Source organism: Streptomyces sp. NPDC059201 (assembly GCF_042754585.1).
Lineage (GTDB): Bacteria > Actinomycetota > Actinomycetes > Streptomycetales > Streptomycetaceae > Streptomyces.
Window position 1 is genome coordinate 745611 of the sequence record NZ_JBHZBB010000002.1, and the last position, 228837, is coordinate 974447.

Annotated in this window: 198 protein-coding genes and 1 tRNA gene; 126 read left to right on the top strand and 73 right to left on the bottom strand. The window is 73.1% G+C overall.

Features of this window, described 5'->3' with window-relative positions; translation table 11 throughout:
• The first annotated feature begins 106 nt into the window (after window positions 1-106).
• Window positions 107-517: a DUF3040 domain-containing protein gene (locus ACFXMG_RS09210; protein ID WP_383830319.1), complete on the top strand. Its 411-nt coding sequence runs from the start codon at window positions 107-109 to the stop codon at window positions 515-517.
• A gap of 714 nt (window positions 518-1231) precedes the next feature.
• On the opposite strand, the gene ACFXMG_RS09215 is transcribed toward ACFXMG_RS09210, so the two are convergent.
• From ACFXMG_RS09215 to ACFXMG_RS09225, 3 genes are read right to left on the bottom strand one after another with little or no spacing between them, the layout of a single operon-like run.
• Window positions 1232-3592 (bottom strand): transglutaminaseTgpA domain-containing protein, encoded by a 2361-nt coding sequence (locus ACFXMG_RS09215; RefSeq protein WP_383830316.1) that lies wholly within the window; start codon window positions 3590-3592, stop codon window positions 1232-1234.
• Window positions 3589-4968 carry a DUF58 domain-containing protein gene (locus tag ACFXMG_RS09220; protein WP_383830313.1) on the bottom strand — a complete coding sequence of 460 codons (1380 nt, stop codon included), beginning with the start codon at window positions 4966-4968 and terminating at the stop codon, window positions 3589-3591. Before ACFXMG_RS09220 ends, ACFXMG_RS09215 begins: the two co-directional genes overlap by 4 nt.
• Window positions 4968-5984 (bottom strand): AAA family ATPase, encoded by a 1017-nt coding sequence (locus tag ACFXMG_RS09225; RefSeq protein WP_383830310.1) that lies wholly within the window; start codon window positions 5982-5984, stop codon window positions 4968-4970. Before ACFXMG_RS09225 ends, ACFXMG_RS09220 begins: the two co-directional genes overlap by 1 nt.
• Window positions 5985-6520: 536 nt before the next feature.
• On the opposite strand from ACFXMG_RS09225, the gene rsmH reads away from it, so the two are divergent.
• The 16 genes from rsmH (at window position 6521) to ACFXMG_RS09305 (ending at window position 24062) form a co-directional block, all read left to right on the top strand.
• The gene (gene rsmH, locus ACFXMG_RS09230; RefSeq protein ID WP_376603664.1) at window positions 6521-7477 is read left to right on the top strand and encodes a 16S rRNA (cytosine(1402)-N(4))-methyltransferase RsmH; all 957 of its coding nucleotides are present in this window, start codon (window positions 6521-6523) and stop codon (window positions 7475-7477) included.
• Entirely contained in the window at window positions 7474-7941 is a 468-nt protein-coding gene (locus ACFXMG_RS09235) for a septum formation initiator family protein (protein WP_383830307.1), read from the top strand. The genes rsmH and ACFXMG_RS09235 overlap by 4 nt, the downstream gene beginning before the upstream one ends.
• Window positions 7942-7948: 7 nt before the next feature.
• Window positions 7949-9955: a peptidoglycan D,D-transpeptidase FtsI family protein gene (locus tag ACFXMG_RS09240; protein WP_384119974.1), complete on the top strand. Its 2007-nt coding sequence runs from the start codon at window positions 7949-7951 to the stop codon at window positions 9953-9955.
• An 18-nt stretch (window positions 9956-9973) separates the two neighbouring features.
• On the top strand, window positions 9974-11632 hold the full coding sequence (locus ACFXMG_RS09245; protein WP_383822488.1) for a UDP-N-acetylmuramoyl-L-alanyl-D-glutamate--2,6-diaminopimelate ligase: 1659 nt from the start codon (window positions 9974-9976) through the stop codon (window positions 11630-11632).
• 4 nt (window positions 11633-11636) lie between these two features.
• Window positions 11637-13061 carry a UDP-N-acetylmuramoyl-tripeptide--D-alanyl-D-alanine ligase gene (gene murF, locus ACFXMG_RS09250; RefSeq protein ID WP_383822486.1) on the top strand — a complete coding sequence of 475 codons (1425 nt, stop codon included), beginning with the start codon at window positions 11637-11639 and terminating at the stop codon, window positions 13059-13061.
• The gene (mraY, locus tag ACFXMG_RS09255) at window positions 13058-14128 is read left to right on the top strand and encodes a phospho-N-acetylmuramoyl-pentapeptide-transferase (RefSeq protein ID WP_376600954.1); all 1071 of its coding nucleotides are present in this window, start codon (window positions 13058-13060) and stop codon (window positions 14126-14128) included. The genes murF and mraY overlap by 4 nt, the downstream gene beginning before the upstream one ends.
• Window positions 14110-15549 (top strand): UDP-N-acetylmuramoyl-L-alanine--D-glutamate ligase, encoded by a 1440-nt coding sequence (murD, locus tag ACFXMG_RS09260; RefSeq protein WP_383822483.1) that lies wholly within the window; start codon window positions 14110-14112, stop codon window positions 15547-15549. The genes mraY and murD overlap by 19 nt, the downstream gene beginning before the upstream one ends.
• A gap of 55 nt (window positions 15550-15604) precedes the next feature.
• On the top strand, window positions 15605-16945 hold the full coding sequence (gene ftsW / locus ACFXMG_RS09265; RefSeq protein WP_383822481.1) for a putative lipid II flippase FtsW: 1341 nt from the start codon (window positions 15605-15607) through the stop codon (window positions 16943-16945).
• Between the two features lie 6 nt (window positions 16946-16951).
• Window positions 16952-18046 (top strand): undecaprenyldiphospho-muramoylpentapeptide beta-N-acetylglucosaminyltransferase, encoded by a 1095-nt coding sequence (murG, locus tag ACFXMG_RS09270; RefSeq protein WP_362174313.1) that lies wholly within the window; start codon window positions 16952-16954, stop codon window positions 18044-18046.
• 25 nt (window positions 18047-18071) lie between these two features.
• Window positions 18072-18875 carry a cell division protein FtsQ/DivIB gene (locus ACFXMG_RS09275; protein ID WP_383822478.1) on the top strand — a complete coding sequence of 268 codons (804 nt, stop codon included), beginning with the start codon at window positions 18072-18074 and terminating at the stop codon, window positions 18873-18875.
• A gap of 277 nt (window positions 18876-19152) precedes the next feature.
• A complete protein-coding gene (ftsZ, locus tag ACFXMG_RS09280) occupies window positions 19153-20364 on the top strand; it encodes a cell division protein FtsZ (RefSeq protein WP_383822475.1) in 1212 nt (403 codons plus the stop codon).
• A complete protein-coding gene (gene pgeF, locus ACFXMG_RS09285) occupies window positions 20361-21104 on the top strand; it encodes a peptidoglycan editing factor PgeF (protein ID WP_383822472.1) in 744 nt (247 codons plus the stop codon). Before ftsZ ends, pgeF begins: the two co-directional genes overlap by 4 nt.
• Window positions 21101-21820: a YggS family pyridoxal phosphate-dependent enzyme gene (locus ACFXMG_RS09290; protein WP_383822470.1), complete on the top strand. Its 720-nt coding sequence runs from the start codon at window positions 21101-21103 to the stop codon at window positions 21818-21820. The genes pgeF and ACFXMG_RS09290 overlap by 4 nt, the downstream gene beginning before the upstream one ends.
• Window positions 21821-21941: 121 nt before the next feature.
• On the top strand, window positions 21942-22562 hold the full coding sequence (locus tag ACFXMG_RS09295; protein WP_031007130.1) for a cell division protein SepF: 621 nt from the start codon (window positions 21942-21944) through the stop codon (window positions 22560-22562).
• An 80-nt stretch (window positions 22563-22642) separates the two neighbouring features.
• Window positions 22643-22933: a YggT family protein gene (locus tag ACFXMG_RS09300; RefSeq protein ID WP_031007132.1), complete on the top strand. Its 291-nt coding sequence runs from the start codon at window positions 22643-22645 to the stop codon at window positions 22931-22933.
• A gap of 55 nt (window positions 22934-22988) precedes the next feature.
• Window positions 22989-24062: a DivIVA domain-containing protein gene (locus ACFXMG_RS09305; RefSeq protein ID WP_150227728.1), complete on the top strand. Its 1074-nt coding sequence runs from the start codon at window positions 22989-22991 to the stop codon at window positions 24060-24062.
• 168 nt (window positions 24063-24230) lie between these two features.
• Here ACFXMG_RS09305 and ileS read toward each other — a convergent pair whose 3' ends face one another.
• Window positions 24231-27374: an isoleucine--tRNA ligase gene (gene ileS, locus ACFXMG_RS09310; RefSeq protein ID WP_383822465.1), complete on the bottom strand. Its 3144-nt coding sequence runs from the start codon at window positions 27372-27374 to the stop codon at window positions 24231-24233.
• A 561-nt stretch (window positions 27375-27935) separates the two neighbouring features.
• Between ileS and ACFXMG_RS09315 the strand changes: the two genes are divergently transcribed.
• The 6 genes from ACFXMG_RS09315 (at window position 27936) to ACFXMG_RS09340 (ending at window position 33382) form a co-directional block, all read left to right on the top strand.
• Window positions 27936-28886 carry a TraR/DksA family transcriptional regulator gene (locus tag ACFXMG_RS09315; RefSeq protein ID WP_383822462.1) on the top strand — a complete coding sequence of 317 codons (951 nt, stop codon included), beginning with the start codon at window positions 27936-27938 and terminating at the stop codon, window positions 28884-28886.
• Window positions 28887-28999: 113 nt separating this feature from the next.
• The gene (gene lspA, locus ACFXMG_RS09320) at window positions 29000-29578 is read left to right on the top strand and encodes a signal peptidase II (protein ID WP_383822460.1); all 579 of its coding nucleotides are present in this window, start codon (window positions 29000-29002) and stop codon (window positions 29576-29578) included.
• Window positions 29579-29630: 52 nt separating this feature from the next.
• Complete coding sequence (locus ACFXMG_RS09325) at window positions 29631-30572, top strand: RluA family pseudouridine synthase (protein ID WP_383822457.1); 942 nt, start codon at window positions 29631-29633, stop codon at window positions 30570-30572.
• Window positions 30569-31036: a GNAT family N-acetyltransferase gene (locus ACFXMG_RS09330; protein ID WP_383822454.1), complete on the top strand. Its 468-nt coding sequence runs from the start codon at window positions 30569-30571 to the stop codon at window positions 31034-31036. The genes ACFXMG_RS09325 and ACFXMG_RS09330 overlap by 4 nt, the downstream gene beginning before the upstream one ends.
• A 120-nt stretch (window positions 31037-31156) precedes the next feature.
• Entirely contained in the window at window positions 31157-32743 is a 1587-nt protein-coding gene (locus ACFXMG_RS09335; RefSeq protein ID WP_383822451.1) for a Na+/H+ antiporter, read from the top strand.
• A 57-nt stretch (window positions 32744-32800) separates the two neighbouring features.
• Window positions 32801-33382 (top strand): dienelactone hydrolase family protein, encoded by a 582-nt coding sequence (locus ACFXMG_RS09340; RefSeq protein ID WP_383822448.1) that lies wholly within the window; start codon window positions 32801-32803, stop codon window positions 33380-33382.
• 60 nt (window positions 33383-33442) lie between these two features.
• On the opposite strand, the gene ACFXMG_RS09345 is transcribed toward ACFXMG_RS09340, so the two are convergent.
• The 5 genes from ACFXMG_RS09345 to ACFXMG_RS09365 form a co-directional block, all read right to left on the bottom strand.
• Complete coding sequence (locus tag ACFXMG_RS09345; RefSeq protein ID WP_383822445.1) at window positions 33443-34444, bottom strand: zinc metalloprotease; 1002 nt, start codon at window positions 34442-34444, stop codon at window positions 33443-33445.
• Between the two features lie 320 nt (window positions 34445-34764).
• Entirely contained in the window at window positions 34765-36417 is a 1653-nt protein-coding gene (locus tag ACFXMG_RS09350; RefSeq protein ID WP_383822442.1) for an alkaline phosphatase D family protein, read from the bottom strand.
• Window positions 36418-36616: 199 nt separating this feature from the next.
• Entirely contained in the window at window positions 36617-37432 is an 816-nt protein-coding gene (locus ACFXMG_RS09355; protein ID WP_383822440.1) for a thioredoxin domain-containing protein, read from the bottom strand.
• A gap of 50 nt (window positions 37433-37482) precedes the next feature.
• Window positions 37483-38166 (bottom strand): hypothetical protein, encoded by a 684-nt coding sequence (locus ACFXMG_RS09360; RefSeq protein WP_383822437.1) that lies wholly within the window; start codon window positions 38164-38166, stop codon window positions 37483-37485.
• A gap of 94 nt (window positions 38167-38260) precedes the next feature.
• Window positions 38261-39595, bottom strand: coding sequence for a DUF2252 domain-containing protein (locus ACFXMG_RS09365; protein ID WP_383822434.1), 1335 nt, complete (start codon window positions 39593-39595; stop codon window positions 38261-38263).
• A 177-nt stretch (window positions 39596-39772) separates the two neighbouring features.
• Here ACFXMG_RS09365 and dnaE point away from each other — a divergent pair, with 177 nt between their 5' ends.
• The gene (gene dnaE / locus ACFXMG_RS09370; RefSeq protein WP_383822431.1) at window positions 39773-43315 is read left to right on the top strand and encodes a DNA polymerase III subunit alpha; all 3543 of its coding nucleotides are present in this window, start codon (window positions 39773-39775) and stop codon (window positions 43313-43315) included.
• A 101-nt stretch (window positions 43316-43416) separates the two neighbouring features.
• On the opposite strand, the gene ACFXMG_RS09375 is transcribed toward dnaE, so the two are convergent.
• On the bottom strand, window positions 43417-43590 hold the full coding sequence (locus ACFXMG_RS09375) for a hypothetical protein (RefSeq protein WP_383822428.1): 174 nt from the start codon (window positions 43588-43590) through the stop codon (window positions 43417-43419).
• A gap of 235 nt (window positions 43591-43825) precedes the next feature.
• Between ACFXMG_RS09375 and ACFXMG_RS09380 the strand changes: the two genes are divergently transcribed.
• From ACFXMG_RS09380 to ACFXMG_RS09395, 4 genes are all read left to right on the top strand, one after another.
• Window positions 43826-45115: an NYN domain-containing protein gene (locus tag ACFXMG_RS09380; RefSeq protein WP_383822425.1), complete on the top strand. Its 1290-nt coding sequence runs from the start codon at window positions 43826-43828 to the stop codon at window positions 45113-45115.
• An 11-nt stretch (window positions 45116-45126) separates the two neighbouring features.
• On the top strand, window positions 45127-46110 hold the full coding sequence (locus tag ACFXMG_RS09385) for an ABC transporter ATP-binding protein (protein WP_383822422.1): 984 nt from the start codon (window positions 45127-45129) through the stop codon (window positions 46108-46110).
• A 100-nt stretch (window positions 46111-46210) separates the two neighbouring features.
• Window positions 46211-47035: an ABC transporter permease gene (locus ACFXMG_RS09390; protein ID WP_383822420.1), complete on the top strand. Its 825-nt coding sequence runs from the start codon at window positions 46211-46213 to the stop codon at window positions 47033-47035.
• 34 nt (window positions 47036-47069) lie between these two features.
• Window positions 47070-47684: a DUF2567 domain-containing protein gene (locus ACFXMG_RS09395; protein WP_383822417.1), complete on the top strand. Its 615-nt coding sequence runs from the start codon at window positions 47070-47072 to the stop codon at window positions 47682-47684.
• A gap of 21 nt (window positions 47685-47705) precedes the next feature.
• On the opposite strand, the gene ybaK is transcribed toward ACFXMG_RS09395, so the two are convergent.
• The 4 genes from ybaK to ACFXMG_RS09415 form a co-directional block, all read right to left on the bottom strand.
• A complete protein-coding gene (gene ybaK, locus ACFXMG_RS09400; protein ID WP_383822414.1) occupies window positions 47706-48203 on the bottom strand; it encodes a Cys-tRNA(Pro) deacylase in 498 nt (165 codons plus the stop codon).
• A gap of 26 nt (window positions 48204-48229) precedes the next feature.
• Window positions 48230-48967, bottom strand: a complete 738-nt coding sequence (locus ACFXMG_RS09405; protein WP_383822411.1) for an LON peptidase substrate-binding domain-containing protein — start codon at window positions 48965-48967, stop codon at window positions 48230-48232.
• 11 nt (window positions 48968-48978) lie between these two features.
• On the bottom strand, window positions 48979-50046 hold the full coding sequence (locus tag ACFXMG_RS09410) for a hypothetical protein (protein WP_383822408.1): 1068 nt from the start codon (window positions 50044-50046) through the stop codon (window positions 48979-48981).
• A 301-nt stretch (window positions 50047-50347) separates the two neighbouring features.
• The gene (locus ACFXMG_RS09415) at window positions 50348-51943 is read right to left on the bottom strand and encodes an oxidoreductase (protein WP_383822405.1); all 1596 of its coding nucleotides are present in this window, start codon (window positions 51941-51943) and stop codon (window positions 50348-50350) included.
• Window positions 51944-52137: 194 nt separating this feature from the next.
• Between ACFXMG_RS09415 and hisD the strand changes: the two genes are divergently transcribed.
• From hisD to ACFXMG_RS09465, 10 genes are all read left to right on the top strand, one after another.
• On the top strand, window positions 52138-53484 hold the full coding sequence (gene hisD / locus ACFXMG_RS09420) for a histidinol dehydrogenase (RefSeq protein ID WP_383822402.1): 1347 nt from the start codon (window positions 52138-52140) through the stop codon (window positions 53482-53484).
• Window positions 53481-54617 carry a histidinol-phosphate transaminase gene (locus ACFXMG_RS09425; protein ID WP_383822399.1) on the top strand — a complete coding sequence of 379 codons (1137 nt, stop codon included), beginning with the start codon at window positions 53481-53483 and terminating at the stop codon, window positions 54615-54617. The genes hisD and ACFXMG_RS09425 overlap by 4 nt, the downstream gene beginning before the upstream one ends.
• Entirely contained in the window at window positions 54614-55207 is a 594-nt protein-coding gene (gene hisB, locus ACFXMG_RS09430; RefSeq protein ID WP_046907028.1) for an imidazoleglycerol-phosphate dehydratase HisB, read from the top strand. Before ACFXMG_RS09425 ends, hisB begins: the two co-directional genes overlap by 4 nt.
• A gap of 2 nt (window positions 55208-55209) precedes the next feature.
• Window positions 55210-55374: a hypothetical protein gene (locus ACFXMG_RS09435; protein WP_383822396.1), complete on the top strand. Its 165-nt coding sequence runs from the start codon at window positions 55210-55212 to the stop codon at window positions 55372-55374.
• A complete protein-coding gene (gene hisH / locus ACFXMG_RS09440; RefSeq protein ID WP_383822393.1) occupies window positions 55371-56018 on the top strand; it encodes an imidazole glycerol phosphate synthase subunit HisH in 648 nt (215 codons plus the stop codon). The genes ACFXMG_RS09435 and hisH overlap by 4 nt, the downstream gene beginning before the upstream one ends.
• A gap of 2 nt (window positions 56019-56020) precedes the next feature.
• Window positions 56021-56758 carry a bifunctional 1-(5-phosphoribosyl)-5-((5-phosphoribosylamino)methylideneamino)imidazole-4-carboxamide isomerase/phosphoribosylanthranilate isomerase PriA gene (priA, locus tag ACFXMG_RS09445; protein ID WP_383822390.1) on the top strand — a complete coding sequence of 246 codons (738 nt, stop codon included), beginning with the start codon at window positions 56021-56023 and terminating at the stop codon, window positions 56756-56758.
• Window positions 56755-57138, top strand: a complete 384-nt coding sequence (locus ACFXMG_RS09450; RefSeq protein ID WP_383822387.1) for a RidA family protein — start codon at window positions 56755-56757, stop codon at window positions 57136-57138. The genes priA and ACFXMG_RS09450 overlap by 4 nt, the downstream gene beginning before the upstream one ends.
• A complete protein-coding gene (hisF, locus tag ACFXMG_RS09455; RefSeq protein ID WP_383822385.1) occupies window positions 57138-57893 on the top strand; it encodes an imidazole glycerol phosphate synthase subunit HisF in 756 nt (251 codons plus the stop codon). Before ACFXMG_RS09450 ends, hisF begins: the two co-directional genes overlap by 1 nt.
• A gap of 118 nt (window positions 57894-58011) precedes the next feature.
• Window positions 58012-58599 carry a winged helix-turn-helix domain-containing protein gene (locus ACFXMG_RS09460; protein ID WP_383822383.1) on the top strand — a complete coding sequence of 196 codons (588 nt, stop codon included), beginning with the start codon at window positions 58012-58014 and terminating at the stop codon, window positions 58597-58599.
• A complete protein-coding gene (locus ACFXMG_RS09465) occupies window positions 58596-59849 on the top strand; it encodes an MFS transporter (protein WP_383822381.1) in 1254 nt (417 codons plus the stop codon). The genes ACFXMG_RS09460 and ACFXMG_RS09465 overlap by 4 nt, the downstream gene beginning before the upstream one ends.
• Here the strand turns inward: ACFXMG_RS09465 and ACFXMG_RS09470 are convergent.
• Window positions 59846-60481, bottom strand: coding sequence for a TIGR03085 family metal-binding protein (locus ACFXMG_RS09470; protein WP_383822378.1), 636 nt, complete (start codon window positions 60479-60481; stop codon window positions 59846-59848). The genes ACFXMG_RS09465 and ACFXMG_RS09470 overlap by 4 nt on opposite strands.
• A gap of 84 nt (window positions 60482-60565) precedes the next feature.
• Between ACFXMG_RS09470 and hisI the strand changes: the two genes are divergently transcribed.
• From hisI to lgt, 11 genes are all read left to right on the top strand, one after another.
• Window positions 60566-60934: a phosphoribosyl-AMP cyclohydrolase gene (hisI, locus tag ACFXMG_RS09475; RefSeq protein WP_383822376.1), complete on the top strand. Its 369-nt coding sequence runs from the start codon at window positions 60566-60568 to the stop codon at window positions 60932-60934.
• 11 nt (window positions 60935-60945) lie between these two features.
• Window positions 60946-62445 (top strand): anthranilate synthase component I, encoded by a 1500-nt coding sequence (locus ACFXMG_RS09480; protein ID WP_383822373.1) that lies wholly within the window; start codon window positions 60946-60948, stop codon window positions 62443-62445.
• Window positions 62446-62451: 6 nt separating this feature from the next.
• A complete protein-coding gene (locus ACFXMG_RS09485) occupies window positions 62452-63102 on the top strand; it encodes a TIGR02234 family membrane protein (RefSeq protein ID WP_383822371.1) in 651 nt (216 codons plus the stop codon).
• A gap of 118 nt (window positions 63103-63220) precedes the next feature.
• The gene (locus ACFXMG_RS09490; protein WP_383822369.1) at window positions 63221-63475 is read left to right on the top strand and encodes an HGxxPAAW family protein; all 255 of its coding nucleotides are present in this window, start codon (window positions 63221-63223) and stop codon (window positions 63473-63475) included.
• 137 nt (window positions 63476-63612) lie between these two features.
• On the top strand, window positions 63613-64095 hold the full coding sequence (locus ACFXMG_RS09495) for a DUF2752 domain-containing protein (protein ID WP_383822366.1): 483 nt from the start codon (window positions 63613-63615) through the stop codon (window positions 64093-64095).
• A 130-nt stretch (window positions 64096-64225) separates the two neighbouring features.
• The gene (gene trpC, locus ACFXMG_RS09500; protein ID WP_383822364.1) at window positions 64226-65035 is read left to right on the top strand and encodes an indole-3-glycerol phosphate synthase TrpC; all 810 of its coding nucleotides are present in this window, start codon (window positions 64226-64228) and stop codon (window positions 65033-65035) included.
• A 7-nt stretch (window positions 65036-65042) separates the two neighbouring features.
• Complete coding sequence (gene trpM, locus ACFXMG_RS09505) at window positions 65043-65273, top strand: tryptophan biosynthesis modulator TrpM (RefSeq protein ID WP_383822361.1); 231 nt, start codon at window positions 65043-65045, stop codon at window positions 65271-65273.
• A 302-nt stretch (window positions 65274-65575) separates the two neighbouring features.
• Window positions 65576-66814: a tryptophan synthase subunit beta gene (gene trpB, locus ACFXMG_RS09510; RefSeq protein WP_383822358.1), complete on the top strand. Its 1239-nt coding sequence runs from the start codon at window positions 65576-65578 to the stop codon at window positions 66812-66814.
• Complete coding sequence (gene trpA / locus ACFXMG_RS09515; protein WP_383822355.1) at window positions 66811-67632, top strand: tryptophan synthase subunit alpha; 822 nt, start codon at window positions 66811-66813, stop codon at window positions 67630-67632. The genes trpB and trpA overlap by 4 nt, the downstream gene beginning before the upstream one ends.
• Before the next feature lie 73 nt (window positions 67633-67705).
• Window positions 67706-68527, top strand: a complete 822-nt coding sequence (locus tag ACFXMG_RS09520) for a DsbA family protein (RefSeq protein WP_383822353.1) — start codon at window positions 67706-67708, stop codon at window positions 68525-68527.
• A 78-nt stretch (window positions 68528-68605) separates the two neighbouring features.
• On the top strand, window positions 68606-69598 hold the full coding sequence (lgt, locus tag ACFXMG_RS09525) for a prolipoprotein diacylglyceryl transferase (protein WP_383822349.1): 993 nt from the start codon (window positions 68606-68608) through the stop codon (window positions 69596-69598).
• 77 nt (window positions 69599-69675) lie between these two features.
• Here lgt and ACFXMG_RS09530 read toward each other — a convergent pair whose 3' ends face one another.
• The 7 genes from ACFXMG_RS09530 to ACFXMG_RS09560 all read right to left on the bottom strand — a co-directional run bounded on the left by ACFXMG_RS09530 (window position 69676) and on the right by ACFXMG_RS09560 (window position 77690).
• Window positions 69676-70527 carry an HpcH/HpaI aldolase/citrate lyase family protein gene (locus ACFXMG_RS09530; protein ID WP_383822346.1) on the bottom strand — a complete coding sequence of 284 codons (852 nt, stop codon included), beginning with the start codon at window positions 70525-70527 and terminating at the stop codon, window positions 69676-69678.
• A complete protein-coding gene (locus tag ACFXMG_RS09535; RefSeq protein ID WP_383822344.1) occupies window positions 70524-71747 on the bottom strand; it encodes a CaiB/BaiF CoA transferase family protein in 1224 nt (407 codons plus the stop codon). The genes ACFXMG_RS09530 and ACFXMG_RS09535 overlap by 4 nt, the downstream gene beginning before the upstream one ends.
• Window positions 71744-72664, bottom strand: coding sequence for a ribokinase (gene rbsK / locus ACFXMG_RS09540; RefSeq protein WP_383822341.1), 921 nt, complete (start codon window positions 72662-72664; stop codon window positions 71744-71746). Before rbsK ends, ACFXMG_RS09535 begins: the two co-directional genes overlap by 4 nt.
• On the bottom strand, window positions 72661-74118 hold the full coding sequence (locus tag ACFXMG_RS09545; protein WP_383822339.1) for an ADP-ribosylglycohydrolase family protein: 1458 nt from the start codon (window positions 74116-74118) through the stop codon (window positions 72661-72663). The genes rbsK and ACFXMG_RS09545 overlap by 4 nt, the downstream gene beginning before the upstream one ends.
• Window positions 74115-75266 (bottom strand): ADP-ribosylglycohydrolase family protein, encoded by a 1152-nt coding sequence (locus ACFXMG_RS09550; RefSeq protein WP_383822336.1) that lies wholly within the window; start codon window positions 75264-75266, stop codon window positions 74115-74117. The genes ACFXMG_RS09545 and ACFXMG_RS09550 overlap by 4 nt, the downstream gene beginning before the upstream one ends.
• A complete protein-coding gene (locus tag ACFXMG_RS09555; RefSeq protein ID WP_384338751.1) occupies window positions 75247-76500 on the bottom strand; it encodes an ADP-ribosylglycohydrolase family protein in 1254 nt (417 codons plus the stop codon). Before ACFXMG_RS09555 ends, ACFXMG_RS09550 begins: the two co-directional genes overlap by 20 nt.
• A gap of 197 nt (window positions 76501-76697) precedes the next feature.
• On the bottom strand, window positions 76698-77690 hold the full coding sequence (locus ACFXMG_RS09560) for an ADP-ribosylglycohydrolase family protein (RefSeq protein WP_383819430.1): 993 nt from the start codon (window positions 77688-77690) through the stop codon (window positions 76698-76700).
• Between the two features lie 281 nt (window positions 77691-77971).
• On the opposite strand from ACFXMG_RS09560, the gene ACFXMG_RS09565 reads away from it, so the two are divergent.
• The 3 genes from ACFXMG_RS09565 (at window position 77972) to ACFXMG_RS09575 (ending at window position 85274) form a co-directional block, all read left to right on the top strand.
• Window positions 77972-78700, top strand: coding sequence for a VIT1/CCC1 transporter family protein (locus ACFXMG_RS09565; RefSeq protein ID WP_383819429.1), 729 nt, complete (start codon window positions 77972-77974; stop codon window positions 78698-78700).
• Between the two features lie 549 nt (window positions 78701-79249).
• A complete protein-coding gene (gene gltB / locus ACFXMG_RS09570; RefSeq protein WP_383819427.1) occupies window positions 79250-83821 on the top strand; it encodes a glutamate synthase large subunit in 4572 nt (1523 codons plus the stop codon).
• A complete protein-coding gene (locus ACFXMG_RS09575) occupies window positions 83814-85274 on the top strand; it encodes a glutamate synthase subunit beta (protein WP_383819426.1) in 1461 nt (486 codons plus the stop codon). The genes gltB and ACFXMG_RS09575 overlap by 8 nt, the downstream gene beginning before the upstream one ends.
• 163 nt (window positions 85275-85437) lie before the next feature.
• Here the strand turns inward: ACFXMG_RS09575 and ACFXMG_RS09580 are convergent, their stop codons facing one another.
• Entirely contained in the window at window positions 85438-86565 is a 1128-nt protein-coding gene (locus tag ACFXMG_RS09580; RefSeq protein WP_383819424.1) for an LLM class flavin-dependent oxidoreductase, read from the bottom strand.
• Window positions 86566-86744: 179 nt separating this feature from the next.
• On the opposite strand from ACFXMG_RS09580, the gene ACFXMG_RS09585 reads away from it, so the two are divergent.
• Entirely contained in the window at window positions 86745-87365 is a 621-nt protein-coding gene (locus ACFXMG_RS09585) for a PadR family transcriptional regulator (RefSeq protein WP_383819423.1), read from the top strand.
• A 1-nt stretch (window position 87366) separates the two neighbouring features.
• Window positions 87367-88089 (top strand): VWA domain-containing protein, encoded by a 723-nt coding sequence (locus ACFXMG_RS09590; RefSeq protein WP_383819422.1) that lies wholly within the window; start codon window positions 87367-87369, stop codon window positions 88087-88089.
• Here ACFXMG_RS09590 and ACFXMG_RS09595 read toward each other — a convergent pair.
• Entirely contained in the window at window positions 88084-88977 is an 894-nt protein-coding gene (locus ACFXMG_RS09595) for an aldo/keto reductase (protein WP_383819420.1), read from the bottom strand. The genes ACFXMG_RS09590 and ACFXMG_RS09595 overlap by 6 nt on opposite strands.
• A gap of 70 nt (window positions 88978-89047) precedes the next feature.
• On the opposite strand from ACFXMG_RS09595, the gene ACFXMG_RS09600 reads away from it, so the two are divergent.
• The 4 genes from ACFXMG_RS09600 (at window position 89048) to ACFXMG_RS09615 (ending at window position 91107) form a co-directional block, all read left to right on the top strand.
• Window positions 89048-89428, top strand: a complete 381-nt coding sequence (locus ACFXMG_RS09600) for a MerR family transcriptional regulator (protein WP_383819419.1) — start codon at window positions 89048-89050, stop codon at window positions 89426-89428.
• Between the two features lie 33 nt (window positions 89429-89461).
• The gene (locus ACFXMG_RS09605) at window positions 89462-89851 is read left to right on the top strand and encodes a VOC family protein (protein WP_383819418.1); all 390 of its coding nucleotides are present in this window, start codon (window positions 89462-89464) and stop codon (window positions 89849-89851) included.
• Window positions 89852-89945: 94 nt separating this feature from the next.
• Entirely contained in the window at window positions 89946-90467 is a 522-nt protein-coding gene (locus ACFXMG_RS09610; RefSeq protein ID WP_383819417.1) for a pyridoxamine 5'-phosphate oxidase family protein, read from the top strand.
• A gap of 22 nt (window positions 90468-90489) precedes the next feature.
• Window positions 90490-91107 carry a TetR/AcrR family transcriptional regulator gene (locus ACFXMG_RS09615; protein ID WP_383819415.1) on the top strand — a complete coding sequence of 206 codons (618 nt, stop codon included), beginning with the start codon at window positions 90490-90492 and terminating at the stop codon, window positions 91105-91107.
• A gap of 100 nt (window positions 91108-91207) precedes the next feature.
• Here ACFXMG_RS09615 and ACFXMG_RS09620 read toward each other — a convergent pair whose 3' ends face one another.
• The 3 genes from ACFXMG_RS09620 to ACFXMG_RS09630 form a co-directional block, all read right to left on the bottom strand.
• A complete protein-coding gene (locus tag ACFXMG_RS09620; RefSeq protein ID WP_383819413.1) occupies window positions 91208-92098 on the bottom strand; it encodes a tyrosine-protein phosphatase in 891 nt (296 codons plus the stop codon).
• A gap of 264 nt (window positions 92099-92362) precedes the next feature.
• A complete protein-coding gene (locus tag ACFXMG_RS09625) occupies window positions 92363-93832 on the bottom strand; it encodes an ankyrin repeat domain-containing protein (protein ID WP_383819411.1) in 1470 nt (489 codons plus the stop codon).
• A 607-nt stretch (window positions 93833-94439) separates the two neighbouring features.
• Window positions 94440-95345 carry a hypothetical protein gene (locus tag ACFXMG_RS09630; protein ID WP_383819410.1) on the bottom strand — a complete coding sequence of 302 codons (906 nt, stop codon included), beginning with the start codon at window positions 95343-95345 and terminating at the stop codon, window positions 94440-94442.
• Between the two features lie 207 nt (window positions 95346-95552).
• Between ACFXMG_RS09630 and ACFXMG_RS09635 the strand changes: the two genes are divergently transcribed.
• Entirely contained in the window at window positions 95553-96338 is a 786-nt protein-coding gene (locus ACFXMG_RS09635; RefSeq protein WP_383819409.1) for a S1 family peptidase, read from the top strand.
• A 381-nt stretch (window positions 96339-96719) separates the two neighbouring features.
• Here ACFXMG_RS09635 and ACFXMG_RS09640 read toward each other — a convergent pair whose 3' ends face one another.
• A complete protein-coding gene (locus ACFXMG_RS09640; protein ID WP_383819407.1) occupies window positions 96720-98552 on the bottom strand; it encodes a beta-galactosidase family protein in 1833 nt (610 codons plus the stop codon).
• 154 nt (window positions 98553-98706) lie between these two features.
• Between ACFXMG_RS09640 and ACFXMG_RS09645 the strand changes: the two genes are divergently transcribed.
• The 6 genes from ACFXMG_RS09645 (at window position 98707) to ACFXMG_RS09670 (ending at window position 106775) form a co-directional block, all read left to right on the top strand.
• Window positions 98707-99594, top strand: coding sequence for a helix-turn-helix domain-containing protein (locus ACFXMG_RS09645; protein WP_383819432.1), 888 nt, complete (start codon window positions 98707-98709; stop codon window positions 99592-99594).
• An 11-nt stretch (window positions 99595-99605) separates the two neighbouring features.
• Window positions 99606-99932 carry a chorismate mutase gene (locus tag ACFXMG_RS09650; protein WP_383819406.1) on the top strand — a complete coding sequence of 109 codons (327 nt, stop codon included), beginning with the start codon at window positions 99606-99608 and terminating at the stop codon, window positions 99930-99932.
• Complete coding sequence (locus ACFXMG_RS09655; protein WP_383819404.1) at window positions 99932-100921, top strand: asparaginase domain-containing protein; 990 nt, start codon at window positions 99932-99934, stop codon at window positions 100919-100921. Before ACFXMG_RS09650 ends, ACFXMG_RS09655 begins: the two co-directional genes overlap by 1 nt.
• 115 nt (window positions 100922-101036) lie before the next feature.
• Entirely contained in the window at window positions 101037-103523 is a 2487-nt protein-coding gene (gene pepN, locus ACFXMG_RS09660; protein ID WP_383819403.1) for an aminopeptidase N, read from the top strand.
• A gap of 466 nt (window positions 103524-103989) precedes the next feature.
• Window positions 103990-105366 (top strand): pyridoxal phosphate-dependent decarboxylase family protein, encoded by a 1377-nt coding sequence (locus ACFXMG_RS09665; RefSeq protein WP_383819401.1) that lies wholly within the window; start codon window positions 103990-103992, stop codon window positions 105364-105366.
• Window positions 105363-106775 (top strand): lysine N(6)-hydroxylase/L-ornithine N(5)-oxygenase family protein, encoded by a 1413-nt coding sequence (locus ACFXMG_RS09670; RefSeq protein WP_383819400.1) that lies wholly within the window; start codon window positions 105363-105365, stop codon window positions 106773-106775. The genes ACFXMG_RS09665 and ACFXMG_RS09670 overlap by 4 nt, the downstream gene beginning before the upstream one ends.
• Before the next feature lie 2 nt (window positions 106776-106777).
• Here ACFXMG_RS09670 and ACFXMG_RS09675 read toward each other — a convergent pair whose 3' ends face one another.
• Window positions 106778-108574, bottom strand: a complete 1797-nt coding sequence (locus ACFXMG_RS09675) for a bifunctional metallophosphatase/5'-nucleotidase (RefSeq protein WP_383819398.1) — start codon at window positions 108572-108574, stop codon at window positions 106778-106780.
• Between the two features lie 114 nt (window positions 108575-108688).
• Between ACFXMG_RS09675 and ACFXMG_RS09680 the strand changes: the two genes are divergently transcribed.
• Together ACFXMG_RS09680 and pyk are read left to right on the top strand one after the other, a co-directional pair.
• On the top strand, window positions 108689-109405 hold the full coding sequence (locus ACFXMG_RS09680; protein ID WP_383819396.1) for an SIMPL domain-containing protein: 717 nt from the start codon (window positions 108689-108691) through the stop codon (window positions 109403-109405).
• A 147-nt stretch (window positions 109406-109552) separates the two neighbouring features.
• A complete protein-coding gene (gene pyk, locus ACFXMG_RS09685; RefSeq protein ID WP_383819395.1) occupies window positions 109553-110980 on the top strand; it encodes a pyruvate kinase in 1428 nt (475 codons plus the stop codon).
• 166 nt (window positions 110981-111146) lie between these two features.
• Here pyk and ACFXMG_RS09690 read toward each other — a convergent pair.
• Window positions 111147-111219 (bottom strand) — tRNA-Leu (locus ACFXMG_RS09690).
• Between the two features lie 115 nt (window positions 111220-111334).
• Here ACFXMG_RS09690 and ACFXMG_RS09695 point away from each other — a divergent pair.
• Window positions 111335-111988, top strand: a complete 654-nt coding sequence (locus ACFXMG_RS09695; RefSeq protein WP_383819394.1) for an ANTAR domain-containing response regulator — start codon at window positions 111335-111337, stop codon at window positions 111986-111988.
• Between the two features lie 71 nt (window positions 111989-112059).
• On the opposite strand, the gene ACFXMG_RS09700 is transcribed toward ACFXMG_RS09695, so the two are convergent.
• The 7 genes from ACFXMG_RS09700 to ACFXMG_RS09730 all read right to left on the bottom strand — a co-directional run bounded on the left by ACFXMG_RS09700 (window position 112060) and on the right by ACFXMG_RS09730 (window position 121455).
• Window positions 112060-112776 carry an ABC transporter ATP-binding protein gene (locus ACFXMG_RS09700; RefSeq protein WP_383819392.1) on the bottom strand — a complete coding sequence of 239 codons (717 nt, stop codon included), beginning with the start codon at window positions 112774-112776 and terminating at the stop codon, window positions 112060-112062.
• The gene (locus tag ACFXMG_RS09705) at window positions 112773-113744 is read right to left on the bottom strand and encodes an ABC transporter ATP-binding protein (RefSeq protein WP_383819391.1); all 972 of its coding nucleotides are present in this window, start codon (window positions 113742-113744) and stop codon (window positions 112773-112775) included. The genes ACFXMG_RS09700 and ACFXMG_RS09705 overlap by 4 nt, the downstream gene beginning before the upstream one ends.
• A 3-nt stretch (window positions 113745-113747) precedes the next feature.
• A complete protein-coding gene (locus ACFXMG_RS09710; protein ID WP_383819389.1) occupies window positions 113748-115604 on the bottom strand; it encodes a branched-chain amino acid ABC transporter permease in 1857 nt (618 codons plus the stop codon).
• Window positions 115601-116530 (bottom strand): branched-chain amino acid ABC transporter permease, encoded by a 930-nt coding sequence (locus tag ACFXMG_RS09715; protein ID WP_043219283.1) that lies wholly within the window; start codon window positions 116528-116530, stop codon window positions 115601-115603. The genes ACFXMG_RS09710 and ACFXMG_RS09715 overlap by 4 nt, the downstream gene beginning before the upstream one ends.
• A 107-nt stretch (window positions 116531-116637) precedes the next feature.
• The gene (locus ACFXMG_RS09720; RefSeq protein WP_383819387.1) at window positions 116638-117876 is read right to left on the bottom strand and encodes a branched-chain amino acid ABC transporter substrate-binding protein; all 1239 of its coding nucleotides are present in this window, start codon (window positions 117874-117876) and stop codon (window positions 116638-116640) included.
• Window positions 117877-118597: 721 nt separating this feature from the next.
• A complete protein-coding gene (locus tag ACFXMG_RS09725) occupies window positions 118598-119101 on the bottom strand; it encodes a PaaI family thioesterase (RefSeq protein WP_383819385.1) in 504 nt (167 codons plus the stop codon).
• A 65-nt stretch (window positions 119102-119166) separates the two neighbouring features.
• On the bottom strand, window positions 119167-121455 hold the full coding sequence (locus tag ACFXMG_RS09730; RefSeq protein WP_383819384.1) for an FdhF/YdeP family oxidoreductase: 2289 nt from the start codon (window positions 121453-121455) through the stop codon (window positions 119167-119169).
• 122 nt (window positions 121456-121577) lie between these two features.
• Between ACFXMG_RS09730 and polA the strand changes: the two genes are divergently transcribed.
• The gene (gene polA, locus ACFXMG_RS09735) at window positions 121578-124289 is read left to right on the top strand and encodes a DNA polymerase I (RefSeq protein ID WP_383819382.1); all 2712 of its coding nucleotides are present in this window, start codon (window positions 121578-121580) and stop codon (window positions 124287-124289) included.
• A 78-nt stretch (window positions 124290-124367) separates the two neighbouring features.
• On the opposite strand, the gene ACFXMG_RS09740 is transcribed toward polA, so the two are convergent.
• Window positions 124368-125267, bottom strand: a complete 900-nt coding sequence (locus ACFXMG_RS09740; protein ID WP_383819380.1) for a DUF4184 family protein — start codon at window positions 125265-125267, stop codon at window positions 124368-124370.
• Window positions 125268-125518: 251 nt separating this feature from the next.
• On the opposite strand from ACFXMG_RS09740, the gene ACFXMG_RS09745 reads away from it, so the two are divergent.
• From ACFXMG_RS09745 to ACFXMG_RS09755, 3 genes are all read left to right on the top strand, one after another.
• A complete protein-coding gene (locus tag ACFXMG_RS09745; protein ID WP_383819378.1) occupies window positions 125519-127402 on the top strand; it encodes a lytic murein transglycosylase in 1884 nt (627 codons plus the stop codon).
• Window positions 127403-127563: 161 nt separating this feature from the next.
• On the top strand, window positions 127564-127704 hold the full coding sequence (locus tag ACFXMG_RS09750) for an SPW_0924 family protein (RefSeq protein ID WP_107063131.1): 141 nt from the start codon (window positions 127564-127566) through the stop codon (window positions 127702-127704).
• 10 nt (window positions 127705-127714) lie between these two features.
• Window positions 127715-128710: a DUF3068 domain-containing protein gene (locus tag ACFXMG_RS09755; protein ID WP_383819377.1), complete on the top strand. Its 996-nt coding sequence runs from the start codon at window positions 127715-127717 to the stop codon at window positions 128708-128710.
• On the opposite strand, the gene hrpB is transcribed toward ACFXMG_RS09755, so the two are convergent.
• Window positions 128694-131261 (bottom strand): ATP-dependent helicase HrpB, encoded by a 2568-nt coding sequence (hrpB, locus tag ACFXMG_RS09760; protein ID WP_383819376.1) that lies wholly within the window; start codon window positions 131259-131261, stop codon window positions 128694-128696. The two genes, ACFXMG_RS09755 and hrpB, sit on opposite strands and share 17 nt — an antisense overlap.
• A gap of 82 nt (window positions 131262-131343) precedes the next feature.
• The gene (locus ACFXMG_RS09765; RefSeq protein WP_383819374.1) at window positions 131344-132183 is read right to left on the bottom strand and encodes a class I SAM-dependent methyltransferase; all 840 of its coding nucleotides are present in this window, start codon (window positions 132181-132183) and stop codon (window positions 131344-131346) included.
• 345 nt (window positions 132184-132528) lie between these two features.
• On the opposite strand from ACFXMG_RS09765, the gene rpsA reads away from it, so the two are divergent.
• From rpsA to ACFXMG_RS09785, 4 genes are all read left to right on the top strand, one after another.
• Window positions 132529-134034 carry a 30S ribosomal protein S1 gene (gene rpsA, locus ACFXMG_RS09770; protein ID WP_031002689.1) on the top strand — a complete coding sequence of 502 codons (1506 nt, stop codon included), beginning with the start codon at window positions 132529-132531 and terminating at the stop codon, window positions 134032-134034.
• A 179-nt stretch (window positions 134035-134213) separates the two neighbouring features.
• Window positions 134214-135152, top strand: a complete 939-nt coding sequence (locus tag ACFXMG_RS09775; protein ID WP_383819372.1) for a PAC2 family protein — start codon at window positions 134214-134216, stop codon at window positions 135150-135152.
• A gap of 125 nt (window positions 135153-135277) precedes the next feature.
• On the top strand, window positions 135278-135883 hold the full coding sequence (gene coaE / locus ACFXMG_RS09780; protein WP_383819370.1) for a dephospho-CoA kinase: 606 nt from the start codon (window positions 135278-135280) through the stop codon (window positions 135881-135883).
• A gap of 55 nt (window positions 135884-135938) precedes the next feature.
• Window positions 135939-136310 (top strand): tetratricopeptide repeat protein, encoded by a 372-nt coding sequence (locus ACFXMG_RS09785; protein ID WP_383819368.1) that lies wholly within the window; start codon window positions 135939-135941, stop codon window positions 136308-136310.
• Window positions 136311-136366: 56 nt separating this feature from the next.
• Here ACFXMG_RS09785 and ACFXMG_RS09790 read toward each other — a convergent pair whose 3' ends face one another.
• Window positions 136367-136729, bottom strand: coding sequence for a DUF6343 family protein (locus ACFXMG_RS09790; RefSeq protein ID WP_383819366.1), 363 nt, complete (start codon window positions 136727-136729; stop codon window positions 136367-136369).
• A 95-nt stretch (window positions 136730-136824) separates the two neighbouring features.
• Complete coding sequence (locus ACFXMG_RS09795; RefSeq protein ID WP_383819364.1) at window positions 136825-137157, bottom strand: hypothetical protein; 333 nt, start codon at window positions 137155-137157, stop codon at window positions 136825-136827.
• A gap of 227 nt (window positions 137158-137384) precedes the next feature.
• On the opposite strand from ACFXMG_RS09795, the gene ACFXMG_RS09800 reads away from it, so the two are divergent.
• From ACFXMG_RS09800 to ACFXMG_RS09810, 3 genes are all read left to right on the top strand, one after another.
• A complete protein-coding gene (locus ACFXMG_RS09800; protein ID WP_383819362.1) occupies window positions 137385-140228 on the top strand; it encodes a DEAD/DEAH box helicase in 2844 nt (947 codons plus the stop codon).
• Entirely contained in the window at window positions 140225-141505 is a 1281-nt protein-coding gene (locus tag ACFXMG_RS09805) for an SWIM zinc finger family protein (RefSeq protein ID WP_383819360.1), read from the top strand. Before ACFXMG_RS09800 ends, ACFXMG_RS09805 begins: the two co-directional genes overlap by 4 nt.
• A gap of 137 nt (window positions 141506-141642) precedes the next feature.
• A complete protein-coding gene (locus ACFXMG_RS09810) occupies window positions 141643-142473 on the top strand; it encodes a chaplin (protein ID WP_383819359.1) in 831 nt (276 codons plus the stop codon).
• 94 nt (window positions 142474-142567) lie between these two features.
• On the opposite strand, the gene ACFXMG_RS09815 is transcribed toward ACFXMG_RS09810, so the two are convergent.
• From ACFXMG_RS09815 to ACFXMG_RS09830, 4 genes are read right to left on the bottom strand one after another with little or no spacing between them, the layout of a single operon-like run.
• Window positions 142568-143278 carry a DUF2293 domain-containing protein gene (locus ACFXMG_RS09815; protein ID WP_383819357.1) on the bottom strand — a complete coding sequence of 237 codons (711 nt, stop codon included), beginning with the start codon at window positions 143276-143278 and terminating at the stop codon, window positions 142568-142570.
• An 11-nt stretch (window positions 143279-143289) separates the two neighbouring features.
• Window positions 143290-143487 (bottom strand): hypothetical protein, encoded by a 198-nt coding sequence (locus ACFXMG_RS09820; RefSeq protein WP_383819356.1) that lies wholly within the window; start codon window positions 143485-143487, stop codon window positions 143290-143292.
• A gap of 60 nt (window positions 143488-143547) precedes the next feature.
• On the bottom strand, window positions 143548-143925 hold the full coding sequence (locus ACFXMG_RS09825) for a MerR family transcriptional regulator (RefSeq protein WP_383819354.1): 378 nt from the start codon (window positions 143923-143925) through the stop codon (window positions 143548-143550).
• Window positions 143926-143965: 40 nt separating this feature from the next.
• On the bottom strand, window positions 143966-144742 hold the full coding sequence (locus tag ACFXMG_RS09830; protein WP_383819352.1) for an SDR family NAD(P)-dependent oxidoreductase: 777 nt from the start codon (window positions 144740-144742) through the stop codon (window positions 143966-143968).
• A 125-nt stretch (window positions 144743-144867) separates the two neighbouring features.
• On the opposite strand from ACFXMG_RS09830, the gene ACFXMG_RS09835 reads away from it, so the two are divergent.
• A complete protein-coding gene (locus tag ACFXMG_RS09835; RefSeq protein ID WP_383819351.1) occupies window positions 144868-145515 on the top strand; it encodes a uridine kinase in 648 nt (215 codons plus the stop codon).
• Here ACFXMG_RS09835 and ACFXMG_RS09840 read toward each other — a convergent pair.
• Window positions 145507-146415: a carbohydrate kinase family protein gene (locus ACFXMG_RS09840; RefSeq protein WP_383819350.1), complete on the bottom strand. Its 909-nt coding sequence runs from the start codon at window positions 146413-146415 to the stop codon at window positions 145507-145509. The two genes, ACFXMG_RS09835 and ACFXMG_RS09840, sit on opposite strands and share 9 nt — an antisense overlap.
• A 58-nt stretch (window positions 146416-146473) precedes the next feature.
• A complete protein-coding gene (locus ACFXMG_RS09845; protein ID WP_383819349.1) occupies window positions 146474-147388 on the bottom strand; it encodes a pseudouridine-5'-phosphate glycosidase in 915 nt (304 codons plus the stop codon).
• 287 nt (window positions 147389-147675) lie between these two features.
• Between ACFXMG_RS09845 and ACFXMG_RS09850 the strand changes: the two genes are divergently transcribed.
• Window positions 147676-148035 carry a cupin domain-containing protein gene (locus ACFXMG_RS09850; protein WP_383819348.1) on the top strand — a complete coding sequence of 120 codons (360 nt, stop codon included), beginning with the start codon at window positions 147676-147678 and terminating at the stop codon, window positions 148033-148035.
• An 11-nt stretch (window positions 148036-148046) separates the two neighbouring features.
• Here the strand turns inward: ACFXMG_RS09850 and ACFXMG_RS09855 are convergent, their stop codons facing one another.
• Entirely contained in the window at window positions 148047-149345 is a 1299-nt protein-coding gene (locus ACFXMG_RS09855; RefSeq protein WP_383819346.1) for an MFS transporter, read from the bottom strand.
• Between the two features lie 114 nt (window positions 149346-149459).
• Window positions 149460-150014, bottom strand: coding sequence for a methylated-DNA--[protein]-cysteine S-methyltransferase (locus tag ACFXMG_RS09860; RefSeq protein WP_383819344.1), 555 nt, complete (start codon window positions 150012-150014; stop codon window positions 149460-149462).
• Window positions 150015-150309: 295 nt separating this feature from the next.
• Here ACFXMG_RS09860 and ACFXMG_RS09865 point away from each other — a divergent pair, with 295 nt between their 5' ends.
• The 5 genes from ACFXMG_RS09865 to ACFXMG_RS09885 all read left to right on the top strand — a co-directional run bounded on the left by ACFXMG_RS09865 (window position 150310) and on the right by ACFXMG_RS09885 (window position 157423).
• The gene (locus ACFXMG_RS09865) at window positions 150310-151206 is read left to right on the top strand and encodes an MHYT domain-containing protein (protein WP_383819342.1); all 897 of its coding nucleotides are present in this window, start codon (window positions 150310-150312) and stop codon (window positions 151204-151206) included.
• Window positions 151207-151277: 71 nt separating this feature from the next.
• Complete coding sequence (gene uvrB, locus ACFXMG_RS09870) at window positions 151278-153425, top strand: excinuclease ABC subunit UvrB (RefSeq protein ID WP_383819341.1); 2148 nt, start codon at window positions 151278-151280, stop codon at window positions 153423-153425.
• Window positions 153426-153533: 108 nt separating this feature from the next.
• Entirely contained in the window at window positions 153534-154112 is a 579-nt protein-coding gene (locus tag ACFXMG_RS09875; protein ID WP_383819339.1) for a TerD family protein, read from the top strand.
• A 119-nt stretch (window positions 154113-154231) separates the two neighbouring features.
• Window positions 154232-156151 (top strand): TerD family protein, encoded by a 1920-nt coding sequence (locus ACFXMG_RS09880; RefSeq protein WP_383819337.1) that lies wholly within the window; start codon window positions 154232-154234, stop codon window positions 156149-156151.
• A 243-nt stretch (window positions 156152-156394) separates the two neighbouring features.
• Window positions 156395-157423, top strand: a complete 1029-nt coding sequence (locus ACFXMG_RS09885; RefSeq protein ID WP_383819335.1) for a TerC family protein — start codon at window positions 156395-156397, stop codon at window positions 157421-157423.
• An 83-nt stretch (window positions 157424-157506) separates the two neighbouring features.
• On the opposite strand, the gene ACFXMG_RS09890 is transcribed toward ACFXMG_RS09885, so the two are convergent.
• The 3 genes from ACFXMG_RS09890 to ACFXMG_RS09900 all read right to left on the bottom strand — a co-directional run bounded on the left by ACFXMG_RS09890 (window position 157507) and on the right by ACFXMG_RS09900 (window position 160327).
• Window positions 157507-158793: an MFS transporter gene (locus ACFXMG_RS09890; protein WP_383830880.1), complete on the bottom strand. Its 1287-nt coding sequence runs from the start codon at window positions 158791-158793 to the stop codon at window positions 157507-157509.
• Between the two features lie 140 nt (window positions 158794-158933).
• Complete coding sequence (locus ACFXMG_RS09895; RefSeq protein WP_383830877.1) at window positions 158934-159590, bottom strand: MBL fold metallo-hydrolase; 657 nt, start codon at window positions 159588-159590, stop codon at window positions 158934-158936.
• 47 nt (window positions 159591-159637) lie between these two features.
• Entirely contained in the window at window positions 159638-160327 is a 690-nt protein-coding gene (locus tag ACFXMG_RS09900) for a maleylpyruvate isomerase family mycothiol-dependent enzyme (RefSeq protein WP_383830875.1), read from the bottom strand.
• A gap of 270 nt (window positions 160328-160597) precedes the next feature.
• On the opposite strand from ACFXMG_RS09900, the gene uvrA reads away from it, so the two are divergent.
• Both uvrA and ACFXMG_RS09910 read left to right on the top strand, forming a co-directional pair.
• The gene (gene uvrA / locus ACFXMG_RS09905) at window positions 160598-163639 is read left to right on the top strand and encodes an excinuclease ABC subunit UvrA (RefSeq protein WP_384119772.1); all 3042 of its coding nucleotides are present in this window, start codon (window positions 160598-160600) and stop codon (window positions 163637-163639) included.
• A gap of 449 nt (window positions 163640-164088) precedes the next feature.
• On the top strand, window positions 164089-164526 hold the full coding sequence (locus ACFXMG_RS09910; protein WP_383827348.1) for a Rieske (2Fe-2S) protein: 438 nt from the start codon (window positions 164089-164091) through the stop codon (window positions 164524-164526).
• A gap of 15 nt (window positions 164527-164541) precedes the next feature.
• Here the strand turns inward: ACFXMG_RS09910 and ACFXMG_RS09915 are convergent, their stop codons facing one another.
• On the bottom strand, window positions 164542-165471 hold the full coding sequence (locus ACFXMG_RS09915; protein ID WP_383827351.1) for a hypothetical protein: 930 nt from the start codon (window positions 165469-165471) through the stop codon (window positions 164542-164544).
• 234 nt (window positions 165472-165705) lie between these two features.
• On the opposite strand from ACFXMG_RS09915, the gene ACFXMG_RS09920 reads away from it, so the two are divergent.
• From ACFXMG_RS09920 to ACFXMG_RS09990, 15 genes are all read left to right on the top strand, one after another.
• Window positions 165706-166332, top strand: coding sequence for a papain-like cysteine protease family protein (locus tag ACFXMG_RS09920; RefSeq protein ID WP_383827353.1), 627 nt, complete (start codon window positions 165706-165708; stop codon window positions 166330-166332).
• A 2-nt stretch (window positions 166333-166334) separates the two neighbouring features.
• Window positions 166335-167165, top strand: a complete 831-nt coding sequence (locus tag ACFXMG_RS09925; RefSeq protein ID WP_383827355.1) for a hypothetical protein — start codon at window positions 166335-166337, stop codon at window positions 167163-167165.
• A 304-nt stretch (window positions 167166-167469) separates the two neighbouring features.
• Window positions 167470-169452 carry an excinuclease ABC subunit UvrC gene (gene uvrC, locus ACFXMG_RS09930; protein ID WP_383827357.1) on the top strand — a complete coding sequence of 661 codons (1983 nt, stop codon included), beginning with the start codon at window positions 167470-167472 and terminating at the stop codon, window positions 169450-169452.
• The gene (gene rapZ, locus ACFXMG_RS09935) at window positions 169449-170420 is read left to right on the top strand and encodes an RNase adapter RapZ (protein ID WP_383827359.1); all 972 of its coding nucleotides are present in this window, start codon (window positions 169449-169451) and stop codon (window positions 170418-170420) included. The genes uvrC and rapZ overlap by 4 nt, the downstream gene beginning before the upstream one ends.
• The gene (gene yvcK / locus ACFXMG_RS09940) at window positions 170417-171457 is read left to right on the top strand and encodes a uridine diphosphate-N-acetylglucosamine-binding protein YvcK (protein WP_383827361.1); all 1041 of its coding nucleotides are present in this window, start codon (window positions 170417-170419) and stop codon (window positions 171455-171457) included. Before rapZ ends, yvcK begins: the two co-directional genes overlap by 4 nt.
• The gene (gene whiA, locus ACFXMG_RS09945) at window positions 171448-172437 is read left to right on the top strand and encodes a DNA-binding protein WhiA (protein WP_031002759.1); all 990 of its coding nucleotides are present in this window, start codon (window positions 171448-171450) and stop codon (window positions 172435-172437) included. The genes yvcK and whiA overlap by 10 nt, the downstream gene beginning before the upstream one ends.
• A gap of 319 nt (window positions 172438-172756) precedes the next feature.
• Window positions 172757-175711, top strand: coding sequence for a M14 family zinc carboxypeptidase (locus tag ACFXMG_RS09950; RefSeq protein WP_383827363.1), 2955 nt, complete (start codon window positions 172757-172759; stop codon window positions 175709-175711).
• Between the two features lie 223 nt (window positions 175712-175934).
• Window positions 175935-176945, top strand: coding sequence for a type I glyceraldehyde-3-phosphate dehydrogenase (gene gap, locus ACFXMG_RS09955; protein WP_383827365.1), 1011 nt, complete (start codon window positions 175935-175937; stop codon window positions 176943-176945).
• A 118-nt stretch (window positions 176946-177063) separates the two neighbouring features.
• Window positions 177064-178275 carry a phosphoglycerate kinase gene (locus ACFXMG_RS09960; RefSeq protein WP_383827367.1) on the top strand — a complete coding sequence of 404 codons (1212 nt, stop codon included), beginning with the start codon at window positions 177064-177066 and terminating at the stop codon, window positions 178273-178275.
• 6 nt (window positions 178276-178281) lie between these two features.
• A complete protein-coding gene (gene tpiA / locus ACFXMG_RS09965; RefSeq protein WP_383827369.1) occupies window positions 178282-179058 on the top strand; it encodes a triose-phosphate isomerase in 777 nt (258 codons plus the stop codon).
• A gap of 105 nt (window positions 179059-179163) precedes the next feature.
• A complete protein-coding gene (gene secG, locus ACFXMG_RS09970; RefSeq protein WP_017238647.1) occupies window positions 179164-179394 on the top strand; it encodes a preprotein translocase subunit SecG in 231 nt (76 codons plus the stop codon).
• A 77-nt stretch (window positions 179395-179471) separates the two neighbouring features.
• On the top strand, window positions 179472-179807 hold the full coding sequence (locus ACFXMG_RS09975) for an RNA polymerase-binding protein RbpA (RefSeq protein WP_003957010.1): 336 nt from the start codon (window positions 179472-179474) through the stop codon (window positions 179805-179807).
• A 154-nt stretch (window positions 179808-179961) separates the two neighbouring features.
• On the top strand, window positions 179962-181626 hold the full coding sequence (pgi, locus tag ACFXMG_RS09980; protein WP_383827371.1) for a glucose-6-phosphate isomerase: 1665 nt from the start codon (window positions 179962-179964) through the stop codon (window positions 181624-181626).
• A 3-nt stretch (window positions 181627-181629) separates the two neighbouring features.
• The gene (locus ACFXMG_RS09985) at window positions 181630-182130 is read left to right on the top strand and encodes a PH domain-containing protein (protein WP_383827373.1); all 501 of its coding nucleotides are present in this window, start codon (window positions 181630-181632) and stop codon (window positions 182128-182130) included.
• A complete protein-coding gene (locus ACFXMG_RS09990; protein WP_383827375.1) occupies window positions 182127-183662 on the top strand; it encodes a PH domain-containing protein in 1536 nt (511 codons plus the stop codon). Before ACFXMG_RS09985 ends, ACFXMG_RS09990 begins: the two co-directional genes overlap by 4 nt.
• Before the next feature lie 33 nt (window positions 183663-183695).
• Here ACFXMG_RS09990 and pgl read toward each other — a convergent pair whose 3' ends face one another.
• The 5 genes from pgl to tkt are packed head-to-tail and all read right to left on the bottom strand — an operon-like array spanning window position 183696 to window position 190334.
• Window positions 183696-184478, bottom strand: a complete 783-nt coding sequence (gene pgl, locus ACFXMG_RS09995) for a 6-phosphogluconolactonase (protein WP_383827377.1) — start codon at window positions 184476-184478, stop codon at window positions 183696-183698.
• Complete coding sequence (opcA, locus tag ACFXMG_RS10000; protein WP_383827379.1) at window positions 184475-185551, bottom strand: glucose-6-phosphate dehydrogenase assembly protein OpcA; 1077 nt, start codon at window positions 185549-185551, stop codon at window positions 184475-184477. The genes pgl and opcA overlap by 4 nt, the downstream gene beginning before the upstream one ends.
• Window positions 185548-187089 (bottom strand): glucose-6-phosphate dehydrogenase, encoded by a 1542-nt coding sequence (gene zwf / locus ACFXMG_RS10005; RefSeq protein WP_383827381.1) that lies wholly within the window; start codon window positions 187087-187089, stop codon window positions 185548-185550. Before zwf ends, opcA begins: the two co-directional genes overlap by 4 nt.
• Window positions 187086-188210, bottom strand: a complete 1125-nt coding sequence (gene tal, locus ACFXMG_RS10010) for a transaldolase (RefSeq protein ID WP_383827383.1) — start codon at window positions 188208-188210, stop codon at window positions 187086-187088. The genes zwf and tal overlap by 4 nt, the downstream gene beginning before the upstream one ends.
• Before the next feature lie 36 nt (window positions 188211-188246).
• A complete protein-coding gene (gene tkt, locus ACFXMG_RS10015) occupies window positions 188247-190334 on the bottom strand; it encodes a transketolase (protein WP_383827385.1) in 2088 nt (695 codons plus the stop codon).
• A gap of 331 nt (window positions 190335-190665) precedes the next feature.
• On the opposite strand from tkt, the gene ACFXMG_RS10020 reads away from it, so the two are divergent.
• From ACFXMG_RS10020 to ACFXMG_RS10030, 3 genes are all read left to right on the top strand, one after another.
• Entirely contained in the window at window positions 190666-191619 is a 954-nt protein-coding gene (locus tag ACFXMG_RS10020) for a heme o synthase (RefSeq protein ID WP_383827387.1), read from the top strand.
• A gap of 90 nt (window positions 191620-191709) precedes the next feature.
• Window positions 191710-192054 carry a hypothetical protein gene (locus ACFXMG_RS10025; protein WP_383827389.1) on the top strand — a complete coding sequence of 115 codons (345 nt, stop codon included), beginning with the start codon at window positions 191710-191712 and terminating at the stop codon, window positions 192052-192054.
• A 117-nt stretch (window positions 192055-192171) separates the two neighbouring features.
• Window positions 192172-193251: an amidohydrolase family protein gene (locus ACFXMG_RS10030; RefSeq protein WP_383827391.1), complete on the top strand. Its 1080-nt coding sequence runs from the start codon at window positions 192172-192174 to the stop codon at window positions 193249-193251.
• A 10-nt stretch (window positions 193252-193261) separates the two neighbouring features.
• Here ACFXMG_RS10030 and ACFXMG_RS10035 read toward each other — a convergent pair whose 3' ends face one another.
• The 3 genes from ACFXMG_RS10035 to ACFXMG_RS10045 form a co-directional block, all read right to left on the bottom strand.
• Window positions 193262-194230, bottom strand: a complete 969-nt coding sequence (locus tag ACFXMG_RS10035) for a heme A synthase (RefSeq protein WP_383827427.1) — start codon at window positions 194228-194230, stop codon at window positions 193262-193264.
• Between the two features lie 73 nt (window positions 194231-194303).
• A complete protein-coding gene (locus tag ACFXMG_RS10040; RefSeq protein ID WP_383827393.1) occupies window positions 194304-195068 on the bottom strand; it encodes an ABC transporter permease in 765 nt (254 codons plus the stop codon).
• Entirely contained in the window at window positions 195065-196009 is a 945-nt protein-coding gene (locus ACFXMG_RS10045) for an ABC transporter ATP-binding protein (RefSeq protein ID WP_383827395.1), read from the bottom strand. Before ACFXMG_RS10045 ends, ACFXMG_RS10040 begins: the two co-directional genes overlap by 4 nt.
• A gap of 113 nt (window positions 196010-196122) precedes the next feature.
• Between ACFXMG_RS10045 and ACFXMG_RS10050 the strand changes: the two genes are divergently transcribed.
• From ACFXMG_RS10050 to ACFXMG_RS10090, 9 genes are all read left to right on the top strand, one after another.
• The gene (locus ACFXMG_RS10050; RefSeq protein WP_383827397.1) at window positions 196123-196911 is read left to right on the top strand and encodes a formate/nitrite transporter family protein; all 789 of its coding nucleotides are present in this window, start codon (window positions 196123-196125) and stop codon (window positions 196909-196911) included.
• A 103-nt stretch (window positions 196912-197014) separates the two neighbouring features.
• The gene (locus tag ACFXMG_RS10055; protein ID WP_383827399.1) at window positions 197015-197740 is read left to right on the top strand and encodes a helix-turn-helix transcriptional regulator; all 726 of its coding nucleotides are present in this window, start codon (window positions 197015-197017) and stop codon (window positions 197738-197740) included.
• Window positions 197737-199152: a Fe-S cluster assembly protein SufB gene (sufB, locus tag ACFXMG_RS10060; RefSeq protein ID WP_383827401.1), complete on the top strand. Its 1416-nt coding sequence runs from the start codon at window positions 197737-197739 to the stop codon at window positions 199150-199152. Before ACFXMG_RS10055 ends, sufB begins: the two co-directional genes overlap by 4 nt.
• Before the next feature lie 65 nt (window positions 199153-199217).
• On the top strand, window positions 199218-200399 hold the full coding sequence (gene sufD / locus ACFXMG_RS10065) for a Fe-S cluster assembly protein SufD (RefSeq protein ID WP_383827403.1): 1182 nt from the start codon (window positions 199218-199220) through the stop codon (window positions 200397-200399).
• The gene (locus ACFXMG_RS10070; protein ID WP_030322524.1) at window positions 200399-200716 is read left to right on the top strand and encodes a bifunctional 3-phenylpropionate/cinnamic acid dioxygenase ferredoxin subunit; all 318 of its coding nucleotides are present in this window, start codon (window positions 200399-200401) and stop codon (window positions 200714-200716) included. Before sufD ends, ACFXMG_RS10070 begins: the two co-directional genes overlap by 1 nt.
• A 7-nt stretch (window positions 200717-200723) precedes the next feature.
• A complete protein-coding gene (gene sufC / locus ACFXMG_RS10075; RefSeq protein ID WP_383827405.1) occupies window positions 200724-201488 on the top strand; it encodes a Fe-S cluster assembly ATPase SufC in 765 nt (254 codons plus the stop codon).
• A complete protein-coding gene (locus tag ACFXMG_RS10080; RefSeq protein WP_383827407.1) occupies window positions 201485-202753 on the top strand; it encodes a cysteine desulfurase in 1269 nt (422 codons plus the stop codon). The genes sufC and ACFXMG_RS10080 overlap by 4 nt, the downstream gene beginning before the upstream one ends.
• Window positions 202754-202765: 12 nt before the next feature.
• Complete coding sequence (gene sufU / locus ACFXMG_RS10085; RefSeq protein WP_383827409.1) at window positions 202766-203239, top strand: Fe-S cluster assembly sulfur transfer protein SufU; 474 nt, start codon at window positions 202766-202768, stop codon at window positions 203237-203239.
• Entirely contained in the window at window positions 203236-203574 is a 339-nt protein-coding gene (locus ACFXMG_RS10090) for a metal-sulfur cluster assembly factor (RefSeq protein ID WP_383827411.1), read from the top strand. Before sufU ends, ACFXMG_RS10090 begins: the two co-directional genes overlap by 4 nt.
• 76 nt (window positions 203575-203650) lie before the next feature.
• Here ACFXMG_RS10090 and ACFXMG_RS10095 read toward each other — a convergent pair whose 3' ends face one another.
• A complete protein-coding gene (locus tag ACFXMG_RS10095) occupies window positions 203651-204715 on the bottom strand; it encodes an oxidoreductase (RefSeq protein ID WP_383827413.1) in 1065 nt (354 codons plus the stop codon).
• A 63-nt stretch (window positions 204716-204778) separates the two neighbouring features.
• Here ACFXMG_RS10095 and ACFXMG_RS10100 point away from each other — a divergent pair, with 63 nt between their 5' ends.
• From ACFXMG_RS10100 to ACFXMG_RS10115, 4 genes are all read left to right on the top strand, one after another.
• Window positions 204779-205099 carry a DMT family transporter gene (locus tag ACFXMG_RS10100; RefSeq protein ID WP_383827415.1) on the top strand — a complete coding sequence of 107 codons (321 nt, stop codon included), beginning with the start codon at window positions 204779-204781 and terminating at the stop codon, window positions 205097-205099.
• Window positions 205099-205695 carry a TetR/AcrR family transcriptional regulator gene (locus tag ACFXMG_RS10105; protein WP_383827417.1) on the top strand — a complete coding sequence of 199 codons (597 nt, stop codon included), beginning with the start codon at window positions 205099-205101 and terminating at the stop codon, window positions 205693-205695. The genes ACFXMG_RS10100 and ACFXMG_RS10105 overlap by 1 nt, the downstream gene beginning before the upstream one ends.
• A gap of 44 nt (window positions 205696-205739) precedes the next feature.
• Window positions 205740-206726, top strand: coding sequence for a 2,3,4,5-tetrahydropyridine-2,6-dicarboxylate N-succinyltransferase (gene dapD / locus ACFXMG_RS10110; protein ID WP_383827418.1), 987 nt, complete (start codon window positions 205740-205742; stop codon window positions 206724-206726).
• A gap of 70 nt (window positions 206727-206796) precedes the next feature.
• Complete coding sequence (locus ACFXMG_RS10115) at window positions 206797-207015, top strand: hypothetical protein (RefSeq protein WP_383827420.1); 219 nt, start codon at window positions 206797-206799, stop codon at window positions 207013-207015.
• Here the strand turns inward: ACFXMG_RS10115 and dapA are convergent.
• Window positions 206937-207887: a 4-hydroxy-tetrahydrodipicolinate synthase gene (gene dapA / locus ACFXMG_RS10120; RefSeq protein WP_383827422.1), complete on the bottom strand. Its 951-nt coding sequence runs from the start codon at window positions 207885-207887 to the stop codon at window positions 206937-206939. The genes ACFXMG_RS10115 and dapA overlap by 79 nt on opposite strands.
• A 98-nt stretch (window positions 207888-207985) precedes the next feature.
• A complete protein-coding gene (locus ACFXMG_RS10125; protein ID WP_383827424.1) occupies window positions 207986-208432 on the bottom strand; it encodes a GNAT family N-acetyltransferase in 447 nt (148 codons plus the stop codon).
• A gap of 93 nt (window positions 208433-208525) precedes the next feature.
• On the opposite strand from ACFXMG_RS10125, the gene ACFXMG_RS10130 reads away from it, so the two are divergent.
• Window positions 208526-209239, top strand: a complete 714-nt coding sequence (locus ACFXMG_RS10130) for an antibiotic biosynthesis monooxygenase (protein WP_384119775.1) — start codon at window positions 208526-208528, stop codon at window positions 209237-209239.
• 14 nt (window positions 209240-209253) lie between these two features.
• Here ACFXMG_RS10130 and ACFXMG_RS10135 read toward each other — a convergent pair whose 3' ends face one another.
• Window positions 209254-211092, bottom strand: coding sequence for an endonuclease/exonuclease/phosphatase family protein (locus tag ACFXMG_RS10135; RefSeq protein ID WP_383828321.1), 1839 nt, complete (start codon window positions 211090-211092; stop codon window positions 209254-209256).
• A 228-nt stretch (window positions 211093-211320) separates the two neighbouring features.
• On the opposite strand from ACFXMG_RS10135, the gene ACFXMG_RS10140 reads away from it, so the two are divergent.
• The 4 genes from ACFXMG_RS10140 to ACFXMG_RS10155 all read left to right on the top strand — a co-directional run bounded on the left by ACFXMG_RS10140 (window position 211321) and on the right by ACFXMG_RS10155 (window position 216324).
• Window positions 211321-212769, top strand: coding sequence for a hypothetical protein (locus tag ACFXMG_RS10140; RefSeq protein WP_383828323.1), 1449 nt, complete (start codon window positions 211321-211323; stop codon window positions 212767-212769).
• Window positions 212770-212932: 163 nt separating this feature from the next.
• Window positions 212933-214378, top strand: a complete 1446-nt coding sequence (locus tag ACFXMG_RS10145; RefSeq protein WP_383828325.1) for an alkaline phosphatase PhoX — start codon at window positions 212933-212935, stop codon at window positions 214376-214378.
• A gap of 131 nt (window positions 214379-214509) precedes the next feature.
• Window positions 214510-215205: a GntR family transcriptional regulator gene (locus ACFXMG_RS10150; RefSeq protein ID WP_383828327.1), complete on the top strand. Its 696-nt coding sequence runs from the start codon at window positions 214510-214512 to the stop codon at window positions 215203-215205.
• A gap of 99 nt (window positions 215206-215304) precedes the next feature.
• Window positions 215305-216324 (top strand): 1-aminocyclopropane-1-carboxylate deaminase, encoded by a 1020-nt coding sequence (locus ACFXMG_RS10155; protein WP_383828329.1) that lies wholly within the window; start codon window positions 215305-215307, stop codon window positions 216322-216324.
• A gap of 22 nt (window positions 216325-216346) precedes the next feature.
• On the opposite strand, the gene ACFXMG_RS10160 is transcribed toward ACFXMG_RS10155, so the two are convergent.
• A complete protein-coding gene (locus ACFXMG_RS10160) occupies window positions 216347-217609 on the bottom strand; it encodes a TerD family protein (protein ID WP_383828331.1) in 1263 nt (420 codons plus the stop codon).
• A 36-nt stretch (window positions 217610-217645) separates the two neighbouring features.
• Window positions 217646-217885, bottom strand: coding sequence for a hypothetical protein (locus ACFXMG_RS10165; RefSeq protein ID WP_383828333.1), 240 nt, complete (start codon window positions 217883-217885; stop codon window positions 217646-217648).
• A gap of 56 nt (window positions 217886-217941) precedes the next feature.
• On the opposite strand from ACFXMG_RS10165, the gene ACFXMG_RS10170 reads away from it, so the two are divergent.
• Window positions 217942-218919 carry an AraC family transcriptional regulator gene (locus ACFXMG_RS10170; RefSeq protein WP_383828335.1) on the top strand — a complete coding sequence of 326 codons (978 nt, stop codon included), beginning with the start codon at window positions 217942-217944 and terminating at the stop codon, window positions 218917-218919.
• 217 nt (window positions 218920-219136) lie between these two features.
• On the opposite strand, the gene ACFXMG_RS10175 is transcribed toward ACFXMG_RS10170, so the two are convergent.
• Complete coding sequence (locus ACFXMG_RS10175; RefSeq protein ID WP_383828337.1) at window positions 219137-219955, bottom strand: NAD-dependent epimerase/dehydratase family protein; 819 nt, start codon at window positions 219953-219955, stop codon at window positions 219137-219139.
• 200 nt (window positions 219956-220155) lie between these two features.
• Between ACFXMG_RS10175 and ACFXMG_RS10180 the strand changes: the two genes are divergently transcribed.
• On the top strand, window positions 220156-221316 hold the full coding sequence (locus tag ACFXMG_RS10180) for a hypothetical protein (RefSeq protein ID WP_383828339.1): 1161 nt from the start codon (window positions 220156-220158) through the stop codon (window positions 221314-221316).
• 21 nt (window positions 221317-221337) lie between these two features.
• Here the strand turns inward: ACFXMG_RS10180 and ACFXMG_RS10185 are convergent, their stop codons facing one another.
• From ACFXMG_RS10185 to ACFXMG_RS10200, 4 genes are all read right to left on the bottom strand, one after another.
• On the bottom strand, window positions 221338-222567 hold the full coding sequence (locus ACFXMG_RS10185) for an amidohydrolase (RefSeq protein ID WP_383828341.1): 1230 nt from the start codon (window positions 222565-222567) through the stop codon (window positions 221338-221340).
• A 67-nt stretch (window positions 222568-222634) separates the two neighbouring features.
• Window positions 222635-225412 (bottom strand): SpoIIE family protein phosphatase, encoded by a 2778-nt coding sequence (locus ACFXMG_RS10190; RefSeq protein WP_383828343.1) that lies wholly within the window; start codon window positions 225410-225412, stop codon window positions 222635-222637.
• Window positions 225409-227562: a SpoIIE family protein phosphatase gene (locus ACFXMG_RS10195; RefSeq protein ID WP_383828345.1), complete on the bottom strand. Its 2154-nt coding sequence runs from the start codon at window positions 227560-227562 to the stop codon at window positions 225409-225411. The genes ACFXMG_RS10190 and ACFXMG_RS10195 overlap by 4 nt, the downstream gene beginning before the upstream one ends.
• Before the next feature lie 84 nt (window positions 227563-227646).
• Window positions 227647-228807: an MFS transporter gene (locus ACFXMG_RS10200; protein WP_383828347.1), complete on the bottom strand. Its 1161-nt coding sequence runs from the start codon at window positions 228805-228807 to the stop codon at window positions 227647-227649.
• Window positions 228808-228837 lie beyond the last annotated feature (30 nt).

The window sequence follows — 228837 nt, forward strand, 5'->3', positions numbered from 1 at the left end:
GACTGGCAGATCGGCATTGAGGGCGGGTTTCACGGGGGCGATTCCCTGCCTATCCTGAAAGGGCCGCAAACCGGTCGCCCCCGCGACCGACGACTAGGAGGACTCCGTGCCGCTCTCGGAGCACGAGCAGCGAATGCTCGAGCAGATGGAGCGAGCGCTGTACGCCGAAGACCCCAAGTTCGCGACAGCGCTCGAGGGAAGCGGGCTGCGCACGTACACCCGGCGACGGGTGTATCAGGCAGTCGCCGGCTTCCTGGTGGGTATCGCGCTCCTCATGGCCGGAATGGTCGCACAGCAGATCTGGATCAGCGTGGTGGGATTCCTCGTCATGCTGGGCTGCGCGGTCCTGGCGGTCACCGGTTGGCGCAAGGCGCCGAAGCCGGGCGAGCAGCCGCAGCAGGCGAGGGGTGGGACGGCGGCAGGTGGCCGTCAGGCCCGGGCGCGACGCTCCATGATGGACCGGATCGAGGCGCGGTGGCAGCGACGCCGCGACGAGCAGCAGGGCGGCGGCCACTGACGCCCCCCTGAGCGGAGACCCCGCACCCCCGTGACCCCGCCCCGCCGGCCCCGAGCCCCGGCGGGGCGCAGTCATACCCGAACCCGCCGTTTCATTGCGGCCAGTCACGCCCCAGGGCGGTGCCGCCCCCCGCTCCGCCGCGCCCTTGTGGACTGCCGCGCCCCGCTGCCGCTCCGTTGCGGGCAATCGTCCCGCTGGCGCGGTGCCCACCCCCGCGCCCGAGCCCGCGCGGCCGCCGCCGTTTCGCTGCGGGCAGCCGCGCCGCCGCTCCGTTGTGGGCATACGTTCCGCTGGTGCGGTGCCCACCCCCGCGCCTGGACCCGCCGCCGCACCGTTTCGTTGTGGGCAATCGTTCCGCTGGGGCGGAACGGGTGGGCACAACGGAACGGCACCCTTCGCGGGTGCCTCCGCACACGTTCCTGACCCGCACCACTTGTGCACCGCGCTAGGGGTGCGGGTTCAGGCGCGGGAAGCCTTGGCCCGGCAGGGGGCGCCGTCCCGTGTGCCCACCCGTCCCGCCCCTAGCGGGACGCATGCCCACACGGGGGTGCAGGGGAAGGGCGCCGTCCCGCAGGCGCGGGCCCGCACGGGGGTGCAGCGGAGGGCGCCGACCTGCGGGCGCGGGCCCGCACGGGGGTGGGTGCGGCACGGGCGCGGGCCCGCACGGGGGTGCAGCCGTCCGAGGCGCCGGCCGCCCGCGCTGGGCGCCCCGGGTCAGTGGTTGCGGCGGCGGAAGCGGGGGGGCGTTTGGGATTTTAGGGTGGTCCAGTGGGTGGAGGCGGACCAGTGGAGGCGGGCTGCTGAGCGGGGGGCGAGGAGGGCGCGGAGACGGGCGCCGCGCTTGGCTTGGGCGTGGAATCCGGCCCGTATACGCTCCGCGTCCTCTCCCAGGCCCGGCGCCGCCCGCGGTGACGGCGCGTACAGAGCCTCCTCCACCGCTCGTGCCACCCGCCGCACCGACTCCGCCGCCGCACCGGACAGCTCGCCCGCCCGGACGATCCGCTCGGCCGTCCGCCGCGGCGTCTGCGCGTCGTCGGGTTCGAGGCCGTAGTCCCAGGCCGTGTCGCCGATCTCCCGCCACACGGCCAGCGGCCCGGACGACGGGGCGAGCCGGCGGGCGCGGACCCGGGTCCGCCACAGCAGCGGGACGAAGGGGAGGGCCAGCACCAGCAGGGCCGCGAGGGTCCAACCCGCCACCTTCAGCAGGTCCGTACCGCCACCGGAGGACGCATCGTCCGCCGCCGCCGGGGTCTGCCCGCACTCGCCGAGGCGCCGCATCTCCGGCGGGCAGCTCTCCGAGGCGCTCGGCGCCGCCGAGGGCTGCGCGGAGGCCGACTGCGAGGGCTGTGCCGGACCCGTCGGACCACCGGTCGGGGGCACCTGACGGGTGTACGCCGGGGTGGAGCCGCGCGACGGCGTCGGCTCGAAACGGGTCCAGCCCGCGCCCTCGAAGTACAGCTCCGGCCAGGCGTGCGCGTCACGGATGCCGACCGACACCGAGCCGTCGGACTGGTTGGTGCCCGGCATGAAGCCGACCGCGACCCGCGCCGGGATGCCCAGCGTGCGGGCCATCGCCGCCATCGAGAAGGAGAAGTGGATGCAGAACCCCTCCTTGTCCTTCAGGAAGCGGGAGATCGCCTGCGTGCCCGTCCCGGACGTCACGTCGACGTCGTACCGGAAGCCGCCGTCCTCGGCGAACCAGTCCTGGAGCAGGACCGCCCGCTCGTAGTCGTTGGACGCGTCCTTGGTGACCTCCAGGGCCGTCGCCCGCACGTCGGCGGGAAGACTCCCCGGCACCTTGGTGTACTCGCGGCGCAGCTGCTCCGGCACCGGGCCCGCCTCGGCGAGCTGCTCGCGCGTGGGCTGCACGTCGAGGCTGGTCACCTGGTAGCGGACGCCCTTGGTGGTCTGCTTGTCGTCGCCGACGAGCATCCGGCCGGCCGGCTCGAACCGCCAGCGGCCCTCGATGTCGACCCGGGCGGCCGGGAACGGCATCGGCAGCCACTTCTGGTCGTACCCCTCCGAGGCGACGAAGTTGCTGGTCACCTCGGAGGTGCTGACGGACTGCGCGAGGCCGTCGGGCCAGGGCAGCACCTTCGGCACGGCCTCGATCGGGCGCACCGAGGACTTCCACGAGGTGCCGTCGAACTGGTCGAGGGAGACCAGCCGCAGATACAGCCCGCTGTTGTCCTGGGCGTTGGTCCGGTAGCGCAGGACCTCGAAGTCCTCCGGCTGGCGCAGGTTGTCCTGGAGGGAGACCAGCGGGTTCACGGCCGCGATGGTGCCGCCGCTCCCGCCGCCCTCGCCGGGACCCGAGCCGCCGCCGTTGCCGAGCAGCCCGCCGGAGAAGCCGGGCAGGACCAGCGGCACCACCAGGGCGGTGCCCATGGCGACGGCGCCGATCCGGCGGCCGGTGCGGACCGGCGCGAAGGCCGACCCGCCGGTGCCCACGGGCGCGCCGGACCGGCCGGTGCGCTGGGCGCCGCCGAAGACCCGGCCCCAGGCCGAGAGCCGGTCGCGGCCCTCGGCGAGCAGCAGCAGGAGGTAGCCGGTGGCGGCGAGCACGAACCAGAGCCGCCCGGCGCCGCCCCCGGAGAGCCCGGCGGCCACCGAGTACAGCGCGAGCAGGGGCAGACCGGCCGGGGCGGCGCGGCGGAAGGTGACCGCCAGGACGTCCACCAGCAGCCCGATCGCCAGCACGCCGGCGACCAGCATGAGCCGGATGCCGTCGGTGTCCGGGGCGGGGATCGCGTAGGTGCCGACGTCCTCGGCTCCGAGCCGGAACAGCTCGGCGATCCGCTGGATCGCGAGCGGCCCCGGCAGGAAGCCCAGGAGGGCCTGCTCCCGGGCGAAGACCACGGTCAGCGCGAGGACGCCGACCAGCAGCTGCGCGCCGACCGTCAGCGGCCGGGCCAGCGGCACCCGCCGGCACAGCAGGCCGGTGGCGCTCTGGAGGGCGAGCAGGAAGGCGGCGGTGAAGATCCAGGTGGCCGGCTGGACCAGCGGCAGCAGCGCCCCGGCGGCCATCAGGGAGGCCGCCCAGGCGGCCAGTGTCAGGCGGGTGCGCCCGCTCATGCCCATCCTCCGTAGCTGTCTGCGGCGGCGGAGTCCCGCAGCGCCCCGGCGGCCTGCTGCCAGACGTCGGCCATCCGGGCCCCGGGCGGGACGGAGACGACGGTCCAGCCGGCCTCGCGCAACTGCCGGACCCGGGCCTCGACGGCCCCGGCCACGGCGCCGCCGGTGAGCCAGCCGCCGGAGTCCAGGACGAAGGCGACGGCCTGTCCGGCCCGGCCGCGCATCCGGCCGGCCAGGGCTCCCTGCTCCTCGTCGAGGTCGCCGAGGAAGGCGACGAGCAGCCCGTCGCTCCCGGTGCGCAGCACGTCCGAGGCGCGGGAGAGCCCGGCGCCGTCGGAGTGGTCGACGATCGCGAGGGTGTCCATCATCAGTCCGGCCGTCTCCACGGAGTCCGCGCCGGACGTGCCGGCGTAGCCGTCGGAGCCCTCGCCGGGGACCGAGGAGCCGGTGTCGGTGAGCAGCCGGACCGCGTAGCCGCGCTCCAGCATGTGGGTGAGGACGGAGGCGGCGCCGGAGACGGCCCACTCGAAGGCCGAGTCGGGGCCGGAGCCCTGGTAGCCGACCCGGCGGGTGTCGAGGAGGACCGTGCAGTGGGAGCGCTGCGGCTGCTCCTCGCGGCGGACCATCAGCTCGCCGTACCGGGCGGTGGAGCGCCAGTGGACCCGGCGCAGGTCGTCGCCGTGCCGGTAGGCGCGCGGGATGACGTCGTCGTCGCCGGCGAGGGCCAGCGTGCGCTGCCTGCCCTCTCCGTATCCGGCCGCCTCGCCGCCGAGGCCGACCGGCGGCAGCGCCGTGGTGCGCGGGACGACGGTCAGGGTGTCGTACGCGTGGAAGGAGCGGGTGAGCTCGCACATGCCGAAGGGGTCGCTCAGCCGGAGCTGGAGCGGCCCGAGCGGGAAGCGGCCGCGCAGGTCGGAGCGGACCCGGTAGGAGACCTCGCGCCGGCCGCCGGCCTCGACCCGGTCGAGGACGAAGCGGGGGCGGGGTCCCAGCATGTACGGCACGTGGTCCTGGAGCATGAGCAGCCCGGTGGGGAGCTTGGAGACGTTCTCCATCCGGAGCTGGACCCGGGCCTCGGTGCCCGCCTCCACCCGCTGCGGGGTGAGCCGGCGGGAGGTGGCGACCCGGTAGCGGGTGCGGTGCAGGACGAAGGCGCAGATCAGCGGCAGGGCGGCGAGCAGCAGGCCGACCCGGAGCAGGTCGGCCTGGCCGAGCACGTAGGCGCAGACGGCGGCGGCCGCCCCGGCGGCCAGGAAGGACCGGCCGCGGGTGGTGAGACCGCCGAGGGCGGCCCGCAGGCCGCCCCGTCCGTCCTCCGCCCGGGGGCCGGCGCGGTCGTCGGCCCGCGGCCCCTCGGGTGCGGCGGGGGTCGCCATCACAGCTGCCGGCCCCCGGGCTGCCGGCCGTAGGGCGGGCCGGCGGGCGGGGCCGCGGACGGGACGGGCGTGCGCTGGAGGATGTCGAGGACGACCTGCTCGGCGTTGCGCCGGTTGAGCTGGGCCTGCGCGGTGGGCAGCAGCCGGTGCGCGAGCACCGGCACGGCCAGCGCCTGGAGGTCGTCGGGCAGCACGTACTCGCGCCCGGCGAGGGCGGCGGAGGCGCGGGCGGCCCGCAGCAGGTGGAGCGTGGCGCGCGGGGACGCGCCCAGCCGCAGGTCGGGGTGGTTGCGGGTGGCGGCGACGACGTCGACCGCGTACCGCCGGACGGCGTCGGCGACGTGCACCGAGCGGACCGCCTCGATCAGCTTGAGGATCTCGTGGGCGTGGGCGACCGGCTGGAGGTCGTCCAGCGGGTTGACCGCCCCGTGCACGTCGAGCATCTGGAACTCGGCCTCGGCGCTCGGGTACCCGATGGAGACGCGGGCCATGAAGCGGTCGCGCTGGGCCTCGGGCAGCGGGTAGGTGCCCTCCATCTCGACCGGGTTCTGGGTGGCCACGACCATGAACGGGCTGGGCAGCTCGTAGGTGTGCCCGTCGATCGTGACCTGGCGCTCCTCCATGGACTCCAGGAGCGCGGACTGCGTCTTGGGCGAGGCCCGGTTGATCTCGTCGCCGATGACGATCTGGGCGAAGATCGCGCCCGGCTTGAACTCGAACTCCCGCCGCTGCTGGTCGAAGATCGACACGCCGGTGACATCCGACGGCAGCAGGTCGGGCGTGAACTGGATGCGGCGCACCGAGCAGTCGATGGACCGCGCGAGCGTCTTGGCGAGCATGGTCTTGCCGACACCGGGTACGTCCTCGATGAGGAGATGCCCCTCGGCGAGCAGCACCGTCAGCGCGAGACGTACGACCTCGGGCTTGCCCTCGATCACGCTCTCCACCGAACCGCGGACCCGCTCCGCGGTGGTGGTCAGATCTGTGAGGCTCGCTCGGTCGTCATAGGTCGTCACCCCGGCCCTCCTCGGCCTTGCAGGAACACGGACACCTGCCCCCGGTGGGATGTACGGGGGGTGTCACCCGAGCATTCTTGTTGGGATTGCCGGGCCGTGTCACTCGCCTGTGGACAACTGCGGGCGAAATGCCGGTGTTTGTCGTCTTACGTGGTGGCGGAAGTTGTGCTCGGCCCGGTGCCGGAACCATTCTCCACAGGGTCGATCGCCCGCGGTGCCCGGGTGCCCGGTGCCGCCGATCGGGTGAAGCGCCCGGAATGTCCGCGCCCGTGTGCGGCGCCGCGCGGCGCGCCAGCCGGTTGATTGACCGGCCCCGTCCGTGGACTAGAGTGACGCGGAGTCCATGGAGACAATCGAGCGATTCGCGGCGGTTTCTCCCCCGTGTGCGCGGCGGTACCCACGGCTCGCCCCTCCCGCTCGCCGGTCGGCCGACGCGCCCCTCCGGGCGCCCGACGACCGCGTGTCGACCGCGTGTCGACCCCAGAGCGGTCGGGAGCCCGGCCCCCGTACCCCCGCGTCCGTTCTGAGAGGGTGCGTTGAGCAACGACCGACACGTCCCGGTGATGCTCCAGCGGTGCCTGGACATGTTGGCCCCTGCCCTCCAGAACCCCGGTGCGGTCGTCGTCGACTGCACCCTGGGCCTCGGCGGACACAGCGAGGCCCTGCTCCGCGCCTTCCCCGAGGCCCGGCTCGTCGCCCTCGACCGCGACAAGGAGGCCCTGCGCCTCTCCGGCGAGCGGCTCGCCCCCTACGGGGACCGCGCCACCCTCGTCCACGCGGTCTACGACGAACTGCCCGAGGTCCTCGACCGGCTCGGCATCGACAAGGCCGACGGCGTCCTCTTCGACCTCGGCGTCTCCTCCATGCAGCTCGACGAGGCCGACCGCGGCTTCGCCTACGCGCAGGACGCCCCGCTCGACATGCGCATGGACCAGACGACCGGCATGAGCGCCGCCGAGGTCCTCAACACCTACCCGGCCGGCGAACTCGTCCGCATCCTGCGCGCGTACGGCGAGGAGAAGCAGGCCAAGCGGATCGTCTCCGCCGTCGTCCGCGAGCGCGACAAGGAGCCCTTCACCAACAGCGCCCGGCTCGTCGAACTCATCCGCGACGCCCTCCCGCAGGCGGCCAAGCGCACCGGCGGCAACCCCGCCAAGCGCACCTTCCAGGCCCTGCGCATCGAGGTCAACGGCGAGCTGAGCGTCCTGGAACGGGCCATCCCGGCCGCCGTGAAGGCCCTCGCCGTCGGCGGCCGCGTCGCCGTCCTCTCGTACCACTCCCTGGAGGACCGGCTGGTGAAACAGGTCTTCGCGGCGGGCGCGGCCACCACCGCCCCGCCCGGCCTCCCGGTCGTCCCCGAGAAGTACCAGCCCCGCCTCAAGCTCCTCACGCGCGGCGCCGAACTCCCCACCGAGGAGGAGGTGGCCGAGAACCGCCGGGCCGCCCCCGCCCGGCTCCGGGGCGTCGAGCGCATCCGGGAGGACGTGCTGTGAGCACGGCGAGGGGGCCGCTCAAAGGCCGGGCCGCGCGGCTCGGACGGCTGATGCCGTCCGGACCCAGCACGGCCGCCCGCACCCCCTTCGTCCTGCTCGTCGTCCTCCTCCTCGGCGGCGGCCTCATCACGCTGCTGCTGCTGAACTCCGCCCTCAACCAGGGCTCCTTCGAGCTGCGCGAGCTCAAGGACCGCACCACCGAGCTCACCGACGAGGAACAGGCCCTCCAGCGCGACGTCGACGCCAACGCCGCCCCCGACGCCCTGGAGCGCCGCGCCCGCGAGCTCGGCATGGTCCCCGGCGGCAGCCCCGCCTTCCTCGGCCCCGACGGCAAGGTCCTCGGCGAGCCCACCGTCGCCGCCTCGCCCAAGCCGTCCCCCAAGCCCTCCCGCACGCCGTCCCGCGCCCCGAAGCCGACCGCCACCGGAACCACCCAGACCGCTCCCACGACCTCCGGCAGGTGACCGAGCAGTGCCCTCGAAGGAGCCCCCGCGCCGCCGCGTCCCCGGACCCGCCCGCCCGGCCCGCCCCCGGCCCGCCGCACCGGCGGGATCCGGCGCCCGGGCAGGTGCCGGCGGCCGCACCCCCCGGCCCGCCGCCCGCCCGGCCGCCCGCCGCCCCGCGCCCCGGCCGCCCGCCCGCAGGCCCCGCACCATCACGCTCGGCAGCCCCCGGCCCCGGCTGCGCCTGATCTCCCTCGGCCTCACCCTCGTCATGCTGGTCTTCGTGGTGCGGCTGCTCCAGGTCCAGGCCGTCGACGCCAGCGCGTACGCGGCCAAGGCCGACAAGTACCGCTTCCAGGAGTACACGCTCTCCGCCGAGCGCGGCGAGATCACCGACCGCAACGGCATCGCCCTCGCCACCAGCGTCGACGCCTACGACATCACCGCCGACCCGAAGCTCTTCACCCCCGAGGAGTCCAAGGTCCGCGACGCGCCCGAACAGGCGGCCGCCCTCCTCGCCCCGATCCTGGGCCGGGAACCCGCGGACCTGGCCGAGAAGCTCCGTACCCCCAAGTCCCGCTACACCCTGCTCGCCCGCAAGCAGACCCCCCAGGTCTGGAACCAGATCAAGGACCTGAAGAAGGTCTACGCGCAGAAGGCCCAGGCCACCGGCGGCACCGGCGTCAACCTGCTCGGCGGCGTCCTCAGCGAGCCCAGCACCAAGCGGGTCTACCCCAACGGCGGACTCGGCGCCGGGATACTGGGCTACGTCAACGCCGAGGGCCGCGGCGCCGGCGGCGTGGAGTCCATGCTCGACCCCGAACTCGCCGGCCGGGACGGGAAGATCCGCTTCACCGCCTCCGGCGGCCGGCAGGTCCCCACCGCCGGCTCCCAGGGCACCCCCGCCGTCCCCGGCTCCGACATCGAGCTCACCATCGACCGGGACATCCAGTGGGCCGCCCAGCAGGCCATCAGCGAACAGGTCGAGAAGTCCAGGGCCGACCGCGGCTACGTCATCGTCCAGGACACCCGCACCGGCGAGGTCCTCGCCATGGCCAACGCCCCCGGCTTCGACCCCAACGACCTCTCCGCCGCCGACGCCGCCGACATGGGCAACGCCTCCCTCCAGGACGCCTACGAGCCCGGCTCCACCAGCAAGGTCATGTCCATGGCCGCCGTCCTGGAGGAGGGCAAGGCCACCCCCGACACCCACGTCACCGTCCCCAACCGGCTCCACCGCGGCGACCGGCTCTTCAAGGACGACATCGACCACAAGACCTGGTACCTGACGCTCAACGGCGTCCTCGCCAAGTCCAGCAACATCGGCACCATCCTCGCCACCGGCCAGCTCGGCAAGGACCAGGCCGAGTCCAACCGGATCCTCGACGGCTACCTCCGCCGCTTCGGCATCGGCAGCCCCACCGGCCTCGGCTTCCCCGGCGAGACCCCCGGCATCCTCGCCAAGCCCGAGGACTGGTCCACCTCGCAGCAGTACACGATCCCCTTCGGCCAGGGCCTCTCCGTCAACGCCCTCCAGGCCGCCTCCGTCTACTCGACCATCGCCAACGGAGGCGTACGGATCGAACCCACCCTCGTCCGCGGCACCAAGGGCCCCGACGGGCGCTTCACCCCCGCCGCCGCGCCCGAACAGAACCGGGTCGTCAGCGAGAAGACCGCCAAGACCCTCGCCCAGATGCTCGAATCCGTCGTCGACGACCGGGAGGGCACCGGCACCAGGGCCGCCATCCCCGGCTACCGCGTCGCCGGCAAGACCGGCACCGCCAACCGCGTCGACCCCGAACTCGGCCGCTACAAGGGCTACACCGCCTCCTTCGCCGGCTTCGCCCCCGCCGACGAACCCCGCGTCACCGTCTACTGCGCCATCCAGAACCCCACCAAGGGCAGCTACTTCGGCGGCCAGATCTGCGGGCCCATCTACAAGAAGGTCATGGAGTTCGCGCTCAAGACCCTCCACGTGGCCCCCACCGGCAGCGCGCCCCCCCGCCTGCCGGTCACCTTCGAACCCACCCCGTGACCCCCGGGAGCACCACCAGTGACGACGATCACCCCCCACTCCGGGAACCGGAAATCGAACTCCGGCGACGCCCGCGGCTCGTTTGGTCCCCCGCAGGGTGAGCCCGGTACGCTCACCGCCGTGCCCCACGCTGACCAGTCCCGAACCACCCCGCCCCGCCCGGAGCGGGCCCGCCCGACACCCCTGGGCGAGCTCGCGCGGCGGCTGGGCACCGAGACCCCCGACGCCGCACAGGACGTCGCGGTCTCGGGCATCACCCACGACTCCCGGGCGGTACGGCCCGGGGACGTGTACGCGGCCCTGGCCGGCGCCCGCCTGCACGGCGCCGACTACGTCGCCCAGGCGGCCGGACTCGGCGCCGTCGCGGTCCTCACCGACCCGGCCGGAGCCGACCGCGCCGCCGCCACCGGCCTGCCCGTCCTCGTCGTCGAGGACCCGCGCGGCCGGATGGGCGAACTCGCCGCCGAGATCTACGGCCGCCCCGGCGCGGACCTCCTCCAGATCGGCATCACCGGCACCTCCGGCAAGACCACCACCGCCTACCTCGTCGAGGGCGGACTGCGCGGCGCCGGGAAGCACACCGGCCTCGTCGGCACCGTCGAGATGCGCATCGGCGACGAGCGCATCAAGTCGGAGCGCACCACCCCCGAGGCCACCGACCTCCAGGCCCTCTTCGCCGTCATGCGCGAGCGGGGCGTCGAGGCCGTCGCCATGGAGGTCTCCAGCCACGCCCTCGTGCTCGGCCGGGTCGACGGCTGCGTCTTCGACGTCGCCGTCTTCAACAACCTCAGCCCGGAGCACATGGAGTTCCACTCCGACATGGAGGACTACTTCCGGGCCAAGGCGATCCTCTTCACCCCGGAGCGCTGCCGCGTCGGCGTCGTCAACGCCGACGACGAGTACGGCCGCCGGCTCGCGAAGGAGGCGCCCGTCCCGGTCGTCACCTTCTCCGCCGGGGGCCGCGCCGACGCCGACTGGCGCGCCGAGGACGTCGTCCTGGGCGCCGCCGAATCCACCTTCACGGCCGTCGGCCCCGGAGGCGTACGGATCCCCGCCACCGCCCCGCTGCCCGGCCCCTTCAACGTCGCCAACACCCTCGGCGCCCTCGCGACCCTCGCCACCGCCGGGCTCGACCCGCGGACCGCCGCCGACGGCATCGCCGCCGTCCCCGGCGTCCCCGGCCGCCTGGAGCGCGTCGACGCCGGCCAGCCGTACCTCGCCGTCGTCGACTACGCGCACAAGACCGACGCCGTCGAATCGGTCCTGCGCTCGCTGCGCGAGGTCACCGAGGGCCGGCTGCACGTGGTCATCGGCTGCGGCGGCGACCGGGACACCACCAAGCGCGGCCCCATGGGCGCCGCCGCGGCCCGGCTCGCCGACACCGCCGTACTGACCTCCGACAACCCCCGCTCCGAGGACCCGCTCGCGATCCTCACCGCGATGCTCGCGGGCGCCGCCGAGGTGCCCGCCGAGGAGCGCGGCGACGTCCTGGTCGAACCCGACCGGGCCGCCGCCGTCGCGGCCGCCGTCGCCCGCGCCAGGCCGGGCGACACCGTCCTGATCGCCGGCAAGGGCCACGAACAGGGCCAGGAGATCGCCGGGCAGGTCCGTCCGTTCGACGACCGCCAGGTCCTCCGCGCCGCGATCGAACACCGTCACCAGAACAGTCAGGGATGAAGCAGTGATCGCCCTCTCCCTCGCCGAGATCGCCGAAATCGTCGGCGGGCAGGCGCACGACATACCGGATCCGGGCGCCCGGATCACCGGGCCCGTCGTCATCGACTCCCGTGAGGTGAAGCCCGGCAGCCTCTTCGCCGCCTTCGCCGGGGAGCGCGTCGACGGCCACGACTACGCGGAGCGCGCCGTCGGCGCGGGCGCGACGGCCGTGCTCGCCGCCCGCCCCGTCGGCGTCCCCGCGATCGTCGTGGACGACGTGCAGGCCGCGCTGGGCGCCCTCGCCCGCGCGGTCGTCGAGCGGCTCGGCACCGATGTCGTCGCCCTCACCGGCTCGGCAGGCAAGACCTCCACCAAGGACCTGATCGCCCAGGTCCTGGACAGCCACGCGCCCACCGTCTGGACGCCCGGCTCCCTCAACAACGAGATCGGCCTGCCGCTCACCGCGCTCAAGGCCACCGGGGAGACCCGGCACCTCGTCCTGGAGATGGGCGCCCGCGGCATCGGCCACATCCGCTACCTGACCGGGCTCACCCCGCCCCGGATCGGGCTCGTCCTCAACGTGGGCACCGCCCACATCGGCGAGTTCGGCGGACGCGAGCAGATCGCCCAGGCCAAGGGCGAGCTGGTCGAGTCGCTGCCGTCCGCCGAGGACGGGGGAGTGGCGGTCCTCAACGCCGACGACCCGCTCGTCCGCGCGATGGCGAGCCGCACCAAGGCCCGCGTGATCCTCTTCGGCGAAGCGGACGAAGCGGCCGTACGTGCCGAGAACGTCCACCTCACCGACGCCGGGCGGCCTTCTTTCCGGCTTCACACACCCACCGGGTGCAGCGACGTGACCTTGCGCCTGTACGGTGAGCACCACGTGTCGAACGCGCTCGCAGCGGCCGCCGTCGCGCACGAGCTGGGCATGCCTGTCCAGGAGATCGCCACCGCGCTCTCCGAGGCCGGCTCCCTTTCGCGCTGGCGCATGGAGGTCACCGAGCGTCCGGACGGCGTGACGATCGTCAACGATGCCTACAACGCGAACCCCGAGTCCATGCGAGCCGCCCTGCGCGCGCTCGCGGCCATGGGCAGGGCCGGACAGGCCCGCGGGGCCCGCACGTGGGCGGTGCTCGGCAAGATGGCCGAGCTCGGTGACGCGTCGCTCGCCGAGCACGACGCGGTCGGACGGCTCGCCGTCCGGCTCAACGTCAGCAAGCTCGTCGCGGTCGGGGACAGGGAAGCGTCCTGGCTGCAACTGGGCGCCTATAACGAGGGTTCGTGGGGTGAGGAGTCGGTGCACGTGTCCGACGCGCAGGCGGCTGTCGACCTGTTGCGCAGGGAGCTGCGCCCGGGGGACGTGGTCCTGGTGAAGGCGTCCCGCTCGGTCGGTCTGGAGCAGGTCGCCCTGGCGCTGCTCGACGGTGAGGGCGAGGTATCGGGCCGATGAGGCAGATCCTCTTCGCGGGGGCCATCGGCCTCTTCCTGACCCTGATCGGCACCCCGCTGCTCATCAAGCTGCTCGCCCGCAAGGGATACGGGCAGTTCATCCGGGACGACGGCCCGCGCGGTCACGCCGGGAAGAAGGGCACGCCCACCATGGGCGGCATCTCCTTCATCCTGGCCACGCTCATCGCGTACGCGCTTGCCAAGGTCATCACCGGCGAGGACCCGACGTACTCGGGCGTCCTGGTGCTGTTCCTGATGACCGGCATGGGCCTGGTCGGCTTCCTCGACGACTACATCAAGATCGTCAAGCAGCGTTCGCTGGGCCTGCGGGCCAAGGCGAAGATGGCCGGCCAGCTCATCGTCGGCATCGCCTTCGCGGTGCTCTCGCTCCAGTTCGCGGACCTGCGCGGGCTCACCCCGGCCTCCGAGCGGCTCTCCTTCATCACCGACTTCGGCTGGTCGATCGGCCCGGTCCTCTTCGTGGTCTGGGCGCTCTTCATGATCCTGGCCATGTCCAACGGCGTGAACCTGACGGACGGTCTGGACGGCCTGGCCACCGGCGCGTCCGTGATGGTCTTCGGCGCCTACACCTTCATCGGGCTGTGGCAGTTCCAGGAGTCCTGCGCCAACGCGCTGACCCTCACCAACCCGAGCGCCTGCTTCGAGGTCCGCGACCCGCTGGACCTCGCGGTCGTGGCCTCCGCGCTCATGGGCGCCTGTTTCGGCTTCCTGTGGTGGAACACCTCGCCCGCCAAGATCTTCATGGGTGACACCGGCTCCCTCGCGCTCGGCGGCGCGCTCGCCGGTCTCGCCATCTGCTCCCGCACGGAGCTGCTGCTCGCGCTGCTCGGCGGCCTGTTCGTGCTGATCACGATGTCCGTGGTCATCCAGGTCGGCTCGTTCAAGATGACCGGCAAGCGCGTCTTCCGGATGGCCCCCCTCCAGCACCACTTCGAACTCAAGGGGTGGTCCGAGGTCCTGGTCGTCGTCCGGTTCTGGATCATCCAGGGCATGTGCGTCATCGTGGGCCTGGGCCTCTTCTACGCCGGATGGGCAGCCGACAAGTGAGCGAAGAGCTGGACTGGCAGGGCAAGCACGTCACGGTCGCGGGTCTCGGGGTGTCCGGCATCCCGGCCGCCCGCGCCCTGGCCGCCCGGGGCGCCGTGGTGACCGTCGTCAACGACGGCGACGACGAGCGCTCCCGGACGCAGGCCGCCGCGCTGGAGGCGGAGGGCATCACCGTCCGCCTCGGTGACGGGGCGACCCTGCCGGCCGGCACCGAGCTGGTCGTCACCACCCCCGGCTGGCAGCCGGACAAGCCGCTCTTCAGGGCCGCCGCCGAGGCGGGCGTGGAGATCTGGGGCGACGTCGAACTGGCCTGGCGACTCCGGGGTCCCGACGCGGCCCCGTGGCTGGCGATCACCGGCACCAACGGCAAGACCACCACGACCCGGATGCTCGCCTCCATCCTGGAGGCCGCCGGGCTGCGGACCGCCGCCGTCGGCAACATCGGCGTCTCGCTCCTCGACGCCGTCCTCGGCGAGGAGACGTACGACGTGCTCGCCGTGGAGCTCTCCAGCTACCAGCTGCACTGGGCTCCCTCGGTACGCGCCCACTCCGCCGCGGTGCTCAACCTGGCGCCCGACCACCTCGACTGGCACGGCTCGATGGAGGCGTACGCCGCCGACAAGGGCCGGATCTACGAGGGCAACCAGGTCGCCTGCGTCTACAACGTCGCGGACAGGCTCACCGAGGACCTGGTCCGCGAGGCCGACGTCGAGGAGGGCTGCCGCGCGATCGGCTTCACCCTCGGCACCCCCGGCCCCTCCCAGCTCGGCGTCGTCGAGGGCATCCTCGTCGACCGGGCCTTCGTCGAGAACCGGCAGAAGAACGCCCAGGAGCTCGCCGAGGTCGCCGACGTGCAGCCGCCGGCCCCGCACAACATCGCCAACGCGCTCGCCGCGGCCGCCCTCGCCCGCGCCTTCGGCGTCGAGCCGGGGGCCGTACGCGACGGGCTGAGGGCCTTCCGCCCCGACCCGCACCGGATCGAACTGGTCGAGGAGGTCGAGGGCGTGACGTACGTCGACGACTCCAAGGCCACCAACACCCACGCCGCCGAAGCCTCGTTGGCCGCCTACGACCCGATCGTCTGGATCGCCGGCGGACTCGCCAAGGGCGCCACCTTCGACGAGCTGGTGGAGAAGTCCGCGAAGCGGCTGCGCGGGGCCGTCCTGATCGGCGCGGACCGCGCGCTGATCCGCGAAGCCCTGGCGCGACACGCCCCGGAGGTACCCGTGGTGGACCTCGACCGGACCGACACTGGGGCGATGTCCGAGGCGGTCCGCGAGGCGGCCCGGCTCGCCCGCCCGGGGGACACCGTCCTCCTGGCCCCGGCCTGCGCCTCGATGGACATGTTCACCAACTACAACAAGCGGGGCGAGGCGTTCGCGGACGCGGTCCGCGCCCTCGCCGCCACCGGGGACGCCTGACCCGACCAGAGTGAGGGTCCGGCCGTACCGGGCCTGACCGGAGGGGGCAGCGACCATGCCGAGCAAGATCGCCGGGACACGCAGACCCTCCGCCCGACCGGGCGGAGGGCGGGCGCCGGCGACCCCGAGGGGGGCGCGCGGCGGCGGCGTGCGCGGGCTCTTCACGCGGGCGCAACGGGCCTGGGACCGGCCACTGACGGCGTATTACGTGATCATCGGCGCGGGGCTGCTCATCACCACCCTCGGCCTGGTGATGGTCTACTCGGCCTCGATGATCACGGCGCTCCGCTACGAGCTGGTGCCGTCCTACTTCTTCCGCAAGCAGTTCTTCGCCGCCCTCCTGGGCACCGGACTGCTCCTCGTCGCCTCGCGGATGCCGGTCAAGCTGCACCGGGCGCTCGCCTACCCGATCCTGGTGGGCGCGGTCTTCCTCATGGTGCTCGTCCAGATCCCGGGGATAGGGCACTCCGTCGGCGGCAACCAGAACTGGATCTCGCTGGGCGGCCCGTTCATGCTCCAGCCCAGCGAGTTCGGCAAGCTGGGGCTGATCCTGTGGGGCGCCGACCTGCTCGCCCGCAAGCAGGACATGAAACTCCTCACCCAGTGGAAGCACATGCTCGTGCCGCTGGTGCCGGGGGCGTTCATGCTGCTCGGGCTGATCATGCTCGGCGGCGACATGGGCACCGCGATCATCCTCACCGCGATCCTCTTCGGACTGCTGTGGACGGCCGGCGCCCCCACCCGCCTCTTCGTGGGCGTGCTGGCGGTGGCCGGGTCGATCGGCGTGCTGCTCATCAGGACCAGCGACAACCGGATGCGTCGATTCCAGTGCATCGGCGCCACCGATCCGGGTGGTGAGGGGGCCCCGTGCCTCCAGGCCGCGCACGGAATCTATGCTCTGGCATCGGGCGGATGGTTCGGTTCCGGGCTCGGTGCGAGTGTGGAAAAATGGGGCCAACTGCCCGAAGCGCACACCGACTTCATCTTCGCGGTGACCGGTGAGGAACTGGGCCTCGCGGGGACGCTGTCGGTGCTCGCCCTGTTCGCGGCCCTAGGCTATGCGGGTATCCGCGTGGCCGGAGGCACGGAGACCCCCTTCGTGAGATTCGCCGCGGGAGGCGTGACCACCTGGATCACGGCGCAGGCCGTGGTCAACATCGGTGCGGTGCTCGGTCTGCTGCCGATCGCCGGCGTCCCGCTCCCGCTGTTCTCGTACGGGGGGTCGGCCCTGCTGCCGACCATGTTCGCCGTCGGGCTCCTGATCGCCTTCGCGCGACAGGAACCCGCCGCGAAAGCGGCCCTGGCCATGCGCCGCCCCGGCTGGGGCAAGCGGGCCGGGGTGAGATGGAAGTCGATGCGACGGCGCGTCAAGAAGCGCCCGTCCGGAGAGCGGTGAATTTCGGTGCATGTCGTACTCGCCGGCGGGGGGACCGCCGGTCACATCGAGCCGGCGCTCGCCCTCGCGGACGCCCTGCGCAGGCAGGACCCGAGCGTGGGCATCACGGCGCTGGGCACGGAGAAGGGCCTGGAGACCCGGCTCGTGCCCGAGCGGGGCTACGAGTTGGCGCTCATCCCCGCCGTACCGCTGCCCCGCAAGCCCACCCCGGAGCTGATCACCGTCCCCGGACGCCTGCGCGGCACCATCAAGGCCGCCGAGCAGATCCTGGAGCGCACCAAGGCGGACTGCGTGGTCGGCTTCGGCGGTTACGTGGCGCTGCCCGGCTACCTCGCCGCCAAGCGCCTCGGCGTCCCGATCGTGGTCCACGAGGCCAACGCCCGGCCCGGCCTGGCCAACAAGATCGGCTCCCGGTACGCGGCCGGGGTCGGCGTCGCCACCCCGGACTCCAAGCTCCGCAACGCCCGTTACATCGGGATCCCGCTGCGGCACACCATCGCCACCCTCGACCGGGCCCGGGTCAGGCCCGAGGCGCGCGCCGCCTTCGGCCTCGACCCCAACCTGCCGACGCTGCTGGTCTCCGGCGGCTCCCAGGGCGCCCGCAGGCTCAACGAGGTCATCCAGCAGATCGCCCCGGTGCTCCAGCGCTCCGGCATCCAGATCCTGCACGCGGTCGGCCCGAAGAACGAGGTGCCGCGCGTCGACAACATGCCCGGAATGCCGCCGTACGTGCCGGTACCGTACGTGGACCGGATGGATCTCGCGTACGCCGCGGCCGACATGATGCTCTGCCGCGCCGGCGCCATGACCGTCGCCGAGCTCTCCGCCGTCGGACTGCCCGCCGCCTACGTCCCGCTGCCCATCGGCAACGGCGAACAGCGGCTCAACGCGCAGCCGGTGGTGAAGGCCGGCGGCGGACTCCTCGTCGACGACGCGGAACTGTCGCCGCAGTGGGTGCAGGCCAACGTCCTGCCCGTACTGGCCGATCCGCACCGGCTGTACGAGATGTCCCGCGCCGCCTCGGAGTTCGGCCGGCGCGACGCCGACGACCTGCTCGTCGGCATGGTGTACGAGGCGATCGCCGCCCGCCGACAGGCGTAGCGGGGGACCGAGGGAAGAGGCGCGCGTGGCAGCCGGACCGACGACCGCGGAGAAGAGCGGCACCGAGAAGCGGCAGGGATCGTCGGACCGGCAGCCCCGGCCGGAGGGCGCGGGCGGACGCTTCCGCCCGACCGGACTGCGCCTCGCCCTGATCGCCGTCGGCGTGCTCCTGCTCGCCGGCGGCACGGTCTGGGCCCTCTACGGCTCCACCTGGTTCCGTGTGGAACGTGTGAAGACTTCGGGCACGGCGGTGCTCACCACGGCCCAGGTCGAGGCCGTCGCCGCCGTCCCGGTCGGCGCCCCGCTGGTCACCGTCGACACCGACGCGATCGAGGCCCGCCTCCGGGAGGAACTGCCCCGCATCGGCTCGGTCGACGTGTTCCGGTCCTGGTCGCACGGAATCGGGATCGAGGTGACCGAACGGAAACCCGTGCTCCTTCTGGAGAAAAACGGATCATTCACCGAAGTGGACTCCGCCGCCGTCCCGTTCGCGACCGTCACCACCCCGCCGCGCGGAGTGCCGCGCCTCGTCCTCGACGCGGCGGCTTCGCCCAGCCTGCGGCGCTTCGACGCGGACCGTCTGCTGGCCGAGGCGGTGCGCGTACGGAGTGAACTCCCGGACGCGATCGCGAAGGACACTCGTGTCGTACGCCTCTCCTCGTACGACTCCGTCACTCTGGAGCTGACCCGGGATCGCACCGTCTTCTGGGGCAGCGCCGAACACGGGCCCGCCAAGGCCCGGGTGCTCGTCGCTCTCATGAAGGCGACCCCCAAAGCGGGGCACTTCGACGTAAGTGCCCCCAGCGCGCCCGCCTCGTCGGGGAGTTGACGCGCATCGGCGCTGGCCAGCACCCTGGTTGGCCAGCGCTACGGGTGATCACATAGGGTGAAAAGAAAAACGGGAGGTTCGGCGTGTTCGTTGAACGCGCGCCACTCGTCGACTTAGTGTCCTGTTCGGAGAGTCCAGCGAACAGAGACACTGGTAACCCTAAACTTCAACGTTAGGGTTGGGGTCGGCGTCCGGACCACCCCATCGGCATCCGTCGTCGCGGCGCGCCAACCACCGCGCAATGACGACACGTAACTCGAGGCGAGAGGCCTTCGACGTGGCAGCACCGCAGAACTACCTCGCAGTCATCAAGGTCATCGGTGTCGGCGGCGGTGGTGTCAATGCCATCAACCGAATGATCGAGGTCGGTCTCAAGGGCGTCGAGTTCATCGCCATCAACACCGACGCACAGGCACTGTTGATGAGCGACGCCGACGTCAAGCTCGACGTCGGCCGTGAACTGACCCGCGGCCTCGGGGCCGGGGCCAACCCTGCCGTCGGCCGCAAGGCGGCCGAGGACCACCGCGAGGAGATCGAGGAGGTCCTCAAGGGGGCCGACATGGTCTTCGTCACCGCCGGCGAGGGCGGCGGCACCGGCACCGGCGGCGCACCCGTCGTCGCCAACATCGCGCGCTCGCTCGGCGCCCTGACGATCGGCGTGGTCACCCGCCCGTTCACCTTCGAGGGCCGCCGGCGCGCCAACCAGGCGGAGGACGGCATCGCCGAGCTCCGCGAAGAGGTCGACACCCTCATCGTCATCCCGAACGACCGCCTGCTGTCCATCTCGGACCGCCAGGTCTCGGTCCTCGACGCCTTCAAGTCGGCCGACCAGGTGCTGCTCAGCGGTGTCCAGGGCATCACCGACCTCATCACCACCCCGGGTCTGATCAACCTCGACTTCGCCGACGTCAAGTCGGTCATGTCCGAGGCGGGTTCCGCCCTCATGGGCATCGGTTCCGCCCGCGGCGACGACCGCGCGGTGGCCGCCGCGGAGATGGCGATCTCCTCGCCGCTCCTGGAGGCGTCCATCGACGGCGCCCGCGGCGTGCTCCTCTCCATCTCCGGCGGCAGCGACCTCGGTCTCTTCGAGATCAACGAGGCCGCCCAGCTGGTCAGCGAGGCGGCCCACCCGGAGGCCAACATCATCTTCGGCGCCGTCATCGACGACGCCCTCGGCGACGAGGTCCGGGTCACCGTCATCGCGGCGGGCTTCGACGGCGGCCAGCCGCCCGCCCGCCGGGACAACATCATCGGCGCGGTCTCGGCCAAGCGCGAGGAGCCGGCCCCGGCCCCCCGCGCCGCCGAGACCTCCCGCCCGCTCGGCGGACTCGGCACGGTGACCCCCCGCGAGGAGCCCGCCGCCCCCGCCGAGCCCGCCCCGGCCGTCAGCGAGACCCCGCTGCCGCCCGCCCCGCCGGTGGTTCCGCCGGCCCGCCCGTACGCGGACAGCCCGGCCGAGGAGCTGGACGTCCCGGACTTCCTGAAGTGATAGGGCGACGCCTCACCACGAACGGCGCGCACTTCGCCTTCACCGACAGGTGGGGCGGGGTGAGCGCCGTTCCGTACGAGGAGCTCAACCTCGGCGGCGCCGTCGGCGACGACCCGGAGGCCGTACGGGCCAACCGGGCCCGCGCCGCCGAGGCGCTGGGGCTCGACCCCGGCCTGGTCGTCTGGATGAACCAGGTCCACGGCGCCGACGTCGCCGTGGTCGACGGCCCCTGGGAGGACGGCGGGGCCGTCCCCGCCGTCGACGCGATCGTCACCACCCGCCGCGGACTCGGCCTCGCCGTCCTCACCGCGGACTGCGTCCCCGTCCTCCTCGCCGACCCGGTCGCCGGGGTCGCCGCCGCCGCCCACGCCGGGCGGCCCGGCATGACCGCCGGGATCGTCCCCGCCGCCGTCGCGGCGATGGTGGAACTGGGCGCCGAGCCCGCGCGGATCACCGCCCGCACCGGACCCGCCGTCTGCGGACGCTGTTACGAGGTCCCCGAGGCGATGCGCGCCGAGGTCGCCGCCGTCGAACCCGACGCGTACGCCGAGACCTCCTGGGGCACCCCGGCCGTCGACGTCGCCGCCGGGGTCCGCGCGCAGCTGGCCCGGCTCGGGGTCACCGACGTCGAGGACGCCGGGGTCTGCACCCTGGAGTCCGGCGACCACTACTCGTACCGACGCGACCGCACCACGGGGCGACTCGCGGGATATGTCTGGTTGGGCAGGGAAGAGGCATGACGGACCGCAAGGCCGAACTCGCGGAGAACCTGGCGCTGGTGGAGGAGCGGATCGCCGCCGCCTGCGCCGCGGCGGGACGCCCCCGCGAGGAGGTGACCCTCATCGTCGTCACCAAGACCTACCCGGCGAGCGACGTGCGGATCCTGCACGGGCTCGGGGTGCGGCACGTGGCGGAGAACCGCGACCAGGACGCCGCGCCCAAGGCGGCCGCCTGCGCCGACCTCGATCTCACCTGGCACTTCGTCGGTCAGTTGCAGACCAACAAGGTCAGATCCGTGGTGGGTTATGCCGATGTGGTGCAGTCCGTCGACCGGCTCAAGCTCGTCTCCTCCCTCTCCGCGGCCGCGGAGAGGGCCGGGCGCGAGCTCGGCTGTCTGATCCAGGTCGCCCTCGACGCCGAGGCCGGGGCGCGCGGCGACCGCGGCGGCGTCTCGCCGGACGGGGCCGAGGAGTTGGCCGCCGCCCTCGACGGGGCTCCCGGGCTGCGGCTCGACGGCCTGATGACGGTCGCCCCGCTCGTCGGGGAGTACGCCGGACGGCAACGCGCCGCCTTCGACCGCCTGATGGATTTGTCGACTGCCCTGCGCGCGACCCGTCCTGCTGCGAACATGGTGTCAGCGGGAATGAGCGCGGACCTCGAGGACGCCGTCGCCGCCGGGGCGACACACGTACGCGTCGGTACGGCGGTACTCGGAGTCCGCCCGAAGCTCGGGTAACGTCGCGAAGCAGGTCGGACCACAGCAGAAAATATGGTCATTCCGCGAACGGCGGGGTGACCCGTGGATCGCGGGCACTTGGTGACGATGCCGATCCACCACAGAGCGGAGGAATCGGAGCATGGCCGGCGCGATGCGCAAGATGGCGGTCTACCTCGGTCTCGTGGAGGACGATGGGTACGACGGCCGGGGCTTCGACCCCGACGACGACTTCGAGCCCGAGCTGGAGCCGGAGCCCGAGAGGGAACGGCGCCACACCCCTCCCCGCCAGATCGAGCGCGAGGAACCCGTGCGCGTGGTGCAGCCCCCCGCCCCCCGGGAACCCGTCGCCCACTCTGCCCCGGTACTCGCCGAAAGCGGACGTCCGGCCCGAATTGCCCCCGTGGCATCCATCACACCCGAACGCCCGAGCCTGGAGAAGAACGCACCGGTGATCATGCCCAAGGTCGTGTCCGAGCGGGAGCCGTACCGCATCACCACGCTCCACCCCCGGACCTACAACGAGGCCCGTACCATCGGGGAACACTTCCGTGAGGGCACCCCGGTGATCATGAACCTCACGGAGATGGACGACACGGACGCGAAGCGACTTGTCGACTTTGCCGCCGGACTCGTCTTCGGGCTCCATGGCAGCATTGAGCGAGTGACGCAGAAGGTGTTCCTGTTGTCGCCTGCTAACGTCGATGTCACGGCGGAGGACAAGGCCCGTATCGCAGAGGGCGGATTCTTCAACCAGAGCTGAGAACGAGACCGGACGGACCGGCCGCGAGGGCGGCCGGAGCAAGCTGAGAAAACGAGAGCCAGGGGAGAGGGAACCGCGGGATGGGCGTCGCACTACAGGTGGTCTACATCGCGCTGATGTGCTTCCTCGTCTTCCTGATCTTCCGGCTGGTCATGGACTACGTCTTCCAGTTCGCCCGTTCATGGCAGCCCGGCAAGGCGATGGTGGTCGTTCTGGAGGCCACCTACACTGTCACCGATCCACCGCTCAAGCTTCTGCGGCGGCTCATCCCGCCGCTGCGTCTCGGGGGCGTGGCACTCGACCTGTCCTTCTTCGTTCTGATGATCATCGTCTACATCCTCATCTCCGTCGTGAACTCCCTCGCGAGGTGAGTGTGGACGATACGGTCCTGCCGACTGCCGACGACTACGTAGAGGTGAAGAAGAGATGCCGCTGACCCCCGAGGACGTGCGGAACAAGCAGTTCACGACCGTCCGCCTTCGAGAAGGCTATGACGAGGACGAGGTCGATGCCTTCCTCGACGAGGTCGAGGCCGAGCTGACCCGCCTGCTCCGCGAGAACGAGGACCTGCGCGCCAAGCTGGCCGCGGCGACCCGTGCGGCCGCGCAGAACCAGCAGCAGGCCATGCGCAAGCCCCCGGAGCCGCAGGACAACCGTCCCGTCGGTCCCGGCGCGCCCGTGCCCGCCGCCATATCCGGTCCGCCGGTACAGCAGCAGCCGCCGCAGATGGGCCCGCCGCAGCTGCCTTCCGGCGCCCCTCAGCTTCCCGCCGGCCCCATGCAGGGCGGACCCATGGGTCCGGGCCCGATGCAGGGTGGTCCGATGGGCCCCGGCCCGATGCAGGGCGGCCCCATGGGTCACCCGCAGCAGCAGCAGATGCAGCCGCAGCCGCCGCAGCAGCCCGGTGGCGACAGCGCGGCCCGTGTCCTCTCGCTGGCCCAGCAGACCGCCGACCAGGCGATCGCCGAGGCCCGCTCCGAGGCCAACAAGATCGTCGGCGAGGCGCGCTCGCGCGCCGAGGGCCTGGAGCGGGACGCCCGCGCCAAGGCGGACGCCCTTGAGCGGGACGCGCAGGAGAAGCACCGCGTCGCGATGGGCTCCCTCGAGTCCGCTCGCGCCACGCTGGAGCGCAAGGTCGAGGACCTGCGCGGCTTCGAGCGCGAGTACCGGACCCGTCTGAAGTCCTACCTGGAGTCCCAGCTGCGTCAGCTGGAGACCCAGGCGGACGACTCGCTGGCTCCGCCGCGGACCCCGGCGACGGCCTCGCTGCCGCCGGCCCCGTCCATGGCGTCGGCCGGTGCGGGTGCGCCGTCCTACGGTGGCAACGGCCCGATGGGCGGGGGTCCGTCCATGGGCGGTGCTCCGTCCTACGGCGGCCAGCAGCAGATGTCGCCCGCGATGACCCAGCCGATGGCTCCGGTCCGCCCGCAGGCGCCGCAGCCGATGCAGCAGGCGCCCGCGCCGATGCGCGGCTTCCTGATCGACGAGGACGACAACTGAGGCGGCGCCCGGACGTGCCTTAGCACGTAGCCGTCGGCAGCCGAAGGGCCAGGACCTGGAGTCACTCCAGCCCCTGGCCCTTCGCCGTGCCCGGGCCCGGCTCACGCCCCCGTGGCATGCGGAAGGGCCCCGCACTCCCCAGGGAGTGCGGGGCCCTTCGGCTGTGGGTCAGGCCTTGCGGAGGTGGAAGGTGAGCGCGAGGGGCTCGTCCGTGAACGCGGGGCCGTAACCCTCGGAGGGGGCGCCCTCCGCGTACTCCGTCGCCAGGACCTCGTCCGCGATCAGGCCCGCGTGGGCCGTCAGCGCTTCCGTCGTCTCCGGGGACGTCGAGACCCAGCGCAGTGCGATGCGGTCGGCGACGTCGAGGCCGCTGTTCTTGCGGGCCTCCTGGATCAGGCGGATCGCGTCGCGGGCGAGGCCCGCCTTGCGGAGCTCCGGGGTGATCTCCAGGTCCAGTGCGACCGTCGCGCCGGAGTCGGAGGCCACCGACCAGCCCTCACGGGGGGTCTCCGTGATGATGATCTCCTCGGGGGTGACGGTGATCGTCTCGCCGTTCACCTCCAGCGGCGCCTCACCGTCCCGCAGCGCCAGCGCCAGCGCCGCCGCGTCGGCCGCGGCCACCGCCTTGGCGACGTCCTGGACGCCCTTGCCGAAGCGCTTGCCGAGGGCCCGGAAGTTCGCCTTGGCGGTCGTGTCGACCAGCGAGCCGCCGACCTCGGAGAGCGAGGCGAGGGAGGAGACGTTCAGCTCCTCCGTGATCTGGGCCTGGAGCTCGGGCGAGAGGGCCGCGAAGCCGTTCGCCGCGACCAGCGCGCGGGAGAGCGGCTGGCGGGTCTTCACGCCGGACTCGGCGCGCGTCGCCCGGCCCAGCTCGACGAGACGGCGGACGAGCAGCATCTGCTCGGAGAGCGTGCCGTCGATCAGCGCCGCGTCCGCCTCCGGCCAGGTGGCCAGGTGGACGGACTCGGGGGCGTCCGGGGAGACCGGGACGACCAGGTCCTGCCAGACCCGCTCGGTGATGAACGGGGTCAGCGGCGCCATCAGCCGGGTGACCGTCTCGACGACCTCGTGCAGGGTCCGCAGGGCCGCCTTGTCGCCCTGCCAGAAGCGGCGGCGGGAGCGGCGCACGTACCAGTTGGAGAGGTCGTCGACGAAGGCCGACAGGAGCTTGCCGGTGCGCTGGGTGTCGTACGCCTCCATCGCCTCGGTGGCCTCGGCGACGAGCGTGTTCAGCTCGGAGAGCAGCCAGCGGTCGAGGACCGGGCGGTCGGCCGGGGCCGGGTCGGCGGCGGACGGCGCCCAGCCGGACGTACGGGCGTACAGGGCCTGGAAGGCGACCGTGTTCCAGTACGTGAGGAGGGTCTTGCGGACGACCTCCTGGATGGTGCCGTGGCCGACGCGGCGGGCCGCCCAGGGCGAGCCGCCGGCCGCCATGAACCAGCGGACGGCGTCGGCGCCGTGCTGGTCCATGAGCGGGATCGGCTGGAGGATGTTGCCGAGGTGCTTGGACATCTTGCGGCCGTCCTCGGCGAGGATGTGGCCGAGGCAGACCACGTTCTCGTACGAGGACTTGTCGAAGACGAGCGTGCCGACGGCCATCAGCGTGTAGAACCAGCCACGCGTCTGGTCGATGGCCTCGGAGATGAACTGCGCCGGGTAGCGGCTCTCGAACAGCTCCTTGTTCTGGTACGGGTAGCCGTACTGCGCGAACGGCATGGAGCCCGAGTCGTACCAGGCGTCGATGACCTCGGGGACGCGGACGGCTTCGAGGGAGCAGCCCTCGGCCGGGCACCCGAAGGTGACGTCGTCGATGTAGGGGCGGTGCGGGTCGAGCGAGGACTGGTCGGTGCCGGTCAGCTCCGAGAGCTCGTCGCGCGAGCCGACGCAGGTGAGGTGGTTCTCCTCGCAGCGCCAGATCGGCAGCGGGGTGCCCCAGTAGCGGTTGCGGGAGAGCGCCCAGTCGATGTTGTTGTTCAGCCAGTCGCCGAAGCGGCCGTGCTTGACCGAGTCCGGGAACCAGTTGGTGTTCTCGTTCTCTTCGAGCAGGCGGTCCTTGACGGCGGTCGTCCGGATGTACCAGGACGGCTGCGCGTAGTAGAGCAGGGCCGTGTGGCAGCGCCAGCAGTGCGGGTAGCTGTGCTCGTACGGGATGTGCCGGTAGAGCAGGCCGCGCGCGTCGAGGTCGGCGGTGAGCGCCTCGTCGGCCTTCTTGAAGAAGACGCCGCCGACCAGCGGCACGTCCTCCTCGAAGGTGCCGTCGGGGCGGACCGGGTTCACGACCGGCAGGCCGTAGGCGCGGCAGACCTTGAGGTCGTCCTCGCCGAAGGCGGGGGACTGGTGGACCAGACCCGTGCCGTCCTCGGTGGTCACGTAGTCGGCGTTGACGACGTAGTGGGCCGGGGCGTCGAAGGGGATCAGCTCGAAGGGGCGCTGGTAGGTCCAGCGCTCCATCTCGGCGCCGGTGAAGGACTCGCCGGTGGTGACCCAGCCCTCGCCGAGGGCCTTGTCGAGCAGCGGCTCGGCGACGACGATGCGCTCGTCGCCGTCGGTGGCGACGACGTAGGTGACCTCGGGGTGGGCGGCGACGGCGGTGTTGGACACCAGGGTCCAGGGGGTCGTCGTCCAGACCAGGAGGGCGGCCTTGCCGGCGAGCGGGCCGGAGGTCAGCGGGAAGCGGACGAAGACCGAGGGGTCGACGACCGTCTCGTAGCCCTGCGCCAGCTCGTGGTCGGAGAGGCCGGTGCCGCAGCGGGGGCACCAGGGAGCGACGCGGTGGTCCTGGACGAGCAGGCCCTTGTCGAAGATCTGCTTGAGGGACCACCAGACCGACTCGATGTACGAGGGGTCCATCGTCCGGTAGGCGTCGTCGAGGTCGACCCAGTAGCCCATGCGGGTCGTGAGCTCGGCGAAGGCGTCGGTGTGGCGGGTCACCGAGTCGCGGCACTTCGCGTTGAACTCCGCGATGCCGTACTCCTCGATGTCCTTCTTGCCGGAGAAGCCGAGCTCCTTCTCGACGGCGAGCTCGACGGGGAGGCCGTGGCAGTCCCAGCCGGCCTTGCGGGCCACGTGGTAGCCGCGCATGGTGCGGAAGCGCGGGAAGACGTCCTTGAAGACGCGGGCCTCGATGTGGTGGGCGCCCGGCATGCCGTTGGCGGTCGGGGGGCCCTCGTAGAAGACCCACTCGGGGCGGCCCTCGGACTGCTCCAGGGTCTTGGCGAAGACCTTGTTCTCCTGCCAGAAGTCGAGCACGGCGTGCTCGAGCGCGGGCAGGTCGACCTGGGCGGGCACCTGGCGGTACTGGGGCGGTGTCATGCGGCGGACTCTCCTCCGGACGGACAATTCCTGCTTCCGTCGGAGGGACGAGAGCTGCGCTCCCGCGGTACCACCCTCCTTGGCTCCGGGCGTGACCGTCCGAAGCCCCCTCATTGGGGTCGCGACACCGGGTCTAGTGACCGCGCTTCGTGGTGTGTGTCCACGCGGCTTTCTTCCGGCAGCTCCGGGGTGATGCTTCGCATCGGGCTCGCCCCCGGGCTCTCACCGTCCCCGGGTCGCTCATGGCTCGCGTCCGACGCTACTGGTCCCCATCGACGCCTCTCGCTGAGGCCAGTGTACGGGGCGCGGGGGCGGCGGGCCGACCGGATTCCGGGTGACCCGAATGGGCACACGGGGCGGCGCGGGGTTCCCGGGGGCCATGTGGGGGAGCGGCCGGGCGGATAACCCGGCGGGGAGTTGGGCACCACTTCCCACGGGTCCGCCCCGAGGGCCGCGGGGTGGGCGGAAGGGGCGGCGTGCCCCGTTGCCGCGGGCCGTGGGCCGATTTATCGTCCCAGCACGATGCGCGAGCAAGATCACAAAATGTGAAGGGGCCGCGACATGGTGGCGAAGAAGACCGCCGCGAAGCAGTCCCCGGCCGCCGCCGGGGACCCCGGGGCCGCCGGTTCACCGGCCGGCTCCGGGAAGAAGCCGGCGAAGGCCCCGGCACGGAAGACGGCGGGAAAGGCGGCGGCCTCCTCCCGCGCGCCCACGCCCGAGGAGGCGGAGGAGGCCGGGGCGGCCGGGGAGGCCGGTACGGCTCCTGACGCGGCTCCCGCGGCGGAGAAGCCGGCGAAGAAAGCGGCCGCGAAGAAGACGGCCGCCGAGAGCACCGCGAAGAAGGCGAGCGCGAAGAAGACGGCCGCCAAGAGCGCCACGAAGAAGACCGCCACGAAGAAGGCGGCCGCGCAGAAGGCCGGTGCCGGGGCGGATCCCGGTGAGCCGGACGGGTCCGGGGCCGAGGCGGCGCCGGACGGCGGGAAGTCCGTGAAGAAGGCCGTCGGCCGGAAGGCCGCCGCGAAGAAGCAGACAGGAGCCAGGACGGTGGCAGCGAAGAAGACCGCGGGTGGCGTCACGACCGCCGGGGACGAGGCGGCGGTGCCCCCCGCGCGTACCGGGGAGCTCGCGGTACGGCCCGGCGAGGACCCCTGGACGCCGGACGAGGTCGCCGAGGCCCGCAGCGTGCTCCAGTCCGAGGTGCTGCGGCTGCGCAGCGAGCTGGTCCACTCCCAGGAGGAGCTGACCGGCCTGATGCGGGACTCGGGCGACGGCGCCGGCGACGACCAGGCCGACACCGGCACCAAGAACATCACCCGCGAGCACGAGCTGGCCCTGGCGGCGAACGCGCGGGAGATGCTGGAGCAGAGCGAGCACGCCCTGGAGCGGCTCGACGCGGGCACGTACGGCCTCTGCGAGGTCTGCGGCAAGCCGATCGGCAAGGCCCGCATGCAGGCGTTCCCGCGCGCGACCCTCTGCGTGGAGGACAAGCAGAAGCAGGAGCGGCGCGGCTAGCGGCCCCCGGCCCCCCGGCGTGCGGGGACCGGTGGCACGGGCTGCCGGTCTCGCACGTCTGTGCCGTACTCTCGGTGCACGGTCAGGCATCGAGGTACGAGGGACTCACTCACGTGGCAGAGGCGGAGAGCGTCATCGGTACGCCGGATTCATCAGGGGCCGAGGACTCGGCCGCCCCGGAGGAGCGGCCCGAGGGGCAGCCCAGGGGCAAGCGGCGGATCGTCGCGCTCTTCGTGGTGGCCGTGCTCGCCTACCTCCTCGACCTCGGCAGCAAGATCGTCGTGGTGGAGAAGCTGGAGGGCCGTGAGCCGATCAAGGTGATCGGCGACCTGCTCCGCTTCGAGGCGATCCGGAACCCGGGCGCCGCCTTCGGCATGGGCGAGGCGTTCACGATCGTCTTCACCTGTATCGCGGCGGCCGTGATCGTGGTGATCATCCGGCTGGCCCGCAAGCTCTACAGCCTGCCCTGGGCGATCGCGCTGGGCCTGCTGCTCGGCGGCGCGCTCGGCAACCTCACCGACCGGCTGTTCCGCTCGCCGGGCGTCTTCGAGGGCGCGGTCGTGGACTTCATCGCCCCGGCCCACTTCGCCGTCTTCAACCTCGCCGACTCGGCGATCGTCTGCGGCGGCATCCTCATCGTGATCCTGTCCTTCCGGGGTCTGGACCCCGACGGCACGATCCACAAGGACTGAGCCCGACCCGTGCGGAGGACGCGTCGTCCTCCGCACAAGGCATACTCGACGGGTGAGCACGAGTCCCGAGATCCGCACCCTGCCCGTTCCCGATGGCCTGGAAGGCGAGCGCGTCGACGCCGCCATCGCCCGTATGTTCGGGTTTTCCCGTACGAAGGCGGCCGAGCTCGCCGCGGCGGGGAAGGTCCAGGTCGACGGCTCCGTCGTCGGCAAGTCCGAGCGGGTCAGCGGCGGCGCGTGGCTGGAGGTCGAGATGCCGGGCGCCCCCGCGCCCGTACAGATCGTCGCCGAGCCCGTCGACGGCATGGAGATCGTCCACGACGACGACGACATCGTGGTGATCACCAAGCCGGTCGGGGTCGCCGCCCACCCCAGCCCCGGCTGGACCGGCACCACCGTGATCGGCGGCCTCGCCGCCGCCGGCTACCGGATCTCCACCTCCGGCGCCGCCGAGCGCCAGGGCATCGTGCACCGCCTCGACGTCGGCACCTCCGGTCTGATGGTGGTCGCCAAGTCGGAGTACGCGTACACCTCGCTCAAGCGCCAGTTCAAGGAGCGCACGGTCGAGAAGCGCTACCACGCGCTGGTCCAGGGGCACCCGGACCCGCTGAGCGGCACCATCGACGCGCCGATCGGCCGGCACCCGAACCACGACTACAAGTGGGCCGTGACCGCCGAGGGCAAGCCGTCCGTCACGCACTACGACCTCATCGAGGCGTACCGGGCGGCCTCGCTGCTCGACATCAAGCTGGAGACCGGCCGCACCCACCAGATCCGGGTGCACATGTCGGCCCACCGCCACCCCTGCGTCGGCGACCTCACCTACGGCGCCGACCCGACCATGGCCAAGCGGCTGGGCCTGACCCGCCAGTGGCTGCACGCGGTCCGGCTGGGCTTCGAGCACCCCGGCGACGGCGGCTGGGTCGAGTTCGAGTCCACCTACCCGGCCGACCTGAGCACCGCCCTCGACCGCATCGAGGCGGAGAGCCGGTGAGCGGGGCGTACGCGGTCCGCGAGGCCCTCGGCGAGGGCGACCTGGAGGCGTGCTTCGAGGTCCGCCGCGAGGTCTTCGTCGTCGAGCAGGGCGTCCCGCGGGAGATCGAGTACGACCCGTACGACGCCACCGCCGTGCACGTCCTCGCGGTCGGCGCGGACGGGGTCCCGCTGGGCACCGGGCGGCTGCTCCACGGGGCCGACGCGACCGGCAAGACCGGGGCGGACGCCTCCGTCGGCTCGCTCGGCCGGCTCGCGGTCTCCGGGGCGGCGCGCGGCCTCGGGGTCGGCGCGGCGCTGGTCCGGGCCATCGAGGACGCGGCCCGCGAGCGCGGTCTGACCGCCGTCGACCTGCACGCCCAGACGCACGCCCTCGGCTTCTACGAGCGGCTCGGATACGTCGCGTACGGCGGCGAGTTCCCCGACGCGGGCATCCCGCACCGGGCCATGCGGCGCGAGCTCTAGCCGCGGGAGCCCCGTAACCGCGCAGTCCGTAGCCGCGCGAGCTTCGTAGCACGCCGGACATGAGCCCCCATCAAGGGGGTAATCATGGCCAAAACGGACGTACGTGACAGGGTGGGGGCCGTGGATCAATTGGCCCTGCTGTTCCTGCTGCTCCTCGGCGCTCTGCTCACCGTCCCCCTGGGGGACCGGCTGGGGCTGCCCGCGCCCGTCCTCATGACGCTCCTCGGGATCGTGCTGGCCTTCCTGCCGTTCGTGCCGAACGTCGACATCCCGCCCGAGTTCATCCTGCCGCTGGTCCTGCCGCCGCTGCTCTACGCCTCGGTGCAGCGGACCTCCTGGCGCCAGTTCGCGGCGAACCGGCGGCCGATCTTCCTGCTGGCCGTCGCCCTGGTCTTCGTCACCACGGCGGCCGTCGGCACGGTCGCCAACGCGCTGGTGCCCGGCATCCCGCTGGCCGCCGCGCTCGCGCTCGGCGCGCTGGTCGCCCCGCCCGACCCGGTCGCGGCGACCGCCGTGGCCGGCTCGCTCGGGCTGCCCCGGCGGCTGGTGTCGATCCTGGAGGGCGAGGGGCTCTTCAACGACGTGACCGCGATCGTGCTCTACCACGTGGCCATCGCGGCGGTCGTGAGCGGCGAGTTCTCCTGGCCGCGGGCGCTGGGCGAGCTGGTCCTGTCGGCGGTCGTGGCGGTCGCGGTCGGTCTCGCCCTCGGCTGGGTGAGCAACAAGCTGATGGGCTTCCTCGGCGACGTCACCCTCCAGACCGGCCTCACCCTCCTCGTCCCCTTCGTCTCCTACGTCCTCGCCGAGGAGCTGCACGGCTCCGGCGTGCTCGCCGTCCTCGTCACCGCGCTCTTCCTCGCCGAGTACGCGGTCGACGCCGACGACGTGATGGGCCGGCTCGCCGGGCAGACCTTCTGGGAGGTCGTCGACACCCTCGTCACCGGCATCGCCTTCGGTCTCATCGGCCTGGAGCTGATCCACGTCTTCGGCGTCGCGGAGGGGCAGACCGGCCGGATGCTCGGCTGGGGCGCCGCGATCGTCGCCGTGGTCGTCGGGGTCCGGCTGCTGTGGCTGCTGCCGGCCACCTGGCTGGCCAAACGGATGCACGACCGGCGGGACGTCGACGAGGAGATCCCGACGAGCTGGCGGGAGACCGTCGTCATGTGGTGGTCCGGGATGCGCGGGGTGGCCTCGGTCGCGCTGGCCCTCGCCATCCCGCTCACCACCGACGACGGCTCGCCCTTCCCCGGCCGCGACGAGCTGGTCTTCCTCGCCTTCTGCGTGATCCTCGCGACCCTCGTCGTCCAGGGGCTCACCCTGCCCTGGCTGGTGCGCAGGCTCGGGGTGCGGGCCGACGCCGACGCCGAGCGGGCCTTCGAGCGGGAGCTGGCCGTACGGGCGGCCAAGGCCGCCAAGCGGCGCCTCAAGGAGATCGAGGAGGTCCAGGAGCTGCCCGAGGAGGTGGCCGAGCGGCTCCAGCGCGGGGCCTTCGACATCGGGGCGCGGATCAGCCCGGACATGGTCGACGAGGAGCGGCGGGCCGCCTTCACCGAGCGGGTCGAGCGGGTGAAGCAGCTCCAGTCGATCCAGCGGGAGATGATGTCCGCCGCGCGGCACGCCGTGCTCTCGGCGCGCAGCGAGCCGGGCGCCGACCCCGAGGTGGTGGACCGGGTGCTGCGGCAGCTCGACGTCCGCTCGATGCGCTGAGCGCGCGCCGCCGGGGGCTCCGGGGTGTCGTCGGCCCCGGGTGGCAGGATGGCGCGTATGGACATCATGCTTTTCCACTCGGTGCACGGGGTGCGCCCGGCCGTCGAGGCCGCCGCCGAACGGCTCCGGGCCGCCGGTCACCAGGTGTGGGTGCCGGACCTCTTCGACGGCTGGACCACCGAATCGGTGGAGGAGGGCATGGCGAAGAAGGACGAGATCGGCTCCGACGAGCTGCTGAAGCGCGCGGTCATGGCCGCCGCCCCCTACTCCGAGCGCGGCCTCGTCTACGCGGGCTTCTCCTTCGGCGCCTCGGTCGCGCAGACCCTGGCGCTCGGCGACGAGAAGGCGCGCGGGCTGCTGCTGCTCCACGGCACCTCGGACCTCGCGCCGAACGCCTCGGTGGACGAGCTGCCCGTCCAGCTGCACGTGGCCGAGCCCGACCCGTTCGAGACGGACGACTGGCTGTCCGCCTGGTACCTCCAGATGCGCAAGGCGGGGGCGGAGGTGGAGGTCTACCGGTACCGGGGGGCCGGGCACGTGTACACGGACCCGGAGCTGCCGGACTGGGACCCCGAGGCCGCCGAGCGGACCTGGGCGATCGCCCTCGACTTCCTCGACGGGCTGGACGAGGAGAAGTGACGGGGACGGCCCCCGGGGGAGGGTTCCCCCGGGGGCCGTTCACTCTGCGCGGACGGGCCGTCAGGCGCGGTACGCGGTCCAGTGGTCGTTCATCCGGGTCACCTGGCCCGAGGTGAACTGGTACATGCAGGCGTCGTACGTGTAGTCCATGAAGTTGTGGATCGGGTCCACACCGGACTTGTTGGCGCAGGAGTCGCGGCCGGTCGGGCACTCGTAGGCCGGGGACTTCTCGGCCGGGGTGTCGCCGACGTAGTCGCCGCTGCCGTTACAGCCGCCCTGGAAGGTGTGGTACAGGCCCATCCAGTGGCCGACCTCGTGGGTGGCGGTGTCGCCCTCGTCGTAGTTGGCCGCCGAGCCGCCCGGCAGGGAGGCGTCGAGGACGACCACGCCGTCCATCGACGGGTTGGAGCTGTACGAGGTCGGGAAGGTCGCCCAGCCGAGCAGCCCGCCGCCGAGCTTGGCGGTGTAGAAGTTCAGCGCGCCGGCGCCGCCCTTGCGGAGGGTCTGCTTCATCTGGCGCTCGGCGGTGGAGCCGGAGGACAGGTTGTACCAGGAGGCGTTGTCCGTGTAGTCGGTCCCGGCCAGCGAGAACTGGAAGCCGGTGTTGACGTTGCCGGAGCCCTGGCCGCCGTAGGCCGAATTGAGCACGGCCATCTGGCTGTTGATCTGAGCGGCGGTCAGCTTGCCGGTCGCACCGCTGTGGACGACGTGGAAGTACACCGGGATGGTGACCACGGCGGCGGCGTCGGCCTGAGCGCTCACCCGGCCGTTGGCCTTGGCGGCGGCGAGCTTCTTGCGCAGGTCCTCGTCCATGGCCTTGGCCTTGGACGCGCTGACCTCGTTGGGCTCGGCGGCGTGGTCGTGGGCGCCGCGCTCCTTGCGCGCTCCGGACAGGGCGGCCGTGTCGTCGGCGCACTCCTCGGCGGAGGCGCCGGCCAGGGTGGGGGATGCCTGGGCGACGACGGGGGCGGAGAAGGGTGCCAGGGCCAGGGTTCCGGCCAGGACGGCGGTGCCGAGTACACGACGTGAGGTACGCGGCGATATACGGACAAGAGCACGCACAGGTGACTCCTCGCGGGGGGTGTGTGGAGAGGTACTTCCTCGCCACGGCGGGGAGATTACGCGTTCATGTCAGACGTCGTTGAGCGGTGATCAGGCCCAATCATTCGTGGGGCAATTCGGTGCATCGGGAAGAAATTCTTCTGCCGCTTCCGGAGTTTGAGACGGCGACGTAACGAAAGGTGCGCCGAAGGCGGGTGGTGTGTCCGGATTCGAGTGCGCGGATCCACCACCCGCCGTAGCCATGTGATCTTCCGTTAACACAGAGGATCATGGCCGAAAATCGACGGTCGAGTGTCGGTCGGGTGTCGGGCGGCGGTCGGTCAGACGACCGGCTGGTGCACCCGCTCGACGCGCTGCGTTCCGCTGAGCGTCCGGTAGGAGCGGGCCCAGGCCGCGCTCGCGGCCGGATCGCGCTTGTCGGAGACCGTGTAGTAGTCCATCTGCGAGCGCTCGGCGGTCACGTCGAGCACGCCGTAGCCGTGGTGGTCCATGTCCACCCACTTCACGTGCCGGTTGGCCGCCCTCACCGCGCCCGTGGCCACCACCGAGAGGGTGCCGGGGGCGACGTTCAGCAGGTCGTCCAGGTTGTCCGAGGTCACCGAGGTGACCACGAACTCCGTGGCCACCGAGGCGGAGAACGGGTACGTGGCGGCCTTGGCCGGCACGTCGTTGGCCCAGGCCATGTGGATGTCGCCGGTCAGGAAGACGGTGTTCCTGATCGCCCGGGAGCTCAGGTGGCCCAGCAGCTCCTTGCGGTCGTCGGTGTAGCCGTCCCACTGGTCGACGTTGACCGCGATCCCCTCCACCGGCAGCCCCATCAGCTCGGCGAGCGGCTCCAGGAGGTGCGCGGGCAGTGAGCCGAAGGCGACCGGCGAGACCATCACCGAGGTGCCGACCAGCTGCCAGGCGGCGTCCGAACCGGCCAGGCCGGACTTCAGCCAGTCGAGCTGCGCGCGGCCCGTGATCGTACGCGCCGGGTCGTCGACCGCGCCGGAGCCCGTCTTCGCCTGGGCGGAGCGGAAGGAGCGCAGGTCGAGCAGGTGCAGATCGGCCAGCCTGCCGAAGCGGATCCGGCGGAAGACCGTGCCCTCGGTGGAGGCGCGGACCGGCATCCACTCGAAGTAGGCCCGCTTGGCGGCGGCGACCCGGGCGGCCCAGTCGCCCTCGGCGCCGGGGGTGTGGTTCTCGGCCCCGCCGGTCCAGGCGTCGTTGGCGAACTCGTGGTCGTCCCAGATCGCCACCACCGGATGGGCCGCGTGCAGCGCCTGGAGGTCCGGGTCCGTCTTGTACCGGCCGTGCCGGGTCCGGTAGTCGGCGAGCGACACGATCTCGTGCCGCGGCTCGTGCGGACGGACGGTGTCCTTCGCCGCCGGGTAGACCCCGCTGGCGTACTCGTAGAGGTAGTCGCCCAGGTGCAGGACCGCGTCCAGGTCGGCGCGGGCGGCGAGGTGGCGGTACGCGGAGAAGTGGCCGGCCTCGTAGTTGGCGCAGGACACCACGCCGAAGCGGACGCCCGGGGCGGCGGCGTCCGCGGCCGGGGCCGTGCGGGTCCGGCCGGTGGCCGAGACGGCCGCGCCCGCGGTGAAGCGGAAGAAGTAGGCGGTGGCCGGGCGCAGTCCGCGGACGTCGGCCTTGACGGTGTGGTCGGCGGCGGCGCCCGCCGTGGCCGAACCGGCGGCGACGACCCGGGCGAAGGAGCGGTCCTCGGCCACCTCCCAGTCGACGCGGACGTCCGCGCCGAGCCCGGAGCCGGGCACGGCCTCGGGGGAGGGGGTGACGCGCGTCCAGAGCAGGACGCCGTCGGGCAGCGGGTCGCCCGAGGCGACACCGTGCAGGAAGGCGGGCGCCGGGGCGTCCGCGAGGGCCGGCGCGGCCGCCGCGCCGAGCAGCGCGGGGGTGGCGACGGCGGTGACGGCGGCGGCCTTGACGACCGTGCGCCGCGTGGGGGCAGGGGATATGGAGTGACTGGTCACGGCCAGTCAGATTACTGACGGGTACGAATGGTTGACAGACGGAATCCGGAAAGTTCTCCGGGCATTCGCCCGCCGCTCACGATCTTTTCCGGACACCGCTCGCGATCTTTCCGGGCGCCCGCTCGCGGCGGGTTCCCGGTGATCCCCTCCGCTCCCCGGCCCGTGTGGGCCGGGGGCGGCGGTGGCCGAAAGGGAGGGGTCAGCCGGCCAGGGCCGGGGTGAGGGCGGCGTTGAACTGCTCGACCGTCAGCGGCGGGTTCTGCGAGCCCTCGGCCGTCAGCGTCTTGCCGTCCATCTTCAGCGTCGGCGTGCCCGTCACACCGCTCTCGGTGAAGGTCTTCGACATCTTCATCGCCCAGGCGTCGAAGGTGCCGTCTTCCACGTGCTTCTTGAAGGCGGCGTTCCCCTTCAGCGCCGGGACCGTGTCCGCGACCTCCAGCAGGTAGGAGTCCTTCGCGAACTTGTCCTCGCTCTCCTCCGGGTGCCACTTCGCGGAGTAGAGCGCCGCCTTGTACGTCAGGAACGCCTCCGGGCTGACGTCGAGCGCCGCGCCCAGCGCCGACAGGGCGTTCTTCGAGCCCTCGCCCTGGTCCATGTTGTCGATGAAGGTCGCGCCCACGTACTTGATCTTGTACTTGCCGGCCTCGACGTCCTTCTCGATGGTGGAGCCGATCGACTGCTCGAAGGTCGCGCAGACCGGGCAGCGCGAGTCCTCGTACAGCTCCAGGGTCTTCTTCGCGGACGCCTTGCCGACGACGACGGTCGTGCCGTCCGTGCCCTCGGTGTTCTTCGGGGCGGTGACCGTCTTCGCGTCGGCCGCGGTCTCCCAGGCGGTCGGCTGGTTGGCCTGGACGACCGCGTAGCCGATGCCGCCGGCGGCGGCGAGCACGGCCACCGCCGAGACGCCGACGATCAGCTGCCGGCGGGCCCGGTCCTTCTTCGCCTGGGCCGCGCGCTCGGCGCGCAGACGCTCGCGGGCGGCAGCCTTGTTGGCCTGGTTGTTGCGTGCACTCATGATCGTGAATCTCCGGAGGGGAAAAGGGGGGACGGCAGGGGAGCGTGCGCTCAGACGAGAGCGAGCGATCCCCGCGGCGGCCCCCGTCGCCCCACGGAGTGCACGAGAAGACGCGTACGGGACGCGCGCGGCCGGGGCTCCGGACGCGCCGGACCCGGCACCGCCGGACGGTCCGCGCCCACCAGGGCCGCGAGCAGCTCCAGCGGCCGGAACGCCGAGGCCGCCGCCGCGACGAGCAGCCGCGCCAGCGCCCGTTCCCCGCCGCGCAGCCACCAGGCCGCCGACAGGCCGACCAGCACATGGGCGCCGAGCAGCAGCCACGGCAGCGCCGGATCGGGGGAGGAGAGCACCGCGGCGGCCCCGCCGCCGGGCGCCGCGACCCCGGGCAGCGGCGCGCCCACGGCCCCGCCGCACAGCACCTCCACCCCGAAGGACCGCAGCGCGCCGGCGACCGGCCCGCCGGCGGGCCCGTAACAGACGGCCTGGCCGGAGGTGAAGAGCGTGTCGGCGGCGAGCTCCAGCGGGACGAGCAGCCCCGCGATGGGGCCGAAGCCGCGCTCGCGGCCGGCCAGCGCGTACGCCACGGCGAAGACGCCGACGGCGACCGGCACGACCGTGCCCAGCGGCAGCGGCACCCGGGAGAGCAGCACATGGGAAGCCACGGACAGCGTCACGACCAGTACCGTGAAGACCGCCGCCCGCAGCGCCCTCAGCCGCGTCCCCGTCATGTCCATTGTTGAACGAGTGTGCCATGGCGGGTCATAAGGGGTCCCTAAGGAGAAGCTGTGACTCCGCCTACAGGCAGCCCTCGCCCGCCGGGCGGACCCGTCAGAGGCCCGGTATCCGCCCGTTCCGGAAGAGGTCCACGAAGATCTGGTGGTCCGCACGCGCGCGTGCCCCGTACGCGTGCGCGAACTCGACCAGGAGCTCCGTGAAGCCCTCCTCGTCGGCCGCGATCACCGTGTCGATGGCCAGCTCCGTGGAGAACGGCACCAGCGAGTGGCCGCTGGACTCGTCCGCCGCCGCGTGCATGGTCGCCGTCGCCCGCCCCAGGTCGTCCACGGTCGCCGCGATGTCCTGCGGGTCGTCCATGTCCGACCAGTCCAGGTCCACCGCGTACGGCGACACCTCGGCCACCAGCTGCCCGGCGCCGTCCAGCTCCGTCCACCCCAGCCACGGGTCCGCGTGCGCCTGGAGCGCCCGCTGCGAGATCACCGTGCGGTGCCCCTCGTGCCGGAAGTAGCCCCGCACCGCCGGATCCGTCACGTGCCGCGAGACCGCCGGGGTCTGCGCCTGCTTCATGTAGATCACGACGTCGTTCTCCAGGGCGTCGCTGTGCCCCTCAAGGAGGATGTTGTACGAGGGGAGGCCGGCCGAGCCGATGCCGATCCCGCGCCGCCCGACCACGTCCTTCACCCGGTACGAGTCGGGGCGCACCAGCGAGGACTCCGGCAGGGTCTCCAGATAGCCGTCGAAGGCCGCCAGCACCTTGTAGCGGGTCGCCGCGTCCAGCTCGATCGCCCCGCCGCCGGACGCGAAGCGGCGCTCGTACTCCCGGATCTCGGTCATCGAGTCCAGCAGCCCGAAGCGGGTCATCGCGCGGGCCTGGCGCAGCGCCCCGAGCAGCGCGCCGTCGGCGGTCTCCAGGGTGAAGCCGGGCCGCCCCGGGGCGGAGGGCTCCTTGTCTCCGGTGGCCAGGGCGTGGATCCGCTCCCGGTAGGACGCCGCGTAGATCCGGACCAGGTGGCTGATCTGCTCGTCGCTCAGCGCCTTGGCGTACCCGATCAGGGCGAGCGAGGCGGCGAGCCGCTTGAGGTCCCAGGTGAAGGGGCCGACGTACGCCTCGTCGAAGTCGTTGACGTTGAAGATCAGCCGCCCGTTGGCATCCATGTAGGTGCCGAAGTTCTCCGCGTGCAGATCGCCGTGGATCCACACCCGGCCGGTCCGCTCGTCCAGGAACGGGCCCCCGTCGGCCTCCCCCTCCAGGTCCTTGTAGAAGAGGCAGGCGGTGCCCCGGTAGAAGGCGAAGGCGGAGCCGGCCATCTTCCGGAACTTGACCCTGAAGGCGGCCGGGTCGGCGGCGAGCAGCTCGCCGAAGGCGGTGTCGAAGACGGTGAGGATCTGCTCACCGCGCTCGGCGGCGGTGGGCTGGGGGACCGACATCGAGGGTGCCTCCTGGTGGCGGACGTACGGCGGGAATGTTCACGACAATGTGGACACGCGTTCCACGCTCCCCAACGAACGGCACGGAGCCCGAGTGCCCGCCGACAGTCGGTCCGGCGACGTAGACTTCCACGGTCCCCCCAGCCACCCCTGTGACCGCTACGGAGACCCCGCGCCGTGACCAAGCCGCCCTTCACGCACCTCCACGTCCACACCCAGTACTCCCTGCTGGACGGTGCCGCGCGGCTGAAGGACATGTTCAACGCGTGCAACGAGATGGGCATGACCCATATCGCCATGTCCGACCACGGCAACCTGCACGGCGCGTACGACTTCTTCCACACCGCGAAGAAGGCGGACGTGACGCCGATCATCGGCATCGAGGCGTACGTCGCCCCCGAGTCCCGGCGCAACAAGCGCAAGATCCAGTGGGGTCAGCCGCACCAGAAGCGGGACGACGTCTCCGGCTCCGGCGGCTACACCCACAAGACGATCTGGGCGGCGAACTCCACCGGACTCCACAACCTCTTCAAGCTCTCCTCCGACGCCTACGCCGAGGGCTGGCTCCAGAAGTGGCCCCGGATGGACAAGGAGACCATCGCGCAGTGGTCGGAGGGCCTGATCGCCTCCACCGGCTGCCCCTCCGGCGAGCTCCAGACCCGGCTGCGCCTCGGCCAGTTCGACGAGGCCCTGAAGTCGGCCTCCGAGTACCAGGACATCTTCGGCAAGGACCGCTACTTCCTGGAGCTGATGGACCACGGCATCGAGATCGAGCGCCGGGTCCGCGACGGCCTCCTGGAGATCGGCAAGAAGCTCGGCATCCCGCCGCTGGTCACCAACGACTCGCACTACACGTACGCGCACGAGTCGACCGCCCACGACGCCCTGCTCTGCATCCAGACCGGCAAGAACCTCTCCGACCCGGACCGCTTCCGCTTCGACGGCACCGGCTACTACCTCAAGTCCACGGACGAGATGTACGCCATCGACTCCTCGGACGCCTGGCAGGAGGGCTGCCGCAACACCCTCCTGGTCGCCGAGCAGATCGACACCGCCGGCATGTTCGAGCCGCGCGACCTCATGCCGAAGTTCGACATCCCGGAAGAGGGCTACACCAACGTCACCTGGTTCAAGGAGGAGGTGCGGCGCGGCATGGCCCGCCGCTACCCCGGAGGCGTCCCCGAGGACCGGCAGCGGCAGGCCGAGTACGAGATGGACGTCATCATCCAGATGGGGTTCCCCGGCTACTTCCTCGTCGTCGCCGACTTCATCATGTGGGCGAAGAAGCAGGGCATCGCCGTCGGTCCCGGCCGAGGCTCCGCGGCCGGCTCGATCGTCGCGTACGCCATGGGCATCACCGACCTCGACCCCATCCCGCACGGCCTGATCTTCGAGCGCTTCCTCAACCCCGAGCGCGTCTCCATGCCCGATGTCGACATCGACTTCGACGAGCGCAGGCGCGTCGAGGTGATCCGGTACGTGACCGAGAAGTACGGCGCCGACAAGGTCGCCATGATCGGCACCTACGGCAAGATCAAGGCGAAGAACGCCATCAAGGACTCCGCGCGCGTCCTCGGCTACCCCTACGCCATGGGCGACCGGCTCACCAAGGCCATGCCCGCCGACGTCCTCGGCAAGGGCATCGACCTCAACGGCATCACCGACCCCTCGCACCCGCGCTACAGCGAGGCGGGCGAGATCCGGGCGATGTACGAGAACGAGCCCGACGTGAAGAAGGTCATCGACACCGCCAAGGGCGTCGAGGGCCTGGTCCGCCAGATGGGCGTGCACGCGGCCGGCGTGATCATGTCCAGCGAGCCGATCGTCGAGCACGCCCCGATCTGGGTGCGGCACACCGACAACGTCACCATCACGCAGTGGGACTACCCCCAGTGCGAGTCGCTCGGCCTGATCAAGATGGACTTCCTGGGCCTCAGGAACCTCACGATCATGGACGACGCCGTCAAGATGGTGAAGGCCAACAAGGGGATCGACCTCGACCTCCTGGCCCTGCCGCTCGACGACCCGAAGACCTTCGAACTGCTCCAGCGCGGCGACACCCTCGGCGTCTTCCAGTTCGACGGCGGCCCCATGCGGTCCCTGCTCCGGCTGATGAAGCCCGACAACTTCGAAGACATCTCCGCCGTGTCCGCCCTGTACCGGCCGGGCCCGATGGGCATGAACTCGCACACGAACTACGCCCTGCGCAAGAACCTCCAGCAGGAGATCACCCCGATCCACCCCGAGCTGGAGAAGCCGCTCGAAGAGGTGCTCGCGGTCACCTACGGCCTGATCGTCTACCAGGAGCAGGTGCAGAAGGCCGCCCAGATCATCGCCGGCTACTCGCTCGGCGAGGCCGACATCCTCCGCCGCGTCATGGGCAAGAAGAAGCCCGAGGAGCTGGCGAAGAACTTCACCATCTTCCAGGCGGGCGCCAAGGAGAAGGGCTACAGCGACGAGGCCATCCAGGCGCTCTGGGACGTCCTGGTCCCCTTCGCCGGCTACGCCTTCAACAAGGCCCACTCGGCCGCGTACGGCCTGGTCTCCTACTGGACCGCCTACCTCAAGGCGAACTACCCCGCCGAGTACATGGCCGGCCTGCTGACCTCGGTCAAGGACGACAAGGACAAGTCCGCGGTCTACCTCAACGAGTGCCGCCGCATGGGCATCAAGGTCCTCCCGCCGAACGTGAACGAGTCGGAGTCGAACTTCGCCGCCCAGGGCGACGACGTCATCCTCTTCGGCCTCACCGCCGTGCGGAACGTCGGCTCCAACGTCGTCGAGTCGATCATCAAGAGCCGCAAGGCCAAGGGGAAGTACGCCACCTTCCCCGACTTCCTCGACAAGGTCGAGGCCGTGGTCTGCAACAAGCGCACCATCGAGTCGCTCATCAAGGCCGGCGCCTTCGACACCATGGGCCACACCCGCAAGGGCCTCGTCGCCCAGCACGAACCCATGATCGACAACGTGGTGGCGGTCAAGCGCAAGGAGGCCGAGGGCCAGTTCGACCTCTTCGGCGGCATGGGCGAGGAGACGAGCGACGAGCCCGGCTTCGGCCTCGACGTCACCTTCACCGAGGACGAGTGGGACAAGACCTACCTCCTCGCGCAGGAGCGCGAGATGCTCGGTCTGTACGTCTCCGACCACCCGCTCTTCGGCCTGGAGCACGTCCTCTCCGACAAGACCGACGCGGGCATCTCCCAGCTCACCGGCGGCGAGCACTCCGACGGCGCGGTCGTCACCATCGGCGGCATCATCTCCGGCCTCCAGCGGAAGATGACCAAGCAGGGCAACGCCTGGGCGATCGCCACCGTCGAGGACCTCGCCGGCTCCATCGAGTGCATGTTCTTCCCCGCCACCTATCAGCTGGTCTCCACCCAGCTCGTCGAGGACGCCGTCGTCTTCGTCAAGGGCCGGCTCGACAAGCGCGAGGACATCCCCCGTCTGGTCGCCATGGAGCTGATGGTCCCCGACCTCTCCAACGCCGGGACCAACGCCCCCGTGATCCTCACCATCCCCGCCCTCAAGGTCACCCCTCCGATGGTGAGCCGACTGGACGAGATCCTCCGCCACCACAAGGGCAACACCGAGGTGCGGATCAAGCTCCAGGGCCCCCGCTCCACCACCGTGCTCCGCCTCGACCGGCACCGGGTGACGGCCGACCCCGCCCTCTTCGGCGACCTCAAGGTGCTGCTCGGCCCGTCCTGCCTGGCCGGATAGCCGCCCGGCCGCGCACCGCCCGGCCGTCGACCGCCCGGCCGCGCACACGCGCAAGGGGCGCGCCCGTCGTCACGGGCGCGCCCCTTTGCCGTGTACGGGCGTCAGTTGTGGCCGAAGCGCTTCTGACGGCCCTTCCGCGCCATGTCACCGGGGGTGACCTGGGAGGCGCGGCTCTCGGCCTGTGACTCCATCGACGACTGCTGCGCCTGCTGGGCACCGCGCTCGGCCGGCGACGACTGCTGCTTCTGACGGTTCTGGTTGCGGTTCTTGGCCATGGGGGTGATGCCTCCTCGAAGGGATCTAGGGGCCAAAGCCGCTGTCAGACTCACACACGGGACAAACCGCCGCATGTTGGATCATTACGGTGCGTGAGGACGCCCCTCGCGAAGGCGGGCCGGCACTCCGCCACGCCGATGATCCAGTTCCGGCCGTCAACCCCCTGGCCTTCGGGCAGACTCGAAGGAACCCGGAACACCTGAGATCCCGAGTCCGGCCGAGATCCGAAAGAGGGTGGAGCACGTGGACCGATGCGTCGTACTGGTGGACGCCGGCTATCTGCTGGGGGCCGCCGCCAGCCTGCTCGCCGGGGAACCGGCCCGCTCCCGCATCAGCGTGGACCACGCGGGTCTCATCCAGCAGCTGAGGGAACGCGCCGAGACCGAGACCGGCCTCCCGCTCCTGCGGATCTACTGGTTCGACGGCGCGCCCGACCGGGTGCCCCAGCCCGAGCACCGCCGGCTGCGCGTGATGCCCCGGGTCACCGTCCGGCTCGGCGCCCTGACCCGCAGCGACGGCCGCTGGGCCCAGAAGGGCGTCGACGCGGCCATGCACACCGAGCTCACCGAGCTCGCCCGCAACCGCGCCTGCACCGACATCGTCCTCGTCACCGGCGACGGCGACCTGCTCCCCGGCCTCATGTCCGCCAAGGAACACGGCGTCGCCGTCCACCTCTGGGCCGTCCAGGCCGCCGACGGCGACTACAACCAGTCCGAGGACCTGGTCGCCGAGGCCGACGAACGCCGGGTCCTCGACCGGACCTGGATCACCCGGGCCGTCCGCGCCAAGGACCTCACCGGCATCTGCGCCCCGCCGCCGGTGCCCCGCCCCGAGATCGCCGCCATCCTCTCCGCCCCGCTGCCCGAGGCCGCCCTCGCCTCCGCCGAACGGGCCGCCGAGGCCGCCGCGGCCGCCGCCGTACGGAACGGGCGGCCGGCCCCCGGCGGAAGCCCCGTACCCTCCGCCGACGGGCACGGGCCCGCCGTCCCCGCCCCCACCGCCGGCAAGACCGTCCCCACCCCCAAGGACCTCGCCGGACTGCGCCCCGCCGCCGCCCCGCACCCCACCGCACCCCAGACCGCCAGCGCCCTGCGCTGGTCCTCCGACCGGGGCTGGGTCGAACGGCCCGCGACCGCCCTCGGCGAACCGCCCGAGACCGCCTCGCTGCCCACCCTCGCCCAGCTCACCAGCGCCGAGCAGCGCTGGGCCGACCGCGAGGAGGACATCACCACCGTCGGCGGCGACCCCTTCGAGGTCGGCCAGGTGTTCGCCCGGCGCTGGCTGGAGCGGCTCCCCGAGCAGAGCCACGTCCAGGGCCTCTCCGTCCTCTACCCCCGCATCCCGCACCGCATCGACGGCGAACTGCTCCGCTACGCCGCCCGCTTCGGCCTCCTCGCCCACAAGGACGACCAGATCGACGAGCACGACCGCTACGCCATCCGCGCCGGCTTCTGGCGCGAGATCGACGTCCGCGCCGCCACCGAACACGCCCCCGCGCCCGGACCCGGACCGGCGACCCCGTAGGCTCTTCCCCCGTGAGTACGGTGTGCGTGGTGCGGGAACTGGTCAAGACGTACCCCGCCACGCGCGGCAGGCGGGGCGCTCCCGCGACCCCCGAGGTGCGGGCCACCGACGGGATCGACCTGGACGTGCGCGGCGGCGAGATCTTCGGCCTGCTCGGGCCCAACGGAGCGGGCAAGTCGACCCTGGTGCGCCAGCTGACCGGGCTGATGCGCCCCGACTCCGGCACGGTCGAGCTCCTCGGCCACGACCTGGTCCGCCACCCCGAGCGCGCCGCCCGCCTCCTCGCCTACCTCGGCCAGGAGTCCACCGCCCTCGACGAGCTGACCGTCGCCCTCGCCGCCGAGACCACCGGCCGGCTGCGCGGCCTCACCGCCGCCGACGCGCGCGCCGAGCGGGACGCCGTCCTCGACGAGCTGGGCCTCGGCGAGCTGGCCGGCCGGCCGCTCAAGAAGCTCTCCGGCGGCCAGCGCCGGCTCGCCTGCTTCGCCACCGCCCTCGTCGGCCACCGCCCCGTGCTCGTCCTCGACGAGCCCACCACCGGCATGGACCCGATCGCCCGCCGCGCGGTCTGGGCCGCCGTCGACCGCCGCCGCGCCGAGCACGGCACCACCGTCCTGCTCGTCACCCACAACGTCATCGAGGCCGAGACCGTCCTCGACCGGGTCGCCGTCCTCGACCGCGGCCGGGTGATCGCCTGCGACACCCCCGCCGGGCTGAAGGAACGTGTCGCCGACGAGGTCCGCGTCGAGCTGCTGTGGCGCGAGTCCGCCCCGCTCGACCTCCCCGAGGTCGCCGCCCTGCGCGAGCTCGCCCAGGAGTCCGGCCGCCGCTGGATCCTCCGCCTCGCCCCCGACGCGGCCCGCGCCGCCGTCGCCGCGGTCACCGGCGGCGCGGCCTTCGCCGCCCTCGACGACTTCACCCTCGCCACGCCCAGCCTGGAGGACGTCTACCTCGCCCTCGGCGGCGCCGCCCGCGAAGGGCTGGTGAAGGCGTGAACCTCTTCGGCTCGTCCAGCCCCTCCGTCCGTTCGAACGCCTCCCGCACCACCGGCGTGACCCCCCACGTACCGCACGTCACCCCCAGGAGCTGTCCGCGTTGAGCACCCTGCCCGCCGAGGCCCTGCCGGCCGGCGTGCCGGCCACCGGGGCCCGGGACGCCGAGGAGGCCGCGCCCCTCGCCCCGCCCGCCCGGCTGCTGCCCTCCCTCGCCGCCGTCTACAAGGCGCAGCTCAGCCGGGCCCGGGTGGCCCGCATCCCGCTGCTCTTCGTCGCCACCTTCCAGTCCATCGGGATCATGATCCTGATGCGCGGGGTCGTCGACGGCGGCTCCGAGGCCCGCGCGGTCGTCGCCGGCTCGACCGTCCTCGTCGTCGCCTTCGTCGCCCTCAACCTGCTCGCCCAGTACTTCGGGCAGCTCCGGGCCACCGGCGGCCTCGACCACTACGCCACCCTGCCCGTGCCGCCCGCCGCCGTGGTGCTCGGCGCCGCCGGCGCGTACGCCTCCTTCACCGTGCCCGGCACGCTCGTCACCGCCGTCACCGGCGCCGTCCTCTTCGGGCTGCCGCTCGGCCACCTGTGGCTGCTCGCCGCCGTCGTCCCGCTCTCCGGCGCCGCCCTCGCCGGGCTCGGCGCCGCCCTCGGCCTGCTCGCCCCCCGCCAGGAACTGGCCACCCTCCTCGGCCAGCTCGGCATGTCCGCCGCGCTCCTCCTCGGCGTGCTCCCCGGCGAGCGGATGCCGGAGCCGATCGGCTGGGCGCGGGACCTGCTGCCGTCCACGTACGGCGTCGAGGCGCTGGCCCGCGCCTTCGACCCGCACCCCGACTGGGCGGCCGTCGCCCTCGACCTGGCCGTCTGCGGCGCCGTCGGCGTCCTGTCGCTGGCCGTCGCCACCTGGGCCTACCGCAGGGCCGCGGTCCGCTGAGGCGGGCCACAGGCACACCTGGCACGATGGCGGGGTGACCGCACCCCTGACGCCCTCCCAGCAGCCGCCGCACGATCCCGCATGGCCCCCGCCGCCCCCGCCGTACGAGGGACCGGCCGGTGACCCGATCACCGCGGCCGAGGTCCTCCAGGGCCTCGTGGTGACGGCCGCCTCCGCGGTCGCGGGCGCCGTGCTCGGCGCGCTCTGGGTGTGGCTCGCCCCGACGGTCCAGCTGATCTCCGACGGGAAGGGCGTCTACCTGCGGGACTCCGAGGGGGAGGCCGCGATCGGCGCCGACGGCACCTTCGTCCTCCTCGCCCTCGCCTTCGGCGCGGTCGCCGGACTCGCCGTCTTCCTGGCCCGCCGCAAGGGCGGCGTCCCGCTGGTCATCGGGCTCGCCGTCGGCGGCGTCCTCGGCTCGCTGCTCGCCTGGTGGCTGGGGACCAAGCTGGGGCCGACCGCGGACGTCATCGCGCACGCCAAGGCCGTCGGTCCCGAGGTCGTCTTCGACGCCCCGCTGAAGCTCCAGATGGGCGCCGCGGCGATGCTGGCCTGGCCGCTCGCCGCGATGGTCGTCCACCTGGTCCTGACCGGCGTCTTCGGCCCCCGCGACCCGGAGCCGGACCCCTGGGGCGCCCCCAGGCACTGACGCCCCCGGGCGGACCCGGTCCTAGCCGCGGCCGATCGGGGCAAGGACCGCCGAGGTGAGGGCGGCCAGGTCGGCGGGGGCCAGCTCGACCTCCAGGCCCCGGCGGCCCGCCGAGACGCAGATCGTGCCGTGCGCCGAGGCCGAGGAGTCCAGCACGGTACGCAGCCGCTTGCGCTGCCCCAGCGGCGAGATCCCGCCCCGGACGTAGCCGGTCGTCCGCTCGGCCGCCGCCGGGTCCGCCATCGCCGCCCGCTTGCCGCCGACCGCCGAGGCCAGCGCCTTCAGGTCCAGCTGCCCCGCGACCGGCACCACCGCCACCGTCAGCTCCCCGTCGACGTCCGCCACCAGCGTCTTGAAGACCCGGTCGGGCGTGACGCCCAGCGCCTCCGCCGCCTCCTCGCCGTACGACGGCGTCGCCGGGTCGTGGTCGTAGGCGTGCAGGGTGTACGGCGTGCCGGCCGCGGCCAGGGCCACCGTCGCCGGGGTGCCTCCGCCGTTCTTCTGCTTCTTCTTCGCCACGGGGCGTCCTCGGTTCCCTCGGTCGGTCAGTTCGGGTGGGTGGGCGCCTGGGTCAGCTCCACCGCCGGCAGCGACGGAAGGTGCCGCAGCACCGCCGTCTCCGCGCGCAGCAGCGCCAGCTCCTCGCGCAGCCGGACCGTCGTGTCCGGCGCCTCCAGGAGCCGCTGCTTCGTCGGTACGTCCACCATGGCCGCCGCCGCCACCAGATACGACACCACCGAGGGGTCGTCGGGCAGCTCCGAGGTGGTCAGCGACCGCTCCCGCGCCCCCGCCAGCCGCTTCTGGTAGGCGCGGAAGGCCCGCAGCACGCCCTCGGCCAGCGCCTCCGCCTCCTCGCCCGGCTCCTCGGGAAGCTCCTCGGTCTCGGCCGTCAGGAACGGGCCGCTCGCGTCCACGGCACGCAGCCGCACCCGCGTGGTGCCGGTGATCATCACCTCGTACGAGCCGTCCCCCCGCTGCCGGATGCTCGCCGCGTCCGCGACGCACGCCACCGGGTGGAAGCTCCTGATCGGGTCCGGGCCGAAGCCCGCGGCCGGGCCCTTCTCCGGCAGCGCGGTCGGGTCCGGCATCCCGGGCGCGGTCGGCGCGACCTCGTGCCCGTCCCGGATCGCGACCACGGCGAAGCGCCGCGGCTCGGAGGCGTCGATGTCGAGCAGGGCGCGCATCATGGCGCGATACCGCTCCTCGAAGACGTTGAGCGGCAGCACGAGGCCCGGGAACAGCACCGCGTTGAGCGGAAAGAGGGGCAGGCGAGCGGAGGTCACAGCGGCCAAGCCTAATGGCCGGGCGGACCGCTCCGTCCGGGGATTCCCCCAGCCCGTCCCCACAGCGGAGTCCGGCGTGCCAGCTCCGCCCTCGTCCGGTCCCGGGTGGCCAGGAACCGGCGCAGCGGATCGTGGCCGCCGACCGCCCACGGGAAGGAGGTGGCGTACGGCCCCGTCCGGCCGAACTCGGCCAGCGCCTCCTCCCACCGCTCGCGCTCCACCAGCACGTGCGCCAGCAGGTTCCGCACCTCCGCGGGCCACGGATCGCCCGCCGTGAACGCCGCCGACAGCGCCAGGCCCCGGTCCGCCGCCCGGTCGATCCGCGCCCCGTCCGCCGCGGGGTGCTCCGCCGCCGTCGCCGCTGCCGCTGCCGCTGTCCGTCCGGGGCCCGGCAGCGGGCGCAGCGCCTCGTAGGCGGCGCGTACCGGCAGGGCGCGTACCAGGGAGTCCGGCGCCGCGTCGTCGGCCGCCTGCTCCGCGAAGTCGAACGCCGCCCGCTGCGAGCCGTACCACTGCGCCGACAGGTACTTCAGCGCGGCGACGTGGCAGCCGTAGTGGTGCGGGGAGCGGAGCAGGGCCTGTTCCCACAGCCCCTCGAAGACCGCGTGCCCGGCGTGCGCCCCGCGCGCGTGGTCCAGCGCGAGCCGCCACGGCACCGGGTCGCGCCCGGCCTCCTCCGTGAGCGGCCGCAGCAGCGGGTCCAGCTCGCGCAGCCGCTCCGCCCGGGCCGGCGACTCCCAGGCCCGGCGCACCGCGAGCTGCGCGGTCACCAGCAGCGCGTCGGGGTCGTGCGGGGCGGCCTCCCGCCACCGGTCCAGCCAGCCGCCCCTGCTGTACGCGAAGGTGGCGAGCCGTGTCACGTAGCGGTCCCGGTCCTCCCACTCCCCGGTGTCCCGGGTGGTGGCGAGCAGCTTCGCCGCGGGCTCCGGGTCGCCGAGCGCGGCGGCCACGAGCGCGGGGGAGAGCCGGGCGTCCGGGGCGTCCAGCAACACGTCGTCGTCCGGCGTGAGCCCGGCGGCGAGACGCGGGGCGTGCCGGGCCGAACGGGCGGTGCCGACCAGGGCGCGGAAGAAGGACATGGCAGGACGTATCTTCCCACCGAGCGCCCTTCCGAGGCCGCTCCACTACCCTCCCTTCACCCGGACCTCACCCCCTCTCCCCCCGCCCGTCACGCACCCGGGCCCGCGGGCGGGGCGGGTGGGGTGGGCCGGGCAGGCGGCCGGGCCCTGTACGCCGGGCGCGGGAGGGGAGGCCCGCCCCCTCAGCCCCTGCGCAGCGGCCGGGCCCCGTACGCCGGGCGTGGGAGGGGAGGCCCGCCCCCTCAGCCCCTGCGCAGCGGCCGGGCCCCGCACGCCGGGCGCGGGAGGGGAGGCCCGCCCCTCAGCCCCTGCGCAGCAGCCGGGAGGCGCCCGCCGCCACCGTCGTGGCGAGGATCCAGCCGAGGAGGATCAGGGCCGCGGCCGTCCACTGCCAGCCGCCCTCCAGGCGCCAGTAGCCGTCCTGGCCCAGGGTGATCACCGGGAGCAGCAGGTCGAGGGCGTACAGCGTGCCGTTCCACGCGGGGCCCTCGCCCGCCTTGATCGGGACCGGGTCGTACCGGGAGAAGGCCAGGGTGCCCGCCGCCCACAGGACCGCCATCCACAGCGCCGCCCGGCCGGGGCGGTAGCCGTACGCCACCGTCCAGTCCTGGACGTACCCCCACAGCTTCCCCGCGACCGGCAGCGTCTCGCGTCTGCGCCGCTGCTTGGCGAGCAGCACCTCCCGGGCGTCCGCGTCCTCCCCGCTGGTGCGGAGCACGGCGGCCAGCCGCTCGTACGGCTCCGGCGCGTACTCGGGGGTCGCCGCCGCCACCCACTCCAGCCGCCGGGCCAGCGGGAAGTGTCCGTACGGCACCAGGTTCTCGTAGACGAAGCCGCTCATCGCCAGCCCGCCCGGGCCCGGCCAGCTGGTGGAGAGGTCGATCAGCGTCACCACCTTCGCGCCGTTCAGCACCACCCGGCCCTCCTCCGGCCGCTCCCCGTTGAACCTCAGCTCCGGGGTGACGATCCGGCGCAGCGACAGCTCCTCCCGGCGCGCCCCGCTCAGCAGGAAGCGGGCGTGGTGCAGGTCCACCGCGTCCCCGAACCGCCCGTCGTCCAGCCGCACCCCGCCGTGGAACTCGGCCGGCTTGCGCCGGGCGTCCCGCACCGGCGCCACCCCGTAGGGCGGGGTCGCCGTGGACCGGCCGTCGCCCTCGTACACCCACGCCGTGTTCAGATACAGCGTCCGCTCCACCGTCAGCTGCGGGGCGTTCAGCGCGCGCCGGCGCTCGGCTGCGCGCAGCACGCTGCCCCGCAGGCTGAGCGAGACCCCGACCTTCGCCCCGCGCAGACTGAACTCGCCGTACGTCTCGATCAGCTCGGCCTGGAGGTCCTGCGCCACCACCATGCCGTCCGCCGTGATCGCCCGCCCGCGGGCGTCCGGCCACACCTGGATCTGGTTGATCAGCAGGTCCGTGCCGATCTGCGCGTCCGTCAGCCGGATGCCCCGCCGCACCCGGCAGCGCGGCAGGTGCAGATCGCCCTCCGTGTGCAGCCGGGCCGCCTCCAGGCGGGGGAGCGCGCAGCCGACCATCCGCAACGTGCCGAACCGCGCCTCGGGCACCACCACCTCGCCGTCGAAGCGGCAGCCGTGCAGCTCCACATAGGGCGCTATGGACCCGCCCGCCAGGTCCAGCACGCCGGTGATCCGCACCCCGCGCAGCTTCAGCGCGGCCACCCGGCCCGACCGCGCCTGCGGTCCGTCGAGCAGCAGCGCCGCCACCACGTCGGCGCGCACGCTCCGCTCCGGCCCCCACGGCAGCTCCCCGAACGGGTCGTCCCGCTCCTGCACCCCCTCCGTCAGATCGCAGGTCCTGCCGATCCGGAACGCCTGCCACACGGCCCGCTCCGGGCCCGTGAGATCCGCCGGCATCCCGTCCTCGTGCGGCTCGGTCACTGCCGCCCCCTCGCTCTCCCCGATGCGCTCCCACCACTCCGCTTTCCGGGAGTCGTGGATTCGTACAGTCGTTCTTCCCGCACTGTGACGGGCTGAACGCTAACGGTCAGGAGTGGCGAGGAGACGCCGGCGTGGCGTGTATCAGCCAGTGATACGGGCGTCCGGGCCCGATTCCCGTCTGAGAGAATTGACCCGTGATCTCTCGAATCGATCTGCGCGGCGAGGCCCTCCCCGAGGGTTCCGCCCTGCGCGACCTGCTGCCCCGTGCCGAGTTCGACGTGGAAGCCGCCCTGGAGACGGTGCGGCCGATCTGCGAGGACGTACGGCATCATGGCGCGGCCGCGGTGATCGACTACGGGGAGAAATTCGACGGCGTCCGCGTCCAGGGCCTGCGGGTCCCCGCCGAGGCCGTCGCCCGCGCCCTCGCCGAGCTCGACCCGGCCGTCCGCGCGGCCCTGGAGGAGTCGATCCGGCGCACCCGCAAGGTCCACCGCGACCAGCGCCGTACCACCCACACCACCCAGGTCGTGCCCGGCGGCACGGTCACCGAGAAGTGGATCCCGGTCGACCGCGTCGGCCTGTACGTGCCGGGCGGCCGCGCCGTCTACCCGTCCTCCGTCGTGATGAACGTCGTCCCGGCCCAGGAGGCGGGCGTCGAGGGCGTCGCCGTCTCCTCCCCGCCGCAGAAGGAGTTCGGCGGCCTGCCGCACCCGACGATCCTCGCCGCCTGCGCCCTCCTCGGCGTCGACGAGGTCTACGCCGCCGGCGGCGCCCAGGCCATCGCCATGTTCGCGTACGGCACCGAAGGCGGGACCGACGGCGAGCCCGGCTGCGCCCCCGTCGACCTGGTCACCGGCCCCGGCAACATCTACGTCGCCGCCGCCAAGCGCCTCCTCAAGGGCCGCATCGGCATCGACGCCGAGGCCGGCCCCACCGAGATCGCGGTCCTCGCGGACTCCACCGCCGACCCGGTGCACGTCGCCGCCGACCTGATCAGCCAGGCCGAGCACGACCCGATGGCCGCCTCCGTCCTCGTCACCGACTCCGAGGCGCTCGCCGAGGCCGTCGAGGCCGAGCTGAAGACGCAGGTCGCCGCCTCCAAGCACGTCGAGGACCGGATCGCCCCGGCGCTCGCCGGCCGGCAGTCCGCGATCGTCCTCGTCACCGACCTGGAGGACGGCCTCAAGGTCGTCGACGCCTACGGCGCCGAGCACCTGGAGGTCCAGACGGCCGACGCCGCCGCCCTCGCCGACCGGGTCCGCAACGCGGGCGCGATCTTCGTGGGCCCCTGGGCGCCGGTCTCCCTCGGCGACTACTGCGCCGGTTCCAACCACGTCCTGCCCACCGGCGGCTGCGCCTGCCACTCCTCGGGCCTCTCCGTGCAGTCCTTCCTGCGCGGAGTGCACATCGTGGACTACACGCGCGACGCGCTCGCCGACGTGGCCCATCACGTGGTCACCCTCGCCGAGGCCGAGGACCTCCCGGCCCACGGCGCCGCGATCAAGGCCAGGTTCGGCTGGAAGGTGCCCGAGAGCAAGTGAGCGACACGAACGACGACACCATCGGGATCGACGACCTGCCGATCCGCGAGGAGCTGAAGGGCCAGTCGCCCTACGGCGCCCCCCAGCTCGACGTCCCCGTCCAGCTGAACACCAACGAGAACCCCTACCCGCTGCCCGAGCCCCTGGTGGCCCGGATCGCGGAGCGGGTCGCCGAGGCCGCCCGCGGCCTCAACCGCTACCCCGACCGGGACGCGGTGGAGCTCCGCACCGAGCTGGCCCGCTACCTCACCCGTACCGGGAAGCACCCGCTGGGCGTGGCGAACGTGTGGGCCGCCAACGGCTCCAACGAGGTCCTCCAGCAGCTGCTCCAGACCTTCGGCGGCCCGGGCCGCACCGCGATCGGCTTCGAGCCCTCGTACTCGATGCACGCCCTGATCGCCCGCGGCACCGGCACCGGCTGGATCTCCGGGCCGCGCAACGAGGACTTCACCATCGACGTCGAGGCCGCCGAGGCGGCCGTCGCCGCGCACCGGCCCGACGTCGTCTTCATCACCTCGCCCAACAACCCCACCGGCACCGCCGTCGAGGCGGAGGTCGTGGAGCGGCTGTACGAGGCCGCCCAGGCCGCGAAGCCCTCGCTGGTCGTGCTGGACGAGGCGTACGTGGAGTTCAGCCACCGCGACTCGCTGCTGCCCCTCCTGGAGGGCCGGCCGCACCTGGTGGTCTCCCGCACCATGTCCAAGGCGTTCGGCGCCGCCGGGCTCCGCCTCGGCTACCTGGCCGCCCACCCGGCCGTGGTCGACGCCGTCCAGCTGGTCCGCCTGCCGTACCACCTCTCCGCCGTCACCCAGGCCACCGCGCTCGCCGCCCTGGAGCACACCGACACCCTCCTCGGGTACGTCGAACAGCTCAAGGCCGAGCGCGACCGCCTCGTCGCCGAGCTGCGCGCGACCGGCTACGAGGTCACCGATTCCGACGCCAACTTCGTCCAGTTCGGCCGCTTCGAGGGAGCCGAGGGCTCCCACGCGGCCTGGCGGAGGATCCTCGACCGGGGCGTCCTGGTCAGGGACAACGGCGTACCGGGGTGGCTGCGGGTCACCGCCGGCACCCCCGAAGAGAACGACGCGTTCCTCGACGCGGTTCGTGAGCTGAAGAAGGAGCAGGACGCATGAGCCGCGTAGGCCGCGTTGAGCGCACCACCAAGGAGACCTCCGTCGTCGTCGAGATCGACCTCGACGGCACCGGAAAGGTCGATGTGTCGACCGGGGTCGGGTTCTACGACCACATGCTCGACCAGCTCGGCCGGCACGGTCTGTTCGACCTGACCGTGAAGACCGACGGCGACCTCCACATCGACTCGCACCACACCATCGAGGACACCGCCCTCGCCCTCGGCGCCGCCTTCAAGCAGGCGCTCGGCGACAAGGTCGGCATCTACCGCTTCGGCAACTGCACGGTCCCGCTGGACGAGTCCCTCGCCCAGGTCACCGTCGACCTCTCCGGCCGCCCCTACCTCGTGCACACCGAGCCCGAGAACATGGCGCCGATGATCGGCTCGTACGACACCACCATGACGCGCCACATCATGGAGTCCTTCGTGGCCCAGGCGCAGATCGCGCTGCACGTCCACGTGCCGTACGGGCGCAACGCCCACCACATCGTGGAATGCCAGTTCAAGGCGCTCGCCCGCGCCCTGCGCTACGCCTCCGAGCGCGACCCGCGCGCCGCCGGAATCCTCCCCTCCACGAAGGGCGCGCTGTAACCGTGACCGGTCTGTCCACCATCCTGATCGTCGTCGGGCTCTTCCTGCTCGGCGGCATCTACTCCTTCGTCAAACAGCAGATGCCCAAGGGCCTCATCGTGCTGCTCTCCCTCGGCGCGGTGATGTGCCTCTCCGCCGGCGTGCTGCGGCTGGACGTGTGGTCATGACGACGAGCACCCCCAAGAAGGTCGTCGTCTTCGACTACGGCTTCGGCAACGTCCGCTCCGCCGAGCGCGCGCTCGCCCGGGTCGGCGCCGACGTCGAGATCACCCGCGACTACGAGAAGGCGATGAACGCCGACGGGCTCCTCGTCCCCGGCGTCGGCGCCTTCTCCGCCTGCATGCGGGGGCTCAAGGAGGCCCGCGGCGACTGGATCGTCGGCCGCCGGCTCTCCGGCGGCCGCCCCGTCATGGGCATCTGCGTCGGCATGCAGATCCTCTTCGAGCGCGGCATCGAGCACGGCGTGGAGACCGAGGGCCTCGACGAGTGGCCCGGCACGGTCGGGCCGCTGAACGCCCCCGTCGTCCCCCACATGGGCTGGAACACGGTCGACGCGCCCGCCGACACCGAGCTCTTCGCCGGCCTGGACGCCGACGCCCGGTTCTACTTCGTGCACTCCTACGCGGCGCGCGAGTGGACCCTGGAGGTCGGCAACAAGAACATCCGCGCCCCCAAGGTCACCTGGGCCACGCACGGCGAGCCCTTCGTCGCCGCCGTCGAGAACGGCGCCCTGTGGGCCACCCAGTTCCACCCCGAGAAGTCCGGCGACGCCGGCGCCCAGCTCCTCACCAACTGGATCGGAACCCTGTGACTGTGCCGTCGAGAAGCGTGCTCGAACTCCTCCCCGCCGTCGACGTCCGCGACGGCCAGGCCGTCCGGCTCGTCCACGGCGAGTCCGGCTCCGAGACCTCCTACGGCTCCCCGCTGGAGGCGGCCCTCTCCTGGCAGGGCTCCGGTGCCGAGTGGCTCCACCTCGTCGACCTGGACGCCGCCTTCGGCACCGGCGACAACCGCGACCTGGTCCGCCGGATCACCGAGGCCATGGACATCAAGGTCGAGCTCTCCGGCGGCATCCGCGACGACGCCTCGCTCGCCGCGGCGCTCGCCACCGGCTGCACCCGGGTCAACCTCGGCACCGCCGCCCTGGAGACCCCCGAGTGGGTCGCCAAGGTCATCGCCGAGCACGGCGACAAGATCGCCGTCGGCCTCGACGTGCGCGGCACCACCCTCAAGGGCCGCGGCTGGACCAGCGAGGGAGGCGACCTCTACGAGACGCTCGCCCGCCTCGACTCCGAGGGCTGCGCCCGGTACGTCGTCACCGACATCGGCCGCGACGGCACCCTCACCGGCCCCAACGTCGAGCTGCTGAAGAACGTCTGCGCGGCCACCGACAAGCCCGTCGTCGCCTCCGGCGGCGTCTCCTCCCTGGACGACCTGCGCGTCCTGGCCGGGCTCACGGAGCTGGGCGTCGAGGGCGCGATCGTCGGCAAGGCGCTCTACGCCCGGGCGTTCACCCTGGAGGAGGCCCTTCAGGCGGTGGCGACCGCATGAGCGCCGACGTCACCCGCATCTCCTCCGGCGGCCCCTACGAGGACGTCGTCGGCTACTCCCGCGCGGTCCGGCTGTCCAACGGCCTGGTCCTCGTCTCCGGCTGCACCGCCGCCGACGCCGGCGGCCCGTACGAGCAGGCCACGGCCGCCTTCGGCGTCGCCTTCAAGGCGCTGGAGCAGGCCGGTCTCGGCCCCGAGCACGTGGTCCGCACCCGCATGTACCTCACCCACGCCGGTGACGTGGACGAGGTGGGCCGCGCCCACAAGGCCCTCTTCGACGCCGTCCGGCCCGCCGCCACGATGCTGATCGTCTCCGGCTTCGTCGACCCCGCCATGGTCGTCGAGGTCGAGGTCGAGGCGTACCGGGGGGAGGGAGCCTGATGGGTCTCGCCGTACGGGTCATCCCCTGCCTGGACGTGGACAACGGCCGGGTCGTCAAGGGCGTCAACTTCCAGAACCTGCGGGACGCCGGCGACCCCGTCGAGATGGCCAAGCTGTACGACGCCGAGGGCGCCGACGAGCTGACTTTCCTCGACATCACCGCCTCCTCCGGCAACCGGGAGACCACCTACGACGTGGTGCGCCGGACCGCCGAGCAGGTCTTCATCCCGCTCACCGTCGGCGGCGGCGTGCGTGCCGCCGAGGACGTCGACCGGCTGCTGCGGGCCGGGGCGGACAAGGTGGGCGTCAACACCGCCGCCATCGCCCGCCCGGAGCTGATCCAGGAGATCGCCGAGCGCTTCGGCCGGCAGGTCCTCGTACTGTCGGTGGACGCGCGCCGCACGGCCTCCGGCTCCTTCGAGGTGACGACGCACGGCGGCCGCAGGGGCACCGGCATCGACGCCGTCGAGTGGGCGCACCGGGCCGCCGAGCTGGGCGCGGGGGAGATCCTGCTCAACTCGATGGACGCGGACGGCACCAAGGACGGCTACGACACCGAGATGATCGCGGCGGTGCGCAAGCACGTGACCGTGCCGGTGATCGCCTCCGGCGGCGCCGGCAAGCTCGCCGACTTCGCGCCGGCCGTCGCGGCGGGAGCGGACGCGGTGCTCGCCGCCTCCGTCTTCCACTTCGGCGACCTGCGGATCGGCGAGGTCAAGGGCGCGCTGCGGGACGCGGGCCACGAGGTCCGCTGAGGCATCGTTCCGTTTATGGGAAGGGCCCCCTCGGGGGCCCTTTTCGTCACCCAGATGCACAGGATTATTTGTGCAAAATTTATTGCGCAACTTTTCCTTCCTGCCTACGGTCGTGGGCATGACCTCCTCCGAGACCCGCCGGATCACCGAGCTCGGCACCCTCAAGGCCATCTCGCACCCGCTGCGCATGCGCCTCTACCGGGCCCTCTTCGTGGCCCGCACCGCGACCGCCTCGCAGCTCGCCGACCAGGTCGACGAGGCCGTCTCCCTGGTCAGCTACCACCTGCGCAAGCTCGCCGACGGCGGGCTCATCGAGGAGGCCGAGACGCAGTCCGCCGACGGGCGCGAACGCTGGTGGCAGCCCAGCTCCTACGGCTTCCGCATCAACGAGGCGGACGTCAAGGACGCCCCCGAACTCGCCGCGGCCAGCGCCGCCTTCGGCCGTACCGTCAGCGAGCAGCGGGCCGAGATGCACGCCCGCTTCCTGGACGAGCGCCTCACCTGGTCCGAGACCTGGCGCTCCGCCTCGATCAGCTCCGAATGGCTGCCCCGCCTCACCGCTGCCGAACTCGCCGCCCTCGGCGCCGAGCTGGAGGCCGTCCTCCAGAAGTACGACCAGGCCGCCCGCGCCGCCGAGGCCGCCGGGGACACCGAGGGCCGCGAGAACGTCGCCGTCCACCTCCACGGCTTCCCCTACCGCCCGTGACCGCGCTCACCGAGGCCCCCGCCCGGCCCGCCCACCGCAGCCCCCAGGTCCTGCGCTGGCTCGGCGCCTACACCGCCTCCACCCTCGGCGACAGCGTCTTCTACCTCGCCCTCTCCTGGTCCGCCGTCACCAGCGGCACCCCCGCCCAGGCCGGGCTCGTCATGGCCGTCGCCGCCGTGCCCCGCGCGCTGCTCATGCTCTTCGGGGGAGTGATCGCCGACCGGCTCGGACCGCGCCGCGTCGTCATCGCCTCCGACGCCGTCCGCTGCCTCGTCACCCTCGGCCTCGCCGCGCTCCTGTTCCTCGCCGCGCCGGGCCTGTGGGCGCTCGCCGCCGTCGCCCTCGTCTTCGGCGCCGTCGACGCCGTCTTCCTGCCGGCCGTCGGCGCCCTGCCGCCCCGGATCGCCGAGCGCGACCAGCTCGCCCGCGTCCAGGGCATGCGCGGCCTCGCCTCCCGCATGGGCTCGATCCTCGGCGCCCCGCTCGGCGGCCTCGCCGTCGCCGTCGGCGGCACCGAGAGCGCCTTCGGCGTCGCCGGCGTCCTCTTCGCGCTCTCCCTGCCCCTGCTCGCCGCGCTCAGGCTCCGCCCGCTGCCGCGGGAGGACCAGGCGCCGGGCGGCACCGCGCTGCGCGACCTCGCCGACGGCCTGCGCTACGTCCGCGGCCACCCGGTGCTCGGCCCGCTGATGATCGTCGTGCTCCTCAGCGACCTCGGCTTCACCGGCCCCCTCAACGTCGGTCTCGCCATCCTCGCCGAGCAGCGCGGCTGGGGCGCCTCCGGCATCGGCTGGGTCCTCGCCGGCTTCGGCGTCGGCGCGGGCGGCGCCTCCCTGCTCCTCACCGTCAAGGGCCACATCGCCAGGGCGGGCGTCGTCATGGGCTGGACCATGGTGCTCGGAGCCGTATCCATCGGGGCGCTCGCCTACGTCCCCCAGCTCGCCGTCGCCTTCCTCGCGGGCCTCTCCATCGGCCTGCTCGCCGGATTCTCCGGGGCGCTGTGCAACGCCCTGATCCAGACCGAGTGCGACCCCGCGTACCTCGGCCGGGTGAGCGCCGTCGCCGGTCTCGGGAGCCTCGGCATCGCCCCGCTCTGCTACCCGGTCACCGGCGCCGCCATCGGCGCCTGGGGCCCCGGCCCGGTCTTCGTCGTCAGCGCCGCGGTCTGCGCCCTCTCCGGCGTCTACGCCCTCGCGGTCCGCGCGGTGCGCCGCGCCGAACTCCCCCAGGGCCGACCGGCCGGGGCGGGCTAGAGCCCCAGCTGCTTCGTCGCGTTCAGCAGCTCGATCGCGTCCGGCTCGCCCTCCAGGCCCACCTTCGCGACGTCGGTTCGCCCGTACAGGTACATCGTCAGCTCGCCCGGCTCCCCGGAGACCGTCACCACCGGGGTGCCGCGGTGGGCGACGACCGTCTGCCCGTTCGGCCGGCGCAGCACCAGGCCGACCGGCGCCTTCCGGCCCAGCAGCCGGGCGGCCTTCTCCAGGCGGGACCACAGGGCGTCCGCGAAGACCGGGTCCAGCTCCCGCGCCGACCAGCCGGCCTGGGCCCGCCGGACGTCCTCCGCGTGGACGTAGAACTCGACCACGTTCGCGCCCTCGTCCACCTGCTTGATCGTGAACGGGGAGAAGCGCGGGGGACCCGTACGGACGAGCTGGATCAGCTCCTCGTACGGCTTCCCGGCGAACTCGTCCTGCACCCGCTGGAGCCGCTCCTTCAGCGCCGGTACGACCGTCCCGGCCGCCGCGTCCGGCCGCCGCTCCCGCACCACCACATGCGCCGCCAGGTCCCGGGTGCGCCACCCCTCGCACAGGGTCGGGGCGTCCGGACCGGCGGCCTCCAACAGATCAGCGAGCAGAAGCCGTTCACGCTTGGCATGGGTCGACATGCCCGCCAGCGTACGACCGCGCCGCGCCGTCCGCCCAGTGGACACCGCGCCGGACACCCCGCCGCGTCACGGCACAATGAGCCCATGAGCAGCACGCCCCGGACCCCCAGCGACCTCGATCCGGCCCTCGCCGCCCGCCTCAAGCGCAGCCCCGACGGCCTGGTCCCCGCCATCGCCCAGCAGTACGACACCGGCGAGGTGCTCATGCTCGGCTGGATGGACGACGAGGCCCTGCACCGCACCCTCACCACCGGCCGCTGCACCTACTGGTCCCGCAGCCGGAACGAGTACTGGGTCAAGGGCGACACCTCCGGGCACGTCCAGCACGTCAAGTCGGTCGCCCTCGACTGCGACGCCGACACCCTCCTCGTCAAGGTCGACCAGGTCGGCGCCGCCTGCCACACCGGCGCCCGCACCTGCTTCGACGCCGACGTGCTCCCGCTCTCCCAGTAAGGTCTGGCGCCATGGATCTCGAGACCTTCCGCAAGCTGGCGGCCGACCGCCGCGTCATCCCCGTCAGCCGCAGGCTCCTCGCGGACGGCGACACCCCGGTCGGGCTCTACCGCAAGCTCGCCGGCGAACGCCCCGGCACCTTCCTCCTCGAATCCGCGGAGAACGGGCGCAGCTGGTCCCGCTACTCCTTCATCGGCGTCCGCAGCGACGCCACGCTCACGGTGAAGGACGGCGAGGCCCACTGGCTCGGCACCCCGCCCGTGGGCGTCCCCACGGACGGCGACCCGCTCGCCGCCCTCCGCGCCACCGTCGAGACCCTCCACACCCCCCGGAACCTGGCGGGCGGGCTGCCCCCCTTCACCGGCGGCATGGTCGGCTACCTCGGCTACGACATCGTCCGGCGCCTGGAGCGCATCGGCGAGCACGGCCGCGACGACCTGGAGCTCCCCGAGCTCACCATGCTCCTCACCAGCGACCTCGCCGTCCTCGACCACTGGGACGGCTCGGTCCTGCTGATCGCCAACGCGATCAACCACAACGACCTGGAGACCGGCATCGACGAGGCGTACGCGCACGCCGTCGCCCGCCTCGACGCGATGCAGGCCGACCTGGCCCGCCCCGTCGCCACCACCCCCGTCGCCCTCCCGGCCTCCGAGCTCCCCGAGTACTCCGCGCTCTGGGGCGGCCCCGCCTACCAGGACGCCGTCGACGACATCAAGGAGCGGATCCGGTCCGGCGAGGCGTTCCAGGTCGTCCCCTCGCAGCGCTTCGAGACCCCCTGCGCCGCCTCCGCCCTCGACGTCTACCGGGTCCTGCGGGCCACCAACCCGTCCCCGTACATGTACCTCTTCCGCTTCGAGAACGGCTTCGACGTCGTCGGCTCCAGCCCCGAGGCCCTCGTCAAGGTCGAGGACGGACAGGCGATGCTCCACCCCATCGCCGGCACCCGGCACCGGGGCGCCACCCCGCAGGAGGACCACGACCTCGCCGAGGAACTGCTCGCCGACCCCAAGGAGCGCGCCGAGCACCTCATGCTCGTCGACCTCGGGCGCAACGACCTCGGCCGGGTCTGCGCCCCCGGCTCCGTCGAGGTCGTCGACTTCATGTCGATCGAGCGGTACTCCCACGTCATGCACATCGTCTCCACCGTCACCGGCCGGGTCGCCGAGGGGAAGACCGCCTTCGACGTCCTCACCGCCTGCTTCCCCGCCGGCACCCTCTCCGGCGCGCCCAAGCCCCGCGCCATGCAGATCATCGAGGAGCTGGAGCCCTCCCGCCGCGGCCTGTACGGCGGCTGCGTCGGCTACCTCGACTTCGCCGGAGACTCCGACACCGCCATCGCGATCCGCACCGCGCTGCTCCGCGACGGCACGGCGTACGTCCAGGCCGGAGCCGGTGTCGTCGCCGACTCGGACCCGGCCGCCGAGGACGCCGAGTGCCGCAACAAGGCCGCCGCGGTGCTCCGCGCCGTACACACCGCCAACCGGATGACGGGTTCGCCGAAGCCGTAGGGGATAGTGGGGTACGTGAGTGCCGTACCCGTACCCCAGCCCCGAGCCGCCCGCGCGGCCGTCACCTCCGGCGGCCGGCGGAGCCTCGCCCTCGCCCTCCTCCTCGGTGCCCTCGGGGCCACCGTCGTACTGCTCTCCGCCGGCCAGATCTGGGCCGAGGGCACCGCGTCGGTCGCCGGGGGCACCGTCCCCGTCGAGGCCGACGGCGGCACCGTCACCGGCGTCCCGACCGCCCTGGCGATCGTCGGCCTCGCCGCCCTCGTCGCCGTCTTCGCCGTCCGCAGGGCCGGCCGCACCCTCGTCGCCGGGCTCCTCGCCCTGAGTGGCGCCGGCGCCGCCCTCGCGGCCTTCCTGGGCGCCTCCGACAGCGCCGCGCTCGACGCCGAGGCCGCCCGGATCAGCGGAGACACCGCCGCGGCCGTCGCCGGCCTCACCCATACGGCGTGGCCGTATGTGGCCGCCGCCGGCGCCGTCCTCATCCTCGTCGCCGGCCTCTTCGCCCTCCGCTACGGCAAGAGCTGGCCCGCGATGGGCGGCCGCTACGAGCGCTCCGGCGCCCCCCGTCCGGCCCGCCGCCCCGCCGCCGGCGACCCCGACCGCCCCGAGGACCTGTGGAAGGCGCTCGACCGCGGCGAGGACCCCACACACGACGCGTGATCGTCCGGGACCCCCCGAGTCACCTCCGCGGGGTCATGTGCGGAAGAATGACGCCGTCATCACATGACAGCCGTCATCTTCGACGTCACCACCGAGCAACATCTACGAGGAGCAACTCATGGCGGGCAGCGCCCACGGACACACCCCGGCCGCCTGGACCGGTGTCATCATCTCCTTCATCGGCTTCTGCATCGCCGGAGTCTTCATGGTGGCGGCGAACATCCCCGGCTTCTGGGCCGGGTGCGGCGTCATCCTCCTCGGCGGTGTCGTCGGCCTCGCGATGAAGGTCGCCGGCCTCGGCATGCCGAAGGAGTCCCAGGCGGTCGCCGCGGCCCGCGAGACCGCGAGCGCCGCGGCCCGCGCCCGCGCCTGACCCCAGGGCCCGGTCCCCCAGGTCCGCCGCGCGACGCGCGCGGACCCCGGAACCTCAGGTTCACTCGAACGGCGCAGTCCGGCACGTCCGGACTGCGCCGTCGTGCGTCCCGGGGCGTCCCGGGCGAGAATCACCGCGTGACCGCCGAGCCGACACCGCAGACCGCCCCGCCCGCAGAGCCGTACGCCCCCGGCCTCCCGGCGGCCGAGGAGTTCCGCCGCCGCCCGCTCGGACGCCGGCTGCTCGCCCCGCTCGCCACCCTCGCCGGCACCGCCGCCGCCTTCGGGTACGTCGCCGCCGTCGACCCCAACGAACCCGGCCACTACCCCGTCTGCCCGCTGCTCCGCTTCACCGGCCTGTACTGCCCCGGCTGCGGCGGCCTGCGCAGCGCCCACGCCGTCGCCCACGGCGACCTCGCGACCGCCCTCGGTGCCAACGCGCTCGCCGTCGCCGGTTACGCCGTCTGCGCGGTCCTCCTCGTGGTGTGGCTGGTTCACGCCGTCCGCGGGGTCCCGACCCGGATCGCCCTGAAGCCCGCCTGGTGGTGGGCGATCGGCGCCCTGACCACCCTTTTCGCCGTGATCCGGAACCTTCCTTCCGGCTCCGCGCTGGCACCCTGAAGTCCCAGCAATTGGGACGCCGCGCCGATCGATGCGAACGAGAAGGCCACCTGCGGATACCATCGACATGGCTGAACCGTGTTCATCAGGTTCCGTAGAACCGACACCGTCCCGGAAGGGGGCCTCTCGCGTGAGTGTGCTCGACGAGATCATCGAAGGCGTGCGCGCCGACCTCGCAGAGCGGCAGGCGCGGGTCTCCCTCGACGAGCTCAAGGAGCGGGCCGCCAAGGCCCCGCAGGCCAAGGACGGGGTCGCCGCGCTGCGCGGCGAAGGCGTCACGGTGATCTGCGAGGTCAAGCGCTCCAGCCCGTCCAAGGGAGCCCTCGCGGCCATCGCCGACCCGGCCGGCCTCGCTGCCGACTACGAGGCGGGCGGCGCCGCCGTCATCTCCGTCCTCACCGAGCAGCGCCGCTTCGGCGGCTCGCTCGCCGACCTGGAGGCCGTGCGCGCCCGGGTCGACATCCCCGTCCTGCGCAAGGACTTCATCGTCACCGCCTACCAGCTCTGGGAGGCCCGGGCGTACGGAGCGGATCTCGCGCTCCTCATCGTCGCCGCCCTGGAGCAGGAGGCCCTCGTCTCCCTCATCGAGCGCGCCGAGTCCATCGGGCTCACCCCGCTCGTCGAGGTCCACGACGAGGAGGAGGTGGAGCGCGCGGTCGAGGCCGGCGCCCGCATCATCGGCGTCAACGCCCGCGACCTCAAGACCCTCCAGGTCGACCGCTCCACCTTCGAGCGCGTCGCCCCCGAGATCCCGGCGCACATCGTGAAGGTCGCCGAGTCCGGCGTCCGGGGCCCGCACGACCTGATCGCGTACGCCAACGCCGGCGCCGACGCGGTCCTGGTCGGCGAGTCCCTGGTCACCGGCCGCGACCCGAAGACGGCCGTCGCCGACCTCGTCGCCGCCGGCGCGCACCCTGCCCTGCGGCACGGCCGGAGCTGACCCGGCCATGACCCCTCGCCGCGCCGTGCCGACGACCCCGGGCTCCGCAGCCCGCGGGCCCGTCGGCCTGCGCGCGGTCGCCGTCCCGGCGCACGCCCGGCTGGCCCGCGGCTGCCGGCCCCGGGGATGCAGGGCGCCGGCCCGCCGTGTCCACGGCCGCCGGGTCCGCCACTGCATCGGCTCCGAACCGGGCACGGTCCCCGGCATGCGATGGCGCCCCGCCGCACACGCGCGCTGACCATCGCCGTCCCCCCGTTGTGGGCAATCGTTCCGCTGGGGCGGAACGGGTGGGCACAACGGAACGGCACCCTTCGCGGGTGCCTCCGCTGCTGCGCCTGAACCCGCACCCGTACGGAGCCGTACACCGGGTGCGGGTCCAGGCCCGGAAAGCCTTGGCCCGGCAGGGGGCGCCGTCCCTGTGCCCACCCGTCCCGCCCTGCGGGACGCCTGCCCACAGGGCCGGCGGGAGCGGCATGCGCGCGTGTGTACGAAGCGAGTCACGTCCATCGATCGCATCGCCCCGCGAGGAGCAGCATCCGCATGACCAGTGAGTTCTTCATCCCGGACCCGGAGGGTCAGGTCCCGTCGCCCGAGGGCTACTTCGGCGCCTTCGGCGGCAAGTTCATCCCCGAGGCCCTCGTCGCCGCCGTCGACGAGGTCGCCGTCGAGTACGAGAAGGCCAAGAACGACCCCGAGTTCGCCCGCGAGCTCGGCGACCTCATGGCCAACTACACCGGCCGCCCCAGCGCCCTCACCGAGGTCCCCCGGTTCGCCGAGCACGCCGGCGGCGCCCGGATCTACCTCAAGCGCGAGGACCTCAACCACACCGGCTCGCACAAGATCAACAACGTGCTCGGCCAGGCCCTGCTCACCAAGCGCATGGGCAAGACCCGCGTCATCGCCGAGACCGGCGCCGGCCAGCACGGCGTCGCCACCGCCACCGCCTGCGCCCTCTTCGGCCTCGAATGCACCATCTACATGGGCGAGGTCGACACCCAGCGCCAGGCCCTGAACGTGGCCCGGATGCGGATGCTCGGCGCCGAGGTCATCGCGGTCAAGTCCGGCAGCCGCACCCTCAAGGACGCCATCAACGAGGCGTTCCGCGACTGGGTCGCCAACGTCGACCGCACCCACTACCTCTTCGGCACGGTCGCGGGACCGCACCCCTTCCCCGCGATGGTCCGCGACTTCCACCGGGTCATCGGCGTCGAGGCCCGCCGCCAGCTCCTGGAGCGCGCCGGCCGCCTCCCCGACGCGGCCATCGCCTGCGTCGGCGGCGGCTCCAACGCCATCGGCCTCTTCCACGCCTTCCTGCCCGACACCGGCGTCCGGCTCATCGGCTGCGAGCCGGCCGGCCACGGCGTCGAGACCGGCGAGCACGCGGCCACCCTCACCGCCGGCGAGCCCGGCATCCTGCACGGCTCCCGGTCGTACGTCCTCCAGGACGACGAGGGCCAGATCACCGAGCCGTACTCGATCTCGGCGGGCCTCGACTACCCCGGCATCGGCCCGGAGCACGCGTACCTCAAGGACACCGGCCGCGGCGAGTACCGCGCGGTCACCGACGACGCCGCCATGCAGGCGCTGCGGCTGCTCTCCCGTACCGAGGGCATCATCCCGGCCATCGAGTCGGCGCACGCCCTCGCCGGGGCGCTGGAGGTCGGCAAGGAGCTCGGCAAGGACGCGCTCCTCCTCGTCAACCTCTCCGGCCGCGGCGACAAGGACATGGACACGGCCGCCCGCTACTTCGGCCTGTACGACGGGGAGGGGTCGAAGTGACGACCGGGAACATCCAGCTGCTCAGCGACACCCTGGAGCGGGCGAAGACCGAGGACCGGGCCGCGCTCATCGCGTACCTCCCGGCGGGCTTCCCGACCGTGGACGGCGGCATCAAGGCGATCAAGGCCGTCTTCGACGGCGGCGCCGACATCGTCGAGGTCGGCCTCCCGCACAGCGACCCGGTCCTGGACGGCCCCGTCATCCAGACCGCCGACGACATCGCCCTGCGCGGTGGCGTCCGGATCGCCGACGTCATGCGGACGGTCAAGGAGGCCCACGAGGCCACCGGCAAGCCCGTCCTCGTCATGACCTACTGGAACCCGATCGACCGGTACGGCGTCGAGCGCTTCGTCCGGGAGCTCGCCGAGGCCGGCGGCGCGGGCTGCATCCTGCCCGACCTCCCGGTCCAGGAGTCCGCGCTCTGGCGGAAGCACGCCGACGAGCACGGCCTCGCCACCGTCTTCGTCGTCGCCCCCAGCAGCAAGGACGAGCGGCTCGCCACCATCACCGCGGCCGGCTCCGGCTTCGTCTACGCCGCCTCCCTCATGGGCGTCACCGGCACCCGCGCGTCGGTCGGCGAGCAGGCCGCCGACCTGGTCCGCCGCACCCGGGTCACCTCCACGATCCCGGTCTGCGTCGGCCTCGGCGTCTCCAACGCCGACCAGGCCCGCGAGGTCGCCGCCTTCGCCGACGGCGTCATCGTCGGCTCGGCCTTCGTCCAGCGGATCCTCGACGCCGACGGCGACGAGGCCGCCGGACTCGCCGCCGTAAAGGAACTGGCGGCCGAACTCGCCGAGGGCGTGCGCCGCACCGCATGACGGATGTAGTCCATTCGGGTGGATATCGGACCGGGGAGGCGCGGACGCGCCTCCCCTGTTCGTTGCTGTGGGCGTGACCGAGAAGAACCGTGACGGTAGTAACAAGAGCGCGCGGGAGCGCCTCCAGCAGCAGCGCGAGCGAGAGAAGGCCCGTGAGAGGCAGCGGCGGGTCCTGATCGTGACGGCGGGAGTGGTCGGCGTCCTCGGCCTCGCCGCCGTCGTCGGAGTGATCGCCGCCAACAGCGGCAAGGACGGCGACTCGGGCAAGGCCGGCCCCGTCGTCGCCCCCACCGGCGCGATCGAGGGCGACAAGCCGGCCATCCTCACCGGCAAGGCGGACGCCCCCTCCACCCTCCAGGTCTGGGAGGACTTCCGCTGCCCCGCCTGCGCCCAGTTCGAGAACGTCATGCGGGACTCCATCCACGAGCTGGAAGCCGCCGGCGCCCTCAAGGTCGAGTACCACCTCGCCACCCTCATCGACGGCAACATGGGCGGCAGCGGCTCGCTCCGGGCGGCGAACGCGGCGGCCTGCGCCCAGGACGCCGGCAAGTTCACCGCGTACCACGACACGCTCTTCATCAACCAGCCGCAGGAGACCGACGACGCCTTCGGCAAGAACGACAAGCTGATCGAGCTGGCCGCCAAGGTCCCCGGCCTCGACACGCCGGCGTTCCGCTCCTGCGTCCAGGACGGCACGCACGACGGCTGGGTCGAGAAGTCCAACGAGGCGTTCCAGAAGGGCGGCTTCCGCGGCACCCCGTCCGTCCTGCTCAACGGAGAATCGATCTTCCCGACCAAGGGCGACGAGCAGATCTCGCCGGAGAACCTGAAGAAGTGGGTCGCCGAGGCCAACAAGGGCAAGAAGCCGGGCACGGCCTCCCCCTCGGCGGGGTAGCGCCGGCGGGTTAGTTATTCAGACGTTGCCGGGTGGGCTGCCGGTCCGCCCGCCCGGCAGGGTAGCGTCGGACCTGCCATGGACCTTGCCTACATTCCCAGCCCGTCGACCGGTGTCATCCACCTCGGACCGATCCCGCTGCGCGGCTATGCCTTCTGCATCATCCTCGGTGTCTTCGTCGCCGTCTGGCTCGGCAACAAGCGCTGGATCGCCCGGGGCGGCACCGCCGGCACCGTGGCCGACATCGCCGTCTGGGCGGTGCCCTTCGGCCTCGTCGGCGGACGCCTCTACCACGTGATCACCGACTACCAGCTGTACTTCAGCGAGGGTGAGAACTGGGTCGACGCCTTCAAGATCTGGGAGGGCGGCCTCGGCATCTGGGGCGCCATCGCCTTCGGCGCCGTCGGCGCCTGGATCGGCTGCCGCCGCCGGGGCATCCCGCTCCCGGCGTACGCGGACGCCATCGCGCCCGGCATCGCCCTCGCCCAGGCCATCGGCCGCTGGGGCAACTGGTTCAACCAGGAGCTGTACGGCAAGCCGACCGACCTGCCGTGGGCGCTGAAGATCACCGAGAGCGCCAACCGCGAGGCCGGGCTCTACCACCCGACCTTCCTCTACGAGTCGCTCTGGTGCATCGGCGTCGCCGTCCTCGTCATCTGGGCCGACCGCCGCTTCAAGCTCGGCCACGGCCGCGCCTTCGCCCTGTACGTGGCCGCCTACTGCGCCGGCCGCGGCTGGATCGAGTACATGCGCGTCGACGAGGCCCACCACATCCTGGGCCTGCGCCTCAACGTGTGGACCGCGATCATCGTCTTCCTGCTCGCCGTCGTCTACATGGTCGTCTCGGCCCGGGTCCGCCCCGGCCGCGAGGAGCTCGTGGAGCCGCGCTCGCGGAAGGCGGTCGGCTCCGAGGACGCCGGAGACGCCGACAAGGCCGACGACGCCGAGGGCTCCGAGGGCTCCGGTGACTCCGACCAGGCCGAGAACGCCGTGGACTCCGAGGACTCGGCGGACTCCGAGGACGCGGAGAACGGGGCCGGGAACGGCGCCGGGTCGGCCGCCAAGGGCTGACACCCCCTTCCGTACGGACACGAGGGCCGCCGGGACCGAGAAGGTCGCGGCGGCCCTCGCGCGTGCCCGGGTACGGGTCAGCCGGCGCGGTCCGCGAGGGCGAGGACCCGGTGGGCGCCCGCCACCACCGCCGCGTCCACGAACCGGCCGTCCGCCAGGGCCAGCGCGCCCCGGTCGGTCCCGGCCGCCGCCACCACCGCGCGGGCCGCGTCCACCTCCTGCGGGGTCGGGAGGTAGACCCGCTCGATCACCGGGAGCTGCCGGGGGTGGATGGCCGCCCGGCCGAGGAAGCCGAGGGCCCGGCCCCGGGCGCAGCCGGCGGCGAGCGCGTCGAGGTCGCCGATGTCGGGGTGGACCGACTGCACCGGCGGCGGCAGCGCGGCCGCCCGGGCGGCGACCACGATCCGGCTGCGCGGCCAGTCGAGCCCGCTGTCCTCCCGTACCCCCAGATCGGCGCGGAGGTCGGCCTCGCCGAGGGAGAGGCCGCGGACGGCCGGATGGGCGGTGGCGATGGCGTACGCCTGCTCCACGGCCAGCGCGTTCTCCAGGAGCGGGTAGAGCGGGAGGCCCGGGGCGAGCTCGCTGATCCGGTGGATGTCAGAGGCGTGTGTCACCTTGGGGACACGGAGACCGCCGAGGCCGGGGAGGGAGGCCAGGACGGGGATGTCGCGCGGGGTGTGGATGCGGACGTGCACCGGGACCGGGTGCGGGTCGGAGAGCAGTTCGACGGTGGCGGAGAGGGCGTACGCCTTGCGGTCCGGGGCGACCGCGTCCTCCAGGTCCACGATGACCACGTCGGCGCCGGAGACGAGCGCCTTGCGGACCACGTCGGGCCGGTCGCCGGGGGCGTACAGCCAGGTGAGAGGGGGACGGCGGGCGTGGCGGCGGCCGGTCACGGCGCCGGGGACGTTCGCGCCGGGGATGCTCATACCGCCCCCCGCGCGCGCAGGGCGCTGATCTCGGCCGGGGCGAAGCCGGCGGCCGTGAGGACCTCGTCGGTGTCGGCGCCGTGCGGGCGGCCGGCCCAGCGGATGCCGCCCGGGGTGTCGGAGAGCCGGAAGAGGACGTTCTGCATGCGGATCGGGCCCAGCTCCGGGTCCGGGACCTCGGTGACCGTGCCGAGCGCCTGGTACTGGGGGTCGGCGAGGACGTCGCGGATGTCGTAGACCGGGGCGATCGCCGCCTCCGCCTTCTCGAACGCGGCCATGGCGTCGTCGCGGGTGTGCCGGGCGATCCAGGAGCCGACCGCCTCGTCGAGGACGTCGGCGTGCGCGGCGCGGCCCGCGCCGTCGGCGAACCACGGCTCGTCGATCAGCTCGGGGCGGCCGACCAGGCGCAGGACCCGCTCGGCGATGGACTGCGCCGAGGTGGAGACGGCCACCCAGGAGCCGTCGGAGGTCCGGTAGGTGTTGCGGGGGGCGTTGTTGCGGGAGCGGTTGCCGGTGCGCGGCTGGACGTAGCCGAGCTGGTCGTACCAGAGGGGGTGGGGGCCGATGACGGAGAGCATCGGTTCGATGATGGCCATGTCGACGACCTGGCCCTGGCCGGTGGTCGTCCTCGCGGTGAGCGCGGTCATCACCGCGTACGCGGTGGCGAGGGCGGCGATCGAGTCGGCGAGGCCGAAGGGGGGCAGGGTCGGCGGGCCGTCCGGCTCGCCGGTGATCGCGGCGAAGCCGCTCATGGCCTCGGCGAGGGTGCCGAAGCCGGGGCGGTGGGCGTACGGGCCGAACTGGCCGAAGCCGGTGACCCGGGTCAGCACCAGGCGGGGGTTGACCGTGGACAGCTCCTCCCAGCCCAGACCCCAGCGTTCCAGGGTGCCGGGGCGGAAGTTCTCCACGATCACGTCGGCGTCGGCGGCCAGCCGGAGCAGGGCGTCCCGGCCGCCGGAGGTGGAGAGATCGAGGGTGATGGTCCGCTTGTTGCGGCCGAGGACCTTCCACCACAGGCCGACCCCGTCCTTGGCGGGGCCGTGGCCCCGGGAGGGGTCCGGCTTGCGGGGGTGCTCGACCTTGACGACGTCGGCGCCGAAGTCGCCGAGCATCGTGGCGGCCAGCGGCCCGGCGAAGAGCGTCGCCAGATCGAGGACGCGCAGCCCGTGGAGCGGAGGGAGCGGCGGGGCGGGCGTGGTGGTCGGGGGCGGGGTGGTCATGTGGGATCGGCCTCCAGGGACTCGGGGGTGCCGAGGGCCGCTTCGATCTCGGCGCGGTACGGCATCGAGGTCGAGGCGCCCTCGCGCCGGACGGAGATCGCGGCGGCCGTGCCCGCCCAGGCCAGGGCCGCCGGCATGGGACGGCCCTCGCCGAGGGCGACCGCGAGGGCGCCGACGAAGGTGTCGCCGGCCGCCGTGGTGTCGACGGCCCGCACCCGGGGGGCGGGCACGGTGAGCAGGTCCGCGCCGCGCGCCGCGTAGAGGCAGCCGGCCGCGCCGAGGGTGACGACCACCTCGGGGACGGCTTCGAGGAGGGCGAGCGCGGCGGCGTGCGGGTCGGCGCGGCCGGTGAGCGCGGTCGCCTCGTGCTCGTTGGGCACCAACAGGTCGGTGGCGTCGAAGAGTTCGGGCGGGAGGGGCTGGGCGGGGGCCGGGGTGAGGACGGTGCGCACCCCGCGCCTGCGGGCGTGCTCCGCGCCCTCGACGACGACGGAGAGGGGGAGTTCGAGCTGGAGGAGGAGCAGGTCGGCGCCGGCGATCAGGGCCTCGTCGCCGGAGGTGAGGTGGGTGACGGTGCCGTTGGCGCCGGGGACCACGACGATCGCGTTGCCGCCCTCGTCGTCCACGACGATGTGCGCGGTGCCGGAGGAGCCGTCGACGGTGCGCATCAGGTCGGTGTCGACGGAGCAGTGCTCCAGGACGTCGCGGAGGCGGTGGCCGAAGTCGTCGGCGCCGACCGCGCCGATCATGGCGACCTCGCCGCCCGCGCGGGCGGCGGCGACCGCCTGGTTGGCGCCCTTGCCGCCGGGGATCGTGCGGAAGGCGCGGCCGGTGACGGTCTCGCCGCGGGCCGGGGCCTTCGCCACGTAGGCCACGAGGTCCATGTTGGTGCTCCCGAGTACCACGATGCTGGTCATGGGCGTACGGCCTCCAGGTGGGTCAGGTCGGCGAGGGTGTCGAAGCCGATGCCGTCGAAGGACGGCACCGAGGTCGCGAGGCGGTTCTTCAGGGGCGAGGTCCAGCGGTCGGGGAGCCGGTCCGGGTGGCCGGCGAGGAGACCGGCGACCGAGCCGGCGGTGGCGCCGTTGGAGTCGGTGTCCCAGCCGCCGGAGACGGCCGCGCAGACGGAGCGGGTGAAGTCGCCGCCGGCGTGGGTGAGGGCGGCGGCGAGCAACGCGGTGTTCGGCACGGCATGGACCCAGTGGTACCCGCCGTACCGGGCGTGCAGCCGGTCGACGAGCGTGTCGAGGTCGGGGGTGGCGCGGGCGGTGGTGATGCCGTACCGGACGGCCTCGGCGAGCCGGGAGCGGGGCGGGACGACGGAGAGGCCGGCGGCCAGCGCCCGGTGGACGTCGGCGGTGCCGCCCGCGGCGGCGGCCACGGTCGCGGCGACGAACATCGCGCCGTGGACGCCGTTCCCGGTGTGGCTGAGGACGGCGTCGCGGTGGGCCTGGGCGGCGGCCGCGGCCGGGTCGCCGGGGTGGGTCCAGCCGTGGACGTCGGCCCGGATCTGGGCGCCGATCCACTCCCGGAAGGGGTTGCGGCGGGCGGCGGTCAGCGGGGGTTCGACGCCGTCCAGGAGGTTGCGGTAGGCGATCCGCTCGGCGGTGAAGGCGCGGCCGGCGGGGAGTTCGTCCAGCCAGAGGCGGGCCACGTCGGCGGTGGTGAAGCCGCGGCCGTGGCGGCGGAGGAGGAGCAGGGCGAGGAGGGGGTAGTTGAGGTCGTCGTCCTCGGGCATCCCGTCGATGGTCTCGGCGAGCGAGGTGGCGGCGGAGCGGCGGTTCCAGGGGTGGGCGGCGAGCAGCGGCTCCGGTACTCCGCGCGCGGTGAACCAGTCGTCGAGCGGCCAGTTCCCGGCGGCCCGGGCGAGCGCCCGGATCGCGTCGAGCGGCAGCTTCTCGACGGGCTTCCCGAGCAGGCAGCCGGCGGCCCGGCCGAGCCAGGCGGCGTGCAGCCGGTCGCGGAGGGCGGGGTCACGGGTGGGGTCGCCGGTGGGATCGCCGGTGGGGGTGCGGTGCGGTGTGGCGACGGGTGGGGCGGGCCAGTCGGGGCAGGCGGCGACGATCGCGTCGAGCGCGGTGGGCTCGTCGGCGGCGAGCGGGGAGGGGAGGGCGGCGAGCGCGTCGAGCAGTTCCTCGGCGAGCGGCCGGAGTTCGGGCCGGGCCCCGGGCGAGGCGCCGGCCAGGGGCGGTGCGGGGTGCCCGCCGGCCGCGTACCAGCGCTCCGCGATGCCCCCGGTGTCCCGTCCGTCCTCGGCGGCCTGCCGCAGCTCGTGCCCGACGAGGTCCTCGGGCTGCACCCAGGTGAGGCGCACGGCGTCGGGCGCGTCCCGGCCGGGGCGCGGGGTGGGGTGGGGGGTGGGGTGGGTCACCGGGGCGCGTCCGTCAGGGCGGCGCGGGCCGACTCGTGGGCGCGGCGGCGGGCGGTGTCGCGGGCGAAGACCTCGTGGGCGACGGCGGTGAGGGCCGCCGCCGGGGCGTGCAGGTCGAGGCGGCTGGCCTCCGCGACCTGCTTCGCCCAGTCCGCGGGGACCGCCGCCTCGCCGTGCAGGGCTCCGGCGATGGCGCCCGCCATGGTGGCGATGGAGTCGCAGTCGCGGCCGTAGTTGACCGTGCCGAGGACCGTACGGCGGTAGTCGCCCTCGCCGACCAGGAGCATGCCGAGGGCGATCGGCAGCTCCTCGATGGCGTGGAGACGGGAGGGGCGGCGGGCGTCGAGACCGGGGTCGCGGTAGTCGGGGCCGACGGAGTCGTACGGGGCGACCGCCCGGCGCAGCGGGGCCAGGGCGGACTCGAAGTCGCGGTGCAGGCAGGCGACTTCGGCGACCGCCTCGATCGCGGCGCGGGTGCCGTCCTTGGCGAGGGCGAGGGCGGTGTCGACGACGGTGCGCGGGGTGGCGCCGGGGACGCAGGCCGCCGCGACGGCCGCCGCGAAGACGCCGGCGGCCTCGCGGCCGTACGAGGACTGGTGGGCGCCCGCGACGTCGAGGGCCTCGGCGTAGGCGCCGTGCGGGTCGGCGGCGTTCACCAGGCCGACCGGGGCCATGTACATCGCGGCGCCGCAGTTGACGATGTTTCCGGCGCCGGCCTCGCGCGGGTCGTTGTGGCCGTAGTGGAGGCGGGCGACGAGCCACTTCTCGGCGAGGAAGATCCGCTGGAGGGGGAGGGCCTCCGCCTCCAGCTCGGGGATCCACACGGGGGTGCCCATGAGTTCGGGGACGAGGTGGTCGGCGACCGCGTACGCGTCGAGGTGGTCGCGTACCTTCTCGTACACCCGGATCAGGGCGTGGGTCATCAAAGTGTCGTCGGTGACGTGTCCGTCGCCCTTGTGGTACGGGGCGATGGGGCGGGCGGTGCGCCAGGAGTCGCCGTTCCAGGGGCCGACGATGCCGGTGACGCGGCCGCCGTGGCGCTCGGCGATCTGCTCGGGGGTGTACCCCTCCACGGGGCCGCCGAGGGCGTCGCCCACGGCGGCACCGAGGAGACTTCCGGTGATCCGGTCATCCAGTGTGGGTGTCATGTCTGAATTGTCCACCTGGGGGTGCCGGTTCCGTGGCTCCCAGGAGCCCGGCGAGTTCCACCAGGTCCGTGCCGGCGAGGCGGGGGAGCGCGCAGCCGGAGAGCGTCCGGCAGGCGTCCCGCCAGCTCGCCGGGACGGAACGGCCGCCGCCCAGCGCGCCGGTGAGCGCGCCGGCGAGGGCGGGCGCGGAGTCGGCGACCCGGGAGAGGCAGGCCGCCGCCGGGACCGCGGCCGTCATCGCGCCGCGCGCGGCGACGGTCAGGGCGAGCGCGACGGGGACGGTCTCGGCGGCGGCGATGCCGTAGCTGTAGACGTGGTCGACGATCTGGTGCTCCAGGAGGGGGACCAGGGCGAAGGCGGAGTCGGCGGTACGGGCCAGCTTCACGGCGTGGCGGGCGTTGCGGCCGATCTCGGTGGCGGGCGGGAGTTCGGCGAGGGCGGCGTCGACGGCGGTGCCGGGGTCCGCGCCGGCGAGGGCCGCGGCGACCGCCGCCGCGGTGGCGCGGGCGCCGTGGACGCCGTCGCCGTCCTGGGTGTACCGGGCGTCGAACTCGGCGAGTTCGGCGGCGGCGCGCGGGTCGCCGGGGTGGACGACCGCGAGGACGGCGGCGCGGACGCAGGCGGCGTCGTCGAAGTAGTGGGGGTTGTCGTGGCCGGTCGCGGGCGGGCGCAGACCGGTCGCGAGGTTGCCGAGGCCGGCGCGGACGGAGATGCGGGCGCGGAGGGGGAGGACGGCGGACTCGATCTCGGGGGCGCGGTCGGCGGCGGCGGCGACCTGGCCCGCGAGGTGGTTCCAGGCGAGGTCGACGGCGGCGCGGAGGCGGCGCTCGTCGGGGAAGCGGGCGAAGAGGGGGCCGGTCGAGGCGAGGATCGCCTCGGCGGTGAAGGCGGCCCACTCGGCGTCGTCGGAGGGGCCGAGGCGGAGGGGCTCGGGGGGCTGGTTGAGGGCGATGGGGACGGGGAGGGTGGTCGTCGCGTTCTGCTCGGCGAAGGTGTCGAGTTCGCGGGTGAGGCGGCGGGTCCATTCGGGCATGCGGGCGGCGCGGTGCCGTGCGGCGGGCCAGCCGGCGGCGTCGCCTGCGGCGAGGCCCAGGAGGAGGCCCTCGATCTTGTCGCGCTCCGCGCGGGCCTGGGTGGCGGGCCTGGGGGTCTCCTGGGCGGGGGCCCGGGTTGCGGTGCCCGGCATCGGGGGCGGGTCCGGCGGGGCGGGGGTCGCCGGGGCGGTGCCCGGCATCGGGGGCTGTGCCCACCCGTTCCGCCCTGCGGAACGCCTGCCCACAGCGGGGGCAGGGGGTGGGGCGGGGGTGGCGGGGGCAGCCGGGACGGCTGAGGTGGCGGGGGTGGCGGGGGCAGCCGGGACGGCTGGGGTGGCGGGGGCTGCCGGGGTGGCTGGGGTTGTGGGGGTGGTGGGGACGGGTGGGGTGGGGGGCATCAGGGGGTTTCCTGTTCGGTGAGGAGGTCGGCGATGTCCTGGACGTGGTAGCCGCGCATGGTGGGGAGGCAGCTGCCGGTCACGGGGGTGATGGCGGAGGCCCACTCCCCGGGGATCGCGTCGACTCCGCCGGCCGCGCCCGCGAGCGCGCCCGCCACCGCGGCGGTGGTGTCCGCGTCGCGGCCCATGTTCACGGCCGTCAGGACCGCCGTGCGGAAGTCGCCGCGGGCCGCCGCGAAGGCGCCGAAGGCGAGGCCGACCGCTTCCGGGGCCAGGTCGGTCCAGGGGTAGCCGCCGATGACGACCGCCGAGCGGACCTGGCGTTCGCGGGTGAGCGGGTCCGGCTGGACGCGCTGCGCCGCGACCACCGCGCGGCGCAGCGAGCGGGCCGTCCAGGAGTCCATCGGGATGACGGAGAGGGCCGCCGCGATGACGGACGTGACCGTGGCGCCCGACATGGCCGCCGCGACGCCCGCGGCCACCGCCTGCCCGCCGTAGATGCCCTCGCCCTCGTGGCTGACGCTGCCGTCGATGGCGACGAGCCGGGCCGCCTCCGCCGGGCGTCCGGCCGCGAAGACGCCGAAGGGCGCGGCCCGCATGGCCAGTCCGTCCGACCACGCGTGCCGGTGCTGCGCGGAGATCGGCGCCGCCAGACCGCGCCGGAGGTTCTCCAGGGTGCCGCGCTCGGAGAAGCCGGCGCCGCGGAAGGGGCCCTCGTCGAGATCGGCGATCCAGTGGTGCCACGCCCGCTCGACGTGGGCGACGGTGAGGGCCGAGCCGTGCCGGGCGAGGAGCAGCGCGGAGAAGATCGCGTACTCGGTGTCGTCGGTGCCCGCCGGACGGTCCGTCAGGAAGCCCTCGATCCGGCCCCAGCGGCGGCGGATCTCCGAGGGCTTCATGTTCTCGGCGGGGGCGCCCAGCGCGTCGCCGACGGCCAGACCGAGGAGCGCCCCTCTCGCCCGGTCTCGTGTCTCGCATGCCGTGGTCACCATGGCGCGGCCCCTTTCCTCGACGCGGTCCGCACCTCTTCGGCGGTACCCCTTCGCCTGGATCTGTGCCACGAGGGGCGGACGACTCGCGGGTGAGCGGCTTCTGTCACCCGTCTGTCAGTGGGACGCGTGAGTTTGATGGGGCGTCAAGGAAGGGTCACCACACTGAGGCGGGCCTTACTAAGTACGGCCTGCCTTGCTGGCGCGCCCCTTACATCGAGCGTATTTTCGAGGGTGTTGGGGGCGGCGGGTGCGACCCGGCCCGCCGGAACGAGGGGAGAACCATGTCCATCATCGAGGCCCAGGCACCACTGCACGAGGCGCACCGCGACAACCACACCCACCGTGACGTGAACGGCGGTTGGCTGCGGCCCGCGGTCTTCGGGGCGATGGACGGGCTCGTCTCCAACCTGGCCCTGATGACCGGCGTCGCCGGCGGCGCGGTCTCCTCGGGGACCATCGTCGTCACCGGTCTCGCCGGACTCGCGGCGGGCGCCTTCTCCATGGCGGCCGGCGAGTACACCTCCGTCGCCTCGCAGCGCGAGCTCGTCCAGGCGGAACTGGACGTCGAGCGCCGACAGTTGCGCAAGCACCCGGTCGACGAGATGGAGGAGCTCGCCGCCCTCTACGTCTCCCGGGGCGTGGAGCCCGCGCTCGCCCGCGAGGTCGCGATGCAGCTGTCGAAGGACCCCGAGCAGGCGCTGGAGATCCACGCCCGCGAGGAGCTCGGCATCGACCCGGACGACCTGCCGTCGCCGCTCGTCGCCGCCGTCTCGTCCTTCGGCTCCTTCGCGCTCGGCGCGCTGCTGCCGCTGCTGCCGTACCTGCTCGGCGCGAGCGCGCTCTGGCCCGCTGTGCTGCTCGCCCTCGTCGGCCTCTTCGCCTGCGGCGCGCTGGTCGCCCGGGTGACCGCGCGCGGCTGGTTCTTCAGCGGCATGCGCCAGCTGGTGCTCGGCGGTGCCGCCGCGGCCGTCACGTACGGCCTCGGCATGCTCTTCGGCGCCGCGCTCTAGCCGCCCCGGAGGGGTCCGCACCCGCCCGTTCCCCCGCGAGTCCGGCGGAACGGAATCCGTACCACCGCAGAAGCCCGAGAGGATCCCACAAGGGACCTTTCGGGCTTTTCGGGGTGACTTTTCGGGACCTAAGCCGCATCCTCGCTGTGACGAATATCCCTGGTCGGAACCCTCGCGGCGGTGAGACACTATGCAGGACGCCACATATGTAGCCGGTTACCCGGCGGTTTCGAACCCGTGACCAACGGGAAAGAGGCAGAAGCGTCGTTGGGCAATGAGGCCCTTCAGTGACGGGCCGGTCCGGTTCCGTCCCCGCGGAGCAGTCACGGTGCAGTCACTGCCCCCGCACCCAGAGAGAACAGGTGAACGCGCACCACCGCTCCGTATCGGTGGTGTCCGCATGCTGGAACGCGCTATCCACTAGGCGAGAATCGCTCCATCATGTAACCTGCACGAAATTTCGCGGAGGGCCAACGTCGTCCCTCGGCAGCAGCTCCCCCAGACGTGGTCTGGGAGATGCCCCCAGCCACGACGACGACGGGAGAGCCGATGCGTTCCGACGCCTGGTCGCCCATGGACGGTCGCCCCGCCCCCCAGGGCATGTACGACCCCCGTAACGAGCACGACGCCTGCGGTGTCGGGTTCGTGGCCACCCTCACCGGTGTGGCCAGCCACGCGCTGGTCGAGCAGGCGCTGACCGTACTGCGCAATCTCGAACACCGCGGTGCCACCGGCTCCGAGCCGGACTCCGGCGACGGCGCCGGCATCCTGTTCCAGGTCCCGGACGCCTTCTTCCGCGAGGTCACCGACTTCGCGCTGCCCGAGGCCGGCGCGTACGCGGTGGGCACCGCGTTCCTCCCCGTCGACACCGCCGACGAGAGCGCCGCCGCGATCGAGGCCATCGCCGCCGACGAGGGCCTCACCGTCCTCGGCTGGCGCGAGGTCCCCGTCGCCCCCGCCCTGCTCGGCGCCACCGCCCGCTCCACCATGCCGGTCTTCCGCCAGCTCTTCGTCACCGACGCAGAGACCACCGGCATCGTGCTGGACCGCAAGGCGTTCGTGCTGCGCAAGCGCGCCGAGCGCGAGGCCGCGACGTACTTCCCGTCGCTCTCCGCCCGCACCATCGTCTACAAGGGCATGCTGACCACCGGCCAGCTGGAGCCCTTCTTCCCGGACCTGTCGGACCGGCGCCTGGCCTCCGCCATCGCCCTCGTCCACTCCCGGTTCTCCACCAACACCTTCCCGAGCTGGCCGCTCGCCCACCCGTACCGCTTCGTCGCCCACAACGGCGAGATCAACACGGTCAAGGGCAACCGCAACTGGATGACCGCCCGCGAGGCACAGCTCGCCGGCGACGTCTTCGGCCAGAGCCGCGACGGCAAGGGCCTGGACCGGATCTTCCCGATCTGCACCCCGGACGCCTCCGACTCCGCCTCCTTCGACGAGGTCCTGGAGCTGCTCCACCTCGGCGGCCGCTCGCTGCCCCACTCGGTCCTGATGATGGTTCCCGAGGCGTGGGAGAACCACGACTCCATGGACCCGGCCCGCCGCGCCTTCTACCAGTACCACTCCACGATGATGGAGCCCTGGGACGGCCCGGCCTGCGTCACCTTCACCGACGGCGTCCAGGTCGGCGCGGTCCTCGACCGCAACGGTCTGCGCCCCGGCCGCTACTGGGTCACCGACGAGGGCCTCGTCGTCCTCTCCTCCGAGGTCGGCGTCCTCGACATCGACCCCGCCAAGGTCGTCCGCAAGGGCCGCCTCCAGCCCGGCAAGATGTTCCTCGTCGACACCGCCGAGCACCGCATCGTCGAGGACGACGAGATCAAGGCCGGCCTCGCCGCCGAGCAGCCGTACGCGGAGTGGCTGGAGACCGGCGAGATCGAGCTCTCCGACCTCCCCGAGCGCGAGCACATCGTGCACACCCACGCCTCGGTCACCCGCCGCCAGCAGACCTTCGGCTACACCGAGGAAGAGCTCCGCGTCATCCTCGCCCCGATGGCCCGCACCGGCCTGGAGCCGATCGGCTCCATGGGCACCGACTCGCCGATCGCGGCCCTCTCCGAGCGCCCCCGGCTGCTCTTCGACTACTTCACCCAGCTGTTCGCGCAGGTCACCAACCCGCCGCTGGACGCCATCCGTGAAGAGCTCGTCACCTCGCTGCTCTCCTCCCTCGGTCCCCAGGGCAACCTGCTCGACCCGACCGCGGCCTCCTGCCGCAGCGTCACCCTGCCCTTCCCGGTGATCGACAACGACGAGCTCGCCAAGCTCATCCACATCAACCACGACGGCGACATGCCGGGCATGAAGGCCGCCACGCTCTCCGGCCTCTACCGGGTCTCCGGCGGCGGCGAGGCCCTCGCCGCCCGCATCGAGGCCATCTGCGCCGAGGCCGACGCGGCCATCGAGGGCGGCGCCCGCCTGATCGTCCTCTCCGACCGGCACTCCGACGCCGAGCACGCGCCGATCCCGTCGCTGCTGCTCACCGCCGCCGTCCACCACCACCTCATCCGCACCAAGCAGCGCACCATGGTGGGTCTGCTGGTCGAGGCCGGTGACGTCCGCGAGGTCCACCACGTCGCCCTGCTCATCGGCTACGGCGCCGCGGCGGTCAACCCGTACCTCGCCATGGAGTCCGTCGAGGACCTGCTCCGCGCCGGCACCTTCCTCAGCGACATCGAGCCCGAGCAGGCCATCCGCAACCTGATCTACGCCCTCGGCAAGGGCGTCCTCAAGGTCATGTCGAAGATGGGCATCTCCACCGTCGCCTCCTACCGCGGCGCCCAGGTCTTCGAGGCCGTCGGCCTCGAAGCGGCCTTCGTCGGCCGGTACTTCAACGGCACCGCCACCAAGATCGGCGGCGCCGGCCTGGACGTCGTCGCCAAGGAGGTCGCGGCCCGCCACGCCAAGGCGTACCCGGCCACCGGCATCGCCTCCGCGCACCGCGCGCTGGAGATCGGCGGCGAGTACCAGTGGCGCCGCGAGGGCGAGCCGCACCTCTTCGACCCGGAGACCGTCTTCCGCCTCCAGCACGCCACGCGGAACAAGCGGTACGACATCTTCAAGCAGTACACGGACCGGGTGAACGAGCAGTCCGAGCGCCTGATGACGCTCCGCGGCCTGTTCGGCTTCTCCTCCGACCGCCCGTCGATCTCCGTCGACGAGGTCGAGCCGGTCTCCGAGATCGTCAAGCGCTTCTCCACCGGCGCCATGTCGTACGGCTCCATCTCCCAGGAGGCGCACGAGACCCTCGCCATCGCCATGAACCAGCTCGGCGGCAAGTCGAACACCGGTGAGGGCGGCGAGGACCCGGACCGCCTGTACGACCCGGCGCGCCGCTCCGCGATCAAGCAGGTCGCCTCCGGCCGCTTCGGCGTCACCTCCGAGTACCTGGTCAACGCCGACGACATCCAGATCAAGATGGCCCAGGGCGCCAAGCCCGGCGAGGGCGGCCAGCTGCCCGGCCACAAGGTCTACCCGTGGGTCGCCAGGACGCGTCACTCGACGCCCGGCGTCGGCCTCATCTCGCCGCCGCCGCACCACGACATCTACTCCATCGAGGATCTGGCCCAGCTGATCCACGACCTCAAGAACGCCAACCCGTCGGCCCGCATCCACGTGAAGCTGGTCTCCGAGGTCGGCGTCGGCACGGTCGCGGCCGGCGTGTCCAAGGCCCACGCGGACGTCGTCCTCATCTCCGGCCACGACGGCGGCACCGGCGCCTCCCCGCTGACCTCGCTCAAGCACGCGGGCGGCCCCTGGGAGCTCGGCCTCGCCGAGACCCAGCAGACGCTGCTGCTCAACGGCCTGCGCGACCGGATCGTCGTCCAGACCGACGGCCAGCTGAAGACCGGCCGCGACGTCGTCATCGCCGCGCTGCTCGGCGCCGAGGAGTTCGGTTTCGCGACCGCGCCGCTCGTCGTCTCCGGCTGCGTCATGATGCGCGTCTGTCACCTCGACACCTGCCCGGTCGGCATCGCCACCCAGAACCCGGTCCTCCGCGACCGCTTCTCCGGCAAGGCCGAGTACGTCGTCAACTTCTTCGAGTTCATCGCGCAGGAGGTCCGCGAGCTCCTCGCCGAGCTGGGCTTCCGTACGATCGAGGAGGCCGTCGGCCACGCCGAGCTGCTCGACACCAGCCGCGCCGTCACCCACTGGAAGGCGCAGGGCCTGGAGCTGGAGCCGCTCTTCCACGTGCCCGAGCTCGCCGAGGGCGCGGTCCGCCACGCCCAGATCGAGCAGGACCACGGCCTGGAGAAGGCGCTCGACAACGAGCTGATCCAGCTCGCCGCCGAGGCGCTGAACGCCGCCTCCGCCGAGGAGGCCCAGCCGGTCCGCGCCCAGATCGCGATCCGCAACATCAACCGCACGGTCGGCACCATGCTCGGCCACGAGGTGACGAAGAAGTTCGGCGGCGCCGGCCTCCCGGCCGACACCATCGACCTCACCTTCACCGGCTCCGCCGGCCAGTCCTTCGGCGCCTTCCTGCCGGCCGGTGTCACCCTCCGCCTGGAGGGCGACGCCAACGACTACGTCGGCAAGGGCCTCTCCGGCGGCCGCGTGATCGTCCGCCCCGACCGGGGCGCCGACCACCTGGCCGAGTACTCCACCATCGCGGGCAACACCATCGCGTACGGGGCCACCGGCGGCGAGCTCTTCCTGCGCGGCCGCACCGGCGAGCGCTTCTGCGTCCGCAACTCCGGCGCCCTGGTCGTCTCCGAGGGCGTGGGCGACCACGGCTGCGAGTACATGACCGGCGGCACGGCGGTCGTCCTCGGCGAGACCGGCCGCAACTTCGCGGCGGGCATGTCCGGTGGCGTCGCGTACGTCATCGACCTCGACCGGAGCAACGTCAACTCCGGCAACCAGGGCGCGGTCGAGACCCTTTCGGAGACCGACGAGGCGTGGCTGCACGACGTCGTGCGCCGCCACCACGAGGAGACCGGCTCCACCGTGGCCGAGAAGCTCCTGGCCGACTGGGACGCGGCGGTGAGCCGCTTCAGCAAGATCATCCCGACCACGTACAAGGCAGTGCTCGCCGCCAAGGACGCCGCTGAGCTCGCCGGTCTCTCCGAGCGGGAGACCACCGAGAAGATGATGGAGGCGGCGACCCATGGCTGACCCGAAGGGCTTCCTCACCACCGGCCGCGAGGTCGCCGAGACCCGCCCCGTCGCGGAGCGCGTCCGCGACTGGAACGAGGTCTACGTCCCCGGCTCCCTGCTGCCGATCATCAGCAAGCAGGCCGGCCGCTGCATGGACTGCGGCATCCCGTTCTGCCACAACGGCTGCCCGCTCGGGAACCTGATCCCCGAGTGGAACGACTACGCCTACCGCGAGGACTGGGCGGCGGCGTCCGAGCGCCTCCACGCCACCAACAACTTCCCGGAGTTCACCGGCCGCCTGTGCCCGGCTCCGTGCGAGTCGGCGTGCGTGCTCGGCATCAACCAGCCGGCCGTCACCATCAAGAACGTCGAAGTCTCCATCATCGACAAGGCGTGGGACGCCAACGACGTCACGCCGCAGGCGCCCGAGCGCCTCTCCGGTAAGACCGTCGCCGTCATCGGCTCCGGCCCGGCGGGCCTCGCCGCCGCCCAGCAGCTGACCCGGGCCGGCCACACCGTGGTCGTGTACGAGCGCGCCGACCGCATCGGCGGCCTGCTGCGCTACGGCATCCCCGAGTTCAAGATGGAGAAGCGCCACATCAACCGCCGCATCGAGCAGATGCGCGCGGAGGGCACCAAGTTCCGCACCGGCGTCGAGGTCGGCCGCGACGTCACCGCCACCGACCTGCGCAAGCGGTTCGACGCGGTCGTGGTCGCCGCCGGCGCCACCACCGCCCGCGACCTGCCCGTGCCCGGCCGCGAGCTGGCCGGCATCCACCAGGCGATGGAGTACCTGCCGCTCGCCAACAAGGTCGTCGAGGGCGACTTCGTGGCCGCGCCGATCACCGCCGAGGGCAAGCACGTCGTCGTCATCGGCGGCGGCGACACCGGCGCCGACTGCGTCGGCACCGCCCACCGCCAGGGCGCGGCCTCCGTCACCCAGCTGGAGATCATGCCGAAGCCGGGCGAGGACCGGAACGCCAACCAGCCCTGGCCGACCTTCCCCATGCTCTACAAGGTCACCTCCGCGCACGCGGAGGGCGGCGAGCGGGTCTACTCCGTCTCCACCACCCGCTTCGAGGGCGACGCGGACGGCAACGTCCAGTTCCTCCACCTCATCGAGGTCGAGTTCGTCGACGGCAAGCTGACCCAGAAGCCGGGCACCGAGCGGAAGATCCCCGCGCAGCTGGTCACCCTCGCCATGGGCTTCACCGGCACGGACGTCGAGAACGGCCTGGTCACGCAGTTCGGCGTCGCCCTGGACGAGCGGGGCAACATCGCCCGCGACGCCGACTTCGCCACCAACGTCGACGGCGTGTACGTCGCCGGCGACGCCGGCCGCGGCCAGTCGCTGATCGTCTGGGCCATCGCCGAGGGCCGCTCCGCCGCCCGCGGAGTCGACCGCTACCTCACCGGCGCCAGCTCCCTGCCGGCCCCGATCCGCCCGACGGACCGGTCCCTGCTGGTCTGACGCGCCCCTGGATGTCCCGTACAACGACGTACGGAACTGCACGACGCCCGCCCTGTCCCCGACCAAGGACTCAGGGGTGGGCGTCGTGGTGTGTTCGCTGCGCGGTCGGTGTGTGTCGGCTACGCGGTCGGTGTGTGTCGGCTACGCGGTCGGTGTGTGTCGGCTATGAGGTCGGTGTCCGGGCCCGGAAGTGGGGGATGACCTTCTCGCCCCACTGGCGGATCGTCTCCAGGCAGACCTCCTGCGGGACCGTGCCCATCTGGATCAGGCACATCACCTCGTCGACGCCGATCCGGCGGAGCCGGTCCACGTAGGCGACCGCCGTGTCCGCGTCGCCGTAGGCGTGGTCGGTGTTGTACGTGCCCGTGTCGACCGGCCGGGCCGGGATGGCCGCCTCGTGCAGCCGGGCCACCAGCTTCTCCCGCTGCTCGGCGAGCGCCCCGGTGTGGTCCTCGTCCTCCGCGTACCCGGTGGGCGCCGGCCCGCCGCCGTACCAGTGGGCGATCGACTCGGCGAAGAAGCGCTGGCCACGGGTGCCGAGCCGCAGCGCGCGGGCCGCGTCGTCCAGGACGATCGTCGGACAGAGCGCCGAGAAGTGGTCGTTGACCTCGGTGGAGACGAACCGGGAACCGTCGCGGGCGGCGATGGCGGCGTCGTACACCTGTCGCATCGCCCGCACATCCTCGGCCCCGGAGAAGCCCATCACCAGCGCCCCGATGCCCAGTTCGGCCGCCTGCCGGAGCGAGTCGTGCTGCGAGCAGGCCATGAAGAGGGGCGGGTGCGGGGTCTGCACCGGGCGCGGCAGGACCGCGCCGGGGCCGATGTCGAGCGTGCCGTGCCACTCGAACTCCTCCTCCCGCCAGGCCGCCGCGAGGATCCGCAGCGCCTCCTCCGTCTGCGGACGGGTGTCCTCGGGACGCACCCCGAACATCCGCATCTCCTGGCGCGTCGCGCCCCGCCCGGCGCCGATGTCGACCCGGCCGCCCGAGAGGACGTCGAGCATCGCGGTCCGCTCGGCCACCCGGACCGGATGCTGGTAGCCGAAGGGCATCGTGACCACGCCGTGGCCGATGCGGAGGGTGGTGGTGCGGGCCGCCACCCAGGTCAGGAAGATCTCGGACGCGCTCATGTGCGCGTACTGGCTGAGGGAGTGGTGCTCAACCGCCCAGATCCGGTCGAAGCCCATCTCCTCGGCGAGGACGGCCTGTTCGACGCAGTCGCGGATCACCTGGTGCTCGCGGGCGGGGGTCGGGTCGACGAGCTGTGCTTCGAAGATCATGGAGAACTTCACGGGCTGCTCCTCCCGTTCGATGGCACGTATGTAGGGCTGTGTAGGGCCATGTAGGCCATGTAGGGCCATGTATGCCTAGTCGAAATACTTCTAGCAGGCATAGGGGGGAGGGGGAAGAGCCGTAGACTGCGGCCCGTGGTGGACGGGGGGACGGGGGGACGGGGGACGGGGTGGACGGGGTGGACGGCGAAGCGACCAGGGCGGGGCTTCCCGCGACGAGCTGGGCCGTGCTCGGACTGCTCTCCTTCGGGCGGGAGTTGTCCGGTTACGACCTCAAGAAGTGGGCCGACCGCTCGCTCGGACTCTTCTACTGGAGCCCTTCCTTCAGCCAGATCTACAGCGAGCTGCGCCGCCTGGAGACCGCCGGTTACGCCACCTCCCGCCTGGTCGCCCCCGAGTCCGGCAGCCGCGACAAGCGGATCTACCGCATCACCGAAGAGGGCCTGGCCGCCGTCCGCGCCTGGGCCGGAACCGCCCCCGTCGATCCCCCCGTCCTCAAGCACGGGCCGCTGCTGCGGCTCTGGCTCGGCCACCTCCTCGAACCCGACCGGGTCCGGGAGATCCTGGCCGGCCACCGCGACCGCTCCGAGACCATGCGCCGGCGCGCCGCCGCCGACGCGGCGGAGGCCGGTGCCGACGAGGCGTGGGCGTACCCGCTGCTCACCCTGACCTGGGCCGAGCGGTACTACGCGGCCGAACGCGACCTGGCGGACGCCATGCTCGCGGACATCGAGAGAGCCGAGAGAGCCGAGAAGGCCGAGAGAGCCGAGAGGGCTCAGACAGCTGAGGGGGAGCGCTGACATGGCACTGAGCCTGCGGAAGGTGGAGGAGGCCGCGCCCGCGCTGGTCAGCCTCTACAAGTCGGCGGGGGAGTCGCTGCGACGGCACGGCTTCGACGGACAGCGCGTCGCCGTCTACCTGGTGATCGACTACTCCGGCTCGATGAAGCCGTACTACAACGACGGCAGCGTCCAGGCCCTCGCCGACCGGGTCCTCGGGCTCTCCGCCCAGCTCGACGACGACGGGCGCGTGCCGGTCGTCTTCTTCTCCACCGACGTCGACGCCGAGACCGAGATCCGCCTCGACGACCACCAGGGGAGGGTGGAGCGGATCGTCGCCGGTCTCGGCCACATGGGGAAGACGAGCTACCACCTCGCCATGGACGCGGTCATCGACCACTACCTCGACAGCGGGGCGACCGCCCCCGCGCTCGTCGTCTTCCAGACCGACGGCGGCCCGATCAACCGGCTCGCCGCCGAGCGGTACGTCTGCAAGGCGGCCCGGCTGCCGCTCTTCTGGCAGTTCGTCGGCTTCGGCGACCCCGGCAGCAAGCAGTTCGACTTCCTGCGCCGGCTCGACGAACTCGCCGTCCCCGAGCGGCGGTGCGTCGACAACTCCGGCTTCTTCCACGCCGGGAGGGAGCCCGGCCGGGTCGCGGACGCGGAGCTGTACGACCGGCTGGTCGCCGAGTTCCCCCGCTGGCTCACCGCCGCCCGCGCCCAGGGCATCGTCACCACCTCATGAGGCCGAGAGCCGGGCGAACTGCTCGTCCGTGAGCCGGACGTCCAGCGCGCCCAGGTTCTCCCGCAGATGGCGTTCGGAGGAGGTCCCGGGGATCGGCAGGACGTGCGGCGCCCGGTGCAGCAGCCAGGCCAGCGCCGTCTGCGACGGGGTGGCGCCGATCTCGCGGGCGACCTCCGCGACCGGCCCGTCCGGACGCGCGTGCCCGCCCATCGCGATCGGGAAGAAGGGGACGAAGGCGATCCCGCGCCCCGCGGTGTGCTCCAGGACCGCCTCGTGGTCGCGGGCCTCCAGGTTGTACAGGTTCTGCACCGCCGCGATCGGGGCCACCGCCTCGGCCTCCTCCAGCTGGGCCACGGTCACCTCGGAGAGCCCGATGTGCCGTACCTTCCCCTCCTCCTGGAGCCGCCGCAGCGCGCCGACCTGCTCGGCCACCGGCACGTTCTCGTCCAGCCGGTGCAGATGGAGGAGGTCGATCCGCTCGGTACGCAGCCGGCGCAGGCTCAGCTCGGCCTGCTGGCGCAGATAGGCGGGGTGGCCCAGCGGCACCCACTCGGTGGGGGAGGGGCGCACGACGCCCACCTTGGTCGCGACGGCGACCTCGTCCCCGTACGGGGCGAGCGCCTCGGCCAGCAGCTCCTCACCGGCCCCCAGCGCGTAGGCGTCGGCCGTGTCGAAGAGCGTCACCCCCGCCTCGGCGGCCGTCCGCAGCAGCCGCAGCGCCGCCGCCCGGTCCGCGGGCGCCGTCCAGATCCGCGCCTCGGGCCCGGCCGGGTCGCCGGGCCCGTCGGCGAGCCGCATGGTGCCGTACCCGATGCGGCGGACGGGGAGATCGCCACCGATCCGGAATACGGTGGCGGAGTCAGCGTTCGTGTCCGTGTTCGTTGTCATGGGGGAGACGCTAGGAGCTCACATGGATGTGAGCTTCAAGCGCGGGCCAGGGTGTTGTGAGGGGGATCACATGAAGATCGGTGAGCTGTCGAGGGAGACGGGCGTGGCCGTCCGGCTGCTCCGCTACTACGAGGAGCAGGGCCTGCTGGTCCCGGCGCGCACTCCGGGCGGTCAGCGCGTCTACGGCTCCGATGCCCCGGCCGTCGTCCGCCGCATCCGCGCCCTCCTGGGCGCCGGCCTCCCGACCCGCGTCATCGCCGAGGTCCTGGACTGCGTCTGCGGCAGCGAGTCCGAGATCGAGCCCTGCCTCAGCCCCCTCCTGGTGGCCCGGCTCGACGCGATCGACGAACAGATCCACGACCTCCAGGGCGCCCGCTCCTCCCTGGCGGCCCTGGTCGCCGCGACGGAGGGCAAGGGGCCGGCGGGCGGGCGGGGCGCCGAAATCGGATGACCGCCGCAGGGCCCCGGGTGGATCATGGGCCGTATGAGTTCTCTCGTACGCCACGTGACCATCGACTGCGCCGATGCCTACGCCCTCGCCGAGTTCTGGGCGAAGGTGCTGGACTCCAAGGTCTCCGACGACGACGCCCCCGGCGACCCCGAGGCCCTCGTCGAATCGGAAGGCGCCGGCCTCCTCTTCATCCGGGTCCCGGAGCCGAAGTCCGTCAAGAACCGCGTCCACCTGGACCTCCAGCCCCAGGACCGCACCCGCGACGAGGAGATCGCCCGCCTCCTGGCCCTGGGCGCCACCCTGGTGGCCGACCACCGCAACCCCGACGGCACGGGCTGGGCGACGATGGCCGACCCGGAGGGCAACGAGTTCTGCGTGGAACGCAGCAAGGCGGAGCGAAGGGACACCGAGGTCTCGCCCTGACCGACGGGCCCAGGGGCCACGGCGGCCCCGGCCCCCCGTGGCGTCCGGAGCAATCCGGACAGTAGGTGTCGGGTATCCGGTGTTTCCTGAAGCCATGCGAGACACCGGAACCAACGCCACCACCACCTGGGCGGCCTTCGAGGCAGCCGAGCCCGCGTTCGCCGCCACCGTGCGGGAGCGCTTCGGGCAGTTCACCCACCACGCGCTCGCGACCCTCCGGAAGGACGGCTCGCCGCGGCTCAGCGGCATCGAGGCCGACTTCCGGGGTGGTGAGCTGTGGCTCGGCATGATGCCGAACTCGCGGAAGGCGCTCGACCTGCGCCGGGACCCGCGCTTCTCGCTGCTCGCCAACCCCGGCGCGGGCACGGACATGGGCGGCGGGGACGTGCGGATCTCGGGACGGGCCGTCGAGGTGACCGACCCGGACGAGGTCGCGCGGTACGCCTCCGAGGCCGGGGCGCCGCTCCCCTTCCACCTCTTCCGGGTGGCGCCCGCCGAGGTGGTGCGGACCTGGGTGGAGGGCGAGGAGATCTGCTTCACCACCTGGCGGCCCGGCCGCGCCCCCCGCACCCTGCGCCGCGGCAACGACGACGCCCCGCCGCGCGAGGACGCGTGACGGGAGCGACGACAATGGGCGGGTGTCAGCGACCAAGAAGAAGAACCAGGTGAACGTCGCCGCGCCCGAGCGGCGCCGCGAACTCCTCGACACCGCCGCCGAGGTGTTCGCCGCCCAGGGGTACAACGCCACCACCGTCCGCAAGATCGCGGACGCCGCCGGCATGCTCGCCGGCAGCCTCTACTACCACTTCGACTCCAAGGAGTCGATGCTCGACGAGATCCTCTCGACCTTCCTCGCCGAGCTCTGGGAGGGGTACGACGCCGTCCTCGCCGCCGGTCTCGGCCCCCGGGAGACCATCGAGGCCCTCGTCACCGAGTCCTTCCGCGAGATCGACCGGCACCGCGCCGCCGTCGCCATCTACCAGAAGGAGTCCCGCCACCTCACCGACCTCCCCCGCTTCCACTACCTCGCCGACTCGCAGCGCAGGTTCGAGAAGGCGTGGCTCGGCACCCTGGAGCGCGGCGTGGCGGACGGAACCTTCCGCGCGGACCTCGACATCCGCCTCACCTACCGCTTCGTCCGCGACACCGTCTGGGTAGCCGCCTCCTGGTACCGCCCCGGCGGAGGCCACAGCCCCGAGGAGATCGCCCGCCAGTACCTCTCGATGGTCCTGGACGGCATCGCCACGGGCGCCTGACCCCGGGGCGGTACCGGGGCCGTACCGGTGTCGGTGCCGTGCGCGGTGGGGGGTGGGGGCGGTGCGGCGCGGCCCCCGCACGGGTCGCGCCGCGGCCGCTTCAGCCGACCAGTCGGTGGCGCAGGCCCGCCAGGGTGCGCGGGTCCAGGCCCAGGCCGGCCGTCACATAGCGGTACAGGGTGCCGTAGCCGGCGCGGACCTCGGCGAGGGCCGTGTCCAGGTACTCCAGGCGGACCTCCTGGAGCGGGATGATCAGGTCGGGGTTCTGCATGAGGCCCGCTTGTCGCAGGCCCTCGCGGACGCGGGCGTCGTGGGCGGCGCGGATGGTGTTGGAGGCCAGGTAGTCCTCGGTGGCGAAGCGTTCCGGCACGCCGACGAGCCGGAGGATCAGCCAGCTCGTCCAGCCGGTGCGGTCCTTGCCGGAGGTGCAGTGGTAGAGCACCGGGCCCGAGCCCGGCGCGGCGATCTCGCGCAGGGTCCGCCCGAAGGCCGCCCGGTTCGCCGGGTCGGTGACGAAGGTCCGGTACACGTCCGACATGAAGGCCGCACCCCGCCCTCCGCCGAGCATCTCCTCCTGTAGCACCGGGTCGCGCGAGCCGATCGCGGCGTGCAGCCGCCCGTAGAGGCCGTTGTCGGTGATCGGCCGGGCGACGGCCGTCACCCCGGCGGGCAGCCGGTCGGCGCCGTCGGATCCGACCTCCATCGGGATCCGGAAGTCGACGGCGCGGGCGAGCCCGAGCCCGCCGAGGGTGATCAGGTCGGCGTCGGTGAGCTTCCCGAGGTGGTCGCCGCGGAAGACGAGGCCGTGGCGGACCCGCTCGCCGTCGAGGGTCGGCCGGCCGCCCAGGTCGCGGACGTTCACCGCGCCCTGGAGCGGGATCTGGCGGATCGGGGTGGTCCGGGGCCGACGGGCGGCGGCCGGAGGGGCGACCGCGGCCAGAACGGCCCCGGCGCCGGCGGTGCTCAGCAGTACGCGTCTCGAAAGAGACATGGCTGACTTCCTTTCCACCAAACATTAGTTAGGTGACTCCGAGGGGGAAGGTAGCAGCCGGTGGGGGCCGTGCGGGAGGGTCGTGCGGGAGGGTCGTGCCGACTGGTCGGTTCCCGAGATTCCGCGGATCGCGGCCCGGTGGTGCTCGGTGGTGCCGGTGAGCGGCGCGGGAGTCGGGCCTCCGCGGCCGAACTCGCCGGCGGGGCCTCCGGGGTCGCGGCCTCGGGCTCCCGCGTACGGCGGCGGAGGCCGGGTGACGTGCTGTCAGCGGCGGCGTGGGGGGATCCACTCCAGGCGGGTCCTGACCCGGGTGTCTCGGACGAACTCCAGGGCGGCCAGTGCCGTCTCCCGGGGGGCGCCGTCCGGGTCGCCGTCCGCCAGGACCGACGCCAACGCGTCGACCGCGCGCGGGTCCTGACGGATCGCCAGGCCGCGGGCCGCCTCCGCCGCCGTCTCCGGGTCGGGGTCGGCGAGCCGCTCCGCCAGTGCCTCCCGTACGAGCGGGGTGTCGTCCGGGAGTTCGGCGAGGGCCAGCACCGCCCAGTCCCGCACCCGCGCGTCCCCGTCCCGGCTCAGCCCGAGCAGCACGCCCAGCGCCTCCATGTCCCCGGCGGGTACGAGCCCCGCCAGCGCGCCCGCCGCCGCGCGCCGTACGTCCGGGTCCGGATGGGCGGCCGCGCCCAGCAGTTCCGGCACGGCCGTGGGGTCCGCGCACGCCCCGAGCGCCGTCACCACGGACAGGACGGGTTCGCGCTCCGGGCCCGTCACCTCGGCGGCCAGGCGCCGCAGGACCGGTACCGCGCTCGCCGCGAACCCCGGCAGCGCGCCGAGGATCTGCGCGCCGAGCGCGCGGCGCAGGGGATCGCGGTAGGCGCACCAGGAGGCCGCCGCCACGAAGGTCTCCTCGTCGGCCCGTCCGGCCAGTTCGGCCACCGCCGTCGTCCAGTCGTCGAGCTCCGGGTCGCCGCGCCGCAGCGCCCGCGCGGCCAGCTCCTCGTGCGGGGTGCGCCGGCCGAGGGCCGCCTCCAGGAGGGTGGCGACGGCGGCGTGCCCGGTCTGCCGTTCGTCACCGCGACCGGGGCGGCCGTCCTCGCGCAGCAGCTCGACGACGACGGTCACCCCGCCGTCCTCGCGGACCCGGCGCACGACCGCCTCGTACGTGTCCCCGCCGCCGTTCCCGGCGACCAGGCCGCGTCGCAGCTCCGCCGCGATGTCGACGCCGATCCACCGCCGCGCCTCCCGCAGCGCCGGCGCGGCGCCCCGCGCGTCGTGGTCGAGCAGCGCCCGTACGCAGGCGGTCGAGCCGCGCCGGGCCGCGGCGGCCAGCGGGGCGAGGCCGTCGGGGCCGGGACGGTCGGGGTCGGCGCCGTGCTCCAGCAGGGCGCGTACGGTCTCCGCGTGGCCGAGCCGGACCGCCCAGGCGAGTGCCGTGAACCCGAACTCCTCCTGCTGGTCCGGGTCCGCGCCGGCGGCGAGCAGCGCGCGTACCGTCCCCGCGTGGCCGCCGCAGGCCGCGCCGCACAGGGGGAGGTCGCCGCGGTCCGCTCCGCTGGGGCGGGCGGGGTCGGCGCCGGCGGCGAGGAGGAGGCGGACGATGGCGGGTTCGTCGGCGAGGGCGGCGCGGTAGAGGGCGGTCTCGTGGTCCTCCACGGCCTCCGGGTCGTCTCCTGCGCGGAGGGCGCGGACGACCGCGTCCTCGTCCCCGTCACGGATGCCATCGAACAACGTCCTCATCCCCCGACCCTGACCCCCCACCCCCTCCCCAAGCAAATCCCCCCTCCGGCCGGCCCTGTTGCGGTTGCGCCGGAGCACCCCGCGCGGGCCCGCGCCGGCCCGCGCCCACGGGCCCACGGGCCCGCACCCCCGCGTGCGGCGAGCCCGCACCCTCCTGGACGGCGCCCTCCGCTGCACCCCCGCGCCCATGGGCCGGTGCCCTTCGCTGCACCTCCGTGTGGGCATGCGTCCCGCTAGGGGCGGGACGGGTGGGCACACGGGACGGCGCCCCTTGCCGGGCCTAGGCTTTCCGCGCCTGAACCCGCACCTGCTGTACGGCGCAGTACTGGTGCGGGTCAAGGCACCGGTGCGGAGGCACCCGCGAAGGGTGCCGTTCCGTTGTGCCCACCCGTTCCGCCCCAGCGGAACGTATGCCCACAACGAAACGACGGCGGCCGCCCGGCGCGGGCCCGGGCGCCGGGGTGGGCACCGTCCCAGCGGAACGATTGCCCACAACGAAACGGCGGCGGCGGGCCCGCGCCCGCGCAGGCTGAGGCGCGGGGGGTGGGCACCGGACCAGCGGAACGATTGCCCGCAACGGAGCGGCGGTGGCGCGGAGCCGGGGGGTTCAGGGGGTGCAGGTGTGGGTGGTGGTGCAGAGGCGGCAGCGGGCTTTTAGGGGGTGGCCTGTGGGGACGCGGAGGCGCTGGCGGCAGACGGGGCAGGCGAAGGTGACCGAGACGGGCGGCGGACCGCCCGAGAAGGCGTACGGGGCGCCGGGGGCCGATCGGCCCAGGCGACGGTCGAGGGCGTAGCGGCGACGGTCCGCCCACGCCGCCCCGGCCAGCGGCGGCAGCCTCCGTTCCCGCGCCGCCTCGGCCCGCCCCCGCCGCCACGCCTCGTACGCGACCGCGCTGGTGAACCACGCCGAGGGGTCCTCGCCGAAGAGCTCGGCCCGCTGCGCCAGCACCCAGCCGAACTCCTCCGGCGTCAGATACCCGAGCTTCTGGCTCTCGGCCCCGTCCTGACGGAAGGCGTCGAGAAGCAGCCAGCCCGCCCCGAGGTAGGCGGTCGTCACGTCCGTGAGGATCTCGTTCCGTCCGGTGTCGGGGAAACCGAGGCCGAGGCGGTGGAGGAATACGTGGGCGGTCTCGTGCGCCAGCGCGGCGCCGATGTCCCGGGGGCGCGCCCGGAAGCGTTCGTTCAGCTCGACGAAGTACTCCGGTCCCGCCGCGAGTTCGACCGTCGCGGCGTGCTCCATCGTCCGGAACGACACCACCATCCGCGCCTCCGGGAGGCGAAGGTGGCGCACCAGGACCCCGGCCACCCGGGTGGCGCCGAGGAGCGGGTCCTCGCCGGGGGAGAGGGCCACGTCGGCGGCGGCCACGCTGGCCGTGTACCGCCCGACACCCGTGGGCCCGAGGCGCCGGTAGAGCGCCGTGAGCGAAGCCCGTACGGCCTCCCGGTGGGGGAAGCCGTGCTCCACCCCGTGGGCGTCCTCACCGACCCGTTCGGCCCTGAAGCGGTCCGTCATCCGCGATCCCCCCTCGCCCGCCACTGTACGGTCCGGTGCGGGTGTCTGGCCGAAAAGGCTTCCTTGTGGCGGCAGTTGGAGACTGTCCATAATCTGGACACGCCTTGACGGGCGCATGTCAGCACGGCGTGCGTGACCCACCGTCAGGGCAGCACTCCCGTGAGACAACCCCCCATGTGACACCCCCCCCACGAGAGAAGGCAGACCGTGCAGAAGAACCGACTCGTCCGCACCCTGCAGAAACTCGCCGCCGCCGGCGCCGTCGCCCTCGCCGCACTCAGCCTCCAGCCCGTCTCCAGCGCCACCGCGGCCCCCGCGCCGGTCGTCGGCGGCACCCGCGCCGCCCAGGGCGAGTTCCCCTGGATGATCCGGCTCTCCATGGGCTGCGGCGGCTCGCTGATCAGCCCGCAGGTCGTCCTCACCGCGGCCCACTGCGTCAGCGGCTCCGGCAACAACACCTCCATCACCGCCACCGCCGGCGTCGTGGACCTCCAGTCGAGCAGCGCCGTCAAGGTCCGCTCCACCAAGGTCCTCCAGGCGCCCGGCTACAACGGCAAGGGCAAGGACTGGGCCCTCGTCAAGCTCGCCAGCCCCATCACCTCGGTGCCCACCCTGAAGATCGCCGAGACCACCGCGTACAACAGCGGCACCTTCACCGTGGCCGGCTGGGGCGCGGCCCGCGAGGGCGGCGGGCAGCAGCGCTACCTGCTCAAGGCGAACGTCCCCTTCGTCTCGGACGCCTCCTGCCAGTCCTCCTACGGCAGCGACCTCGTCCCGTCCGAGGAGATCTGCGCCGGCTACAGCCAGGGCGGCGTCGACACCTGCCAGGGCGACTCCGGCGGCCCGATGTTCCGCAAGGACAACGCCGGCGCCTGGATCCAGGTCGGCATCGTGAGCTGGGGCGAAGGCTGCGCCCGCGCCGGCTACCCCGGCGTCTACACAGAGGTCTCCACCTTCGCCGCCGCCATCAAGTCGGCTGCGGCCACGCTGTAACCCGACGGCCCACACCCCCGAGGGCCGGCCCTGACGGTCCGGGCCCGAGGGTCCGGGCCTGGCGGTCCGGGCCTGGTGGTCCGGGCCTGATGGTCCGGCCCCTGCGGTCCGGCCGCTAAGGCCCGACCTCCACGGACCGGACCGTCACCCCGCACGGCCTGCGCCCCCCCCACGGACCACGATCCCCCCACGGACGGAGGGGCCCCAGGACGGCACAGCGTCCCGGGGCCCCTTCCCGCGTTCCCGGGCGGTCCCATGCGGCCCCGCTGGTCCTCGGCGGTCACCGGTGGTCCCGGTGGTCCCGCTGGTCCCCGGTGGCCCCGCCGGCCCCGGGCGGTCCCGCCGGTCTCTGCGCCCCCGCCGGTCCCTCCGGCCCGCACCTCAGCCGAGCTCCACCCCCACCGCCCCCTCGCCCCAGACCCCCGGCCCCGGCGCCAGCCCCGGCTCCACCTCCACCTTCAGCCCCGCCCCCGGCTCCACCTCCAGCCCCGGCTCCACCTCCAGCACCCACACCTCGTTCGCCCCCTCCCGCAGCACCGGCCCCGGGACGAACAACCCCTCCTGCGGGCCGGCCGAAGGCCAGTAGCGGCCCAGGCAGAAGCCGTTCACCCAGACGAAGCCCCGGCCCGCGCCCGGCAGCCGCAGCTCCGCGTCCCCGGCGCCCGCTACTTCCACCGACGCCCGGTACAGGCCCCGCCCGTCCTCCCGCTCCGTCGTCACCGCGCGGAACGGGACCCTGCTCACCGCCTCCGGTGTGAACGCGTCCAGGCGCAGGCCCTGGGCTCGTACCCCGTGGACGTACTGGCGTTCGTGGAGCAGGCCGCCGGTGATGCCCTTCTGCTCGGCCAGTCTCGGGCCGTAGTTCACTCGGCCCAGGGACTCCACCCACAGGTCCACCACCGCCGGGCCCGCCACCGGGGTCGGCAGTGTCGCGTTCTCCTCCGTGAGGACTCCGGCGAAGGTGCCGTCCACCCACACCTGGGCCCGGTCCCGCAGGCCCGTGACCGTGAGCGGGTAGGGCTGCCGGGGGCCCGGTACCGTGAAGCGGTAGTGGGCCAGGCCGCGGTCCACGTTCAGGTCTTCGAGGGTCGGCGGCGCGCCGGTCTCGATCTCCGGGCCGCCCAGTTCCGTCAGGACCGCGCCCAGCGGGGCCCACTCCGTGAGGTCCGCGCGGACCGGGGCGGCCAGCCGGGGCGGGGGCTCCGGCAGCTCGGGCAGGGGGCCCGTCGCGTACTCCTCCAGGACCTCGCGGAAGCGGTGGAACTTCTCCGTGGGGCGGCCCCACTCGTCGACCGGCGCGTCGTAGTCGTACGAGGTCACCGTCGGCAGCAGCCGGCCATCGTGCAGGTCGCCCGCGCGGTTCGCGCCCGCCCAGCCGCCGAAGTTGCTGCCCCCGTGCGCCATGTAGACGTTCACCGACGCCCCGCACTCCAGGATCTCCCGCAGCGCCTCCGCCGCGTCCCGCGCGTCCCGCCCCACGTGCTCCGTGCCCCAGTGGTCGAACCAGCCGCACCAGAACTCCATGCACATCAGCGGACCCGACGGGCGGTGCCGGCGCAGCGTCGCGAAGCCCTCCTTCGCGCCCGAGCCGAAGTTCGCCGTCGCCAGCACCCCCGGCACCGAACCGCCCGTCAGCATGTGGTCCTCGGGCCCGTCCGACGTGAAGAGCGGCACCGTCACCCCGCACTCCCGCAACAGCCCGGCCAGCCACTCCAGATAGCGGGCGTCACTCCCGTAACTCCCGTACTCGTTCTCCACCTGGACCATCACCACCGGCCCGCCCCGGTGCGCCTGCCGCGCCACCACCTGCGGCAGCAGCCGCCGGAACCACGTCTCGACCCGCTCCCGGAACTCCGGGTCCCGGGTCCGCACCCGCCGCCCCAGCGGGCCCGTCACCCAGTGCGGCAGCCCGCCGTTCTCCCACTCGGCGCAGATGTACGGCCCCGGGCGCACGATCGCCCGCATCCCGGCCGCCGCCACCGCGTCCAGGAAGCGGCCCAGCGCCTCCGGATCCGCCCACCGGCCCGGCTCCGGCTCGTGCAGGTTCCACGGCACATAGGTCTCGACGCAGTCCAGGCCCATCGCCCGCAGCATCCCGAGCCGGTGCTCCCAGTGCCCCTCGTGCACCCGGAAGTAGTGCAGCGCCCCCGACAGCAGCCGCACCGGCCGCCCGTCGACCAGAAAGTCCTCGTCACCCACAGCGAACGTGCTCATGGCCTCACCCTCACCCTCTGGCGGCGGGCCGGTCCATGGACAAAGATCGTCGCAGTTTGGACGTTAGAAGTCCGGAGGTGAGAGTCCGGATGTGAGAAGTCCGGACGTGAGAAGTCCGGACGTGAGAAGCACGCGTGGAAGGACCGCCCGGCGGATGTACCACACCTGGATGCGCTACTTCACGCCCGGCCCCGTCCACCACCGCCTCGGCCTCGTCTGCCTCGGCGTCGGACTCCAGCACGGGCGGCTGCCCGTCGTCGGCCCCCGCACCCTCGACCACCACGTCGCCGTCCTCGTCTCCGCCGGCGGCGGCTGGTACCGCTCCGCCGACGGCCGCCGCACCCCCGTCGCCGCGCCCGCCCTCCTCTGGCTCACCCCCGGCGTCCCCCACCACTACGGCGCCGACCCCGCCACCGGCTGGGACGAGTCCTTCGTCGACTTCACCGGGCCCGCCGCCGCCACGTACACCGAACTCGGCTACATCGAGCCCGACCGGCCCGTCGTCCCCCTCGCCGACGCCGCCCCCGCCCGCGCCGCGATCGGGCGCATCGCCCGCGCCGCCCGGCCCGGCAACCCGCTCCTGGAGGTCGAGACCGCCGCCGCCGTCCACGAACTCCTCGTCGCCCTGCGCCGCGCCCGCGCCGACACCGACGCCGACGGCGACCCCGTCCTCACCGGACTCGCCCGCGACGCCTTCCAGCCGCTCTCCGTCGCCGAGCACGCCGCCCGGCACGGCATGTCGCCCGCCGAACTCCGCGCCGCCGTCCGCCGCGCCGCCGGATGCAGCCCCAAGGACTACCTGCTCACCGTCCGCCTCGGCCGCGCCAAGGAACTCCTCGCCGCCACCGAACTGCCCGTCGCCTCCGTCGCCCGCCGCGTCGGCTACGACGACCCCGCCTACTTCTCCCGGCTCTTCACCCGAAGGGTCGGACTCGCCCCGGTCCGCTTCCGCGAGCAGCAGGGCCGGGCCGTCCACGGCGGCTGGAGCGACCGCGTACCGGATCCCGAACACCCGCCCACCCTCACCGGGGACTCCGTCTAAGCTCGCTGACCATGAGCGACACCAGGAACGACTCCAGCGACATCGACCCCGCCGTCAGCGCCGAGCTGACCCGGCTGCGCGAGTCGATCGACAACATCGACGCCGCCGTCGTCCACATGCTCGCCGAACGCTTCAAGTGCACCCAGCAGGTCGGCGTCCTCAAGGCGCGGCACCAGCTGCCGCCCGCCGACCCGGCCCGCGAGGCCCGTCAGATCGCCCGGCTGCGCGAACTCGCCGAGAGCGCCAGACTGGACCCGGCCTTCGCGGAGAAGCTCCTCAACTTCATCATCGCCGAGGTCATCCGCCACCACGAGACGATCGCGGACGAAGCACGCTGATGGCCCGCGTCACGGTCTTCACCCTCGGAGGGACCATCTCCGCGCGAGGCGGTGACGCGACCCGCATGACCGGCCCCGAGGTGCTCGCCGCACTCGGCGCCCCCGAGGACGTCGAACTGCGCGACTTCCGCCGGCTGCCCTCCTCCTCCCTCGCCCCCGAGGACCTCGCCGCGCTCGCCGCGGAGGTGGGCGAGGCCGTCGACGGCGGCTCCGGCGTCGTCGTGGTCCAGGGCACCGACACCCTGGAGGAGACGGCCTTCCTCCTCGACCTGCTCTGCCCCACCGAGCGGGCGCCCGTCGTCGTCACCGGCGCCATGCGCCGCCCCGACCTGCCCGGCGCCGACGGCCCCGCCAACCTCGCGGCCGCGCTCGCCGTCGCCGCCGACCCCGCCTGCCGGGGCCTCGGCGTCCTCGTCGTCCTCGCCGACGAGATCCACGCCGCCCGGCACGCCCGCAAGACCCACACCACCTCGGTCGCCACCTTCGCCTCGCCCGGCGCGGGCCCCCTCGGCACGGTCGTCGAGGGCACCCCGCGGATCCTGCTGCGCCCCGCCGTGCCCACCGCGCCCCGCCGGCTCTCGTACGACCCCGGGGTCCGGATCGCCCTGCTTACCCTGACCCTCGGCGACCGCGGCGAACTCCTCTCCGCCGTCGACGACCGCTTCCAGGGCCTCGTCGTCGCCGCCTTCGGCGCCGGGCACGCGCCCGCGTGGCTCGTCGAACCCCTCGCGGAGCTCGCCCGCCGCATCCCGATCGTCCTCGCCTCCCGTACGGGATCGGGCACCGGCCTCAGCGACACGTACCGCGGCCCCGGCTCCGAGTACGACCTCCTCCACCACGGCCTGATCCCCGCCGGCCCACTGGACCCCGCCAAGGCCCGCCTGCTCCTGGCCGCCCTGGTCTCCTCCGGCGCCGCGGGCCCCGCCGGCTACGACCGCCCCCGCATCACCGCCGCCTTCACCCACCTGGACGGCACCTCCCGCGCCTGACCCCCCGGAGGCCCGCGGAACGGCCCCGACCCGCACCGGGCCCCCGACCCGCACCGGGCCGCCCGATCCGCACCACCTCTGCCCGCCGACCGGTCGATCGGGCAGCATAGGGCGCATGTCCGTACTGACGCGCGACGAAGCGCAGACCCGTGCCCAGCTGCTCGACGTCCACCGCTACACGGTGGAACTCGACCTCACCACCGGCGACGAGACCTTCGGGTCCACCAGCCTCATCCGGTTCACCGCCCGCGCCGCCGGGGACACCTTCGTCGACGTCAAGCCGGACATCCTGCACTCCGTCACCCTCGACGGAAAGCCCCTCGACCCCGCCGCCCTCGTCGAGAACCGGCTCCCGCTCCGCCTCACCGAGGGCGAGCACGAGCTGAGCCTCACCGCCACCATGCGCTACTCGCACACCGGCGAGGGCATGCACCGCTTCCTCGACCCCACCGACGGCGAGTCCTACGTCTACACCCAGCTCTTCATGGAGGACGTCCAGCGCGTCTTCGCCGCCTTCGACCAGCCCGACCTCAAGGCCGTCTTCGAGCTGACCGCCACCGTCCCCGAGGGCTGGACCTTCCTCTCCAACGGCATCACCGAGCGGCAGGACGACGGCCGCTGGAAGGCCGCCGCCACCCAGCCGCTCTCCACCTACTTCGTCTGCGTCGCCGCCGGCCCCTGGCACTCGGTCCGCACCGAGCACGCCGGACTGCCCTTCGGCCTCCACTGCCGCCGCTCGCTCGCGCCCTACCTCGACGCCGACGCCGACGAGATCCTCGCCGTCACCAAGGCGTGCTTCGACCGCTTCCACGAGAAGTTCGACGAGCCCTACCCCTTCGACTCCTACGACCAGGCGTTCGTCCCCGAGTTCAACTCCGGCGCCATGGAGAACCCCGGACTCGTCACCTTCCGCGACGAGTTCGTCTTCCGCTCCGCCGTCACCGACACCGAGCGGATGACCCGCGCCATGGTCATCGCCCACGAGATGGCCCACATGTGGTTCGGCGACCTCGTCACCCTCCGCTGGTGGGACGACATCTGGCTGAACGAGTCCTTCGCCGAGTACATGGGCTACCAGACCATCAACGAGGCGTGCTCCGACCTCTTCGCCGACACCTGGATCGACTTCGGCGTCGCCCGCAAGTCCTGGGGGTACGACGCCGACCAGCGCCCCTCCACCCACCCCGTCGCCCCCGACCCCGAGGCCGTCCCCGACACCGCCTCCGCCCTCCTCAACTTCGACGGCATCTCCTACGCCAAGGGCGCCTCCGCGCTGCGTCAGCTCGTCGCCTGGCTCGGCGAGGAGGACTTCCTCGCCGGCATCAACATCCACTTCAAGCGGCACCGGTTCGGCAACGCCACCCTCGCCGACTTCATCGACAACCTCGCCGCCGCCACCGACCGCGACGTCCACGCCTGGGCCGAGCAGTGGCTCCGCACCACCGGCGTCGACACCCTCACCCCCCGCCTCACCGGCGAGGGCAGCCGCTGGGAACTCACCGTCGACCGCGCGGGCAGCCGCCCCCACCGCATCGAGGCCGGCCTCTACGACCGCCGCCCCGACGGCGAACTCGCCCTCCGCGCGCGCGTCGCCCTCGACGTGCCGCAGACCGAGCCCACCCGGCTCACCGGCCCCCGCCCCGCCCTCGTCGTCCTCAACGAAGGCGACCTCAGCTACGCCAAGCTCCGCTTCGACGAGGTCTCCGAGGAGTCCGCCCTCCGCGGCCTCTCCCGCATCCCCGACCCGCTCGCCCGCGCCGTCGTCTGGAACAGCCTGCGGGACATGGTCCGCGACGGCGAACTCGACCCCGCCGCCTACCTGGAGACCGCCCTCGCCCACCTCCCCGAGGAGAGCGAACTCGGCATCGTCCAGGGCGTCCTGGCCTTCGCCAGGCAGCAGATCGCCGACCGTTACGTCTCCGAGGCGCGCCGCCCCGACGCCCTCGCCACCCTCCGCCAGATCGCCCGCGCGCTGCTCCGCCGCACTGAGGACGGCGAGGAGCCCGGACTGCGCCTCACCGCCGTCCGCGCCCTCGTCGACAGCGCCACCACCCCCGACCAGATCGCCACCTGGCTCGACGAGGGCACCGTCCACGGCGGCCCCGAGCTCGACCCGGAGCTGCGCTGGCGCATCCTCGCCCGGCTCGCCGTCCTCGGCGCCACCGACGAGGCCGCCATCGCCGCCGAGCTGGCGCGCGACCCCAGCGCCACCGGCCAGGAGGGCGCGGCCCGCTGCCGCGCCGCGCTCCCGGACCCGGCGGCCAAGGCGGCGGCCTGGGCGGCCATGTTCGACTCCGACGACCTGTCGAACTACCTGTTCACCGCCACCGCCCTCGGCTTCTGGCAGCCCGAACAGTCCGAACTGGTCAGCGGTTACGTAGACCGCTTCTACGCCGCGGCCATCGCCCTGGGCGACCGCCGCGGCCCCGTCATGGCCGAGGCCGCCGGCCGCCACGCCTTCCCCGCGTACGCCATCGACCCCGCGTCCCTGGCCCTAGGCGAACGCCACCTCACCGACGACACCATGCTCCCCGCCCTCCACCGCAAACTGGCCGACCAACTGGACGACCTGTCCCGAGCGCTCCGCGTCCGCGAGTCCTGACGGGGACAGGGGACGACCCGCCCGCGCCCGCAGGCCCCGGCTCCCACCGGGACGGCACCCCCGTCCTTCCGCGTCCGCGAGGGCTGACGGCGACCGCTCCGGCACGCCGCCCGAAGCCCTCCGCGTCCGCAGAGGCTCGCGCCCACCGGTACGGCGCCCCGCGCCCTCCGCGCCCGCGAGGGCTGCGGGCGTGCGCGGCCCTTAGCGCCCGCGGAGGCTGACGCCCACCGGGACGACCCGCCCGCGGCCTTCCACGTCGCGGGGGCTGACGGCGACCGCTCCGGCACGCCCGAAGCCCTCCGCGTCCGCGGGGGCTCGCCCACCGGTACGGCGCCCCGCGCACCCCGCCCCCGCCCGCCCCCGCTCCCACCCAGCCGCCCCCCCCCGCCAAGGTGCCGTCCCTCGTTCGGGTCACGTGACAGCGGTCGCCGGACAGGGCGGGGGCGGCACCGGCACCCTGTCGTCCATGCGTGTCGCACCTCCGGCAGCTCTTGCTGCTCAGCCCACTTCGCTCAGCCGGCTTCTCGGGATCGCGCTGGACGCGCTGCGTACCGGCGCGGAGGAACGGGGTGGTCCGCTGCCCGCCGGCGGGCCGGAGGCGGTCGGCGCGCGGGTGCGGGCCGCGCTCGGAGACGTACTCCCCGAGACCGGTACGGGACAGGACGAGGCGCTGCGCACCCTCGTCCACCTGGTGGCCGCGGGCGCGGCCGACCCCGCGCACCCGCTGTGCGCCGCCCATCTGCACACCCCGCCGCTCGCGGTCGCCGCCGCCGCCGACCTGGCCGCCGCCGCGCTCAACCCCTCGATGGACTCCTGGGACCAGGCCCCGGCCGCCTCCGCCCTGGAGGCCGAGGTCACCGCCGCGCTCGCCGCCGAGGTCTTCCCCGGGGCCGCCCGCCCCGACGCCCTCGTCACCACCGGCGGCACCGAGTCCAACCAACTGGCCCTCCTCCTCGCCCGGGAGCGGCACGGCCCCGGCCTCACCACCGTCGTCGGCGCCCAGGCCCACCACTCCGTCCGCCGCGCCGCCTGGCTCCTCGGCCTGCCCGAGCCGGTCACCGTCCCCACCCCCAGCGGCCTGCTCGACCCGGCCGCCGTGGCCCGTACCCTCGCCGCCCAGCAGGGGCCCGTCCTCCTCGCCGCCACCGCGGGCACCACCGACGAGGGCCTGATCGACCCGCTGCCGGAGCTCGCCGACGCCTGCGCCGCGCACGGCGCCGAGCTGCACGTCGACGCGGCCTACGGCGGCCCGCTCCTCCTCAGCCGCACCCACCGCCGCCTCCTGGCGGGCCTGGACCGGGCCCGTACCGTCACCCTCGACCTGCACAAGCTCGGCTGGCAGCCGGTCGCCGCCGGACTCCTCGCCGTCCGCGAGTCCACCGACCTCGCCGCCCTCTCCCACACCGCCGACTACCTCAACGCCGGCGACGACACCGAGGCCGGCCTCCCCGACCTGCTCGGCCGCTCCCTGCGCACCACCCGCCGCCCCGACGTCCTCAAGGCCGCCGTCACCCTGCGCGCCCTCGGCAGGACCGGGCTCGGCGCCCTGGTGGACCTCTGCCTGGAGCGCGCCCAGGACCTGGCCGACCTGGTGGAGAAGGCCCCCGACCTGGAGCTGCGGGCCCGCCCCGCCCTGACCACCGTCCTCTTCCGCCCGGCCGGCGCCGAGGACGCGGAGGTGGCCGCGGTCCGCCGCCGGCTGCTCGCCGAAGGCCGGGCCGTCCTCGGCCGCGCCGAGGCGGACGGCCGGCTGTGGCTCAAGGCCACCCTCCTCAACCCCCACACCACCCCCGACGACCTGGCCCAGCTCATCACCCTCGTGGAAGGCGGCACCGACCGATGACCGGCAGCACCCCTCAGCAGGACCTCGACCGCCCGCACGATCTGGTGGGCGTCGGCATCGGCCCGTTCAACCTCTCGCTCGCCGCCCTCGCCGACGGCGTCCCCGGCGGCATCGCCGCCACCTTCTTCGAGCAGCGCCCCGCCTTCCACTGGCACCCCGGCCTCCTCCTCGACGGCGCCACCCTCCAGGTCCCCTTCCTCGCCGACCTGGTGACCCTCGCCGACCCGGCCAGCCCCTGGTCCTTCCTCAACTACCTGAAGGGCCGCGAGCGCCTCTTCCCCTTCTACTTCGCGGAGAAGTTCCACATCCAGCGCGCCGAGTACGACGCCTACTGCCGCTGGGTCAGCGAGCGGCTGACCGGCCTCCACTTCGGCCACCAGGTCGACTCCGTCCGCTGGAACCCCGAACGGAAGCTCTTCGAGGTCGACTTCACCCAGCTCGACCAGGACGGCGAGGCCGCCGCCCTCGGCCGCGCCTACACCCGGAACGTGGTCCTCGGCGTCGGCACCGAGCCGTACGTCCCCGAGCCGCTGCGCCCGCTCGCCGACGCCCCCGGCGTGCCCGTGGTGCACGCCGCCGACTACCTCGCCCACCGCGACGCGCTGCTCGCCGCCCGGCACGTCACCGTGATCGGCTCCGGCCAGTCCGGCGCCGAGGTCTTCCTCGACCTGCTCCGGGCCCGCCCGGCGGGCGCCGAGCGCCTCACCTGGCTCTCCCGCACCGAGGCGTTCGCGCCCATGGAGTACTCGAAGCTGGGCCTCGAACACTTCACCCCCGACTACACCCGCTACTTCCACGCCCTGCCCGAGCCCGTCCGGGGCGAACTCGTGCCCCGCCAGTGGCAGTTGCACAAGGGCATCGACGCGGACACCATCGCCGCCATCCACGACGAGCTGTACCGCCGTACCCTGCACGGCGGCTGGCCGGACGCCGTCCTCACCCCCGGGGTCCGGGTCCGCACGGCGGGCCGGGTCGCCACCACCCAGGTCGAGCTGCACCTGGAGCACGTCCAGCAGGGCTCCCGCTCCCGCCTCACCACCGACGCCGTCGTCCTCGCCACCGGCTACCGGGAGCGCCCGGTCGGCCGCATGCTCGCCGGTCTCGACCCGTATCTGCGGCACGACGCGGCGGGCCGGGCGCGGATCGACGAGCGGTACCGGCTGGTCCTCGACCCCTCGGTGACCGGCTCGGTGTACGTGCAGAACGCGGAGCGCCACACGCACGGCGTCGGCGCCCCCGACCTGGGCCTGGCCGCCTGGCGCAGCGCGGTCATCCTCAACGCGGTCACGGGCAAGGAGCCGTACCCGCTGCCGCGCCGGACCGCCTTCACCAGTTTCGGCCTGGACGCGCGGGAGGCGCCGAGCATCCCGTCCCAGGACCGGAAGCTGACGCCTCTCGTACAGCAGTAGGACTAGAACACCGGCACGCCGTCCCGGGTCAGCGTCCAGTCCACCGACGCGAACTGCCCCGGGTCGACCGTGCCCTTGGCCCGCACCCACTGGATGATCGTGTTGCGGATCTCGTCCGAGTCCGCCCACAGCTGCGGGGCCCCGGCGACGTGCGGGAAGGCGCCGCCGCCGCCGGCGCGGTAGTTGTTGACCGCGAGGACGAACCGCGCGGCCGGGTCGAGGGGCTTGCCCTCGAAGGAGAGGCCGGTGATCCGCTGCCCGACCGGCTGGGCGATGTCGATGGCGTACGTCAGCCCGGACACGGCGTCGTAGTTGTAGTCCGGGGTGCCGTCCGCGTTGGTGAGCTTCGCGGTGTCGACGGGGGCGCCCGCCGGGGTCCGGACGTAGTACTTCGCCGAGTACTCCAGGTACTCCTTCAGCTGGGCGCCCGTCAGCAGACGGGCCTCCAGGGTGTTCTCGAAGGGGTAGAGCCCGGCGGCGTCCTTGATGGTGATCTGCCCGGCCGGGATGCGGGCCGTGCGGGAGAAGCAGGACGCCTGCGAGAGCACCGGCAGGGCCGCGTACGCGCCGCCGGCCAGCGCCGCCTTCACGGTCTCGGCCTGGACGACGTTGATCAGGTCGATGATCGGCTCGTCCTTCCACGGCGCGTCGGCCGTGGTCATGGCGGCGGTGGAGGTGCCGATGACCGTGTTGACGTAGGCGACGACCTTCTGGTGCTCGTCGGCGAGCAGCCCGGTGATCTCCGGGTCCTCCTCGACGGTGTTGGAGTTGAGGACCCGCGCGGCGACCTTCTCCACCGTCCAGCGGCCCTTCGCCCACACGAGGTCGAAGTCGAAGAGGGTGAGGCGCTGGCCCCACTTCAGCGGCTCGGAGAGGACGACCTCCTTGCCGGTCTCCTTGTTGGTGATCCGGTACTCGGGGATCTCGGTGTGGGCGTGCCCGACGAGGATCGCGTCGATGCCGGGGACCTGCTCGGCGACGAGCCCGGCCGCGTTCTCGACGTGGGGGAGCTGGTCGCCGTACGAGGAGGTGCCGCTGGAGCCGGAGTGCGCGGAGACGACCACGACGTCGGCGCCCATGGAGCGCAGCCGCGGCACCCACTTCGCGGCCTGCTCCTCCAGACCGGGGAAGACCATCTTCCCGCTGACGTTGGCCTTGTCCCAGATCGCGATGCCGGGGTTGGTCAGGCCGAGCACCGCGACCTTGACGTCCCTGCCGTGCGGGGTGCGCAGCCGGTGGAAGCTGTACGGGGGGAAGGCCGGGCGCAGCGTCTTCGCGTCGAGCGCGTTGGCGCCGAGCAGCGGGAAGTCGCACTGCTCCTCGAACTTCCGCAGCACCGGGATGCCGTAGTTGAACTCGTGGTTGCCGAGCGCGGCGGCGTCGTAGCCGATGGCGTTCATGGCCTGGGCCATCGGGTGGACGGGGCCGCCCTTGCGGGTGATGGGGTCGATCTTGGCGTAGTAGTACGAGAGCTGGGTGCCCTGGATGGTGTCGCCGGCGTCGATGAGGAGGGTGTTGCGGCGGCCCTTGGCGGCGCGGACCTGGTCGACCAGGGTGGAGATCTTGGCGAGGCCGACGTCGTTGTGTGCCTTGTCGTCGAACTCCTTGTCCGTGAAGTAGTCCCAGTTCAGGACGTTTCCGTGCAGGTCGGTGGTGCCCATGACGGTGAAGGAGTACCGCTTGGCCGGCCTGTGGCGGGTTCCGTGGGCCTCGGCGGTGGCGGCGGCCCCGGCGGTGAGGGCGGCCCCGGCTCCGAGGGCGGCGGAGCTCTCAAGGAAGGTCCGGCGGTTCAGCGGCATGTGCGTACTCCTCGGTGTCCGTGGCGCTGTCCAGGTGCACAACGCGCGTAGATTCTGGCTCAGACGCCTCCCGGGCAACAGCCCTTTCGGGTTACGGAGTGGGAAAGTGTTCGTATGCCACCGATCCCCGGCCCGGAGGAGTCCGCCGTGACGCACGCCCACCCCACCCCGCAGGCCCCGCAGGTGACGGTCCGTGGCGAGGGCCGTCTCGAAGTCGATCCGGAACTGGCCCGGTTCTGGCTGACCGTCTCCGCGCGGGGCACCGACCGGTCCGCCGTCCTCGCGGACCTCACCCGCCGCAACGCCGAGGTGCTCGAACGGGTCAGGGCGCGCGGGGCGGCGGTGGGGAAGCTGGAGACCGGCAGCTTCTCGATCTTCCCGGAGCCGTCCCGCCGGGGGAGGGGCGAGCAGGTACGGGCCTACCGGGGGCTGGTGCGGATCGCCGTCGAGCTCACCGACTTCACCGTCCTCGGCGAGCTGGTGCCGGAGCTCGCCGACCGGGAGCAGACCGAGGTGGAGGGCCCCTGGTGGGAACTGCGCCCGGACTCGGAGGCGTACGCGGAGGCGCGCCGGCTCGCGGTGGCGGAGGCGGTGCGGCGGGCGCGGGCCTACGCGGAGGCGCTGGGCACCGCGCTGGGCTCACTCCTCGAACTGTCGGACGCGGGGCTGCCGGAGCAGGGCATGCCGAGGGGCGGCGGCTTCCAGCCGATGATGGCCTCCTTCGCGGAGGAGGGCGCCGGCGCGGCCCCCTCCCTCGACCTCGCGCCGCAGCGGCGGACGGTGACCGCCGAGGTCGTCGCGCGGTTCACGATGCTGCCGCCCGCACTCTGAGACGAGGGCCTCCGGGGCGCGGAAATCGCTCATCGGAGCAGGGCTCTGCACAGATTCAAGTCTTGTCAACAACGTTTCACGGAAAGGTTGTTGAGTAGTCATGCGGGACCCTGCGGCTACTGATGGGTAAGGCCCTAGGCTCGACTCATGCGCCGAGCGAAAATCGTTTGTACCCTTGGGCCCGCCACCGAAACATACGACCAGATCAAGGCGTTGATCGAGGCCGGGATGGACGTGGCCCGCTTCAACCTCAGCCACGGCTCCTACGCCGAGCACGAGGAGCGTTACCAGCGGGTCCGCAAGGCGGCCGACGAGACGGGCCGCAGTGTGGGCGTCCTCGCCGACCTTCAAGGCCCGAAGATCCGGCTCGGCCGCTTCCGCGAGGGTCCCGTACTGCTTGAACGCGGTGACGACTTCACCATCACCGTCGAGCCGACGGAGGGCGACCGCCACTGCTGCGGCACCACCTACTCCGGCCTCGCCGAGGACGTCACCGCCGGTGAGCGGATCCTCGTCGACGACGGCCGGGTCACCCTGGAGGTCACCTCCGTCGACGGCCCCCGGGTGCGCACCCGGGTCGTCGAGGGCGGCATGGTCTCCGACCACAAGGGCCTCAACCTGCCGGGCGTCGCCGTCTCCGTCCCGGCGCTCTCCGAGAAGGACGTCGAGGACCTCCGCTGGGCGCTGCGCATCGGTGCCGACGTCATCGCGCTCTCCTTCGTCCGCTCCGCCCGGGACATCGAGGACGTCCACCGGATCATGGACGAGGAGGGCCGCCGCCTCCCGGTCATCGCCAAGATCGAGAAGCCGCAGGCGGTCGAGAACATCGACGAGATCGTCGCCGCCTTCGACGGCATCATGGTCGCCCGCGGCGACCTCGGCGTGGAGATGCCGCTGGAGCAGGTGCCGATCGTCCAGAAGCGCGCGGTCAAGCTCGCCAAGCGGAACGCGAAGCCGGTCATCGTCGCGACGCAGATGCTCGACTCGATGATCGACAACTCCCGGCCCACCCGCGCCGAGGCGTCCGACGTGGCCAACGCCGTCATCGACGGCACCGACGCCGTGATGCTCTCCGGCGAGACCAGCGTCGGCCGGCACCCGATCGAGACGGTCCGCACCATGAGCCGGATCGTGGAGGCCGCCGAGGAGGACGTCCTCGCCAAGGGCCTCCCGCCGCTGACCGAGCGGAACAAGCCGCGCACCCAGGGCGGCGCGGTGGCCCGAGCCGCCGCCGAGATGGGCGACTTCCTCGGTGCGAAGTTCCTGGTCGCCTTCACCCAGTCCGGCGACACCGTGCGGCGGCTCTCCCGCTACCGCTCGCCGATCCCCCTGCTCGCCTTCACCCCGGACCCGGCGACCCGCTCCCAGCTCAACCTCACCTGGGGCGTCGAGACCTTCCTCGGCCCCCACGTCGACTCCACGGACGCGATGGTCGCCCAGGTCGACGAGGAACTGCTGCGCATCGGCCGCTGCAAGAAGGGTGACGTAGTCGTCATCACGGCCGGCTCCCCCCCCGGCGTCTCCGGCTCGACCAACCTGGTCCGAGTCCACCACATCGGAGACCCCCTCTCCTAGCCCCCGGCCCCCGCACGCGCCGCCACAAGAAGAACCCCGCCACCGTCTTCCCGGTGGCGGGGTTCTCGCGTTCTGCGTCTTGCGTCCCGTAGTCCTAGACGAGCCCCTCGGCCGTCTCCCGGTCCGGAACGCCTGAAAGTCTCATTCCTAGGAATCAAAGGTAATGTGCCCCGGGTGGGATTCGAACCCACGCTGGATGGTGTTTGAGACCACTGCCTCTACCGCTGGGCTACCGGGGCTTCCTTTGAAACAAAGGCCGATGATCACCCGCCGTGCCCCTACCTTACAGGAGGTGGGTAGGCTCATGGGGAGCTGTATCCGCCTCGGAACGAGGCCATCGAACGAGGAGCCCGCGTGACCGCCCCCGAGTCGCCCCAGCCCGCCGACGACGCCGACGTTTCGCACGTCCCGCCGCTGACCACCCGCGTCGTCATCGCCGAGGACGAGGCCCTGATCCGCCTCGATCTCAAGGAGATGCTGGAGGAGGAGGGCTACACGGTCGTCGGCGAGGCGGGCGACGGAGCCACCGCCGTCGAGCTGGCCCGCGAGCACCGCCCCGACCTGGTGATCCTGGACGTGAAGATGCCCGTCCTCGACGGCATCTCCGCCGCCGAGAAGATCGCCGGCGAGTCCATCGCCCCGGTCCTCATGCTCACCGCCTTCTCCCAGCGCGACCTCGTCGAGCGCGCCCGCGACGCCGGCGCCATGGCCTACCTGGTCAAGCCGTTCAGCAAGAGCGACGTCGTCCCCGCCATCGAGATGGCCGTCTCCCGCTTCGCCGAGCTGCGCGCCCTGGAGCAGGAGGTCGCCGACCTCAGCCAGCGCCTGGAGACCCGCAAGCTGGTCGACCGCGCCAAGTCGATCCTCCAGACCCAGTACGGCCTGTCCGAGCCGGCCGCCTTCCGCTGGATCCAGAAGACCTCCATGGACCGCCGCCTGTCCATGCAGCAGGTCGCCGAGGCCGTCATCGAGGACGCCGAGGAGAAGAAGGCCGCGAAGGGGCAGTAGCCCCCGCCCGTACGACGAGAAGGCCCGCCCCGCGCGATGCGGGGCGGGCCTCCTCGTATCCGTACCGGCTGTCAGTCCTCGCCGAGGTACGCCTTGCGCACCGACTCGTCGTGCAGCAGGTCCCGGCCCGTGCCCGAGAGCACGACCTTGCCGATCTCCATCACGTGACCGTGGTCCGCCAGCGCGAGCGCCGCCTGGGCGTTCTGCTCGACGAGCAGGATCGTGGTGCCCTGCGACTTCAGCTCCGCGATGGTCGCCATGATCTTCTGCATCATGATCGGCGAGAGACCCATCGAGGGCTCGTCGAGCATCAGCAGCTTCGGCTGGGACATCAGCGCCCGGCCCATCGCGAGCATCTGCTGCTCACCGCCGGAGAGCGTGCCGGCCGCCTGCTTGCGACGCTCGCCCAGGATCGGGAAGAGGTCGTAGGCGCGCTGCACGTCCTTGGCGATGCCGGCGCTGTCCTTCCGGAGGAAGGCGCCGAGGAGCAGGTTCTCCTCGATCGTCATGCGCGGGAAGATGTGCCGGCCCTCGGGGGAGTGGGCCAGACCCAGCGAGACGATCTTGTGCGCGGGGATCTTGCGGAGGGACTTGCCCTCGAACTTGATCTGCCCGCCGACCGGCTTGAGGAGCCCGGAGAGGGTCCGCAGGGTGGTGGTCTTCCCGGCGCCGTTGGTGCCGATGAGGGTGACGACCTCGCCCGCCTCCACGGAGAAGGAGATGCCCTTGACGGCCTCGATCTTTCCGTAGGCGACGCGTAGGTCCTCGACTTCGAGCAGTGCGGTCATGCGTCGTTCTCCTTGCCCGGAGCGGCGTCCTTCGCGGCGTCCGCCGCGTCCGCCGGGGTGTCGTCCTCGGCCGGGGTCTCCTCCGCCGGGGCCTCGTCGTCCGCCGGCGCCTCGTCCGCGGGAGCCTCGTCCGCGGGGGCCTCGGCCTTCGGGGACTCGTCGATCGGCTCGCCGAGGTACGCGGCGATGACCCGCTCGTCGCTCTGGACGGTCTGGCTGTCGCCCTCGATCAGCTTCTGGCCCTGCACGAGCACGGCGACCCGGTCGCACAGGTTGAAGATGAAGCGCATGTCGTGCTCGATGACGAGCACGGCGATGCCCATGTCCCGGATGGCGAAGATGAGTTCCTCGGCCGCCCGGGTCTCCTGCGGGTTCATGCCGGCGGTCGGCTCGTCCAGCAGGATCAGGCCCGGGTCGCTCGCCAGCGCGCGGGCGATCTCCAGCTTGCGCTGCTCGCCGTACGGCAGGTTCTTGGCGAGGTGCTGCGCCTTGTCCGCGAGGCCGATGAACTCCAGGAGCTCCATCGCGCGCTTCTCGGAGGCCGCCTCGGCCCGCTTGAAGCCCGGGCCGCGCAGCAGGGCGGACCAGAGGCCCTCCTTGGTGCGGGTGTGCCGGCCGACGAGCACGTTCTCCAGGACCGTCATGTTGTTGAAGAGACGGATGTTCTGGAAGGTACGGGCGATGCCGGCCGCGGTGACCTTGAAGGACTTCGGCGGCAGGACCTGGCCCTTGTAGCGGACCTCGCCCTCGGTGGGCACGTACAGACCGGTCAGGCAGTTGAAGAAGGTGGTCTTGCCGGCGCCGTTCGGGCCGATCAGACCGACGATCTCGCCGCTGTTGACCGTGAGGTTCACGTCGCGGACGGCGGTCAGGCCGCCGAAGCGCATGGTGACCCCGCGTGCGTCGAGCACGGTCTCGCGGGCGGCCGGCTCCGGGGTGGCGTCGGCCTTGGTGGTGGTCGTCGTCATGGTTCAGGCACCTGCCTTGGCGGGCGTAGCGGCCGGCGCACGCTCTTCGTCGTGCTCGTGGAACTCCAGCTGACGGCGCTTGTCCGCGATGATGCCCTCCGGACGGAAGCGCATGATCAGCACCAGCGCGACACCGAAGGCGAAGAGCTGGTACTCGCCCATGAACTGGAGCTTGTTCGGGATGAGGAACAGCAGCGCCGCGCCGACCAGCGGACCGCTCATCGTGCCCATGCCGCCGAGGACGACGGCCGCGAGCAGGAAGGCGGAGTTGGGCGGGATGGGACCGGCGAAGAGGTACTGCTCCGGGGTCACCGTGTAGGTGACGTGGGCCTGCACCGTACCGGCCAGACCGGCCAGACCGGCGCCGAGCGCGAACGCGATCAGCTTCACCCGGAAGCCGTTGATGCCCATCGCCAGCGCCGCGGTCTCGTCCTCGCGGATCGCGACCCAGGCGCGGCCGATGCGGGAGTTGCCGGAGCGCCGGAAGACCAGCACCACGACCGCCGTGATCAGCAGCATCAGGAAGAAGTAGTTGGCGAAGCGGCCGATGGTGAAGCCGGCGATGGTGTGCGCCTGGCCGAAGTCGAACCCGAAGAAGTTCAGGTTCGGGATGGACGCGATGCCGTTGGAGCCGTTGGTGATGTCCGGGCCCGAGGTGCCGTCGGTGTTCATCACCGTGATGCGGAAGATCTCACCGAAGCCCAGGGTCACGATGGCGAGGTAGTCGCCGCGCAGCCGCAGGGTCGGGGCGCCGATCAGGACACCGAAGACCACCGAGGCCGCGGCGCCGACCAGGATCGCCGCCCAGAAGGGAAGGTGCACGCCGAACGGCGAGGTCGGGGCGCCCGAGACGAGGGCCGCCGCGTAGGCGCCGACGCCGAGGAAGGCGACGTAACCGAGGTCGAGCAGACCGGCCAGGCCGACGACGATGTTCAGGCCCAGGGCGACCGTGGCGAAGATCAGGATGTAGACGCCGAGCGTCGCGTACTGGTCGTCGGTCTGGGTGAAGGGGAACAGCGCCGCGGCGATGAACGCGCCCGCGATCGACAGGTTCTGGTGCTTCGAGGTGAGCTGCGTGGCCTGCTTGAGGAGACCGGAGGCGCCGATGGCGGCGAAGCCGAGGCCGGCCGTGATCAGGAAGCCGAGGAACAGCTCGTCGTACTCGGTGCCGATGCCGTAGGTGAAGACGCTGAGCGCGAGGCCGAGGACGACCGCGATGATCAGGATCTCGACGGCGGAGTTCAGCGCCGGGAGCTTCTTCACCGGGTTCGGGGCGGCGAAGGCGGCCTTGAAGGACGTCCAGCCGTTGCCGGTCCGGTGCTTGAACTGGTCCCAGCCGGTGTCCTCCGGGTCGACCGGGTGGACGGCCGGGCGCCTGAAGGGCAGGCAGAACGCGGCGAGCAGGGTGACCAGGGAGGTGACCGCGACGATCGCGCCGCCGGGCTCCAGGTTGACCAGGCCGCCGAGTTCGAGGCTGATCGCGCCGACCGTGAACCAGGTGGTGGCGAAGGTGGCGAGCGCGCCGAAGCGGATCGCGGCGTCGGCGCCGGCCGGGGTCAGCGCGCGGAGGCCCTTGATCCCGTACGAGGAGAGGACGAAGAGGACGGTCAGGACGCCGGTCACCAGGACCTGGAGCTGGAGTCCGGCCGGGTAGCCGTACACGGTGAGGTCGCCCGGGAAGCTGCGGTCCCAGGTCCAGGCGAGGAAACAGCCCGCCACGGTCAGGACGGCGCCGGCGAGGACGACGGCGCGGGCGGTCCGCTCCGGGAGGAGGCCGATCAGACCGCGGTCGGCGGTCTTCGCGGTCGCCGCGGCGGCGGGTGCCTGGGGGTTCTCGGAGATGGTGGTCATGGTGCTCACGCCCTGTCCGCGACGCGCTCGCCGAGCAGACCCTGGGGCCTGGCGAGGAGGACGACGATGAGGAGTACGAAGGCCCAGACGTTGGCCCAGGACTGGCCGCCGAGCTGCTCCATACCGGGGATCTGGTCGACGTAGGCGGTCGCCATGGTCTCGGCGACGCCGAGGACGAGGCCGCCGATCATGGCGCCGTAGATGTTGCCGATGCCGCCGAGGACGGCGGCGGTGAACGCCTTGAGTCCGAGGAGGAAGCCCATCTTGTAGTCGACGACGCCGTACTTGAGGCCGTACGCGACGGCACCGACGGCGGCGAAGATGGCGCCGAGGGCGAACGCGATCACGATGATCCGGTCGGTGTTGACGCCCATGAGCTTCGCGGTGTCCGGGTCCTGCGCCGTGGCCTGCATGCCGCGCCCGGTCCGGGTGCGCATGACGAAGAAGGCGAGGAAGGCCATGCAGACGGGGGCCGCGATCACGAGGAAGACGTCACCGGTCTGGATGGTGACCGGGCCCAGCTCGATCGGGCCGCCGGGGATCTGCGGGAAGGTCCGGGCGGACTTGGCCTCCGGGTACCAGACCCAGACGGCGTACTGGAGGGCGAGCGAGAGACCGATGGCCGTGATGAGGGGGGCCAGACGTGGCCCGCCACGGAGCGGACGGTAGGCGAAACGTTCCGCTCCGACGGCTATGGTCGTCGCGACGATCACGGCACCGATGATCATGAGGGGCAGAGCGACCCACATGCTGGTGCCGCCGGGCAGGATGAGCCAGACCGTCAGGGCCCCGAAGCCGCCGGTCATGAAGATCTCGCCGTGGGCGAAGTTGATGAGCTGGACGATGCCGTAGACCATCGTGTAGCCGACGGCGACCAGCCCGTACATGGATCCCAGTAGCAGGCCGTTGACCAGCTGCTGCGGCAGTTCGTTCACCGCATTGTCCTCCGAGACTTTCGACGGATATGACACCGCGCGGGGTGCCGGTTGTGTGCGGCCCCCCGCGCGGTGAAAGGTGGTGCTGAGTGGGGTGGAGCTGAGGATCAGCCGCCGAAGGTGCCGGACTTGACCGGAGCGAAGGCGCCGCCCTTGACCTGGTACACGGTCAGCTGCTTGTTGGTGGTGTCACCGAACTCGTCGAAGGCGACCGTGCCGGTCACGCCCTCGAAGGAGACGCCCTGGAGGGCCTCGACGACCTTGGAGCGGGCGTCGTCGGGGAGCTTGCCGCTGTTGCCGTCGACGACCTTCTTGACGGCCTCGATGATCGACCAGGTCGAGTCGTAGGAGTAGCCGCCGTACGCCTCGAACGCCTCCTTGTAGTTCTCGGCCTTGTAGTTGGCCAGGAACTCCTTGGCGGAGTCGAGGGACTCGATCGGGGCGCCGACGGAGGTGGCGAAGTCGCCCTCGGCCGCGGCGGCACCCGCCAGCTTGACGTACTCGGGGCTGAAGAGCGCGTCACCGCCGACGACGGTGACCTTGGCGCCGGCCTCCTTGATCTGCTTGGCCAGCGGGCCGGCGGCCGGGTACTCGCCACCGTAGTAGACGACGTCGGCGCCGGAGCTCTTGACCTGGGTGGCGACCGCGGAGAAGTCCTTGGTGTCCGGGTCGATGTGCTGGGTGCCGACGACCTTGCCGCCGAGCTTCTCCCACTCGCCCTTGAAGGTGCCCGCGAGGCCGGCGCCGTAGGTCTTCTTGTCGTCGATGATGAACGCCTTGGTCTTCTTGGCGTCCTTGAAGACGTACTGGGCCGCGAACGGGCCCTGGATGGCGTCCGTGGTGGCGGTGCGGAAGTACGACTTGTAGCCGCGCTTCTTGTCGCCGGCGGCCCAGTTCGGGCCCTGGGACAGCGACGGGTTGGTGTTGGCCGGGGAGACCTGCGCCAGCTTCGCGTCGTCGAAGACCTTCTGCATGGACTCGGCGACGCCGGAGTTCAGCGGGCCGACCACGCCGAGGACGGTCTTGTCGGCGACCAGCTTGGTGGCGTTCTGCTGGCCGGCGGAGGGCTGGGCCTGGTCGTCCAGGGGGACCAGCTTGAAGGTGACGCCCTTGACGTACTCCTTCTTGTTGGCCGTCTTGACCGCGAGGTCGGCCGAGTTCTTGATGCCGAGGCCGAGGGCCGAGAGCTCGCCGGTGAGCGGAGCGTCGAGACCGATGGTGACGGTGATGCCGCCGCCCTGGCCGGCGCTGTCGCCGCCCTTGTCGTCGCGCGAACCGCAGGCGGTGAGAGTGAGTGCTCCCGCGGTGACCGCGGTGGTGAGTATGAGCAACGAACGGTTTCGCACGAAGGGTCCTTTCCCTGGCGCGGCCCCCTCTGCCGAGGCGGTGCCGTGGAGCTGCGGAGCAAGAGGTGCCGTTGGTGAATGCCGGGCCGTACTGAGTGCTGATACGAGGCCGTGCAGTAGGTCGCGCCGAGTGGCGCGGTGACTGGCGGTGACTCTAAGCGCAGGTGGGGAGGGTCGGGGAGCGGCGAGTGAAGGATGTGACTGTCTTGTTATGCCGACGGGGTGAGTCGGGCTGAGAGGTCCGGGTAAATCCGGGCATAGCGCCCTGTAACACGGTGTTCACATAGTGAGAACGTGCAGTTCCGCTAAGGGGCTTGAGGGAATCTTGGTACTGACGGGGAACTTTGGCGACTCTCCGGATAGCGGACAGGGCGCCCGAACTGAGCGGACGGATGTCAAGCCGCGGACCCCCGTGACCACCCCCGCTCCACCGTCACGGAGCGTGACGAAAATGGCCTACCGAACGGCATGCCGAAACGCCCGGCGGACCCCCGTCCGGTCGGCCGGAACCCACCACTTTCGAACGTACCTCCGAGGCCCGTGAGTTGGGAGGGGGTGGCGTGAAAACGACCAACACAGGCGGGAGTTGGGGCGCGCACGGTGACCGCCCGAGGAGCGGACGGAGCGGGCGGCCTCCCCGGCCCCGCTCCGGGTACGCCGAAGGGGGCGGTACGCCTCCGCGTACCGCCCCCTTCGGCAGGTCGGGCCGACCGGCCCCGGCTCAGGCGCCGTTGACCCCGCCCCCGTGGGGCAGGTCCGCCGCGTCCCGCGGCCCGAGCTCCCGCAGCATGCAGGTCAGCCGCGCCGAGCAGACCCGGCGCCCCTGCTCGTCGCTGATGACGATGTCGTACGTCGCCGTGGACCGCCCCCGGTGTACCGGGGTCGCCACGCCGGTCACCAGGCCGCTGCGCGCGGCGCGGTGATGGGTGCAGTTCAGGTCGACGCCCACCGCCATCTTCGAGGAGCCGCCGTGCAGCATCGAGCCCACCGAGCCCAGGGTCTCCGCCAGCACCGCCGAGGCGCCGCCGTGCAGCAGCCCGTACGGCTGGGTGTTGCCCTCCACCGGCATCGTGCCGACGACCCGCTCGGCCGACGCCTCAAGGATCTGGACGCCCATCCGGTTCCCCAGATGTCCCGCCGAGAAGAGCGCCGGCAGGTCCACGCCGAGCGCGGCGTACTCGTCGAGGACCTCCTGCGGGAACTTCACGTGCTGCTGCTCACCCATGGCCCGGCTCCGTTTCGTCGTCGTGCGGATCATCCTTCCCGTCGCCCCGCTGACTGAGCAAGCGCTTAGGCGGACGGCTGCGGTGATTCTTCCAGACGCACGACGACGGACTTGCTCGCGGGGGTGTTGCTGATGTCCGCCGTCGACTCCAGCGGGACCAGCACGTTCGTCTCCGGGTAGTACGCCGCCGCGCAGCCCCGGGCCGTCGGGTAGTGGACCACCCGGAAACCGGGCGCGCGCCGCTCGCTGCCGTCCGTCCACTCGCTCACCAGGTCCGCGTAGGACCCGTCCGCGAAGCCCAGCGCCGCCGCGTCCGACGGATGCACCAGCACCACCCGGCGGCCGCCCCGGATCCCCCGGTAGCGGTCGTCCAGACCGTAGATCGTGGTGTTGTACTGGTCGTGCGAGCGGAGTGTCTGGAGCAGCAGCCGCCCCTCCGGAACCTTGGGGTACTCCACCGGCGCCGCCGTGAAGTTGGCCTTCCCGGTCCTCGTCGGGAAGCGGCGCTCGTCCCGCGGCGCGTGCGGCAGCGCGAAGCCGCCCGGGTCCGCCGCCAGGCGCGCGTTGAAGTCCTGGAAGCCGGGCACCACGCGCGCGATGCGGTCCCGCACGGCCGCGTAGTCCGCCTCGAAGTCCTCCCACGGCGTCGCCGACCCGGCGCCGAGCACCGCGCGCGCCATCCGGGCCACGATCGCCGGCTCGGAGAGCAGGTGCGGGCTCGCGGGCGCCAGGTTGCCGCGCGAGGCGTGCACCTGGCCCATCGAGTCCTCGACCGTCACGAACTGGCGGCCGCTCCTCTGCACGTCCTTGTCCGTGCGGCCCAGCGTCGGCAGGATCAGCGCCCGCAGGCCGGTCACCGCGTGCGAGCGGTTCAGCTTCGTCGACACGTGCACGGTCAGCCGGGCGTTGCGCATCGCCGCCTCGGTGACCTCGGTGTCCGGAGTCGCGCCGACGAAGTTCCCGCCCATCGCGAAGAAGACCTTCGCCTCGCCGTCCCGCAGCGCCTGGATCGACCGCACCACGTCGAAGCCGTGGTGGCGCGGCGAGACGATCCCGAACTCCTTGTCCAGCGCGTCCAGGAAGGCCGGCGCCGGGCGCTCGAAGATGCCCATCGTCCGGTCGCCCTGCACGTTCGAATGCCCGCGCACCGGGCACACGCCCGCGCCCGGCCGCCCGATGTTGCCCCGGAGCAGCAGCAGGTTGACCACCTCGCGGATGGTCGGCACGGAGTGCTTGTGCTGGGTCAGGCCCATCGCCCAGCAGACGATCGTCCGCTCCGAGGCCAGCACCATCGCCAGGGCCCGCTCGATCTCCTCGCGGGACAGCCCCGTCGCCGCCAGGGTCTCCGCCCAGTCGGCCTCCCCGGCCGCCGCCGCGAACTCCTCGAAGCCGTGGGTGTGCTCCCGTACGAACTCCTCGTCGACCGCCCCGGGCGCGTCGAGGACCAGCTTGTTCAGCAGCCGGAAGAGGGCCTGGTCGCCGCCGATCCGGATCTGGAGGAAGAGGTCGGTGAGCGCCGCGCCCCGCAGCATGCCCTGCGGGGTCTGCGGGTTCTTGAACCGCTCCAGACCCGCCTCCGGCAGCGGGTTCACCGAGATGATCCGCGCCCCGGCCGCCTTCGCCTTCTCCAGCGCCGACAGCATCCGCGGATGGTTCGTCCCCGGGTTCTGCCCGGCCACGATGATCAGGTCCGCCCGGTGCAGGTCCTCCAGGGAGACGCTGCCCTTGCCGATGCCGATCGTCTCGGTCAGCGCCGAGCCCGAGGACTCGTGGCACATGTTCGAGCAGTCCGGCAGGTTGTTGGTGCCGAACTCGCGCGCGAAGAGCTGGAGCAGGAACGCCGCCTCGTTGCTCGTCCGGCCCGAGGTGTAGAAGAGCGCCTCGTCGGGCGAGGAGAGCGCGGTCAGCTCCTCCGCGATGATCGCGAAGGCCCGCTCCCAGCTCACCGGCTCGTAGCGGTCGGCGCCCTCCGGCAGGTACATGGGCCGGGTGATCCGGCCCTGCTGCCCCAGCCAGTAGCCGCTGCGCTCCGCCAGTTCCGCCACCGGGTGCGCGGCGAAGAACTCGGGCGTCACCCGCCGCAGCGTCGCCTCCTCGGCGACCGCCTTCGCGCCGTTCTCGCAGAACTCCGCCAGGTGCCGCTTGTCGCCCTCGGGCCAGGCGCAGCCGGGACAGTCGAAGCCGTCCTTCTGGTTGACCTTGAGCAGCGTCCTGGCCGTCCGCACGGCGCCCATCTGCTCCTGTGCGATCCGCAGGGTGTGCCCGATGGCGGGCAGGCCCGCGGCGGCGTGCTGCGGCGGTGTGACCTGCGGTGCGTCCTGGACCGGGTCACCGGCCGGCGGCTTGCTGACCATCGCGCTCTCCCTTGAGCGATCAATCTGTGGCGTACGTCTCCGATCCTGTCACGCGGCGCCGACAGCCCGGCACCCCGACCGGTGGGGAGGGGATTGTCGGTGGTCCGTGGCAGGATCGTCCCGTGGCCGAGACAGCATCGAAGAACCCCGCAGACACCCGCCCCCGCCTGCTCCTCATGGACGGGCACTCGCTCGCGTACCGGGCGTTCTTCGCGCTGCCCGCGGAGAACTTCACCACCGTGACCGGGCAGCCGACGAACGCGATCTACGGCTTCGCGTCGATGCTGGCGAACACCCTGCGCGACGAGGCGCCCACGCATTTCGCCGTCGCCTTCGACGTGTCCCGCAAGACCTGGCGGTCGACGGAGTTCCCCGAGTACAAGGCGAACCGCTCCAAGACCCCCGACGAGTTCAAGGGGCAGGTCGAGCTGATCGGCGAGCTCCTCGACGCCATGCACGCGCCGCGCTTCGCGGTCGACGGCTTCGAGGCCGACGACATCATCGCCACCCTCGTCACCCAGGCCGAGGCCGCGGGCTTCGAGGTCCTCATCGTCACCGGCGACCGGGACTCCTTCCAGCTGGTCTCCGACCACACCACCGTGCTCTACCCCACCAAGGGCGTCTCCGAGCTGACCCGCTTCACCCCGGAGAAGGTCCAGGAGAGGTACGGCCTCACCCCCTCCCAATACCCGGACTTCGCGGCCCTGCGCGGCGACCCGTCGGACAACCTCCCTGGCATCCCCGGCGTCGGCGAGAAGACCGCCGCCAAGTGGATCAACCAGTTCGGCTCCTTCGCCGAGCTGGTCGAGCGCGCCGAGGAGGTCAAGGGCAAGGCGGGGCAGAACTTCCGGGACCACCTGGAGTCGGTCAAGCTCAACCGCGTCCTCACCGAGATGGTCCGGGACGTCGAGCTGCCGAAGACCGTCGCCGACCTGGCGCGCGAGCCGTACGACCGCAAGGCCGTCGCCCTGCTCCTCGACACGCTGGAGATCCGCAACCCCTCGCTGCGCGAGCGGCTCCTCGCCGTCGACCCCGGCTCCGCCGAGGAGGCCGAGCCGGCCCCCGCCCCCGGCGTCGAGCTCGACTTCACCGTCCTCGGCTCCGGCGAGCTCGCCCCCTGGCTGGCCGCCCACGGCGAGCAGCCCCTCGGCGTCGCCACCGTCGACAGCTGGGGCCTCGGCACCGGCAGCGTCTCCGAGGTCGCCCTGGCCGGCTCCGGCGGCGAGGCCGCCTGGTTCGACCCCAGCGAGCTGGACGAGGCCGACGAGCGGGCCTGGGCCGGCTGGATCGCCGACCCGGACCGCCCCAAGATCCTGCACAACGCCAAGGGCGCGATGCGGGTCTTCCCCGAGCACGGCTGGAGCGTCGCCGGCGTCACCATGGACACCGCGCTCGCCGCCTACCTGGTCAAGCCGGGCCGCCGCTCCTTCGCCTTGGACGCCCTCTCCCTGGAGTACCTCGGCCGCGAGCTGGCGCCCGCCGCCGCCACCGAGGGCCAGCTCGCCTTCGGCGCCGAGGACCACGCCGAGGCCGAGGCCCTGATGACCCAGGCCCGCGCCGTCCTCGACCTGGGGGCCGCCTTCGAGTCCAAGCTCGACGAGGTCGGCGCCCGCGACCTGCTGTACGACGTGGAGCTGCCCACCTCGATCCTCCTCGCCCGCCTGGAGCGGCACGGCATCGCCGCCGACCGCGACCACCTGGAGGCGATGGAGCAGCAGTTCGCCGGGGCCGTGCAGCAGGCCGTCAAGGAGGCCCACGCCTCCGTCGGCCACGAGTTCAACCTCGGCTCGCCCAAGCAGCTTCAGGAGGTCTTCTTCGGCGAGCTGAACCTCCCGAAGACCAAGAAGACCAAGACGGGCTACACCACCGACGCCGACGCGCTCGCCTGGCTGGCCGGCCAGACCGAGCACGAGCTGCCGGTGATCATGCTCCGCCACCGCGAGCAGGCCCGGCTGCGCTCCACCGTCGAGGGCCTGATCAAGACCGTCGCCGCCGACGGCCGGATCCACACCACCTTCAGCCAGACCGTCGCCGCCACCGGCCGCCTCTCCTCCACCGACCCCAACCTCCAGAACGTGCCGGTGCGGACGGACGAGGGCCGCGCGATCCGGCACGGCTTCGTCGTCGGCGAGGGCTTCGAGTCCCTCATGACCGCCGACTACAGCCAGATCGAACTGCGCGTCATGGCGCACCTCTCCGAGGACGAGGGCCTGATCGAGGCGTTCACCTCCGGCGAGGACCTGCACACCACCGTCGCCTCCCAGGTGTTCGGCGTCGAGCGGTCCGCCGTCGACGCCGAGATGCGCCGCAAGATCAAGGCCATGTCGTACGGCCTCGCCTACGGGCTCTCCGCCTTCGGCCTCTCGCAGCAGCTGAACATCGACCCGGGCGAGGCCCGCGGCCTGATGGACACCTACTTCGAGCGCTTCGGCGGGGTGCGGGACTACCTGCGCCGGGTCGTCGACGAGGCCCGCGCCACCGGCTACACCGAGACCATGCTCGGCCGCCGCCGCTACCTGCCGGACCTCAACAGCGACAACCGCCAGCGCCGCGAGGCCGCCGAGCGGATGGCGCTCAACGCCCCGATCCAGGGCACCGCCGCCGACATCGTCAAGGTCGCCATGCTCAAGGTCGACCAGGCCCTGGCCGAGGCCGGCCTCTCCTCCCGGATGCTCCTCCAGGTCCACGACGAAATCGTCCTGGAGATCGCCCCCGGCGAGCGCGAGCGGGTCGAGGCCCTCGTCCGCGAGCAGATGTCCGCCGCCGCCGAGCTCCGCGCCCCGCTCGACGTCTCCGTCGGAGTGGGCCCGGACTGGGACTCCGCCGCGCACTGACCCGGGCACCCGCCCACCGGTGGCCGCACCCCCGCGCCGGGGTGCGGCCACCGGCATGGGGGGCCGGTGGGCGGGGGATCAGCCGACGCCCGGACCGGAGCCCGTCGTACGGCCTGCCGGCTCTCCTTCCGGGGACGCCTCCGGAGCGGGGGCGGGGCGGACCGGGGCCGCTGCCCGCCCGCGCAGCCGGGCGGCCGTCCCGTACAGCACGAGCCCGGCGAAGAGCCCCGCGCCGGCCCCGAAACAGGCGGTCGGGACGATGTCGAGCGGGTTCTCGATGCGGTCCCAGCCCCAGTACGCCGCCCAGCGCAGCACCCGGTGCGCGATCCCGGCGAGGACGCACGCCCCGATCAGCAGCAGCGCCGCCCGCCGCCCCCGCGGGCCCGGCACCGGCACCGAGGCGGGCACCTCCGTCCCGGCCGGCACGGACCGCAGCGCCCGGACCCCGAACCAGCCGAGCAGACCGAGCGCCAGCGCCGAACCGCCGTACTGCGCGTACTGGTAGACGGGGAACCCGGCCACCACCTCCGCCAGGAACGGGATCGACCGCGTCCCCCAGCGGTCGATGTGCGTGAAGGTGTCCCAGACGACGTGCGTGGTCGCGCCCAGCGCCGCCGAGACGGCGAACCAGACCACCAGTCCGGCCGGCCGCCGCTCCCGCCAGGGCCGGCCGCGCACCACTCCGTACACCCGCCCGCGCCACCGCCCGGGCAGCAGCACCACCAGCGGCTCACGGACCGTCAGCCAGAGCCCCACCAGGGCGGCGGCGATGAGCACGTCGACCGTGACGAGCCCGACGGGGGAGTGGGTGACGTCCCCGAACGCCATCGCCTCGGGCACCGCCGTCGCCGCGAAGTAGGTGAGGTCGGGGGAGAAGCTGCCGGCGACGAGGGCGGAGGCGACGAGCGGGCCGCGCGCGGTCCCGTCCCGCCGCAGTCCCGGCAGGACGGCGGCGGCGTGACTCAGGGTGAAGGGCAAGGAAGGAACCTCCCGGTCGTACGGATGATCGGCCCGCATGGCAAGAGGTACCGCACGGCCGGGACGGTTCCCGGAAACCCCCGCACTCCGGAGTGCGGACCTCCGTGTCCGGCCGCCGGGAGACCAAGGGGTGACGAAAGCGTGAAACCCGGTCAGGTCGTGGTGTCCTGTGATACGGACATCGCATAGGGTCGCCTGAGGCCACGCGCGGGGAGCGTGCGGCTCCAGTCGAATGGGGAGGGAGCACCGGTATGGCAGCGCAATTCGGCCGCCGTCTGCGCAGGGGCGCCACGAGCGGAGCGATCGTGGCCGCCGCCGTCGCGGCGCTGGCCGCCTCGCAGGGCCCAGGAGCGATCCCGCCGCCGACCGACAACCTCAGCGGTGACCGCGCCATCGGCACCGGCGACGCCACGACCCCGCACGGCGGCGGGGACGCCGGCTCGGCGACCGGCGACTCGCCGTACTACACCGACCTCCCGCCGCTGAAGACGCCGAACGCGCCCGGGATGCCCACCGCACCCCAGGTGCCGGTCGTCACCGGCCCCGCCGAGGCCGGCATACCCGCGACCGTCCTCGCCGCCTACCGCCGCGCCGAGGCGTCGGTCCGCGCCTCCGACCCCACGTGCAACCTGCCGTGGCAACTCCTCGCCGGCATAGGCAAGGTCGAGTCGGGACAGGCCCGCGGCGGCCGCGTCGACGGCAACGGCACCACGCTCTCCCCGATCCTCGGCCCGGTCCTCAACGGTGTCGGCTTCGCCAACATCTCGGACACCGACGACGGCGCCTTCGACGGCGACACCACCCACGACCGCGCCGTCGGCCCCATGCAGTTCATCCCGTCCACCTGGGCCGTCTGGGGCCAGGACGCCAACGGCGACGGGAAGAAGGACCCCAACAACATCTACGACGCCGCCCAGGCCGCGGGCATGTACCTGTGCGCCGACGGCCGGAACCTGGCGATCAAGGCCGACCTCGACCGGGCGATCCTCAGCTACAACCGTTCCACCGAGTATCTGACCACCGTCCTCTCCTGGTTCGAGTACTACGGGCGCGGCGCCCACACCGTCCCGGACGGCACGGGCCTGCTCCCGGTCGACCGCAGCGACGTGACCGGTCCCGGCAGGACGATCCGTCCGACGTCGCCCGGCCCTTCGACCTCGCCCTCGCCGGCCCCGAGCACCACCCCGCCGCTGGTGAAGCCGTCGCAGAAGCCCACCGAGCCGACCTCCCCGTCGAAGCCCGCCCCGCCGACGAAGCCGCCGACCGCGAAGCCGACCCCGCCGAGCGTCGGTGACCCCGTCGTGGTCCCGCCGACCGTCAGGGTCGCGCGCCTCAAGGCCGGTACGGCCGTGCTGACCGCGCTCACCGAGAGCACCTTCGCCGAGGCCGCGACCGTCACCGCCGTGGACGCCAAGGGCAACCCGGTCGCCGGCGTCAGCGTCCGCTTCGCGCTCCCCGGCACCACCGACGCCCGCTTCCCCGCCGGCGCCACCACGGTCACCGTCACCTCGGACGCGAAGGGCGTCGCCAAGGCCCCCGCCCTGCGCGCGGGGGAGAAGGCCGAGCCCTTCACCGTCCGCGCCACCGTCCCCGGCCGCTCCCTGCCGGCCGCCGAACTGAAGGCGACCGTCGAGGTCCGCAAGGCCGACGCCCTCGCCCGCGTCGGCGACGCGGCCCTCACCGCCGAGACCGGCGCCGACTACGCCGACGTCACGGTCGAGGCCCGCCTCGGCGGCGAACTCGCCCCCGGCGTGACCGTCACCGCGGTCGTCACCGACTCGGCGGACTCCACCGCGCAGAGCGCCGACGGCCCGTCCTTCGGCAAGGACGCCGCGGGCAACCCCATCCGCACCAAGGTCCTGAAGACCGGCCCCGACGGCCAGGTGTCGATCAAGGACCTCGTCGCGGGCGAGAAGGCCGGCGACTACGTCCTGTGGCTCACCACGCCCGGCAACGGCACCGTGAAGCTGCCGCTCACCGTCACCACCCCGGCCACCACGCCGCCGGACCCGACCACGGACCCGACCACGGACCCGACCCCCGACCCGGCACCGACCGCGTCCGCCTCCGCGTCCGACTCCCCGGCCGGCACCGCCTCGGCCTCGCCCTCCACGAGCCCGTCGCCCTCCGCCTGACCCGCTCCTCCTTCCTCCGCGCCGCCCCCGCCGTCCCCTCCGGGACGCCGGGGGCGGCGCGCGTTTCGGTTCGGCCCCCGCGATCTGTTCTCATCTCACGGCCGCGTTGCTACGGTGCCTCCGCCCTGACGACCCATCAGATCACCTGCCGGGAGGCCGACATGCGTGCCCTCGTCGCCGCCGCGATCGGACTCGTACCCGTCCTGCTCTTCGTCCTGCTCGTCTCCCTGGTCGATCTGCCGCCGGACGGCCCCACCTCGCCCAGACCCCTGCTCACCGCCGACCCCGGCCCCAAGAAGTAGGGAGCCCCCTGTGCGCCGCCGAGCCAGTCTCGTCCTCCTCTCCTTCGCCGTGTTCCTCGCCGCCATGGCCCCCACCCTGCGTTGGTACGCCTTCCCCCGGCTGGCCAAGATCCCGCCGAACCAGTACCAGGAGATGGTCCTGGAGGCCCGCCCCGCGATCCTCCTGGACTACGGCACGCTCAAGTCCCGCGAGGTCGAGAAGATCACGATCATCCAGACCCTCAAGGGCAACGTGGAGGAGTCGAAGCGGATCGAGCGCGGCACCGACCGCGACGTCGTGGTCTGGGACGGCCTCTCCTACGTCATGGGCCCCGACGGCAAGATGGTGTCCAAGATCCCCGAGCGGTACATCTTCGACGCCCACACCCAGGACCCCGTGAACGTCCCCGGCGAGATGGTCGACGGCGACCCGGTCAAGCGCGAGGGCATCGAGTTCAAATGGCCCTTCCTCACAGAGAAGCGCGACTACCTCTACTTCGACGCCCAGACCCGCACCTCGTCCCCCATCCACTACGCGGGGACCCGCACCTTCCGCGGCCTGGAGGTCTACTACTACGAGCAGACCATCCCCTGGACCAAGGTGCCCATGCCCAAGGCCATGCCGGTCGAGGGCATCACCCCCGAGCTCATCGCCAGTACCGGCCTCACCCGCTGGTACACCACGAAGCGGATGTTCTGGGTCGAGCCCGTCACCGGGGCGCCCGTCAACGGCGAGGAGATCCACAAGGAGGAGCTCCGCGGCGCCAAGGCCCTGATGGGCACCGACACCCTCACCGTCTTCGAGGGCCACGTGAAGATGCGCGAGGACTACATCGTCGACACCGTCGAGCTGGTCTCCTCCAACCGCACCACCGTCCTCCTCCTCGTCTCCTGGCTCCCGTGGAGCTTCACCGTCCTCGCCCTCCTCCTCTTCGGCCTCGCGCTCCACCTGGAGCTCCGCTCCCGCCGCCCCGCCCCCGAGGCCGTCCCGAAGGCCGTTCCCGAGCCGGTCACCCCTCCCGTCTGAGCCGCGCGCTCGTGTGCCGGGTCGGCTCCGCGGAGGAGGGGTCCTCCGGCCACGGGTGCTTCGGATACCGCCCCCGCAGCTCCGCCCGCACCGCCCGGTAGCCGTCCTTCCAGAACGACGCCAGATCGGCGGTCACGGCGGCCGGGCGCCCGGCGGGGGAGAGCAGGTGCACCAGCACCGGCACCCCCGCCACCCTCGGCGTCCCCTCCAGCCCGAACAGCTCCTGGAGCTTCACCGCCAGCACCGGCCGCCCCTCCCCGTACGCCACCCGGATCCGCGAACCGCTCGGCACCTCGATCCGCTCCGGCGCCAGCTCGTCCAGCCGCCCCGCCTCGCCCGAGGCCCACGGCAGCAGCCGCCGCAGCGCCGCCCCCGCGTCGATCCGCCCCAGGTCCGCCCGCCGCGCCGCCCGCGACAGCTCCGGCTCCAGCCACTCCTCGGCCCGCCCCACCAGCGCCTCCTCCGCCACGTCCGGCCACGCCCCGCCGACCGCCCCGCGCAGGAACGCCAGCCGCTCCCGCAGCTCCACCGCCTCCCGCCCCCACCGCAGCAGCCCCGTCCCCTCTCTCCGCAACCCGTCCAGCAGCGCCTCCCGCACCAGCGCCGGATCCGCCTTCGTCCCCAGCGGGCGGACGGTCAGCTCCACCACCCCCAGCCGCTCCACGGACCGCGCGACCACATCGCCGTCCTCCCAGCGCACCTCCTCACCCGCACGGAACAGATGCCCCGCCGCCCGCCGCGCCACGGCCTCGTCCACCACCGCCGCCAGCCGCACCCGCGCCGTCGCGTCCCGGGCCGTCCGGTCCGCCACCGCCACCGCCAGCCACGGCGCCGACCGCAGCCCCGAGCCCTCCGCCAGCCGTGCCCCGCTCCCCGACACCATCAGATGCCCGCCCTGCTCCCGCAGCCGCGCCACCCGCTCCGGGAACGCCAGCGCCGTCACCACCCCCGCCACCACGTCGTCCCCGCCGCCGGCCGAGGACCTCCCGGCCGCGCCCCCTCCCTCCGAGCCCCCGGCACCGTCCGAGGCCGCCGCCCGCTCCAGCCGCCGGACCTCCGCCCGCCACCGCGCCCCGTACGCGTCCCCGCCCCGACGGGCCGCGCGCCACGCCGCCGCCAGATCGTCGCCGTACTCCCGGGGCGGCTCCTCGCTCAGCAGCGCCACCACCTCGGCCGCCCGCCGCGCCCCCACCTCGGCCGCCCCGTCCAGCAGCGCCCGCCCGAGCCTCGGGTGCACCCCGAGCCGGGCCATCCGCACCCCCCGTCCGGTCGCCTTCCCGGCCTCGTCCACCGCCCCGATCGCCGCCAGCACCGACCGGGCCGCCGCCAGCGCACCGGCCGGCGGCGCGTCGAGCAGCGCCAGCCCCTCCGCCGTCGGGTCGCCCCAGCAGGCGGCCCGCAGCGCGAAGCCCGCCAGGTCCGCGATCCGGATCTCCGGCGCCGGGAACCGCGCCCGGCCGCTCTCCTCCGCCTCCGACCAGCACCGGTACACCGTCCCCGGTGCCTCCCGCCCGGAGCGCCCCGCCCGCTGCGTCGCCGCCGCGGCCGACACCGGCACCGTCGCCAGCGACCCCAGCCCCCGCGCGTGGTCCATCCGCGGCTCCCGGGCCAGCCCCGCGTCCACCACGACCCGCACCCCGGGCACGGTGAGGCTCGACTCCGTCACCGACGTCGACAGCACCACCCGCCGCCGCCCACCCGGCCCCGCGCCCCGCAGCACCGCGTCCTGCACCGCGGCCGGAGCCCGCCCGTGCAGCTGGAGCACCTCGGCGTCCACCCCGTCCAGCAGCCCCGCCGTCCGCGCGATCTCCCCGGTCCCGGGCAGGAAGCAGAGGACATCGCCCTCGTGCCGAGCCAGCGCCTCCCGGACCGTCGCCGCCACGTGCCGCAGCAGCGCCGGATCCACCCAGGTGCCGTGCGCCGGCCTGATCCCCGCGGGCGGCGGCGCGTGGACCACCGCGAACCCGTGCCCCTCGCCCTCGCTGCGCACGACCGGCGCGGGCCCACCGCCCTCCTGCACGGTCAGCAGCCGCGCCCACGCCTCCGCGTCACTGGTCGCCGAGGCCGCGACGACCCCCAGCTCCGGCCGCAGCGCGGCCCGTACGTCCACCAGGAACGCGAGGGCCGTGTCGGCGTCCAGATGCCGCTCGTGACACTCGTCGAGGAGCACCACGTCCACCCCCGCGAGCTCCGGATCCCGCTGGAGCCGCTGGAGGAGGAGGCCCGTCGTCACCACCTCGACCCGGGTCGCGGGACCGGACCGCCGCTCCCCGCGCACCGCGAAGCCGACCGTCCGCCCGACGTCCTCGCCCAGCAGCCACGCCATCCGCCCGGCCGCCGCCCGCACCGCCATCCGGCGCGGCTCGGCCACCAGCACCCGCCGCTCCGGCCCGTCCCCTATAAGACCCGCGAGGGCCAGCGGCACCAGCGTGGTCTTGCCGGTGCCGGGCGGCGCGTGCAGCACCGCCGTGCCGCGCCCGTCGAGCGCGGCCAGCAGCTCGGGAACGGCATGCCGGACGGGAAGCAGATCGAGTACGTCGTTTCGGATCACGCACTCAGTCTCGTACGCGGACGAAAAAAGGCGGGCCCGGTTATCCACAGGCCCGCCCATTAATACGACTACTGGAGTCGGATCAGTCCCCGCGTTCGCACACGAAGATCGCCGTGCCCGGGATCAGGTTCCCCCGCAGCGGGGACCAGCCGCCCCACTCCTGGCTGTTCCACGCCGGCCACTCCGGCTCGACCAGGTCCACCAGCCGGAAGCCGCCCGCCACCACGTCCCGCACCCGGTCACCGAGCGTCCGGTGGTGCTCCACGTACACCGCCCGCCCCGCCTCGTCCTGCTCGACGTACGGCGTGCGGTCGAAATAGGAGGCGGCCACCGACAGGCCCTCCGGCCCCGGCTCGTCCGGGAAGGCCCAGCGGATCGGGTGCGTCACCGAGAACACCCAGCGCCCGCCCGGCCGCAGCACCCGGCGCACCTCGCGGAAGACCCGCACCGGGTCGGCCACGAACGGAACCGCCCCGTAGGCCGAGCACGCCAGGTCGAAGGAGCCGTCCCGGAAGGGCAGCGCCCCCGCGTCCGCCTCCACCAGCGGCACCTCCCCGCCGATCCGCAGGGCGTGCTGGAGCTGCCGGTGCGACAGGTCGAGCGCCACCGGCCGGGAGCCCCGCGCCGCCAGCCAGCGCGAGCACTGCGCGGCGCCGGCGCCGATCTCCAGGACGTCGAGCCCCTTCAGCTCCTCCGCGGGCCCGAGCAGTCCGGCCTCGGCCTCGTCCAGGCCCTCCGGACCCCAGACGAACCGGTCGTCGCCGAGGAAGGCGCCGTGGTCGCTCTGGTACTCGTCGGCGTTCCGGTCCCACCAGCCCCGGCTGGCCCGGCTGCTCTCCGCGTCCCCCGCGTCACGCCGGGTCGCCTCCGCCTCGTCGCCGTCCGTCTCGAAGCGGTCGTCCTGTTCGTACTCTTGGTTCATCTCGCCCGTCGATGTAGTTTGCGCTCAGTGCCGCGGAACGGCGGATGCCCGCCGTTGGCCCGCGGGTGGACACGATTTGTGCCGGGTTTATGGGCTTCTGCCCCGGGTGCGCGCTTCGCGCATTGACCCTGTCCGGCCGCCCCCGTATGCTAAAGGTTGCGCTGCGGGCCTGCGCGCCTCAGACGGAGCAGGCCGCGCTCGCACCTGTTGCAGTCCCCTCGGTTTTCGAGGCGCCCCCGTTGTCGGGATGGCGCTTCATCAGCTGTCTGGCTTCTTCAGTGCGATACGGGCTCTCGGCGTAGCAGTACCTACGACTTTCTGTCCGTAACCGGAGCCCTTTCCCACATGACGAGCAGCACCGAGACCACCGCCACCACCCCGCAGGTTGCGGTCAACGACATCGGTAACGAGGAAGCCTTCCTCGCCGCGATCGACGAGACGATCAAGTACTTCAACGACGGCGACATCGTCGACGGCGTCATCGTGAAGGTCGACCGGGACGAGGTCCTGCTCGACATCGGTTACAAGACCGAAGGTGTCATCCCGAGCCGCGAGCTCTCGATCAAGCACGACGTCGACCCGAACGAGGTCGTCAAGGTCGGCGACGAGATCGAGGCCCTGGTTCTCCAGAAGGAGGACAAGGAAGGCCGCCTGATCCTCTCGAAGAAGCGCGCCCAGTACGAGCGCGCCTGGGGCACCATCGAGAAGATCAAGGAAGAGGACGGCATCGTCACCGGTACCGTCATCGAGGTCGTCAAGGGTGGTCTCATCCTCGACATCGGCCTCCGCGGCTTCCTCCCGGCCTCCCTGGTCGAGATGCGTCGCGTCCGCGACCTCCAGCCCTACGTGGGCAAGGAGCTCGAGGCGAAGATCATCGAGCTGGACAAGAACCGCAACAACGTGGTCCTGTCCCGCCGCGCCTGGCTCGAGCAGACCCAGTCCGAGGTCCGCCAGACCTTCCTCACGACCCTCCAGAAGGGTCAGGTCCGCTCCGGCGTCGTGTCCTCGATCGTCAACTTCGGTGCCTTCGTGGACCTGGGTGGCGTCGACGGCCTCGTGCACGTCTCCGAGCTGTCCTGGAAGCACATCGACCACCCGTCCGAGGTTGTCGAGGTCGGCCAGGAGGTCACCGTCGAGGTTCTCGACGTGGACATGGACCGCGAGCGTGTCTCCCTGTCGCTGAAGGCGACGCAGGAGGACCCGTGGCAGCAGTTCGCCCGTACGCACCAGATCGGCCAGGTCGTCCCCGGCAAGGTCACCAAGCTGGTTCCGTTCGGTGCGTTCGTCCGCGTCGACGAGGGCATCGAGGGTCTGGTCCACATCTCCGAGCTGGCCGAGCGCCACGTGGAGATCCCGGAGCAGGTCGTCCAGGTCAACGACGAGATCTTCGTCAAGGTCATCGACATCGACCTCGAGCGTCGCCGGATCTCGCTGTCCCTGAAGCAGGCCAACGAGTCCTTCGGTGCCGACCCGGCGTCGGTCGAGTTCGACCCGACCCTGTACGGCATGGCCGCGTCCTACGACGACCAGGGCAACTACATCTACCCCGAGGGCTTCGACCCCGAGACCAACGACTGGCTCGAGGGCTACGAGACCCAGCGCGAGGCGTGGGAGGCCCAGTACGCCGAGGCGCAGGCTCGCTTCGAGCAGCACCAGGCGCAGGTCATCAAGTCCCGCGAGGCCGACGAGGCCGCCGCTGCCGAGGGCGCTGCCGCCCCGGCCGCCGGCAACGCCGGTGCGGGCATCTCGGGCGGTTCGTACTCCTCGGAGTCGGACGACAGCGCCGGCGCCCTGGCGTCGGACGAGGCTCTCGCCGCCCTGCGCGAGAAGCTGGCCGGCGGCCAGAGCTGAACAGGCTCTCCGCTGAGCAGCGCTAGCCGCTAGCACCACACCGGGGCCCGCTCCCTCCCGGGGGAGCGGGCCCTCGGTTGTTCTCCGGCGTCGTTCTCCGGCACGGCCGAAGGCCGTCACCGGGAATGACCTTGCGCCCCCGGGTGTTCTTCCGGGAGACGCGAGGAGGAGCGGTAACCGTGCTTGATCCCCAGGATTTGTACGAGTGGGACGCCAAGGGCCTGTCCGTGGTCGACCTGGCCCTGGCACAGGAGTCGACCGGGCTGGTCATGCTGTACCACTTCGACGGCTACATCGACGCGGGAGAGGCCGGCGAGCAGATCGTCGAGGGCGTGCTCGACACCCTGCCGAACCAGGTGGTCGCCCGCTTCGACCACGACCGGCTGGTGGACTACCGCGCCCGCCGCCCCCTGCTGACCTTCCGGCGCGACCGCTGGACCGAGTACGAGACGCCGACCATCGAGGTCCGCCTCGTCCAGGACGCCACCGGCGCCCCCTTCCTCGTCCTCTCCGGCCCTGAGCCGGACGTCGAGTGGGAGCGGTTCGCCGCCGCCGTCGCCCAGATCGTCGAACGGCTCGGCGTACGGCTCGCGGTCAACTTCCACGGCATCCCCATGGGCGTGCCCCACACCCGGCCCGTCGGCCTCACCCCGCACGGCAACCGCACCGACCTCATGCCCGGCCACCGCAGCCCCTTCGACGAGGCCCAGGTGCCCGGCAGCGCCGAGGCCCTCATCGAGTTCCGGCTCTCCGAGGCCGGTTTCGACACCCTCGGCGTCGCCGCCCACGTGCCGCACTACGTGGCCCGGTCCCCCTACCCCGACGCGGCGCTCACCGCCCTGGAGGCCGTCACCGCCGCCACCGGGCTCGTCCTCCCCGGCGTCGCCCACGCGCTGCGCACCGAGGCCCGCCGCACCCAGACCGAGATCGACCGCCAGATCGGCGCCGGCGACGAGGAGCTGGTCGCGCTCGTCCAGGGCCTTGAGCACCAGTACGACGCGATGGCCGGCGCGGAGACCCGCGGCAGCCTGGTCGCCGAGCCCGTCGACCTGCCCTCGGCCGACGAACTGGGCCGAGAGTTCGAGCGCTTCCTCGCCGAGCGGGAGGGCGACTCCTGATCCGCTAGCCTGGCTGCGGGTGCCTGCCGTTATGCTCCCCGGGCGGGGATGGTCCAGTGGGACTGACTGGCGGAATCGGCGCCGGTACGTGCTCCCCGCTCACGCGGGGATCGGGAGGCTTGGTCGTGCTGACTGTCGGTCTGACAGGTGGAATCGGCGCCGGCAAGAGTGAGGTGTCGCGACTGCTCGTCTCGTACGGGGCCGTTCTGATCGACGCGGACCGGATCGCCCGGGAGGTCGTCGAACCGGGCACCCCGGGTCTCGCGGCGATCGTCGCCGCCTTCGGGGAGGGCGTCCTCACCGGGGACGGCACCCTGGACCGGCCCGGACTCGGCACCATCGTCTTCGCCGACCCGGAGCGGCTGGCCACGCTCAACGCCATCGTGCACCCGCTCGTCGGGGCCCGGTCGGCCGAGCTGGAGAGCGCGGCGGGCCCCGGGGACGTGGTGATCCACGACGTACCCCTGCTCACCGAGAACGGCCTCGCGCCCCTCTACGACCTCGTGGTCGTCGTGGACGCCTCACCGGAGACCCAGCTCGACCGGCTGGTACGGCTCCGGGGCATGGCCGAGGAGGAGGCGAAGGCCCGCATGGCGGCCCAGGCCGCGCGCGCGGACCGGCTGGAGATCGCGGACCTCGTGATCGACAACGACGGCCCGCTGGACGCACTGGAACCGCAGGTGCGGAAGGTGTGGGAAGAGCTGGAGCGCCGAGCGGCGCGGACGGCCTAGACACGGGACGCCCCGTCCGGTGTTCCGGGCCCGGATGGTGGGAAGGATGCAGTTCATGGCCGAGAGAAAACCGGAGACGCACGTCATCGACTTCCGTGCCGCCGAGCAGCTGCTGGCCGCACGGGACCCGCGTGGTGCCGTGAAACTGCTGGACTCGGTCATCGCCGAGCACCCGGAGAACACCGCGGCCCGCCTCCTGCGCGCGCGGGCCTTCTTCGCCGCCGCCCAGCTGCGGCCCGCGCAGCTGGAGTTCGAGCTGGTGCTGGAGCGCGAGCCGGACAACGCCTTCGCCCACTTCGCCCTCGCCCGCACCCTCCAGCGCTCGGGGCAGGACGCGCGGGCCACCCGGCACTTCCGGCTGGCGGCCGCGCTCGACCCCCGGCCGGAGTACGTGAAGGCCGCGGGCTTCGGCCCCGCCGAGGGCTGACCAGCCTGAGGGGCTCAGGCCCGGCGGATCCGGCCTCAGGCCCGGCCGGTCCGGCCTCAGGGGCGGCCCCAGCCGCCGTCGTCCCACCCGTCGCGGCCCCGGTCCCCGTGGTCCGGCCCGTCATGGGCCCGGCCGCCGCGGTCCCCCTTCCCGACGCCCCGGTTCCCGTGGTCCGGCTCGTACGGGGGGATGTCGCGGCCCGGCTGCCAGTGCGGGCCCTGCCGAAGGTGGCGCAGGACCATCGACATGTCGACCGCGACCACCAGGAACAGCACCCCGCAGGCCACCGCCCAGCCGGGGCGGCCGACCAGCACGAAGACCACCGTGCCGAAGACCGCCCACACCATTCCCCAGGCACTCAGCCAGAACCGCAGCCGCAGCGCGCTGCGCGCGGTCGCCGGCTCGCTACCGGTACGCATGACGGCGCCCTCCCGTCGGATCCCTGTGGGCACTTCCAGCATGGACCCGCCAGGAGGCGAAGGGAACGGCAGGGGCCGCGGACGGCGGCTCCGGCTCAGTGCACGATCGTGTAGCTGCGCCAGGGCAGGCTGCCCGGCGCGATCTGGTCGGCGCTGTTGGTGGGCAGGTAGATCGGCTCCTCGCCCCGGCAGTGCGGGGTCCGGTAGAGGACCAGGTCCACCAGCGTGCCGTTCTCGACCCGCGTCGCACCCAGCGGGAGCCGGTGGCAGCCCTGCACCGGCGGGCTCATCACCCGCACCACCTTCTCCCCGCGCGTCTCGTACGTGACGGGGCCGACGGCGGTGCGGCCGAGGCCCGAGCAGCCCGCGACCGTGAGCGTGAGCAGCACGGCCCCGGTGGCGGTCGTGAGACGCCGGCGAACGGACATGGCGGATCCCCTTCGATCGGGCGAGCGAGGCGGTCGGCGGCAGCCCCGGGGGCGAAAAGCCCTGGTCGACGCCACCCTCCCGTCCCCGGGGGCCGCTGTCATCCGGGGATGGGCCGGTCGGGGGACGCGCCCCGGCGCCCGTTGTCGGACCCCGCCCGTAAGGTCGGGGGTACCGACGCGGAGACTCCGCGCCGGCTCGATGGACCCCGGGGGAAGGAGGGCGGCCCGTGACGGAGCGCTGGACGGCCCGTGCCGCCGTCTTCCTGCCCGCCGCGCTGCCCCGCGACGGCCGGATCGCCCTCTGGGCGCCCGACGGGGCGGCCCTGCCCGAGCCCGACGGCCTCGCCGGGGCGCAGGCCACCCGGATCACCGTCGTCCGCCGGCACGGCACAGGTGCCCGCGGCCGGGAGGTCCCCGCCGTCACCCTGCCCGTGGCCACCGCCCTGCCGCTGCTCGTCGCCGCCCGGCACAGCCCCGCCGCGCACCCGGCCGCCGCCTGCTGGGGCGCGGCCGCCCTGCACGCCCTGCACCTCGTCGCCCGGGGACGCCTGCTGCCCGGACTCACCGCCGACGACCTGGACGCCTGGCGGGCCGGTCCGCTCGACGCCGAGGACATCGCCCATCTGCGGGCCGTCGCCGCCGCCATGCCGTACGAGGCGCACGCGGTGCCCGTCGCCGGTTCGGGCCCGCTCGGACTGCCCGATCCCGAGGCCCTGGTGCGGGCCTTCCTGGACGCGGTCGCCGACACCCTGCCCCGTACGCCCGCCGCCGTGCACGCGGTCGGGGCGCCCTTCGCGGCCGTCGCGCCGCAGCACCTCCCCGGGGCCCGGGCCTGGGCGGCCGAGGCCGCCGCAGGCATGGACGCCGGGGTGCGGATCTCGCTCCGCCTCGACCTCTCCGCCGCCGAGCTCTTCGACACCGCCGACGAGGTCGAGGGCGGGGCCGGGCGGCAGGCCGCGGCCGCGATCCTCCAGGTGCACAGCCTCGCCGACCCGACCCTCGTCATCGACGCCGCCGCCCTCTGGGCGGGGGAGGGCGAGCACTTCGGCCCCCGCGCCCGGATCGACGCCCTCCTCGCGCTGCGCCGCGCCGCCCGGATCTGGCCCCCGCTCGGCCGTCTCCTGGAGCGGGACGCGCCCGACGTCCTCGCCGTCGGCGAGGGCGAGCTGTACGAGCTGCTCGGCCCGGCCGCCGCCCGCCTCGCCGACGCCGGGGTCGCCCTGCACTGGCCGCGCGACCTGGCCCGCTCGCTCAGCGCCTCCGCCGTCGTTCGCCCCGCCCGTTCCGCCCCGGGCTCCGCCACCGACGGCACCAGCTTCTTCGACAGCACCGAGCTGCTCCGCTTCGACTGGCAGCTCGCCCTCGACGGCGACCCGCTCACCCAGGGCGAGATGGACGTCCTCGCCGAGGCCCACCGCCCCGTCGTACGGCTCCGAGACCGCTGGGTCGTCGTCGACCCCGACCTCGTCCGCAAGGCCCGCAAGCGCGAACTGGGTCTGCTCGAACCGGTCGACGCCCTCGCCGCGGCCCTCACCGGCAGCGCCGAGGTCGACGGCGAGACCGTGCCCGCCGTGCCCGTCGGCGCGCTCGCCGCCCTCCGCGACCGGCTCCTGGCCGGCCCCGAGGCCGCCGCGCCCCCGCCCGGACTGACCGCCACCCTGCGGGACTACCAGCTCCGCGGCCTCGCCTGGCTCGACCTGATGACCTCGCTCGGCCTCGGCGGCTGCCTCGCCGACGACATGGGCCTCGGCAAGACCGTCACCGTCCTCGCCCTCCACCTGCGCCGGGCCCGCCGCGAGCCCACCCTCGTCGTCTGCCCCGCCTCCCTCCTCGGCAACTGGCAGCGGGAGGCGGCCAGGTTCGCCCCCGGCGTGCCCGTCCGCCGCTTCCACGGCGCCGCGCGCGAGCTCGGCGACCTCGACGGCGGGATCGTCCTCACCACCTACGGCACCCTGCGCACCCGCGCCGCCCAGCTCGCCGAGCGGCCCTGGGGGATGATCGTCGCCGACGAGGCCCAGCACGTGAAGAACCCCTTCTCCGCGACCGCCAAGGCGCTCCGCACCCTCCCCGCGCCCGCCCGGGTCGCTCTCACCGGCACGCCCGTGGAGAACAACCTCTCCGAGCTGTGGGCCATCCTCGACTGGACCACACCCGGACTCCTCGGCCCCCTCAAGGCGTTCCGTTCCCGGCACGCCCGCGCCGCCGAGAACCACGAGGAGCTGGAGAACGAGGAGGCGGTGGAGCGGCTCGCCCGCCTCGTCCGCCCCTTCCTGCTGCGCCGCCGCAAGTCCGACCCGGGCATCGTCCCCGAGCTGCCGCCGAAGACCGAGTCCGACCACCCGGTGCCGCTCACCCGCGAACAGGCGTCGCTGTACGAGGCGGTGGTCCGCGAGACCCTGGGCCGGATCGAGGAGGCCGAGGGGATGGCCCGGCGCGGTCTGGTGATGAAGCTGCTCACCTCGCTCAAGCAGATCTGCAACCACCCCGCCCAGTTCCTCAAGGAGGACGTCCCGCGAGGCGGCGGCACCGCCCGCCTCGCCGGCCGCTCCGGCAAGCTGGCCCTCCTCGACGAACTGCTCGACACGATCCTCGCCGAGGGCGGCTCCGTGCTGGTCTTCACCCAGTACGTGACGATGGCGCGGCTCCTCGCCGACCACCTCAAGGCCCGGGGGATCGGCAGCCAGCTCCTGCACGGGGGCACGCCCGTGGCCGAGCGGGAGCGGATGGTCGACCGTTTCCAGGCCGGAGAGGTCCCCGTCTTCCTGCTCTCCCTCAAGGCCGCCGGCACCGGCCTCAACCTCACCCGCGCCGGCCACGTCGTCCACTACGACCGCTGGTGGAACCCGGCGGTCGAGGACCAGGCCACCGACCGCGCCTACCGGATCGGCCAGACGCAGCCCGTGCAGGTCCACCGGCTCGTCACCGAGGGCACCGTCGAGGACCGGATCGCCGAACTGCTCCGCGCCAAGAAGGCCCTGGCCGACGCCGTCCTGGGCTCCGGCGAGGCCGCCTTCACCGAACTCACCGACCGCGAACTGGCCGATCTGGTCTCCCTGAGGAGGTCCGCGTGAACCGCCCCGGAGCCCGGGCCGCCCGCCCCGCGCGCGGGGCCGGCCCCCGCCACGACGACCGCCGCCGCACCTTCCCGGCCGTCCCGCCGCGCACCGCCTCCGACGGGAGCTTCGCCGCCACCTGGTGGGGCAACGCCTGGGTGGCCGCCCTGGAGCGCACCGCGCTCGACCAGGCACGCCTCGGCCGCGGCAGGGCCTACGCGGAGCGCGGCCACGTCGACGCGATCACCGTCACCCCCGGCCGGGTCGTCGCCTATGTGCACGGCAGCCGCATCCGCCCGTACCGCACCGAGATCCGGATGCGGACCCTCGGCGACGACGGCTGGGAGCTCTTCCTCGACAAGGCCGCCGCCCAGCCCGCGCACATGGCCGCCCTCCTCGACAAGGAGGTCCCGCACGCCCTGGAGGCGGTCGAGGGACTGCTGCCCGCCCCCGGCGACCTGCTGCCCGACTGCTCCTGTCCCGACGACGGCTTCCCCTGCAAGCACGCCGCCGCCCTCTGCTACCAGGCCGCCCGCCTCCTCGACGAGGACCCCTTCGTCCTCTTCCTGATGCGCGGACGCGGCGAGGGCGAGCTCCTCGCCGAGCTCTCCCGGCGCAACGCGGCCCGGTCCGCCGCCGAGACCGCCTCCGCCGCGCCCGTCCTCCCCTCCGTGCCCGCCCGCGAGGTGCTCGCCGCCACCGGGTCCCCGCTGCCGCTGCCCCCGCCGCTGCCGCTCCCGGACCGGCCCGGGCGTCCCGCCGTCTTCCCGCCGGACCCGCACGCCCCGGACCCCCTCGCGCTCGACCTGCTGGCCGGTGAGGCCGCCGCCCGCGCCCACGCCTTCCTCGTGACCGGGCACGACCCGGTCGCCGCCCTCACCCCCTGGCAGGACGCCGCGCGGCTCGCCGCCGCCCATCCCGGCTCCGGCCTCACCGCCTCCACCCGCGCGCTCTACCGGGACCTGGCCGACGCCCTCGACCGGACCCCCACCGACCTCGCCCGCGCCGTCGCCGCCTGGCGCCAGGGCGGCGCGGAGGGTCTCGCCGTCCTGGAGGAGCCCTGGGACCCGCCCGCCGGCCCGTTCGACCGGGCGAGACCCGCCCTCCTCGCCGCCGACTTCCCGGCCTTCCGCCCCTGGCGCAACCGCCTCTCCACCGGCTCGCTCCAACTCAGGCTCGGTCAGGACGGCCTGTGGTACCCGTACGAATCCGACCACGGCCGCGAGGACTGGTGGCCGCGCGGCACACCCGACGCCGACCCGGTCGGAGCCCTCACCGAGCTCCTCGGCCGCTAGGACCCGTCGGGGTCACCACTCGAACGGCGCCTCCCTCGAAGGAGTGAAACCCGCCAACGGCCGGATCCGGCAAACGCGTTCGTCGCGTTTATTCCGGTACGGGCACTCGCCCGTGCAACTCCGGAAGGCAGGAAGCCATGAGGCAGATGCGCCGAAGTGGTCTGGCCACACTGTTGGTCACAGGTGGGGCGCTCGCGCTGTCGGCGGGCGCCGCCCACGCGGACTCGGGTGCCGAGGGCGCCGCGGTCGGCTCGCCGGGCGTCGGCTCCGGCAACACGATCCAGCTGCCGGTCCACGTGCCGGTCAACCTCTGCGGGAACACGGTCAACGTGGTCGGGCTGCTCAACCCGGCCGCGGGCAACTCGTGCGCCAACACCTCGGCCCCGGCCGGGGAGTCCCGGGACACCGGCCCCGGCCGCACCCACAAGGACGAGGCCGTGACCCCGCGCGGCGGCGAGCAGACCGACCCCCGCGGCGGCTCCTCCGACGGCGGGGCGGTCGAGGGCGGGGCGGTCAACGGCGGCGGAGCAACCGCCGAGAGCCACGCCGAGGGCTCCCCGGGCCTTCTGTCCGGCAACGGCATCCAGCTCCCGATCGACCTGCCGGTGAACGTCGTCGGCAACTCGGTCAACGTCGTCGGCATCGGCAACCCGGCCGTCGGCAACACCGGGGTCAACGTCCCGAGCACCCCTGAGGAGCCGGAGCCGCAGGTCGAGATCCCGACCCCGCGCCCGCAGACCCCGCCGGTGCGCAACCTGCCGCCCAAGCCGGTCGCCGAGCAGGAGAAGCCCGAGGTCCAGATCCCCGCCCCCGCTCCCGCTCCCGCGCCGCAGGGCGAGACCACCAGGGTGGCCCTCGCCGACACCGGCAGCGACGGCGTCGGCTACGCCGCCGCGGGCAGCGCCGCACTCCTCCTCGGCGGCGCGCTGATGTACCGCCGCGCCCGCCGCGCCGCCGACCAGGTCTGACCCGGCCCCTCCCCACGCCGGGGCCCGACCCGCTGACGCCCGAGCCGTCAGCGGTCAGCCCGGTCCGGTGTCCCCGCCGCGCCCGACGTGCCCGTCACGCCGGGCGCGTCCGTGTGTCCGGAGGCGCCCCCCGGTCCGCGTCCGGCGGCCGCTCCCGCCAGGCCCGGAGCACGGTCTCGATGGCGGGGGAGAGCTGGCTGCGGGCCTGGTGACGGGGGACACCGCGCATCAGCATCGAGTCGTACGGGGTGTCCACGTGCCGCACCGAGGCGCGGACCGCGGCCGTCACGGCGCCCCGGTCGAGGGCGCGCCCGGCGGCCGTCCTGCCGACCCGGCCGCTCCCCTTCGCCGAGGCGTGGACGGCGATCTCGGCGGCCCGCTCCGGCGGCATCGCCGGGAAGAGCCGCAGGATCTCCACCCGCAGGGCCTCGGTGATCCCGGCGTCCCGCACGGCGCGCCGCTCCGCGTCCCGGGCCCGCCGCCGGGCCCGGGCCTCCGCGTCGGCGAGGCAGGCGGTCTCCGCCCGGGCGAGGGCCGCCTCCTCGACGAGCAGGCCCTGGCGTTCGTACCGGGTGCGGCGCCTGTTGTGGCGTACGACCACCGCCCACAGGGTGCTCTGCTCGCGGGCGCGCCGGGTGAGCGCGGTGTCGCCGCGGCGCAGGAAGACGAGGTGGCCGAGGTCGGCGCAGTCCAGGCAGACCGGACGGCCGTACTCGACGATCATCCGCTCCAGGGGGCCCTGCCGGCACTCCGAGCAGCGGCGGCGGCGCAGCGGCTCGACGACGACGGGGGCGACGAGGTCCACGACGGCCGTCCTCAGCGGAGTCCGGGCGCGGTCTCGTCGAACACGGCCTCGGCGAGCCGCCGGAGGTCCCCGTCGTCGCAGACCGACTGGGCCCGGAACCAGCGGTCGTTCTGGCCGTGCCGGTATCCGACGACGGCGCCGGCGAAGGCGCTGGAGGTGGCGATCACGCCGAGGAGCGTGCTCGCCACCGCTGTCAGTGCCACGTCCATGACCGGTCGCCCCTCCCGTACCGCCGTCACGACCGCCCGAAGATCCTTCGGACCGTCAGATCATGGCATTCCGGGGGTGGTCGCGTCACCGTCGCACCGGGCGGCGAGCGCCGTCGCCAGCCGGTCCCGGGCCGCCGTCTGCGCGGCGATCCGCGCGTCGAGCACGGCGAGCCGTTCGCGGGCGATCTCCATGCCGCGGCCGGAGGGGGGCGCCGACGGCAGGTCCCCGTCGAGACAGGAGCGGAAGGCCGAGACGTCGTCCAGGGTCAGCCCGGCGTCGAGGAGGTATCGGATGTTGGCGACGCGGACGACGGCGCCCTCCTCGTACGCCCGGTAGCCGTTGGCCTCGCGGACCGGGGTGATGAGCCCCGCCTGCTCGTAGTGGCGCAGGGACCGCGCCGACACGCCCGTCCTGCGGGCCAGTTCACCGATGCGCACCCTCGCAGTCGTATCACACGCCTCACGCACCTCACGCGCCTCACGAGACGAGTGCGCCGCCGTCGACGGGGAGCACGGTCCCGGTGAGGAAGGACGCCTCGGGCGCGGCGAGCGCGGTGATCGCCCAGGCGACCTCCTCGGGGCGCCCGATCCGCCCGAGCGGGGTGTGCGCGAGCTGCCAGGCCCGTATGGCGCGGCGCTGTTCCGGCGTGAGCCCCATGTGGTCGGCGATCGGCGTCTCGATCGCGCCGGGGGCGACCGCCACCACCCGGACGCCGGCGGGCGCGAGTTCGACGGCCCAGCAGCGGGTGAGGGTCTCCAGGGCGCTCTTGGTCGCCGGATAGACCGAGTTGCCCGGCCAGCCGCGCTGTCCGATCGTCGTCGTCACGTTCACGACCACGCCGCCGGAGGCACTCAGCGCGGGGACGGCGGCCTGGGTGAGCAGCACGGGTGCGAGCAGGTTGGTCTCCAGGAGGGGCGCGATCCGGGCGCGGTCGAGGGTGCCGAGGGGGCCGCCGCCGGCGATGCCCGCGTTGTTGACCAGGACGTCGAGGCGGCCGTGGTCGGCGAGCACGGCCCGGACCAGCTCCTCGGGCGCGCCCTCGGCGGTGATGTCGGCGGGGTGCGGGTGGATCGCGGCGGGGGCGTCGGCGGCGGTCTCGCGCAGGGGCTCGGGCCTGCGGCCCACGGCGACGACGGTCGCGCCCTGCCGGGCGAAGGCGCGTGCGGTGGCCCGGCCGATGCCGGTGCCCGCGCCGGTGACGAGGACGACCCTGGGGGCCTTGGTGGTGGTGTCTGGGGTGGCTGTGGTGTGCATGGAAGTGATGGTGGAACCGTGACGCCAGTGACAAGGTCAAGCCCGGGACGCACGAGGATGCCTCCCTTCGGTCCCGCGACGCGGGCACGCTCGCGGAGCGGAGGGCGCAGGGCAGAATGGGCGGGATGCGATACGAGGCGATCACCTGGGGCCGGATGGCCGGGCGGCTGGCGAAGCACGTGGACCGGCTCGTGCCCGGCAACGGCGGAGACCGGCTGAAGGTCGCCGTCGACGGCGCGCCCGCCGCCCGCGGCGAGGAGCTGGCCGCGCTGCTCGCGGAGCAGCTCCAGGACCGCGGTCGCCCGGTCCGTGTCGTCGGGACCGAGGGATTCCTGCGGCCCGCGTCGCTGCGGTACGAGCACGGCAGGCAGGACCCCGACGCGTACTACGGCGGCTGGACCGACACCGGTGCCCTGTGGCGGGAGGTGTTCACCCCGCTGGAGCCGGGCGGCGACGGGCGGGTCCTGCCCGACCTGTGGGACCCAGTGAAGGACCGCGCGACCCGCAGCCCGTACGTGACGCTGCCGCCGGGCGGTGTCCTGGTGCTGCACGGGCCGTTCCTCCTCGGGCACTGGTTCCCCTTTGATCTGACCGTCCATCTGCGCCTGTCGCCCGGTGCGCTCGCGCGGCGCGGCGCGGAGCCCTGGACGCTGCCCGCCTTCGCCCGGTACGAGACGGAGGTGGACCCGGCCGGGACCGCCGACGTCGCCGTACGGGCCGACGATCCGCGGCATCCGGCCTGGACCGGGCTCGGGGCGCTCGGCTCAGACTGACGGCGGCCGGCCGCCCACCACGGTCACCGCCTCGGCGCCCGCCGCGCACCCCGCCCCGGCCGCCTCGGCCGGGTCCGCGCCCGCGAGCCGCGCCGCGAGGAACGCGCCGGTGAACGCGTCGCCCGCGCCCGTCGAGTCCACCCGCTGCTCCGGTGCCACGGGTGGGGCAGCGACCCGGGCCGTGACCGCCCCGGCCTCGGCGACCAGCGCGCCGGCCGCGCCCAGCGTCACCACGACGAGCGGCACGCGCCGGCTCAGCTCCCGGGCCGCCGCCTCCGCGTCCGCGGCGCCGGTGAGCAGCCGGGCCTCGTCGGCGTTGGGCAGCAGGAGCGACGCGCCCCCGACGGCGTTGAGGAACGTCTCCGGGCCCAGCTCGGCCAGGAAGCCGGTCGACGCCGGGTCCACGCTGACCGGTATTCCGGCCGCCCGGGCGTCCCGCAGGGCGAGGAGGGCCGCGGCCCGGCTCGGCCCGGCGAAGAACAGGTAGCCGGAGAGGTGGAGCGCCGCCACGCCGTCGAGGAGTCCGGCCGACCAGTCGGCGGGGCAGAGCCGCAGCACCGCCCCGCTGTCCGTGAGGAAGGTGCGCTCGGCCGCCGCGTCCACCAGGGCTATCACGGTGCCCGTCGGGGCCTCCGGGTCGGGCACGAGGAGCGGGCGCACGCCCGCCCCGGCCAGCGCCCGCTCGTGCCACCCGGCTGACTCCGTGCCGACCCGGCCGAGCAGCCGCACGTCCGGGTGGCCGGAACGGGCCGCCCAGCAGGCCGCGTTGGCCCCCGCGCCGCCCGGCAGGGTGCGGATCGCGGCCGCCGTGTCCGTCGCGGGCGCGAGCGGGGTCCGGTGCCGGGCCACCACGTCCGTGACGACGTCCCCGACGACCAGCAGCGCTCCGGCCCGGCTCACCGCCCCGCCTCCCCGAGCCGCCGCGCCCCGGTCGTCCCGGTCGCCCCGGCCCGCCCGGTCACCGCTCGCCCGCGGCGTACGCCCCCGCGATCTCCGCCGCGAGCCGGACGTTGCCCCGCACGGCCGCCAGGTTGGCCTCCAGGGACGCGCCGTCCGTGTGCGTGGTCAGGTACTCCAGGAGGAACGGGGTCACCGCCTGCCCGGTGACGCCCTTCTCCCTCAGCTCGGCGAGGCCGTCCGCCAGCACCCGGTCGTGCAGCGCCGGGTCCAACTGCTCCGCCTCCGGCACCGGATTGGCCACGATCAGCGCCGACCAGGGGCGGCCGAGCGCCTCCCGGGCCCGTATGACCGCGGCGACCTCGGCCGGGGTGCGGAGCGTCCAGTCGACGGGCTCGCCGGAGGAGGAGAGGTAGAAGCCGGGGAAGGTCTCCGTGCCGTACCCGGCGACCGTCACGCCCAGGGTCTCCAGGCGCTGGAGCGTCGCCGGGACGTCAAGGATCGACTTCACGCCCGCGCACACCACCGTGACGCCCACCTCGGCGAGCAGCCGCAGGTCGGCGGACTCGTCCTGGGTCTCGCGCCACTCGCGGTGCACCCCGCCCAGGCCGCCGGTGGCGAAGACCCGTATGCCCGCCGCGTCGGCGAGCCGGGCCGTCGCCGACACCGTGGTCGCCCCGGTGGCGCCGGTGGCGAGCGCCGGCGCCAGGTCGCGGTGGCCGAGCTTGCGCACCGACGGGTCCTGCGCGATCCGGGTCAGCCCCGCCCGGTCGAGTCCGATCCGCGCGACCCCGTCGAGCACGGCGATGGTGGCCGGCACGGCGCCCAGGGCCCGTACCGACTCCTCCAGCTCCACGGCCACCGCCAGGTTCCGCGGGCGCGGCAGGCCGTGGGCGATGATCGTCGATTCGAGGGCGACGACGGGCCGGCCCTCGTGGAGCGCCTCCCGTACCTCTTCGGACACCAGTGTGGTCATGGTCCATTTCTGGCGCGCCCGCCCGCCCCGCAAACACCTCTGGCGATCTCCCGCCACCCCCCTTTCGTACGGGGGTGCGAGTGAGGTACGGATTCGGTTTCCGCGCGTCCGCGGCGGCGGGGCCGATCCGTGCCGGACCCGCCGGAGCGACGGGAAGGACCGCGCTACGGAATCCGTCGTCCTCGGGGCGGAGTCGTAACGTGCCTGGTCAGAGCGGTGAACGGAGGGATTCGTTCCGCGGTCCCGATGTCACGTGCCGCCCGGGGATCCGGCTACAGTCACCGCCCATGACGACACACGACCTCCCCTCCTTCGCCGTCCACATCCCCGACGCCGAGCTGGAAGCCGACCCGCTCGACCCCGACCAGATCGTGTCCGGCACCCCCGAGGTGTCCGGCAAGGTGCTGTGGGAGTCCGCCGACGGCAAGCAGGTGCGCGGCATCTGGCAGATCACCCCCGGCGTCGTGACCGACACCGAGGCGAACGAGCTCTTCGTCGTCGTCAGCGGCCGGGCCACGGTCGCCGTCGAGGGCGGGGCCACGATGGAGGTCGGGCCCGGCGACGCCTGCGTCCTGCGCGAGGGCGACCGGACCACCTGGACCGTCCACGAGACGCTGCGCAAGGCGTACCACATCACCCTGCCCTGACCCGGGCGCCGTCAGGCCCTGCGGAGCACGCCCCGCAGGGCCAGGGCCGCCATCGGCAGCAGCAGACAGGCGGCGAGGGCGTTGAGCGGCCCGTAGCCCGCCTGGGAGACGATCACGCCGGCCATCAGGCCGCCGATGCCCGCCGCCGCGTTCATCACCGTGTCCGACAGGCCCTGGACGGCCGCCCGCGCCGCCTGCGGCACCGAGTCCGTCAGCAGCGCCGAGCCCGACACCAGCCCGGCCGACCAGCCGAGCCCCAGGACGAACAGACCGGCCGCGACCCGGGTGTGGCTCGCCCCCGCGGTCCCCGCGAGCAGCGCCGCGCACCCCAGGAGCCCGACGGCGAGGCCGATCACGGCGAGCCGCCCGAGCCGGTCCGCGAGCCAGCCCATGACCGGCGAGAACGCGTACATGCCCGCGATGTGCACGCTGATGACCAGCCCGATCAGCTCGATGCCGGCCCCGTGGTGGGTGAGCGCCACCGGGGTCATCGACATGATCGACACCATCACGGTGTGCGAGGCGGCCACCGTGACCAGCGCGATCCGCGCCCGCGGCGACGCGCGGACGGCCCGCAGCCCGGCCCGCAGCGACCGGCCCTCCGGCAGGTCCTCCGCCCCGTCCTCGTCGGCGGCGGCCAGCGCCCGCGCCGTCAGCAGCGGATCGGGCCGCAGCAGCAGCGCCACCACCAGCGCCGAGACCACGAACACCACCGCCGCCCACAGGAACGGACCGGCCGCCACGGGTATGCCGAGGCCCGAGACGCTCCGCCCGGCCGGCGCCGCGATGTTCGGGCCGAGGACGGCGCCGATCGTGGTCGCCCACACCACCGTCGAGATGGCCCGCGCCCGCCGGTCCGGCTCCGCCAGGTCGGCGGCGGCGAACCGGGCCGCGAGATTGGCCGAGGACCCCGCCCCGAAGCCCACCAGGCCCGCCAGCAGCACCGGGAAGCTGTCCAGGACCGCGCCGAGCACCGTGACCCCGGCACCGAGGGCGCCCAGCAGATAGGCGAGCACCAGACCGGCCCGCCGCCCCCGCCGCGCCATCAGCGCGGCCAGCGGCATCGCGAGCAGCGCGGGCCCGGCGACCGTCGCCGTCGAGGCGAGCCCGGCCAGCGCGTCCGTACCGCTCGCCTCGGTGGCGAGGACGGCGGCGAGCGCCACGCCGGTGGCGATCCCGAGACCGCCGAGGATCTGGGTGGCGACGAGCACGGCCTGGACCCGCCGGCGCAGCTCCGGCAGGGCGGCGGGGGCGAGGGCGGGCGGCTTTCCGGAGGCGGTGATGTCAGGGGCGTCGGGCGTTTCGGTCACTACCGGAGTGTGCCAGCCGCCCCGGCCGATGGGAACGCCCGGGGACGGTAATCCCCAGGTGGGCGCCGCCGTCACCCTGCCTCTCCGGCCGATCGCGGGGGCCGGTGCGGCCGCTCAGAACAGCGGTTCCGGCAGCACGCCCTCCAGCGCCAGCAGTCTCCGCTTCGTCTCCAGTCCGCCGCCGAACCCCCCGAGGCCGCCGTCGCTCTCCACCACGCGGTGGCACGGCACCACCACCGGCAGCGGATTGGCGCCCATCGCCGCCCCCACGGCCTGCGCCGCCCCCGGCTGGCCCACGCGCCGCGCCAGCTCCCCGTACCCGACCACCGCCCCGTACGGGACGCCGGTGGCCAGCTCCCGCAGCACCTGGCGGTTGAAGCCGGTCGTCAGCGACCAGTCCAGCGGCAGGTCGAACGCGCGCAGCGCGCCCGCGAAGTACCGCTCCAGCTGCCGCACCGGCTCGGCGAGCAGCCCCGTGGGGCATTCGACGAGCGTGGCGCCCAACTGCTCGGCGAGCCGCTCCGGCATGCGCTCCCCGCGTCCGCCGCCCGCGTGGAACTCGACCCGCACCAGCCCCCGCCCGGTGGCCGCGAGGAAGAGCGGGCCGATGTCGCTCCCCACGACCGCCCACTCGGCGGTCACACCCCGCGGTCCGTTCTCGATCTCCATGCCCTCACCGTACGACCCGGCGCCGACAGCCCCGCGCCCCGTCACGGGCCACCGCCGTCTTCCGGCCACGGCCCCGCCGACGTCCACCGGCCAAACCGGGCTTTCGGCGGCGATCCGGCGGCGCGACCCCCTCCGGAGGTCACGGACCGGTCTCGCTCCGGTCTCACGACCGGAAAATCCCCGGTCAGGTGCCCGCGACACCCCCGACGGGCCATAATCTCGCCCCGGTAGTACTACCCAGCGGTACCGACTGTTTTCGGACGTCCATGCGCAAGGGGTGGGAGGGCACACGCTCATGCAGGGCACGGTCGACGGATTCAGCTACGGGCTCGTCACGCCGGTGGCGGCCTTTCTCATGGCCTGCCTCGGCGGTGCCCTGGGGCTGAGATGCACGACCCGCTCACTGCGCCACCAGGACTCCTTCAAGGCCGGCTGGCTCGCCCTCGGCTCCACCTCCATAGGCACCGGCATCTGGACCATGCACTTCATCGCCATGATGGGGTTCTCGGTCCAGCAGGCGCCGATCGACTACGACCGGCCGATCACCTTCGCCAGCCTCGCCGTCGCCGTCGTCATGGTCGGCATCGGCATCTTCATCGTCGGCTACCGGGGCGCCACCGCGCTGACCCTCGTCACCGGCGGCACCATCACCGGCCTCGGCGTCGCCACCATGCACTACCTCGGCATGGCCGGGATGCGCCTGCCGGGCCGGATCGAGTACGACACCCTCACCGTCGCCCTCTCCGTGGTCATCGCCGTCGTCGCCGCCACCACCGCCCTCTGGGCGGCGGTCTCGGTCCACGGCTTCCTCGCCAGCCTCGGGGCCAGCCTCGTCATGGGCATCGCCGTCAGCGGCATGCACTACACCGCCATGGCGGCCGTCAGCGTCCACCTGCACGCCGCCCCGGCCGCGGGCACCGGAGCCGACGCCGGATCCCTGCTGCTGCCCATGCTGATCGGCCCCGCCGTCTTCCTGATCCTGGCCGCCGTCGTCGTCATGTTCGACCCGCTGCTCGTCATGGGCGAGCCCGACTGGCAGCGGACCCCGGCCCGCTCCCCGTACCGCCCCGGCGTCCCCGCCCCCCGCCACGTCCCCAGCTACGGCGAGCCCGCGAACTGGACCGCCCGCCCCGCCGGACGCGGCTCCCGCCGCTCCGCACCGCGCGGCGGACACCGCTCCCAGGACTGGTGACACCCCCCGCCGCGCCCCGGTGGCGCGGCGATCACCCCCCGACTGTCGGTGGCGGGTCGTACGGTGGTCCCATGCGGCCCGTTTCCAAGATCGAACGTTCGGTGGCGCCCTTCGAGGTCGTCTCCTCCTACCAGCCGAGCGGCGACCAGCCGACGGCCATCGCCGAGCTGGACCGGCGCATCCGCGCCGGCGAGAAGGACGTCGTCCTGCTCGGCGCCACCGGCACCGGCAAGTCGGCCACCACGGCCTGGATGATCGAGAAGCTCCAGCGCCCCACCCTGGTGATGGCGCCGAACAAGACCCTGGCCGCCCAGCTGGCGAACGAGTTCCGCGAGCTCCTGCCGAACAACGCCGTCGAGTACTTCGTCTCGTACTACGACTACTACCAGCCCGAGGCGTACGTCCCGCAGTCCGACACCTACATCGAGAAGGACTCCTCGATCAACGAGGAGGTCGAGCGGCTGCGCCACTCCGCGACCAACTCCCTGCTCACCCGCAGGGACGTGGTCGTGGTCGCCTCCGTCTCCTGCATCTACGGCCTCGGCACCCCGCAGGAGTACGTGGACCGCATGGTCCAGCTCAAGGTCGGCGACGAGATCGACCGCGACCAGCTGCTCCGCCGCTTCGTCGACATCCAGTACACGCGCAACGACCTCGCCTTCACCCGCGGCACCTTCCGCGTCCGCGGCGACACCATCGAGATCTTCCCCGTGTACGAGGAGCTCGCCGTCCGCATCGAGATGTTCGGCGACGAGATCGAGGCGCTCTCCACCCTCCACCCGCTCACCGGCGAGATCATCAGCGACGATCGGCAGCTGTACGTCTTCCCCGCCAGCCACTACGTCGCGGGACCCGAGCGCATGGAGCGGGCCGTCAACGACATCGAGCGCGAGCTCGACGGGCGCCTCAAGGAGCTGGAGAAGCAGAGCAAGATGCTGGAGGCCCAGCGGCTCCGCATGCGCACCACCTACGACATCGAGATGATGCGCCAGATCGGCTCCTGCTCCGGCATCGAGAACTACTCGATGCACTTCGACGGCCGCGAGCCCGGCTCCCCGCCCAACACCCTCCTCGACTACTTCCCCGAGGACTTCCTCCTCGTCATCGACGAGTCGCACGTCACCGTGCCCCAGATCGGCGCCATGTACGAGGGCGACGCCTCCCGCAAGCGGACCCTCGTCGACCACGGCTTCCGGCTCCCCTCCGCCCTCGACAACCGCCCGCTGAAGTGGGAGGAGTTCCAGCAGCGGATCGGCCAGACCGTCTACCTCTCCGCCACCCCCGGCACCTACGAGCTGTCCCGGGGCGACGGCTTCGTCGAGCAGATCATCCGCCCCACCGGCCTCGTCGACCCCGAGGTCGTCGTCAAGCCCACCGAGGGCCAGATCGACGACCTGGTCCACGAGATCCGGCTGCGCACCGAGCGGGACGAGCGCGTCCTCGTCACCACCCTCACCAAGAAGATGGCCGAGGACCTCACCGACTACTTCCTGGAGCTCGGCATCCAGGTCCGCTACCTGCACAGCGACGTCGACACCCTGCGCCGCATCGAGCTGCTGCGCGAGCTGCGCTCCGGCGAGTACGACGTCCTCGTCGGCATCAACCTGCTCCGCGAGGGCCTCGACCTGCCCGAGGTCTCCCTCGTCGCCATCCTCGACGCCGACAAGCAGGGCTTCCTGCGCTCCGGGACCTCCCTCATCCAGACCATCGGCCGCGCCGCCCGCAACGTCTCCGGCCAGGTCCACATGTACGCCGACACCGTCACCCCGGCGATGGCCCAGGCCATCGACGAGACCAACCGGCGCCGCGAGAAGCAGGTGGCCTACAACAAGGAGCACGGGATCGACCCCCAGCCGCTCCGCAAGAAGATCAACGACATCGTCGCCACCATCGCGCGCGAGGAGGTCGACACCGAGCAGCTCCTCGGCACCGGCTACCGCCAGGGCAAGGACGGCAAGGGCGCCAAGTCCCCGGTGCCCTCGCTCGCCGCGCACACCCCCAAGGCGGGCAAGGCCGGCAAGGCGGGCGCCAAGGGCGGCTCGACGCTGGAGCTCGGCGACCGGCCCGCCGCCGAACTGGCCTCGGTCATCGAGGAGATGACCGAGCGCATGCGCGCAGCCGCCGCCGAGCTCCAGTTCGAGGTGGCCGCCCGGCTGCGCGACGAGGTCTCCGAACTGAAGAAGGAACTGCGTCAGATGAAGGAGGCGGGACTGGCGTGAGAAGAGGCGGCCCGGTGTGTTGCAAGACCGACACAAAACCGGGCCGCGTCCGGCATGTTGTCAGTGCCCCTGCGTAGGGTGCTGCCACAACGACGAGAGGGGCAGCGCGTGACGGTCAACATGACCAAGGGGCAGGCCATCAGCCTGGAGAAGCAGGGCGGGGGCAGCCTCAACCAGGTGCGGATGGGGCTCGGCTGGCAGGCCGCGCCGCGCCGGGGGCTCTTCGGCTCGCGCACCCGCGAGATCGACCTGGACGCCTCCGCGGTCCTCTTCGCCGAGAAGCAGCCCGTGGACGTGGTCTTCTTCCGTCACCTGGTCAGCGACGACGGCTCCGTCCGCCACACCGGGGACAACCTGGTGGGCGGTGTGGGCCAGGGCGGCGACGACGAGGCCATCCTCGTCGACCTCCAGCGGGTGCCCGTCCACATCGACACGATCGTCTTCACGGTGAACTCCTTCACCGGGCAGACCTTCCAGGAGGTGCAGAACGCCTTCTGCCGGCTCGTCGACGAGTCGAACGGCCAGGAGCTCGCGCGCTACACCCTCGACGGCGGCGGCCAGTACACCGCGCAGATCATGGCGAAGGTGCACCGGGCCGGCTCCGGCTGGCAGATGACCGCCCTGGGCAACCCGGCCAACGGCCGCACCTTCCAGGACCTGATGCCGGCGATCCTGCCGCACCTGTAGGCGGACCGCGGGGCCGGCTCCACGGCCCCGCCGCCGCACCGCAGCTCCCGTCGGGCACCGGCCCGCCGGGAGCTGTCCCGCATGACCGACCCGTAACGCCGAGGGGAAACAGAGTCGAGATGACGGCCGAGCTGGTCCGGGGGCAGAACCACCCCTTGCCCGACACCCGACTCGAACTCCGGGTGTCCGCCGGACACCCGGTCGTCGCCGGGGCCACCCTCGGCGACGAGCGGGGCCGGGTCGCCGGCGCCGAGTGGATCGCCCACCCCGGCGCGCCCGTACGTCCCGGGGTCGAGGTCCCCGCCGAGGCGGCGGCCGAGCACCGCATCGCCGTGGACCTCGCGGCCCTCCCGGACACCGTGCACCGGATCTCCCTGCTCCTCGCCCTGCCGCAGGGCGCCGGCGGCCCGGCCCGCTTCGGCACCGCCGCCGCCCCCTTCGTGACCGTCGCCGACCCGGCGGGCACCGCGGTCGCCACATACACCATCCACGGCCTCGACCGGGAGTCCGCCGTCGTCGCCCTGGAGCTCTACCGCCGCCAGGGCACCTGGAAGGTCCGTGCCGTCGGACAGGGGTACGAGGGCGGGCTCGCCGACCTCCTCGCCGACCAGGGCGCTCCGGCCGCCGCCGACCTCGCCGCCGTCGTCCTGGACGCGGCCGCCCCCGCCGCGGCCCCCGCCCCCGTCGCCGACCCGGCTCCGCCGCCGCTGGTCCCCGAGACCGCTCCGGCCGACCCCACCACCACCAGCACCATCAGCTACTCCCACCCCAGCCGCCGCCCGCGCCCCGCGGCCGCCGAGCCCGCGCCCGGCCCGGCCGCCGGCCCCGGAGCCGTACCGCCGCCTCTGCCCGGCCAGGCTGGGCAGCAGGGGCCGCCCGGGCCCCCGGAGGAGTCCCGGCCCGCGCCCGTCGCCGGGGACGCCACCGGGTGGACGATGGACGAGCGGCTCTACAACCAGGTGTGGGGCATGTTCGAGGACATGGCCCGGACGGTCGCCGCCTACCGCAGCGCCCGCGACTTCGCCGACCACCGCCTCGACCGCGCCATCGACCAGGTGCTCGCCGACCCGGCCAACCGCGTCGGCGGCGCCGGTGACGCCGCCAGGGCCGCCGCCCGGGCCACGCACGACGAGCTGCTGGGCCGGGCCCAGGAGGTCCTCGACCGGGACCTCGCGCAGCTCACCGCCGAGTCCGAGGTCGTGGAACCGGCCCTGCCCGCCGCCTACGCCCGCTGGGACAACCCCGTCTGGCACGCCTACCGGCCCCCGGAGGAGCCCCCGATGGCGGTCCGCCTCGGCGACCTCCACCTCCCCGAGCGGAGCGGGCTCAGGATCCCCTTCCTCGTCCGCCTCCCGCTGGAGCGCGGGCTGTGGGTGGACTCGGGCCCCGGCCGCACCTCCGCCGCCGGTCTGCTCGACGAGGCCGAGCTGCGCCGGCTCGCCCTGGACAGCGCCGTCGCGCACACCGCCCGGCTGCTCGCCACCCACCCCGCCGGCTCCCTCACCGTCCATGTGATCGACCCGGCGGGCGGCGGGGCCGCCGCCTTCGCGCCGCTCGTCGAGACCGGGGTCCTGGCCGCCCCGCCCGCCCAGGGCGCGGCCGGGGTCGCCGCCGTCCTCGCCCAGCTCACCGAGCGGGTCGACCTGCTCCAGATGGCGGTGCGCGGGGACGCCTCCGAGGATCTGCCGCCCGGCTTCGACCCGGCCCGCCAGCTGCTCGTCGTCCACGACTTCCCGCACGGCTTCGACGACCGGGCCGTCACCCGGCTCCGCTACCTCGCCGACGAGGGCCCCTCCGTCGGCGTCCACCTGCTGATGGTCGCGGACCGGGTGGACGCCGCCGGGTACGGGCCGGTGCTCGACCCGCTGTGGCGCTCGCTGCTCCGGCTCACGCCGGTGCCCGACGACCACCTGGCCGACCCCTGGGTCGGCCACGCCTGGACGTACGAGCCGCCGACCGTCCCGCCGGGCAGTGCGGTGCTGTGGCAGATACTCGGACAGGTGGGGGAGGCCCGCCGCCGCGGCCTCGACCAGATCTGACCTGGGCTTTTGAGCCCTCTTTACCCTTCTCTTTACCTTCTCTTGGGTCTTCGGGTACTCTCTTCTGAGCGGAGGGGAGTACTCCCCATGCGCGGCGTACCCGTCAATACGGACGGATCAAGGACATCCAGTCCCGGGGCGTCGGCCCGGCGGCCGTGTGAGCGGCCCCGGGTGGAAGAGACCTCCGGCAGCGACGACGCTGATCAGTAGCCGTACGAAGCCGGAGGCGCAGTGGACGTTTCGATGACCATCTGGGTGCTGACCATTCTTGGTCTGTGTGCCCTGATCGCGGTCGACTTCTTCATCGGGCGCAAGCCCCATGACGTGTCGATCAAGGAAGCCGGAATCTGGACGGTCGTCTGGATCACCCTCGCCGTCATCTTCGGTGTCGGCGTCACGATCTGGGGCGGCGGCCAGGCAGGCGGTGAGTTCTTCGCGGGCTTCATCACGGAGAAGTCGCTCAGCGTCGACAACCTCTTCGTCTTCATCCTGATCATGGCGAAGTTCTCCGTGCCGACCCACCTCCAGCAGCGGGTGCTGCTGGTCGGTGTGCTCATCGCGCTCGTCCTGCGGGCGATCTTCATCGCGGCCGGCGCCGCGATCATCGCGAGCTTCTCGTGGGTCTTCTACCTCTTCGGTGCCTTCCTCATCTACACCGCCTGGAAGCTCGTCAAGGAGGCCATGGCGGACGAGGAGGAGGACGACTGGGACGAGAACCGTCTCCTGAAGTCCATCGAGAAGAAGTTCGGCGTCGCCGACCGCTACCACGGCACCAAGCTCTTCATCGTGGAGCACGGCAAGAAGATCATGACGCCGCTCCTGGTCGTCATGCTCGCCATCGGCATGACCGACGTGCTGTTCGCGATGGACTCGATCCCCGCGATCTTCGGCCTGACCCAGGACCCGTACATCGTCTTCACGGCGAACGCCTTCGCCCTGATGGGTCTGCGCCAGCTGTACTTCCTCATCGGCGGCCTGCTCAAGAAGCTGGTCCACCTCAGCTACGGCCTGTCGGTGATCCTCGGCTTCATCGGTGTGAAGCTGGTGCTGCACGCCCTGCACGAGTCCGGCGTCCACGTACCGGAGATCTCCATCCCGGTCTCCCTCGCCGTCATCGGCGGCGTGCTGGTCATCACGACCATCACCAGCCTGATCGCCTCCAAGAAGCAGTCCGAGAAGGCCGCCCTGGAGGCCGCCGAGAAGGACGCGGAGAACGCGGAGAACGCGGCGGAGACGAAGGACGACGCGGGGAAGACCGGCGTCGAGGCGTGACCCGCCTCCTCCACGCATGACGGCGACGGCCGGCCCAGGGCATCCCGCCCCGGGCCGGCCGTCGCCGTTCCCGCCACCGCCCGCTAGGCGGGCGCGGCCTCGACCGCCTCCTCGGGGACCCGCTCCGGCAGCGTCTCCGGCAGCAGCGCGAAGCAGCCCAGGCTCACCAGCGCCACCACCGTCAGATAGGCCGCCACGCCCCACGGCGGGCCCGAACCGCCCTGGGACAGCGTGGTCGCCACGATCGGCGTCAGCGCCCCGCCGAGCACCCCCGCCAGGTTGTAGCCCACCGCCGCACCCGTGCAGCGGACCCGGGGCTCGTACAGCTCCGGGAGGTACGCGGCGATCACCGCGAACATGGTGATGAAGGCCATCAGGGCCCCCAGGAAGCCCAGGAACATCAGCAGCGGCCGGCCGGTGTGCAGCAGCGCCACCATCGGGAACATCCACACCGCGGCCCCCGCGCACCCCGCCAGGCAGAGCGGCCGACGGCCCCAGCGGTCGCTCAGCAGGGCCACGAAGGGCGTCGCGGCGCCCTTCACCGCCACCGCCGCCATCACGCAGACCAGCATCACCGTGCTGCTCACCCCGAGCCGCTCGGTGCCGTAGGCCAGCGCCCAGGTGGAGACCGTGTAGAAGATCGCGTACCCCACCGCGAGGGCGCCGGCGGTCAGCAGGACCAGCCGCCAGTGGTCGCGGACGACCTCGGCGAGGGGCGCGCCCGACCGCCGGCCGGACGCGGACAGCTCCTCGAACTGCGGGGTCTCGGCGAGCGAGGAGCGCAGCAGCAGCCCGACCGCGGCGAGCAGGCCCGCCGCCCAGAAGGGCACCCGCCAGCCCCAGGAGCGGAAGTCGGCGTCGCTCAGCCCGGCGGTGAGCGCCAGCATCACGCCGTTCGCCAGGAGGAAGCCGACCGCGGGCCCGATCTGCGGGAAGCTCGCCCACAGCGCCCGGCGGTGCGGCGGGGCGTGCTCGGCGGTCAGCAGGACGGCCCCGCCCCACTCGCCGCCGAGACCGAGCCCCTGGAGGAAGCGCAGCAGGAGCAGCAGCAGGGGTGCGGCGACGCCGATGCTCTCGTACGTGGGGACGCAGCCGACGGCGACGGTGGCGCAGCCGGTGAGCAGCAGGGAGGCGAAGAGCACCGGCCGGCGCCCGTGCCGGTCCCCGATGTGCCCGAAGAGCACCGAGCCCATGGGGCGGGAGAGGAAGCCGATGGCGAAGGTGCCGAAGGCGGCGAGGGTCCCGGCGAGCGGGGAGAAGGTCGGGAAGAAGAGCGGTCCGAGGACGAGGGCGGCGGCCGTCCCGTAGACGAAGAAGTCGAAGAACTCGATGGCCGTGCCGACGAGCGAGGCGGCGGCGAGCCGGGGCATCGAGGGCGCCGGGCGGGCCGCCGGTGGCGACGGAGGGTGACTGGGGTGCATGTGGCGCCAACTACCCGGCCGCCGTCCGGGTTACGGGGGCGTACGGGAGCGCCCCCGGCGTCACCGGGGGCGCTTCGGCACCGGGCGGATCACCAGCCGCGCTCGCGCCACTCCGGGAGGCCGGGGCGCTCGTTACCGAGCGTGGTGTCCTTGCCGTGGCCGGGGTAGACCCAGGTCTCGTCCGGCAGGACGGCGAAGAGCTTGGTCTCCACGTCGTGGAGGAGGCTGGCGAACGCCTCCGGGTCCTGCCGGGTGTTGCCGACGCCGCCGGGGAAGAGGCAGTCGCCGGTGAAGAGGTGCGGGTGGCCGTGCGGGTCGTCGTAGACCAGCGCGATCGAGCCGGGGGTGTGGCCGACGAGCCGGCGGGCGGTGAGCTCGACCTCGCCCACCCGGATCGTGTCGCCGTCCTCCACCGGGACGTCGGTGGCGACCGGGATGCCCTCCACGTCGTACGCGCCCGCGTACGTGGTGGCGCCGGTGGCGGCGACCACCTCGGCCAGGGCCTGCCAGTGGTCGCCGTGCCGGTGGGTGGTGACGACGGAGGCGATGCCGTCGTCACCGATCAGCGTGAGCAGCGTCTGCGGCTCGCTGGCCGCGTCGATGAGCAGCTGCCGGCCGGTGGCCCGGCAGCGCAGCAGGTACGCGTTGTTGTCCATCGGGCCGACCGCGACCTTGGAGATCATCAGGTCCTTCAGCTCGTGGACGTCGGCCGGACCGCCCACCCTCACCGCTCCGCTGTACGTCATGGCCTCAGCCTAGCCCCGCCCACCGACAGCGGTCCCGGGAAGGCCGCCTAGAGCGCCGGGAGCTGGGGGAGCGGGCCGCCCTCGGTCTTGAGCGCGGCGCCGTCGCGGCGGCCGGCGAGCCAGCCGAGGAGGTCGGGCGCGGGTCCGGAGACGGTCACGGAGGCGCCCTCCGCTCCGCCGCCGGTCGTCCACGTCCGGTCGTCGTCGGCGCGAAGCGCGGTGGAGGGGACGTCGGGGTGGCCGGCGAACCGCTCGGCGAGGAAGTCGATCTCGCGCTCGACGAACTCCTCGGGGAGGTCCTCCAGCTCGTAGCCGCAGCCGAGGTCCACGTGGTGCAGGTCCACCTCCACCCAGCGGCGGAACGGGACGCGGGAGGCGCTGTCGGTGACGCCGTTGCGGAGCTCGACGGTGCGGCTCCAGTCGCCCGGGGCCGCCGTCAGCGCCCGGAAGCGCTCGGCCGTCTCGCGGACGTCGGCGAGCTGGACGTCGAGGGGGCGGGAGGCGTCGCGCTCGATGTCGGCGTCGCGCGCCTCGGCGCTCGCGTACATGGGGCGGCCCTCGAAGACGTTCACCAGAGCCTCGGCGTTCCGGGCCAGGTGGGCGAGGACGTGGCCACGGGTCCAGCCGGGAAGCCGTGACGGCTCGGCGACGGAGGCGTTGTCCCAGGAGGCGGCGTCGGTCAGCAGCCGCTCGGTCGCTTCGTGCAGGGAGGCGAGGTCGCGCTCGTGATCGATCATGGAGCCGACCCTAGCGCCGACCACTCGATCGGGTGAAGCAGGCGGGCGAACCCCGGAAATCGAATGTACGTGCTATAGGCTCGGTGGTGGCAACCGACGACCGAGGAAGCATCCGGCATCCTTGGTTGTTGAGTGCTTCGGGTGTCCAGGCACATCTGTTCAGACAGCACATCTGTTCAGGCAGCACAGCTGTCCAGGCACACCTGTCAGGGCACACCTGTCAGGCACATCCGCTCTCCATCCGCTCTCTCAAGAAAGGTGCGGACCGGCGTGGCCGACCGTCTCATCGTCCGTGGCGCGCGCGAGCACAACCTCAAGAACGTCTCGCTCGACCTCCCCCGTGACTCCCTCATCGTCTTCACCGGGCTCTCGGGATCGGGCAAGTCCTCCCTCGCGTTCGACACGATCTTCGCCGAGGGGCAGCGCCGGTACGTCGAGTCGCTCTCCTCGTACGCACGGCAGTTCCTCGGCCAGATGGACAAGCCGGACGTGGACTTCATCGAGGGTCTCTCGCCCGCCGTCTCCATCGACCAGAAGTCGACCTCGCGCAACCCGCGCTCCACGGTCGGCACCATCACGGAGGTCTACGACTACCTCCGCCTCCTCTTCGCCCGCATCGGCAAGCCGCACTGTCCCGAGTGCCGTCGGCCGATCTCCCGCCAGTCGCCGCAGGCCATCGTCGACAAGGTCCTGGAGCTCCCCGAGGGCAGCCGCTTCCAGGTGCTCTCCCCGCTCGTGCGCGAGCGCAAGGGCGAGTTCGTCGACCTCTTCGCCGACCTCCAGACCAAGGGCTACAGCCGCGCCCGGGTCGACGGGACGACGATCCAGCTCAGCGAGCCGCCGACGCTGAAGAAGCAGGAGAAGCACACGATCGAGGTGGTCATCGACCGCCTCACCGTGAAGGACAGCGCCAAGCGCCGCCTCACCGACTCCGTCGAGACCGCCCTCGGGCTCTCCGGCGGCATGGTCGTGCTCGACTTCGTCGACCTCCCCGAGGACGACCCCGAGCGCGAGAGGATGTACTCGGAGCACCTCTACTGCCCCTACGACGACCTCTCCTTCGAGGAGCTGGAGCCCCGCTCCTTCTCCTTCAACTCGCCCTTCGGAGCCTGCCCCGACTGCACCGGCATCGGCACCCGCATGGAGGTCGACCCCGAGCTGGTCGTGCCCGACGAGGAGAAGTCCCTCGACGAGGGCGCGATCCACCCGTGGTCCCACGGCCACACCAAGGAGTACTTCGGCCGGATGATCGACGGGCTCTCCCAGGCCCTCGGCTTCCGCACCGACATCCCCTACGCGGGCCTCCCGCAGCGGGCCAAGAAGGCCCTCATGCACGGCCACAAGACCCAGATCGAGGTCCGCTACCGGAACAGGTACGGGCGCGAGCGCGCGTGGACCAGCCCCGCCTTCGAAGGCGCGGTCTCCTTCGTGAAGCGGCGGCACAGCGAGGCCGAGAGCGACTCCAGCCGGGAGCGCTTCGAGGGCTACATGCGCGAGGTGCCCTGCCCCACGTGCCACGGCACCCGCCTCAAGCCGATCGTGCTCGCGGTCACCGTGATGGACCGGTCCATCGCCGAGGTCTCCGCGATGTCCATCAGCGACTGCGCCGAGTTCCTCTCCCGCCTGAAGCTCAACGCCCGCGACAAGCAGATCGCCGAGCGGGTCCTCAAGGAGGTCAACGAGCGGCTGCGCTTCCTCGTCGACGTCGGCCTCGACTACCTCTCGCTCAACCGCGCGGCCGGCACCCTCTCCGGCGGCGAGGCCCAGCGCATCCGGCTCGCCACCCAGATCGGCTCCGGCCTCGTCGGCGTGCTCTACGTGCTCGACGAGCCGTCCATCGGCCTCCACCAGCGCGACAACCACCGCCTGATCGAGACCCTCGTCCGCCTCCGCGACATGGGCAACACGCTCATCGTCGTCGAGCACGACGAGGACACCATCAAGGTCGCCGACTGGGTCGTCGACATCGGCCCCGGCGCCGGCGAGCACGGCGGCAAGGTCGTCCACTCCGGCACCTTGAAGGAGCTCCTCGCCAACGAGGAGTCCATGACCGGGCAGTACCTGTCCGGCCGCCGGGCCATCGCCACCCCGGACATCCGCCGCCCCCTCGACCCGGGACGGCTGCTCACCGTCCACGGCGCCCGCGAGAACAACCTGCGGGACATCGACGTCTCCTTCCCGCTGGGCGTCCTCACCGCCGTCACCGGCGTCTCCGGCTCCGGCAAGTCGACGCTGGTCAACGACATCCTCTACACCCACCTGGCGCGCGAGCTGAACGGCGCCAAGACGGTGCCCGGGCGGCACACGCGCGTGGACGGCGACGACCTCGTCGACAAGGTCGTGCACGTCGACCAGTCGCCGATCGGCCGCACCCCGCGCTCCAACCCGGCGACGTACACGGGCGTCTTCGACCACGTCCGCAAGCTCTTCGCGGAGACGATGGAGGCCAAGGTCCGGGGCTACCTGCCCGGCCGCTTCTCCTTCAACGTCAAGGGCGGCCGCTGCGAGAACTGCTCCGGCGACGGCACGATCAAGATCGAGATGAACTTCCTCCCGGACGTGTACGTGCCGTGCGAGGTCTGCCACGGGGCCCGGTACAACCGGGAGACCCTGGAGGTCCACTACAAGGGCAAGTCCATCGCCGAGGTCCTGGACATGCCGATCGAGGAGGCCCTCGGCTTCTTCGAGGCGGTCCCCACGATCGCCCGCCACCTGCGGACGCTCAACGAGGTCGGACTCGGGTACGTGCGGCTCGGGCAGTCGGCGCCGACGCTCTCCGGCGGCGAGGCGCAGCGCGTCAAGCTCGCCTCCGAGCTCCAGAAGCGGTCGACCGGCCGCACGGTCTACGTGCTGGACGAGCCGACCACCGGCCTCCACTTCGAGGACATCTCGAAGCTGATCAAGGTGCTGTCCGGTCTGGTCGACAAGGGCAACTCGGTGATCGTCATCGAGCACAACCTCGATGTCATCAAGACCGCCGACTGGATCATCGACATGGGCCCGGAGGGCGGCAGCGGCGGCGGCATCGTCGTCGCCGAGGGCACCCCCGAGGAGGTCGCCTCGGAGCCCGCCAGCCACACCGGCAAGTTCCTCCGCGAGATCCTCGGCGCGGACCGGATCAGCGACGCGGGCGTGCCCGCGCCGCGCCGGGCGGCGAAGAAGGCCGCCCCGGCGGCCAGGAAGACGGCCGCCGCGAAGAAGACGGCCAAGGTCGCGGAGGCGGCGCCCGCGAAGGCCGCGAAGGCCGTCAAGACGGCCAAGACCGCGAAGACCGCCAAGAAGGCGACGACGGCCCGCGCCCGCAAGGCGTGACGCCCGCCCGGCCCGCCTCTGGTCCCGTTCCCACGGGACCAGAGGCGGGCCGGCGCGTGTCGGCCGGGCACGGCCGTGCCCCCGGCGGGCCAGGAGGCCGTACGGCTCCGAGGACGGTGGTCAGGGTGAGGCGTACGGCTCCGGGGGCGGTGGTCAGCGCCAGGCGTACGGCTCCAGGGGCGGTGGTCAGCGCCAGGCGTACGGCTCCGGGGGCGGTGGTCGGCGGAGCCAGGCGTACGGCCCTGAGGGCGGTGGTCGGAAGAGCGGGTGTACGGCTCCGAGGGCGTCGTCCGGGGAGCCCCGTACGGCCCTGAGGGCTGGGGTGCGGGGCCGGTGGTGGCGGGTTCGTGGGTGGCCCTGGGGCCTATCCGGGTCCCGGGTCGAAACCGGCTGAAAGGGCGCGGGTATCGTCGGGGGGACCACCCTTCGCCGTCCCATGTGGAGCGCTCATGTCCGGCCAGTCCACCCGCCGCACCGTCCTGAAGGGTGCCGCTCTCGCCGGTGCCGCCGGGCTGGGAGTCGCCGCCTGCTCCACCGAGTCCAAGGTCGGCCACGCCGGGGTCCCGACGCCGACCGCGCCGGTCGCCCTCGGCTCGCCGGACGAGGTCCCGGTCGGCGGCGCCAAGCTCTACCGCGAGCAGAAGGTCCTGGTGAGCTGCCCGGCCAAGGGCGAGTACAAGGCGTTCAGCGCCCAGTGCACCCACGCCGGCTGCGTCCTCGACAAGATCGAGGACAACGAGGGCAACTGCCCCTGCCACGGCAGCCGCTTCGACGTCACCACCGGCAAGGCCCTCAAGGGCCCCGCCACCGTCCCGCTGCCCGCCGTCGAGGTCCGCGTCGAGGACGGCAAGCTGATCGCCGGACCGAAGGCCGCGCCCTCCGCCTGACGCGGGACCGGACCGTCACTCCCAGTCCCAGTCGATCCCCAGGATCCCGGGGCGTACCCCCTGCTCCACCAGGTGCACCGCGCGGTGGCGGCCGCTGAGGGTCAGGTCGGTGCGGCCGCCGCGCGGTGCGCCCGCCGACGCCTGGGCGAAGCGGCGGCACCGTACCGGCAGCGCCGCCTCGTCGAAGGCGACCTGGAGGACGTACTGGCCGCCCGCGAAGGTGAAGCCGCGCAGGTACTCGCCGCACGGCCCGGCGGTGCCGTCCTCGAAGCCGTACGAGAACAGGTGGGTGTCGCCGGCCCGCAGCCGCGCGTCGAAGAGCAGCTCGGCGACCACCACCCCCGTCCGCGCGTGCCACCGCACCCGCCCCGTACGGCAGTTCTCGACCGCCCGCACGCGCACGCGCGCGGGGTCGCAGCCCGGGTCGCCGTGGTGGATGGCGAGGTAGCGGTCGACGCCGTCCCGGTGCGCGCGCACCACGTGCTGGGACTCGCGCCCCACCAGCTCCCGGCCCGGCCCGATCCGTACCCGCTCGTGATGGCCCACCGTGTGCAGCCCGCCGTCCACCGGTGACTCCAACTCGCCGAACAGCTCCTCCACCGCGCCCGACGCCTCGACCAGCGAGCGGTACGAGCGGGCCGCCGGCCGCTCCACCCCCTCCCGGGCCACCGCGTCCTCCGTCAGCAGCCGCAGCAGCGAGTTCCCCGGCAGCTGGAGCACCTCCTCCAGCGCCCGGACGGCCTTCAGCGACTCCGGCCGCTGCGGCCTGCGGGCGCCCTGCTGCCAGTAGCTCAGCGAGGTCACCCCCAGCTTCACGCCCCGGTGGGCGAGATGGTGCTGGACCCGCTGGAGCGGCAGCCCGCGCACGGCCAGCGCGGTGCGCAGCGCCAGGTGGAAGGGGCCGGTGTGCAGCAACTGCACCAGATCGGCCTCGGTGTGGCTCACACGGGCTCCTCGGTGAACGTTCACGCCCGGGGCGGGGACCGCCGGGGCCCGGACGGCGGGCGGGCTGGTGGGCAGCGGGCGCGCGTTCACACCCGCGCCACACCGTTCACAGCCCGATGTCACCCCGCATTGAAGCGTGTTGACCCGCTCCCGACAACGACCGATGCTCCAAGCGGTGTCCGGACGCCACCTCCACCCCCACTCATCCCCACCCCCCGCACTGGGAGGAACCCCATGCGCAGACGACTGAAGAACAGGAAGAGCGGCCTCGTGGCCTTCGCCGCCGCCGCACTCCTCCTCGTCCCCACCGCGGCCTCGGCGTCCGCCGCGCCGACGCCCGCACCCGTCACCGACCCGGCCTCGGCGCCCGCCGCCGCCCTCGCCTCCAAGCGCCTGAACATCACCATGCAGGCCCAGCAGAAGACCAACTGGTGCTGGGCGGCCGGCGGCAACACCATCGCCACCTGGTACGGCCGCGGCTACAGCCAGAACCAGTTCTGCAACGCCGCCTTCCAGCGGCAGCAGGGCTACGACTGCCCGAACTGGCAGGCCACCCTCGGCAACGTCCAGACCGGCCTCTCCTGGGCGGGCATCAGCCCCGGCTCGTACGTCGACGGCTGGCTGCGCTACTCCACCGTCCAGACCGAGATCAACGCCGACCGCCCGATCGAGACCCGCATCCAGTGGTCGAGCGGCGGCGGCCACATGCACGTGCTGTACGGCTACGACGACGCGAACAGCTGGGTCTACTGGGGCGACCCCTGGCCGAGCAGCAACCGCTACAACTGGGCCTCCCACGCGTGGTACGTCGACAACGGATCCTTCTCCTGGACCCACTCGCTCTACCGGATCGGGGCGTGACCATGACCACCACGAGACTCGTGACCGGAGCCGCCGCCGCGCTCCTCGCCCTCGGCGCCGCGGCCCCGGCCGCCGCGTCCGCCGGCCAGCCGCTGCCGAGCGCGCCGACCGCCGAGCAGGCGGCCGCCGCGCCGGAGACCCTGGCCACCCTCGGCCGCTTCTTCGCCCGCGACGGGGCGCTCGCCCGGACCGCCGCGGAGCCCCGGATATCCGGCGCGTCCGTGCCGGTGCGGATCCTCTCCGCGGACTTCGTCGCGGGGAAGGCGGGCGCGCCCGTGGCCCGCGAGGAGTACCGGGCCAGCCTCGCCGTCGCCGCCGACGGGCAGCGGGCGTCGCTGTGGACGGTGAAGCGCTCCGGCGGCTGGCAGGTGGTGAACATAGCCACCGGCGACGACGAGCTCCGGTACGCGCGCGAAGGGGCCGGGAAACTCCCCGGCGGCCTCGTCTTCCGCGAACCGCAGATCGACGCCTGGTACGTCCAGAAGGGGGCGAAGGTGCTGCCCCTGGACGAGGACGCGGTGAAGGCCGTCGGCAGGAACGGAACCACCCTCGCCGCCTACCGCGACCGCGTCACGCGCGCGTACGCCGACAAACTCCCCGGCTCCGGGTACGCCCGCAAGGGCGCGGCCGGCGGCTACGCCCCCGAGGCGGCGGCCCCCCGGGCCGCGGAGCAACCCGCGTCCCTGGCCGCCGCGGCCCCCCACCACCAGCCCGCCGCGGCCACCGCCGCCTCCACCGTCGCCGCCCTCGGCGCCGTGACGGCCCTCGCGCTGACCGGCGCGGCCGCCCTCCGCCGCCGCCGCACGGCCGCGCACCCCACCCGGCGGCCCTGACCCCCGGACCCCGACCCGGACCCGGACCGGTCGGAGAACCGCCCGGCACACCGCCGCCCCCGCCCGCCGCCAGGCCCACGAGGCCACGCGCCGGCACACGGACCGGGCCGCCCACGAGGCGGCCCGGACCGGCGGGCACCCACCCGGACCGGCCTCGCGACACCCCTCACACGCACCCCACACCCACCCCCGCATCCCCCCTCACCCCACCCCCTCACCCCACCCCCTCACCCACCCCGTCTCCCGCCCCAGGACGGCCGCTTCGCGCGCTCTCGGTGTCGGTCCGCGCCAGTAGGGTGGGCGCATGGCCGACCCCACCAGCTACCGCCCCGCGCCGGGGCAGATCCCCGACTCGCCGGGCGTCTACAAGTTCCGGGACGAGCACCGGCGGGTGATCTACGTCGGGAAGGCGAAGTCGCTCAAGCAGCGGCTGGCGAACTACTTCCAGCCGCTCGCGAGCCTGCACCCGCGGACCGCCACCATGGTCACCACGGCCTCCTCCGTCGAGTGGACGGTCGTCTCGACGGAGGTCGAGGCGCTCCAGCTGGAGTACTCCTGGATCAAGGAGTACGACCCCCGGTTCAACGTGAAGTACCGGGACGACAAGAGCTACCCGTACCTCGCGGTGACGATGAACGAGGAGTTCCCGCGCGTCCAGGTCCTGCGCGGCCACAAGAAGAAGGGCGTGCGCTACTTCGGGCCGTACGCGCACGCGTGGGCGATCCGCGAGACCGTCGACCTGATGCTGCGGGTCTTCCCGGTGCGGACCTGCTCCGCGGGGGTGTTCCGGAACGCCGCCTCCGCCGGCCGGCCCTGTCTGCTCGGCTACATCGGGAAGTGCTCGGCGCCCTGCGTCGGCCGGGTCACCCCGGAGGAGCACCGCGAACTGGCCGAGGAGTTCAGCGACTTCATGACCGGCCGTACCGGCACGTACATCCGCCGGCTGGAGAAGCAGATGATGCTCGCGGCCGAGGACATGGAGTACGAGAAGGCCGCCCGGCTCCGCGACGACATAGAGGCCCTGCGCCGGGCCATGGAGAAGAGCGCCGTCGTCCTCGCCGACGCCACCGACGCCGACCTCATCGCCCTCGCCGAGGACGAGCTGGAGGCCGCCGTCCAGATCTTCCACGTGCGCGGCGGGCGCGTCCGAGGACAGCGCGGCTGGGTCACCGACAAGGTCGAGGCCGTCGACACCGCCGGACTCGTCGAGCACGCCCTCCAGCAGCTGTACGGCGAGGAGAGCGGCGACGCCGTCCCCAAGGAGGTCCTGGTCCCGGCCCTGCCCGACGACACCGGGGCCGTCACCGAGTGGCTCAGCGGCCGCCGCGGCTCGAACGTCTCCCTGCGCATCCCGCAGCGCGGCGACAAGAAGGACCTGATGGCGACCGTCGCGCGCAACGCCCAGCAGGCCCTGGTCCTGCACAAGACCAAGCGCGCCAGCGACCTCACCACCCGCTCCCGGGCCCTGGAGGAGATCGCCGAGGCCCTGGACCTGGAGTCGGCGCCGCTGCGCATCGAGTGCTTCGACATCTCCCACCTCCAGGGCGAGGACGTCGTCGCCTCCATGGTCGTCTTCGAGGACGGGCTGCCCCGCAAGAGCGAGTACCGCCGCTTCCAGATCAAGACCTTCGAGGGCCAGGACGACGTCCGCTCCATGCACGAGGTGATCGGCCGCCGCTTCCGGCGCTACCTCGCCGAGAAGGAGAAGACGGGGGAGTGGGGCGAGGACGGCGAGGTCGCCGTGGACGAGGCGGGCGACGACGGGCGGCCCAAGCGCTTCGCCTACCCGCCGCAGCTCGTCGTCGTCGACGGCGGACAGCCGCAGGTCGCCGCCGCCCGCCGCGCCCTGGACGAGCTCGGCATCGACGACGTCGCCGTCTGCGGGCTCGCCAAGCGCCTGGAGGAGGTCTGGCTGCCCGGCGAGGACGACCCGGTCGTGCTGCCCCGCTCCAGCGAGGGCCTGTACCTCCTCCAGCGGGTCCGTGACACGGCTCACGATTTCGCCATCCGCTACCAGCGCTCCAAGCGGACCAAACGGCTCCGGAGCAGCCCCCTCGACGCGGTCCCCGGCCTCGGCGACACGCGCAAACAGGCCCTGATCAAGCATTTCGGCTCGGTGAAGCGGCTGAAGCAGGCGACAATCGAGCAGATCTGTGAGGTCCCCGGCTTCGGCCGGAAGACCGCGGAGGCGGTCGCCGTGGCCCTGGCCCAGGCGGCCCCCGCCGCACCCGCCGTGAACACGGCCACAGGAGAGATCATGGAAGACGACGGGGGCACCACCGCATGACCGAGCACGACGGGCACCGACAGCACGACGGGCACCACCGAGAAGACGGAGCAGGACACGTGAGTACGGGCACGAAGGAGACCGCGGGCGACAACGGCGCCGAGGCGGCCATCCCCGAGCTGGTGATCATCTCCGGCATGTCCGGAGCCGGCCGTTCCACCGCGGCGAAGTGTCTGGAGGACCTGGGCTGGTTCGTCGTCGACAACCTGCCGCCCGCGCTGATCCCCACCATGGTGGAGCTCGGCGCCCGCTCCCAGGGCAACGTGGCCCGGATCGCGGTCGTCGTCGACGTCCGCGGCCGGCAGTTCTTCGACGCCCTGCGGGAGTCCCTCGCCGACCTCGACGCCAAGCAGGTCACCCGCCGGATCGTCTTCCTGGAGTCCTCCGACGAGGCCCTGGTCCGCCGCTTCGAGTCGGTCCGCCGCCCCCACCCCCTCCAGGGCGACGGCCGCATCGTCGACGGCATCGCCGCCGAGCGCGACCTGCTGCGCGAGCTGCGCGGCGACGCCGACCTGGTCATCGACACCTCCAGCCTCAACGTCCACGAACTGCGTGCCAAGATGGACGCCCAGTTCGCCGGCGACGAGGAGCCCGAGCTGCGGGCCACCGTCATGTCCTTCGGCTTCAAGTACGGCCTGCCGGTCGACGCCGACCTCGTCGTCGACATGCGCTTCCTGCCCAACCCGCACTGGGTCCCCGAGCTGCGCCCGTACACCGGCCTCAACGAGGAGGTGGCGAACTACGTCTACAACCAGCCCGGCGCCAAGGAGTTCCTGGACCGCTACACCGAGCTGCTCCAGCTGATCGCCGCCGGCTACCGCCGCGAGGGCAAGCGGTACGTGACCATCGCCGTCGGCTGCACCGGCGGCAAGCACCGCTCCGTGGCCACCGCCGAGAAGCTCGCCGCCCGCATCGCCGCCGAGGGCGTCGAGACCGTGGTCGTGCACCGCGACATGGGGCGCGAGTGAAGCCATACCGCCGGCGCTCCTCCTCCACCCTCACGGTGAAGCGGACGCTCCGCAGGCGCGGCGCCCAGCCGAAGGTCGTCGCCCTCGGCGGAGGCATGGGCCTCTCCGCCTCCCTCGCCGCGCTGCGGCGGATCACCGGCGACCTGACGGCCGTCGTCACCGTCGCCGACGACGGGGGTTCCAGCGGCCGGCTCCGGGAGGAGCTGGGCGTGCTGCCCCCCGGAGACCTCCGCAAGGCGCTCGCCGCGCTCTGCGGGGACGACGACTGGGGCCAGACCTGGGCCCGGGTCATCCAGCACCGTTTCCAGTCCAAGGGCGACATGGCCGGCCACGCCGTCGGCAACCTGCTGATCGTCGCCCTCTGGGAGCAGCTGGGCGGCGACCCCGTGCAGGCGCTCGACCTGGTCGGCCGGCTGCTCGGCGCCCAGGGCCGGGTGCTGCCCATGTCCGCCGTGCCGCTGGAGCTCCAGGCCCTGGTCAGGGGCCACGATCCGGCGCGCCCGGAGGACGTGGACACCGTACGGGGCCAGGCCACCGTGGCGCTCACCCCGGGCGAGGTGCAGTCCGTGCACCTGGTGCCGCACGACCCGCCGGCCGTGCCGGAGGCCGTCGCCGCGGTCCTCGACGCGGACTGGGTCGTGCTCGGTCCGGGGTCCTGGTTCTCCTCGGTGATCCCGCACCTGCTCGTGCCGGAACTGCTCGACGCGCTGGTCGAGACGAAGGCCCGCAAGGTGCTCTCGCTGAACCTCGCGCCCCAGCCCGGAGAAACAGAGGGCTTCTCCCCGCAGCGTCATTTGGAGGTTTTGGGACGACACGCCCCTAAACTCGCCCTGGACGTGGTGCTGGCCGACGAGGCCGCCGTGCCCGACGTGTCAGCAAGGGAACCCCTCGTCGACGCCGCGAAGCGGCTCGGCGCCGCGCTCGAGCTGGCGCCGGTGGCCCGTGCCGACGGCTCTCCGAAGCACGACCCGGAGCAGTTGGCCGCCGCGTACGACCGTATTTTTCGGATGCATGGAAGGATCGGCCCATGGCGATGACGGCAGCGGTGAAGGACGAGATCTCCCGGCTTCCCGTCACCCGGACCTGCTGCAGGAAGTCGGAGGTCTCGTCGATCCTGCGGTTCGCGGGCGGTCTGCACCTGGTGAGCGGCCGCATCGTGATCGAGGCGGAGCTGGACACGGCGATGGCGGCCCGGCGGCTGAAGCGGGACATCCTGGAGATCTTCGGGCACAGCTCGGAACTGATCGTGATGGCACCCGGCGGGCTGCGGCGCGGCTCACGCTTCGTGGTGCGCGTGGTGGCGGGCGGCGACCAGCTGGCCCGCCAGACGGGACTGGTCGACGGCCGGGGCCGCCCCATCAGGGGCCTCCCCCCGCAGGTGGTCTCCGGGGCCACCTGTGACGCCGAGGCGGCCTGGCGGGGTGCCTTCCTCGCCCACGGCTCGCTGACCGAGCCCGGCCGCTCCTCCTCGCTGGAGGTGACCTGCCCCGGACCGGAGGCCGCGCTCGCCCTGGTCGGCGCGGCGCGCCGGCTCTCCATCGCAGCCAAGGCCCGCGAGGTCCGCGGCGTGGACCGGGTCGTGGTCCGGGACGGCGACGCCATCGGCGCCCTGCTGACCCGGCTCGGCGCGCACGAGTCGGTGCTGGCCTGGGAGGAGCGGCGGATGCGCCGCGAGGTCCGCGCCACCGCCAACCGGCTGGCCAACTTCGACGACGCCAACCTGCGCCGCTCGGCCCGCGCGGCCGTCGCCGCCGGGGCCCGGGTGCAGCGCGCCCTGGAGATCCTGGCGGACGAGGTGCCCGAGCACCTCGCGGCGGCCGGCCGGCTGCGCATGGAGCACAAGCAGGCGTCCCTGGAGGAGCTGGGCGCGCTCGCCGACCCGCCGCTCACCAAGGACGCGGTGGCCGGCCGGATCCGCCGGCTGCTCGCGATGGCCGACAAGCGGGCGCAGGACCTGGGCATCCCCGGCACCGAGTCGAACCTGACGGAGGAGCTGGACGAGAGCCTGGTCGGCTGAGCCCGGAGCCTGCTTCGAGCGGCCCCGGCCCGGTCGGCGCCTGCTCCGCCGAGCGGCCCTGGCCCGCCCGGCACCTGCTCCGCCGAGCGGCCCCGCCCCAGGCTGCGCCTGCTTCGAGCGGCCCCCGCCCCCTTCCGGGGCGGGGGCCGTTCCCGTACCGGGGGAAGCGTGAAATCCGGTGCGGTGAAATGTTTCTGACGGCCCGTCGCCATCCGTGTGGCACGGGCGCCCCCGCCGCGAGGCGCCCTTGACAGTCCCATGGGCGCCCATGAGCCTGGCATCCGTTCTTCTCCGTGACGGATCACACCAAGGGGGGCTCATGAGACGAAGGACGCGGGCGCTCGTCGCCGCGGCTTCACTGCTGATCGCCGGTCTCGCGGCGGCACCATCCGCCGGGGCGCGACCGGCGGACCCCGAGGGCGGCGACGCCCTCTCCGTATGGCGGGCCACGGTCACCCAGGAGCAGGTGCCGCTCCTCCTCGAAGCCGGGGCCGACGGCCACGAGCTGACCGAGCGGGTGCCCGAGCACGGCACCGCCACCGTCGAGGTCTACCTGACCGAGGCCCAGGCAGGGGCGCTGCGCGGCCGCGGCGTCACGCTCGCCGAGCACGACCCCGGCCCGGCCGCCGCGAAGCGCTCGGCCGCCGCGGGCGACGGCGTCTTCCGCCCGTACAGCGGCCCCGGCGGCCTCAGGGAGGAGATCCTCGCCACCGCCGCCGGCCACCCCGGCCTCACCAAGGTCGTCTCGATCGGCAAGACCCTCAAGGGCCAGGACATCCTCGCCGTCAAGGTCTCCAAGGACGCCCGGCGGACCAGGGACGGCGGCAAGCCGGCCACGCTGTACGTCTCCAACCAGCACGCCCGCGAGTGGATCACCCCGGAGATGACGAGGCGGCTGCTCCACCACTACCTCGACAACTACGGCACCGACGAGCGGATCACCCGGATCGTCGACTCCACCGAGCTGTGGTTCGTGCTCTCCGCCAACCCCGACGGCTACGACTTCACCCACGCCGACCCGGACAACCGCCAGTGGCGCAAGAACCTCCGCGACAACGACGGCGACGGCACGGTCGGCACCGGCGACGGCGTCGACCTCAACCGGAACTTCGCCTACAAGTGGGGCTACGACGACGAGGGTTCGTCCCCCGACCCGGCCGACGAGACCTTCCGCGGCAAGGGCCCCATGTCCGAGCCGGAGACCCGGGCCCTGGACGCCTTCCAGAAGCGCATCGGCTTCTCGTACGGCATCAACTACCACTCCGCCGCCCAGCTCATCCTGTACGGCGTCGGCTGGCAGGTCGCCACCGACACCCCCGACGACACCGCCCTCAAGGCGCTCGCCGGCACCCCGCAGAACCCCGCGGTCCCCGGCTACCGGCCGCAGGTCTCCTCCGAGCTGTACATCACCAACGGCGAGGCCGACGGACACGCCGCCAACGTCAACGGCATGCAGATGTTCACCCCGGAGATGTCCACCTGCGCCACCGCCTCCCGGGTCGACCCGGACGACGCCTGGGAGGCCGCCGACTGCGCCTCCGTCTTCACCTTCCCCGACGACGAGAAGCTGATCCAGGCCGAGTTCGCCAAGAACATCCCCTTCGCGCTCGCCGTCGCCGAGTCCGCCGCCCGCCCCGACGCCCCGGTCTCCCCGGTCGGCGCCGAGGCCCCGGCCCTCACCCCCGACGCCTTCACCACCTCCTACGCCGCCGCCGGCGAGGAGCAGCAGGTCGCGGTGACCGCCCGGAAGTCGCTGCGCGCCAAGACCCTCCACTACCGGATCGACGGCGGCCGCACCCACCGCGCCGGGGTGAAGGCGTGGGACGGCGGCGAGACCTACGGCGGCGAGGACAACCTGTACTACGACCAGTACCGGGGCGAGGTGCGGGGCGCCCGGCCCGGCGACTCCGTCGAGGTCTGGTTCACCGCCCGCGACCGCGACGGCAGGACCACCGCCACCACCCCCTTCACGTACAAGGTCGCCGAACGCGCCCGCGGGGACGTCCTCGTCCTCGCCGAGGAGGGCGGTACGAGCGCCGCCCGGCACGCGTCCGCCTATGTGACGGCGCTCGCCGCGACCGGCCGCAGGGCCGCCGTCTGGGACGTCGCGACCCAGGGCGTCCCGCACGCCCTCGGCGCCCTCTCCCACTTCCGTACCGTCGTCTGGTACACCGGCGCCGAGCGCCCCTCCGGCGCCGTCCAGCTCGCCGTCCGCTCCTACCTCAACGAGGGCGGCAAGCTGCTCAACGCCGGCGAGAAGACCGGTGGGCTCACCCGGATCGGCCGGGCCGAGTCCAACGACTTCGCCCAGTACTGGCTCGGCGCCTACCACCGGGCCGGACTGAACGGCCCGGCCTCCTTCGCCGGCGCCGGCCGCCTCGCGGGACCGCCCACCGGCCTCGCCGCCGCCGACGGCAACCCGCTCGACAACGCCGGCGCCTACACCGTCACCTCCGACACCCTCGACCCGGAGCGCTTCCCGCAGTTCGCCTCCAGCGCCCCGGCCGGCGACTACCCCGGCCTGCGCACCCCCTTCGAACCGGCCGAGGGCAGCACCTTCGCCGCCGTGAAGCACGCCGACGACACCTGGGCCCGGCTCACCCGGACCGTCGACCTCACCGGCACCGCCGCCGCCGACGCGCCCCGGCTCGACTTCCAGGTCAGCTACGACACCGAGCCCGGCTACGACAACCTCGTCGTCGAGGCCCGTACCGCGGGACAGGACGACTGGACCACCCTGCCCGACCGCAACGGCGGCACCTCCGCCGAACCGCCCGCCGACTGCGGCGAGGGCTACTACCTCAAGCTCCACCCCGCCCTCGGCCGGTACCTCACCCTCGGCGAGGACGGCTGCGCGCCCACCGGCACCACCGGCGCGTGGAACGCCTTCACCGGCCCCTCCAACGGCTGGCGCCAGGCGTCCGTCGACCTCTCCGCCTACGCGGGGAAGCGGGTCGAGCTCTCCCTCTCGTACGTCTCCGACCCGGGCACCGGCGAGACCGGCGCCTTCGTCGACGACGTCCGGCTGGTCACCGCCGCCGGCACCGAGCGCGAGGGCTTCGAGAGCTCGTTCGGCGCCTGGACCGTGCCCGGCGCCCCGGCCGGCAGTCCCGGCAACACCGCCGACTGGACCCGCTCACCGGCCCTGTTCCATTCCGTCGCCGCCGTCACCACCCGCGACACCGTCCTCCTCGGCTTCGGCCTGGAGCACGTCGGATCCGCCGCCGAACGGCAGCGGCTCCTCGACCGAGCCCTCACCGCGATCCGCCGCTGACGGAGAGTAGTGGGGCCGAAGGTCCCGAGACGGCCCGTACCCCTTGACAGGTACGGGCCGTCGCCCATTTTCCCGTCATTTTCCGGGCTCGAACGGCTGCGCTTGATGCCACTCCGGCGTCCCTGGGGAGGTAGGGTCGTAATCGGTCGGGGACATCCCAGAAAAATCAAGATCTCGCCGGTGTGACATTTCACCCGGCGTTCTGATACGAGGAGATCGGTTCGTGACGATCCGCGTAGGCATCAACGGCTTTGGCCGTATCGGTCGCAACTACTTCCGCGCGCTCCTTGAGCAGGGTGCCGACATCGAGGTCGTGGCCGTCAACGACCTGGGCGACACCGCGACCACGGCACACCTGCTGAAGTACGACACCATCCTGGGCCGCCTCAAGGCCGAGGTCTCCCACACCGCCGACACCATCACCGTCGACGGACACACCATCAAGGTGCTGTCCGAGCGCAACCCCTCCGACATCCCGTGGGGTCAGCTGGGCGTCGACATCGTCATCGAGTCCACGGGCATCTTCACCAAGCGCGAGGACGCCGCCAAGCACCTCGCCGGTGGCGCCAAGAAGGTCCTCATCTCGGCTCCGGCCACCAACGAGGACATCACCATCGTGATGGGCGTCAACCAGGAGCAGTACGACCCGGCGAACCACGACGTCATCTCCAACGCGTCGTGCACCACCAACTGCGTCGCCCCGATGGCCAAGGTCCTCGACGAGAACTTCGGCATCGTCCGCGGTCTCATGACCACGGTCCACGCGTACACCAACGACCAGCGGATCCTGGACTTCCCGCACAAGGACCTGCGCCGCGCCCGCGCAGCCGCGGAGAACATCATCCCGACCACGACCGGTGCCGCCAAGGCCACCGCCCTGGTCCTCCCGCAGCTCAAGGGCAAGCTGGACGGCATCGCCATGCGCGTCCCGGTCCCGACCGGTTCCGCCACCGACCTGGTCGTGACCCTCGACCGCGAGGTCACCAAGGACGAGGTCAACGCCGCGTTCAAGAAGGCGGCCGAGGACGGCCCGCTCAAGGGCATCCTCTTCTACACCGAGGACCCGATCGTCTCCTCGGACATCGTCAGCGACCCGGCGTCGTGCACCTTCGACTCCTCCCTGACGATGGTCCAGGACGGCAACAGCGTCAAGATCCTCGGCTGGTACGACAACGAGTGGGGCTACTCCAACCGTCTCGTCGACCTCACCACCTTCGTCGGCGGCCAGCTCTGACGTACTAGGGTTCAGCAGGGCAGGGCTTTCGATGTGAGCAGGGCTCGGGCAGCGCGATGGAGCGCCGCGCGGGCCCTGTCTCGTGTGCTCCACCGCGTACCAAGGAGTCAGTGAACAGATGAAGACGATCGACGAGCTTCTCGGCGAGGGCGTCGAGGGCAAGCGGGTGTTCGTCCGCGCCGATCTCAACGTGCCGCTCGACGGCACCGCCATCACCGACGACGGGCGCATCCGCGCCGTCGTCCCCACGGTCAAGGCGCTCGCCGACGCCGGCGCCCGTGTCGTGGTCGCCTCCCACCTGGGCCGCCCGAAGGGCGCCCCGGACCCGGCGTTCTCCCTCGCCCCGGCCGCCGCGCGCCTCGGCGAACTGCTCGGCGCCGAGGTGGCCTTCGCCACCGACACCGTCGGCGAGTCCGCGCGGGCGACCGTCGCGGGCCTGACCGACGGCCGGGTGGCCGTCATCGAGAACCTGCGTTTCAACGCCGGCGAGACCTCGAAGGACGACGCCGAGCGCGAGGCGTTCGCCGGACAGCTGGCCGCCCTCGCCGACCTCTACGTCGGCGACGGCTTCGGCGCCGTGCACCGCAAGCACGCCTCGGTCTACGACCTCCCGGGCAAGCTGCCGCACGCCGCCGGCTACCTCATCACCACCGAGGTCGGCGTCCTGAAGAAGCTGACCGAGGACGTCCAGCGGCCGTACGTGGTCGTCCTCGGCGGCGCCAAGGTCTCCGACAAGCTCGGCGTGATCGACCACCTCCTGGAGAAGGCCGACCGCATCCTCGTCGGCGGCGGCATGGCCTACACCTTCCTCAAGGCCCAGGGCCACGAGGTCGGCATCTCCCTCCTCCAGGAGGACCAGGTCCCGGCCGTCCAGGACTACCTGAAGCGCGCCAAGGACCGCGGCGTGGAGTTCGTCCTCCCCGTCGACGTCCTGGTCTCCACCGAGTTCCCGGACCTGAAGACCAAGGCCCCGGCGAACCCCGCCACCGTCGCCGCGGACGCCATCCCGGCCGACCAGGAGGGTCTGGACATCGGTCCGGAGACCCGCAAGCTGTACGCATCGAAGCTCGCCGACGCGGCCACCGTCTTCTGGAACGGTCCGATGGGCGTCTTCGAGCACCCCGACTACGCCGAGGGCACCCGGGCCGTCGCCCAGGCGCTCGTCGACTCGCCGGCCTTCAGCGTGGTCGGCGGTGGCGACTCCGCCGCCGCCGTCCGCATCCTGGGCTTCGACGAGAACGCTTTCGGCCACATCTCGACCGGTGGCGGCGCCTCCCTCGAATACCTCGAGGGCAAGCAGCTCCCCGGCCTCGTCGCACTGGAGGACTGACCCAGCATGACCACCCGCACCCCGCTGATGGCGGGCAACTGGAAGATGAACCTCAACCACCTGGAGGCCATCGCCCACGTCCAGAAGCTCGCCTTCTCGCTCAGCGACAAGGACTACGCCGACGTCGAGGTCGCCGTCCTCGTCCCCTTCACCGACCTGCGCTCCGTGCAGACGCTGATCGACGGCGACAAGCTCAAGATCAAGCACGGCGCCCAGGACCTCTCGGCCCACGAGTCCGGCGCGTACACCGGTGAGATCTCCGGCGCCATGCTCGCCAAGCTGAACACCGGCTTCGTCGCCGTCGGCCACTCCGAGCGCCGCCAGTACCACGCCGAGTCCGACGAGCTGTGCAACGCCAAGGTGAAGGCCGCCTTCGCCCACGGCATCACCCCGATCCTCTGCGTCGGCGAGGAGCTGGACGTGCGCGAGGCCGGCAACGCCGTCGCGCACACCCTCGCCCAGGTCGAGGGCGGCCTCAAGGACATCCCGGCCGAGCAGGCCGAGACCGTCGTGGTCGCGTACGAGCCCGTCTGGGCCATCGGCACCGGCAAGGTCTGCGGCGCCGCCGACGCCCAGGAGGTCTGCGGGGCGATCCGCGGCAAGCTCGCCGAGCTGTACTCGCAGGACGTCGCCGACAAGATCCGCATCCAGTACGGCGGCTCCGTCAAGGGCGGCAACGTCGCCGAGATCATGGCGCAGCCCGACATCGACGGCGCCCTCGTCGGCGGTGCCTCGCTGGACGTGGACGAGTTCGTCAAGATCGTCCGCTTCCGCGACCAGTGACGATGTAGAGCGGCGGAGGCGATCCGTCGTACCCTTGCGGGGGTCGGGCAGGTGCCCGGCCCCCGTCCCTTTTCAAGCTCCGAGGAAGTTGGTCCCGCCGTGGTTATGGGGTTCTCGATCGCCCTGATCGTCTTCAGCGGCCTGCTGATGCTGCTCGTGCTGATGCACAAGGGGAAGGGCGGCGGCCTCTCCGACATGTTCGGTGGCGGCATGCAGTCCTCCGTCGGCGGCTCCTCGGTCGCCGAGCGCAACCTCGACCGGATCACGGTCGTGGTCGGGCTGCTCTGGTTCGCCTGCATTGTGGTGCTTGGTCTGCTCATGAAGCTGGACGGGTAACTCCGCACACTGGACGCGCGTTGGGCCTTCCGTAGACTGGGGCATCAGCGAGCACCATCACGCAGGGAGTTACGACCGTGGCAAGTGGCAACGCGATCCGGGGAAGCCGGGTCGGAGCGGGGCCGATGGGGGAGGCCGAGCGGGGCGAGTCGGCGCCGCGCCTCCGCATCTCCTTCTGGTGCTCGAACGGGCACGAGACCCAGCCGAGTTTCGCGAGCGACGCGCAGGTCCCGGACACCTGGGACTGCCCCCGCTGCGGGTTCCCGGCCGGCCAGGACCGGGACAACCCGCCGGACCCCCCGCGCACCGAGCCGTACAAGACCCACCTCGCGTACGTGCGCGAGCGCCGCAGCGACGCCGACGGCGAGGCGATCCTCGCCGAGGCCCTCGCCAAGCTCCGGGGCGAGATCTGAACACCGGACGAACGGCAGCCGAAGGGCCCCGTACGCGAACCACGTTCGCGCACGGGGCCCTTCGCCGTGTCCGGGTCGGGTGGCGCGGATCGCCCTGTGCGATCAATTAGGTTGGAGGCGCAGCGGGGCAGAAACGTACGAGAAGAAGTGGGCGATGTCCGAAATGACCACTGAAGGACGCATCAGGCTCAACCAGCTGCCCGAGTGGGCGGCCCTCGGCAAGCACCGGGAGCAGTTGGGCGGCACCCATCTGCGCGAGCTGTTCGCGGCCGACCCCGAGCGCGGCACCGCGTACACCCTGCGGGTCGGCGACCTCCACCTGGACTACTCCAAGCACCTCGTCACCGACGAGACCCTGGAGCTGCTGCGCGAACTGGCCGCCGCCACCGACGTCGCCGGACTGCGCGACGCCATGTTCCGCGGCGAGAAGATCAACACCACCGAGGACAGGGCCGTCCTCCACACCGCGCTCCGCGCCCCCCGCGACGCCGTGATCGAGGTCGACGGCGAGAACGTCGTCCCCAAGGTCCACGCCGTCCTCGACAAGATGGCCGGCTTCGCGGAGAAGGTCCGCTCCGGCGCCTGGACCGGCCACACCGGCAAGCCGGTCAAGAACATCGTGAACATCGGCATCGGCGGCTCCGACCTCGGCCCCGCCATGGCCTACGAGGTCCTGCGCGCCTACACCCAGCGGGACCTGACGCTCCGTTTCGTCTCCAACGTCGACGGCGCCGACCTCCACGAGGCCGTCCGCGACCTCGACCCGGCCGAGACCCTCTTCATCGTCGCCTCGAAGACCTTCACCACCATCGAGACGGTCACCAACGCCACCTCCGCGCGGAACTGGCTCCTCACCGGGCTGCGGGCCGACCAGACCGCCGTCGCCAAGCACTTCGTGGCCCTCTCGACCAACGCCGAGAAGGTCCAGGACTTCGGCATCGACACGGCCAACATGTTCGAGTTCTGGGACTGGGTCGGCGGCCGCTACTCGTACGACTCCGCCATCGGCCTCTCCCTGATGATCGCCATCGGACCGGACCACTTCCGCGAGATGCTCGACGGCTTCCACATCGTCGACGAGCACTTCCGTACGGCTCCGCCCGAGGAGAACGCGCCGCTGCTCCTCGGCCTCCTCGGCGTCTGGTACGGCGGTTTCTTCGACGCCCAGTCGCACGCCGTCCTGCCGTACTCGCACTACCTGTCCAAGTTCACCGCCTACCTCCAGCAGCTCGACATGGAGTCCAACGGCAAGTCCGTGGACCGCCAGGGCGAGCCCGTCGACTGGCAGACCGGCCCGGTCGTCTGGGGCACCCCCGGCACCAACGGGCAGCACGCCTACTACCAGTTGATCCACCAGGGCACCAAGCTCATCCCCGCCGACTTCATCGGCTTCGCGCGGCCGGTCGGCGACCTGCTGCCCGGTCTGGTCCCCCAGCACGACCTGCTGATGGCCAACTTCTTCGCCCAGACCCAGGCCCTCGCCTTCGGCAGGACGCCCGAGGAGGTACGCGCCGAGGGCGTGCCCGAGGAGCTCGTCCCGCACAAGACCTTCCAGGGCAACCACCCCACCACCACCCTCCTCGCCGACGCCCTCACCCCCTCGGTGCTCGGCCAGCTGGTGGCGCTCTACGAGCACAAGGTCTTCGTCCAGGGCGCGGTCTGGAACATCGACTCCTTCGACCAGTGGGGCGTCGAGCTCGGCAAGGTCCTCGCCAAGCGGATCGAACCCGTCCTCACCGGTGACGGGTCCGCCGAGGGCCTCGACAGCTCCACCGCGGCCCTCGTCTCCGCCTATCGCGCCCTGCGCGACCGGAGCTGAGTGATGGCGGGGGAGAACGCGGTGCGGCTGCGGCCGCCCAGGAACGAGGTGGACCGCAGGGCGGTCGGCTGGTGGCGTGCCCAGTGCCTCATCGGCACCGCCGTCCCGGTCCTCGTCCTCGGAGTCCTCGGCCTCCTGATCGAACCGGCCCGGTTCTGGCTGCTGACGCCGGCCGCCGTGCTGGGCGCGATCGGACTGGCCTGCACCGCGTTCTTCCCCGCCTGGTGGTTCCGGGTGCACCGCTGGGAGGTCACCGACGAGGCCGTGTACGTCCGCACGGGCGCCCTGTGGCAGGAGTGGCGGATCGCCCCCATGTCCCGGATCCAGACCGTGGACACCGTACGCGGCCCCCTGGAGCAGCTCTTCGGACTGGCCACCGTCACCGTCACCACGGCCTCCTCCAAGGGCGCGCTCCGGATCGAGGGGCTCGACCACGAGCTGGCCGCGGAGCTCGCCGAACGCCTCACCGCGCTGACCCGGGCGACCCCCGGGGACGCCACGTGAGCGGCGGGCCCGAGGGGGAGTGGCGGCGGCTCGACCCGCGCACCCTCCTCGTCACCGCCGCCGTGTTCTGCGGCATCGCCGCCGGCGCCGGCGTGCCCGTGGCGGCGGGGCTCTCCGGCGGCCGGCCGCTGTGGCAGGCCGTCGCCTGGGTCCTCGCCGGCGCCGTCCTCCTCGTCGGCGGAGGCACCGGCGCCGACTGGATCCGCCTCCGGCGCACCCGCTACCGGATCGGCCCCGACCGGGTCGACCTCCACACCGGCCTGCTCCTCCTCAAGCGCCGCTCCCTGGCCCGCGACCGGATCCGCAGCGTCGACCTCACCGCCAACCCGCTCCAGCGCCTCCCCGGCCTGGTCAAGGTCCGCATCGGCACCGGCGAGTCCACCGGCGGCGGCGAGTCCACCCTCGAACTCGAACTCGTCACCCGCGCCGAGGGCGAACGGCTCCGCAGGGAACTCCTCGCCCGCCCCGCCACCCCCGAGGCCGACCCCGACCACGACGGCACCCTCGCCGTCCTCGACCCCCGCTGGATCCGCTACGCCCCCGTCTCCTTCGTCGCCCCCGCCCTCGGCGGCGCCGCCGCCGGAGCGGTCATGCAGGTCAGCGAGTGGTTCGGCGCCCAGGCCGAGGTCATCGACTGGATAGGCGACCGCTTCGCGTCCGTCTCGCTGCCCTGGATGATCGTCGACCTGGTCCTCCTCGCCACCCTCGCCGGAGCCGTCGGCGCCCTCGGCCTCTGGATCGAGATGTGGTGGAACCACCGGCTGGAGCGCGAACCCGGCGGCACCCTCCGGGTCCGCCGCGGCCTGTTCACCGCCCGCTCGGTCACCCTGGAGGAGCAGCGGCTGCGCGGCGTCGAACTCGTCGAGCCCCTCGGCGTCCGGCTCTGCGGCGCCGCCCGGATCGACGCCGTCGCCACCGGCCTCACCGAGGACGACGACGAGAAGCACACCGACCTCAAGACCCTGCTGCCGGCCGCGCCCCGGGCCGTCGCCGACCGCGTCGCCGCCGAGGTGCTGCGCGAGACCGAGCCGCCCACCTCCGCCCCGCTCGCCGCCCACCCCCGAGCCGCCCGCGCCCGCAGGATGCGCTGGGCCCTCGGAGCCGTCCTGCTCCCCGCCGCGCTCCTCGCCCTCCTCGGAGCGCTCCTCACCCCCGTGCTGCTGTACGTGGCGGCGGGCTGGACCGTGGTGCTCGCGCCGCTCGCCGCGCTCCTCGCCCGGGACGCGTACCGCTCCCTCGGGCACACCGTCAGCGGCGCCTATCTGGTGAGCCGTTCGGGCACGGTACGCCGGTCCACCGTCGCCCTCCAGCGGACCGGGATCATCGGCTGGACGGTCAAGCAGTCCTGGTTCCAGCGCCGCGCCGGCATCCTCACCCTCACCGCCGTCACGGCCGCGGGCGAGGGCGGTTACGACATCCTGGACGCGGGCGAGAGCCAGGGCCTCGCCCTCGCCGACCGGGCCGTACCGGGGCTGCTCACACCCTTCCTCGAGACGGCGGAGACGCCGGAGGCCCGGTCCACCGAGGGGTGAACCGGGCCTCCGCGGAACGCGCGTGAGTCTCCGTCAGGCCGAGGCCGGCGGGTACAGGCTCCGGGGCAGCTCCGAGGCCGCCGCCGCGTCCATCAGCCACAGCGTCCGCGAGCGCCCGTAGGCGCCGGCCGCGGGGGCCTGCACCTCGCCCGCGCCGGACAGCGCGATGGCCGCGGCCTTCGCCTTGTCCTCGCCGGCCGCCAGCAGCCAGACCTCCTTCGCCGCCCGGATCGCCGGGAGGGTCAGGGAGATCCGGGTGGGCGGCGGCTTGGGCGCGCCGTGCACCCCGACGACCGTCCGCTCGGTCTCCCGGACGGCGGGCAGCTCGGGGAAGAGCGAGGCCACGTGGGTGTCCGGGCCGACGCCCAGCATCAGCACGTCGAAGGTGGGCACCCCGCCGTGGTCGCCGGGGCCGGCCGCCGCGGCCAGCTCGGCCGCGTAGGCCGCCGCGGCGGTGTCGGCGTCGTCCCCGTGCGGCCCGTCCGAGGCCGGCATGGCGTGCACCCGGGCCGGGTCCAGCGGGACCCGGTCGAGCAGCGCCGCGCGGGCCTGGGTGACGTTCCGCTCGGGGTCGCCCTCGGGCAGGAAGCGCTCGTCGCCCCACCACAGGTCGAGCCGCGACCAGTCGATCGCGTCCCGGGCGGGCGCCTGGCCGAGCGCGGCGAGCAGCCCGTTGCCGTTGCGGCCGCCGGTCAGGACGATCGAGGCCGAGCCGCGCGAGGTCTGCGCGTCGACGATCTTCGTGATCAGCCGGGCCGCGGCGGCCTCGGCCATCAGCTCCTTGTCCCGGTGGACCACCAGCTGCGGGGCGCTCACTTGGCCGCCGCCTTCTTCGCCGGGGCCTTCTTGGCGGGAGCCTTCTTCACGGGCTCCTGAGCGGGCTCCTGCTCCTGAGCGGGCTCCTGCGCGGTTTCCTGAGCAGGCTCCTGCGCCGTCTCCGGCGCGGGGGCGGTGGTGGCCGCCTCCTCGTCGAGCCGCTCCAGGCCGAACTTCAGCGAGGCCGCGTAGGTGTCGTCCGGGTCGAGCCGGCGCAGCTCCTCGGCGATCAGCTCGGCCGTCTCGCGGCGCTTGAGCGCCACCGCGCGGTCCGGCTGGCCCTCTATGGAGAGGGTCGCGAGCGAGCCGTCGGGCCGGTCGAGGACGATCGGTCCCGCGCTGGTCTCCAGGCGTACGGAGGTGAGGCCGGGGCCCGACGAGCTGGAGCGCCGCACCGGCACCTTCAGCCGCTCGGCCAGCCACATCGCGAGCAGTTCGACGCTCGGGTTGAACTCCTCGCCCTCCACGTCGGCCGAGGTCACCTTGCAGTGGACCTGGTCGAGCGCGGCGGCCAGCATCGAGCGCCACGGGGTGATCCGGGTCCACGAGAGGTCCGTGTCGCCGGGGGTGTAGGTGTCCGCGCGCGCGGTCAGCTCCTGGATGGGCTGCTCGGCGGCGTACGTGTCGGTCACCCGGCGCTGGGCGAGGGCGCCCAGCGGGTCGTTCGCCGGGTCGGTCGGCGCGTTCACCGGCCACCAGACGACGACGGGGGCGTCCGGGAGGAGGAGCGGCAGCACCACCGACTGGGCGTGGTCGACGACCTCGCCGTACAGCCGGACGATCACCGTCTCCCCGGAGCCGGCGTCGGCGCCGAGGCGGACCTCGGCGTCGAGCCGGGCGTTGGCCCGGTCCCGCGGCGAGCGCGAGACCCGCTTGATCACCACGAGGGTCCGCGAGGGGTGCTCGCGGGACGCCTCGTTGGCCGCCTTGAGCGCGTCGTAGGCGTTCTCCTCGTCGGTGACGATCACGAGGGTGAGCACCATGCCGACGGCCGGGGTGCCGATCGCCCGCCGCCCGAGCACCAGCGCCTTGTTGATCTTGGAGGACGTGGTGTCCGTCAGGTCGGTCTTCATGGCCGGCGCCAGCTCCTGCCGTCTCGTGCGAGCATCTCGTCCGCCTCGACCGGACCCCAGGTCCCGGACTCGTACTGGGCGGGCTTGCCGTGCGCGTCCCAGTACTGCTCGATCGGGTCGAGGATCTTCCAGGACAGCTCGACCTCTTCCACGCGCGGGAAGAGGTTGGAGTCGCCGAGGAGGACGTCCAGGATGAGCCGCTCGTACGCCTCGGGGCTGGACTCGGTGAAGGACTCGCCGTAGGCGAAGTCCATCGACACGTCCCGGATCTCCATCTGGGTGCCGGGCACCTTGGAGCCGAAGCGGACGGTGACGCCCTCGTCCGGCTGGACCCGGATGACGATGGCGTTGCGGCCCAGCTCCTCCGTCGACGTGTGGTCGAAGGGGGAGTGCGGGGCGCGCTGGAAGACCACCGCGATCTCGGTGACCCGGCGGCCGAGGCGCTTGCCGGTGCGCAGGTAGAAGGGGACGCCCGCCCAGCGGCGGTTGTCGATCTCCAGCTTGACCGCCGCGTAGGTGTCGGTCTTCGACTGGGGGTCGATGCCCTCTTCCTGGAGGTAGCCGACGGCCTTGGCGCCGCCCTGCCAGCCGGCCCCGTACTGGCCGCGGACGGTGGTCTTCGCCAGGTCCTTGGGCAGCCGTACGGCTCCGAGCACCTTGGTCTTCTCGGCGGCGAGCGCGTCCGCGTCGAAGGAGGCGGGCTCCTCCATCGCGGTCAGCGCGAGCAGCTGGAGCAGGTGGTTCTGGATGACGTCACGGGCGGCGCCGATGCCGTCGTAGTAGCCGGCGCGGCCGCCGATGCCGATGTCCTCGGCCATGGTGATCTGCACGTGGTCGACGTAGGACCGGTTCCAGATCGGCTCGAAGAGGGTGTTGGCGAAGCGGAGCGCCAGGATGTTCTGGACGGTCTCCTTGCCGAGGTAGTGGTCGATGCGGAAGACCGCCTCGGGCGGGAAGACCTCGTGGACGACCTCGTTGAGCTCCTTGGCGGAGGTCAGGTCGTGGCCGAAGGGCTTCTCGATGACGGCGCGGCGCCAGGAGCCGTTCTTCTGGTCGGCCAGACCGTGCTTCTTCAGCTGCTGGACGACGAGCGGGAAGAACTTCGGCGGCACGGACAGGTAGAAGGCGAAGTTGCCCCCGGTGCCCTGCGCCTTGTCCAGCTCCTGGATGGTGTCCTTCAGCTGCTCGAACGCCTCGTCGCTGTCGAAGTCGCCCTGGACGAAGCGCATGCCCTGGATCAGCTGCTGCCAGACCTCCTCGCGGAAGGGGGTACGGGCGTGCTGCTTGACCGCGTCGTGGACCTCCTGCGCGAAGTCCTCGTCCTGCCACTCCCGGCGGGCGAAGCCGACGAGCGAGAAGCCCGGCGGCAGCAGGCCGCGGTTGGCCAGGTCGTAGACGGCGGGCATCAGCTTCTTACGGGACAAATCGCCCGTGACGCCGAAGATGACCAGGCCCGACGGCCCCGCGATGCGCGGGAGCCGTCGGTCTGCGGCGTCACGGAGCGGGTTGGCTCCGTGGACGGTGCTCAAAGTGGTCATGCCTCCGAAGGGACGCGGCGCGCGAGCTCCGCCTCGGTCGAGCTGAGCAGGTCGTTCCAGGACGCCTCGAACTTCTCGACGCCCTCGTCCTCCAGGAGCTGGACCACGTCGTCGTAGCTGATGCCCAGCTTGGCGACGGCCTCCAGGACCTCGCGGGAGGAGTCGTACGTGCCGCGGATGGTGTCACCGGAGACCTCGCCGTGGTCGGCGGTGGCCTCCAGGGTCGCCTCCGGCATGGTGTTGACGGTGCCCGGGGCGACCAGGTCCACCACGTACAGCGTGTCCTTGTACGCCGGGTCCTTGACGCCGGTCGAGGCCCACAGCGGACGCTGCTTGTTGGCCTGCGCCTTGTCCAGGGCCGCCCAGCGCTCCGAGGAGTCCGAGAAGACCTCCTCGTACGCCTCGTAGGCCAGGCGCGCGTTGGCCAGGGCCGCCTGGCCCTTGAGCGCCTTCGCCTCGTCGGTGCCGATGCCGTCCAGGCGCTTGTCGATCTCCGTGTCCACGCGGGACACGAAGAAGGACGCCACGGAGTGGATCTTCGACAGGTCGAGGCCGCGCTCGCGGGCCTTCTCCAGGCCCGCCAGGTAGGCGTCCATCACCGCGCGGTAGCGCTCCAGCGAGAAGATCAGCGTCACGTTCACGCTGATGCCGAGGCCGATGACCTCGGTGATCGCCGGCAGGCCGGCCTTCGTCGCCGGGATCTTGATGAGCGTGTTCGGCCGGTCCACCAGCCACGCGAGCTGCTTCGCCTCGGCGATGGTCGGGGCCGTGTGGTGGGCCAGACGGGGGTCGACCTCGATGGAGACCCGGCCGTCCTGGCCGTCGGTCGCGTCGAAGACCGGGCGCAGGATGTCGGCGGCGTCGCGGACGTCCGCCGTCGTGATCATGCGGATGGCCTCGTCCACGGTCACCTTGCGGGCGGCCAGGTCGGCGAGCTGCTGCTCGTAACCGTCGCCCGACGTGATCGCCTTCTGGAAGATCGACGGGTTGGTGGTCACACCGACCACGTGCGACTGGTCGATGAGCTCGGCCAGGTTGCCGGACGTGATCCGCTTGCGCGACAGGTCGTCCAGCCAGATCGCGACGCCTTCGTCGGAGAGGCGCTTGAGAGCGTCTGTCATGAGAGTTGCATCTCCAAAAAGTCGTACGTATCCGCGTCAGCGCGCGGCGGCGTCCAGCGATTCCCGGGCGGCGGCCACGACGGCCTCCGGCGTGAAACCGAACTCACGGAAGAGGACCTTGGCGTCGGCCGAGGCACCGAAGTGCTCCAGCGAGACGATCCGGCCCGCGTCACCGACGTACTTGTGCCACGTCAGACCGACACCGGCCTCGACCGCGACCCGGGCCTTCACCGACGGCGGCAGGACGGAGTCCTTGTACGCCTGGTCCTGCTCCTCGAACCACTCCACCGACGGCATCGAGACCACCCGGGTCGGGACGCCCCCGGCCTGGAGCCGCTCCCGGGCCTCGACGGCCAGGTGCACCTCGGAGCCGGTCGCGACGATCACGACCTGCGGCTCGCCGCCCTCGGCGTCGAACAGCACGTAGCCGCCCTTGGCCGCGTCCTCGTTCGGCGCGTACGTCGGCACGCCCTGACGGGTGAGCGCCAGACCGTGCGGCGCGCCCTTCAGGTACTCACGCGTGTGCCGCTTCATGATCTCGCGCCAGGCGATCGCCGTCTCGTTGGCGTCGGCCGGACGGACCACGTTCAGGCCCGGGATCGCGCGCAGCGAGGCCAGGTGCTCCACCGGCTGGTGGGTCGGGCCGTCCTCGCCGAGACCGATCGAGTCGTGCGTCCACACGTAGGTCACCGGCAGGTGCATCAGGGCCGACAGGCGCACCGCGTTGCGCATGTAGTCCGAGAAGACCAGGAAGGTGCCGCCGTAGATGCGGGTGTTGCCGTGCAGCGCGATGCCGTTCATCTCCGCGGCCATGGCGTGCTCGCGGATGCCGAAGTGGATCGTGCGGCCGTACGGGTTCGCCTCGGGCAGCGGGTTGCCCTCGGGGAGGAAGGACGACGCCTTGTCGATCGTCGTGTTGTTCGAGCCCGCGAGGTCGGCCGAGCCGCCCCACAGCTCCGGCACGACCTCGCCGAGCGCCTGGAGGACCTTGCCCGACGCGGCGCGGGTGGCGACGCTCTTGCCCGCCTCGAAGACCGGGAGCCTCTCCTCCCAGCCGGCCGGCAGCTCGTTCGCCTGGATCCGGTCGAACTCGGCGGCCCGCTCCGGGTTGGCCGTACGCCACTCGGCGAGCTGCTTCTCCCACGCGGCACGGGCCTCGCGGCCGCGGTCGCCCAGCTCACGGGTGTGGCCGATGACCTCGTCGGTGACCTCGAAGCTCTGCTCCGGGTCGAAGCCCAGGACGCGCTTGGTGGCCGCGACCTCCTCGTCGCCGAGCGCCGAGCCGTGCGCGGCCTCGGTGTTCTGCGCGTTCGGCGCCGGCCAGGCGATGATCGAGCGCATCGCGATGAACGACGGACGCCCGGTCTCGGCCTCGGCCGCGCGGATCGCCGCGTACAGCCCGGCCGGGTCCAGGTCGCCGTTGGCCTGCGGCTCCACGCGCTGCACGTGCCAGCCGTACGCCTCGTACCGCTTCAGCGTGTCCTCGGAGACGGCCGTCTCCGTGTCGCCCTCGATCGAGATGTGGTTGTCGTCCCACAGCAGGACCAGGTTGCCCAGCTTCTGGTGGCCCGCGAGCGAGGACGCCTCGGCGGAGATGCCCTCCTGGAGGCAGCCGTCGCCGGCGATCACGTAGACGTTGTGGTCGAAGGGGGAGGTGCCGGGGGCCGCCTCCGGGTCGAACAGACCGCGCTCGTAGCGGGCGGCCATCGCCATGCCCACCGCGTTCGCCACGCCCTGGCCCAGCGGGCCCGTGGTGGTCTCGACGCCGGCCGTGTGGCCGTACTCCGGGTGACCCGGGGTCTTCGAGCCCCAGGTGCGGAACGCCTTGAGGTCGTCCAGCTCCAGACCGAAGCCACCCAGGTACAGCTGGGTGTAGAGGGTCAGGGAGGAGTGGCCCGCGGAGAGCACGAACCGGTCGCGGCCGACCCACTCGGGGTCGGACGGGTCGTGGCGCATCACCTTCTGGAAGAGGGTGTACGCGGCCGGCGCGAGGCTCATCGCCGTACCGGGATGGCCGTTGCCGACCTTCTGTACGGCGTCCGCGGCCAGGATGCGGGCGGTGTCGACGGCCCGCTGGTCCAATTCGGTCCACTGGAGGTCTGTGGTGGTCGGCTTAGTGCTCACCCTGGGTCAGGGCTCCTCTCCACATGTCTGTAGCCGGTGACTGAGGGTGTACCGGCGTTGTCGAGCCTACCCCCGAAAAAGCCCCCTCTTTCCGTGTCCATGCCCCTCATATGAGCGGACAGAGCAAGAGTGCCGGTGGCCGTGGCGGTTCGCCTCCCGAACGGCGCGCCGAACCGTGTCCGCCCCTTGATACGCGCCGAAGAGTGAGCCCCGCCAACACGACCCCACCCCCGCGAAGATCGGTGTCTGGGCAACGTCTACAGTGGCGTGGTACGCGCAAGTTTCACCCCGCCTTTATCCGGGGAACTTGCTGGGAATTTCTCTGTCAGGGGTGTGCGTGACGGCCGTCGAGTCCCGACCCGCAGGGGTCGTCTTGACTCCCAGCCCGGGGGGCCACCGGCCGTTCGGGGCCCGCGTCAAGGCATTCGTTGCGCTGACCAAGCCGCGGATCATCGAACTGCTGCTCATCACCACCGTTCCGGTGATGTTCCTCGCCGAGCAGGGCGTGCCGGACCTGTGGCTGGTGCTCGCCACCTGCTTCGGCGGCTACCTGTCGGCGGGCGGCGCCAACGCGCTCAACATGTACATCGACCGCGACATCGACGCGCTGATGGACCGCACCGCGCAGCGCCCGCTGGTCACCGGAATGGTCTCGCCGCGCGAGGGCCTGGTCTTCGGCCTCAGCCTCGCCGTCGTCTCCACCCTCTGGTTCGGCCTGCTCGTCAACTGGCTCTCCGCCTGGCTCTCGCTCGGCGCGCTCCTCTTCTACGTCGTGATCTACACGATGATCCTGAAGCGGCGCACCGCGCAGAACATCGTCTGGGGCGGCATCGCCGGCTGCATGCCCGTCCTCATCGGCTGGTCCTCGGTCACGAACTCGATGTCCTGGGCCGCCGTCATCCTCTTCATGGTCATCTTCTTCTGGACGCCGCCGCACTACTGGCCGCTGTCGATGAAGGTGAAGGAGGACTACGCGCGCGTGGGCGTGCCCATGCTGCCCGTCGTCGCCTCCAACAAGGTCGTCGCCAAGCAGATCGTCCTCTACAGCTGGGTCATGGTCGCGGTCTCGCTGCTGCTCACCCCGCTGGGCTACACCGGCTGGTTCTACACCGCCGTCGCCCTGGCCACCGGCGGCTGGTGGCTGTGGGAGGCACACGGCCTCCTCAACCGCGCCAAGGCCGAGGTCACCGGCGGCAAGCTCAAGGAGATGCGCCTCTTCCACTGGTCCATCACCTACGTGTCGCTGCTCTTCGTGGCGGTCGCGGTGGACCCCTTCCTCCGCTGACGTCCTCCGGCTCCGACGGCCGGGTCGTGTGGGCTGTCCCACGCGGCCCGGCCGTCGTCAGTCGATCTACCCCTCGGTAGCATCCTTGTCATGGCAGACACCAAGGAAGACACCACCGCCGTCGCCCCGCGCGACGCGCGCAAGGCGGCCAAGCTGGCCAAGGAGATCCGCGCCTTCGGCAAGGACCACGGCGGCGTCGAGGGCCAGCTCGCCCACATCGGCCAGGCCGGCACCCGGATCGTCCTCGTCGGCGAGGACGGCGGCTGGGGCGACCTGGTGGCCCCCACCCACGCGATCGCCCAGCAGGCCGCCGAGCAGGCCGAGCTCACCCTGCACGACGAGTTCGACGGCGAGTTCGCCGCCAAGGTCGTCACCGGCCCCTACGAGTGGACCCGGATGGCCGGGATCCAGATCGGCGGCCCCGCCAACGCCTGAACCGGCGACGGCACCGGTCCCGGTGACCGGACGTAGTCATCGGCGGAGGCAACAACCTCGCACGGGGCTCACCCGTTAGGACGTGTGGAGACACGCCCACGCAGGGAGCCCCCCGAGATGATCGACACGCCGCGCCTGGTGGACCAGTACTGCCACGGGGTGCTCCGGACGGAGCTGGGCCTCGGCACCTTCGAGGCCCACCTCGGCCCGGCCGCCGCCTTCCCGGCCTCCGGCACCACCTTCTTCGACACCCAGACGGGCTTCGCCGTACGGCGCTGGTGCCCGCCCCTCCTGGGCCTCGAACCGCACTGCCCGCCGGCCCGCTACCTCGCCCGGCGCCGCGAGCTCGGCGTCGCCGAGACCGGCCGCCGACTGCTGCGGGCCGCCGGCATCGCCACGTACCTCGTCGACACCGGCCTCCCCGGAGACCTCACGGGGCCCGCCGAGCTGGCCGCAGCGGGCGAGGCCCGCGCCCACGAGATCGTCCGGCTCGAACCCCTCGCCGAACAGGTCGCCGACACCTCCGGCACCGTCGACGCCTTCCTCGCCAACCTCACCGAGGCCGTCCAGGACGCCGCCGTGCACTCCGTGGCCTTCTCCTCGGTCTCCGCCCTGCGCTGCGGCCTCCCCGCCGACCCCGAGCCCCCCGGGCGGGTCGAGACCCGCCGCGCCGCCGGGCGCTGGCTCGCCGACCGGCCCACCGGCGGACCCCTCGACTCCCCGGTGCTGCTGCGCCGCCTGCTGTGGATCGCGGTGGGCGCGGGGCGGCCGCTCCAACTGCACACGGGGGACCGGGACCCGGCGGGACTGACCGGATTCGCCGCCGCCACGGCCGGGCTCGGCGCGGACCTCGTCCTGCTCCACGGCTCGCCCCACCACCGCTCGGCGGCGCGGATGGCGGGGATCTTCCCGCACGTGTACGCGGACCTGGGCGCCGCCCTGGCGCACACCGGGGCGCGGGCGGCGGACGTCCTCGCCGAGGTCCTGGAGCTGGCCCCCTTCGGCAAGCTGCTCTACTCCAGCGGCGCCCGCGGCCTGCCCGAGCTGCACGTCGTCGCCGCCAGCTCCTTCCGCGCCGCCCTCGGCCGGGTGCTGGGCGCCTGGGTCCTGGACGGTGCCTGGTCCCGTACCGACGCCCAGCGGGTCGCGGCGATGCTGGCCGCGGAGAACGCGACGCGGGTCTACCGGCTGGGATGAGGAGCCGGGCTCACGCCGTGGCGAGCTCCGGGTCGGCCTGGGCCGGGATCTCGGCGGAGGGCAGCGGGCGCTCGCGCAGGCTCAGGGCCAGGCGCACCACGGCGATCCACATCAGCGAGGAGCCGAGCATGTGGGCGCCGACCAGGAGCTCCGGGACGCCGGTGAAGTACTGGAGGTAGCCCACGCCGCCCTGCGCGATCAGCACGATCAGCAGGTCGCGGGCGCGGGCGCGGGTGTCGTCCGGGGCGTCGACCACGCGCAGGACCAGCCACATCGCGACGGCGAGGGCGCAGACGACCCAGGCGGCGATGGCGTGCAGATGGGCGGCGTCCGTCCAGTCCCACGGCATGCGGGGCACATCGCTGCTGTCGCCCGCGTGCTTGCCCGCGCCGGTCACCGTCGTGCCGAGCGCGATCAGCAGACCCGAGACGATCGCGATCGCCCAGGACAGCTTCCGTACCGGCTTGGGCACGCGCGGGCGCGCGGGCGTGTCGCCCTCGCCGGACCGGTGCCAGGTGATCACGGCGACGGTGAGCAGCGCGTTCGCGGCCAGGAAGTGGCCGGCCACCGTCCAGGGGTTGAGGCCCATCCAGACGGTGATGCCGCCGAGCACGGCGTTGCTCATCACGATCCAGAACTGCGCCCAGCCCCAGCGGGTGAGGTTCCGCCGCCACGGCTTGGTCGACCGGGCGGCGATGATCGCCCAGCCGACGGCCGCCGACAGGACGTACGTCAGCATCCGGTTGCCGAACTCGATGGCCCCGTGGAGGCCCTGCTCGGGCGTGGCGAAGAGGCTGTCGTCGGTGCACTTGGGCCAGGTGTCGCAGCCGAGACCGGATCCGGTCAGCCGGACAGCGCCCCCCGTGACGATGATGAGCACGCTCATCACGACGGCGGAGAGCGCGGCACGCCGGAGGATCCGGGGGGACGGGGTCCAGCGCTGGGCGATGAAGGCGAGGGGGGTCAGCACGGGCCCTATCGTAGGCGCGGGCTTGTGCACGCTTTCACGAGGGGTGCCTTGTCGGGACACGTCACCCTCTGGGTCGGTCCGGCTACTCCCAGCGGAAGAGGCGAGCGGCCGCTCCCAGCCCCAGGACGGCCCAGACGGCGAGGATCAGGACGTCTCCCCCCGGCATGCCCGCGCCGCCCTGGAGGACGTCCCTCAGGCCGTCGGAGAGGGCGGAGATCGGCAGCAGCGCCAGGACGTCCCCGGCCGCGCCGAACTTCTCCAGCGGGACGATCACCCCGCCGCCGACCAGGAGCAGCAGGAAGACCAGGTTGGCGGCGGCGAGGGTGGCCTCGGCCTTGAGCGTGCCGGCCATGAGCAGCCCGAGCCCGGAGAAGGCGGCGGTGCCGAGGACCAGCAGGAGCAGGACGGTCAGCGGGTTGCCCTGCGGGGACCAGCCGAGGCCGAGCGCGATGGCGGTCAGCAGGGCGACCTGGAGGACCTCGGTGACCAGGACGGCGAGCGTCTTGGCGGTCATCAGGGCCCAGCGGGGCAGCGGGGAGGCGCCGAGCCGCTTGAGGACGCCGTAGCGGCGCTCGAAGCCGGTGGCGATGGCCTGGCCGGTGAAGGCGGTGGACATCACGGCGAGCGCGAGGACGCCGGGCGCCAGGAAGTCGACGGCCTCGCCGTCGCCGGTGTCGACGATGTCGACGGTCGAGAACAGCACCAGGAGCAGGGACGGGATGATCACCGTGAGGAGGAGCTGCTCGCCGTTGCGGAGCAGCATCCGCGTCTCCAGCGCGGTCTGCGCCGCGATCATCCGCCCGACGGGCGCGGCCCCCGGCCTCGGGGAGTAGGTACCTGCGCTCACGACCTCAGCTCCTTGCCGGTCAGCTCCAGGAAAACGTCTTCGAGGGTGTGGCGTTCGACCGAGATGCGGTCGGGCATGACGCCGTGCTGGGCGCACCAGGTGGTGACGGTGGCGAGCAGCTGGGGGTCGACGGTGCCGGTGATGCGGTACGTGCCGGGGAGCGGCTCGGCGGCCTCGGTGCCGTCCGGGAGCGCCTTGAGCAGGGAGCCGAGGTCGAGGCCGGGGCGGCCGCCGAAGCGGAGGGTGTTCTCGGCGCCGCCGCGGCAGAGCTGCTCGGGGCTGCCCTGGGCGGCGACCCGGCCGGCGTCGACGATGGCGACGTCGTCGGCCAGCTCCTCGGCCTCCTGCATGAAGTGGGTGGTGAGGACGGTGGTGACGCCGTCGGAGCGCAGCTCGCGGACGAGGTCCCAGGTGGCGCGGCGGGCCTGTGGGTCGAGACCGGCGGTGGGCTCGTCCAGGAAGACCAGCTCGGGGCGGCCGACGACGGCCATGGCGAGGGCGAGCCGCTGCTGCTGGCCGCCGGAGAGCCGCCGGTAGCTCGTACGGCCGCAGGAGCCGAGGCCGAGGCGCTCGATCAGGGCGTCGACGTCGAGCGGGTGGGCGTGCAGCCTCGCCATGTGGCGGAGCATCTCGTCGGCGCGGGCGCCGGAGTAGACGCCGCCGGACTGGAGCATCACGCCGACCCGGGGGCGCAGCGCGGCGGCGTCGGCGACCGGGTCGAGGCCGAGGACGCGGACGGTGCCGGCGTCCGGCCGCCGGTAGCCCTCGCAGGTCTCGATCGTGGTGGTCTTGCCGGCGCCGTTGGGGCCCAGGACGGCGGTGACGGTGCCGGTGCGCACGTCGAGGTCGAGGCCGTCGACGGCGGTCTTGGTGCCGTACCGCTTGACCAGACCGCGGACGCGGACGGCGGTGTCGGCGCCGTCGGCGGACTCGTTTCGCATGCCGGGAAGTCTAGGAGAGGGGGCGAAGGTCCCGTCGGCCCGGGGCCCGGGTCCGGCACGGACGGGACCTTTACGTGCGTTTCGGGCGGTCGGGCGGGCCTAGCGTCGTAGGGGTGATCAGTGTGGCGCAGAACCTCCACGAGGCGGCCGGGCAGGCCGCGCACAAGGCGCACGAGCTCCGCAGACCGGGCCGCTACGCGGTGTCGGCGGTGCTGGCGGGGGCGTACATCGCCGTGGGGGAGGTGCTGCTGCTGGTGGCGGTCTCGCCCTTCGTGGCGCAGGGCTCTCCGGTGGTGAAGCTGCTGGAGGGGATGGTCTTCCCGATCGCGCTGACCACCGTGATGTTCGCCGGGGCGCAGCTCTTCACCAGCAACGTGATGATGATGCTGCTGGGCGCGCTGGCGGGGCGGACGGGGGTGCGGGACCTGGTGGGGAGCTGGGCGCTCTCGCTGGCCGGGAACTTCGTGGGGGCCTTCCTGCTGGGCGCGATGGCGCACGCCTCGGGGGTGCTGTCGGCGCCGTCGGCGCGGGCGATGCTGGCGGAGCTGGTGGAGGGGAAGGAGGCGCTGGACGGCGGTCAGCTGTTCTGGCGGGCGGTGCTCTGCAACATGCTGGTCTGCCTCGGGGTGTGGATGTTCTCCCGGGCGAAGGGGGACGGCGCCAAGATCTTCGTGCTGTGGCTGCCGGTGCTGGTGTTCGTGGCGGTGGGTTTCGAGCACTGTGTGGCGAACATGGCGCTGTTCTCGATGGCGATCCTCGACGGGACGGCCGGTTTTGGGGACCTGGCGCACAACCTCCTCTTCACCGTTCCGGGCAACATCGTGGGCGGAGGAGTGCTGGTGGGAGGCGCGTACTGGTTCACGGGACGGCCTGAGCGGGGCCTCGATTCATCCCACGAATGATCGTTTCCGCAGGTCAGGTAAGCCTTACCTGAGTGATGCACGCCATCGTGGCCGGTTCGGGTGTGGCTTGTCACTGCCTGATTAATTACGCAACAATGGCGTTGTGAAAAACCTTGGCGCGGCTCCTGCGGAGGAACTCGCGACCCGAGAGCGGTCCACACGCAACCGGGTCGCGCGGTCCATCCTGGACCACGGGCCGTCCACCGTCGCCGATCTCGCCGAGCGGCTCGGCCTCACCCAGGCCGCCGTCCGCCGGCACCTCGACGCGCTGGTCGCCGAGCAGGTCGTCGAGGCGCGCGAGAAGCGCGTCTACGGGGCCCGCACCCGCGGCCGCCCCGCCAAGGTCTTCGCCCTCACCGACTGCGGCCGGGACGCCTTCGACCAGTCGTACGACTCCCTCGCCGTCGAGGCGCTCCGCTGGATCGAGCGCAACGCCGGAGGAGAGGCCGCCGTCGCCGCCTTCGCCCGCGACCGGATCGAGGCCCAGGCCGCGTCCTACCGGGAGGCGGTCGAGGCGGTCGAGCCCGAACGGCGGGCCGAGGCGCTGGCCAAGGCCCTGACGGCGGACGGGTACGCTGCGACTGCGCGCAACGCGCCGGTCGGCGAGCAGCTCTGCCAGCACCACTGCCCGGTCGCCCACGTCGCCGAGCAGTACCCACAGCTGTGCGAGGCGGAGACGGAGATCTTCTCCCGCCTCCTGGGAACGCACGTCCAGCGCCTGGCCACGATCGCCCATGGCGACGGCGTCTGCACGACGTTCATCCCGCACAGCACCCCGCAGACCACAGAGACAGCATCCGCAAGTACGGCCGGGAGGAAGCCCGCATGACCACCGAGATCAGCCACCCCGAGCTTGAGGGCCTGGGTCGGTACGAGTACGGCTGGGCCGACTCCGACACCGCCGGCGCCACCGCCAAGCGCGGACTGAACGAGGACGTCGTCCGCGACATCTCCTCGAAGAAGAACGAGCCCGAGTGGATGCTGAAGCTCCGCCTCAAGGGGCTGAAGCTCTTCGGCAAGAAGCCCATGCCGACCTGGGGCTCCGACCTCGGCGGGATCGACTTCGACAACATCAAGTACTTCGTGCGCTCCACCGAGAAGCAGGCCGCTTCCTGGGAGGAACTGCCGGAGGACATCAAGAACACGTACGACAAGCTCGGCATCCCCGAGGCGGAGAAGCAGCGCCTCGTCGCCGGTGTCGCGGCCCAGTACGAGTCCGAGGTCGTCTACCACCAGATCCGCGAGGACCTGGAGGAGCAGGGCGTCATCTTCGTCGACACCGACACCGCGCTGAAGGAGCACGAGGAGCTCTTCCGGGAGTACTTCGGCACCGTCATCCCCGTCGGCGACAACAAGTTCGCCTCGCTGAACACGGCCGTGTGGTCCGGCGGATCGTTCATCTACGTGCCGAAGGGCGTGCACGTCGAGATCCCGCTCCAGGCCTACTTCCGTATCAACACGGAGAACATGGGCCAGTTCGAGCGGACGCTGATCATCGTCGACGAGGACGCCTACGTCCACTACGTCGAGGGCTGCACCGCCCCGATCTACTCCTCCGACTCGCTGCACTCCGCGGTCGTCGAGATCATCGTGAAGAAGGGCGGCCGCTGCCGCTACACGACGATCCAGAACTGGTCGAACAACGTCTACAACCTGGTGACCAAGCGCGCCGTCGCCTACGAGGGCGCCACCATGGAGTGGGTCGACGGCAACATCGGCTCCAAGGTCACCATGAAGTACCCGGCCGTCTACCTGATGGGCGAGCACGCCAAGGGCGAGACCCTCTCCATCGCCTTCGCGGGCGAGGGCCAGCACCAGGACGCCGGCGCCAAGATGGTCCACATGGCCCCGAACACCTCGTCGTCCATCGTCTCCAAGTCGGTGGCGCGCGGCGGCGGCCGTACCTCCTACCGCGGCCTCATCGAGATCGGCGAGGGCGCCCCCGGCGCCAAGTCCAACGTGCTCTGCGACGCCCTGCTCGTCGACACGATCTCCCGCTCCGACACGTACCCCTACGTGGACGTGCGCGAGGACGACGTGACCATGGGCCACGAGGCCACCGTCTCCAAGGTCTCCGAGGACCAGCTCTTCTACCTGATGCAGCGCGGCCTGACCGAGCAGGAGGCCATGGCGATGATCGTCCGCGGCTTCGTCGAGCCGATCGCCAAGGAGCTGCCGATGGAGTACGCGCTGGAGCTGAACCGGCTGATCGAGCTGCAGATGGAAGGCGCGGTCGGCTAAGCGCCTCCGCCCCTCCGTACCGCAGCGACTGATTCTTTACGCAGGAAGAGAGCAAGACGACAGCCATGGCTGAGGCTCAGAACATCCCGGCGGGCTCCACCACCGCCGGCTCGATCGCGGTGGCCGCCGAGTCCACCGTCGCCACGCGCATGAGCGCCCCGCCCTCGTTCGACGTCGCGGACTTCCCCGTCCCGCACGGCCGCGAGGAGGAGTGGCGCTTCACCCCGCTCGCCCGTCTGCGCGGTCTGCACGACGGCACCGCCGTCGCCACCGGCGAGGGCGTCCGGGTCGAGATCGAGGCCCCCGAGGGCGTCACCGTGGAGACCGTCGGCCGCGACGACGAGCGCCTCCGCAAGGCCGGCACGCCCGTCGACCGCGTCGCCGCCCAGGCGTACTCCTCCTTCGAGAAGGCGTCGGTCGTCACCGTCGCCAAGGAGGCCGTCCTCGACGAGCCGATCCGCGTCGCCGTGCACGGACAGGGCGGCGTCGCCTTCGGCCACCAGGTGATCGAGCTCGGCGCCTTCGCCGAGGCCGTCGTCGTCATCGACCACACCGGTGACGCGGTGCTCGCCGCCAACGTCGACTTCGTCGTCGGCGACGGCGCCAAGCTCACCGTCGTCTCCGTCCAGGACTGGGACAAGGACGCCGTCCACGTCGCGCAGCACAACGCGCTGCTCGGCCGGGACGCCTCCTTCAAGTCGGTCGTCGTCACCTTCGGCGGTGACGTCGTCCGCCTCCACCCGCGCGTCAGCTACTCCGCCCCCGGCGGCCAGGCCGAGCTCTTCGGCCTGTACTTCACCGACGCCGGCCAGCACCAGGAGCACCGCCTCCTGGTCGACCACAACACCCCGCACTGCACCTCCAACGTGGCCTACAAGGGCGCGTTGCAGGGCCAGGACGCGCACGCGGTCTGGATCGGTGACGTCCTCATCCAGGCCGCCGCCGAGGGCACCGACACCTACGAGCTCAACCGGAACCTGGTCCTCACCGACGGCGCCCGGGTCGACTCCGTGCCGAACCTGGAGATCGAGACCGGCGAGATCGCCGGCGCCGGCCACGCCTCCGCCACCGGCCGCTTCGACGACGAGCAGCTCTTCTACCTGATGGCCCGCGGCATCACGGAGACCGAGGCCCGCCGCCTCGTCGTCCGCGGCTTCTTCGCCGAGCTGGTCCAGCAGATCGGCCTGCCCGACGTCGAGGAGCGCCTGATCGCCAAGGTCGAGGCCGAGCTGGAGGCCACCGTCTGATGGCCTTCGTCCGAGTCTGCGCGCTGAGCGAGCTGGAGGCCGACACCCCGAAGCGGGTCGAGGTCGACGGCACGCCGGTGTCGGTCGTCCACACCGAGGGCGAGGTGTTCGCGATCAACGACATCTGCTCGCACGCCAACGTCTCCCTCTCGGAGGGCGAGGTCGAGGACTGCGCCATCGAGTGCTGGCTGCACGGTTCCAGCTTCGACCTCCGCACCGGCAAGCCGTCCGGCCTTCCCGCGACGCGCCCCGTCCCCGTGTACCCCGTAAAGATCGAAGGGGACGATGTGCTCGTCTCCGTCACCCAGGAGTCCTGAGTCACCCATGGCAACGCTCGAAATCCACGACCTGCACGTCTCCGTCGAGGCGGAGAACGGCCCCCGCGAGATCCTCAAGGGCGTCGACCTGACCATCAAGCAGGGTGAGACCCACGCGGTCATGGGCCCCAACGGCTCCGGCAAGTCGACCCTGGCGTACTCCCTGGCGGGCCACCCCAAGTACACGATCACCGGCGGCACCGTCACCCTCGACGGCGAGGACGTCCTGGAGATGTCCGTCGACGAGCGCGCCCGCGCCGGCGTGTTCCTCGCCATGCAGTACCCGGTCGAGGTCCCCGGTGTCTCGGTCTCCAACTTCCTGCGCACCTCCGCCACCGCCATCCGCGGCGAGGCCCCCAAGCTCCGCACCTGGGTGAAGGAGGTCCGCGAGGCCATGGAGAAGCTCTCCATGGACCCGGCCTTCGCCGAGCGCAACGTGAACGAGGGCTTCTCCGGCGGCGAGAAGAAGCGCCACGAGATCCTCCAGCTGGAGCTCCTCAAGCCGAAGATCGCGATCCTGGACGAGACCGACTCCGGCCTCGACGTCGACGCGCTGCGCATCGTCTCCGAGGGCGTCAACCGCGTCCGCGAGTCCGGTGAGGTCGGCACCCTCCTCATCACCCACTACACGCGCATCCTGCGCTACATCAAGCCCGACTTCGTGCACGTGTTCGCGAACGGCCGCATCGTCGAGTCCGGCGGCGCCGAGCTCGCCGACCAGCTGGAGAACGAGGGCTACGACAAGTACGTGAAGGGTGGCGCATCCGCGTGACTTCCGCCCATCAGGGGCTGACCGGCCTCCTCGACACCGAGGCGATCCGCAAGGACTTCCCGCTCCTGGATCGCACGGTCCACGACGGCAAGAAGATCGTGTACCTGGACTCCGCGGCGACTTCGCAGAAGCCGCGCCAGGTCCTCGACGCGCTCAACACCTACTACGAGCGGCACAACGCCAACGTCCACCGCGGCGTCTACACGGTCGCCGAGGAGGCCACCGCGCTGTACGAGGGCGCCCGCGACAAGGTCGCCGCCTTCATCAACGCGCCGAGCCGCAACGAGGTGATCTTCACCAAGAACGCCTCCGAGTCGCTCAACCTCGTGGCCAACATGCTGGGCTGGGCCGACGAGCCCTACCGCGTGGACCACGAGACCGAGATCGCCATCACGGAGATGGAGCACCACTCCAACATCGTCCCGTGGCAGCTGCTCTCGCAGCGCACCGGCGCGAAGCTGAAGTGGTTCGGCCTCACCGACGACGGCCGTCTCGACCTGTCGAACATCGACGAGGTCATCACGGAGAAGACGAAGATCGTCTCCTTCACGCTGGTCTCCAACCTGCTCGGCACCCAGAACCCGGTCGAGACCATCGTCCGGCGCGCCCAGGAGGTCGGTGCGCTCGTCTGCATCGACGCCTCGCAGGCGGCCCCGCACCAGGTCCTGGACGTGCAGGCGCTCCAGGCCGACTTCGTGGCCTTCACCGGCCACAAGATGTGCGGCCCGACCGGCATCGGCGTGCTGTGGGGACGGCAGGAGCTCCTGGAGGACCTCCCGCCCTTCCTCGGCGGCGGCGAGATGATCGAGACCGTCTCGATGCACTCCTCCACCTACGCGCCGGCCCCGCACAAGTTCGAGGCGGGTACGCCCCCGATCGCCCAGGCCGTCGGCCTCGGCGCGGCCGTGGACTACCTGTCGGCGATCGGCATGGAGAACATCGCGCGCCACGAGCACGCGATCACCGAGTACGCCGTCCGCCGCCTCCAGGAGGTCCCGGACCTGCGGATCATCGGCCCCAACACGGCCGAGGACCGCGGCGCGGCGATCTCCTTCACGCTCGGCGACATCCACCCGCACGACGTGGGCCAGGTCCTCGACGAGCAGGGCATCGCGGTCCGGGTCGGCCACCACTGCGCGCGGCCGGTCTGCCTCCGGTACGGAATTCCTGCGACCACGCGGGCGTCGTTCTATCTGTACTCCACCCCGGCCGAGGTCGACGCCCTCGTCGAGGGGCTGGAGCACGTCCGTAACTTCTTCGGATAGGGCGGCTGACCTGTGAAGCTGGATTCGATGTACCAGGACGTCATCCTGGACCACTACAAGCACCCGCACGGGCGGGGCTTGCGGGACGGCGACGCCGAGGTGCACCACGTCAACCCGACGTGCGGCGACGAGATCACGCTCCGCGTGAAGTACGACGGCGAGCGCATCGAGGACGTCTCGTACGAGGGCCAGGGCTGCTCCATCAGCCAGGCGTCGGCCTCCGTCCTCAACGAGCTGCTCGTCGGCAAGGAGCTGGCCGAGGCGCAGAAGATCCAGGGCGCCTTCCTGGAGCTGATGCAGTCCAAGGGCCAGATCGAGCCGGACGACGCCATGGAGGAGATCCTGGAGGACGCGGTCGCGTTCGCCGGTGTCTCCAAGTACCCGGCACGGGTGAAGTGCGCGCTGCTCAGCTGGATGGCGTGGAAGGACGCGACCGCCCAGGCCCTGGGCGGAGACGACCAGAAGTCTGTGAGGAAGTCGGCATGACCGAGAACATCGAGGCCACGATGAAGCCGGCCTCCGAGGAAGAAGTCCGCGAGGCGCTGTACGACGTCGTCGACCCCGAGCTGGGCATCGACGTGGTCAACCTCGGCCTGATCTACGGGATCCACATCGACGACGCGAACATCGCGACGCTCGACATGACCCTGACCTCGGCGGCCTGTCCGCTGACGGACGTCATCGAGGACCAGGCCCGCTCCGCCACCGACGGCATCGTCAGCGAGCTGCGGATCAACTGGGTCTGGATGCCCCCGTGGGGCCCGGACAAGATCACCGACGACGGCCGCGAGCAGCTTCGCGCGCTGGGCTTCAACGTCTGAGTGACGCACGCGTGTGAGAAGAGGCCCCCGGCATGCGCCGGGGGCCTCTTCCGCGTACCGGGTATGTCAGGTCGGGTCAGGCGGCGGCCTGGGCCAGGACCGGGCCCAGGTTCTCCCGGCGGATGCGCTGGTCGACGTAGAGGAGGCCGGACGCCAGGGGCTGGAGCGGGCCGAGCAGGGCCTGGGTCAGCAGCTGGAGCAGGGCGAGGACGACCGCGTGGGTGCCGGCGGCCAGGAAGAGGGTGCCGGGGGTGGCGTGCTGGGCGAGCGGGGCGGCGAAGAGGGAGAACTGGCTCACCAGCGACAGGCACATCTGCACCACGAACGAGACGCCGCCGACGATCAGCATCATCACCAGCGTGTAGCCGAAGATCCGCCACCAGGAGCCGCGGACCAGCTCCGCAGAGCGGCGCATGGCGGTCAGGGCGCCGGCCGACTCGACGACGGCGGCGGTCGGGGCGAGGCTGAACTTCACCCAGATCCACACGGCGAACGGCATCGTTGCGAGGCTCAGGAGCAGGAAGAGCAGACCGGTGAGCCCCCACCCGACACCGCCCGCGTCCCCGCCCTTGCTCGCCGCGATGCTCGCGATCATCGCGCCCAGCATGAAGCAGAGGCCGACCAGGAAGAGCAGCATCGGGACGAGGGCGGCCAGCGCCGACAGGACGATCGAGCCGAACACCGAGCCGAGCCGCGCCCACGCCCGGCGCCACACCGTCCCGAAGCCGATCGGACGCCCGAGCACGGCCTCCTGGACCACGACCGCGACGGCGGCGTGCAGCAGACCCGTCGCCAGCAGCATCCCCAGCGCGCAGGCCAGCCAGAGGGAGCCGAGGCCGACGAAGAGCGGCGCGATGTCCGAGAGCCCGGGATCCCCGGCGGTGGGGGAGTCCACCCAGCGTTCGTACCCGTCGGCGAAGGCGGCCCAGACGGCCGCGCCCACGCCGAGCATCACCGCGCCGGCCACCGTGTAGGCGGCCAGGGTGATGCCGAGCAGCACCTTCCAGTGGCGGCGGTACGCGGCGAAGGCGCCCGCCAGCACGTGGTTCAGGTCGAGCGGCGCCAGGGGTATCACCCCGGGCTTCGGCGGGGGTGGCACGGGAGCGTAGCCGTACCCGTACGGCCCAGGGGGATAGGTCATGCGCCATACGGTATAGGGGACCGTTGTGTACATCCGTACGCAACGATGTGTACCCTCGTACACATGGGTTACGGACTGCTCGCCGGGGCCATCGCGGCCGAGATCATCGCCACCACCTCCATGAAGTTCAGCGAGGGCTTCTCCAGGCTCTGGCCCTCGATCGTCACCGGGGTCGGGTACGTCATCGCCTTCGCGCTGCTCGCCCAGGCGCTCAAGACCCTCCAGGTCGGCACCGCCTACGCGATCTGGTCCGGGGTCGGCACCGCGGCCGTCGCCGGCATCGGGATCCTCTTCCTCGGCGAGACCCTGAGCCTCGCCAAGATCGCCGGGATCGTCCTCATCGTCGCCGGGGTCGCCGTGCTCAACCTTGGCGGGGCGCACTGATGGCGCGGGCCAGGAGGTACGACCCCGAGCGGCGCGAGCGGATCGTCGACGCCGCCCTGCGGGTGATGCGGCGCGACGGGATCGGCGGGCTGAGCCACCGCACCGTCGCCGCCGAGGCCGACGTGCCGCTGGGCTCGACCACGTACCACTTCGGCTCCCTCGACGAACTCCTCGTCGCCGCCCTGCGCCAGGTCAACGCCGGTCTCGCCGAGGAACTGCGCGGCGCGACCCCGCGTGAGGGGGAGGCGCTCGCCCACGCGCTCGCCCGGCTCCTCGGGAAGTGGCTCACGGCCGAGCGGGGCCAGGTGGAGCTGGAGTACGAGCTCTACCTCGCCGCCCTGCGCAGGCCCGCGCTCCGGCCCGTCGCCGCCGAATGGACGGAGGAGGTCGTCGCCGCCGTCGCCCCGCACACCGGGCGGACCACCGCCCGCGCCCTGATCGCCCTCGTGGACGGCATCGGCCTCCAGGTGCTGCTCACCGGCGCGCCGTACGACGAGGCGTACGCGGCCGAGATGATCGCCCGGATCCTGAACGAAGAGCCGAAGGAGCGGACCGGGGGCTTGTCGGATGCTCCGGGCGGGCCGACCGTCACCTGAGACCGGTTGGCCCGGGCCAGGGCCCGACCGTTAGGTTTTCCGTCATGACCACCACTGCTTCTCGCACCACCGGCGCCGTCGCCGCCGGCCTCGCCACCATCGCCGGTGACGGCACCGTCCTCGACACCTGGTTCCCCGCCCCCGAGCTCACCGAGGAGCCCGGCCCGGCCGGCACCACGCGGCTCTCCCCGGACGAGGCGGTGAACGCCCTCGGCGAGGGTGCCGCCAAGGCCCTCGGCGTGGACGCCCGCCGGGGCGTCGAGGTGGTCGCCGTCCACACCGTCATCGGCTCGCTCGACGAGAAGCCGCTCGACGCCCACGACGCCTACCTCCGCCTCCACCTGCTGAGCCACCGCCTGGTGAAGCCGCACGGCCAGAGCCTGGACGGCGTCTTCGGCCTGCTCGCCAACGTCGCCTGGACCTCGCTCGGCCCCGTCGCCGTCGACGACATCGAGAAGGTGCGGCTCAACGCCCGCGCCGAGGGCCTGCACCTCCAGGTCACCTCGATCGACAAGTTCCCCCGCATGACCGACTACGTCGTGCCCGCCGGCGTCCGCGTCGCCGACGCCGACCGCGTCCGCCTCGGCGCCCACCTCGCCGCCGGCACCACCGTCATGCACGAGGGCTTCGTCAACTTCAATGCCGGCACCCTCGGCACCTCCATGGTCGAGGGCCGCATCTCCGCCGGCGTCGTCGTCGGCGACGGCTCCGACATCGGCGGCGGCGCCTCCACCATGGGCACCCTCTCCGGCGGCGGCAACGTCGTCATCTCCATCGGCGAGCGCTGCCTCGTCGGCGCCGAGGCCGGCGTCGGCATCGCGCTCGGCGACGAGTGCGTCGTCGAGGCCGGTCTGTACGTCACCGCCGGCACCCGGGTCACCATGCCCGACGGCCAGGTCGTGAAGGCCCGTGACCTCTCCGGCGCCTCCAACATCCTCTTCCGCCGCAACTCGGTCACCGGCGCCGTCGAGGCCCGCCCGAACAACGCGGTCTGGGGCGGCCTCAACGACATCCTGCACAGCCACAACTGACGGCCCTCACCGAGCGTTGTCTCTCGGGGGGAGCGCGGTGCTCCACCGAGAGACGAGGCGAGGAGCCGACATGAGGACGAAGCCGATGGTCGCGGGGGTGCTCGCGGCGGCGGCGGTGCTGCTGCCGGCGGGCGCCGCCCGGGCGGACGAGACGCACACGCACAACGGACCGACCGTGACCAACGGCCCCAGCCTCACCCTGCACACGGGTCAGATCGACGACCCGCTGGAGGACGTGCTGGAGCACGCCGCGATCCTCGGACGCACCTCCACCGTCGACTCCGGCTGAAGCAGCTCGTCGAGCAGGGCGCGCAGCCCGTCGGCCGTCTCCGGGCCGGCGGGCAGCAGCGGGTCCCGGACCGGGCCGCCCAGGAGGGCCTTCGCGGTGACCGTGCCCGGCAGGCCCGCGTTCATCATCCCCTCGACGAGGGGCAGCGTCCGGGCGTGCAGCCGGGCGGCCAGGGCGGTGTCACCGGCGTCGTACGCGTCGAGGACGGCGGCCAGCGGGCGCGGCGCCACGTTGGCGACCGTGCTGACGTAGCCGGCGCCGCCGACCGCGTACAGCGGCAGGTTCAGCTCCTCGCTGCCGGAGTAGTACGCGAGCCCGGTCTCGGCGATCAGCCGGGCCGCGGTCAGGAGGTCGTACGAGCAGTCCTTCACGGCCGTGATCCGCGGGTGCCCGGCGAGCCGGCGCATGGTCGCGGGCTCGATACGGGTCCCGGTGCGGCCGGGGATGTCGTAGACCATCACGGGGAGCCCGGCGGCGTCCGCGACCTTCAGGAAGTGGGCGGCGACCGCGTCCTGCGGCGGGCGGCTGTAGTACGGCGTCACCACCAGCAGGCCGTCCGCCCCTGCCTCCTCCGCCTGGCGGGCCAGCTCCACGGTGTGCCGGGTGTCGGCCGTGCCGACGCCCGCGACGAGCGCCGGGGCCGGGCCGACCGCCTCCCGCACCACCCGGATCAGCGCCGCCTTCTCGGCGTCCGTGGTGGTCGGGGACTCCCCGGTGGTGCCGTTGAGGACCAGGCCGTCGCAGCCCTCCCCGAGCAGCCGGGCGGCCAGCTTCGCCGCCTCGTCGAGGTCGAGGGCGCCGGAGTCGGTGAACGGAGTCACCATCGCGCAGAGGGAGCGGCCGAAGGGGCGGTGCGTTCCTGGAGTGCTCATGGAAAGCAGTCTGGGCGGATGCCATCGTTCAGGTCCACTTAGATCTGCTTGTCCGGAACGTTCAGTCAGGCTGAAGGGATCAGTGGACGGGAGCCGGCTCAGAGGGCGAGCTTGAAGCCCTCGTGGCTGCGCGCGTACCCCAGTGAGGCGTAGAAGCGGTGGGCGTCGGCGCGCCCCTTGCCGCTGGTGAGCTGGACGAGGGCGCAGCCGCGCCCCCGGGCCCGGTCCGCCGCCAGCTCCATCAGCCGGCGGCCCAGGCCCGCGCCCCTGCGGTCGGCCCGGATCCGGACCGCCTCGATCAGCGCCCGCTCGGCGCCGCCCTTGCCGAGCCCCGGGATGTAGGTGGCCTGGAGGCAGCCGAGGATCACGCCGTCCGGGCCGGCCAGCACCAGCAGTTCGTTGCGGGCATCGGCCTGGATGTCCGCGAAGGCCCGCTCGTACGCCTCGGTGATCCGGACCGAGGCCGGGTCGACGACGCGTTCCTCGTCGGCGAGGAGGGCGAGCACGGCGGGGAGTTCGGCACGGGTGGCGGGGCGGAGGTTCATGACGCGCAGTCTCGCACGGCGAAGCCCCTTGACCTCGACCAAGGTTGAGGTAGGAGAGTCGGGTCATCGGAATCGAGCAGGAGGAGACCCGTCATGAACGCCGTCGCGCACCCCGAGGCCCGCCCCGACCTGTACCGTCCCGGCGTCGGCCAGGTCCTGATCAGCACGTGGAGCGTCGGCACCCCCGAGCGCCAGCGCGCCGCCGTCGAGGCCGTCCGGCGGGCCTGGGAGGCCCGCCCCTGGCCGGACCCCCGGCTGCTCTCGTACACGATCTACGCCGGTACCGACGGCGACACCCTGCTGCACTACTCGCAGTGGACCGGCTGGGAGGCGTACCTGGACTTCGTCGAGACCCACCGCGACGACCGCAACGGTGAGATCGACGCGGCCGTCCCCGGCATCCGGCGGATCGAACTGCACCGCTACGAGCCGCCGTTCCGCTCCGCCGTGCTGAGCGGGGAGAGCGCCGGGGCGGTGCCCGGGACGCTCGCCGCCGTCGAGGTCGAGTTCGACGGGGCCGACCCGGAGCGGCAGCGGGCCTGGGTGGACGCGGTGGTCGCCGCCCTCGCGGACGACGAGGGGCACCGGCCGGCGCGCGGCGGGATCGGCGCGCACTTCCACCTCTCCGGCGACGGCACCCGGGTCTTCAACCACAGCGAGTGGGTGCGCGAGCAGGACCACGTGGAGTGGCAGGCCGAGTACGAGCCGCTGAGCGACGCCTGGCGGGCCGTCCACCACCACCCGGGGCTGGTCGGCAGCCGCGTGCGCAGGTACGCGCCCGCGCTCAGCCTGAGCGCGGGCGCGTAGCGGGGCCCGCCGTCCTACGGGCGGAAGCGCAGGACCTGGGGGTCGTGGTCGCTGTCCTGGGCGGCGAACTCGGCGTTGATGTGCACGCTGTCGTAGTCGAAGCGGCGCACGCCCGGGCTGGTCAGGATCTGGTCGAGGACCTGGCTGTTGCCCTGGTAGACGTACGAGTAGCGCTCGGAGCGCGGCAGCGACTTCACGGCCGGGTAGAGCACGTCGCCGTCGGTCAGCGCCTCGGTCGTGCCGGAGAACTCGAAGTCGTTGATGTCGCCGACGACGAGCACGTCCGCGTGCTTGTCGACGGCGACGATCTCCTTCACGAAGGCGTTCACGGCCTGCGCCTGGAGGAGTCGCTTGGCCTCGGAGGAACGGTTCGGCGGCTGGTGGTGGGAGACGAGCGACTCGTCGCCGCCCTTCGAGCCGAAGTGGTTGGCGATGACGAAGACCGTGCGGCCGCGGAAGGTGAACTCGCCCGCGAGCGGCTTGCGGCTGGCCTCCCAGGCGGCGTTCACCGGGTCGATCCGGCCGGGGGAGAGGGTGAGGGCCGCGCGGCCCTTGGTGCCGGTGACGCCGGTCGCGGTGGTCGCGTCGCCGCCCGCGCGGTCCACGAACGAGACCCGCTCGGGGTTGAAGAGGAAGACCTGACGGATGTTGCCGCCGGGCTCGCCGCCGTCCTTGTTGTTCACCGGGTCGATCGAGCGCCACTCGTACGCCGGTCCGCCGGCCGCCACGATCGCGTCCGTGAACTTCTTCAGCGTCTGGCCCGCCGAGACCGTGCCGTCGTTCTTGGCGCCGTTGTCGTCCTGGATCTCCTCCAGGGCGAGGACGTCCGGGGAGGCGAGGTTCGTGACGACCGCCTTCGCGAGCGCGTCGAACTTCTCCTGCGGGTCGCTGGGGTCGAGGTTCTCCACGTTGTACGTGGCCACGGCCAGCTCGTTCCGGTGCTGCTTCTCCGTGACCTCGCGCTCCAGGCCGCGGTCCACGACCGTGCCGAGGGTGCGGGCGGTCAGGGTGTAGCCGCCGAACTGGTTGAAGTCGAGCGGGCCCTCGGTCGAACCGGTCAGCCAGTCACCGACGTTCGCCTTCGGGAAGGGCTGCTGGGCGAGCGGGATCAGCGACTGGATCTGGAGCCGGCCGGTGTTCTGGGACGCGTACGAGCCGTAGACCGTGCCGCCGCGCCAGTTGCGGTTCTCCCACGGCTTCACCGTGATCCACAGCTCGGAGTACGGGTCGGTGGCGCCGACCACGCGGGAGGAGCCGACGCGGACGTTGGTGCCCTCCAGCGACTCGTAGTAGTCCAGGGCGTAGCTCCCGGGCTCCAGGGTCAGGCCGTTGATCGAGCCGCCGTTCGCCGGGTCGCCCTCGGGGGCGTACGCACCCGGAACCGTCCAGGGGGCGATGGTGACCGGGGCGGGCAGCGCGTTGCCCTGCGAGACCACGGTGATCTGCGGGCGGGACAGCTGGGTCAGCGACTGGTTGCCGGAGTTCAGGCCGCCGGGGACGTACTCGGTGACCGTGCCGTTCACGCTGACCGCGTCGCCCACGGCGACCGTCGGGCTGGAGCCCGTGAAGACGAACAGGCCCTCGCTGGTGGCCGGGTTCGCGTCGCCCTGCGGGTCCTGCATCCAGAAGCCGCGCGAGGAGCCGTAGGCGCGGACGCCGGTGACGACGCCCGTCACGCCGGTGACCTGCTTGCCCACCAGCGGCGAGACGCGGGTCGTGCCCTGGACGTCGTGGATGCGGACCGCGGCCTCGGTGTCGGCGGCGGCGCTCTGCGAGCCCGCGAGCAGTCCGGCCGCGAGGGCGGCCGCGACCACCGCGGAGACGGTGGCGGTTCTCGGTATGGAGGAAGGCATCAGGGTGCTCCGAGGGTGCTTGGAGGAACAGCAAAGGTGTCTACGCGCGTCAATCTCTTGTGAGAGCAGCCCACTTGTCAAGGGTCGACGGGTGTACGAAGGCTGACGGAACCGTGAACCGGCGGGCGGCCCCCCGGATGCGTCTACGCTGAGACGCTGTCCCTCCGGTCCCCCACCGGTCCCCACCGATCGACACCGATCCACGTACGCGTCGAGGAGATCCCCCACATGGCTGCGGAGCACCCCACCCTTCCCCCCGTTCTGCTGCCCTCGGACGCGGAGCTGGCGCGGGAGGCCCTGGCCGCCCCCCTCCTCGCCCACGCCGTGCGCCTCGCCCGCTGGGCCGGACCCGACACCCGGGTCGGCGCGGGCGGCGAACTCGTCGACGAGCAACTGCCGGACGCCGCCGGGGTCCTCGGCCTCGGCGACGACGAGGACGCCGAGTTCTGGGCGGGCGACGCCTGGCGGCTCGCCGTCGACACCGGCCTCGTCGACGTCGAGGACGGCGCCGACGACGACACCCCCGGTACCGCCGCCCCCGGCGAGAACCTCGCCGTCGTCGCCGGCGGCGCGCCCCGCGACGTGCTCGCGATCTGGCTCGACGCCTTCGAGGCCGTCTTCGCCGACGCCGTCGCCCCCGTCCTCGACGACCTGGAGCCGCTGCTCGACGAGGACGGCGGCCTCGACCTCGACAGCCTCGACTGGGACCCGGAGGCGGAGGCCGACTTCCTGGAGGGCGTCCTCGGCAACCTCTACCTGCTGACCGTCAGCGAGGGCGGCCCCGGCGACGGACCCGTGCCGCTGCCCGCGCTCGCCGCCTCCATGGTCGTCCCCGACGACATGGGCGAGCCCACCGACGACGTCCTGGAGCAGGTCTCCGACGCGATGATGCGGCTCGACGAGCAGTTCCGCCTCCTGGAGCCCATCGGCCTCGTCGAGTACCAGCCCGTCGACGAGGCCCTGATGGCCGAGGAGGGCGAGGAGCCCGCGCCGCCCGTCGACGACGAGGACGTCAGCCGCTACGGCATGGTCAGGCTCACCCCGCTCGGCCTCTTCGGCGTCCGCACCCGCATGGTGGAGGCCGGTGTCGACGCCCCCGCCGTCGGCGACCTCGCGGGGAAGGACGCCGACGCCCTCCTCGCCGGGCTCACCGGCTACCCCGAGTACGCCGCCCGCGCCGAGACCACCGGCTGGCTCGACGGCCGCGACCCGGTGCCCGCCGCCGCCGAACTCCTCGCCGCCGCCAAGGGATCCGACCCGGAGTCCCCGCTCCGCCGCCTCCACTGCCAGCAGGCCCTCGCCCTCGTCGGGGCGGAGGCCGAGCCGGTGGTCCGCGCGGTCCTCGACGACCCCGAGCTCGGCGGCCTCGCCCGCGTCTGGCTCGCCGAGCGCGGCGCCACGGACGTGCCCGCGCCGCCGGAGTCCATGATCTTCTGGCTCGCCGTGGACACGATCGCCGCGCAGCTCGACGCCTCCGGCGACCTGGAGGAGCTCCAGGAGCTCATCCAGGGGCTGACGAGCCGCCACACCGGCTTCCTGGAGACCGCCTGGCGGGTCGAGCACCCGTCCACGGCCGACGTCCTCGACGCGATGGGCCGGCTCCACCCGGACAAGACGGCGGCCAAGGAGGCCCGCAAGGCCGCCTTCAAGGCCCGCTCGCGCGCCGGCTCGGCCTGACCCCTCCTTCGGGCCCGGCCGGGTCCCTCGTGCCGCGGAGCGCCTTTCCCCTGTCCGGGGAAGGCGCTCCGCGGCCGTTCCCGTGGCGTTCAGCCGCCGTTCCCGCGGGCGCGCGATGGTGTGCGCGACACCAGGCCATCAGCATGGGGAGAGACCGCACACCATGGCGCTCAACCGCAGAGAGTTCACCCGGAAGTCCGCCGTCGCCGGCTTCGCCCTCACCGGCGCCGTCGGTGTGCTCGCCACCGCCCCCGAGGCCCTCGCGAGCGACGAGCGCGCCCACGGTGGCCCCGGCCACGACGACGACCACGAGCACGGCCACGGCCACGGGCACGACCGGCTCGGCTACGGCCCGCTCGTCGACGACCCCGACGGCATACTCGCCCTGCCCGAGGGCTTCGCCTACCGGGTCATCACCCGCACCGGCGTCACCCGCCTGGAGAGCGGCGAGTTCACGCCCTCCAACCACGACGGCGCCGCCACCTTCGCCGGCCCGCGCGGCGCCACGTACATCGTGTACAACCACGAGCTCAAGGGCGACCGCTCCAAGTGGGAGCACCCCGTCCCGCTCACCGAGGGCCTCGTCTACGACCCGGCCGCGGCCGGCGGCTGCACGGTCGTCGAGGTGCACCGCGACGGCACCGTCGCCGAGTGGGTCGGCATCGCCGGCACCTCCACCAACTGCGCGGGCGGCCGCACCGCCTGGGGCACCTGGCTGACCTGCGAGGAGAACTCCGACCTCGCCGGCAAGAACGGCATGACCAAGGACCACGGGTACGTCTTCGAGGTCGACCCCCGCGACCGGCGGGCCAACCTGGCCCCCAAGCCCCTCAAGTTCTTCGGCCGTTACGACCACGAGGCCGTCGTCGTCGACCCCAAGCGCGGCCACGCCTACCTCACCGAGGACGCCTCCAACCCCAACGGCCTGCTCTTCCGCTGGGTCCCGCCGCGCGGCTTCGAGCACGGCCGCGGCCGGTACCGCCCGCTCGCCGACGACGCCGGCGTCCTCCAGGCCGCCCGCTGCATCGACTCCGGCGGCCGGTTCGTCGACGACCTCTCCCGCGCCACCCGCATCGGCACCGTCTACGGCGTCGACTGGACGGAGGTCCCCGACCGCGACGGGCGCGCCACCCCGGTGCGCAAGCAGTTCACCGACGGGCAGGTCACCCGCGCCCGGAAGCTGGAGGGCATGTGGTGGGCCGACGGCGGCGCCTACGTCGTCTCCTCGTACGCCCGTGACGAGAGCCCCGGCGCGGCCCACGACGGGCAGGTCTGGTTCTACGACCCCAAGCGCCGCACCCTCACCCTCAAGGTGCTGCTCGGCGTGAACCCCGCGCCCGAGGAGGACGGCGCCTACGACGGGCCGGACAACATCACCGTCTCCCCGTACGGCGGGCTCGTCATCGCCGAGGACGGCGAGGGCGTGTCGCACCTCTTCGGCGCCACCGACCGGGGCCGCACCTACCCGATCGCCCGCAACGACCTGAACGACAGCGAGTTCACCGGCGTCGTCTTCTCGCCCGACGGCGACACCCTGTACGCCAGCATCCAGACCCCGGGCATCATGGTCGCGATCACCGGCCCCTGGCGCCGCCAGCCCCGCCGCTGACGCCCCGTCGGGCCCCGGTGCCCGTGCGCCGGGTGGGACCTGTGAGGATTCACGTCGGGTTCCCGTCGGGTTCCCGCCAGGTTCCAAGATCCTCTGTCGGCTCCATGGACTGACATCTAACCTGTCAGTCCATGGACGACGTTCTGCGGCCGGTGGGCCGGACCCTGTTGCGCGACCGGGCCTACGAGTCGCTGCGCGAGGCGATCGTGCGCGGCGACCTCGCCCCCGGCGCCCTCCTCAAGGACGCCGACCTCGCCGACCGCCTCGGGCTCTCCCGCGCGCCGGTCCGCGACGCGCTGGCCCGGCTCACCGTCGAGGGCCTCGTCGAGACCAAGCCGCAGAGCTACACCCGGGTCACCCGCCCGGTCAGCCGGATCGTCCGGGACGCCGCCTCCGTGGTGCGGGTGATGCACGAACTCGCCGCCCGCACCGCCGTGCCGCTGCTCGGCCCCGAGGCCATCCGCGCCATGCGCGAGGCCAACGAGCGGTTCACCGCCGCCGTCCGCGCCTCGGACGTCGAGGCCGCCCTCGCCGCCGACGACGAGCTGCACCAGGTCCTCGTCGGCGCCAGCGGCAACCATGCGGCCGCCGCCACCATCGACCGCTACACCCCGCTGGTCCGCCGCGTCGAGCGCCGGCTCTTCGGGGACGCCGGCAGCTGCGGCTCCGCGGAGCTCCACGCCCGCCTCATCGACGCCTGCGCCGCCGGGGACGCGGAGGAGGCCGTCCGGATCACCAGCGAGATCTGGGCCGCCCTGGAGCAGCTGGCCGACGACGCCACCGAGGTCGCCGAGGTCACGGGGATCCCCGCGCCCCCGGAGCCGTAACCCCCCTCCGACACCCCCCTCCGAAGCCCGGGTCCGGCGCCCCCGTCCGGCACCCCGGGTCCGACACCCCCGTCCGCCGTCTCCAGGGAGAGCCGCCCCGTGCCGATCACCGACTTCGCCCGCTATCCGCTCCTCTTCGGGCCCTCGCCGGTCCACCCCCTCGAACGGCTCGCGCACCACCTGGGCGGCGCGGCGCTGTGGGCCAAGCGCGAGGACTGCAACTCCGGGGTCGCGTACGGCGGGAACAAGACCCGCAAGCTGGAGTACCTGGTCGCGGACGCCCTCGCGCAGGGCTGCGACACCCTCGTCTCCATCGGCGGCGTGCAGTCCAACCACACCCGCCAGGTCGCCGCGGTCGCCGCCCGCGCGGGGCTGAAGTGCGTGCTGGTGCAGGAGAGCTGGGTCGAGTGGCCCGATTCCGTCTACGACAAGGTCGGCAACATCCTGATCAGCCGGCTCGCCGGGGCCGACGTGCGGCTGGTGCGCGCGGGCTTCGGGATCGGCTTCAAGGAGAGCTGGGAGCAGGCGCTGCGCGAGGTCGAGGAGCGCGGCGGGAAGCCGTACGCGATCCCGGCCGGGGCCTCCGACCATCCGCTCGGCGGCCTCGGCTTCGCGAACTGGGCCTACGAGGTGGCCGAGCAGGAGCGCGAGCTCGGCGTCTTCTTCGACACGGTCGTGGTCTGCTCGGTGACCGGCTCCACCCAGGCGGGCATGGTCGCCGGTTTCGCCGCGCTCGCCGAGGAGGGCGGCCGGCCGCGCCGGATCATCGGCGTCGACGCCTCCGCGAAGCCCGCCGAGACCCATGAGCAGATCACCCGGATCGCCCGGGACACCGCCGCCCTGATCGGCGTCGAGCGCGAACTCGGCGCCGCCGACGTGGAGCTGGACGAGCGCTACCACGCCGGCGTCTACGGCGTCCCGGACGAGGCCACCCTCGACGCGATGCGGCTGGCCGCCCGCACCGAGGGCATGGTCACCGACCCCGTCTACGAGGGGAAGTCGATGGCGGGGCTGATCGACCTGGTGGACCAGGGGGAGATCGGCCGGGACGCGACCGTGCTCTACGCCCACCTCGGCGGCCAGCCCGCCCTCAACGCCTACAGCGCGCTCTTCTCCTAGCGCGCGGGCCGGAGCCGGCCGCTCAGAGCGACTGGGCGGCCGGCTTCACCATGCCCCGGACCGTCCGGGACTTCACGAACTCGCCCATCGCCGTCATCTCCCACTCGCCGGAGAACTGCTTGATGAGCTTGGCCATCATCACGCCGGTCTGCGGCTCGGCGGAGGTCAGGTCGAAGCGGACCAGCTCCTCGCCGGTCGCCGCGTCCATCAGCCGGCAGTACGCCTTGGCGACGTCGGTGAACTTCTGCCCGGAGAAGGAGTTCACCGTGAAGACCAGGCCGGTGGCGTCGGCCGGCAGCCGGCCGAGGTCGACGGTGATGACCTCGTCGTCGCCCGCGCCCTCGCCCGTCAGGTTGTCGCCGGAGTGCCGGATGGACCCGCCGAGGATGGTCAGCTTGCCGAAGTAGCAGCTGTCCAGGTGGTTGCGCTGGGGGCCGTACGCGATGACCGAGGCGTCCAGGTCGATGTCCTTGCCCCGGTACGCGGGCTCCCAGCCGAGGCCCATCTTCACCTGGGAGAGCAGCGGGCGGCCGCCCTTGACCAGCGACACCGTCTGGTTCTTCTGGAGGCTGACGCGGCCCTTGTCGAGGTTGATCTTGCCCGTGGGGGCCGGGGCGGCGGCCGGGGCGGGCGGGACGGGCGCCGGGGCGGTCGGGGCGCCGAAGCCGAAGCGGGGGTCGTTCGGGCCGGGGGGCGTCACCAGCGGCGGCGGGGTGGCCGGGACGGGCGGGGCGGGCGGCGCGGCCGGGACCGGGGGCGCGACGGCGGCCGGGGCGGCGGGCTCCTCGTCCACGCTCACGCCGAAGTCGGTCGCGATGCCGGCCAGGCCGTTCGCGTACCCCTGGCCGACGGCGCGGACCTTCCAGGCGCCGTTGCGCTGGTAGATCTCGACGATCACCAGGGCCGTCTCGGTGGCGAGCTGGGGCGGGGTGAAGGAGGCGATGACCGCGCCGCTGTCGGCGTCGCGGACGGTCGCGGTGGGCTCGATGCCCTGGAAGGTCTGGCCGGCGGCGTCCGGGCTGGCCGTGACCACGATCCTCTCGATGCCGGCGGGCAGGCCGCCGGTGTCCACCAGGATCGCGTCCGGCGCGGTGCCGCCGCCGGAGCGGTAGGTGACACCGGGGCCCGCGGGCTGGTTGTAGAAGATGAAGTCGTCGTCCGAGCGCACCTTGCCGTTGGCGCCGAGCAGCAGGCCCGAGACGTCGAGCCGCACGGGGGCGGCGACGTCCACCGCCACACGGGGGGCGGTGAGCGGGAGGTTCGAGCCGGGGGTCATTGCGGTCATGCCAGGCTCAACGATCCGGGTCCCTTTGCCGTTCCCTTACCCACGGCGGGTTCCGCCACTCTGGTTACGCGGGTGGTTCCGCGCCTGGCGCTCGTTGCCGAAACGGTACGCCCCGGTCCAGCGGGCCATCAGCAGTTGGAGGTCGCCGGACCCGGCCTCGGCGAGGAACTTCGCCGCGCGGGCGCCGCGCAGCACCCCGGCGGCCCGCCCGTGGTGGGTGAGGACCACCGAGCCGTCCTTGCGCTCCTCGTACGAGAATCCCTGGGGTCGTGGCATGCCGGGCATCCTGCCCGCCCCCGGACGCTTCCGTCATATGAATTATCTTTCGCATCGTGGGGGGTGCTGTGGGCGGGAGCTCTTTTACGACCGGGGACGTCGACGAGGCGCGTCAGGAACTCGACGCGCGCTACTACACGAGCCGGATGGACGTCGTGGACCCGCACCGGTCCTTCGCCGCCCGCTTCGACATCGTCGAGTTCGGGCCGCTGGTCATCGGCGACCTGAGCTGCGGGGCCGACGTCCGGATGAGCTTCGGCGAGCTGGGCGCGTACCACGTCAACGCGCCGCTCAGCGGCACCCTGGAGATGCGCCAGGGCGGCGGCCCCGCCGTGTACGCCTCCGCCGGCGAGGCGCTGCTCCTCGACCCCGCCGGGGACACCTTCCTCGACCGCTGGAGCGGCGACGGGCGGATCCTCTCCGTCAAGGTCGGCGCCGCCGAGCTGCGCGACCGGCTGGAGAGCCTGCTCGGCCGCCCGCCGCACGGCGGGCTCGCCTTCCGGCCCCGGCTCGACATCTCGCGCGGCCCCGGCCTCAGCTGGGTGCGGTTCGCCCGCCGGGTCGCCGCGGAGGCGCTCGCGGGGGAGGGCCTGGCCCACCACGAGCTGGTCGCCCGCCCCTTGCAGGAGGCGCTGCTCAACGGGCTGCTGCTGGCCGCCGAGCATCCCTGGCGGGACGAGCTGGCGCACCCCGGAGGGCCGCGCCGGCCGGCGCCGGTCAAGCGGGCCATGGACGCGGTGCGGGAGCGCCCCGAGCACCCCTTCACCACCGCCGAACTCGCCGTGCACGCGCGCGTGAGCGTCCGCCGGCTCCAGGAGTCCTTCCGGGAGTACGTCGGGATGTCGCCGATGGCGTACGTCCGCGAGGTCCGGCTCGAACGGGTGCGGGAGGAGCTGCGGGCGGCGGAGCCGGACGAGGTGAGCGTGAGCGAGGTCGCCTGGCGCTGGGGCTTCGCCCACCAGGGGCGCTTCGCGGCCCACTACCGGGAGAAGTTCGGGGAGTCGCCCTCCCGGACGCTGCGGACGGCGCCCTGAGGAACGGGCGCGTATCCCTGCCGACCGCGCATTCCGGACAGAGGCCGCGTTCCGTGGCTCGCGGTGATCTTGGTGGCGGCCTACCGTGGTCCCGTCCGGCGCTGCCAGCGCGCGCCGTCGAACCGGGCCCGGTCGGCTCCCCCGTATCACCGACCGGGCCCGCGGACGTCCGCTCCGTCCCCCGACCGTGCGCGGCGGCGCCGGTCCCAGGGGTTCGCTAGGACGCCGGGGGCCGCCAGCGGGGGGCGTCGCCGGTGAAGTCGCCGCCCAGGTAGAGGTCGTCGCGGCTGCCCTCCGGGGGAAGGCCGTGCTCGGCGATCAGCTTCTCCGCGTACGCCTCCGAGTCGTCCCGCGGCTCGTAGCCGAGCGCGCGGGCGGTCGACAGGTCCCACCACTCGCGGGTGTTGGCGGAGGAGCCGTGCACCACCGTGTGGCCGACGCCCTCGGCGGTGAGCGCGGCGTGGAACAGCCGGGCGCAGTCGGCCGGGCTGAGCCACAGGGAGAGCATCCGGACCGAGGTGGGCTCGGGGAAGCAGGAGCCGATGCGGACCGAGACGGTCTCGATGCCGTGCCGGTCCCAGTAGAGCTGCGCCAGGTCCTCGCCGAAGCACTTGGAGAGGCCGTAGAAGGTGTCGGGCCGGTGCGGGGTGGTGACCGGCACCAGCGGTTCGCCGTCGCGCGGGCGGGGGGTGAAGCCGACGGCGTGGTTGCTGGAGGCGAGCACGATCCGGCGGACGCCCTCCTCGCGGGCCGCCTCGTAGAGGTGGTGCACGCCGGTGACGTTGGCGGCGACGATCGCGTCGAAGCCGGCCTCCTGGGAGATGCCGGCCAGGTGCACGATCGCGTCCACCCCGCGCACCGCCTCGCGCAGGGCCGCGCGGTCGGCGAGGTCGGCGACGACCGCGTCCGGGGCGCCGGGCACCGGGGCGACGTCGAGCAGGCGGAGCGCGTACCCGTGGGCGGGGAGCAGCTCCCGCATGAGGGTGCCGACGCCGCCGGCGGCACCGGTGAGCAGGAGGGTGCGGGGTGCGGGCATCGGGTGGTTCTCCTCGGGTGGCGGGTCGGTGGACCGTTCATGGACGTGGACACGCTAGGGAGGGGTCCGAGAGGCCGTCAAGGCGCCGTACCGCCGGGTGCGTTCGCCTTGACCGGGACGGCGGGGCGGGCTAGCGTTCGAGCGTCGTTCATGGATGTGAACGGCTCGGACCTGTGTGACGCGTACCCCCGGGAGCGCCCGTGACGACCCCCGCCCGCCCCCGTACGGGAGCCTTCGTCTACCCCTGGGACATCGACGGCGACCCCGCAGCGCCCGCGCTCCTGGCCGGGCTCGGTTTCCAGCAGGTCACCCTCGCCGCCGCCTACCACGCCACCCGGGCGCTCAGCCCCCGCCACCCGGACCGGCGCGTCGTCACCGCCGAACACGCCGCCGTGCTCTACCCGCCGGACCCGGAGCGCTGGGCCGGCCGCCGGCTCGCCCCGTACCCGGCGGGCGACTGGGCCCCCGGCGACGCCTGGGCGCGGGCCGCGGCGGCGCTCGACGGCACCGGCCTCGCCGTGCACAGCTGGGTCGTCCTCGCCCACAACTCCCGGCTCGGCGCCGAGCATCCGGACACCTCCGTCGTCAACGCCCACGGCGACCGCTACCCGTGGGCCCCCTGCGTCGCGCACCCCGAGGTCCGCGCGCTCCTCGTGGACCTCGCCGCCGAGGCCGCCGTCCGGCCCGGCGCCACCGGCACCGAGCTGGAGTCCTGCGGCTGGTACGGCTACGCCCATCTGCACGCCCACGACAAGACCGGCGGCGTCCCGCTCGACGACCGCGCCCAACTGCTGCTGTCGCTCTGCTTCTGCCCGCACTGCCGGCAGGGGTACGCGGACGGGGGCGCCGACCCGGACGCGCTGGCCGCCGCGGTCCGCGCCGCCCTCACCCCGGTCTTCGCCGGCACCGGACCGGCCGGGGAGCTCGGGGAACTGGAGGCCCCGGTCCTCGCCTGGCGCGCCCGGACCGCCCGCTCCTTCCAGGAGGCCGCGGTCGCCGCCGTCCGGGCCGCCGCCCCGCCCGGCTTCCGGATCCTGCTGCACGCCGACCCGGACCCGTACCGCTGCGGCGCCGACGCCGGCACCGACCCCGCGCACGTCCTCGGCCTCGCCGACGGCGTGGTGGCCCGCCCCGGCCGGCTCGCCGCCTTCGCGCCCCACCGGCCGCCCGGCGCCACCCTCGCCGCCAACCTCTCCGTCGTCAGCGGCATGGGCGGCACCCCCGCCCGCCTGGCCGAGGACGCCCGCAAGGTCCTCGCCGCCGGCGCCACCGAACTCCGCCTCTACCACGCGGGCCTGGCCTCCACCACCGACCTGGCGGCGGTCCGCACCGGCCTGACGGAGCTGGCCGAGCTGGGCTAGGCCAGCCCCTCCAGGTCCGGCTCAGGCCAGGCGGCCGTCCCTGGCCACCACTCGGCCCGCGCGGACCACCAGGTCGCGGCGCGGCTGGTCCACCACGACCTGGGGGAGGCACTCGCCTTCGAGCAGCATGAAGTCGGCGGGGGAGCCGGGGCGGAGGTCGGCGGTGGGGAGGCCCATCAGGGCGGCGCCGCCGTCTGCGGCGATCGCGAAGCACGCCTCCAGCTCCTCGTCGAGCCGGGCGTCGAGGGCCCAGCCGGCCAGCCAGGCGCGGTGCAGCATGTCGGCGTCGCCGTACGGGCTCCAGCTGTCGCGGACGCCGTCCGAGCCGAGGCCGACCGTCACCCCGCGCTCGGCGAGCCGGCGGAACGGCAGGATCGTCGTCTCGCCGAGCGCGACCGTGGTCAGCGCGATCCCGGACTCCGCGAGGAGGTCCGCCATCTCGTCCAGCTCCCGGCCGGCGAGGCCCGCCACCGCGAAGGCGTGCGCCACCGCCACCTTGCCGTGGAGACCGGCCGCGCGGGTGCGGGCCGCGATGTCCCGGATCACCGCGAGGCCCGGCTCGCCCCGGTCGTGCAGGTGGATGTCGAGGCCCAGGCCGTGCTTCTCGGCCAGTCCGAAGACCAGGCCCAGCTGGTCGCCCTCCCGGCCGCCGGTGGCGTCGAAACCGGTCGGGTCGATGCCGCCCACATGGCTGACCAGACCGCTCGCCGCCGCCTCTTCGAGCAGCTCCGCCGCGCCCGGGGTCCGGACCACGCCGTGCTGCGGGAAGGCGACCAGCTCGACGTCGACGATCCCGGCCAGCTTCGCGGCGGCCTCCGCGATGCCCTCGATCCCGGCCAGGCCGTAGGCCGGGGCCACGTCCGCGTGGGCCCGCATCGCCCGGGTGCCCTGGGCCGCCGCGTGGGACATCAGGCGCAGCGCCCGCTCGCCCACGGGGGTGGGCAGCGAGCGGGCCAGGTCCACGTCCCCGGCCACGTAGTCCGCGATGCCCTCGGCGGGGCGGCGGCGGTACCAGGGCTCGCCCCAGGAGGTCTTGTCCGGGTGGATGTGCGCGTCGACCAGGGTCGGCAGGGCCAGCCGCCCGCCGCCGTCGACCCGCTCGACGGCCGCGCCCTCGGGGACCTCCGCGACGAGCACCCCGTCGACGGCGATCAGGTCGCCCGCGGGGCCGCCGAAGGGCCGTACGTCGTGGAAGAGGGTCGCGGTGCGGGGCGTGGGGCTCACGGGGTCTCCTTCGGGGCTCTGATGCAACCCTTTTGGTATACCATGCGGCCCCGGTGGTCCGGAGGGGTCGCCAGCGCCCCATGCGGCCCGCCCCTCACCAGGCCAGCTTCTCCAGCGCGTCCAGGTCGAGCGCCGCCGCCGGCGCGGGCCCCGGCGCGGCCCCGTCCGGCCCGTCGTCCCCGCCGTTCGGACCCACCCGCAGCTCCGCCCAGATCGTCTTCCCCCGCCGCCCGTACCGGGTGCCCCAGCGCTCCGCGAACCGCGCCACCAGGTACAGCCCCCGCCCGCCCTCGTCCGTGTCCGCCGCGTGCCGCAGGTGCGGCGAGGTGCTGCTGCCGTCCGACACCTCGCAGACCAGCCTCCGGTCGTACAGCAGCCGCACCCGCACCGGGTCCGCCCCGTACCGCACCGCGTTGGTGACCAGCTCGCTCAGGATCAGCTCCACCGCGAAGACCGCCTCGTCGAGCCCCCACTCGCCGAGCTTGGCCGCCGCCGCGTTCCGTACCGGCGACACCGCCGCCGGGTCCCGCGCCACCTCCCACTCCGCGATCCGGTCCGCCGGCAGCCGCCGGGTCCGCGCCACCAGGAGCGCGATGTCGTCCCGGGGCGCGGGCGACAGCAGGTTCGCGAGCACGTCCGCGCAGGTCTGCTCGGGGCTCCGGTCCGGGCGCTCCAGCGTCCTGCGCAGCAGCCGCAGCCCGGTCCCCACGTCCCGCCCGTGGTCCTCCAGGAGACCGTCCGTGAACAGCACCAGCCGGCTGTCCTCCGGGAGCCGCAGCTCCGTCGACTCGAACGGCACGTCCCCGAGGCCCAGGCCGAGCGGCAGCCCCGGCGGCAGCGGCGGGAACTCCACCCGCCCGTCCGCGCCGACCACCGCGGGCCCCGGATGCCCGGCGCTCGCCACCGTGCACACCCCGGACGCCGGATCGTAGATCGCGTACAGGCAGGTCGCGCCGGTGATGGTCTCCCCGCGCCGCCCCCGGCCGCCCGCCGCCGGCTCCGCCTCCTCGTCGATGCGCCCGGTCAGCTCGTCCAGATGGCCCAGGATCTCGTCCGGCGGCACGTCCAGCGTCGAGAAGTTGTGCACCGCCGTCCGCAGCCGCCCCATCGTCGCCGCCGCGTGCAGCCCGTGCCCGACCACGTCGCCCACCACCAGGGCCACCCGCGCCCCCGGCAGCGGGATCACGTCGAACCAGTCGCCGCCCACCCCCGCCTTCGCCGGGAGGTAGCGGTACGCGACCTCCACCGCGTTCTGCTCGGGCAGCACCCTCGGCAGCAGGCTCCGCTGGAGCGTCACCGCCATCGTGTGCTCCCGGGTGAACCGCCGGGCGTTGTCGATCGCCACCGCCGCCCGCGCCGCCAGCTCCTCCGCGAACTCCAGGTCGTCGTCCCCGAACGGCTCCGGCGTGTCCGACCGCCAGAAGTTCGCCATCCCCAGCACCACGCCCCGGGCCATGAGCGGCACCGTCAGCAGCGAGTGCATCCCGTACGCCAGCGCCCCCGCCGCACCCTCCGGGTCCTGCGCCCGCCAGCCCTCCGCCGCCGCCAGCTCCGCCTGCGCCACCGCGCGCCCGTCGGCCAGCGCCGTCGCCATCGGCGTGCTCGGCACGTGGAAGCGGATCACCTCGCCGACCGGCTGGAGCGGCTGATCCGCCCGCACCCCGCTCAGCGCCGCCCGGTGCATCTCCGACAGCGTCGCGTCCTGCGGCGGCTCCTCGCCCCGCAGCACCGGTTCCAGCAGCTCCACGGTCGCGAAGTCCGCGAAGCGCGGCACCGCCACCTCCGCCAGCTCCTCCGCCGTCCGGACCACCTCCAGGGTCGTCCCGATCCGCACCCCCGCCTCGTACAGCAGCTGGAGCCGTCCCCGCGCCACCGCCGCCCGCCCGGTGACCGCGGCCAGTTCGGTGGTGTCCCGCATCGTCATCACGCTGCCCGAGCCGGAGCCGTTCCGGGCGGTGGGCCGCACGCTCACCGCGATCAGCCGGTCGCCCGCCCGGTGCACCTCGTCGGTCGCGGTCCGCCCGGACTCCAGGAGTTCGACGGTACGGGCATCGAGCCCGAGCTCCGAGACCGGGCGCCGCTCGGCGTCCGCCGGCAGGTCGAGCAGCCGCCGCGCCTCGTCGTTGGCGAGCAGCAGCCGCCCGTCCCCGCCGACGATCAGGACGCCCTCGCGGACGGCGTGCAGCACCGCCTCGTGGTGCTCCTTCATCCGGGTCATCTCGGCAGGGCCCAGGCCGTGCGTCTGGCGCCGCAGCCGCCGCGACACCAGCGCCGCCCCGCCGACCGCGAGCGCCAGCGCGCCGCCGCCCGCCGCCAGCAGCACCACGAGCCGGCCCTCCACCGCGTCGCTCAGCGACTGGACCTCGATGCCGCTCGTCACCATGCCGACGATCCGGCCGCCGTCGTCCACCACCGGCACCACGGCCCGCACCGCGTCGTTCGGCGCGCCCCGGAAGGTCTCCGTGTACGACTCGCCGTCCACCACCGCCCGGGACAGATCCCCGGTCGCCTTCTGGCCGATCAGCTCCGTCTCCACGTCCGTGTACCGCACCCCGTCCGGGCCCAGCACCGCCACGAAGTCCACCCCGGTCGCCACCCGGGTCTGCTCCGCCCGCTCCTGGAGCGCCGCCGTCGGGTCCGGCGAGGTCAGCGCCGCGTCCACGCCCGGCGCCTTCGCGAACGCCTCCGCCACCGCCAGCGAGCGCATCCGGGCGTCCGACAGCACGTCCTGCCGGGCCTGCTGGAAGGTGACCAGCACCGCCGCCACGATCACCAGGAGCGCGATCAGCGCCTCCAGGGCGAGGACCTGCCCGGCGAGGCTCCGCAGCCCGGAGCCGCGCCCCGGCGGCGGCCCGTCCCGGCGGGCCCTCATGCCGTGCTCCGGGCGATCAGCAGCGCCACGTCGTCCGGGGCGCCGGGGCGGCGCAGCTCCCGCAGCAGCCGGTCGCAGCTCTCCTCCAGGGACAGCCCGCGGGTGTCCTCGACGAGCGCGACGAGCAGCGCGAGCCGTTCGTCGATGGCGGTGTCCCGGGTCTCGATCAGCCCGTCCGTGTACAGCACCAGCCGGTCGCCCGGCAGGAACGGCACCCGTGTGGTGGGGAAGGTGCCCCCGCCGACGCCCAGCGGCACCCCCGTGGAGAGGTCGACCAGCTCCGCCGGGCCGTCGGCCGGGAGCCGTACCGGCGGCAGATGGCCCGCGTTCGAGATCCGGCAGCGGCCCCGCGCCGGATCGTGCACGGCGAAGAGGCAGGTGGCGATGGAGTGCTCCAGGCCGACCGTGATCCGGTCCAGGTGCCGCAGCACCTGCCCGGGGGAGAGGTCCAGGTCGGCGAAGGCGCGGGTGGCGGTCCGCAGCCGGCCCATGGTCGCCGCCGCGTCGATGCCGCTGCCCATCACGTCCCCCACCACCAGGGCCGTCTTCTCGTCGGGCAGCGCGATCACGTCGTACCAGTCGCCGCCGACCTCGATGGACGCCTGCGCAGGCTGGTAGCGGGCCGCCGCCTCCAGGCCGGGGCGGGCGGGCGGATCGCCCGGGAGCAGGCTGCGCTGGAGGGTGACGGCCGAGTTCCGCATGCTCTGGTACCAGCGGGCGTTGTCGATGCTGACGGCCGCCCGGGCCGCCAGCTCCATGGCGAGCAGCACGTCGTCGTCGTCGAACGGCAGCGGGTGGTGCCCGTCCCGCTTGAGGTCGAGCGCCCCGAGCACCTCGCCGCGCGCGATCAGCGGCACCGCCAGGTACGAGTGCACCCCGGCCCGCGCAAGCTGGAGCGCCGCCTCGGGGCCGCGCGCGATCCGCGGCAGGTCCGCCGGCCCGACCCGGGCCACCAGGACCGGCCGCCCGGTGTGCACACAGCGGGTGACCAGCCGGTCCGCCCCGTACAGCGCGACCGAGCCGGGTGGGTCGGCGGCCGGGAGCGCCTCCGTCTCGTGCCCGGCCTTCACCGCCAGCGCCCGGAAGAGCGCGGGGCCCTGCTCGGGGGTGCCGGGGCGGCGCAGCGTGAGCACCGAGTCGAGGACGTCGACGGCGGCGATGTCGGCGAGCGCCGGGACCACCACCGACGCCAGCTCGTCCGCCGTCCGCTCGACCTCCAGGGTGGTGCCGACGCGGGCCGAGGCGTCCGCGATCAGGGCCAGCCGCCGCCGGGACCGGTCGGCCTCCGCGTCCGCCCGGTACCGCTCGGTCACGTCGACCACCCAGGCCGCCACCCCGAGGACCCGGCCCCCGGCCGCCTCCAGGCGGTAGAACGACACCGACCAGGCGTGCTCGCCGCCGCCCGGGTCGGCCGGGGTGGCGCCCATCGCCTGGAGGCCGAGCAGCGGCGTCCCCGTCTCCAGCACCTTCCGGGCCGCCGCCTCCAGCGGCGCCGCGTCCACGCCCGGCAGCACCTCGGAGGGCCGCCGCCCCAGGTGCTGGGCGGCCGGCACCCCGTTGAACCGTTCGAGTGCCGGGTTGACCAGGGCGTACCGCAGGTCGGTGTCGAGGACCGCGAGGCCGAGGGGGGACTGGTCGACCAGCCGGTCGGAGAGCGCCAGCTCCGTCTCCACCCGGGCGACGGCGGCCCGGTCGGCGGCGATGCCGAGCGCGTACAGGTCACCCAGGTCGTCGGTGAGCCGCATGTTGCGGAACTCCACCTCGCGCGTCGACCCGTCCTTGTGGCGTACGGGAAAGGTCCCCGCCCAGGTCGTGCCGCGCCGCAGCACCTCGCCGAAGAGCCGCATCGCCTCGGCCCGGTGCTCCTCGCCGACGATCAGCCGCGCCACGTACTGCCCGAGCGCCTCGTCGGCCCGGTACCCGAACACGTCCTCGGCCTGTGGACTCCACAGCACGATCCGCCCCGCCGCGTCCACCACGACGGCGGCCACCCCGAGCACGTCGAGCAACCCCCGGGCGTCGAAGGCGGTCCCGGCCAACGGTGAAGCCGCCCCGGTGCCTTCCGCCGTACCTCCCGGCCGCCCCCCGGGCACGCCGCCGCGGCCCTCCTCCGTCCCCGTGCCCGTCTCCGGGTAGGAACCGGCCGTCACCCTGCCCTCCTCCCGCCGCCTGGGGGCCGTGCTCGCCGCCCCTTCCATGCTCCCCGGCCGGGTGCGGGGACGCACCACGAGGCGTCACGAGGAGCCGGTGGCGGCGCCCGCACGCGCGCGTGCCGGGGTGGTCCTCGCCGTGAGCGCCGCCCCGGCCAGGCCCGCCGCCGCGAGCACCGGCAGCAGGACGTGGACGTCCACGGTCGTGACCAGGGCCGCGCCGAGCGCCAGGGCCAGCGCGTTCGGGACGAAGAGCAGGGTGTGGGCGGTGGCGGCGACCCGGCCGACCGCCTCCGCGGGGGCCTCCCGCTGGACCGCCGTCATCGCGGCCACCAGGACCCACGGCAGACCGAGGCCGATCACCGCGCTCGCCGCCAGCGCCGCCGCCTCGTACGGCAGCGCCCGTACCCCCGCCGCCGCCGCGAAGAGCGCGAGCCCGGCGGCGGCGAGCAGCCGCTCCGGCACCCGCCGCAGCAGCGGCCCGGTGGTCAGCCCCGCCAGGACCGAACCGGCGCCCTGCACCGCGTACAGCACCCCGGCGTAGGCGGGCGGCCGGCCGAGTCCCTGGTCGACCACCGCGTACACCGCCGCCCCGTTCAGCCCGGCGAGCAGCAGGGTGAAGGCGCCGGTGGCGACCAGCGGGCGCAGCACCGGCGAGGCGGCGAGCAGCCGGACGCCCTCGGCGGTCTCCCGCCGCCACGCCCCCCGCTCGCGCGGCGCGGGCGCGGGCCGCTCCTCCCGCACCCGCATCGCGGCGAACGCGCCCGCCGCCAGCGCGAAGCTCGCCGCGTCCAGGAGGACCACAGGCCCGCCGCCGTAACGGGCGAAGAGCCCCGCCGCGGCCAGCGGGGCGATCAGCTTCACCGACTCGTTCGCCGTCATCCGCCACCCGTTGACCGAGCCGAGCCGCTCCTTGGCGAAGCCGGTCGCGAGCAGCGCCTGCTCGGCCGCCTCGTGGACGGCGCCCTGCGCCCCGTACAGCACGAGGACGGCGAAGAGCAGCCACACCCGGTCGGCCGAGGTCACCCAGAGCAGCAGCGGCAGCACCGCCACCATCGCGAGGTCGAGGGCGATCAGCAGCGGGCGGCGGCGCACCCGGTCGGCGAGCGTGCCGAGCAGCGGCCCGAGGAGGGCGGGGGCCCAGAGGGCGAAGGCGGTCAGGGCCGCGAGACCGTCCGAACCCGTCAGCGACTTGACCCAGATCCCGGAGACCAGCCACATCGCCGTCGTCCCGAACCCGGACACGACCACACCTGTCAGATACCAGCGCATGGA

What these genes read in the sequence shown, in the direction of transcription:
- ACFXMG_RS09630 (WP_383819410.1), bottom strand. Translation starts at nt 95,345, where the DNA reads ATGACGGACCGCTTCAGGGCCGAACGGGTCGGTGAGGACGCCCACGGG.
- murD (WP_383822483.1), top strand. Translation starts at nt 14,110, where the DNA reads ATGGGCAGCCGACAAGTGAGCGAAGAGCTGGACTGGCAGGGCAAGCAC.
- ACFXMG_RS10190 (WP_383828343.1), bottom strand. Translation starts at nt 225,412, where the DNA reads ATGAGGGCCCGCCGGGACGGGCCGCCGCCGGGGCGCGGCTCCGGGCTG.
- gltB (WP_383819427.1), top strand. Translation starts at nt 79,250, where the DNA reads ATGCGTTCCGACGCCTGGTCGCCCATGGACGGTCGCCCCGCCCCCCAG.
- ACFXMG_RS10160 (WP_383828331.1), bottom strand. Translation starts at nt 217,609, where the DNA reads ATGACCGCAATGACCCCCGGCTCGAACCTCCCGCTCACCGCCCCCCGT.
- ACFXMG_RS09625 (WP_383819411.1), bottom strand. Translation starts at nt 93,832, where the DNA reads ATGAGGACGTTGTTCGATGGCATCCGTGACGGGGACGAGGACGCGGTC.
- ACFXMG_RS09650 (WP_383819406.1), top strand. Translation starts at nt 99,606, where the DNA reads ATGAGCGACACCAGGAACGACTCCAGCGACATCGACCCCGCCGTCAGC.
- ACFXMG_RS10095 (WP_383827413.1), bottom strand. Translation starts at nt 204,715, where the DNA reads ATGACCTATCCCCCTGGGCCGTACGGGTACGGCTACGCTCCCGTGCCA.
- ACFXMG_RS09460 (WP_383822383.1), top strand. Translation starts at nt 58,012, where the DNA reads ATGACCTCCTCCGAGACCCGCCGGATCACCGAGCTCGGCACCCTCAAG.
- secG (WP_017238647.1), top strand. Translation starts at nt 179,164, where the DNA reads ATGGGGTTCTCGATCGCCCTGATCGTCTTCAGCGGCCTGCTGATGCTG.
- ACFXMG_RS09785 (WP_383819368.1), top strand. Translation starts at nt 135,939, where the DNA reads ATGGCCGAGAGAAAACCGGAGACGCACGTCATCGACTTCCGTGCCGCC.
- trpM (WP_383822361.1), top strand. Translation starts at nt 65,043, where the DNA reads ATGACCCCTCGCCGCGCCGTGCCGACGACCCCGGGCTCCGCAGCCCGC.
- ACFXMG_RS10115 (WP_383827420.1), top strand. Translation starts at nt 206,797, where the DNA reads ATGAGGACGAAGCCGATGGTCGCGGGGGTGCTCGCGGCGGCGGCGGTG.
- ACFXMG_RS09450 (WP_383822387.1), top strand. Translation starts at nt 56,755, where the DNA reads ATGAGCGCCGACGTCACCCGCATCTCCTCCGGCGGCCCCTACGAGGAC.
- ACFXMG_RS09885 (WP_383819335.1), top strand. Translation starts at nt 156,395, where the DNA reads ATGACCATCTGGGTGCTGACCATTCTTGGTCTGTGTGCCCTGATCGCG.
- ACFXMG_RS09900 (WP_383830875.1), bottom strand. Translation starts at nt 160,327, where the DNA reads ATGATCGATCACGAGCGCGACCTCGCCTCCCTGCACGAAGCGACCGAG.
- ACFXMG_RS09470 (WP_383822378.1), bottom strand. Translation starts at nt 60,481, where the DNA reads ATGTCGACCCATGCCAAGCGTGAACGGCTTCTGCTCGCTGATCTGTTG.
- ACFXMG_RS09750 (WP_107063131.1), top strand. Translation starts at nt 127,564, where the DNA reads ATGCGTGCCCTCGTCGCCGCCGCGATCGGACTCGTACCCGTCCTGCTC.
- ACFXMG_RS09305 (WP_150227728.1), top strand. Translation starts at nt 22,989, where the DNA reads ATGCCGCTGACCCCCGAGGACGTGCGGAACAAGCAGTTCACGACCGTC.
- ACFXMG_RS09645 (WP_383819432.1), top strand. Translation starts at nt 98,707, where the DNA reads ATGTACCACACCTGGATGCGCTACTTCACGCCCGGCCCCGTCCACCAC.
- opcA (WP_383827379.1), bottom strand. Translation starts at nt 185,551, where the DNA reads ATGAAGACCGACCTGACGGACACCACGTCCTCCAAGATCAACAAGGCG.
- ileS (WP_383822465.1), bottom strand. Translation starts at nt 27,374, where the DNA reads ATGACACCGCCCCAGTACCGCCAGGTGCCCGCCCAGGTCGACCTGCCC.
- pepN (WP_383819403.1), top strand. Translation starts at nt 101,037, where the DNA reads ATGTCCGTACTGACGCGCGACGAAGCGCAGACCCGTGCCCAGCTGCTC.
- ACFXMG_RS09360 (WP_383822437.1), bottom strand. Translation starts at nt 38,166, where the DNA reads ATGGACATGACGGGGACGCGGCTGAGGGCGCTGCGGGCGGCGGTCTTC.
- ACFXMG_RS09890 (WP_383830880.1), bottom strand. Translation starts at nt 158,793, where the DNA reads ATGCCCCGGCTCGCCGCCGCCTCGCTCGTCGGCACGGCCATCGAGTTC.
- tal (WP_383827383.1), bottom strand. Translation starts at nt 188,210, where the DNA reads ATGACAGACGCTCTCAAGCGCCTCTCCGACGAAGGCGTCGCGATCTGG.
- ACFXMG_RS09910 (WP_383827348.1), top strand. Translation starts at nt 164,089, where the DNA reads ATGTCCGGCCAGTCCACCCGCCGCACCGTCCTGAAGGGTGCCGCTCTC.
- ACFXMG_RS10130 (WP_384119775.1), top strand. Translation starts at nt 208,526, where the DNA reads ATGAACGCCGTCGCGCACCCCGAGGCCCGCCCCGACCTGTACCGTCCC.
- ACFXMG_RS09895 (WP_383830877.1), bottom strand. Translation starts at nt 159,590, where the DNA reads ATGACGTACAGCGGAGCGGTGAGGGTGGGCGGTCCGGCCGACGTCCAC.
- ACFXMG_RS09830 (WP_383819352.1), bottom strand. Translation starts at nt 144,742, where the DNA reads ATGCACACCACAGCCACCCCAGACACCACCACCAAGGCCCCCAGGGTC.
- ACFXMG_RS09705 (WP_383819391.1), bottom strand. Translation starts at nt 113,744, where the DNA reads ATGACGACGACCACCACCAAGGCCGACGCCACCCCGGAGCCGGCCGCC.
- ACFXMG_RS10175 (WP_383828337.1), bottom strand. Translation starts at nt 219,955, where the DNA reads ATGCCCGCACCCCGCACCCTCCTGCTCACCGGTGCCGCCGGCGGCGTC.
- ACFXMG_RS09375 (WP_383822428.1), bottom strand. Translation starts at nt 43,590, where the DNA reads ATGGCCAAGAACCGCAACCAGAACCGTCAGAAGCAGCAGTCGTCGCCG.
- mraY (WP_376600954.1), top strand. Translation starts at nt 13,058, where the DNA reads ATGAGGCAGATCCTCTTCGCGGGGGCCATCGGCCTCTTCCTGACCCTG.
- ACFXMG_RS09295 (WP_031007130.1), top strand. Translation starts at nt 21,942, where the DNA reads ATGGCCGGCGCGATGCGCAAGATGGCGGTCTACCTCGGTCTCGTGGAG.
- ACFXMG_RS09605 (WP_383819418.1), top strand. Translation starts at nt 89,462, where the DNA reads ATGAGTTCTCTCGTACGCCACGTGACCATCGACTGCGCCGATGCCTAC.
- sufD (WP_383827403.1), top strand. Translation starts at nt 199,218, where the DNA reads ATGGCTGAGGCTCAGAACATCCCGGCGGGCTCCACCACCGCCGGCTCG.
- hisH (WP_383822393.1), top strand. Translation starts at nt 55,371, where the DNA reads ATGACGACGAGCACCCCCAAGAAGGTCGTCGTCTTCGACTACGGCTTC.
- ACFXMG_RS09555 (WP_384338751.1), bottom strand. Translation starts at nt 76,500, where the DNA reads ATGCCGGGCACCGCCCCGGCGACCCCCGCCCCGCCGGACCCGCCCCCG.
- ACFXMG_RS09550 (WP_383822336.1), bottom strand. Translation starts at nt 75,266, where the DNA reads ATGACACCCACACTGGATGACCGGATCACCGGAAGTCTCCTCGGTGCC.
- ACFXMG_RS09300 (WP_031007132.1), top strand. Translation starts at nt 22,643, where the DNA reads ATGGGCGTCGCACTACAGGTGGTCTACATCGCGCTGATGTGCTTCCTC.
- sufC (WP_383827405.1), top strand. Translation starts at nt 200,724, where the DNA reads ATGGCAACGCTCGAAATCCACGACCTGCACGTCTCCGTCGAGGCGGAG.
- ACFXMG_RS09960 (WP_383827367.1), top strand. Translation starts at nt 177,064, where the DNA reads ATGAAGACGATCGACGAGCTTCTCGGCGAGGGCGTCGAGGGCAAGCGG.
- ACFXMG_RS09925 (WP_383827355.1), top strand. Translation starts at nt 166,335, where the DNA reads ATGACCACCACGAGACTCGTGACCGGAGCCGCCGCCGCGCTCCTCGCC.
- ACFXMG_RS10135 (WP_383828321.1), bottom strand. Translation starts at nt 211,092, where the DNA reads ATGCCTTCCTCCATACCGAGAACCGCCACCGTCTCCGCGGTGGTCGCG.
- ACFXMG_RS09680 (WP_383819396.1), top strand. Translation starts at nt 108,689, where the DNA reads ATGCCACCGATCCCCGGCCCGGAGGAGTCCGCCGTGACGCACGCCCAC.
- ACFXMG_RS10150 (WP_383828327.1), top strand. Translation starts at nt 214,510, where the DNA reads ATGGACGACGTTCTGCGGCCGGTGGGCCGGACCCTGTTGCGCGACCGG.
- ACFXMG_RS09845 (WP_383819349.1), bottom strand. Translation starts at nt 147,388, where the DNA reads ATGACCACACTGGTGTCCGAAGAGGTACGGGAGGCGCTCCACGAGGGC.
- hisF (WP_383822385.1), top strand. Translation starts at nt 57,138, where the DNA reads ATGGGTCTCGCCGTACGGGTCATCCCCTGCCTGGACGTGGACAACGGC.
- ACFXMG_RS10100 (WP_383827415.1), top strand. Translation starts at nt 204,779, where the DNA reads ATGGGTTACGGACTGCTCGCCGGGGCCATCGCGGCCGAGATCATCGCC.
- pyk (WP_383819395.1), top strand. Translation starts at nt 109,553, where the DNA reads ATGCGCCGAGCGAAAATCGTTTGTACCCTTGGGCCCGCCACCGAAACA.
- ACFXMG_RS09620 (WP_383819413.1), bottom strand. Translation starts at nt 92,098, where the DNA reads ATGTCTCTTTCGAGACGCGTACTGCTGAGCACCGCCGGCGCCGGGGCC.
- ACFXMG_RS09655 (WP_383819404.1), top strand. Translation starts at nt 99,932, where the DNA reads ATGGCCCGCGTCACGGTCTTCACCCTCGGAGGGACCATCTCCGCGCGA.
- ACFXMG_RS09765 (WP_383819374.1), bottom strand. Translation starts at nt 132,183, where the DNA reads ATGAACCAAGAGTACGAACAGGACGACCGCTTCGAGACGGACGGCGAC.
- ACFXMG_RS09880 (WP_383819337.1), top strand. Translation starts at nt 154,232, where the DNA reads ATGACGGCCGAGCTGGTCCGGGGGCAGAACCACCCCTTGCCCGACACC.
- ACFXMG_RS09315 (WP_383822462.1), top strand. Translation starts at nt 27,936, where the DNA reads ATGGTGGCGAAGAAGACCGCCGCGAAGCAGTCCCCGGCCGCCGCCGGG.
- ACFXMG_RS09790 (WP_383819366.1), bottom strand. Translation starts at nt 136,729, where the DNA reads ATGCGTACCGGTAGCGAGCCGGCGACCGCGCGCAGCGCGCTGCGGCTG.
- dapD (WP_383827418.1), top strand. Translation starts at nt 205,740, where the DNA reads ATGACCACCACTGCTTCTCGCACCACCGGCGCCGTCGCCGCCGGCCTC.
- ACFXMG_RS10125 (WP_383827424.1), bottom strand. Translation starts at nt 208,432, where the DNA reads ATGAACCTCCGCCCCGCCACCCGTGCCGAACTCCCCGCCGTGCTCGCC.
- ACFXMG_RS09355 (WP_383822440.1), bottom strand. Translation starts at nt 37,432, where the DNA reads ATGAGTGCACGCAACAACCAGGCCAACAAGGCTGCCGCCCGCGAGCGT.
- rapZ (WP_383827359.1), top strand. Translation starts at nt 169,449, where the DNA reads ATGACCGAGCACGACGGGCACCGACAGCACGACGGGCACCACCGAGAA.
- ACFXMG_RS10105 (WP_383827417.1), top strand. Translation starts at nt 205,099, where the DNA reads ATGGCGCGGGCCAGGAGGTACGACCCCGAGCGGCGCGAGCGGATCGTC.
- ACFXMG_RS09590 (WP_383819422.1), top strand. Translation starts at nt 87,367, where the DNA reads ATGGCACTGAGCCTGCGGAAGGTGGAGGAGGCCGCGCCCGCGCTGGTC.
- ACFXMG_RS09340 (WP_383822448.1), top strand. Translation starts at nt 32,801, where the DNA reads ATGGACATCATGCTTTTCCACTCGGTGCACGGGGTGCGCCCGGCCGTC.
- ACFXMG_RS10140 (WP_383828323.1), top strand. Translation starts at nt 211,321, where the DNA reads ATGGCTGCGGAGCACCCCACCCTTCCCCCCGTTCTGCTGCCCTCGGAC.
- ACFXMG_RS09920 (WP_383827353.1), top strand. Translation starts at nt 165,706, where the DNA reads ATGCGCAGACGACTGAAGAACAGGAAGAGCGGCCTCGTGGCCTTCGCC.
- pgi (WP_383827371.1), top strand. Translation starts at nt 179,962, where the DNA reads ATGTCCGAAATGACCACTGAAGGACGCATCAGGCTCAACCAGCTGCCC.
- whiA (WP_031002759.1), top strand. Translation starts at nt 171,448, where the DNA reads ATGGCGATGACGGCAGCGGTGAAGGACGAGATCTCCCGGCTTCCCGTC.
- ACFXMG_RS09700 (WP_383819392.1), bottom strand. Translation starts at nt 112,776, where the DNA reads ATGACCGCACTGCTCGAAGTCGAGGACCTACGCGTCGCCTACGGAAAG.
- ACFXMG_RS09850 (WP_383819348.1), top strand. Translation starts at nt 147,676, where the DNA reads ATGACGACACACGACCTCCCCTCCTTCGCCGTCCACATCCCCGACGCC.
- hisI (WP_383822376.1), top strand. Translation starts at nt 60,566, where the DNA reads ATGAGCAGCACGCCCCGGACCCCCAGCGACCTCGATCCGGCCCTCGCC.
- ACFXMG_RS09820 (WP_383819356.1), bottom strand. Translation starts at nt 143,487, where the DNA reads ATGGACGTGGCACTGACAGCGGTGGCGAGCACGCTCCTCGGCGTGATC.
- ACFXMG_RS09730 (WP_383819384.1), bottom strand. Translation starts at nt 121,455, where the DNA reads ATGGTCAGCAAGCCGCCGGCCGGTGACCCGGTCCAGGACGCACCGCAG.
- ACFXMG_RS10045 (WP_383827395.1), bottom strand. Translation starts at nt 196,009, where the DNA reads ATGCGAAACGAGTCCGCCGACGGCGCCGACACCGCCGTCCGCGTCCGC.
- ACFXMG_RS09985 (WP_383827373.1), top strand. Translation starts at nt 181,630, where the DNA reads ATGGCGGGGGAGAACGCGGTGCGGCTGCGGCCGCCCAGGAACGAGGTG.
- ACFXMG_RS09860 (WP_383819344.1), bottom strand. Translation starts at nt 150,014, where the DNA reads ATGGAGATCGAGAACGGACCGCGGGGTGTGACCGCCGAGTGGGCGGTC.
- ACFXMG_RS09480 (WP_383822373.1), top strand. Translation starts at nt 60,946, where the DNA reads ATGGATCTCGAGACCTTCCGCAAGCTGGCGGCCGACCGCCGCGTCATC.
- ACFXMG_RS10145 (WP_383828325.1), top strand. Translation starts at nt 212,933, where the DNA reads ATGGCGCTCAACCGCAGAGAGTTCACCCGGAAGTCCGCCGTCGCCGGC.
- trpB (WP_383822358.1), top strand. Translation starts at nt 65,576, where the DNA reads ATGACCAGTGAGTTCTTCATCCCGGACCCGGAGGGTCAGGTCCCGTCG.
- ACFXMG_RS09865 (WP_383819342.1), top strand. Translation starts at nt 150,310, where the DNA reads ATGCAGGGCACGGTCGACGGATTCAGCTACGGGCTCGTCACGCCGGTG.
- ACFXMG_RS09725 (WP_383819385.1), bottom strand. Translation starts at nt 119,101, where the DNA reads ATGGGTGAGCAGCAGCACGTGAAGTTCCCGCAGGAGGTCCTCGACGAG.
- ACFXMG_RS10030 (WP_383827391.1), top strand. Translation starts at nt 192,172, where the DNA reads ATGATCGACACGCCGCGCCTGGTGGACCAGTACTGCCACGGGGTGCTC.
- ACFXMG_RS09290 (WP_383822470.1), top strand. Translation starts at nt 21,101, where the DNA reads ATGACGGACCGCAAGGCCGAACTCGCGGAGAACCTGGCGCTGGTGGAG.
- ACFXMG_RS09835 (WP_383819351.1), top strand. Translation starts at nt 144,868, where the DNA reads ATGCGATACGAGGCGATCACCTGGGGCCGGATGGCCGGGCGGCTGGCG.
- lgt (WP_383822349.1), top strand. Translation starts at nt 68,606, where the DNA reads ATGGACCTTGCCTACATTCCCAGCCCGTCGACCGGTGTCATCCACCTC.
- ACFXMG_RS09490 (WP_383822369.1), top strand. Translation starts at nt 63,221, where the DNA reads ATGGCGGGCAGCGCCCACGGACACACCCCGGCCGCCTGGACCGGTGTC.
- ACFXMG_RS09575 (WP_383819426.1), top strand. Translation starts at nt 83,814, where the DNA reads ATGGCTGACCCGAAGGGCTTCCTCACCACCGGCCGCGAGGTCGCCGAG.
- ACFXMG_RS09565 (WP_383819429.1), top strand. Translation starts at nt 77,972, where the DNA reads ATGTCCATCATCGAGGCCCAGGCACCACTGCACGAGGCGCACCGCGAC.
- ACFXMG_RS09220 (WP_383830313.1), bottom strand. Translation starts at nt 4,968, where the DNA reads ATGGCGACCCCCGCCGCACCCGAGGGGCCGCGGGCCGACGACCGCGCC.
- ftsW (WP_383822481.1), top strand. Translation starts at nt 15,605, where the DNA reads ATGCCGAGCAAGATCGCCGGGACACGCAGACCCTCCGCCCGACCGGGC.
- ACFXMG_RS09535 (WP_383822344.1), bottom strand. Translation starts at nt 71,747, where the DNA reads ATGACCACCCCGCCCCCGACCACCACGCCCGCCCCGCCGCTCCCTCCG.
- ACFXMG_RS09365 (WP_383822434.1), bottom strand. Translation starts at nt 39,595, where the DNA reads ATGTCGGTCCCCCAGCCCACCGCCGCCGAGCGCGGTGAGCAGATCCTC.
- tpiA (WP_383827369.1), top strand. Translation starts at nt 178,282, where the DNA reads ATGACCACCCGCACCCCGCTGATGGCGGGCAACTGGAAGATGAACCTC.
- ACFXMG_RS10165 (WP_383828333.1), bottom strand. Translation starts at nt 217,885, where the DNA reads ATGCCACGACCCCAGGGATTCTCGTACGAGGAGCGCAAGGACGGCTCG.
- uvrC (WP_383827357.1), top strand. Translation starts at nt 167,470, where the DNA reads ATGGCCGACCCCACCAGCTACCGCCCCGCGCCGGGGCAGATCCCCGAC.
- dapA (WP_383827422.1), bottom strand. Translation starts at nt 207,887, where the DNA reads ATGAGCACTCCAGGAACGCACCGCCCCTTCGGCCGCTCCCTCTGCGCG.
- ACFXMG_RS09600 (WP_383819419.1), top strand. Translation starts at nt 89,048, where the DNA reads ATGAAGATCGGTGAGCTGTCGAGGGAGACGGGCGTGGCCGTCCGGCTG.
- ACFXMG_RS09595 (WP_383819420.1), bottom strand. Translation starts at nt 88,977, where the DNA reads ATGACAACGAACACGGACACGAACGCTGACTCCGCCACCGTATTCCGG.
- ACFXMG_RS09745 (WP_383819378.1), top strand. Translation starts at nt 125,519, where the DNA reads ATGGCAGCGCAATTCGGCCGCCGTCTGCGCAGGGGCGCCACGAGCGGA.
- uvrB (WP_383819341.1), top strand. Translation starts at nt 151,278, where the DNA reads ATGCGGCCCGTTTCCAAGATCGAACGTTCGGTGGCGCCCTTCGAGGTC.
- ACFXMG_RS09795 (WP_383819364.1), bottom strand. Translation starts at nt 137,157, where the DNA reads ATGTCCGTTCGCCGGCGTCTCACGACCGCCACCGGGGCCGTGCTGCTC.
- ACFXMG_RS09640 (WP_383819407.1), bottom strand. Translation starts at nt 98,552, where the DNA reads ATGAGCACGTTCGCTGTGGGTGACGAGGACTTTCTGGTCGACGGGCGG.
- ACFXMG_RS09530 (WP_383822346.1), bottom strand. Translation starts at nt 70,527, where the DNA reads ATGAGCATCCCCGGCGCGAACGTCCCCGGCGCCGTGACCGGCCGCCGC.
- ACFXMG_RS09410 (WP_383822408.1), bottom strand. Translation starts at nt 50,046, where the DNA reads ATGTCCTTCTTCCGCGCCCTGGTCGGCACCGCCCGTTCGGCCCGGCAC.
- ACFXMG_RS10025 (WP_383827389.1), top strand. Translation starts at nt 191,710, where the DNA reads ATGGCAGACACCAAGGAAGACACCACCGCCGTCGCCCCGCGCGACGCG.
- ACFXMG_RS09670 (WP_383819400.1), top strand. Translation starts at nt 105,363, where the DNA reads ATGACCGGCAGCACCCCTCAGCAGGACCTCGACCGCCCGCACGATCTG.
- sufB (WP_383827401.1), top strand. Translation starts at nt 197,737, where the DNA reads ATGACCACCGAGATCAGCCACCCCGAGCTTGAGGGCCTGGGTCGGTAC.
- rbsK (WP_383822341.1), bottom strand. Translation starts at nt 72,664, where the DNA reads ATGACCAGCATCGTGGTACTCGGGAGCACCAACATGGACCTCGTGGCC.
- rpsA (WP_031002689.1), top strand. Translation starts at nt 132,529, where the DNA reads ATGACGAGCAGCACCGAGACCACCGCCACCACCCCGCAGGTTGCGGTC.
- ACFXMG_RS10070 (WP_030322524.1), top strand. Translation starts at nt 200,399, where the DNA reads ATGGCCTTCGTCCGAGTCTGCGCGCTGAGCGAGCTGGAGGCCGACACC.
- ACFXMG_RS10090 (WP_383827411.1), top strand. Translation starts at nt 203,236, where the DNA reads ATGACCGAGAACATCGAGGCCACGATGAAGCCGGCCTCCGAGGAAGAA.
- ACFXMG_RS09560 (WP_383819430.1), bottom strand. Translation starts at nt 77,690, where the DNA reads ATGGTGACCACGGCATGCGAGACACGAGACCGGGCGAGAGGGGCGCTC.
- ACFXMG_RS09950 (WP_383827363.1), top strand. Translation starts at nt 172,757, where the DNA reads ATGAGACGAAGGACGCGGGCGCTCGTCGCCGCGGCTTCACTGCTGATC.
- zwf (WP_383827381.1), bottom strand. Translation starts at nt 187,089, where the DNA reads ATGACCACTTTGAGCACCGTCCACGGAGCCAACCCGCTCCGTGACGCC.
- hisB (WP_046907028.1), top strand. Translation starts at nt 54,614, where the DNA reads ATGAGCCGCGTAGGCCGCGTTGAGCGCACCACCAAGGAGACCTCCGTC.
- ACFXMG_RS09215 (WP_383830316.1), bottom strand. Translation starts at nt 3,592, where the DNA reads ATGAGCGGGCGCACCCGCCTGACACTGGCCGCCTGGGCGGCCTCCCTG.
- ACFXMG_RS09810 (WP_383819359.1), top strand. Translation starts at nt 141,643, where the DNA reads ATGAGGCAGATGCGCCGAAGTGGTCTGGCCACACTGTTGGTCACAGGT.
- ACFXMG_RS09665 (WP_383819401.1), top strand. Translation starts at nt 103,990, where the DNA reads ATGCGTGTCGCACCTCCGGCAGCTCTTGCTGCTCAGCCCACTTCGCTC.
- ACFXMG_RS09610 (WP_383819417.1), top strand. Translation starts at nt 89,946, where the DNA reads ATGCGAGACACCGGAACCAACGCCACCACCACCTGGGCGGCCTTCGAG.
- ACFXMG_RS09675 (WP_383819398.1), bottom strand. Translation starts at nt 108,574, where the DNA reads ATGCCGCTGAACCGCCGGACCTTCCTTGAGAGCTCCGCCGCCCTCGGA.